Origin of the sequence: Streptomyces arenae (assembly GCF_022343545.1) — a bacterium.
In the GTDB taxonomy this organism is placed as follows: Bacteria; Actinomycetota; Actinomycetes; order Streptomycetales; family Streptomycetaceae; genus Streptomyces; species Streptomyces humi.
Genome location: NZ_JAKQYH010000064.1, coordinates 1 through 230003, shown reverse-complemented (window position 1 = coordinate 230003; position 230003 = coordinate 1). Strand labels below are relative to the sequence as shown.

At 71.9% G+C, this 230003-nt stretch carries 204 protein-coding genes, 1 tRNA gene, 2 rRNA genes and 2 pseudogenes (1 of these 209 running past the window's edge); 80 read left to right on the top strand and 129 right to left on the bottom strand.

Features of this window, described 5'->3' with window-relative positions:
- Together mycP and MB828_RS28920 are read right to left on the bottom strand one after the other, a co-directional pair.
- Positions 1-684, bottom strand: partial view of a type VII secretion-associated serine protease mycosin gene (gene mycP, locus MB828_RS28925; protein WP_301650765.1) — the 5' portion only. 480 nt of this gene lie to the left of the window's left edge; 684 of the gene's 1164 nt are visible here — the first part of the coding sequence; the start codon lies at positions 682-684; the stop codon falls past the left edge of the window.
- Complete coding sequence (locus MB828_RS28920) at positions 681-1559, bottom strand: hypothetical protein (RefSeq protein WP_301650764.1); 879 nt, start codon at positions 1557-1559, stop codon at positions 681-683. Before MB828_RS28920 ends, mycP begins: the two co-directional genes overlap by 4 nt.
- Positions 1560-3399: 1840 nt before the next feature.
- Between MB828_RS28920 and MB828_RS28915 the strand changes: the two genes are divergently transcribed.
- Positions 3400-4602: an amino acid deaminase/aldolase gene (locus tag MB828_RS28915; protein WP_301650763.1), complete on the top strand. Its 1203-nt coding sequence runs from the start codon at positions 3400-3402 to the stop codon at positions 4600-4602.
- 46 nt (positions 4603-4648) lie between these two features.
- On the opposite strand, the gene MB828_RS28910 is transcribed toward MB828_RS28915, so the two are convergent.
- From MB828_RS28910 to MB828_RS28900, 3 genes are read right to left on the bottom strand one after another with little or no spacing between them, the layout of a single operon-like run.
- A complete protein-coding gene (locus MB828_RS28910; RefSeq protein ID WP_133025901.1) occupies positions 4649-5440 on the bottom strand; it encodes a 3-oxoacyl-ACP reductase in 792 nt (263 codons plus the stop codon).
- Positions 5437-6816: an aldehyde dehydrogenase family protein gene (locus tag MB828_RS28905; protein WP_301650762.1), complete on the bottom strand. Its 1380-nt coding sequence runs from the start codon at positions 6814-6816 to the stop codon at positions 5437-5439. Before MB828_RS28905 ends, MB828_RS28910 begins: the two co-directional genes overlap by 4 nt.
- Positions 6817-6824: 8 nt before the next feature.
- Positions 6825-8183, bottom strand: coding sequence for a glutamine synthetase family protein (locus MB828_RS28900; protein ID WP_301650761.1), 1359 nt, complete (start codon positions 8181-8183; stop codon positions 6825-6827).
- A gap of 107 nt (positions 8184-8290) precedes the next feature.
- On the opposite strand from MB828_RS28900, the gene MB828_RS28895 reads away from it, so the two are divergent.
- Complete coding sequence (locus MB828_RS28895) at positions 8291-9025, top strand: FadR/GntR family transcriptional regulator (RefSeq protein ID WP_301650760.1); 735 nt, start codon at positions 8291-8293, stop codon at positions 9023-9025.
- Positions 9026-9084: 59 nt separating this feature from the next.
- Positions 9085-9774 carry a gamma-glutamyl-gamma-aminobutyrate hydrolase family protein gene (locus MB828_RS28890; protein WP_301650759.1) on the top strand — a complete coding sequence of 230 codons (690 nt, stop codon included), beginning with the start codon at positions 9085-9087 and terminating at the stop codon, positions 9772-9774.
- Here the strand turns inward: MB828_RS28890 and MB828_RS28885 are convergent.
- Both MB828_RS28885 and MB828_RS28880 read right to left on the bottom strand, forming a co-directional pair.
- A complete protein-coding gene (locus MB828_RS28885; protein WP_301650758.1) occupies positions 9758-10714 on the bottom strand; it encodes an aminoglycoside phosphotransferase family protein in 957 nt (318 codons plus the stop codon). The genes MB828_RS28890 and MB828_RS28885 overlap by 17 nt on opposite strands.
- Positions 10715-10905: 191 nt before the next feature.
- Positions 10906-11826: a LysR family transcriptional regulator gene (locus tag MB828_RS28880; protein ID WP_301650757.1), complete on the bottom strand. Its 921-nt coding sequence runs from the start codon at positions 11824-11826 to the stop codon at positions 10906-10908.
- Positions 11827-11896: 70 nt separating this feature from the next.
- Here MB828_RS28880 and MB828_RS28875 point away from each other — a divergent pair, with 70 nt between their 5' ends.
- Positions 11897-13012: a TDT family transporter gene (locus MB828_RS28875; RefSeq protein ID WP_301650756.1), complete on the top strand. Its 1116-nt coding sequence runs from the start codon at positions 11897-11899 to the stop codon at positions 13010-13012.
- 27 nt (positions 13013-13039) lie between these two features.
- Here the strand turns inward: MB828_RS28875 and MB828_RS28870 are convergent, their stop codons facing one another.
- The 3 genes and pseudogenes from MB828_RS28870 to MB828_RS46980 all read right to left on the bottom strand — a co-directional run bounded on the left by MB828_RS28870 (position 13040) and on the right by MB828_RS46980 (position 14289).
- Positions 13040-13612, bottom strand: a complete 573-nt coding sequence (locus MB828_RS28870) for a helix-turn-helix domain-containing protein (RefSeq protein ID WP_133025893.1) — start codon at positions 13610-13612, stop codon at positions 13040-13042.
- 352 nt (positions 13613-13964) lie between these two features.
- A pseudogene (locus MB828_RS46985) lies at positions 13965-14164 on the bottom strand (glycine betaine ABC transporter substrate-binding protein); the annotation flags it as partial.
- Positions 14113-14289, bottom strand: a complete 177-nt coding sequence (locus MB828_RS46980; protein ID WP_430381446.1) for a hypothetical protein — start codon at positions 14287-14289, stop codon at positions 14113-14115. The pseudogene MB828_RS46985 and the gene MB828_RS46980, both read right to left, overlap by 52 nt.
- 109 nt (positions 14290-14398) lie before the next feature.
- Here MB828_RS46980 and MB828_RS28860 point away from each other — a divergent pair, with 109 nt between their 5' ends.
- Both MB828_RS28860 and MB828_RS28855 read left to right on the top strand, forming a co-directional pair.
- A complete protein-coding gene (locus MB828_RS28860) occupies positions 14399-15328 on the top strand; it encodes a 5'-3' exonuclease (protein ID WP_301650938.1) in 930 nt (309 codons plus the stop codon).
- A 125-nt stretch (positions 15329-15453) separates the two neighbouring features.
- Positions 15454-16299, top strand: a complete 846-nt coding sequence (locus MB828_RS28855) for a siderophore-interacting protein (RefSeq protein ID WP_301650755.1) — start codon at positions 15454-15456, stop codon at positions 16297-16299.
- Between the two features lie 61 nt (positions 16300-16360).
- On the opposite strand, the gene MB828_RS28850 is transcribed toward MB828_RS28855, so the two are convergent.
- The 3 genes from MB828_RS28850 to MB828_RS28840 form a co-directional block, all read right to left on the bottom strand.
- Positions 16361-17137, bottom strand: coding sequence for an ABC transporter permease (locus tag MB828_RS28850; RefSeq protein ID WP_301650754.1), 777 nt, complete (start codon positions 17135-17137; stop codon positions 16361-16363).
- The gene (locus tag MB828_RS28845; RefSeq protein ID WP_301650753.1) at positions 17134-18144 is read right to left on the bottom strand and encodes an ABC transporter ATP-binding protein; all 1011 of its coding nucleotides are present in this window, start codon (positions 18142-18144) and stop codon (positions 17134-17136) included. The genes MB828_RS28850 and MB828_RS28845 overlap by 4 nt, the downstream gene beginning before the upstream one ends.
- A 169-nt stretch (positions 18145-18313) precedes the next feature.
- The gene (locus tag MB828_RS28840) at positions 18314-18946 is read right to left on the bottom strand and encodes a PadR family transcriptional regulator (RefSeq protein WP_301650752.1); all 633 of its coding nucleotides are present in this window, start codon (positions 18944-18946) and stop codon (positions 18314-18316) included.
- Positions 18947-19157: 211 nt separating this feature from the next.
- Between MB828_RS28840 and MB828_RS28835 the strand changes: the two genes are divergently transcribed.
- Together MB828_RS28835 and MB828_RS28830 are read left to right on the top strand one after the other, a co-directional pair.
- The gene (locus MB828_RS28835; RefSeq protein WP_301650751.1) at positions 19158-20687 is read left to right on the top strand and encodes an amino acid permease; all 1530 of its coding nucleotides are present in this window, start codon (positions 19158-19160) and stop codon (positions 20685-20687) included.
- 83 nt (positions 20688-20770) lie between these two features.
- Positions 20771-21715, top strand: a complete 945-nt coding sequence (locus MB828_RS28830) for an RluA family pseudouridine synthase (RefSeq protein ID WP_301650750.1) — start codon at positions 20771-20773, stop codon at positions 21713-21715.
- Here MB828_RS28830 and MB828_RS28825 read toward each other — a convergent pair.
- The 6 genes from MB828_RS28825 to MB828_RS28800 all read right to left on the bottom strand — a co-directional run bounded on the left by MB828_RS28825 (position 21712) and on the right by MB828_RS28800 (position 27305).
- Positions 21712-23244 carry a cytochrome P450 gene (locus MB828_RS28825; RefSeq protein ID WP_301650749.1) on the bottom strand — a complete coding sequence of 511 codons (1533 nt, stop codon included), beginning with the start codon at positions 23242-23244 and terminating at the stop codon, positions 21712-21714. The genes MB828_RS28830 and MB828_RS28825 overlap by 4 nt on opposite strands.
- A gap of 22 nt (positions 23245-23266) precedes the next feature.
- Positions 23267-23887, bottom strand: coding sequence for a GTP-binding protein (locus MB828_RS28820; protein WP_301650748.1), 621 nt, complete (start codon positions 23885-23887; stop codon positions 23267-23269).
- Positions 23868-24296 carry a DUF742 domain-containing protein gene (locus tag MB828_RS28815; RefSeq protein WP_133025884.1) on the bottom strand — a complete coding sequence of 143 codons (429 nt, stop codon included), beginning with the start codon at positions 24294-24296 and terminating at the stop codon, positions 23868-23870. The genes MB828_RS28820 and MB828_RS28815 overlap by 20 nt, the downstream gene beginning before the upstream one ends.
- Positions 24293-24700: a roadblock/LC7 domain-containing protein gene (locus tag MB828_RS28810; RefSeq protein WP_046726726.1), complete on the bottom strand. Its 408-nt coding sequence runs from the start codon at positions 24698-24700 to the stop codon at positions 24293-24295. The genes MB828_RS28815 and MB828_RS28810 overlap by 4 nt, the downstream gene beginning before the upstream one ends.
- Complete coding sequence (locus MB828_RS28805; protein ID WP_301650747.1) at positions 24697-26319, bottom strand: sensor histidine kinase; 1623 nt, start codon at positions 26317-26319, stop codon at positions 24697-24699. The genes MB828_RS28810 and MB828_RS28805 overlap by 4 nt, the downstream gene beginning before the upstream one ends.
- A 323-nt stretch (positions 26320-26642) precedes the next feature.
- A complete protein-coding gene (locus tag MB828_RS28800) occupies positions 26643-27305 on the bottom strand; it encodes a TetR/AcrR family transcriptional regulator (protein WP_301650746.1) in 663 nt (220 codons plus the stop codon).
- A gap of 173 nt (positions 27306-27478) precedes the next feature.
- Between MB828_RS28800 and MB828_RS28795 the strand changes: the two genes are divergently transcribed.
- Genes MB828_RS28795 through atzF form a run of 4 tightly spaced genes read left to right on the top strand, consistent with a single transcriptional unit; the run spans position 27479 to position 34094 of the window.
- Positions 27479-28303: an urea amidolyase associated protein UAAP1 gene (locus MB828_RS28795; protein WP_301650745.1), complete on the top strand. Its 825-nt coding sequence runs from the start codon at positions 27479-27481 to the stop codon at positions 28301-28303.
- Positions 28300-28914, top strand: a complete 615-nt coding sequence (locus tag MB828_RS28790; protein WP_301650744.1) for an urea amidolyase associated protein UAAP2 — start codon at positions 28300-28302, stop codon at positions 28912-28914. Before MB828_RS28795 ends, MB828_RS28790 begins: the two co-directional genes overlap by 4 nt.
- A complete protein-coding gene (locus tag MB828_RS28785; RefSeq protein WP_301650743.1) occupies positions 28911-32420 on the top strand; it encodes a 5-oxoprolinase/urea amidolyase family protein in 3510 nt (1169 codons plus the stop codon). Before MB828_RS28790 ends, MB828_RS28785 begins: the two co-directional genes overlap by 4 nt.
- 18 nt (positions 32421-32438) lie before the next feature.
- Positions 32439-34094, top strand: coding sequence for an allophanate hydrolase (gene atzF / locus MB828_RS28780; protein WP_301650742.1), 1656 nt, complete (start codon positions 32439-32441; stop codon positions 34092-34094).
- Positions 34095-34173: 79 nt separating this feature from the next.
- Here the strand turns inward: atzF and MB828_RS28775 are convergent, their stop codons facing one another.
- The 11 genes from MB828_RS28775 to MB828_RS28725 all read right to left on the bottom strand — a co-directional run bounded on the left by MB828_RS28775 (position 34174) and on the right by MB828_RS28725 (position 45613).
- Entirely contained in the window at positions 34174-37029 is a 2856-nt protein-coding gene (locus MB828_RS28775) for a DEAD/DEAH box helicase (protein ID WP_301650741.1), read from the bottom strand.
- Between the two features lie 85 nt (positions 37030-37114).
- The gene (gene tatC / locus MB828_RS28770) at positions 37115-38059 is read right to left on the bottom strand and encodes a twin-arginine translocase subunit TatC (RefSeq protein ID WP_301650740.1); all 945 of its coding nucleotides are present in this window, start codon (positions 38057-38059) and stop codon (positions 37115-37117) included.
- A gap of 47 nt (positions 38060-38106) precedes the next feature.
- Complete coding sequence (gene tatA / locus MB828_RS28765) at positions 38107-38385, bottom strand: Sec-independent protein translocase subunit TatA (protein WP_301650739.1); 279 nt, start codon at positions 38383-38385, stop codon at positions 38107-38109.
- 260 nt (positions 38386-38645) lie between these two features.
- Positions 38646-38840 (bottom strand): hypothetical protein, encoded by a 195-nt coding sequence (locus MB828_RS28760; protein WP_133025875.1) that lies wholly within the window; start codon positions 38838-38840, stop codon positions 38646-38648.
- 9 nt (positions 38841-38849) lie between these two features.
- Complete coding sequence (locus tag MB828_RS28755) at positions 38850-39143, bottom strand: hypothetical protein (protein ID WP_207920849.1); 294 nt, start codon at positions 39141-39143, stop codon at positions 38850-38852.
- A 55-nt stretch (positions 39144-39198) separates the two neighbouring features.
- Positions 39199-40209 (bottom strand): helix-turn-helix transcriptional regulator, encoded by a 1011-nt coding sequence (locus MB828_RS28750; protein ID WP_301650738.1) that lies wholly within the window; start codon positions 40207-40209, stop codon positions 39199-39201.
- Between the two features lie 19 nt (positions 40210-40228).
- Positions 40229-41206 (bottom strand): helix-turn-helix transcriptional regulator, encoded by a 978-nt coding sequence (locus MB828_RS28745; RefSeq protein ID WP_301650737.1) that lies wholly within the window; start codon positions 41204-41206, stop codon positions 40229-40231.
- Between the two features lie 202 nt (positions 41207-41408).
- The gene (locus tag MB828_RS28740; RefSeq protein WP_301650736.1) at positions 41409-41780 is read right to left on the bottom strand and encodes an FKBP-type peptidyl-prolyl cis-trans isomerase; all 372 of its coding nucleotides are present in this window, start codon (positions 41778-41780) and stop codon (positions 41409-41411) included.
- 74 nt (positions 41781-41854) lie between these two features.
- Positions 41855-42856 (bottom strand): FKBP-type peptidyl-prolyl cis-trans isomerase, encoded by a 1002-nt coding sequence (locus tag MB828_RS28735; RefSeq protein WP_133025871.1) that lies wholly within the window; start codon positions 42854-42856, stop codon positions 41855-41857.
- Between the two features lie 126 nt (positions 42857-42982).
- Positions 42983-44344 (bottom strand): Pup--protein ligase, encoded by a 1362-nt coding sequence (gene pafA, locus MB828_RS28730; protein ID WP_028801611.1) that lies wholly within the window; start codon positions 44342-44344, stop codon positions 42983-42985.
- Between the two features lie 9 nt (positions 44345-44353).
- The gene (locus MB828_RS28725) at positions 44354-45613 is read right to left on the bottom strand and encodes an MFS transporter (RefSeq protein WP_301650735.1); all 1260 of its coding nucleotides are present in this window, start codon (positions 45611-45613) and stop codon (positions 44354-44356) included.
- Between the two features lie 88 nt (positions 45614-45701).
- Between MB828_RS28725 and MB828_RS28720 the strand changes: the two genes are divergently transcribed.
- Positions 45702-46718, top strand: coding sequence for a LacI family DNA-binding transcriptional regulator (locus MB828_RS28720; protein ID WP_301650734.1), 1017 nt, complete (start codon positions 45702-45704; stop codon positions 46716-46718).
- Positions 46719-46782: 64 nt separating this feature from the next.
- Here the strand turns inward: MB828_RS28720 and prcA are convergent, their stop codons facing one another.
- The 6 genes from prcA to arc all read right to left on the bottom strand — a co-directional run bounded on the left by prcA (position 46783) and on the right by arc (position 52715).
- On the bottom strand, positions 46783-47532 hold the full coding sequence (gene prcA, locus MB828_RS28715; RefSeq protein WP_133025868.1) for a proteasome subunit alpha: 750 nt from the start codon (positions 47530-47532) through the stop codon (positions 46783-46785).
- Between the two features lie 71 nt (positions 47533-47603).
- Positions 47604-48449 carry a proteasome subunit beta gene (prcB, locus tag MB828_RS28710; protein WP_133025867.1) on the bottom strand — a complete coding sequence of 282 codons (846 nt, stop codon included), beginning with the start codon at positions 48447-48449 and terminating at the stop codon, positions 47604-47606.
- Positions 48401-48622, bottom strand: a complete 222-nt coding sequence (locus MB828_RS28705; protein WP_430381444.1) for an endonuclease domain-containing protein — start codon at positions 48620-48622, stop codon at positions 48401-48403. The genes prcB and MB828_RS28705 overlap by 49 nt, the downstream gene beginning before the upstream one ends.
- Positions 48623-48785: 163 nt before the next feature.
- Positions 48786-49004 (bottom strand): ubiquitin-like protein Pup, encoded by a 219-nt coding sequence (locus MB828_RS28700; RefSeq protein WP_046726768.1) that lies wholly within the window; start codon positions 49002-49004, stop codon positions 48786-48788.
- A gap of 188 nt (positions 49005-49192) precedes the next feature.
- A complete protein-coding gene (dop, locus tag MB828_RS28695) occupies positions 49193-50704 on the bottom strand; it encodes a depupylase/deamidase Dop (protein WP_343236212.1) in 1512 nt (503 codons plus the stop codon).
- Positions 50705-50948: 244 nt separating this feature from the next.
- Positions 50949-52715: a proteasome ATPase gene (gene arc / locus MB828_RS28690; RefSeq protein ID WP_133025865.1), complete on the bottom strand. Its 1767-nt coding sequence runs from the start codon at positions 52713-52715 to the stop codon at positions 50949-50951.
- Positions 52716-53249: 534 nt separating this feature from the next.
- Here arc and MB828_RS28685 point away from each other — a divergent pair.
- Positions 53250-53555, top strand: coding sequence for a ferredoxin (locus MB828_RS28685; protein ID WP_046734848.1), 306 nt, complete (start codon positions 53250-53252; stop codon positions 53553-53555).
- Positions 53556-53634: 79 nt separating this feature from the next.
- Here the strand turns inward: MB828_RS28685 and MB828_RS28680 are convergent, their stop codons facing one another.
- The 3 genes from MB828_RS28680 to MB828_RS28670 form a co-directional block, all read right to left on the bottom strand.
- A complete protein-coding gene (locus MB828_RS28680; RefSeq protein WP_301650733.1) occupies positions 53635-54216 on the bottom strand; it encodes a hypothetical protein in 582 nt (193 codons plus the stop codon).
- A gap of 178 nt (positions 54217-54394) precedes the next feature.
- A complete protein-coding gene (locus MB828_RS28675; RefSeq protein ID WP_089103073.1) occupies positions 54395-55297 on the bottom strand; it encodes a tRNA (adenine-N1)-methyltransferase in 903 nt (300 codons plus the stop codon).
- Positions 55298-55458: 161 nt separating this feature from the next.
- Complete coding sequence (locus tag MB828_RS28670) at positions 55459-56949, bottom strand: site-2 protease family protein (RefSeq protein WP_301650732.1); 1491 nt, start codon at positions 56947-56949, stop codon at positions 55459-55461.
- 131 nt (positions 56950-57080) lie between these two features.
- Between MB828_RS28670 and MB828_RS28665 the strand changes: the two genes are divergently transcribed.
- Positions 57081-58022, top strand: a complete 942-nt coding sequence (locus MB828_RS28665; RefSeq protein ID WP_430381443.1) for a RecB family exonuclease — start codon at positions 57081-57083, stop codon at positions 58020-58022.
- 17 nt (positions 58023-58039) lie between these two features.
- Positions 58040-58711, top strand: a complete 672-nt coding sequence (locus tag MB828_RS28660; RefSeq protein ID WP_030608351.1) for a response regulator — start codon at positions 58040-58042, stop codon at positions 58709-58711.
- Positions 58712-58785: 74 nt separating this feature from the next.
- Here MB828_RS28660 and MB828_RS28655 read toward each other — a convergent pair whose 3' ends face one another.
- From MB828_RS28655 to metH, 3 genes are all read right to left on the bottom strand, one after another.
- Positions 58786-60390, bottom strand: a complete 1605-nt coding sequence (locus MB828_RS28655) for an ABC transporter substrate-binding protein (protein WP_301650731.1) — start codon at positions 60388-60390, stop codon at positions 58786-58788.
- Positions 60391-60812: 422 nt separating this feature from the next.
- Positions 60813-61514, bottom strand: a complete 702-nt coding sequence (locus MB828_RS28650) for an HAD family hydrolase (protein ID WP_301650730.1) — start codon at positions 61512-61514, stop codon at positions 60813-60815.
- Between the two features lie 130 nt (positions 61515-61644).
- Positions 61645-65160: a methionine synthase gene (gene metH / locus MB828_RS28645; RefSeq protein ID WP_301650729.1), complete on the bottom strand. Its 3516-nt coding sequence runs from the start codon at positions 65158-65160 to the stop codon at positions 61645-61647.
- A 384-nt stretch (positions 65161-65544) separates the two neighbouring features.
- Here metH and MB828_RS28640 point away from each other — a divergent pair, with 384 nt between their 5' ends.
- The 6 genes from MB828_RS28640 (at position 65545) to MB828_RS28615 (ending at position 72987) form a co-directional block, all read left to right on the top strand.
- A complete protein-coding gene (locus MB828_RS28640; protein ID WP_133025858.1) occupies positions 65545-66309 on the top strand; it encodes an IclR family transcriptional regulator in 765 nt (254 codons plus the stop codon).
- A 378-nt stretch (positions 66310-66687) separates the two neighbouring features.
- Positions 66688-67482, top strand: coding sequence for an MIP/aquaporin family protein (locus tag MB828_RS28635; protein ID WP_301650728.1), 795 nt, complete (start codon positions 66688-66690; stop codon positions 67480-67482).
- Positions 67483-67536: 54 nt separating this feature from the next.
- On the top strand, positions 67537-69078 hold the full coding sequence (gene glpK, locus MB828_RS28630) for a glycerol kinase GlpK (RefSeq protein WP_133025857.1): 1542 nt from the start codon (positions 67537-67539) through the stop codon (positions 69076-69078).
- Positions 69079-69131: 53 nt separating this feature from the next.
- Complete coding sequence (locus tag MB828_RS28625; protein ID WP_133025856.1) at positions 69132-70748, top strand: glycerol-3-phosphate dehydrogenase/oxidase; 1617 nt, start codon at positions 69132-69134, stop codon at positions 70746-70748.
- Between the two features lie 321 nt (positions 70749-71069).
- A complete protein-coding gene (locus MB828_RS28620; RefSeq protein ID WP_046734453.1) occupies positions 71070-71741 on the top strand; it encodes a FadR/GntR family transcriptional regulator in 672 nt (223 codons plus the stop codon).
- 196 nt (positions 71742-71937) lie between these two features.
- The gene (locus MB828_RS28615; RefSeq protein ID WP_301650727.1) at positions 71938-72987 is read left to right on the top strand and encodes a PAC2 family protein; all 1050 of its coding nucleotides are present in this window, start codon (positions 71938-71940) and stop codon (positions 72985-72987) included.
- A 162-nt stretch (positions 72988-73149) separates the two neighbouring features.
- Here MB828_RS28615 and mshC read toward each other — a convergent pair whose 3' ends face one another.
- The 4 genes from mshC to MB828_RS28595 all read right to left on the bottom strand — a co-directional run bounded on the left by mshC (position 73150) and on the right by MB828_RS28595 (position 76629).
- A complete protein-coding gene (mshC, locus tag MB828_RS28610) occupies positions 73150-74379 on the bottom strand; it encodes a cysteine--1-D-myo-inosityl 2-amino-2-deoxy-alpha-D-glucopyranoside ligase (protein WP_133025854.1) in 1230 nt (409 codons plus the stop codon).
- Between the two features lie 92 nt (positions 74380-74471).
- Positions 74472-75287, bottom strand: a complete 816-nt coding sequence (locus tag MB828_RS28605; protein WP_301650726.1) for an SCO1664 family protein — start codon at positions 75285-75287, stop codon at positions 74472-74474.
- Positions 75251-75841, bottom strand: coding sequence for a DUF3090 domain-containing protein (locus MB828_RS28600; protein ID WP_046732792.1), 591 nt, complete (start codon positions 75839-75841; stop codon positions 75251-75253). The genes MB828_RS28605 and MB828_RS28600 overlap by 37 nt, the downstream gene beginning before the upstream one ends.
- 101 nt (positions 75842-75942) lie before the next feature.
- Positions 75943-76629 carry a histidine phosphatase family protein gene (locus tag MB828_RS28595; RefSeq protein WP_301650725.1) on the bottom strand — a complete coding sequence of 229 codons (687 nt, stop codon included), beginning with the start codon at positions 76627-76629 and terminating at the stop codon, positions 75943-75945.
- Positions 76630-76691: 62 nt separating this feature from the next.
- Between MB828_RS28595 and corA the strand changes: the two genes are divergently transcribed.
- Complete coding sequence (gene corA / locus MB828_RS28590; protein ID WP_301650724.1) at positions 76692-77696, top strand: magnesium/cobalt transporter CorA; 1005 nt, start codon at positions 76692-76694, stop codon at positions 77694-77696.
- Positions 77697-77709: 13 nt separating this feature from the next.
- Here the strand turns inward: corA and MB828_RS28585 are convergent, their stop codons facing one another.
- Both MB828_RS28585 and MB828_RS28580 read right to left on the bottom strand, forming a co-directional pair.
- Positions 77710-78498 carry a ferritin-like domain-containing protein gene (locus MB828_RS28585; protein WP_301650723.1) on the bottom strand — a complete coding sequence of 263 codons (789 nt, stop codon included), beginning with the start codon at positions 78496-78498 and terminating at the stop codon, positions 77710-77712.
- Between the two features lie 229 nt (positions 78499-78727).
- Positions 78728-79783: an LLM class F420-dependent oxidoreductase gene (locus MB828_RS28580; RefSeq protein WP_301650722.1), complete on the bottom strand. Its 1056-nt coding sequence runs from the start codon at positions 79781-79783 to the stop codon at positions 78728-78730.
- A 178-nt stretch (positions 79784-79961) separates the two neighbouring features.
- Between MB828_RS28580 and MB828_RS28575 the strand changes: the two genes are divergently transcribed.
- Both MB828_RS28575 and MB828_RS28570 read left to right on the top strand, forming a co-directional pair.
- Positions 79962-80945 carry an aldo/keto reductase gene (locus MB828_RS28575; RefSeq protein ID WP_301650721.1) on the top strand — a complete coding sequence of 328 codons (984 nt, stop codon included), beginning with the start codon at positions 79962-79964 and terminating at the stop codon, positions 80943-80945.
- Positions 80942-83458: an ATP-binding domain-containing protein gene (locus MB828_RS28570; RefSeq protein ID WP_301650720.1), complete on the top strand. Its 2517-nt coding sequence runs from the start codon at positions 80942-80944 to the stop codon at positions 83456-83458. The genes MB828_RS28575 and MB828_RS28570 overlap by 4 nt, the downstream gene beginning before the upstream one ends.
- 82 nt (positions 83459-83540) lie before the next feature.
- Here MB828_RS28570 and MB828_RS28565 read toward each other — a convergent pair whose 3' ends face one another.
- Positions 83541-84269 (bottom strand): hypothetical protein, encoded by a 729-nt coding sequence (locus MB828_RS28565; protein WP_133025849.1) that lies wholly within the window; start codon positions 84267-84269, stop codon positions 83541-83543.
- A 47-nt stretch (positions 84270-84316) separates the two neighbouring features.
- Between MB828_RS28565 and MB828_RS28560 the strand changes: the two genes are divergently transcribed.
- Positions 84317-84505 (top strand): DUF5703 family protein, encoded by a 189-nt coding sequence (locus tag MB828_RS28560; RefSeq protein WP_046732800.1) that lies wholly within the window; start codon positions 84317-84319, stop codon positions 84503-84505.
- An 85-nt stretch (positions 84506-84590) separates the two neighbouring features.
- On the opposite strand, the gene MB828_RS28555 is transcribed toward MB828_RS28560, so the two are convergent.
- From MB828_RS28555 to MB828_RS28545, 3 genes are all read right to left on the bottom strand, one after another.
- Entirely contained in the window at positions 84591-85691 is a 1101-nt protein-coding gene (locus MB828_RS28555; RefSeq protein WP_301650719.1) for a chaplin family protein, read from the bottom strand.
- A 136-nt stretch (positions 85692-85827) separates the two neighbouring features.
- The gene (gene chpH / locus MB828_RS28550; protein ID WP_046732802.1) at positions 85828-86061 is read right to left on the bottom strand and encodes a chaplin ChpH; all 234 of its coding nucleotides are present in this window, start codon (positions 86059-86061) and stop codon (positions 85828-85830) included.
- A 145-nt stretch (positions 86062-86206) separates the two neighbouring features.
- Positions 86207-87532 (bottom strand): M20/M25/M40 family metallo-hydrolase, encoded by a 1326-nt coding sequence (locus tag MB828_RS28545; protein ID WP_301650718.1) that lies wholly within the window; start codon positions 87530-87532, stop codon positions 86207-86209.
- A gap of 199 nt (positions 87533-87731) precedes the next feature.
- On the opposite strand from MB828_RS28545, the gene MB828_RS28540 reads away from it, so the two are divergent.
- Positions 87732-87816 (top strand) — tRNA-Leu (locus tag MB828_RS28540).
- A gap of 108 nt (positions 87817-87924) precedes the next feature.
- Here MB828_RS28540 and MB828_RS28535 read toward each other — a convergent pair.
- The gene (locus tag MB828_RS28535) at positions 87925-88155 is read right to left on the bottom strand and encodes a DUF397 domain-containing protein (RefSeq protein WP_133025846.1); all 231 of its coding nucleotides are present in this window, start codon (positions 88153-88155) and stop codon (positions 87925-87927) included.
- 3 nt (positions 88156-88158) lie between these two features.
- Positions 88159-89025, bottom strand: a complete 867-nt coding sequence (locus MB828_RS28530) for a helix-turn-helix domain-containing protein (protein WP_133025845.1) — start codon at positions 89023-89025, stop codon at positions 88159-88161.
- 241 nt (positions 89026-89266) lie between these two features.
- Between MB828_RS28530 and MB828_RS28525 the strand changes: the two genes are divergently transcribed.
- From MB828_RS28525 to MB828_RS28510, 4 genes are all read left to right on the top strand, one after another.
- Complete coding sequence (locus MB828_RS28525) at positions 89267-89710, top strand: ATP-binding protein (RefSeq protein WP_133025844.1); 444 nt, start codon at positions 89267-89269, stop codon at positions 89708-89710.
- A gap of 272 nt (positions 89711-89982) precedes the next feature.
- On the top strand, positions 89983-93849 hold the full coding sequence (locus MB828_RS28520; RefSeq protein WP_301650717.1) for a Pls/PosA family non-ribosomal peptide synthetase: 3867 nt from the start codon (positions 89983-89985) through the stop codon (positions 93847-93849).
- A gap of 80 nt (positions 93850-93929) precedes the next feature.
- Positions 93930-95303 carry a M1 family metallopeptidase gene (locus MB828_RS28515; RefSeq protein WP_301650716.1) on the top strand — a complete coding sequence of 458 codons (1374 nt, stop codon included), beginning with the start codon at positions 93930-93932 and terminating at the stop codon, positions 95301-95303.
- 14 nt (positions 95304-95317) lie between these two features.
- Positions 95318-95740 (top strand): YchJ family protein, encoded by a 423-nt coding sequence (locus tag MB828_RS28510; RefSeq protein ID WP_301650715.1) that lies wholly within the window; start codon positions 95318-95320, stop codon positions 95738-95740.
- A 5-nt stretch (positions 95741-95745) separates the two neighbouring features.
- Here MB828_RS28510 and MB828_RS28505 read toward each other — a convergent pair whose 3' ends face one another.
- Positions 95746-96447: a FadR/GntR family transcriptional regulator gene (locus tag MB828_RS28505; RefSeq protein ID WP_133025840.1), complete on the bottom strand. Its 702-nt coding sequence runs from the start codon at positions 96445-96447 to the stop codon at positions 95746-95748.
- A 149-nt stretch (positions 96448-96596) separates the two neighbouring features.
- Between MB828_RS28505 and MB828_RS28500 the strand changes: the two genes are divergently transcribed.
- Complete coding sequence (locus tag MB828_RS28500) at positions 96597-97118, top strand: gluconokinase (protein ID WP_301650714.1); 522 nt, start codon at positions 96597-96599, stop codon at positions 97116-97118.
- A gap of 24 nt (positions 97119-97142) precedes the next feature.
- On the top strand, positions 97143-98540 hold the full coding sequence (locus MB828_RS28495; protein WP_133025838.1) for a GntP family permease: 1398 nt from the start codon (positions 97143-97145) through the stop codon (positions 98538-98540).
- A gap of 10 nt (positions 98541-98550) precedes the next feature.
- On the opposite strand, the gene MB828_RS28490 is transcribed toward MB828_RS28495, so the two are convergent.
- The 3 genes from MB828_RS28490 to MB828_RS28480 all read right to left on the bottom strand — a co-directional run bounded on the left by MB828_RS28490 (position 98551) and on the right by MB828_RS28480 (position 100944).
- Positions 98551-99174, bottom strand: a complete 624-nt coding sequence (locus MB828_RS28490; protein WP_301650713.1) for a cytochrome b/b6 domain-containing protein — start codon at positions 99172-99174, stop codon at positions 98551-98553.
- Positions 99158-99907: a molybdopterin-dependent oxidoreductase gene (locus tag MB828_RS28485; RefSeq protein WP_430381442.1), complete on the bottom strand. Its 750-nt coding sequence runs from the start codon at positions 99905-99907 to the stop codon at positions 99158-99160. The genes MB828_RS28490 and MB828_RS28485 overlap by 17 nt, the downstream gene beginning before the upstream one ends.
- Before the next feature lie 65 nt (positions 99908-99972).
- Positions 99973-100944: a hypothetical protein gene (locus MB828_RS28480; RefSeq protein WP_301650711.1), complete on the bottom strand. Its 972-nt coding sequence runs from the start codon at positions 100942-100944 to the stop codon at positions 99973-99975.
- Between the two features lie 388 nt (positions 100945-101332).
- On the opposite strand from MB828_RS28480, the gene MB828_RS28475 reads away from it, so the two are divergent.
- The 4 genes from MB828_RS28475 to MB828_RS28460 are packed head-to-tail and all read left to right on the top strand — an operon-like array spanning position 101333 to position 103555.
- Entirely contained in the window at positions 101333-102226 is an 894-nt protein-coding gene (locus tag MB828_RS28475; RefSeq protein WP_133026120.1) for a DMT family transporter, read from the top strand.
- 40 nt (positions 102227-102266) lie between these two features.
- A complete protein-coding gene (locus MB828_RS28470) occupies positions 102267-102803 on the top strand; it encodes an NUDIX hydrolase (protein WP_301650710.1) in 537 nt (178 codons plus the stop codon).
- Positions 102804-102851: 48 nt separating this feature from the next.
- The gene (locus tag MB828_RS28465; protein WP_301650709.1) at positions 102852-103244 is read left to right on the top strand and encodes a YidH family protein; all 393 of its coding nucleotides are present in this window, start codon (positions 102852-102854) and stop codon (positions 103242-103244) included.
- Positions 103241-103555 (top strand): DUF202 domain-containing protein, encoded by a 315-nt coding sequence (locus tag MB828_RS28460; RefSeq protein ID WP_301650708.1) that lies wholly within the window; start codon positions 103241-103243, stop codon positions 103553-103555. The genes MB828_RS28465 and MB828_RS28460 overlap by 4 nt, the downstream gene beginning before the upstream one ends.
- Before the next feature lie 50 nt (positions 103556-103605).
- On the opposite strand, the gene MB828_RS28455 is transcribed toward MB828_RS28460, so the two are convergent.
- A complete protein-coding gene (locus MB828_RS28455; RefSeq protein ID WP_301650707.1) occupies positions 103606-104547 on the bottom strand; it encodes an NADP-dependent oxidoreductase in 942 nt (313 codons plus the stop codon).
- A 129-nt stretch (positions 104548-104676) separates the two neighbouring features.
- Here MB828_RS28455 and MB828_RS28450 point away from each other — a divergent pair, with 129 nt between their 5' ends.
- From MB828_RS28450 to MB828_RS28440, 3 genes are all read left to right on the top strand, one after another.
- A complete protein-coding gene (locus tag MB828_RS28450; RefSeq protein ID WP_301650706.1) occupies positions 104677-104973 on the top strand; it encodes a hypothetical protein in 297 nt (98 codons plus the stop codon).
- Positions 104974-105140: 167 nt separating this feature from the next.
- Positions 105141-106163 carry a phosphotransferase family protein gene (locus MB828_RS28445; RefSeq protein WP_301650705.1) on the top strand — a complete coding sequence of 341 codons (1023 nt, stop codon included), beginning with the start codon at positions 105141-105143 and terminating at the stop codon, positions 106161-106163.
- 6 nt (positions 106164-106169) lie between these two features.
- Positions 106170-107384, top strand: a complete 1215-nt coding sequence (locus MB828_RS28440; protein ID WP_301650704.1) for an acyl-CoA dehydrogenase family protein — start codon at positions 106170-106172, stop codon at positions 107382-107384.
- A 69-nt stretch (positions 107385-107453) separates the two neighbouring features.
- Here the strand turns inward: MB828_RS28440 and MB828_RS28435 are convergent, their stop codons facing one another.
- Genes MB828_RS28435 through MB828_RS28425 form a run of 3 tightly spaced genes read right to left on the bottom strand, consistent with a single transcriptional unit; the run spans position 107454 to position 110514 of the window.
- Positions 107454-108047: a TetR/AcrR family transcriptional regulator gene (locus MB828_RS28435; protein WP_046732822.1), complete on the bottom strand. Its 594-nt coding sequence runs from the start codon at positions 108045-108047 to the stop codon at positions 107454-107456.
- A gap of 29 nt (positions 108048-108076) precedes the next feature.
- Positions 108077-109753 carry a class I adenylate-forming enzyme family protein gene (locus tag MB828_RS28430; protein WP_301650703.1) on the bottom strand — a complete coding sequence of 559 codons (1677 nt, stop codon included), beginning with the start codon at positions 109751-109753 and terminating at the stop codon, positions 108077-108079.
- Positions 109750-110514, bottom strand: coding sequence for an SDR family oxidoreductase (locus MB828_RS28425; protein WP_133025827.1), 765 nt, complete (start codon positions 110512-110514; stop codon positions 109750-109752). Before MB828_RS28425 ends, MB828_RS28430 begins: the two co-directional genes overlap by 4 nt.
- 180 nt (positions 110515-110694) lie before the next feature.
- On the opposite strand from MB828_RS28425, the gene MB828_RS28420 reads away from it, so the two are divergent.
- Together MB828_RS28420 and MB828_RS28415 are read left to right on the top strand one after the other, a co-directional pair.
- Entirely contained in the window at positions 110695-111930 is a 1236-nt protein-coding gene (locus tag MB828_RS28420) for an exo-beta-N-acetylmuramidase NamZ family protein (protein WP_301650702.1), read from the top strand.
- Between the two features lie 79 nt (positions 111931-112009).
- A complete protein-coding gene (locus MB828_RS28415) occupies positions 112010-113329 on the top strand; it encodes a serine-threonine protein kinase (RefSeq protein ID WP_301650701.1) in 1320 nt (439 codons plus the stop codon).
- A gap of 29 nt (positions 113330-113358) precedes the next feature.
- Here MB828_RS28415 and MB828_RS28410 read toward each other — a convergent pair whose 3' ends face one another.
- Positions 113359-116142 (bottom strand): penicillin acylase family protein, encoded by a 2784-nt coding sequence (locus tag MB828_RS28410; RefSeq protein WP_301650700.1) that lies wholly within the window; start codon positions 116140-116142, stop codon positions 113359-113361.
- A gap of 269 nt (positions 116143-116411) precedes the next feature.
- Here MB828_RS28410 and MB828_RS28405 point away from each other — a divergent pair, with 269 nt between their 5' ends.
- Together MB828_RS28405 and MB828_RS28400 are read left to right on the top strand one after the other, a co-directional pair.
- Positions 116412-117014, top strand: a complete 603-nt coding sequence (locus MB828_RS28405) for a hypothetical protein (RefSeq protein WP_046732827.1) — start codon at positions 116412-116414, stop codon at positions 117012-117014.
- Between the two features lie 140 nt (positions 117015-117154).
- Positions 117155-118222 (top strand): RNA ligase (ATP), encoded by a 1068-nt coding sequence (locus MB828_RS28400; RefSeq protein WP_301650699.1) that lies wholly within the window; start codon positions 117155-117157, stop codon positions 118220-118222.
- A gap of 155 nt (positions 118223-118377) precedes the next feature.
- On the opposite strand, the gene soxR is transcribed toward MB828_RS28400, so the two are convergent.
- The gene (gene soxR / locus MB828_RS28395) at positions 118378-118848 is read right to left on the bottom strand and encodes a redox-sensitive transcriptional activator SoxR (RefSeq protein ID WP_301650698.1); all 471 of its coding nucleotides are present in this window, start codon (positions 118846-118848) and stop codon (positions 118378-118380) included.
- A 121-nt stretch (positions 118849-118969) separates the two neighbouring features.
- Between soxR and MB828_RS28390 the strand changes: the two genes are divergently transcribed.
- Entirely contained in the window at positions 118970-119431 is a 462-nt protein-coding gene (locus MB828_RS28390; protein WP_133026119.1) for a MaoC family dehydratase, read from the top strand.
- Here the strand turns inward: MB828_RS28390 and MB828_RS28385 are convergent.
- The 3 genes from MB828_RS28385 to MB828_RS28375 form a co-directional block, all read right to left on the bottom strand.
- On the bottom strand, positions 119422-120072 hold the full coding sequence (locus tag MB828_RS28385; protein ID WP_133025820.1) for a TetR/AcrR family transcriptional regulator: 651 nt from the start codon (positions 120070-120072) through the stop codon (positions 119422-119424). The genes MB828_RS28390 and MB828_RS28385 overlap by 10 nt on opposite strands.
- A 123-nt stretch (positions 120073-120195) precedes the next feature.
- Positions 120196-120483, bottom strand: coding sequence for a YiaA/YiaB family inner membrane protein (locus tag MB828_RS28380; RefSeq protein ID WP_046733500.1), 288 nt, complete (start codon positions 120481-120483; stop codon positions 120196-120198).
- A 59-nt stretch (positions 120484-120542) separates the two neighbouring features.
- Positions 120543-121694 carry an acyl-CoA dehydrogenase family protein gene (locus MB828_RS28375; RefSeq protein WP_133026118.1) on the bottom strand — a complete coding sequence of 384 codons (1152 nt, stop codon included), beginning with the start codon at positions 121692-121694 and terminating at the stop codon, positions 120543-120545.
- A gap of 61 nt (positions 121695-121755) precedes the next feature.
- On the opposite strand from MB828_RS28375, the gene MB828_RS28370 reads away from it, so the two are divergent.
- Both MB828_RS28370 and MB828_RS28365 read left to right on the top strand, forming a co-directional pair.
- On the top strand, positions 121756-122451 hold the full coding sequence (locus MB828_RS28370; RefSeq protein WP_133025819.1) for a TetR/AcrR family transcriptional regulator: 696 nt from the start codon (positions 121756-121758) through the stop codon (positions 122449-122451).
- Between the two features lie 57 nt (positions 122452-122508).
- Entirely contained in the window at positions 122509-122763 is a 255-nt protein-coding gene (locus MB828_RS28365) for a hypothetical protein (RefSeq protein ID WP_133025818.1), read from the top strand.
- A 6-nt stretch (positions 122764-122769) separates the two neighbouring features.
- Here the strand turns inward: MB828_RS28365 and MB828_RS28360 are convergent, their stop codons facing one another.
- The 11 genes from MB828_RS28360 to MB828_RS28310 form a co-directional block, all read right to left on the bottom strand.
- Positions 122770-123858: a Zn-dependent alcohol dehydrogenase gene (locus MB828_RS28360; protein ID WP_301650697.1), complete on the bottom strand. Its 1089-nt coding sequence runs from the start codon at positions 123856-123858 to the stop codon at positions 122770-122772.
- Positions 123859-123871: 13 nt separating this feature from the next.
- Complete coding sequence (locus MB828_RS28355; RefSeq protein ID WP_301650696.1) at positions 123872-125260, bottom strand: aldehyde dehydrogenase family protein; 1389 nt, start codon at positions 125258-125260, stop codon at positions 123872-123874.
- A gap of 97 nt (positions 125261-125357) precedes the next feature.
- Entirely contained in the window at positions 125358-125810 is a 453-nt protein-coding gene (locus tag MB828_RS28350; RefSeq protein ID WP_301650695.1) for a DUF3574 domain-containing protein, read from the bottom strand.
- 51 nt (positions 125811-125861) lie between these two features.
- Positions 125862-127202: an ABC transporter ATP-binding protein gene (locus MB828_RS28345; RefSeq protein ID WP_301650694.1), complete on the bottom strand. Its 1341-nt coding sequence runs from the start codon at positions 127200-127202 to the stop codon at positions 125862-125864.
- A 305-nt stretch (positions 127203-127507) separates the two neighbouring features.
- Positions 127508-128179, bottom strand: a complete 672-nt coding sequence (locus tag MB828_RS28340) for a class F sortase (RefSeq protein ID WP_046733507.1) — start codon at positions 128177-128179, stop codon at positions 127508-127510.
- Positions 128166-128882, bottom strand: coding sequence for a hypothetical protein (locus MB828_RS28335; protein ID WP_301650693.1), 717 nt, complete (start codon positions 128880-128882; stop codon positions 128166-128168). Before MB828_RS28335 ends, MB828_RS28340 begins: the two co-directional genes overlap by 14 nt.
- A gap of 101 nt (positions 128883-128983) precedes the next feature.
- Positions 128984-130228: an MFS transporter gene (locus tag MB828_RS28330; protein WP_301650692.1), complete on the bottom strand. Its 1245-nt coding sequence runs from the start codon at positions 130226-130228 to the stop codon at positions 128984-128986.
- Between the two features lie 46 nt (positions 130229-130274).
- Positions 130275-131711, bottom strand: a complete 1437-nt coding sequence (locus MB828_RS28325) for a CitMHS family transporter (RefSeq protein ID WP_343236211.1) — start codon at positions 131709-131711, stop codon at positions 130275-130277.
- Positions 131712-131797: 86 nt separating this feature from the next.
- A complete protein-coding gene (locus tag MB828_RS28320) occupies positions 131798-134029 on the bottom strand; it encodes a molybdopterin oxidoreductase family protein (RefSeq protein WP_301650690.1) in 2232 nt (743 codons plus the stop codon).
- A 406-nt stretch (positions 134030-134435) separates the two neighbouring features.
- Entirely contained in the window at positions 134436-135044 is a 609-nt protein-coding gene (locus tag MB828_RS28315; RefSeq protein WP_301650689.1) for a TetR/AcrR family transcriptional regulator, read from the bottom strand.
- A gap of 72 nt (positions 135045-135116) precedes the next feature.
- Positions 135117-135680 (bottom strand): hypothetical protein, encoded by a 564-nt coding sequence (locus MB828_RS28310; RefSeq protein ID WP_133025808.1) that lies wholly within the window; start codon positions 135678-135680, stop codon positions 135117-135119.
- A gap of 156 nt (positions 135681-135836) precedes the next feature.
- Here MB828_RS28310 and hmgA point away from each other — a divergent pair, with 156 nt between their 5' ends.
- The 4 genes from hmgA to MB828_RS28290 all read left to right on the top strand — a co-directional run bounded on the left by hmgA (position 135837) and on the right by MB828_RS28290 (position 140423).
- Complete coding sequence (gene hmgA / locus MB828_RS28305) at positions 135837-137201, top strand: homogentisate 1,2-dioxygenase (protein ID WP_133025807.1); 1365 nt, start codon at positions 135837-135839, stop codon at positions 137199-137201.
- Positions 137202-137229: 28 nt separating this feature from the next.
- Positions 137230-137979 (top strand): GntR family transcriptional regulator, encoded by a 750-nt coding sequence (locus MB828_RS28300; protein ID WP_301650688.1) that lies wholly within the window; start codon positions 137230-137232, stop codon positions 137977-137979.
- A 12-nt stretch (positions 137980-137991) separates the two neighbouring features.
- The gene (locus MB828_RS28295) at positions 137992-139155 is read left to right on the top strand and encodes a type ISP restriction/modification enzyme (RefSeq protein WP_301650687.1); all 1164 of its coding nucleotides are present in this window, start codon (positions 137992-137994) and stop codon (positions 139153-139155) included.
- A gap of 71 nt (positions 139156-139226) precedes the next feature.
- Positions 139227-140423 (top strand): CaiB/BaiF CoA transferase family protein, encoded by a 1197-nt coding sequence (locus tag MB828_RS28290; RefSeq protein WP_301650686.1) that lies wholly within the window; start codon positions 139227-139229, stop codon positions 140421-140423.
- 17 nt (positions 140424-140440) lie between these two features.
- On the opposite strand, the gene MB828_RS28285 is transcribed toward MB828_RS28290, so the two are convergent.
- The 3 genes from MB828_RS28285 to MB828_RS28275 all read right to left on the bottom strand — a co-directional run bounded on the left by MB828_RS28285 (position 140441) and on the right by MB828_RS28275 (position 142179).
- Positions 140441-140710, bottom strand: a complete 270-nt coding sequence (locus tag MB828_RS28285) for a hypothetical protein (RefSeq protein WP_133025800.1) — start codon at positions 140708-140710, stop codon at positions 140441-140443.
- Between the two features lie 126 nt (positions 140711-140836).
- Complete coding sequence (locus tag MB828_RS28280) at positions 140837-141640, bottom strand: anti-sigma factor (RefSeq protein ID WP_301650685.1); 804 nt, start codon at positions 141638-141640, stop codon at positions 140837-140839.
- On the bottom strand, positions 141637-142179 hold the full coding sequence (locus MB828_RS28275) for a sigma-70 family RNA polymerase sigma factor (RefSeq protein ID WP_133025798.1): 543 nt from the start codon (positions 142177-142179) through the stop codon (positions 141637-141639). The genes MB828_RS28280 and MB828_RS28275 overlap by 4 nt, the downstream gene beginning before the upstream one ends.
- A 207-nt stretch (positions 142180-142386) precedes the next feature.
- On the opposite strand from MB828_RS28275, the gene MB828_RS28270 reads away from it, so the two are divergent.
- The 4 genes from MB828_RS28270 to MB828_RS28255 all read left to right on the top strand — a co-directional run bounded on the left by MB828_RS28270 (position 142387) and on the right by MB828_RS28255 (position 148788).
- Positions 142387-143919 carry a DUF4331 domain-containing protein gene (locus MB828_RS28270; protein WP_133025797.1) on the top strand — a complete coding sequence of 511 codons (1533 nt, stop codon included), beginning with the start codon at positions 142387-142389 and terminating at the stop codon, positions 143917-143919.
- 76 nt (positions 143920-143995) lie between these two features.
- On the top strand, positions 143996-145447 hold the full coding sequence (locus MB828_RS28265) for a tetratricopeptide repeat protein (RefSeq protein ID WP_430381441.1): 1452 nt from the start codon (positions 143996-143998) through the stop codon (positions 145445-145447).
- A complete protein-coding gene (locus tag MB828_RS28260) occupies positions 145444-147144 on the top strand; it encodes a nickel transporter (protein ID WP_301650683.1) in 1701 nt (566 codons plus the stop codon). The genes MB828_RS28265 and MB828_RS28260 overlap by 4 nt, the downstream gene beginning before the upstream one ends.
- Before the next feature lie 45 nt (positions 147145-147189).
- The gene (locus MB828_RS28255; protein WP_430381440.1) at positions 147190-148788 is read left to right on the top strand and encodes a serine/threonine-protein kinase; all 1599 of its coding nucleotides are present in this window, start codon (positions 147190-147192) and stop codon (positions 148786-148788) included.
- 25 nt (positions 148789-148813) lie between these two features.
- On the opposite strand, the gene MB828_RS28250 is transcribed toward MB828_RS28255, so the two are convergent.
- The gene (locus tag MB828_RS28250; RefSeq protein WP_301650681.1) at positions 148814-149614 is read right to left on the bottom strand and encodes an SGNH/GDSL hydrolase family protein; all 801 of its coding nucleotides are present in this window, start codon (positions 149612-149614) and stop codon (positions 148814-148816) included.
- Positions 149615-149946: 332 nt separating this feature from the next.
- Between MB828_RS28250 and MB828_RS28245 the strand changes: the two genes are divergently transcribed.
- The 6 genes from MB828_RS28245 to MB828_RS28220 all read left to right on the top strand — a co-directional run bounded on the left by MB828_RS28245 (position 149947) and on the right by MB828_RS28220 (position 158628).
- Complete coding sequence (locus MB828_RS28245) at positions 149947-151155, top strand: S8 family peptidase (protein ID WP_301650680.1); 1209 nt, start codon at positions 149947-149949, stop codon at positions 151153-151155.
- A 260-nt stretch (positions 151156-151415) separates the two neighbouring features.
- Positions 151416-151772, top strand: coding sequence for a hypothetical protein (locus MB828_RS28240; RefSeq protein ID WP_343236210.1), 357 nt, complete (start codon positions 151416-151418; stop codon positions 151770-151772).
- Between the two features lie 408 nt (positions 151773-152180).
- A complete protein-coding gene (locus MB828_RS28235; RefSeq protein ID WP_133025790.1) occupies positions 152181-153002 on the top strand; it encodes a glycosyltransferase family 2 protein in 822 nt (273 codons plus the stop codon).
- Complete coding sequence (locus tag MB828_RS28230) at positions 152999-153988, top strand: glycosyltransferase (protein WP_301650678.1); 990 nt, start codon at positions 152999-153001, stop codon at positions 153986-153988. Before MB828_RS28235 ends, MB828_RS28230 begins: the two co-directional genes overlap by 4 nt.
- Positions 153981-154781 carry a polysaccharide deacetylase family protein gene (locus MB828_RS28225; protein ID WP_301650677.1) on the top strand — a complete coding sequence of 267 codons (801 nt, stop codon included), beginning with the start codon at positions 153981-153983 and terminating at the stop codon, positions 154779-154781. The genes MB828_RS28230 and MB828_RS28225 overlap by 8 nt, the downstream gene beginning before the upstream one ends.
- Entirely contained in the window at positions 154774-158628 is a 3855-nt protein-coding gene (locus MB828_RS28220; protein WP_301650676.1) for a lipopolysaccharide biosynthesis protein, read from the top strand. The genes MB828_RS28225 and MB828_RS28220 overlap by 8 nt, the downstream gene beginning before the upstream one ends.
- A gap of 15 nt (positions 158629-158643) precedes the next feature.
- Here the strand turns inward: MB828_RS28220 and MB828_RS28215 are convergent, their stop codons facing one another.
- Positions 158644-160068, bottom strand: a complete 1425-nt coding sequence (locus MB828_RS28215) for a GH39 family glycosyl hydrolase (RefSeq protein ID WP_301650675.1) — start codon at positions 160066-160068, stop codon at positions 158644-158646.
- 174 nt (positions 160069-160242) lie between these two features.
- Between MB828_RS28215 and MB828_RS28210 the strand changes: the two genes are divergently transcribed.
- Complete coding sequence (locus tag MB828_RS28210) at positions 160243-161337, top strand: DUF5925 domain-containing protein (RefSeq protein WP_301650674.1); 1095 nt, start codon at positions 160243-160245, stop codon at positions 161335-161337.
- Positions 161338-161352: 15 nt separating this feature from the next.
- Positions 161353-162123, top strand: coding sequence for a DUF72 domain-containing protein (locus MB828_RS28205; protein WP_301650673.1), 771 nt, complete (start codon positions 161353-161355; stop codon positions 162121-162123).
- Between the two features lie 362 nt (positions 162124-162485).
- On the opposite strand, the gene MB828_RS28200 is transcribed toward MB828_RS28205, so the two are convergent.
- Positions 162486-162854: a GntR family transcriptional regulator gene (locus MB828_RS28200; protein WP_301650672.1), complete on the bottom strand. Its 369-nt coding sequence runs from the start codon at positions 162852-162854 to the stop codon at positions 162486-162488.
- 69 nt (positions 162855-162923) lie between these two features.
- Between MB828_RS28200 and MB828_RS28195 the strand changes: the two genes are divergently transcribed.
- Both MB828_RS28195 and MB828_RS28190 read left to right on the top strand, forming a co-directional pair.
- On the top strand, positions 162924-163853 hold the full coding sequence (locus MB828_RS28195; protein WP_301650671.1) for a GNAT family N-acetyltransferase: 930 nt from the start codon (positions 162924-162926) through the stop codon (positions 163851-163853).
- Positions 163834-164337 (top strand): DUF402 domain-containing protein, encoded by a 504-nt coding sequence (locus MB828_RS28190; protein WP_301650670.1) that lies wholly within the window; start codon positions 163834-163836, stop codon positions 164335-164337. Before MB828_RS28195 ends, MB828_RS28190 begins: the two co-directional genes overlap by 20 nt.
- Positions 164338-164345: 8 nt before the next feature.
- Here MB828_RS28190 and MB828_RS28185 read toward each other — a convergent pair whose 3' ends face one another.
- Complete coding sequence (locus tag MB828_RS28185; RefSeq protein WP_133025781.1) at positions 164346-164960, bottom strand: class I SAM-dependent methyltransferase; 615 nt, start codon at positions 164958-164960, stop codon at positions 164346-164348.
- A 139-nt stretch (positions 164961-165099) separates the two neighbouring features.
- On the opposite strand from MB828_RS28185, the gene MB828_RS28180 reads away from it, so the two are divergent.
- A complete protein-coding gene (locus MB828_RS28180) occupies positions 165100-165234 on the top strand; it encodes a hypothetical protein (RefSeq protein WP_089102986.1) in 135 nt (44 codons plus the stop codon).
- Positions 165235-165285: 51 nt separating this feature from the next.
- Here the strand turns inward: MB828_RS28180 and MB828_RS28175 are convergent, their stop codons facing one another.
- Positions 165286-166008 (bottom strand): hypothetical protein, encoded by a 723-nt coding sequence (locus MB828_RS28175; RefSeq protein WP_301650669.1) that lies wholly within the window; start codon positions 166006-166008, stop codon positions 165286-165288.
- A 207-nt stretch (positions 166009-166215) separates the two neighbouring features.
- Between MB828_RS28175 and MB828_RS28170 the strand changes: the two genes are divergently transcribed.
- Complete coding sequence (locus tag MB828_RS28170; protein ID WP_301650668.1) at positions 166216-167265, top strand: macro domain-containing protein; 1050 nt, start codon at positions 166216-166218, stop codon at positions 167263-167265.
- Positions 167266-167519: 254 nt separating this feature from the next.
- Here MB828_RS28170 and MB828_RS28165 read toward each other — a convergent pair whose 3' ends face one another.
- Both MB828_RS28165 and MB828_RS28160 read right to left on the bottom strand, forming a co-directional pair.
- On the bottom strand, positions 167520-168380 hold the full coding sequence (locus MB828_RS28165; RefSeq protein ID WP_301650667.1) for an esterase/lipase family protein: 861 nt from the start codon (positions 168378-168380) through the stop codon (positions 167520-167522).
- Between the two features lie 171 nt (positions 168381-168551).
- Positions 168552-168998: a MarR family winged helix-turn-helix transcriptional regulator gene (locus MB828_RS28160; protein WP_301650666.1), complete on the bottom strand. Its 447-nt coding sequence runs from the start codon at positions 168996-168998 to the stop codon at positions 168552-168554.
- A gap of 95 nt (positions 168999-169093) precedes the next feature.
- Between MB828_RS28160 and MB828_RS28155 the strand changes: the two genes are divergently transcribed.
- Complete coding sequence (locus tag MB828_RS28155; protein WP_133025776.1) at positions 169094-169468, top strand: cupin domain-containing protein; 375 nt, start codon at positions 169094-169096, stop codon at positions 169466-169468.
- A 16-nt stretch (positions 169469-169484) separates the two neighbouring features.
- On the opposite strand, the gene MB828_RS28150 is transcribed toward MB828_RS28155, so the two are convergent.
- From MB828_RS28150 to MB828_RS28110, 9 genes and pseudogenes are all read right to left on the bottom strand, one after another.
- Complete coding sequence (locus MB828_RS28150) at positions 169485-170459, bottom strand: DNA polymerase Y family protein (protein WP_133025775.1); 975 nt, start codon at positions 170457-170459, stop codon at positions 169485-169487.
- Positions 170456-173947: a DNA polymerase III subunit alpha gene (locus MB828_RS28145; protein WP_301650665.1), complete on the bottom strand. Its 3492-nt coding sequence runs from the start codon at positions 173945-173947 to the stop codon at positions 170456-170458. Before MB828_RS28145 ends, MB828_RS28150 begins: the two co-directional genes overlap by 4 nt.
- 213 nt (positions 173948-174160) lie before the next feature.
- On the bottom strand, positions 174161-175240 hold the full coding sequence (locus tag MB828_RS28140; RefSeq protein WP_301650664.1) for a S1 family peptidase: 1080 nt from the start codon (positions 175238-175240) through the stop codon (positions 174161-174163).
- Between the two features lie 240 nt (positions 175241-175480).
- A pseudogene (locus MB828_RS28135) lies at positions 175481-176299 on the bottom strand (slipin family protein); the annotation flags it as partial.
- A gap of 126 nt (positions 176300-176425) precedes the next feature.
- Entirely contained in the window at positions 176426-177325 is a 900-nt protein-coding gene (locus MB828_RS28130; RefSeq protein ID WP_301650662.1) for a S1 family peptidase, read from the bottom strand.
- 240 nt (positions 177326-177565) lie between these two features.
- The gene (locus tag MB828_RS28125; RefSeq protein ID WP_301650661.1) at positions 177566-178348 is read right to left on the bottom strand and encodes a DUF1684 domain-containing protein; all 783 of its coding nucleotides are present in this window, start codon (positions 178346-178348) and stop codon (positions 177566-177568) included.
- A gap of 106 nt (positions 178349-178454) precedes the next feature.
- The gene (locus tag MB828_RS28120) at positions 178455-179270 is read right to left on the bottom strand and encodes an LLM class flavin-dependent oxidoreductase (RefSeq protein ID WP_301650660.1); all 816 of its coding nucleotides are present in this window, start codon (positions 179268-179270) and stop codon (positions 178455-178457) included.
- Between the two features lie 118 nt (positions 179271-179388).
- A complete protein-coding gene (locus MB828_RS28115; protein ID WP_301650659.1) occupies positions 179389-181146 on the bottom strand; it encodes an FAD/NAD(P)-binding protein in 1758 nt (585 codons plus the stop codon).
- A gap of 579 nt (positions 181147-181725) precedes the next feature.
- Positions 181726-182826, bottom strand: a complete 1101-nt coding sequence (locus tag MB828_RS28110) for a DUF5685 family protein (RefSeq protein WP_301650658.1) — start codon at positions 182824-182826, stop codon at positions 181726-181728.
- Positions 182827-183081: 255 nt separating this feature from the next.
- Between MB828_RS28110 and MB828_RS28105 the strand changes: the two genes are divergently transcribed.
- Entirely contained in the window at positions 183082-183522 is a 441-nt protein-coding gene (locus MB828_RS28105; RefSeq protein ID WP_046728992.1) for a cell division protein SepF, read from the top strand.
- A gap of 37 nt (positions 183523-183559) precedes the next feature.
- Here MB828_RS28105 and MB828_RS28100 read toward each other — a convergent pair whose 3' ends face one another.
- Entirely contained in the window at positions 183560-184753 is a 1194-nt protein-coding gene (locus MB828_RS28100) for an acyl-CoA dehydrogenase family protein (protein ID WP_301650657.1), read from the bottom strand.
- Between the two features lie 152 nt (positions 184754-184905).
- Positions 184906-186513, bottom strand: a complete 1608-nt coding sequence (locus MB828_RS28095; RefSeq protein WP_301650656.1) for an MFS transporter — start codon at positions 186511-186513, stop codon at positions 184906-184908.
- Between the two features lie 260 nt (positions 186514-186773).
- On the opposite strand from MB828_RS28095, the gene MB828_RS28090 reads away from it, so the two are divergent.
- Together MB828_RS28090 and MB828_RS28085 are read left to right on the top strand one after the other, a co-directional pair.
- Positions 186774-188078, top strand: coding sequence for a mannosyltransferase family protein (locus tag MB828_RS28090; protein WP_301650655.1), 1305 nt, complete (start codon positions 186774-186776; stop codon positions 188076-188078).
- A 238-nt stretch (positions 188079-188316) separates the two neighbouring features.
- Complete coding sequence (locus MB828_RS28085; RefSeq protein WP_046728996.1) at positions 188317-189336, top strand: phosphatase PAP2 family protein; 1020 nt, start codon at positions 188317-188319, stop codon at positions 189334-189336.
- 168 nt (positions 189337-189504) lie between these two features.
- Here the strand turns inward: MB828_RS28085 and MB828_RS28080 are convergent, their stop codons facing one another.
- Positions 189505-189720 (bottom strand): I78 family peptidase inhibitor, encoded by a 216-nt coding sequence (locus tag MB828_RS28080; RefSeq protein ID WP_301650654.1) that lies wholly within the window; start codon positions 189718-189720, stop codon positions 189505-189507.
- Positions 189721-190183: 463 nt separating this feature from the next.
- Entirely contained in the window at positions 190184-190879 is a 696-nt protein-coding gene (locus tag MB828_RS28075) for a transglycosylase family protein (RefSeq protein WP_301650653.1), read from the bottom strand.
- Positions 190880-191419: 540 nt separating this feature from the next.
- Here MB828_RS28075 and MB828_RS28070 point away from each other — a divergent pair.
- Positions 191420-192202 (top strand): hypothetical protein, encoded by a 783-nt coding sequence (locus MB828_RS28070; protein ID WP_133025762.1) that lies wholly within the window; start codon positions 191420-191422, stop codon positions 192200-192202.
- 59 nt (positions 192203-192261) lie between these two features.
- A complete protein-coding gene (locus MB828_RS28065; protein WP_133025761.1) occupies positions 192262-192669 on the top strand; it encodes a hypothetical protein in 408 nt (135 codons plus the stop codon).
- Positions 192670-192724: 55 nt separating this feature from the next.
- Here the strand turns inward: MB828_RS28065 and der are convergent, their stop codons facing one another.
- The 5 genes from der to aroH form a co-directional block, all read right to left on the bottom strand.
- The gene (gene der / locus MB828_RS28060) at positions 192725-194209 is read right to left on the bottom strand and encodes a ribosome biogenesis GTPase Der (RefSeq protein WP_133025760.1); all 1485 of its coding nucleotides are present in this window, start codon (positions 194207-194209) and stop codon (positions 192725-192727) included.
- A gap of 92 nt (positions 194210-194301) precedes the next feature.
- A complete protein-coding gene (locus MB828_RS28055) occupies positions 194302-194985 on the bottom strand; it encodes a lysophospholipid acyltransferase family protein (protein WP_430381439.1) in 684 nt (227 codons plus the stop codon).
- Positions 194943-195629: a (d)CMP kinase gene (gene cmk, locus MB828_RS28050; protein WP_133025759.1), complete on the bottom strand. Its 687-nt coding sequence runs from the start codon at positions 195627-195629 to the stop codon at positions 194943-194945. Before cmk ends, MB828_RS28055 begins: the two co-directional genes overlap by 43 nt.
- A gap of 91 nt (positions 195630-195720) precedes the next feature.
- Entirely contained in the window at positions 195721-196812 is a 1092-nt protein-coding gene (locus MB828_RS28045) for a prephenate dehydrogenase (RefSeq protein WP_301650652.1), read from the bottom strand.
- Complete coding sequence (gene aroH / locus MB828_RS28040; RefSeq protein WP_133025757.1) at positions 196809-197171, bottom strand: chorismate mutase; 363 nt, start codon at positions 197169-197171, stop codon at positions 196809-196811. The genes MB828_RS28045 and aroH overlap by 4 nt, the downstream gene beginning before the upstream one ends.
- Positions 197172-197263: 92 nt before the next feature.
- Here aroH and MB828_RS28035 point away from each other — a divergent pair, with 92 nt between their 5' ends.
- On the top strand, positions 197264-197890 hold the full coding sequence (locus MB828_RS28035) for a DUF6529 family protein (protein WP_301650651.1): 627 nt from the start codon (positions 197264-197266) through the stop codon (positions 197888-197890).
- A gap of 22 nt (positions 197891-197912) precedes the next feature.
- Entirely contained in the window at positions 197913-198608 is a 696-nt protein-coding gene (locus MB828_RS28030) for a nucleotidyltransferase domain-containing protein (RefSeq protein ID WP_301650650.1), read from the top strand.
- Positions 198609-198649: 41 nt separating this feature from the next.
- Here MB828_RS28030 and MB828_RS28025 read toward each other — a convergent pair whose 3' ends face one another.
- The 11 genes from MB828_RS28025 to MB828_RS27975 form a co-directional block, all read right to left on the bottom strand.
- The gene (locus MB828_RS28025) at positions 198650-199669 is read right to left on the bottom strand and encodes an ADP-ribosylglycohydrolase family protein (protein ID WP_301650649.1); all 1020 of its coding nucleotides are present in this window, start codon (positions 199667-199669) and stop codon (positions 198650-198652) included.
- The gene (locus tag MB828_RS28020; protein ID WP_133025753.1) at positions 199666-200385 is read right to left on the bottom strand and encodes an NUDIX hydrolase; all 720 of its coding nucleotides are present in this window, start codon (positions 200383-200385) and stop codon (positions 199666-199668) included. Before MB828_RS28020 ends, MB828_RS28025 begins: the two co-directional genes overlap by 4 nt.
- Before the next feature lie 168 nt (positions 200386-200553).
- Positions 200554-201678, bottom strand: a complete 1125-nt coding sequence (locus MB828_RS28015) for a pseudouridine synthase (RefSeq protein ID WP_133025752.1) — start codon at positions 201676-201678, stop codon at positions 200554-200556.
- A gap of 11 nt (positions 201679-201689) precedes the next feature.
- A complete protein-coding gene (gene scpB, locus MB828_RS28010; RefSeq protein WP_046729010.1) occupies positions 201690-202340 on the bottom strand; it encodes an SMC-Scp complex subunit ScpB in 651 nt (216 codons plus the stop codon).
- Positions 202337-203452 (bottom strand): segregation and condensation protein A, encoded by a 1116-nt coding sequence (locus MB828_RS28005; RefSeq protein ID WP_301650648.1) that lies wholly within the window; start codon positions 203450-203452, stop codon positions 202337-202339. The genes scpB and MB828_RS28005 overlap by 4 nt, the downstream gene beginning before the upstream one ends.
- Before the next feature lie 18 nt (positions 203453-203470).
- Positions 203471-204088, bottom strand: a complete 618-nt coding sequence (locus MB828_RS28000) for a hypothetical protein (protein ID WP_301650647.1) — start codon at positions 204086-204088, stop codon at positions 203471-203473.
- Complete coding sequence (locus MB828_RS27995; RefSeq protein ID WP_046729013.1) at positions 204073-205200, bottom strand: ParA family protein; 1128 nt, start codon at positions 205198-205200, stop codon at positions 204073-204075. The genes MB828_RS28000 and MB828_RS27995 overlap by 16 nt, the downstream gene beginning before the upstream one ends.
- A 412-nt stretch (positions 205201-205612) precedes the next feature.
- Entirely contained in the window at positions 205613-206737 is a 1125-nt protein-coding gene (ald, locus tag MB828_RS27990) for an alanine dehydrogenase (RefSeq protein ID WP_301650646.1), read from the bottom strand.
- 134 nt (positions 206738-206871) lie between these two features.
- A complete protein-coding gene (locus MB828_RS27985; RefSeq protein WP_301650645.1) occupies positions 206872-208938 on the bottom strand; it encodes a tetratricopeptide repeat protein in 2067 nt (688 codons plus the stop codon).
- Between the two features lie 319 nt (positions 208939-209257).
- A complete protein-coding gene (locus MB828_RS27980; protein ID WP_301650644.1) occupies positions 209258-209884 on the bottom strand; it encodes an NUDIX domain-containing protein in 627 nt (208 codons plus the stop codon).
- A gap of 84 nt (positions 209885-209968) precedes the next feature.
- Positions 209969-211657, bottom strand: coding sequence for a CTP synthase (locus tag MB828_RS27975; protein ID WP_133026113.1), 1689 nt, complete (start codon positions 211655-211657; stop codon positions 209969-209971).
- Between the two features lie 517 nt (positions 211658-212174).
- On the opposite strand from MB828_RS27975, the gene MB828_RS27970 reads away from it, so the two are divergent.
- Both MB828_RS27970 and MB828_RS27965 read left to right on the top strand, forming a co-directional pair.
- Positions 212175-213977, top strand: coding sequence for a glycoside hydrolase family 15 protein (locus MB828_RS27970; protein WP_133026112.1), 1803 nt, complete (start codon positions 212175-212177; stop codon positions 213975-213977).
- A 268-nt stretch (positions 213978-214245) separates the two neighbouring features.
- A complete protein-coding gene (locus tag MB828_RS27965) occupies positions 214246-215898 on the top strand; it encodes a PucR family transcriptional regulator (RefSeq protein WP_133025747.1) in 1653 nt (550 codons plus the stop codon).
- 12 nt (positions 215899-215910) lie between these two features.
- Here MB828_RS27965 and MB828_RS27960 read toward each other — a convergent pair whose 3' ends face one another.
- The 5 genes from MB828_RS27960 to MB828_RS27940 form a co-directional block, all read right to left on the bottom strand.
- Entirely contained in the window at positions 215911-217047 is a 1137-nt protein-coding gene (locus tag MB828_RS27960) for a glycosyltransferase family 4 protein (RefSeq protein ID WP_133025746.1), read from the bottom strand.
- A 324-nt stretch (positions 217048-217371) separates the two neighbouring features.
- Positions 217372-219090, bottom strand: a complete 1719-nt coding sequence (gene recN, locus MB828_RS27955) for a DNA repair protein RecN (RefSeq protein ID WP_301650935.1) — start codon at positions 219088-219090, stop codon at positions 217372-217374.
- Between the two features lie 211 nt (positions 219091-219301).
- Complete coding sequence (locus MB828_RS27950) at positions 219302-220207, bottom strand: NAD kinase (RefSeq protein WP_133025745.1); 906 nt, start codon at positions 220205-220207, stop codon at positions 219302-219304.
- Positions 220204-221019, bottom strand: a complete 816-nt coding sequence (locus MB828_RS27945; protein WP_301650643.1) for a TlyA family RNA methyltransferase — start codon at positions 221017-221019, stop codon at positions 220204-220206. The genes MB828_RS27950 and MB828_RS27945 overlap by 4 nt, the downstream gene beginning before the upstream one ends.
- A gap of 7 nt (positions 221020-221026) precedes the next feature.
- A complete protein-coding gene (locus tag MB828_RS27940) occupies positions 221027-221341 on the bottom strand; it encodes a hypothetical protein (RefSeq protein WP_133025743.1) in 315 nt (104 codons plus the stop codon).
- Positions 221342-221383: 42 nt separating this feature from the next.
- Between MB828_RS27940 and MB828_RS27935 the strand changes: the two genes are divergently transcribed.
- Positions 221384-221731, top strand: coding sequence for an SCP2 sterol-binding domain-containing protein (locus MB828_RS27935; protein ID WP_133025742.1), 348 nt, complete (start codon positions 221384-221386; stop codon positions 221729-221731).
- Here MB828_RS27935 and MB828_RS27930 read toward each other — a convergent pair.
- From MB828_RS27930 to MB828_RS27915, 4 genes are all read right to left on the bottom strand, one after another.
- A complete protein-coding gene (locus MB828_RS27930) occupies positions 221715-222572 on the bottom strand; it encodes an ABC transporter ATP-binding protein (RefSeq protein WP_301650642.1) in 858 nt (285 codons plus the stop codon). The genes MB828_RS27935 and MB828_RS27930 overlap by 17 nt on opposite strands.
- Positions 222569-223606, bottom strand: coding sequence for a FecCD family ABC transporter permease (locus tag MB828_RS27925; protein ID WP_301650641.1), 1038 nt, complete (start codon positions 223604-223606; stop codon positions 222569-222571). The genes MB828_RS27930 and MB828_RS27925 overlap by 4 nt, the downstream gene beginning before the upstream one ends.
- Complete coding sequence (locus MB828_RS27920; RefSeq protein WP_301650640.1) at positions 223603-224646, bottom strand: FecCD family ABC transporter permease; 1044 nt, start codon at positions 224644-224646, stop codon at positions 223603-223605. Before MB828_RS27920 ends, MB828_RS27925 begins: the two co-directional genes overlap by 4 nt.
- 154 nt (positions 224647-224800) lie before the next feature.
- Complete coding sequence (locus MB828_RS27915; RefSeq protein ID WP_301650639.1) at positions 224801-225829, bottom strand: HAD hydrolase-like protein; 1029 nt, start codon at positions 225827-225829, stop codon at positions 224801-224803.
- An 85-nt stretch (positions 225830-225914) separates the two neighbouring features.
- On the opposite strand from MB828_RS27915, the gene MB828_RS27910 reads away from it, so the two are divergent.
- The gene (locus MB828_RS27910; protein ID WP_301650638.1) at positions 225915-227198 is read left to right on the top strand and encodes a DUF1015 domain-containing protein; all 1284 of its coding nucleotides are present in this window, start codon (positions 225915-225917) and stop codon (positions 227196-227198) included.
- 88 nt (positions 227199-227286) lie between these two features.
- Here the strand turns inward: MB828_RS27910 and MB828_RS27905 are convergent, their stop codons facing one another.
- Positions 227287-228135 carry a tetratricopeptide repeat protein gene (locus tag MB828_RS27905; protein ID WP_301650934.1) on the bottom strand — a complete coding sequence of 283 codons (849 nt, stop codon included), beginning with the start codon at positions 228133-228135 and terminating at the stop codon, positions 227287-227289.
- A 105-nt stretch (positions 228136-228240) separates the two neighbouring features.
- Here MB828_RS27905 and MB828_RS27900 point away from each other — a divergent pair, with 105 nt between their 5' ends.
- Entirely contained in the window at positions 228241-229425 is a 1185-nt protein-coding gene (locus MB828_RS27900; RefSeq protein WP_301650945.1) for a hypothetical protein, read from the top strand.
- 30 nt (positions 229426-229455) lie between these two features.
- Here the strand turns inward: MB828_RS27900 and rrf are convergent.
- Both rrf and MB828_RS27890 read right to left on the bottom strand, forming a co-directional pair.
- A 5S ribosomal RNA gene (gene rrf, locus MB828_RS27895) occupies positions 229456-229572 on the bottom strand.
- A gap of 103 nt (positions 229573-229675) precedes the next feature.
- Positions 229676-230003: ribosomal RNA gene (locus MB828_RS27890) — 23S ribosomal RNA — on the bottom strand; the annotation flags it as partial.

The window sequence follows — 230003 nt, the reverse complement described above, 5'->3', positions numbered from 1 at the left end:
CTTGTCCACGGCGGTGGCCGCGATGACACCCGGGTATGCGGCCGGGTACGAGATGTGGTCGCCCTTGTCGCCGCCGTTCCCGGCCGAGGCGACCACCACGACGTCCTTCTTCAGGGCGTACTGGATGGCCTCGTCCTCGCTGGGTTCGGGGTGCGCGGAGTCGGAGTCGTCGCCGAGGGAGAGGTTGATGACGTCGGCGCCGTGGTCGGCGGCCCAGCGGATGCCCTCGGCGAGGGCGTCGCCCCGGGTGGAGCGGGCCTTGCCGCGGGCGCTGTCGCCGTCCTCGAGGATCACCCGGACCGGCAGGATCCTGGCCTCCGGCGCCACGCCCATCACGCCGTCGCCGTCGCCGATCCCGTGGCCGTGACCGGCGATGATGCCGGCCATGGCGGTCCCGTGCCGGGCCCAGTCGCGCTGGCCCTCGCGGGCACCGAAGCCGATCATGTCCTTGGCGGCCAGAACGTTGCCGGCCAGGTCGGGATGGTCGGCCTCGACACCCGTGTCCAGGACGGCGACCGTGACGCCCTTGCCCTTGGTGGTCCTCCAGGCCTCGTCGAGGTGCAGGGCGGACAGGCCCCACTGCTGGGCGCGGATGCTGTCCGCGTACGCGGTGGTGGACGGCAGGAGGGCGACCGAACCGGCGAGCAGCAGGCTCACCGCGGCCCCGGTTGCGCGGCGCTTCATGAGGGCTTCTCCGTTGCCGGGCCGGTGATGGTCTGGCGCAGTCGCCGTTCGACGCGGTCGGCCAGGCCCTGTGCCTCGTTGCCGAGGCCGGCCTGGGCCGCGGCCGTGGTGGCGCCGGACGCCTCGGCGTCGGCGGCGGCCTGCGGGGAGTCGACGGTACGGCCGTCGGCCCAGCCGGAGACCGCGTAGGCGACGACCGGGGAGTCGGTGAGCACGGAGATCGCCCAGGAGGCGCGCTGGTGCGCGCCGAACCGCTCGGCCGCGGTGCCCTTCGCGGCGTACGGCAGGGGCATCAGGTCGGTACGGCGGTCCAGGCGCTCGTTCGCGAAGCGCCTGGCGAGGGCGGTCATGCCGGCCGGGTCGGCCTTCGTGAAGAGCAACCCGACGGTCGTCACGTAGCTCTGGGTGGCGTCGGTGTAGGTGGCGCGGATCAGACGCCGGCACCCGACCGGGGCGAGCACCTTGCGCAGCAGCGGGTCGAAGGCGTCCGCGCAGCCGGTGTCGGGGGCGACGGCGATCCGGGTCCAGCTGCGGTCGGCTCCGCCGGGGCCGGCGCCGGTGCCGAGCACGGTGGGCGGGAACAGTTCGTCGACGGGCACGTTGTGCCACAGGTCGGCGGCGGAGCTGAAGCTGCCGGCCGCGGTCGCGTCACCGCCGTCGTCGATGATCCAGCTGCCGGTCACCGCGCCGCCGATGAGGCCGAGGCCGAGCACCATGCAGGCGGCGGCAGCGGCGGTGCGGGGGGCCACGCGACCGACCAACGACAGCCCCCGCCCCCGCTCGTCGTACCCCTCCGGCTCACCGAACGTGACAACGGGCCGGTCCCGGCCGGGAGTTCCCGCGGTGGCGCTCCACGACAGGGCGGGGTCCGGCATGGGACCGCCGTGGGCGCCGACGGAACCACCGTGACCGGCGGCCGCCACCGGAGCCGTCACGGGGGGCGCCGCCGGGCGCGGCGGAGCGTCGACGACCCCGGACCGCACCGTCCGCGGCGGCACGCCGGAAGACTGAACGGAAGACCGAGAGGCCCCGGCCCCCGACGCATCACCGACCGCAGAGGCACCACCGGGACGCGGCACACCCCCGGACGCCGGAGCACCACCGGGACGCGGCACACCCCCGGACGCCGGAGCGGCGCCGGGACGCGGCCCGCCGCCGGACGTCGAAGTGCCGTCGGCGGCGGGAGCGTCGCCGGGTGTGCCGTCGGGACGTGCGGTGCCGGCGGGGGTCGGAGTGCTACGGGGCGTCGGAGTGCCGCCCGGTTGTGTGGGGGTGCCGGCCGTCGGAGGGGCCGTCGGTCGGGGCGGGGTGGCGGGGCCGGAGGCCGGACGCGGGGCACCGCCGGGCGTCGGGGGCTCGGGCGGGCGGGGTGGCGCGGCGGGCGTCGGCGACGGGGCCGTGCGCTGCGACGGCGGACTGGTCCTCGGGGGCGTCGTGGGACGGGGCGGAGCCGTGGGAACGGGGAACGTCCGCATGTGGGGGCTCCACGCGCTGCCCGACACCGGCGCGCCGAGGCCGGTCGGGAAGTCACCTCGGGGTCGCTCGACCCGCGCGGGTCCGGCCGTCCCTGCGGAGCCTCCGGCCGCTTCACTCGACGACGATCGCTCGTCCCGCGACGGCTCCGGCTCCGCCGCAGCACGGGAGGCACGCGGCGCACCGACCGCCTCCGCCCCGCCCTCCGGCCGCCGCGACGGTGACGCCCCATAGGAGAGCCGAAACGGCGCACCCCGGACGGCCGCCCCGGACGGGCCACCCCGCTCGACGTCACGACCCGCCGCTCCGGACGGCACGTCACGACCGGCCTCTCGGCCGGGTGGCACCGTCGGTACGGCTCGGGTGCCGATGCCGGATTCGCGGTCGGAGGGCATCGAGGGCGTGCCACGCTCCCCCTCCCACCCGAAGGGCGCGGACGGCACGGTCCGGCCCGGCTCCCGCCCCGAAGAGGCCGGCGGCGGGCTTCCGCCGTCGGTGTCGCGTCCCGGAGGGGACGTCGGTGCGGCTCGGCCGCCGGGGTCCCGCTGGGCGGGGGGCGTCGGTGTGGTTCGGCCGGTGGGCTCGCGGCCCGGAGGGGTGGTCCGGGGTGGGCGGAGGCTGGGGTAGCGGGGACGGGTGACGCGTTCGGTGGGCGTCGGGCCGTCGGCCGTCCGGTCCCCCGTGCTCTGCTCGCCCTGCCCCACCGCACCGCCCCGACTCGTCCGGTCATCACGACTCTGCTGCCCGCCGGGCCGGCCCGGCAGCTGGTCCTGCTGCCCGGTGTCATCGGCCCCACCGGTGAATACGTCGGACCGGCGCGAGCCATTCATCGAGCCCTTCACCCGGTGGGGACGCTCGAAGAAACCCGGTACGTGACCGCCGCCACCGTCGGCCGTGGGCGCGGGCTCATCCGGCGTCGGGGCCGGGTCCGGCGAAGGGCGTCGCGGGATCGGGGCGTGCCGCGCTTCCCTGCTCATGCGCCCCCCGTTTCCTCGTGCCCGGGCCAACTTCCCGTACGGGCCGTCGTGCTCCCCGGCGCGGAGACCTCCGCCCCCGGGCAGGCATACCCCTGCCCGCGGATCATCATCCCGGTGCGGGTCGGGCGACCGGAGCTGGTTCCGTCGTACGTGCGCGTCACTCTACGGGTTGTACGAGCGCGAACGGGAACCAGTCCACGCCCCGGCGGCATCTGCCCGGATCGTCCCCCTACCCTGCGGTAATCCTGTCTGGCAGGCTGCGTCCATGACTGCGCGCGCCGCCGACCGGGCCCGTTACGACCGGGCCACCGCCCACCTGGACGCCCCCCTCGCGATCGTGGACCTGGAGGCCTTCGACGCCAACGCGGACGATCTCGTACGCCGGGCCGGCGGCAAGCCGATCCGGGTCGCGAGCAAGTCCGTGCGCTGCCGCCACCTGCTGGAACGGGTCCTCGCGAAGGACGGGTTCGCCGGGATCATGTCGTTCACGCTCGCGGAGTCGCTGTGGCTCGCGCGTTCGGGGTTCGACGACGTCCTCCTCGCCTACCCGTCCGCCGACCGGGCCCGGTTCGCGGAGCTGGCCGCCGATCCCAAGCTCGCCGCCGCCGTCACGGTGATGATCGACGATCCGGCGCAGCTCGACCTGATCGACGCGGCTCGTGACGGCGGCACCGAAGTGGTCCGGGTCTGCCTGGAGTTGGACACCTCGCTGAAGCTGCTCGGGGGCCGGGTGCGGGTCGGGGCCCGGCGCTCGCCGCTGCACTCCCCCGCCCAACTCGCCGACCTGGCACGGACGGTGGCCCGGCGGCCGGGCTTCACGCTGGTCGGGATCATGGGGTACGAGGGGCACATCGCCGGGGTCGGGGACGACGTCGCCGGCCGGCCCCTGCGGTCCCGCGCGGTGCGGCTGATGCAGGCCACCGCCCGCCGCGAGCTGGCGGAGCGGCGTGCCGCCGTGGTGCGGGCGGTCCGGGCGGTCGCGCCGGACCTGGAGTTCGTCAACGGCGGCGGTACGGGCAGTGTGGGGACCACGGCGGCGGAGGACGCGGTCACCGAGATCGCGGCCGGCTCGGGCCTGTACGTGCCGCGGCTCTTCGACAACTACACGTCGTTCACCGGCCGGCCGGCCGCGCTGTTCGCCATGCCGGTGGTACGGCGGCCCGGCGTCGGGGTGGTCACCGTGCTCGGCGGTGGCTATCCGGCCTCGGGCGTCGCGGGCACCGACCGGCTGCCCGTGCCGTACCTCCCGGAGGGGCTGTCGTACGACGCGCAGGAGGGCCCGGGCGAGGTGCAGACCCCGTTGCTCGGCTCGGCGGCGGACGATCTGCTGATCGGCGACAAGGTGTGGTTCCGGCACGCCAAGGCCGGCGAACTGTGCGAGCGGTTCCCGGAGTTGCAGTTGGTCGAGGGCGACCGGGTGACGGCGGCCGTACCGACGTACCGCGGTGAGGGTCACACCTTCCTCTGACCGCGGGGCCGGGCCGGCCACGCCGGTGCCCGGCCCCCACGGACGCCTACAGGGGCGTGACGTACGCCCCGGAGATCCCGCCGTCCACCAGGAAGTCACTGGCGTTGACGAACGAGGAGTCGTCGCTGGCCAGGAAGGCGACGGCGGCGGCGATCTCCTCGGCCTCGGCGAACCGGCCGAGCGGGATGTGCACCAGGCGGCGGGCGGCCCGCTCCGGGTCCTTGGCGAACAGCTCCTGGAGCAGCGGGGTGTTGACCGGGCCGGGGCAGAGCGCGTTGACGCGGATGCCCTCGCGGGCGAACTGCACGCCGAGTTCCCGGGACATGGCCAGGACTCCGCCCTTGGAGGCGGTGTACGAGATCTGCGAGGTGGCCGCGCCCATCCGGGCCACGAAGGACGCCGTGTTGATGATGGAGCCCTTGCCCTGCCGCCGCATGTAGGGGATGGCGGCCTTGCAGCACAGGTAGACGGAGGTGAGGTTGACCTCCTGGACGCGCTTCCAGGCCTCCAGCCCGGTCTCCAGGATGGAGTCGTCGTCGGGCGGGGAGATACCGGCGTTGTTGAAGGCGATGTCGACGCTGCCGTAGGTGTCGTAGGCCGTCTTGAACAGGGCCTCGACCTGCTCGGCGTCGGTGACGTCGACCTTGACGAAGATCCCGCCGACCTCCTCGGCGGCGGCCTTGCCGCGGGTCTCGTCGACGTCGCCGCAGACGACGTGCGCGCCCTCGGAGGCCAGCCGCCGCGCGGTGGCGAGGCCGATGCCGCTGCCCGCGCCGGTGATGACGGCGGTACGGCCGACGAGCCGGCGGCAGACGATCTCTTCGGTGGATGCGGTCACTGTGCGGGGCCCTCCGTGCTGATGAAGACGTTCTTGGTCTCGGTGAAGGCGGTGAGGGCGTCCGGGCCGAGCTCGCGGCCGATCCCCGACTGCTTGAAGCCGCCGAAGGGGGTCCAGTAGCGGACGCTGGAGTGGGAGTTGACGGACAGGTTGCCGGCCTTGACGGCCCCCGAGACGCGCAGGGCACGGCCCACGTCCCGGGTCCAGATGGAACCGGAGAGGCCGTACTCGGTGTCGTTGGCGAGCCGGACCGCGTCCGCCTCGTCCTCGAAGGGGATGACGACGGCGACCGGTCCGAAGACCTCCTCGACGGCCACGCGCGCCCGTGGGTCGACGTCGGTGAGCACGGTCGGCGGGAACCAGAAGCCGGGGCCCTCGGGGGCCGTGCCGCGGATGCCGGGCGCGTCCGCGTCGACGTAGGAACGGACGCGTTCCAGCTGGGACTTGGAGATCAGCGGGCCGATGTCCGTCTTCTCGTCCGCCGGGTCGCCCACGGTGACGGACTCGATCGCGGGGGCGAGGAGTTCCAGGAAGCGGTCGTGGACCGTCCGCTGGACGAGGATGCGGGTGCGGGCGCAGCAGTCCTGTCCGGAGTTGTCCAGGAAGGACATCGGGGCGGCGGCGGCCGCCGCCTCGAGGTCGGCGTCGGCGAAGACGATGTTGGGGCTCTTGCCGCCGAGTTCGAGGGTCACCCGCTTCACCTGGTCGGCACAGCGCGCCATGATGCGCTTGCCGACGCGGGTGGAGCCGGTGAACACGATCTTGGCGACGCCCGGGTGTCCCACCAGCGCCTCGCCCGCGATGTCGCCGCGGCCCGGCAGGACCTGGAACAGGTGCTCGGGCAGGCCTGCCGCCAGGGCGAGTTCGGCGAGCCGGAGCGCGGTGAGCGGGGTCGTCTCGGCGGGCTTGAGGATCACCGCGTTGCCGGCGGCGAGGGCGGGCGCGGTGCCCCACGCGGCGATGGGCATCGGGAAGTTCCAGGGGGCGATGACGCCGACGACCCCGAGGGGTTCGAGGAGGGTGACGTCGAGGCCGCCGGGGACGGGAATCTGGCGTCCCGTCAGGCGCTCCACCCCGCCGGCCGCGTAGTCGAGCAGGTCGCGGACGTTGCCGGCCTCCCAGCGGGCGTTGCCGATGGTGTGCCCGGCCTCCCGGACCTCCAGCCGGGCGAGTTCTTCCCGGTGTTCGTCGACGACGGCCGCGAACCGGCGCAGCAGCCGGGCCCGTTCGGCGGGCGCGAGGGCGGACCACTCGGCCTGGGCCCGTGCGGCCCGGTGCACGGCGGTGTCCACGTCCTGCTCCACGGCCCCCGCGACGGTCGCGATCACCTCCTCCGTGGCCGGGTTGAGGACGTCGAGTGCGTACTGTTGCGACAAGTGGTGCCTCACATGCGTTCGAAGGAGCGGCGCAGCTCCCAGTCGGTCACCGCGGCGTCGAAGGCCTCCAGTTCGACGCGGGCCATGTTGCGGTAGTGCGCGACGACCTCGTCACCGAAGGCGGCCCGGGCGACGGGGCTGTTCTCCCAGAGTTCGGCGGCCTCGCGGAGGGTGGTCGGGACGTGCGCGAAGTCGGCGGCGTAGGCGTTGCCGGGGCAGGGTTCGGGAAGTTCCAGCTTGTGTTCGATGCCGTACAGGCCGGCCGCGACCAGTCCGGCGACGGCGAGGTGCGGGTTGACGTCGCCCCCGGGCAGCCGGTTCTCGAAGCGCAGCGAGCGGCCGTGGCCGACGACCCTGAGCGCACAGGTGCGGTTGTCGTGGCCCCAGGCCACCGCGGTCGGGGCGAAGGAGCCCGGCTGGAACCGCTTGTAGCTGTTGATGTGGGGGGCGTAGAGGAGCGAGAAGTCCCGGAGGGCGACGAGCTGTCCGGCGAGGAAGTGCCGCATGACGTCGGACATGCCGTGCTCGGCCGCGAACACGTTACGGCCGTCCGGGTCCGTCAGCGACAGGTGGATGTGGCAGGAGTTGCCCTCGCGTTCGTTGTACTTCGCCATGAAGGTGAGGGAGACGCCCTCCTGGGCGGCGATCTCCTTGGCTCCGGTCTTGTAGATCGCGTGCTGGTCGCAGGTGACCAGGGCCTCGTCGTAGCGGAAGGCGATCTCGTGCTGGCCGGGGTTGCACTCGCCCTTGGCGGACTCGACGGTCAGTCCGGCGCCCGCCATCTCGTTGCGGATCCGGCGCAGCAGGGGCTCGATCCGTCCGGTCCCCAGCACCGAGTAGTCGATGTTGTACTGGTTGGCCGGGGTCAGCCCGCGGTAGTTCGCGTCCCAGGCGGCCTCGTACGTGTCCTTGAACACGATGAACTCCAGCTCCGTACCGACCTGCGCGGTGTAGCCGAGTTCGGCGAGGCGCTCCAGCTGGCGGCGGAGGATCTGGCGGGGGGCGGCGACGACCGGGGAGCCGTCGTTCCAGGCGAGGTCGGCGACGAGCATCGCGGTGCCCGGGTTCCAGGGCACACGGCGGAGGGTGGCGAGGTCGGGGTGCATGGCGAAGTCGCCGTAGCCGCGGTCCCAGGAGGACATGTCGTAGCCGTCGACGGTGTTCATCTCGGCGTCGACGGCGAGGAGGTAGTTGCAGCCCTCGGTGCCGTGCCGGAGGACCTCGTCGAGGAAGAACCGGGCGGCGAACCGCTTGCCCTGCAACCGCCCTTGCATGTCGGGGAAGGCCAGGACGACAGTGTCGATCTCGCCGCCCGCGACGAGGGTGTGCAGTTCCTCGACGCTCAGCGGGGGTGTGCGGTCTGCCACGGGGGAGCTCCTTCGGCTTCTCTCACGTCGGTACTGCACTGCTGCGGCCGGGCCGGGAGCTCTAAGGTATGGGTGAGAACCATTGCTTGGGAAGGGGGTACGGCCCTATGTCGCTGGACGCGGACGGCGCCCTCGACGACCCGTTGACGCCGGTGCTGCGGCCGGTACGGGCGGGCAACGGCTTCGAGGAGGCGCTGGAGCAGATCCTTCAGGTGGTCCGTCTCGGCCTGGTCCCGGGCGGCGGACGGCTGCCCGCCGAGCGGGAGCTCGCGGAGCGCCTCGGCATCAGCCGGGTGACGCTGCGCGAGGTGCTGAAGGTGCTCCAGGACCAGGGCCTGGTGGAGTCCCGCCGGGGGCGGTACGGCGGCACGTTCGTACTGCCGCGGACGGACGCGGGCGGCGAGGACGAGCTGCGCCGCCGGGTCGCCGAGGTCGACATCGAGGACGTGCTGCGGTTCCGCGAGGTGCTGGAGGTGGGGGCGGCCGGACTGTGCGCGTCGCACGGCCTGCCGCCCGACCAGGCGAACCGCCTCCGGGAGGCCCTGGCCCGCACCCACGAGGCACCGCTCGCGGACTACCGCCGCCTGGACACGCTGCTGCACCTGACGATCGCCGAGCTGTGCGGCTCGCCCTCCCTCACCGCCCAGTACGCGGCGGTTAGGGCGACGGTCAACGACCTGCTGGACTGCATCCCGCTGCTGGTCCGCAACCTGGAGCACTCGCAGCGCCAGCACATCGCGCTGGTGGAGGCGGTGCTGGACGGGGACGCCGACGGCGCCCGGGAGATGATGCGGGAGCACTGCGCGGGCACGGCGGCCCTGCTGCGCGGATTTCTGGCGTGACGACCGGCTCCCGTGCCAAAAAGGTACGCACAGACACCTTTGTCTCTCGGGAGGGGCCCATGGCCGGACGGCCGCTGATCGGCGTGAGCACGTATCTGGAGGCCGGCACGCGCTGGGGCGTCTGGGAGCTGCCGGCGGCCCTGCTGCCCGCCGGGTACCCGCGCCTGGTCCAGCGGGCGGGCGGGCTGGCCGCGATGCTGCCCCCGGACGCTCCCGAGCACGCGGCGGCCGCGGTGGCCCGCCTGGACGGTCTGGTGATCGCGGGCGGCCCGGACGTCGAGCCGGTCCGCTACGGTGCCGAGCCCGGCCCCCGCACCGGCCGCCCCGACCGGCCCCGGGACGCGTGGGAACTGGCCCTGATCGAGGCGGCCCTGGCGGCGCGGCTCCCGCTCCTCGGCATCTGCCGGGGCATGCAGCTCCTGAACGTCGCCCTCGGGGGGACCCTCGTCCAGCACATCGACGGTCACGCGGAGACACCCGGCGTCTTCGGCCACCACCCCGTCAAGCCGGTCCCCGGCACGCTGTACGCCGGCACGGTCCCGGAGGAGACGTCGGTCCCGACCTTCCACCACCAGGCGGTGGACCGCCTCGGGACGGGGCTGGTGGCCTCGGCCCTCGCGACGGACGACGGCACGATCGAGGCGGTCGAACTCCCCGCCGAACACGGCTGGGTCCTCGGCGTGCAGTGGCATCCGGAGATGGGCGGGGACCTGCGGGTGATGCGGGCGCTGGTCACAGCCGCGTCCTGAGCCAGGCCAGAGCCGCGTCGCCCTGGGCGCGCTGGAACGGGCGCAGCGCGGGCAGACCGGGCGGCGCCGGCCGCACCGAGTGTGCGAGGAAGTACCCGGTGAGCGCGGCCAGGACGGCGGTGACCCGGGCGGGGTCGGCGTCCCGCCCGAGCGGATGCGCCGTGAACACCCGCTCCGGGTCCGGGCCGCCCTGGGCCCGTACGCACGGCAGCATCACGAGGAGGTCGAACCAGGGGGCGGCGCGCACGGCGTGCGGCCAGTCGACGAAGACCACCGCGCCGTCGGCGGTGAGCAGCATGTTGTCGGCCCGCAGGTCGGCGTGGGCGAGGGTGTCGCCGGCGACGGACCCGGGCCAGGGGGCGGCGAGTCCGGCCAGTTCCGCGAGGTGCGAGACGGTCCACTCGTCCAGGCGGTCGAGGGCTTCCGGGGGACCCTCGGCCAACTGGCGCCAGCCGTCGAAGGAATCCGCGAGGTGCTCCGCGGCGGGCGGGGCGTCGACCGGGGACGGGGTGAGGGTACGACCGAGGGTGGCCACGGCGTCCAGGACGCGGCGCAGCTCCCCGGGGCGCCAGGGGACGTGCGGCTGCCGCCCGTCGACCTCCTCGAAGACGAGGGCCACCCAGGTGCCGTCGTCGTAGCTGCCGAGGAGCCGGGGCGCGGGGACGGTGGCGGGGAGGGCGGCGGCGTTGCGGGCCTCCGCGCGGTGCAGGGCGGGGCTGTGCGGATTGCTGTCGGCGCTGACCGCCTTGACGAACGCGGCCCGGTCGGCGGCGGTGCGGACTCTGGCGGCGACGCCCGGGGAGAAGCCACCGGGTTGGGTGACGGCGTGGGTGACGGGGGCGCCGCCGAGGAGATCGGCGACCGCGCCACGGACGGCGGCGGGCAGCGCCTCCCAGGGCGTGCGGGCGCCTTCGGCAGGCGGGGCAGCGGGGGTCGGCATGAACGGATGGTGCAGGGTGACACCAGGACCCCGCCACGCCTTCTCACCCCACCACGTCAGCCCCAGGCGAAGGGGCCGCAACGCCTTCTCACCCCACCACGTCAGCCGCAGGCGAAGGGGCCGCAACGCCTTCTCACCCCACCACGTCAGCCGCAGGCGAGGGGGCCGCAACGCCTTCTCACCCCACCACGTCAGCCGCGGGTGAGGGAGAGCAGTTCGCGGGCCGGGCCCGTCGGGCGGTGGCCGGTCGGCCATACCGCTCGCAGGTCCCGGCGCAACGCCACCCCCTCCACCGGGATGCTGACCAGGCGGCGCATCGCCAGTTCCTCGCCCACGGCGAGCTCGCTCAGGACCGCCGGGCCCGCGCCGCCGACCGCCGACGCCTTCACCGCCGTCGTCGAGGACAGCTCGATCAGCGGGCGGGCCAGACCACCGAGGGCCGCGTCGAGGACCTGGCGGGTGCCGGAACCGCGTTCGCGGAGGACGAGCGGGGTCGCCGCCAGTTCCGCCGCGGCCAGCGGGCGCCGGCGGCGGGCCCAGGGGTGGGCGGGGGCGACGACGACGATCAGCCGGTCGTGCGCTATCACCGTCGAGTCCAGCCCCTGCGGGACCGTCAGCCCCTCCACGAACCCCAGGTCGGCCTCGTCCGCGAGCAGCCGCTCCGCCACGGCCGTCGAGTTGCCCGCGAGCAGCGACACCGCCGTGTCCGGCCGCTGGGTGCGCAGCGCCAGCAGCCAGCCCGGCAGCAGGTACTCGGCGATGGTCATGCTCGCCGCGACCCGCAGCCGCGAGTCCCGCCGGTCCCGCAACGCCTGCGCCCCCGCGTCGAACGCCTCCGCCGCCTCCACCACCCGCCGCGCCCAGTCGGTCACCAGCGCCCCGGCGTCCGTGAGCCGGGAGCCGCGCGGTGAGCGGTCGACGAGGGCCACGCCCAGCTGGCGTTCCATCGAGCGGATCCGGCTGCTGGCCGCCGGCTGGCTGATCCCGACCTCCCGCGCCGCCGCCCCGAGGCTGCCGAGCCGCGCCACCGCGAGCAGCAGCTCCAGCGCGCCGAGGTCCGGTACCCGGTGCGCCAGCGTGCCGCCGCCCACCCGTCCCTCCGTCTCACTCATAAGACCAGCTTATGCCCTCATAGAGACGGACTCCCTGGTCGCGGGCCCGGGGCCGCGGGAGCGTGGTCCCATGGTCATCTCAGTCCGGCACCTGGGCCCCAACTGGTACGCCTCCGTGATGGGCACCGCCGCCCTCGCCCTCGGCGGCGCCGCGCTCGGCGGCGGCCCGCACGAGCTCTTCGTCGGCGTCTGGGCCCTGTCCCTGCTCCAACTCGTGGTGCTGCTGACCGCCCGCGCCCTGCACTGGATCCACCACGCCGACCAGGCCCGCGCCCACCTGCGCGACCCCGCCGTGGCCCCCTTCTACGGCTGCCTGTCCATGGCCCTGCTCGCCGTCGGAGGCGGTGCCCTCACCCTCGGCCGGGACTGGATCGGCGAGCCGGCCGCGGTCGTACTCGACTCCGTGCTGTTCGCCGCCGGTACGGCCGTGGGGCTCGCGGCGGCCGTCGTCGTGCCGTACCTCATGGCCGTACGGCACCGGGTCGGGCCCGGCCAGGCCTCTCCCGTGTGGCTGCTGCCGCTGGTCGCGCCGATGGTGTCGGCGGCGCTGGGCCCGCGGCTGGTGCCGCACCTGCCGCCCGGTCAGCCGCGGGCGGCCCTGCTCTACGGCTGCTTCGCCCTCTTCGGGCTGAGCCTGCTGGCCACGCTGCTGATGCTGACGCTCGTCTTCGCCCGGCTGGTCGCCGGCGGTCCGCCGCCCCTCGCCCTCACGCCCGCGCTCTTCCTGGTGCTGGGCCCGCTCGGGCAGTCCACGACCGCGGTGGGCGCCTTCGCCGACGTCGCGCGCGGGGTCGTACCGGCCCCCTGCGCCGCCGGGTTCGGCCTCCTGGCCGTGCTGTACGGCGTACCGGTGATGGGGTTCGCGGTGCTGTGGCTGGCGCTGGCCGGCGCGCACGCGGTGCGGGCGTGGCGGCTGGGCATGCGGTTCACCATGACGTGGTGGGCGTTCACCTTCCCGGTGGGCACCTGTGTCACGGGCACCGCCGCCCTGGGCCGGCACACGGGGCTCGCCGTGTACGACTGGCTGGCGACGGTTCTGTACGGCCTCCTCGTCGCCGGCTGGCTGGCGGCCGCCTCCGGCACCGTGCGCGGGCTGCTCAGCGGCGAGTTGCTCGCCGGGCCCCGACGGGTACCCGTGGCGCCGCCGCCGGTGCCGGGCCGTACGACGTCGGGTGCCGTCCGCTGACCCGCCCGCGGCACGGACCCGGGCGGCTCAGCGGGAGCGGTCCTGGACCGCCTCGATGTGTTCCGCCACCGCCACCACGACGACCCTGGTGTCGGGCACCGTGGCGCGCCAGCGGTGCCGGACCCCGCCGGTGAGGTACAGGGTGTCGCCGCGGCCGAGGCGGTACGCGCGGCCCTCCGCCTCGATCTCCACCGCGCCGTCGGCGACGTACATCAACTCGTCGTTGCGGTGCTGGAATTCGCGGCCCGCGTCGTGGTCGCCGGTGAACTCGGAGGCGTGCAGCTGGTGGTGGCCCCTGACCAGGGACCGGACCCTGGGCGCGAAGTCCGGGTCGACGGCGTCGTCGGCGCGGACGACGTCCACGCTGCACGCCGGGTCGGCCGCGGCGAGGAGTTCGACGGCCGTGGTGCGCAGGGCGTCGGCGACCTTCTCCAGGGAGGCGCGGCTGGGCCGGGCCCTGTCGTTCTCGATCTGGCTCAGGAAGGGCACCGACAGGCCACTGCGCTCGGCCACGACGGCGAGGGTGAGCGTCAGCGCACGGCGGCGCCGCCGGACTGCCGCGCCCACCCGCACGGGCTGCTGGTCCTTGTGGTCGCCCATCGCTCCGGCTCCCTCCTTCGCTCGTCGTCCGCCTTCAGGGTGCCCCGGCCGCGGCCGGTCCCCTCCTGAGGGGTTCTCTGCACCCTACGCATGTTCGGCAAACCGTTTCAGGCGGCCGTCACATCCCTGTCACGCCGAAGCGGTGCGACCCTCACGGTTCACGCCAGTGCGCGGCCTCCCCCGACTCGGCGTGCGCGGACTCCCCTGTCGGGATGAAGACACCGGCCGGAGGGCCCGTCAGCCGTTCCGGCCGGTGTCCGCCGAGGCCTGGGGCATACCGTGACGCTATGTGGTTGGCCGGATCCTTCTCGTAGGCGAGGCCGGGCGCAGCCTCACCACCTGGTCACCTGGTGTGCGGCGACCACAGGGTGACGAGGATCGGCTGCTTCCTCGCGTAGGCTCGCTTGAGCTCGGCGAGCATGGCGGGCGTGGAGCCGTCGACGACCTGGTAGCTGCCGTCCAGGCGTGGCCCTTCAGGTCGGCCAGCGAGTTCACGTCCTTCACGTACGACGGGACGGTGAGCTCCAGGGAGGTGGGGCCGTGCCGACGCCCGCCTCGAAGCCGAAGCCGAAGCCGATGTCGACCTGCCCGATGGCCTCGTTGACCGCGCCGCCGAGGCCGCCGGTGCCGACCATGCCGGCGATGACGACCATCGACAGGCCCAGCATGATGACCACGGGGCGTGCCCCGCGCCGAGCGCGACGCGTACGTGGGCCAGGCCACGGGTTCTCCACGGATGGCGACCCGCGACACAGCGCCCGGGCGCTGTCGGTGGGGTACGGCATGATGCGTGGCGTGACCGCGCGACTGATGCTTCTCGACACCGCCTCGCTGTACTTCCGCGCCTACTTCGGCGTCCCGGACTCCGTGAAGGCCCCGGACGGCACTCCGGTGAACGCCGTGCGCGGGCTGCTGGACTTCATCGACCGGCTGGTGAAGGACCACCGGCCGGACCTGCTGGTGGCCTGCATGGACGCCGACTGGCGGCCGCGATGGCGGGTGGACCTGATCCCCTCCTACAAGGCGCACCGGGTGGCCGAGGAGCGGGCGGCCGGACCGGACCAGGAGGAGGTGCCGGACACCCTCTCCCCGCAGGTGCCGGTCATCGAGGAGGTGCTGGACGCGCTCGGCATCGCCCGGGTCGGCGTCGCCGGGTACGAGGCGGACGACGTGATCGGCACCTTCACCGCGCGCGCCGGCGGCCCGGTCGACATCGTCACCGGCGACCGCGACCTGTACCAGCTGGTGGACGACGCGCGGGGGGTGCGGGTGCTGTACCCGCTGAAGGGTGTCGGCACCCTGCAGACCACCGACGAGACGTGGCTGCGTGAGAAGTATGGGGTGGACGGACCGGGGTACGCGGACCTGGCACTGTTGCGCGGCGACCCGAGCGACGGCCTGCCGGGGGTGCCGGGCATCGGCGAGAAGACGGCCGCCAAGCTGCTCGCCGAGTTCGGAGACCTGGCGGGGATCATGGCCGCGGTCGACGATCCGAAGGCGAAGCTCACGCCGTCGCAGCGCAAGCGGCTGGACGAGGCCCGGCCGTACGTCGCGGTGGCGCCGAAGGTGGTCCGGGTCGCGGGTGACGTCCCGCTGCCGGAGGTCGACACCGCACTGCCGAAGGCACCGCGCGACCCGGAGCAGTTGAACAGTCTGGCGGCCCGCTGGGGTCTGGGCGGATCCCTGAACCGCCTGCTGGCGACGCTGGGCGCCTGACCGGGTGGAGCACCGCCCGGCAAAACACCGGCAAAACACCGTCGGGAGATGTTCATGGAAGAGGTGTCCACCCGGAAAGAGGTGCTAACTTAGGTAAACCTAACCAATGGAGCAGGAGGCCGGTCATGGCAGAGCGCCCGGGACGTAAGCCGCGCAAGCCCCATTCCGCCCAGGTCGTGCGCACCGAGCGGCTGACCCCGCACATGCAGCGTGTGGTCCTCGGTGGCGACGGGCTGGCCGACTTCGCCGCGGACACCTGCACCGACCACTACGTGAAACTCCTCTTCGGACCGGAGGGCGTCAGCTACCCGGCCCCCTTCGACCTGGAGCGGATCCGCGCCGAGTTCCCGCGCGAGCAGTGGCCGGTGACCCGCACCTACACCGTGCGGTCCTGGAACCCCGAGCTGCGGGAACTGGCCCTGGACTTCGTGGTGCACGGCGACGAGGGCCTGGCCGGGCCGTGGGCCTGCCGCGTCCAGCCCGGTGAGACCGTGCACTTCATGGGCCCCGGCGGCGCCTACTCCCCCGCCGCGGACGCCGACTGGCACCTGCTGGCCGGCGACGAGAGCGCGCTGCCCGCGATCGCCCGCTCCCTGGAGTCGCTGCCCGTCGGCGCGACGGCCTTCGCCTTCATCGAGGTGTCCGGCCCCGAGGAGGAGCAGAAGATCGACTCCGATGTGGAGGTCGTCTGGCTGCACCGGGGCGGCCGGCCGGTCGGCGAGGCCTTGGTCGCCGCGGTACGGGCGCTGGAGTTCCCGGCGGGCCGGGTGCACGCCTTCGTCCACGGCGAGGCGAGCTTCGTGAAGGAACTGCGGGCCCTGCTGCGGGTCGAGCGCCAGATCCCGCGCGACGACCTGTCGATCTCCGGCTACTGGCGCCTGGGCCACAACGAGGACGGCTGGCAGGCCTCCAAGCGCGACTGGAACGCCCGTATCGAGGCGGAGCAGGAGGGCGGCGCGGCCGCGGCCTGAGGCGGCCGGCGGCACCCCGGCGCGAGCAGGTGCCGCCGCCACGCGGGTCGACCGGGTCGGGTCACACCGACCGCTGGTACGACCTGAACGTCCTGATCGACAGCCACACCGCCACGACCGCAAGGGCCAGCAGCGCCCCGCCCCGGCCGAGCACCACGCCCCAGTCCGGGTCCGCCGACATCGCCGAACGGCCCGCCACCATCGCCCAGTTGAGCGGGTTGAAGTCGGCGATGTGCCGCATCCAGCCGGGCATCTGGGACGGCGCCATGAAGGCGCTGGACAGGAACGTCAGCGGGAGCAGCAGGAAGGTGTTGATCCCGATGATCGACTCCCGCTCCCGCACCAGCATGCCGAGCGCGTTGGACAGCGCCCCGAAGACCGTGCCGAGCAGTACGGCGGCGACCACCAGGACCGCGACACCCGCGGCCCCGCCCGGGTAGTCGGCGCCGCCCAGCAGCCCGAGCAGCACGATGATCAGGGACTGGCCGGCCGTGATCAGCCCGTTGTTCACCACGTTGCCGTTCATCAGCGCGGCCCGGCTGACCGGGGTGGTCAGGAAGCGGTTCAGGGTGCCGCGCTGGATCTCCTCCAGCGTCCCCATCCCGGCCCACATGTTGGAGCTGAGGGCGCTCATCACCACCACCCCCGGCACCAGGTAGTCGAGGTAGGAGGTGGTGCCGAAGCCGCCCAGCTCGACGACCTTCCTGAAGAGGTTGCCGAACAGGAACAGCCAGATCACCGGCTGGATCAGGGTGATGACCGCGTAGGCGGGCTGACGCGCGAACACCAGCAGCTGGCGCTGGGTCATGTACCAGGTCTGGGACAGGGCGTGGCTCATCGGGCACCTCCGGCCAGGGCGAGCGACTCGGCGCTGCCGTCGGCCTCCGCGTACCGGCGGCCCGCGTAGCGCAGGTAGACGTCGTCGAGGGAGGGGCGGGCGACGGTCGCGGCCACCACGGTCACCCCGGACCGCTCCAGGGCGGCGAGCAGCGCGGGCACGGCGGCGGCCCCGTCGTCGGCGCGGGCGCTGATCCGGCGGCCGTCGAACAACGCCTCGTGCACGCCCGGCAGCCCGGTCAGAGCGCCCGCGAGCAGGGTGCGGCCGGCCTCCCCTGGTGCCTCGCGCAGCTCCACGTGCACCGCGTCGCCGCGCAGTTCGCCCTTGAGGGAGTCGGGGGTGCCCTCGACCACGACCCGGCCGCGGTCGACGATCGCGATCCGCTCGGCGAGCCGGTCGGCCTCCTCCAGATAGTGGGTGGTGAGCAGGATCGTCAGACCCTCCTCGCCGGCCAGCCGGCCGATCTCGTCCCACATCGCGGTGCGGGCCTCCGGGTCGAGACCGGTGGTGGGCTCGTCGAGGAAGAGCACCTCGGGGCGGTGGACCAGGCCGAGGGCCACGTCGAGGCGGCGCCGCATGCCTCCGGAGTAGCCCTTGACCGGGCGGTCGGCGGCCTCGGTGAGGCTGAAGCGGGCCAGCAGGTCGTCGACCCGGTGGCCGAGGGCGGTACCGCGCAGGCCGTACAGCCTGCCCTGGAGCCGGAGGTTCTCCCGGCCGGTGGCGACCGGGTCGGCGCCGGAGTTCTGGGCGACCACCCCGATCGCGCGGCGCACCCGGTCGGGGTGGCGCAGTACGTCGTGGCCTGCCACCGCGGCGGATCCCGAGTCGGGGCGGGCCAGGGTGGTGAGGATCTTGACGGTGGTGGACTTGCCGGCTCCGTTGGGCCCGAGGAGCCCGAAGACGGTGCCGGGTTCGACGGTGATGTCCATGCCGTTCAGCGCGGTGACGTCACCGGGGTAGGTCTTGATCAGTTGGCGCGCCTGCACTGCGGGCGCACGGGTGTTCATGACAGGGCTCTCCTGAGTGAGCGGATGACAGCTGATCCGCATGAGGAGCACCGGGCTATCCTGGGTGTGCCGCACCTCGATCGCCCGGATCTGCCTCACGGCGGGTTCAGCTCGGGGTTCGAAGACCCTGGCGGGGCTGCTGGAACAGCTCTGCCGGGGTCTGTTTCCGTTACCGGTCCGCCTCCGTGAACTCCGGCGGGAACTCGCCGGTCTCGTGGAACCGGCGCCAGCCCTCGACGCCCGGCAGCGAACCGTCCTGTATCTCCCGCACGAAACCGCGGACCCATTCGGTCTGCGCCTCCAGCATGTGCAGGTGGTACTCGACCTCGACGACGAACAGCCGGGGCAGCGTCTCGTGCAGCTTCTCCAGCACCGCCCGGCCGCCGGCGACCTCCACCTCCAGGGAGCTCAGCCGGTCCGCCAGCAGGCGCTCGACCTCGTCCGGCGGCAGCGCGCCCATCAGCGAGAGCGCCGTCTCGAAGATCGGGTACTCCTTGGCCGGGACGGCCATCAGGTCGGACAGCCAGTGGACCATCTCCTCGCGCCCGGCGTCCGTGATGCCGTAGACCGTGCGCTCCGGGCGGTTGCCCTGCCGCTCGACGTCGGCCACCTCGACGAAGCCGTGCTTCTCCAGGTTCCGCATGACCGTGTAGAGCGAGCCGTAGTTGGTCCGGGTGCTGGTGTCCTTGCCCTGACGGCGCATGGTCTGGGCGATCTCGTACGGATGCATCGGCTTCTGCCAGAGGGTCGAGAGGACGACGAGCGCCAGAGGATTGCCGAGCTTGCGCCGCTGCACCGCCATACCGCCCCCCTCGCTTCCGAATATCCGTTGCCGAACATATCGCGAGTTCGCGACCCCCGTCAATACACACGATGTATCGCGTTTTGACGGCCCGCGCAAGGGCGTGAGGACTTGGGCCCGCCCCGGACATGCCGGTGTGACGCGGGCGAAACAGCGCTTCCCTAATTTCTGTCGCCCGACAGGAAATACGCCCTGACAGGCAGGTAGCGCCGTGACGACCACCGACGACCGCTCGCTGAAGGAGACCGCCGACCACTCCCTGGAGGAGTTCGGCTACCGCCAGGAGCTGCATCGCAGCCTCGGCCGGTACGCCTCGTTCGCCGCCGGGTTCTCCTTCATCTCCGTACTGACGACCGTCTTCCAGTTCTTCGCCTTCGGGTACGCGTTCGGCGGCCCGGTCTTCTTCTGGGCCTGGCCGGCCGTGCTGGCCGGCCAGTTGCTGGTCGCCGCCTGCTTCGCCGAACTGGCCGGGCGCTACCCGATCTCGGGCGCGATCTACCAGTGGTCCTCACGCCTCTCCAACCCGTCCTTCGGCTGGTTCGCGGGCTGGATCATGGTGATCGGGCAGATCGTGGTGGTCGCGGCGGCCGCGCTCGCCCTCCAGATGGTGCTGCCGGCGCTCTGGTCCGGCTTCCAGCTGATCGGCACCGACCCCACGCCGACCTCGGCCGACGGCGCGGCCAACGCGGCGGTCCTGGGCGTCGCCCTGCTGGTGCTCACCACCCTGGTGAACATCATGGACAACCGGGTGATGTCCGTGATCAACCGGGTCGGGGTGACCGCCGAGATCATCGGCGCGGTGCTGATCGTGGTACTGCTGCTCACCCACTCCAAGCGCTCCCCCGGCATCACGTTCCACACCGGGACGGCCGCCGAGGGAGGCCTGCTGGGCGCGCTGCTGGTCGGCTCGTTCACGGCCGCGTACGTGATGATCGGCTTCGACAGCGCGGGCGAGATGAGCGAGGAGACGCACCAGCCGCGCCGGACGGCGCCCCGCACCATCCTCACCGCGCTGACCGCCGCGGGACTGCTCGGCGGACTGGTCATCCTCGGTGGCCTGCTGGCCGCGCCCAGCCTCACCGACGGGCACCTGGGGGTGGACGGGCTGAGCTACGTGCTGACCAGCAGCCTCGGGGACGGGGTCGGGCGGGTGCTGCTGGCCGACGTGGTGGTGGCGATCGCGGTGGCGACGCTCGCCATCCAGACCGCGGCCTCCCGGATGCTGTTCTCCATGGCGCGGGACGGGCAGCTGCCGTTCGCCGAACGGCTGGCGCGGGTGAACCCCCGTACCGGGATGCCGGGCGCGCCGGCCGTCGTGGTGGGGGTGCTGGCCGCCGTGCTCCTGCTGCTGAACTTCGTCTCCCCCGACGCCTTCCTGGCGATCGGGACGACGTGCATCGTGATGCTGTACCTCGCGTACGCGATGGTCACCGGGCCGCTGCTGGTGCGGCGGCTGCGTGGGGAGTTCCGCGCCGAGGGGGCGGACGAGACCGGGGCACCGCTGTTCTCGCTGGGGCGGTGGGGGGTGCCGGTGAACGTGGTCGCGCTGCTGTACGGACTGGTGATGACCGTGAATCTGGCGTGGCCCCGGGGGGCCGTGTACGACCCGGCGGGAGGTCACTGGTACTTCCGGTGGTTCACCGTGTTGTTCATGGTCGGGACGGTGGTCGTGGGCGGCGTTTGGAGGCTCACCCGGGCGGCGTCGCGGAGTGCGGTCGCTGTGCCGGAGGCTGTGGCGTAGTGGGTCAGGTGCGGGTGGGTGGGGGCTGGTCGCGCAGTTCCCCGCGCCCCTGACGGGGCGCGTCCCCGTACCCTTGGCTGCAAATGAGACGTAAGACCGCCGTACCGCCCTCTCCCCTCCCCCAGCGCCAGGGGGTGGACCCTGTTCGGGTGCGGTTGCCGTTCTCCGGGGAGTGGGCCACGGTCGGGGAGTACCTGGTGGCCCGGCTCTCCGGGGCCGCCCCCGGCGCCGTCGCGGAGATGCTGGACTCGGGGCTCGTCGTGGGCGCCGACGGGCACCCCGTCGGCGCCCACGCCCCCTACGTCCCCGGCCTCTACCTCTGGTTCCACCGCGAGATGCCGGCCGAAGTCCCCGTCCCCTTCCCGCTCGGCGTCGTGTACCGGGACGACCACCTCGTCGTCGTCGACAAGCCGCACTTCCTCGCGACCACCCCGCGTGGCAGTCACGTCACCGAGACCGCGCTCGCCCGGCTGCGGCGGGAGCTGGGGATTCCGGCGCTCGGGGCGGCGCATCGGCTGGACCGGCTCACGGCCGGGCTCGTGCTGTTCACTGTCCGGCCCGAGGAGCGCGGGGCCTATCAGACGCTGTTCGGCGAGCGGCGGGTGCGGAAGGAGTACGAGGCGATCGCACCGTACGATCCCTCGCTCGCCGTTTCCCGGACCGTGCGCAGTCGCGTCCTGAAGGAGCGCGGGGTGCCCGCGGCCCGGGAGGTCGACGGGGAACCCAACGCAGAGACGCTCGTCGAACTCGTCGAGCGCAGAGGTGACCTGGGGCGGTACCGGCTCACCCCGCGCACCGGGCAGACGCACCAGTTGCGCGTCCACATGAGCGCGTTGGGCGTGCCCATTCTGGGCGATCCGCTGTATCCGGTCGTGACCGGCCCCGTGCCGGCCGGTGACTTCCGGCGACCGCTGCAACTGCTGGCGCGACGGCTGGAGTTCACCGACCCGGTCACGGGGGTGGAGCATCGGTTGCGCAGCGGGCGGACGCTGCGTGCCTGGGAGTCGTACCAGGACTGGGCCGGCTAGCGCCCCAGCCACCAGCGGCGCAGCCGCGGCCAGATGCCGCGCGGTGCGGTCTCGGGTTCGGGCGCGGGCGCGGGCGCGGGCGGGGCGACGGGTGCCGGGTGGGCCGGCGCCGACGGCTCCGGCGCGGGCGGTACGGGCGCCGGCCGGGTGGGAGCGGCCTGCCAGTCGGTGCGCTGCGGCGGGACCAGGGCGGGGCTCGGCATCAGGGTGACGTCCTGCTTGGGCTTCGGGTCGAAGCGCACCGGGAGTTCCACCAGGTGGCGGGAGGCGATCGACGCGCGCCAGCGCAGTTCCTCCTCCTCGCAGTCGAGCTGGATGTCGGAGAGGCGGGTCAGCAGCTGGTCGACGCCGACGTCGGCGATGGCACGGCCGATGTCCTGGCCGGGGCATTCGTGCGGGCCGCCGCCGAAGGCGAGATGGGAGCGGTTGCCCTGCATGTTGGCATTGAGGTCGGGGCGGACGCGCGGGTCGACGTTGCCCGGCGCGGGTGCGTAGAGCAGGCCGTCGCCCTTGCGGATGCGCTGGCCGCCGAGTTCCGTGTCCTGTTTGGCGAAGTAGGCGAAGACCGTGCTGAACGGGGGTTCGTCCCACAGGGACTGCTCGATCGCCTCCGGGACCGTCATCTGGCCGCCGTTGAGCTGGGCGCGGAAGCCGGGCTCGGTGAGGACCATCCGCAGCGCGTTGGCGAGGAGGTTGGCGGTGGTCTCGTAGGCGGCGTAGAGAACGACCCGCAGGTGCTGGGCGACCTCGTCGTCGTTGAGCCGGGCGGGGTGGTTGACGAGGTGACTGGTGAAGTCGTCCTCGAGGCGGGCCCGGCGGCGGGCGGTGAGCCGGGTCAGGCAGCTCATGACGTACTCGTTGCTGGCGATCGCGGTCTCGGTGCCCTTGAGCGCGTCCCGGGTGGCCTCCACGATCCGGTCGTTGTACTCCTCGGGCATGCCGAGCAGTTCGCACATGACCGCCATCGGCAGGTGCTCGGAGTACTGCGAGACCAGTTCGGCGCGGCCCTTCTCACAGAACTCGTTGACGAGCAGCTGGGTGTAGCGGCCGATCAGGCGGCGGATGCTGCGGTGGTCGATGGTGGTCATGGCGCCCTGGACCGCCGCACGCAGGCGCAGGTGTTCGTCGCCCTCGGCGTGCGAGCAGATGGGCTGCCAGGCGATGTGCGGCATCAGGGGGTGGTCGGGCTTGACCATGCCTTCGCGCAGCGGGGTCCAGATGCGGCTGTCCCGGGTGAAGACGGCGGGGGTGCGGACCATCTGGAGGTTCTCGGTGAGTCCGAGGACCACCCAGACCGGTACGTCGTCGTGAAGCAGCACGGGCGCCACGGCGCCGTGTTCCTCGCGCAGCTTCTCGTAGAGTTCGCCCAGGTGGTCCGCGTCGGCGCCGAAGAGCCGATGCAGTCCACCGGGGCCGCGGTCGGCGGCGGGGGCGCCGCCGTGGGCGGAGCCGCGGTCGTGGGCCGGGCAGCCGGGCGGTGGGGCCGACTCCGTGCTGGGTCCGGCGGGTCGGGGGGATTCTGGCGTCACAGTGATCGCTCCGGGAGAGGTGTCAGGTGAGCGCGCCGGACATGGCGAGCGAGTGCAGGAAGCGCATCAGCGTCATCAGGACGTCCCGGCTGGAGGCGCGGCGGCGGGCGTCGCACTCGATGATGGGGATCTCGGGCGACAGGTCCAGTGCGGTGCGCAGTTCATCGATGGGGTAACGGGGCGCGTCCGGGAAGGAGTTGACGGCGACGACGAACGGCACGCCGCGCTCCTCCAGGCGGCCCATGACGTCGAAGCTGACCTCCAGGCGCCGGGTGTCGATGAGGACGACCGCGCCGAGGGCTCCTTCGAACAGGCCGTTCCACAGGAACCAGAAGCGTTCCTGGCCGGGGGTGCCGAAGAGGTAGAGCACCAGTTGGTCGGTGATGCTGATCCGGCCGAAGTCCATGGCCACGGTGGTGGCGGTCTTGGAGTCGGAGCCGTAGTTGTCGTCGACCCCGATGCCGGCCTGGGTCATGGTCTCCTCGGTGGTCAGCGGTCTGATCTCGCTGACGGCACCGACCATGGTGGTCTTGCCGACTCCGAAGCCGCCCACGATCACGATCTTCACCGCGGCCAGCGCGGTGTGCGGGAGGTGGTCCTCGGTGCGGGGGCCGGGGATCATCTCAGAGCCTTTGAAGTCCATGCATCACCGCTTCGAGAAGGGAACGGTCGGGGAGCGCCTGGCGGACGATCGGGGCGCGCGCCTGCACCAGTTCGGCCGTGATCAACTCGGTGATCAGTGCCGTCATCGCGCTGAACGGCAGGTTGAGGTAGGCCGAGAGCTCGGCCACGGACAGGGGCGCGAGACAGAGCCTGAGCAGCACCGCCTGCTCCGGCGTGACGGAGGGCGGGGGGTCGGCACGCGCCACGATTAAGGTGACCAGGTCGAGTTCGGCCCGGGCCCCGTCGGCGCCGCTGATGACGTAGAGCCGCTCGGGGTTCTTGTTGTCGCCGTCCTCTCCGCCGTTCTCGGGGGCCGGCGGCACGGACGGGAGCGGTGGCGGGACGAGTTCCGGCCTGGGCAGGCGCCGTTTGCGTTGCGGAGGAGTCATACGGTCTGCCCGTTGCGCCGGGGCGGGCTGGTCAGGTGGGCACCGATGCGCACGACGAGGTCGCGCATCATCTCGCTCATCCGGCCGGGTTCACAGGTCACGTCGGCGAGCACCGCGAGGTAGGCGTTGGCGCCGGCGGACATCAGGTAGAAGTAGCCCCGGTCGATCTCGATGAGGACGAGGTTCATGTCCCCGTTGCTGATCGGGAGTTCCTGGGCGACGGCACCGGCCAGGCTCTGTACGCCCGCGCAGGCCGCGGCCAGCCGGTCGGCGGCGTCGGGGTCACCGCCGTGCCGGGCGATGCGCAGTCCGTCGGCGGAGAGCACGACGATCATCTCGACGCCCGGTACTCCGTCGGCGAGCTGCTTGAGCATCCAGTCGAAGTTGCCTCGCTGCTGGATCACTTGAGGTCCCCCTCGTCGTCGGCCTCGGGGCCGGCCGGGTCGTTGATCAGGTGCAGGTACTTGGTGGGGTTCCGGGTGAAGTCGGTGGGGTGGACACCCGGGTTGTTCTTCTTGAGCCCCTCCCAGAAGGCCTCGACCCACAGTCCGGGTTCGCGGCGTTCCGGCTCCGGCTGCTCGGGTTCGGGCTCCTTGTGCTGCGACCAGACGGTCGGGTTGCCCTCACGTTCGGCGCGCTCGATGGCGGCCTGTTCGGCGAGCCGCCGGCTGAGCGGCGTCTTCATCCGGCTGCGCCGCTGCGGGAGTCCGCCCGCGGTCCACTCGGTGACCTCGGGGACGTCGTCCTCCATGGAGATCCCGGCGGGGATCCGGGGGCTGGTGGGCCGCCGCTTCTTGGGCGGCCTCTTGGGACCTTCGAGGGCGCCGAGTTCGGGCTTCGGGATGCCGGTGGCGCCGATGCCGTGGGCGATGCCGGGCGCCGGGTCGGTGGTCATCATGTCGCTGGGGACGATGAGGACGGCCCGCACCCCGCCGTACGCCGAGGCGCGCAGCGAGACGTCCATGTTGTACGTGGTGCAGAGCCGGCCGACGACGGACAGGCCCAGGCGCGGGTTCTCGCCGAGCACCTGGATGTCCTTGCCCTGCTTGGCCTTCTCCAGCAGACCCTCGAGGCGGCCGCGGGCCTCCTCGTTGAGGACGACACCGGCGTCCTCGATCTCGATGCACACGCCGGACTGCACCTCGACGGCGGTGACGTGCACCTTGGTGGAGGGCGGCGAGTAGCGGGTGGCGTTGTCGAGGAGTTCGGCGGCCGCGTGGATGATCGGCTCGACCGAGGTGCCCTTGATGTTGACCTGGCAGATGGAGTGCAGCTCGATGCGCCGGTACTCGAGGATCCGGGACATGGCGCCACGCAGCACGCTGTAGAGGGCGACGGGGTTGGGCCACTGGCGGCCCGGCCGGCCGCCGCCGAGGACGGAGACCGAGTCGGCGAGGCGTCCGATCAGCGCCGTGCCGTGGTCGATGCGCAGCAGGTCGTCGAAGACCTCGGGGTTGCGGCCGTGGTCCTCCTCCATCTCCCGGAGTTCGTGGGCCTGCTGGTGGACGATGGCCTGGACGCGCCGGGCGACGCTGACGAACGAGCGCTCCAAGGAGTCCCGTTGCAGGTCCTCCTCGTCGACGATGTCGAGCATGGTGCGGATCAGCCGGCGCTGCGACTCGGGGGCGTTGCGCAGGCGGGGGTCGCCGTCGAAGACCTGGCGGATCACCTCTTTGGGCGACTCGCCCGCCTTCAGCCGGTACAGCGCGGTCGGGAACACCTCGTTGCCGAGGCGATCGATCTCCTCCTGGCCGGCGGTGAGCCGCCGTTCCAGATACGCGCTGTGACGGTGGTGCTCGGCCCGGGCGTCCTGGAGCATGCGGCCGCGCCGTACCGCTTCCGCCGCCGTCGCGAGCACCAGGAGCGTGCCGACGGCACCGCACACGCCGACGGCGGTCCGGGCGGATGCCGCCACCACGACGACGGCGGCGGCGGTCGCCGCGGCCATCAGTATGGCGGGCAGCAACAGCACGCGCGCCAGGGAAAGTTCACGGCCCTCGGGAGGCGATTGCACACTCACCATGTATGCCTTCTGAGACGAATCGGCTGGGTGTCGGGGGACTTCGCGGGGGGAAGGTTCATGGAGCAGTAGGGATCTTCCGTATGTTTGGGAACAGGCGCACGAATTCACCTCAACTCGGTGCGCCGCGGGCGAGCTTAGTCCGACCGGATCAACGCCGTGTCATATTCGGCAAGCACCTGAAAGCGCCCGAACCACTGGAGTACCCTCTGTCATTTTGCACACAGGGCATTCATTCGAACACGTGGCGTAGCGAACCATGGATGTACGAAAGTGACTCACCGTGACGGGTGAAAGCGCGCTGCGGGGCGAAACCCCGGCGGGCCTCAGGCCCCGACGATCCGCAGCGCCGCGTCGGCGGTGGCGCGGGCGAACTCGCGGGCGGGGCGCTCCGGTTCGGAGCGGTGGACCAGGATGACGCCCTCGATCAGACCGAAGACAAGATCGGTCCGCAGCTCCAGCTCGCCCTTGGCCGACGCCCCGCCGACGGTGCCGGATGCCGATGCGGAAGCCGCGGCGGACACCGTGGCGGCGATCAACTGCCGGTACGCGTCCTTGAGTTCGGCACGTACGGCACGAAAGGCGGCGAACCGGTCCGCCCGCACCTCGGGCAGCAGGTAGAGCGCGCCCAGATTGTGCGGCCCCGCGCACAGCAGCTCCACGTCGGCCCGGCACAGGGCCCGCAGCCGCTCCGCGGCCGGCGTCACGTCGTCCGCGAGCAGCTCACGCGCGTAGGCCAGGGACGGGGTGACGGTGGACTCCAGCAGCTCGGCGAGGAGTTCCTCCTTGCCGGAGACGTAGTGGTACATCGACGCCTGCCGCATGCCCGCCCGTTCGGCGACGGCCCGGGTGGTGGTGGCCGCGTAACCGTGGGTGGTGAACAACTCGGCCGCCGCCGCCAGCAGTTCGGCCCGCGGTTCCAGACCGCTGTCCGGCCGCTGCGCGACCCGTGGGCGACCGACCCGCCGGCCACCACTGCTCGTCCCCATGCGTTCGATCCTCGCACACGCCGCCGCGCGACGATCACGCCCCCGCGCGCAGGCCCCCCGTGAGCCCTCGGTAACCGGGCCGGAACGCCGGTGCAACGCCGCCGACGCGGCCCGCCCCTAATTTCTGTCGGGCGACAGAAACAATCCGAGCCCGAGCGACCGGAGGCCGAGCGATGGCGACAGCGACGACATACGGAGCCCGGGCGCACGCCCGCGCCCAGGAGGGCGCCCGCGCCGACGCGATGCCGGTCGTACCGGCCGCCGACTGGCCCGACCCGCCCTGCGAGGCCGGCCACCTGGTGTGGGCCGAGACGGTGGCCGGCGGCAACTACACGCACCGCGTCCTGGCCCGCGGCACCGAGCTGCGCCTGACCGACCTGCGCGGCGACGCCTGCGCCCACCTGCTGCTGTACGCCGACGGCCGCCCCTGGGAGCGCCTGAACGTCGCCGACACCGTCAAGGTCCAGTGGAACGCCTACCTCGGCGAGGGCGTGCTGCTCCTGTCCGACCAGGGCCGGGTGCTGGCCTCCGTCGTCGCCGACACCTCCGGCCGGCACGACGCCCTGTGCGGCACCTCCACCCTGGTCCGCAACACCGGCCGGTACGGCGACGGGACCCCGCAGTCGCCGTCCCCGGCCGGCCGCGAGCTGTTCAAGCTGGCGGCGGCCAAGAACGGCCTGGAGCCGCGCGACCTGCCGCCGTCCCTGTCGTTCTTCCAGGGCGTGGAGGTGCGCGACGACGGCACGCTGGACTTCACCGGCTCGGCCGGTCCCGGCGGCAGCGTCACGCTCCGCGCCGAGCAGGACCTGACCGTGCTGATCGCCAATGTGCCGCACCCGGCCGACCCACGCCCGGACTACGTCAGCACCCCTCTGGAGGTGCTGGCCTGGCGCGCCGCCCCGACGTCACCCGGCGACCCCCTGTGGGACGCCACCCCCGAGGGCCGTCGCGCCTTCCTCAACACCACCGGATTCCTCGCCGCCAGGGGGCTCGCATGAGCACGAGCACGGGGACCGCCGTCGTCCCGGCCCGCGCCGCCTGGTCCGCCGTGATCCGCGCGGGCGAGACCCTGACCATCACCGACCTGCACGGCAACCAGGCCGTCGACTTCCTCGCCTACGACGCCCACGACACGGCCGTCCGCTACAGCGCGCCCGACACCATCCACGCCCAGGGCGGCATCTTCCTCACCACCGGCAGTGTCCTGCTCTCCAACGAGCACACCGCGCTGATGACGGTGACCGAGGACGAGGTCGGCCGGCACGACACGGTCGGCGGCGCCTGCTCCAAGGAGTCCAACACCCTGCGCTACGGCCACCACACCTGGTCCCAGCACGCCTGCGTGGACAACTTCCTCGCCGAGGGCGCCAAGCACGGCCTCGGCAAACGCGACCTGGTCTCCAACATCAACTGGTACATGAACGTGCCCGTCGAGAAGGACGGCACCCTCGGCATCGTCGACGGCATCTCGGCACCGGGCCTGAAGCTGACGCTGCGCGCCGAGCGGGACGTCCTGGTCCTGGTGTCCAACTGCCCTCAGATCAACAACCCCTGCAACGGCTTCGACCCGACCGCCGTGCGGATGACGATCGCCGGAGCCGCGGAATGACCTTCGACACCCTGCTCGTCGCCAACCGCGGCGAGATCGCCGTCCGCGTCATCCGCACCGCCCGCGAACTGGGCCTGCGCACGGTCGCCGTGTACTCCGACCCCGACCGCGCCGCCCCCCACGTACGCCTGGCCGACGAGGCGGTCCGGCTCGGCCCGGCGCCCGCGAAGGAGTCGTACCTCGACGCCGACCTGGTCCTGAAGGCGGCGAAGGACACCGGTGCCGGCGCGATCCACCCCGGCTACGGCTTCCTCTCCGAGGACGCCGGGTTCGCCCGGCGCTGCGAGGAGGCCGGGATCGTGTTCGTGGGTCCGACCCCGGAACAGCTGGAGCTGTTCGGCGCCAAGCACACGGCACGGGCGGCGGCCGAGGCGGCCGGGGTGCCGCTGGCCCCGGGCACCGGTCTCCTCTCCGGTCCGGACGAGGCCCTTCGGGCGGCCGCCGCCATCGGCTATCCCGTCATGCTCAAGGCCACCGGCGGTGGCGGGGGTATCGGCATGTCGGCCTGCCGGTCGGCCGCCGAGCTGACCGAGGCCTGGGAGCGGGTGCAGCGGGTCGCCGCCGCCTCCTTCTCCTCCGCCGGGGTGTTCCTGGAACGCCTGGTCGAGCACGCCCGCCATGTCGAGGTGCAGGTGTTCGGCGACGGTGCGGGCCGGGTCGTCACCTTCGGCGACCGGGACTGCTCGCTCCAGCGCCGCAACCAGAAGGTCGTCGAGGAGGCCCCGGCGCCCGGCCTGCCCGACCACGTCCGTGCCCGGCTCGCCTCCGCCGCCCGCGGACTGTGCGCCTCGGTCGGCTACCGCTCCGCGGGCACGGTCGAGTTCGTGTACGACGCGGCCCGCGAGGAGGCCTACTTCCTGGAGGTCAACACCCGCCTCCAGGTGGAGCATCCCGTCACCGAGGAGATCTACGGCGTCGACCTGGTCGCCTGGATGCTGCGCCTGGCGCGGGGCGAGACCGAGGTCGTGCGCGACCCGGGCGCACCGCGCGGGCACGCCGTCGAGGCCCGGGTCTACGCCGAGGACCCGTCCCGCGAACACCGGCCCAGCGCCGGACTGTTGACGCGGGTGGAGTTCCCCGAGGGCGTTCGCGTCGACGGCTGGGTGGAGACCGGCACCGAGGTCACGACGTCGTACGACCCGATGCTCGCGAAGGTGATCGCGCACGGCCCCGACCGCGCCGGGGCGCTGCGCAAGCTGGACGAGGCGCTGGCCCGCACCCGAGTCGACGGCATCGAGACCAACCTGGGCCTGGTGCGCGCCGCGCTCACCGGACCCGGCTTCCGCGCCGCCGCCCACTCCACGGCATCGCTCGCCACGGTCACCGATCCCACCCCGCGGATCGAGGTCGTCTCGGCCGGCACCCTCACCACCGTCCAGGACTGGCCGGGCCGCACCGGCTACTGGCAGGTGGGCGTGCCCCCGAGCGGCCCGATGGACGACCGCTCCCTCCGCCTCGGCAACCGTGCGCTCGGCAACCCGGAGGGCGCGCCCGGCCTGGAGTGCACCCTTCAGGGCCCGTCACTGCGCTTCACCCACGCCACGACCGTCTGTGTGACCGGCGCCCCGGCTCCGGTGGCCGTCGACGGCACCCCGGTCGCCCAGTGGGAACCGGTGACGGTCCCGGCGGGCGGGCTGCTGGAGGTCGGCACCCCGGCCGAGCACGGCCTGCGCACCTACGTCCTGTTCGCCGGCGGCGGTCTGGACGTCCCGGACTTCCTGGGCAGTGCGAGCACCTTCACGCTGGGCCGGTTCGGCGGGCACGGCGGGCGGGCGCTGCGCACGGGTGACGTCCTGCACGGCGGTGCCGTGACGGCGGGTGAGCCGGTGGCCGAACGCCCGCGCTTCGACACGGTCTGGCACCTCGCGGCCGTCGAAGGCCCGCACGCCGCGCCGGAGTTCTTCACCGAGGACGACATCCGTGACTTCTACGCCGCCGAGTGGAAGGTGCACTTCAACTCGGCGCGCACCGGGGTCCGGCTGGTCGGGCCCAAGCCGCGCTGGGCGCGCACCGACGGCGGTGAGGCGGGCCTGCACCCGTCCAACATCCACGACACCCCCTACTCGGTCGGCGCCGTCGACTACACCGGCGACATGCCGGTCCTGCTCGGCCCCGACGGTCCCTCGCTGGGCGGTTTCGTGTGCCCGGCGACCGTCCTGAGCGGCGAACGCTGGAAGCTCGGCCAGCTCCGCCCCGGCGACACGGTCCGCTTCACCCCGGTCGACGTGACGGGCGCGCCCCGCCCCGAGATCGCCGACGGCGGTGTGCTGGCCCGCGACGGGGACGTCACCTACCGGCGCAGCGGCGACGACAACCTGCTGGTCGAGTTCGGCCCGATGCAGCTGGACCTGGCGCTCCGCATGCGCGTCCACGCGCTGATGGAGGCGGTTTCGGCGGCTGCCCCGCCCGGGGTCACGGACCTCACCCCCGGCATCCGCTCGCTCCAGATCCGGACGGACCCGGCCGTCCTCCCCCAGTCCGGACTCCTGCCCGTCATCCGGGAGATCGTCTCGGGTCTGCCGCCCACCGACGAACTGGTGGTCCCCTCCCGCACGGTCCACCTCCCGCTCTCCTGGGACGACCCGGCGACCCGGGAGGCGATCACCCGCTACATGGCGGGGGTCCGCGACGACGCGCCCTGGTGCCCGTGGAACATCGAGTTCATCCGCCGGATCAACGGCCTGGACTCGGTCGAGGACGTGTACCGCACGGTCTTCGACGCGGAGTACCTCGTGCTGGGCCTCGGCGACGTGTACCTGGGCGCCCCGGTCGCCACCCCGCTCGACCCGCGCCACCGCCTGGTCACCACGAAGTACAACCCGGCCCGCACCTGGACCGCCGAGAACTCCGTCGGCATCGGCGGCGCCTATCTCTGCGTCTACGGCATGGAGGGCCCGGGCGGCTACCAGTTCGTGGGCCGCACCACCCAGGTGTGGTCGGGGTGGCAGCAGCGCGGCGCGTTCGAGCCGGGCTCGCCCTGGCTGCTGCGGTTCTTCGACCGGATCAGGTGGTATCCGGTGACCGCGGACGAACTCCTCGACCTGCGGGCCGACATCACCTCCGGCCGGTTCGTGCCGCGCATCGAGGAGGGGACCTTCTCCCTGGCGTCCTACCAGGACTTCCTCGCGGAACACGCCGACTCGATCGCGGAGTTCAGGGCGCGTCAGCAGAAGGCGTTCACCGGGGAACGCGATGCCTGGGAGGCGGCGGGCGAGTTCGCCCGGGCGGCGGCGGCCACGGCCCCCGCCGCCGCACCGGCGGAGGTGTCCGTGCCGCCGGGCGGCCGGCTGATAGAGGCCGAGTTCGCCGCCTCCGTATGGCAGTTGAACGTACGGCCGGGCGACGAGGTGGCGTCCGGTCAGCCGCTGCTCGCCCTGGAGGCGATGAAGATGGAGTCCAGGGTGCACGCGCCGATGGCCGGTGTGGTGACGGAGATCCTGGCCAGGCCCGGCGACCAGGTGGAGGCCGGCACGGCGCTGCTCGTCCTCGCCCCGGCCGCGAACTGACCCCGAGGAGCGAAGAACATGTCCAGCACCCTCTCCCGTGTCCGGGCCGCCTACGCGCGCGTCGAAGCGGCCGGCCGCCCCGAGATCTGGATCGACCTGCGCCCGCGGGAGGAGACCGAGGCGGAGGCCCGCGCGATCGACGAACGGGTGGCCGCCGGCGAGCGGCTCCCCCTGGCGGGGCGCCTGTTCGCCGCCAAGGGCAACATCGACGTCCGGGGACTGCCCACGACGGCGGGCTGTCCGGCGTACGCGTACGAGCCGGCGGCCGACGCCCCGGTGGTGGCCCGGTTGCGTGCGGCGGGCGCGCTGGTGCTCGGCACCACCAACCTCGACCAGTTCGCGACCGGCCTGGTGGGCACCCGCTCCCCGTACGGCGCCGTGCGCAACGCGATCGACCCCACGAGGATCAGCGGCGGCTCCAGCTCGGGTTCGGCGGTGGCGGTGGCCCTGGGGATCGTCGACTTCGCCCTGGGCACGGACACGGCGGGCTCGGGCCGGATCCCGGCCGCCTTCAACGGCATCGTCGGCCTCAAGCCCACCCGGGGCCTGCTGCCGACGGCGGGGGTGGTGCCGGCCTGCGCCTCGATCGACTGCGTGACGGTGTTCGCCCGCACCCTGGCGGAGGCCGAGCAGGCACTGGGCCATGCCGCGGCCGGGCCGGAGCGTGCGCTCCCGCCGCTCCCCCAGCGCCGCCCCGGCCCCTGGCGCGTCGCCGTCCCGGCGGCCGGGCAGCTCGGTGAGCTGGACGAGGGCTGGGGGGCGGCCTACGAGGCGGCGGTGGCCCGCCTGACCGCCGCGGGCGCCTCGGTCCGCACCCTCGATCTCACTCCCTTCACGGAGGCGGCGGCGATGCTCTACGAGGGCGCGTTCGTCGCGGAGCGCTACACGGCAGTAGGTCCCTTTGTCGACAAGTTGGCCTCATCGGGCGGGGAGGGGCTGGATCCCACCGTGGCCGGCATCATCACCCGGGCCCGTGACATCCCGGCGCACCGGCTCTTCGCCGACCAGGACCGCCTCGCGGAGCTGCGGGCCCGCGCCCTGGCCGAGCTGTCCGACGCGGACGCCCTGCTGCTCCCCACCGCCCCCGGCCACCCGACCCTGGCCGAGGTGGCGGCCGACCCGCTGGGCGCCAACGCCCGCCTGGGCCGCTTCACCAACTCCACCAACCTCTTCGACCTGGCGGCGGTGGCGGTTCCGGCCGGCGAGGTGAACGGTCTCCCGTTCGGCGTGATGCTGATCGGCCCGGCGTTCACGGACGAACGTCTGGCCGCGATCGCCCGCTCCCTGGAGCCCCGGGTGCGGCTGGCGGTCCTGGGCGCCCACCTGACGGGCCAGCCCCTCAACTCCCAGCTCCTGGCGGAGGGCGCGGTACTGGACGGCACCACGACCACCGCCCCGGCGTACCGCTTCCACGCCCTGCGGACCGACCCGCCCAAGCCCGGCCTGGTGTACGTGGGCGAGGGCGGCGCGGCGATCGAGACGGAGGTGTGGACCCTCCCCGCGGAGGGCCTGGGCCGCCTCCTGGCGAACCTCCCCCGCCCGATGACCCTGGGCACGGTGGAACTGGCGGACGGCACCACGGCCCCCGGCTTCCTGTGCGAACCGGACGCGCTGACGGACGCCGAGGACATCACCGGGTACGGAGGCTGGCGGAACTACCTCAACAGGGGATGACCCTCCGTACGGAGGGGCGCGAGGAACTGCGCGACCAGCCACAACGCACCCGCACCCGCACCCGCACCCGCCGCACGACTCACCCCACCGACGAGTAGGCCACAACCCCCCGCAGCACCAGATCAACGGCCTTGCGCGCGGTCTTCCCCACCGTCGACCCCTCACCCACCGGCGCCGCCGCGGAGAGCTGCCCCAGCACGTCGATGACCTGCTTGCACCACCGCACGAAGTCCCCCGCGGGCATCTCGGCCTCGCGCAGCACCTCGTCCAGTCCGGTCCCGGAGGCCCACATGTACACGGCCCAGGCGAAGCCCAGGTCGGGCTCGCGCTGCCCGACGCCCTCGGTCTGGTTGATGCGGAACTCCTCCTCCAGGGCGTCGAGCCGGCCCCAGATCCGCACCATCTCACCGAGCGCGGCCTTGGCCTTGCCGGACGGCACCTTCGGGGCCATCGCGTCGTCCCCGGCGCGCGCCTCGTACACCAACGCGGAGACACACGCGGCGAGTTCGGCGGGGGCGAGCCCCTCCCAGACGCCCGCCCGCAGGCATTCGCTGGCGAGCAGGTCCAGTTCGCCGTAGAGCCGGGCGAGCCGCTTGCCGTGTTCGGTGACCTCGTCCCCGCGCAGGTAGTCCAGTTCGGTCAGCAGGGCCACGATCCGGTCGAAGGTGCGGGCGATGGTGTTGGTCCGCCCCTCGATGCGCCGCTCCAGCTGCGAGGTGTCCCGCATCAGCCGGTGGTAGCGCTCCGCCCAACGGGCGTGGTCCTCGCGGTCGTTGCACCCGTGGCAGGGGTGCGCGCGGATCGCCGTGCGCAGTCGGGCGATCTCACGGTCGTCGGCCGCCTGCGACCGCTTCTTGCGGGCCCGCTCCGGCGGGATGTGCCCGGCCTTGGTGCGCAGGGCGGAGGCCAGGTCCCGACGGGACTGCGGGGAGCGGGGGTTGAAGGACTTGGGGATCCGCATCCGCTCCAGCGCCTCGACGGGCACCGGGAAGTCCATCGACGCCAGCCGCTTGACCTGCCGTTCGGCGGTCAGCACCAGGGGGCGCGGCCCGTCGTGCTGTTCGAAGCCGCGGTGGCCGTTGGACCGGCCGGCGGGCAGCCCGGGGTCGAGGACCAGCGCGAGCCCGGCGTACTTGCCCGTCGGCACGTGGATGACGTCGCCCGGCTTGAGCTTCTCCAGGGCCACGGCCGCCTCGGCGCGCCGCTGGGCCACGCCCTGCCGGGACAGTTCGGTCTCCCGGTCCTTCAGCTCCCGCCGCAGGCGCGCGTACTCCTCGAAGTCGCCGAGGTGGCAGGTCATGGACTCCTTGTAGCCGCTGAGCCCTTCCTCGTTGCGCTGCACCTGCCGGGAGATCCCGACGACCGACTTGTCGGCCTGGAACTGCGCGAACGAGGTCTCCAGCAGTTCCCGGGAGCGGTGCCGCCCGAACTGCTCGACCAGGTTGACCGCCATGTTGTACGACGGCTTGAAGCTGGACCGCAGCGGATAGGTGCGGGTGCCGGCGAGTCCGGCGAGGTGCTCGGGGCTCATCCCGCGCTGCCACAGCACCACCGCGTGGCCCTCGACGTCGATGCCCCGCCGGCCCGCACGGCCCGTCAGCTGCGTGTACTCGCCGGGAGTGATGTCGGCGTGCTGCTCGCCGTTCCACTTGACGAGCTTCTCCAGCACCACCGAACGGGCGGGCATGTTGATGCCGAGCGCGAGGGTCTCGGTGGCGAACACGGCCTTGACCAGGCCGCGTACGAAGAGTTCCTCGACGACCTCCTTGAAGGTGGGGAGCATGCCGGCGTGGTGGGCGGCGATGCCACGCTCCAGGCCCTCGAGCCATTCGTAGTAGCCGAGGACGTGCAGGTCCTCGGGCGGGATGGACGAGGTGCGTTCCTCGACGAGCTCCCGCACCTTCTCCCGTGCCTCGTCGTCGTTGAGCCTGAGCCCCGCGTACAGGCACTGCTGGACGGCGGCCTCGCAGGCGGCGCGGCTGAAGATGAAGGTGATGGCGGGCAGCAGGCCCTCGTTGTCGAGGCGTTCGATGACTTCGGGGCGGCCCGGGGTCCACACCCGGGAGCGCTGCCGGCGCTCCCGCTCCCGGTCGGCCTCGCGCATGGACCGGCCGCGTCTGCGGTCCTGGTACGACGGACGCTGTGCCTCCATCCGGGCCAGCCGGGCGAGGTCGGGGTTGACGGCCTTCTTGTGGCCCTCGCCCTCCTCGAACAGGTCGTACATCCGGCGTCCGGCGAGGACGTGCTGGAACAGCGGGACGGGGCGGTGCTCGGAGACGATGACCTCGGTGTCACCGCGGACGGTGTCGAGCCAGTCGCCGAACTCCTCGGCGTTGGAGACGGTCGCCGACAGCGACACCAGCGTCACGGACTCCGGGAGGTGGATGATCACCTCTTCCCAGACGGCGCCGCGGAAGCGGTCGGAGAGGTAGTGCACCTCGTCCATGACCACGTAGCCGAGGCCGATGAGGGTCCCGGAGCCCGCGTACAGCATGTTCCGCAGGACCTCAGTGGTCATGACGACCACGGCGGCGTCCGGGTTGATGCTGTTGTCGCCGGTGAGCAGGCCAACCATGCCGTCCCCGTAGCGGCGGCAGAGGTCGGCGTACTTCTGGTTGGACAGCGCCTTGATGGGTGTCGTGTAGAAGCACTTCTTGCCCTGCATGAGGGCGAGGTGGACGGCGAACTCGCCCACGATCGTCTTGCCGGAGCCGGTGGGGGCGGCCACCAGGACGCCCTTGCCGGCTTCGAGGGCCTGACAGGCCTCGATCTGGAAGGGGTCGAGGCCGAAGTCGTACATCTCGCGGAACGACGCGAGCGCGGTGGCCTGCTCGACGGCCCGCCTGCGGGCCGCCGCATACCGCTCGGCCGGTGAGAGATCCTCTGTCATCGTGCTTTCGAGCGTACCGGTCCCCACTGACAACAGGACGATCATTATCCGGAACATGGGACAGCGGACGACGAAGAGGTGCCCGCGTCCTGGGACGCGGGCACCTCCTGGTGCTGGGTGACGGTATCCGTCAGGTCACGTCGTCGTAGCCGTTGACCCGGTCCGGTCCGGCCTCGGGGAGCGCGCGGCTCGCGGTGACGGTCTCGATCTCGCCGACGTCCTCGGGCGTGAGGTCGAGGTCGGAGGCCTCGTCGTCGTCGAGTCCGTCCTCGTCACGACGGCGCCTGCGCCGGTCGTTGAGGAGGGAGAAGGCGACCGCGCCGAAGTACAGCACCCAGATCGGCCCGGCGAGCGCCAGCATGGACAGCGGGTCGGTGCTCGGGGTGGCGACGGCGGCGAAGACGGTGATGCCGAGGATCATGGCCCGCCACCAGCCGAGCATCCGCTTGCCGGTGATGATGCCGGTGAGGTTGAGCATCACCAGGAGCAGCGGCAGCTCGAAGGAGAGACCGAAGACGATCACCATGCGGGTGACCAGTTGCAGCAGGTCGTCGAGCGGCAGCAGGTTGCTGACCCCGTGCGGGGTGAAGCCGATGAGCACCTTCGCGGTGGTCGGCAGGACCTTGTACGCGAAGAACGCGCCGGCGAAGAACAGCGGGACGCCGGTGCCGACGAACGCGTAGGCGTACTTCTTCTCGTGCCGGTGCAGGCCGGGGGCGACGAAGGCCCACAGCTGGTACAGCCAGACCGGGGAGGCGAAGACCACGCCGGCCATCAGGGAGACCTGGAGGGCGAGCGTGAAGGGTGCGAGCAGACCGTTGATGGTGATCTGGGCGCACTGCTCGTCACCGGTGGTCTTGTTCATCTCCGAGAAGGTGTGCGCGCAACCGACGGATTCGAGGATCGGCTTGGTGAGGAAGTCGATGATGTTGTTGTAGAAGAAGGCGGCGACCACCGTGATGACGATGATGGCCAGCATGGCCTTCGCGAGCCGGTTGCGGAGCTCACGAAGGTGATCCGCGAGAGGCATCCGCCCCTCGGGATCCTTCTCCTGTTTGCGGGCAGACTTGGGCAACCCACGTCCTCATCTCATGCGGCAGGCCGGGGGTTACCGGCCTTGCGTCAGCGCTGGGTGGTGTCCGACGGCTCGTTCACCGGGCGGGAGCTGGTCACGTCACCGGGGGACGCCTGGATGGTGCGCTGGGCCTGGGGCTGCTCGCCGGAGGCGGGCGCCTGGGAAGTGGTGCTGCCGTCCTCCTTCATCGCCTTGGCCTCGCTCTTGAGGATGCGAGCGGACTTGCCGAGCGAGCGCGCCATGTCGGGAAGCTTCTTCGCGCCGAACAGCAGGATGACGACGACGAGGATGAGAATGATCTCGGGGGCGCCGAGCCTTCCGAACATAAGTCTTTACCTTCTCACCGAGGCGGCTGGGTGGGATGCTGTCCGATCGGTCGGACATGCGTCCGAGTGATCGTGCTCTCAGCGATCGTAACGCTCAGGGGTAAACGTGAGGCAATCCCCGTGCGTACTCCCGGTCCGCGGAACGGGCCTCGTTCTCCGTGCCGCGAGCAGCAGCGTACCCGTCGGGGTGCTCGGCGTGACAGGGCGAAGTGACGCAAACCGCTTATGGCTCACTACTCACATCGGCTTCACAGCGGGCGTCACAGTGCGTCGACAGTCCGGGCGGCGCTCTCGGCCGCCCGCTCCAGGTCCTCCGCGGCCCGGTTGATGCGCCGCGCGGACTCCGTGACCTGCTCCCCCAGCCGCCGCGCCTCCAGGAAGACCCGCACGGCCAGGACGCCGAGCACGGCGAGACCCACGAAACCCACAGCTACCGCGACCATCGCCCAGAACATGCCCCGAGCCTAGACCGTGGGGTGCAGCCGCAGGGTCCTGACCCCGCCGCCGGTGAGCAGCTCGACGATCCGCTCGCCGGCGGGCTTGCGGACGGCGGCCCCGCAGTCGGGGCACGTGAACGAGTAGAACGTCGTCTTGCTGGTGGCTCCGATGGCCAGGCGCAGGGCGCTCGCGGCGAGCTCGAAGCTGCCCCGGCAGTCCGGGCAGCCGGCCCGGAACACCACGGGGACCACTCTTCTCATTCCGGCGAATGCGGCCGCGACCGTGATCTCCCCCGCGCCGGAACCCGAAGACTCGCTCAAATCCCTCGCCCCTCCCTCTTGGTCGCCCGCCTGCGGGGCGCCTTCGCCCTGCGGCTCACTCACGCCCTTGCTGATCGGCGACCACGACACGGTCGTACGCCGCCAGTGCCTCGCGGGCCGCCCGGCGGGCGCTGTCGGCCAGCTCGGGCGGTGCCACGATCCGGCCGTCGCCGCCGAGCCTGAGCGCCAGCCGGCGCAGGGAGGCCGGATCGGGGGTGCGCAGGGTGATACGCAGTCCGCCGTCGGGAAGCTCATCCGCGCTGTCGTGCGGGTAGTACTCGGCGACCCAGCGGCCGCCCGGACCGACCTCCACGACCACCTCGGGGTCCTCGGCGGCCGGCTGCACCAGCGCCTCGGAGAGGTCCCGCAGCTCGATCTCCGGGGGCGCGGACGGCTCGTCCAGGATCTTGATCTCGGCCACCCGGTCGAGCCGGAAGGTGCGGCGGGCCTCGGAGCGCCTGCACCAGGCCTCCACATAGGTGTGGCCGACGCTGACCAGGCGGATGGGGTCGATCTCGCGTTCGGTGACCTCGTCACGGGCCGGCGAGTAGTAGCGGATCCACAGCCGGCGGCGCTCGGAGATCGCCCGGTCGACGTCGGCGAAGACCCCGCCCTCGGACTCGAAGGTCACCGACAGCCGGGCGCTGGCGTCGCCCGCCTCGCCGGCCGCGGTCTCCACCTTGGCGGTCGCCCGCAGCAGCGCCTGCCGGTCGCCCTCGCGCAGTCCGGGCAGGGTGGCCACGGCGCGGGCGGCGACCAGGAGCGCGGTCGCCTCGTCGGCGGCGAGCCGCAGCGGTTCGGCGGCCTCCTCGCCGAGCGCGGCGGCGTTGTGCCACCAGATCCGCTCGCCGTCGGTGTCGATGTCCAGCAGGTCACCGCCCCGGAAGCTGGTGCCGCACATGGGCAGCACGTCGAGGTCGGAGACCAGTTCGTCCTCCGTGATGCCGAACGCCCGGGCGACGTCCGCGATCCGGGCGCCGGGGCGCTCGCGCAGATAGGTCACCAGGGAGAGCATCCGCCGGGTCTGGTCGATGGCGCTGACGGGCCTGACCGGTTTGCCTGCCACTGTCTTGCTCCGCTCCCCCTCAGCCCTTGGCCACGGCACGCAGCCGGTCCACCACGTCCGCACGCAGCTCGGCCGGCTCCAGGACCATCACGTCCGCCGCGAACTCCACCAGCCAGGCGTCCAGGCCGTGCCCGTACGGAATCTCCAACTCGTCCCACCCGTCACCGAGTTCCCGTACGGCCGTGGCCTTCGCCCGAAGGGGGTAGCCGGCGCCGGACCGCAGCCGGATCAGGGCGGAGCGGTCGGCGATCTCCCCGGCCCAGCTCGCGACGGTCTCGCGCACGGTGACGACGTCCGGGACCGGCACGGTGAAGCCGGTGCCCCGGGAACGGACCCGTCCGGTGATCCGCGACAGCCGGAACACCCGCTCGGCGCCGCGGTCCCGGTCCCAGCCCGCCAGGTACCAGTGGCCGCGCCAGCACTCCAGGGCCCAGGGCTCCACGTGCCGGGGCTCGGGGTGGGCGGCGGTGGCCTTGCGGTAGTCGAAGACGACCGGGCGGCGGTCGCGGCAGGCCAGCATCAGCGGTTCGAAGGCGGCCTCGTGCACGGGGATGCGCGGTTCCAGGGCGCTGTGCGCCTCGTACGGGTCGACGTCCTCGGGGATCCCCGCCGCCCGCAGCTTCTGCAGTGCGCCGCTGGCCGCGCCGGCCAGCCGGGCCTGCTGCCAGACCTTGGCGGCGAGCCCGAGGGCGGCGGCCTCCTCGGCGTCCAGGGTGATGGGCGGCAGCCGGTTGCTGTCCCGGCGCGCGAGGTAGCCGACCTCGCCGTCCAGGTTCTCGACGGTCTCGATCACCAGGCCGAGTTCACGGAGATCGTCCTTGTCCCGTTCGAACATCCGGTTGAAGGAGTCGTCCGAGCCTGCCGCACCTTTACCCGGCCCGGAGGCCTCGACGTACGCCTCGATGGAGTCCCGCAGCTCACGCTTGCTGAGCGGCCGCCGTGTCCCCAGCAGGCACAGCGCCAGGTTCATCAGCCGCTCAGCCTTGGCAATGGCCATCGACGCCCTTCGCCTTCCCTATGGTGCTCCTGACCGATGACCGTACCGCTCCGGAGCGTCACGGCAAAAGCCAGTCCGAACATCCAGGACCGAAACGGACAGGACATGACAGAAACGAGGGCCCGCGCGGACGGCGCGAGCCCTCGACCGGCCGGTGTCCGACCGGAAACGGTCCGCACCCGGGGGCGCCGACCAGGGACGTTCAGACCCCGAGCAGGTCCACGACGAAGATCAGCGTCTCGCCGGGCTGGATCGCCGGCGTCGGGCTCTGGTTGCCGTAGGCGAGGTGGGCCGGGATGGTCAGCTGGCGGCGGCCGCCGACCTTCATGCCCTGCACGCCCTGGTCCCAGCCCTTGATGACCCGGCCACCGCCCAGCGGGAAGCGGAACGGAGCGCCACGGTTCCAGCTGGCGTCGAACTCCTCGCCGGTGCTGAACGCGACACCCACGTAGTGCACGGTGACGGTCTGGCCCGCCTGGGCCACCTCGCCCTCGCCTTCCCAGATGTCCTTGATCTCCAGGTCGGCCGGGGGCTCGCCGCCAGGGAAGTCGATCTCGGGCTTGTCGATGCTCACGTCTCTAGCTCCTGCTTGTGTACGACACGGAACCCGGACAGTCTTTCATCCCCGCGGCCCCTGTGCCCGCCCGGCTACATCGCCGCCAGGATGTCCACCGAGAACACCAGCGTGGACCCCTTCTTCACGACCCCACCGCTCGGCGGGTTGTTCCCGTAGGCCAGGTCCGGCGGTACGACGACCAGCACCCGGCTGCCCACCTTCTTCCCGGTGATCCCCTGCGCGAGCCCCTTGACGACCTCCTGCATCTGCGCCACCGAGAACTGGCTCAGCCGCCCGCTGTCGTACGTCTGCTCGAAGGTCTTGCCGCCGTCCCAGACCACGCCCTTGAACTGGCACAGGATCGTCTGCGAGGCCTGCACCTGCTGCCCGTCGCCCTCCAGGACGTAGGCCGACACCAGCTTCTTCGGCGGGTCGGCCTTGGGGATCTCGATCGACGGGGCCTTGCCGTCCGTGTTCGTGCCCACCTTCGGCAGCGCGGCGTCGCTCTGCGCGACCTCCTTGCCCGTGCTGGAGCTACGGGAGTTGAACGAGGCCAGCACGTCCACCACGAACACGAGCGTGTCCGTGCCCTTGATGCCCGCCTGGGAGTTGCCCGACGTGCCGTACCCCCACTTGGGCGGCACGGCCATCAGGACCCGGCTGCCCACCTTCTTCCCGGCCAGCGCGTACCGCCAGCCGTCGATGATGCTGCCCTGCGCCAGTTGCATCACCAGCGGCGTACGGTCGTAGGACTGGTCGAAGACCTTCGCCGTGGACCAGATCTGCCCCAGGTAGTTGGCCTGGATGAAGTCGTTCTCCGCGACGGCCTTGCCGCCTCCCGCGATCACGGTCTTCACCGCCAGGTTCTCCGACGGATCACCGCTGCCCTTGGCCACCGTCGGCTTCTCGTCGAACTTCGTGCCCGCCGTGATCGCCGGCAGCGGGCCGTCCACGATCTTCGGTGGCGGCACCGAGGACGCGGAGGCCGAGGGCGACGCACTGGCCTTGCTGGAGGAGGACGAGTCGTCACCGCACCCGGCGAGTGTGACAAGACCTGCGGGAACGGCGGCAAGGAGAAGAGAGCGTCGGCGCACGGAAGAGCCTCGTAATCGGTCGATCTTGCGGATGGCGTGCGCGCAACTCTACGACGCGACACGGGCGCCGTACGGGAAACGTACGGCGCCCGTGTGGCGTTCCACGGCATCCGCTCACCTACCGGCTCACATACCGGCGATGAGTTTCTCCACCCGGTCGTCCACGGAACGGAACGGGTCCTTGCACAACACGGTGCGCTGCGCCTGGTCGTTGAGCTTCAGATGCACCCAGTCGACCGTGAAGTCCCGCCGCTGTTCCTGCGCCCGCCGGATGAAGTCCCCGCGCAGCCGCGCCCGAGTCGTCTGCGGCGGTACCGACTTGCCCTCGAAGATCTTCAAGTCATTGCAGATCCGCGCGGCTTGTCCCTTCTTCTCCAGCAGGTAATACAGACCCCGACGACGGTGGATGTCGTGATAAGCGAGGTCTATCTGCGCCACCCGCGGATGGGACATGGTCATGTTGTGCTTGGCCCGGTACCGCTCGATGAGCTTGTACTTCATCACCCAGTCGATCTCGGTGCCGATCCGGTCCAGGTCCTCCGCCTCGATCGCGTCCAGGGTGCGGCCCCACAGCTCCAGCACCTGCTCGACCGTGCCGGTGCGGATACCGCGCCGCTCGCAGAAGTCCACGGCCTTCTCGTAGTACTCCCGCTGCACCTCCAGCGCCGAGGCCTCCCGGCCGCTGGCGAGGCGCACCTTGCGCCGGCCCGTGATGTCGTGGCTGACCTCGCGGATCGCCCGGATCGGGTTCTCCAGGGTCAGGTCACGCATCACCGTGCCCGCCTCGATCATGCGCAGCACCAGGTCGGTGGCGCCGACCTTCAGCAGCATCGTCGTCTCGGACATGTTCGAGTCGCCCACGATGACGTGCAGCCGGCGGTACCGCTCGGCGTCCGCGTGCGGTTCGTCCCGCGTGTTGATGATCGGCCGGGAACGTGTCGTCGCCGACGACACGCCCTCCCAGATGTGCTCCGCCCGCTGGCTCACGCAGTACACCGCACCGCGCGGGGTCTGCAGCACCTTCCCCGCGCCGCACAGCAGCTGCCGGGTCACCAGGAACGGAATGAGGATGTCCGCGAGGCGGGAGAACTCCCCGTGCCGCGCCACCAGATAGTTCTCGTGGCAACCATAGGAGTTGCCCGCCGAGTCCGTGTTGTTCTTGAAGAGGTAGACGTCGCCCGCGATTCCCTCCTCGTGCAGGCGTCGTTCGGCGTCCACCAACAGCCCTTCGAGAATGCGCTCGCCGGCCTTGTCGTGAGTGACCAGTTCGGTCACGTTGTCACATTCGGGTGTCGCGTATTCCGGATGTGAGCCCACGTCGAGATACAGCCGGGCGCCGTTCCGCAGAAAGACATTGCTGCTACGGCCCCATGACACGACACGGCGGAAGAGGTACCGCGCCACCTCGTCAGGCGACAGGCGGCGCTGTCCCCTGAACGTGCACGTGACGCCGTACTCGTTCTCCAGCCCGAAAATGCGGCGGTCCATGACTGAACATTACGCCCGATCCCCCGAGCTGAAACGGGGTTCGGCAGCACGATTTGGATCATTTTCCGAACCGGCCGCAACCACCGCGCCCCCACCGGGAGCTGCGAGGACCCGCCCCGTGACCGTCAGGACCAGCAACGACACACCTCCCGCCACCACCGGCAGCGCGAACCCCCGGAGCGCCCCGCCCGCCTCGACGACCGGCCCCGCGAGGCCCGTTCCCACCGACGAACCCACGGTGAACGTCGTCACGAGCCAGGAGAACGCCTCGGTGACCGTGCCGCTCGGCGCGTGCCGGTCCACCAGCACGAACGCGCACGCGATGGCCGGCGCCAGGAACACGCCGGCGAGCACCGTGAGCGCCACCATGGCCACCGCGCCGGGCATCAGCATCAGCGGCAGGTAACACACCGCCAGAAGCGCCACCAGGACCCGCAGTCGCCGGGCCGGCTCGCCCGGCCACTGCCGCGTCCCGTAGACCGTGCCCCCGAGCAGCGCGCCGAGTCCCAGGGCGGCCATCAGCCAGCCGTAGACCGCGTCACCGCCGTGGTCGTCGGCGTACGGCACCGACGCCACCGTGATGGAGCCCAGCGCCATGCCCACGAAGAAGAACGCGGCCAGCAGCGCCAGCAGCCCCCGGGAGCGCAGCGCCCCCAGCCAGTGCGCCTCGCGCGGCGCCGAACGCCACGTCCGCGACGGCGCGGAGACCACCACGGACAGCGCCCCCAGCACCCCCACCACGTTCACCACCAGCAGCGCCGCCTGCGCCGACCAGAGCGACACGCACAACGTCACCAGCAACGGCCCGACCGTGAACATGACTTCCTGGGCCACCGCGTCCATCGCGTACGCCGTGTGCACGCGCTCCTCGCCACCGAGCACCTGCGGCCACAGCGCCCGCAGCCCGCCCTCCAGGGGCGGGGTGAACAGCCCGGCCGCCGCGACGGCCGCGTAGGCGAGCGGCAGCGGCCCGGTGCCCGCGAAGGCGAACCCGGCCATCGCGAGCGCCGACGCGAGGGCGGCGGGCAACTGGACGCGCGGCTGCCCGTACAGGTCCACCAGCCGCCCGAGCACCGGCTGACCCACCGCGTTCGCCACGCCGTAGACCGCCGCCAGCGCCCCGGCGAGGCTGTACGTGCCGCCCTGCGCCCGCACGAACAGCACGATCGCGAGGGCCGCGGTCGCGTTCGGCAACCGCCCCACCAGCGTCCCCGTCAGCAGCCGGGCCGCGTGCCTCGCCCTGAGGATCTCCAGGTACCCCGCGGCCATGACCCGCCTCCAAGTTTTACGTATAACGTCTTCGCCCATACGTACCATGTGCGCTGTTCGCACGTCCAGACGAAGGAGCGCACCCCCGGTGGCACGCAGCAGTACGCGCCCCACGAGCCGCGACGTCGCCCAGGCCGCCGGCGTCTCCCAGGCCGCCGTCTCCCTGGTGCTCGGCGACAAGTGGCGCGGCCGCGTCTCCGAGACCACCGCCGAACGGGTCCGCGAGGCCGCCCGCGACCTCGGCTACCGCCCCAACCTGGCCGCCCGCAACCTCCGCCTCGGCCGCACCCGCACCGTGCTCCTCGTCGTCCCCGCGCTCACCACCGAGTTCTTCGCGGGCGTCTACACCGGCGCCGCCCGGGTGGCCGCCGAGCACGGCTTCGGAGTCGTCCTCTACCCCTCCCCCGAGGGCATCGGCCCGGCCCGCGACCCCTTCGCCTCCGCCCAGGCCGCCCTCGACGGCGTCATCGCCTCCTCCATGGCCGCCGACGCCCTCACCGCGATCCGCGGCGACCAGCTGCCCCTGGTCATGCTCGACAGCGATCCGGCGGGCAGCCTCGGCGCCGCCACGGTGAACCTGGACATCGCCGACGGCGTGCGCCAGGTGGCCGAGCACCTGCTGGGCCTCGGCCACCGGCGCTTCCTGCACCTCGCCGCGGACATCGCCTCCTGGACCTTCGAGGTGCGCGCCCGGGAACTGGCGGCGCACACGGCCCGGGTCCCGGATGCCACCGTGGAGACCGTCCGCGCGCCCATCTCCATCGAAGGGGCGCTGGCCGCCACCGAGGCCGCCCTCGCCGCTCCCGGCCCCCACCCCACCGCCCTCGTCTGCGACGACGACAAGCTCGCCGCCGGCGCCTACAAGGCCCTGCGCCGCCTCGGCCTGCGCGTCCCCGACGACATCTCCGTCACCGGCCTCGACGACCTCGCGCTCGCCACCGCCATCGACCCCGAGCTCACCACCGTGCGGCTCGACGCGGAGCGCTTCGGCGAACACGGCATGCGCGCCCTCCTGGCGGTCCTGGAAGGCCGCGCGCCCGAAGCCGGGGACATCCCCGTGGAACTCGTCGTACGAGGCTCCACAGCGCCCCCACGGGACTCCTGACACACGGCCGCGCCCCGCCCGGGGACTCCCGGACGGGGCGCGGAGCGCGAAACGGTTCGGAGGGCTACTCGACGTCCCCGCCGGACTCCTCCGCCTCGGCGGCCGTCGCCGGGCCCGCGGCCTCCAGCAGCCGGGACAGCTGCGGGCCGACGATCCGCTTGAACTTGCGCTGCTGCGGACGCGTACGGTCCAGGACCGCCACCTCCAGACGCTCGGCGGGGATCTCCCGCTGCGTGCCGTTCGACTCGCGCGACAGCGCCGTCACGGCCAGCTTCAGGGCCTCCGCGAGGGTCATGCCCTCCCGGTGCTCACGGTCCAGGTAGCTGCTGATCTGCTCCGCGTTGCCACCGACGGCCACCGAACCGTGTTCGTCCACGATGGAACCGTCGTGCGGCAGCCGGTAGATCTGGTCGCCCTCCGGGGTCTCCCCGACCTCGGCCACGACCAGCTCCACCTCGTACGGCTTCTCGGCCGCCGACGAGAAGATCGTGCCCAGCGTCTGCGCGTACACGTTGGCGAGGCCACGCGCCGTCACGTCGTCACGGTCATAGGTGTAGCCACGCAGATCCGCGTACCGCACGCCGCCGATCCGCAGGTTCTCGTACTCGTTGTACTTGCCGGCGGCCGCGAAGCCGATCCGGTCGTAGATCTCGCTGAACTTGTGCAGCGCGCGGGACGGGTTCTCACCGACGAACACGATGCCGTCGGCGAACTGGAGCACCACCAGACTGCGACCGCGCGCGATGCCCTTGCGGGCGTACTCGGCACGGTCCGCCATGGCCTGCTGAGGTGAGACATAGAACGGCGTCGACACCGGTATCCGTCCCCTTCCTTAGGGTTCCGTCGAAGTCACTGGGATCACCTTCACAACAAGCGCCGAGCGCCTCAGAGCAGCGCCGCGCGCGGGCCGTCCGGCTCCTCCAGACGGCGCGCCAGCACGGCACGGGACAGCTCGGAGGCCTCGTCCTCGGTGAGCCGGCGGAAGCCGTCCTCGGTGATCACGGTGATGATCGGGTAGATCCGGCGGGCGACATCGGGACCACCCGTCGCCGAGTCGTCGTCAGCCGCGTCGTACAGGGCCTGTACGACCAGTGTGGTCGCCTGCTCCTCGGACAGGTCGTCGCGGAACAGTTTCTTCATCGCACCGCGCGCGAAGACCGAGCCGGAGCCCGTCGCCGCGAAGTTGTGCTCCTCGGAACGGCCGCCCGTCACGTCGTACGAGAAGATGCGGCCCTTGGCCCGGTCCACGTCGAACCCGGCGAACAGCGGGACGACGGCCAGTCCCTGCATGGCCATGCCGAGGTTGGAGCGGATCATCGTCGACAGGCGGTTCGCCTTGCCCTCCAGGGACAGCTGGGCACCCTCGACCTTTTCGAAGTGCTCCAGCTCCAGCTGGAAGAGCTTCACCATCTCCACGGCGAGACCGGCGGTGCCGGCGATGCCGACGGCCGAGTACTCGTCGGCCGGGAAAACCTTCTCGATGTCGCGCTGGGCGATCACGTTGCCCATGGTGGCCCGGCGGTCACCGGCCAGGACGACGCCCCCGGGGAAGGTGACCGCGACGATCGTCGTCCCGTGCGGCGCCTCGATCACGCCCTGCGTGGGCGGCAGCTGCCGCTTGCCGGGCAGCAGCTCCGGCTGGTGCTCGCCGAGAAAGTCCATGAACGAGGAGGACCCAGGCGTCAGGAAGGCAGCTGGCAGACGCCCGGTGCTACGAGTGTTGGCTTCCACAAGTTTCCTTCCGGATAGGCAGCGGCCCGGCGAGCGGCGTCGGGCTTGTCCCTCAGTGTGCCGATGGCCGAGTTGCGGTTGGAGCACAGTACGTCTCGGACCCTACCCGCCCTGTGGCGGTGATCCACATGAACGGGCGAGGCATCCAAGCGGATCGCACCGGGTCCGCACACGGCCCCCGGCGAGTGCGCCTTCCCCGGCTTCCCGGCCAGGTCGCACCCGTGACCACGAAGGCTGCGCGCGGCTCTGCTCCCCGCACCGCGCGCAGCGCTTCGCACCCGTCTTCCCCCGACACCCCGGTTCTTCGCTCGCCCTTCGAATCGAAGGGGAAGGGGCTTACTGACCACCCTTTTGAACGAAGGACCGCACGAAGTCCTCCGCGTTCTCCTCGAGCACGTCGTCGATCTCGTCGAGCACCGAGTCGACGTCGTCGCTCAGCTTCTCGTGCCGCTCCTTGAGGTCCTCGGAAGCCTGCGCCTCCGGCGCCTGCTCCTCGACCTCCTCGGTGGAGTGCGTCGCCTTCTGCTGCCCGCCGCCGGTGTCCTTGGTTGCCATAACCCTCACCCCGCTCAGTTCGCCCGACATGGTCGACAGGTCGGCTTTCCTGCCGATCGGTGATGATCAGACCCTACAAGCCGGATCCGACATCGGCCCCGCAGTTTCTCCAACGTACGGGGGCCATCTCGATGATTCCCGGGCGGCGGGACTTTGACCCGTCCGCCCGGTACGGCCCGTGGGCCCGCTCAGCCGCCGGAGAGGACCCTGACCAGGTCTTCTGCGGTGCGACAGCGGTCCAGGAGCTCCTTGACGTGATTTCGCGTTCCGCGTAGCGGTTCCAGGGTTGGGACGCGCTGGAGGGAGTCGCGGCCGGGGAGGTCGAAGATGACCGAGTCCCAGCTGGCCGCGGCCACGTCGTCGGCGTACTGCTCGAGGCAGCGGCCCCGGAAGTAGGCCCTGGTGTCCTCGGGCGGGTTCGTACGGGCCCGCTCGACGTCGGTCTCCGCCAGGAGGCGCTTGATGCGGCCCCGGGCCGCGAGGCGGTTGTAGAGGCCCTTCTCGGCGCGCACGTCGGCGTACTGGAGGTCGAGGAGGTGGAGCTTGGCGGCGTCCCAGTCGAGTTCGTCGCGGCGCCGGTAGCCCTCCATGAGCTCCTTCTTGGCCACCCAGTCGAGCTCCCCGGCGAGGCTCATGGGGTCGTTCTCCAGGCGGTTCAGGGTGTCCTCCCAGCGGGCGAGGACGTCCTTGGTCTGCTCGTCCGCGTCGGCGCCGTAACGCTCCTCCACGTACTTGCGCGAGAGCTCGTAGTACTCCATCTGCAGCTGGACGGCGGTGAGCGTGCGTCCGCTGCGCAGGGTGACGAGACGCTTGAGCGTCGGGTCGTGGGAGACCTGGTGCAGCGTCCGTACCGGCTGGTCGACCGCCAGGTCCACCGCGATGAAGCCCTCCTCGATCATGGAGAGGACCAGGGCCGTGGTGCCGAGCTTCAGGTAGGTCGAGATCTCCGACAGGTTCGCGTCACCGATGATCACGTGCAGCCGGCGGTACTTCTCGGCGTCCGCGTGCGGCTCGTCGCGGGTGTTGATGATCGGGCGCTTGAGCGTGGTCTCCAAGCCCACCTCGACCTCGAAGTAGTCCGCGCGCTGGCTGAGCTGGAACCCGTGCTCGTGGCCGTCCTGGCCGATGCCGACGCGGCCGGCGCCGGTGACGACCTGCCGGGAGACGAAGAAGGGCGTGAGGTGGCGCACGATGTCCGAGAACGGGGTCTCCCGCTTCATCAGGTAGTTCTCGTGCGTGCCGTAGCTGGCGCCCTTGTTGTCGGTGTTGTTCTTGTAGAGGTGGATGGGCTGGGCGCCGGGGAGCTGGGCGGCCCGCTCGGCGGCCTCGGCCATGATGCGTTCGCCGGCCTTGTCCCAGAGGACGGCGTCGCGGGGGTTGGTGACCTCGGGGGCGCTGTACTCCGGGTGCGCGTGGTCGACGTAGAGGCGGGCGCCGTTGGTGAGGATGACGTTGGCGAGGCCGATGTCCTCGTCGGTGAGCTGGCTGGCGTCGGCGGCCTCGCGGGCGAGGTCGAAGCCTCGGGCGTCCCGCAGCGGGTTCTCCTCCTCGAAGTCCCAGCGGGCTCGTCGGGCCCGGTGCATCGCCGCCGCGTAGGCGTTGACGATCTGGGATGAGGTGAGCATGGCATTGGCGTTGGGGTGGCCGGGCACGGAGATGCCGTACTCCGTCTCGATGCCCATTACTCGCCGTACGGTCATGCGGCCCTCCTTGCCCGGCGGAGCCCTCGGTCGTGGGCTGCGCTCGCGTACCGCTGGCGCTCCGGTGCGTGTGCGGTGCCCGACCCCGCACTGCGCGATTCGGCGGTAGGAAAGAGCCTAGAACGCCTTTGCGCTGGTGGGGAGATCATTTGCGTCATTGCCTTGCTCGCCTCGGTTCCGGTTTTGGCCGGAAAAACAGTGGGCTGCGGGTACCCGGTGAGGGCACCCGCAGCCGCCCTGTGTTTTACAGGTACTGCCCGGTGTTCGCCACCGTGTCGATGGAGCGCCCGGTGTCGGCACCCTGCTTTCCGGTGATGAGGGTACGGATGTAGACGATCCGTTCGCCCTTCTTTCCGGAGATCCGGGCCCAGTCGTCGGGGTTCGTGGTGTTGGGCAGGTCCTCGTTCTCCTTGAACTCGTCCACGCAGGCCTGGAGGAGGTGGGAGACGCGGAGACCCTTCTGGTTGTGGTCGAGGAAGTCCTTGATCGCCATTTTCTTGGCACGGCCGACGATGTTCTCGATCATCGCGCCCGAGTTGAAGTCCTTGAAGTAGAGGACTTCCTTGTCGCCGTTGGCGTAGGTGACTTCCAGGAAGCGGTTCTCCTCGGATTCGGCGTACATGTGTTCCACGGCCGTCTGGATCATGCTCTCGACGGTGGTGGCCTTGCTGCCGCCGTGCTCTCCGAGGTCGTCGGAGTGCAGCGGGAGCCGCTCGGTGAGGTACTTGCCGAAGATGTCCTTGGCGGCCTCGGCGTCGGGACGCTCGATCTTGATCTTCACGTCGAGCCGGCCGGGGCGCAGGATCGCGGGGTCGATCATGTCCTCACGGTTGGAGGCACCGATGACGACCACGTTCTGCAGACCCTCGACACCGTCGATCTCGGCGAGCAGCTGCGGGACGATCGTGTTCTCGACGTCCGAGCTGACCCCGGAGCCACGGGTACGGAAGAGGGACTCCATCTCGTCGAAGAAGACGATGACGGGGGTGCCCTCGCTGGCCTTCTCCCGGGCACGCTGGAAGACGAGGCGGATCTGCCGCTCGGTCTCGCCGACGTACTTGTTCAGGAGCTCGGGGCCCTTGATGTTGAGGAAGAAGCTCTTGCCCGCGGCCTGGCCGGTGACCTCGGCGACCTTCTTGGCCAGCGAGTTGGCGACGGCCTTGGCGATGAGCGTCTTGCCGCATCCGGGCGGCCCGTAGAGCAGGACGCCCTTGGGCGGACGCAGTTCGTGCTCCTTGAACAGGTCCGGGTAGAGGTAGGGGAGCTCGACGGCGTCGCGGATGGCCTCGATCTGGCCGCCGAGGCCGCCGATCTGCTCGTAACCGATGTCGGGCACTTCTTCGAGGACGAGTTCCTCGACCTCGCTCTTGGGCACGATCTCGTAGACGTAGCCGGAGCGCGGCTCCAGGAGCAGGGCGTCGCCGGGGCGGATGTTCACGTCCAGCAGCGGCTCGGCGAGCCGCACCACCCGCTCCTCGTCGGTGTGACCGAGCACCAGGGCCCGCTCGCCGTCCTCGAGGATCTCCTTGAGGGTGACGATGTCACCGACGCGCTCGTACTCCATGGCCTCGACCACGTTGAGCGCTTCGTTGAGCATGACTTCCTGGCCGCGCCTGAGGTCGTCCAGGTCGACGCTCGGGCTGACGTTCACCCGCAGCTTGCGGCCGCCGGTGAAGATGTCGGCGGTGCCGTCCTCGATGGCCTGCAGGAAGACACCGAAGCCGGCCGGCGGCTGTGCGAGTCGGTCGACCTCCTCCTTGAGGGCCACGATCTGGTCGCGGGCCTCGCGGAGGGTGTTCGCGAGTCGTTCGTTCTGGGCGGACACGCCGGCCAGGTTTGTCTGCAGCTCGACGATCCGCTCTTCGAGAATCCTCGTGTGTCGCGGAGAGTCGGCGAGCTTGCGTCGCAGGACGGCGATCTCCTGCTCAAGGTAGGCGATCTGCCCGGACGGGTCGTCGGACCCTCGTCCCGGGCGGATGCCGCGGTTCATGTCGTCGTCGTGGGCTGCCACGGTCCTCACCTCCTCCAAGGGGAGCTGGACGCTTCCAGACCCTACCTGGGTGGGTGTCGATTGAAACCCCTAGATCACAAAGACTGTCAAGGTGTGTCGTCGGTCACCCGTTGCGTTCTTGCTCGTGCGGGGTGGATACCCACTCAACGCGATTCAGAAGCGGCGTGTTCCGGGTCTGGAGCGGTCAAAACCCTTCGTGACTGACCGGAGTTGTCCACTCAGGTGCCGGTTCAGGTGTTGTGCCCCGGTGACGCGTTCCTTACACAGAGCAACCGCACAGGTGGTGCGGGTGATCGCGGGCGGTGGCGGTGGGTTGGCTCAAGTCGATCGGTCCGGTGGCCGAGCGCCGTCGTCCCGCGTGGCGGCACGCGCCGTGTGCGCGGGCGCGGGGGTGTTCCGGGTGCGCCTGGGGAGGAGCGCGGGGCGGGGGTGGGGGTACCGGGCGCGGAGGTAGGGTCGAGAGCGTTCAACATCCGCCGGTGCGGGTCCGGGTGGTCCCCGGGCCGGTCGCCCGGCGCTTCGACGGCAGGAGAGATGACCGTGCAGCAGGAGGCCCTGGCCGACGGTGAGGCGCTGGAGGTCTGGATCGACCAGGATCTGTGTACGGGCGACGGGATCTGCGCCCAGTACGCCCCGGAGGTGTTCGAGCTGGACATCGACGGCCTGGCCTATGTGAAGGGCCCGGACGAGGAACTGCTGCAGGCGAAGGGGGCGACGGTCCCGGTGCCGCTGCCGCTGCTCACGGACGTGGTGGACTCGGCAAAGGAGTGTCCGGGCGAGTGCATCCACGTACGCCGGGTCGCGGACCGGGTCGAGGTGTTCGGGCCGGACGCGGAGTGACTTTCCGGCCACCCCGCGTGCGGCGGGCCCGTACCGGGGCGGCCGTCGGACGTCACCCGGGCCCGCGCCGGGGTGGCCGTCAGACGTCGCCGGTGGCCGCGGGGGTGGAGCGGATGAACGCGTGGCCGTTCCAGTGCCAGCCGGCCCGGGTCTTCACGTCCGGGCAGCAACTGGGCACGTTGTCCGAGGAGTAGCCGAGCAGCGTCGCGGTGACCTTCCCCGCGGCCAGGGCGAAGTCGGTCACCGTGTACCGGTCCTTGGGGTCGACGAGGGTGGCGACGACGCGCGGCGCGGTGGCGCCGGCGGCCTGGGTGAGGACGTACACGCCGTCGGGCGGGGTGCCCATGGCCGAGTCGCAGTGGACCACCGCCACGGTCTCCGGTCTGCCGTCGCCGTCGAGGTCGCCGGTGGCCTTCTTGACGACCAGCTCCTTCACCGGGCCGCAGTCGAGGGGGAAGTCCACGCCGGTGGTACTGGGCGGCGCGGCGGCCGCGGGGGCGGGTTTCGTCCCGGTCCCGGCCTCGGGCTGGGCGGCTTTGGCCGAGCCCGGCTGGAAGAGGGACGACAGCGCCACCACGCCGGCCACCGCGGCGGCGGTGGCGAGCCAGTGCATGGGGCGGGTGTCGGTGTGAGCGAGCTCCGGGACCACGGATTGCTGCACTAGGAGTGTCTCCTGCGAGGCCTGTGCCGGTGGGGAATGGCTCGCATGGTGCCACACGTCACAGTGGGTGGGAACGGCGGGGTGTGCTTCTTCCATGGGCGGCGGCAACGCGTGAGCGCCGCCGCCGAGTTCCGGAAGGCTCCGGGGAACTCGGCGGCGGCGCTCCTACGTTGGTGTGTCAGCGGCCGGCGCCGCCGTCGGCGTTGGGGCCGTCGTAGTCCTCACCGTAGGCGCCCTTGGCGGGGCGGCGGCGGCGCATGGGCGGTTCCACGCCGTCGGCGAGGCGGCGCGCGGTGAGCAGGAAGCCGGTGTGGCCGATCATCCGGTGGTCGGGTCGGACCGCGAGGCCTTCCACGTGCCAGTTGCGGATCATCGTCTCCCAGGAGGTCGGCTCGTTGAAGCAGCCGATCTCGCGGATGGACTCGACGGTCCGGGCCAGCTGGGTCGTGGTGGCGACGTAGCAGCAGAGGATGCCGCCGGGGACGAGCGCCTTGGAGACGGCCTCGAGGCACTCCCAGGGGGCGAGCATGTCGAGGATGACCCGGTCGACGTCGGTGTCCGACAGGTTGTCCTGGAGGTCGCCGACGGTCAGCTGCCAGGCGGGGTGGGGGCCGCCGAAGTAGCGTTCCACGTTCTGCTGGGCGATCTCGGCGAAGTCCGCCCGGCGTTCGTAGCTGTGCAGCATGCCCTGGTCGCCGATGGCGCGCAGCAGGAAGCTGCTGAGCGAGCCGGAGCCGACGCCGGCTTCGACGACGCGGGCGCCGGGGAAGATGTCGGCGAAGGAGAGGATCTGCCCCGCGTCCTTCGGGTAGACGACGGCTGCCCCGCGGGGCATGGACAGGACGTAGTCGGGGAGCAGGGGGCGCAGCGCGAGGTAGGCGACGTTGCCGGTGGTGCGGACAACGCTGCCCTCGGGAGCGCCGATCAGTTCGTCGTGCGGGAAGGAGCCCTTGTGGGTGTGGAAGTTCTTCCCGGCTTCGAGCGTGAACGTGTAGTGGCGACCCTTGGGGTCGGTCAGCTGTACCTGGTCCCCGACCTTGAAGGGCCCGCGCCTGCGGGCGGCACCGGTCGGTTCGGACATGTGAACAGCCTACCGGGCCCTGCGGGCGGCTCGGACCAACGAAGGGAGCCTTCCGTCGTGGCAGCAGTGCGGGTGCGTTGTGGTTGCTCGCGCAGTCCTCCCCCAGCCTTCGGCCGGGGGTACCCCCACCGCCCCTACGGGGCGCTGTCGGGGCGGACGCTTCAGGACGGCCTTGCCATTGCCCTGACGAAGGCGCGTTCGACGTCGGCCGCCGACAGGACGCCGTAGATCTCGCCGGTCTCCTCGACCACCAGGTATTCGGTGGCCGGGGTCGCGCGCAGGACGTCCAGGAGGTCCTCGCCCGCGAGCTCCGCCGAGACACGCATGCCGTCCGTGAGTTCCTGGGCCACGCCGCTGACGGCGACCCAGGGGCGGCGGTGCTCGGGGACGCCGACGATGGCGGCCTCGCGGACCAGGGAGAGGGGGTTGCCGTCCGCGTCCACGACGACCAGCGCGCGGGCGCCGGCGGCGTTGGCCCGGCGCAGGGCCTCGGAGAGGGGCGTGTCGGTCTCCACCGGGACGGCGCGCCGGGTCAGGGTGCGGGCGCGCAGCTCGGGGAGGTGTTCGCGCAGCCGGGCCATGCGCAGGCTGTTGCCCGCGCCGGTCCAGATGATCGCGGCGAGGATGGCCGCGAGCAGGGCGTCGGTGATGGCGTCCATGCCGCTGCTGTCGTCGGTGCCGCCGCCGAAGGCGCCCCAGTGGTTGAGCAGCGGCAGGCCGATGAGGACGGAGACGGCGAGGGCGCGGCCGACCCAGGCGGCGGCGACGGTGCCGCTCATGGGCCTGCCGGTGATCTTCCAGACGACGGCGCGGAGCATCCGGCCGCCGTCGAGCGGGAGGCCGGGCAGCAGGTTGAAGGCGGCCACGATGAGGTTGGAGACCATGAGGCCGGCCAGCAGGACGCCGGGGACGGTGCCGGGTTCCACGGGCTGCATGGCGAGGTAGAAGACGCCGGCGAGGACCAGGGAGAGCAGCGGGCCGACGAAGGCCAGCACGAACTCGCGTCCGGGGGTCTCGGCCTCCTTCTCGATCTCGGAGACCCCGCCGAAGAACTGGAGCTGGATGCGGCGCACCGGGAGTTTGAAGCGGATCGCGGCGACCGTGTGGGCGAGTTCGTGGATCAGGACGGAGGCGTAGAAGGCGACCGCGAAGAACAGGGAGACGAGGTAGCGGGCGGCGCCGAGTTCGGGCAGCACGCGGTCGAGCTGGCCGCCGAAGACCCAGGTGATCAGGGCGGCGACGAGGAACCAGCTGGGGGCGACGTACACGGGGACGCCGAAGGGACGGCCCATGAGGAGTCCACCGCCGGGCTCCTTGGGGCGCTGGGGCGGCTGTCCCTTGGCGATGCCGGAGTGGGCGTGGCCGCGCTCGCCTTCGCCCGGGACGCCGCCGGGAGCATCCGTGCGGGTCTCGGCGGGTGTGGCGGGGGTCTCGGCGGGTGCCGCGGCCGGCTCGGCGGTGGGGCGGTGGGCCGTGTCCTCGTGATCACCGCCGCTCTCCGGCGCGGCCTGCCCGGCGGGCGGTTCACCCCGGGTGGAGGCGTCGGTGGGGGCCGGGCCTCCGCCTTCGGCCGGGGCCACAGGACCCGCGGGGTGCTCGGCCGGCTCGGCGTCGTCCGACCGGGGCTGCCCGCTCCCGCCGCTCACGTCCACGGTGTCCCCTCGTTAGATGCGGTCCGTCTCTGGTCGATGGTATGCGGCCGTCGCGACGCGTTCCCCCTCGGCACCCCCTGTGCCCGCGCGGGTTGGGTGACTGTCAGTGGCGGGCCGTAGGGTCTGTGGTCATGGACAGCAGCATCGAGGACGCCGCGCGGGCGCGGGGCGCGGACGTCGCGCCGGGGGAAGAGCCGGTCACGGCGGCGGAGGTGGCGCAGGCGAGGCCGCCCGCCTCGCTGTCGCCGTCGAGGGCGGGCGACTTCATGCAGTGTCCGTTGCTGTACCGGTTCCGGGTGATCGACCGGCTGCCGGAGAAGCCGAGCGAGGCGGCGACCCGGGGGACGCTGGTGCACGCGGTCCTGGAGCGGCTCTTCGACGCGCCGGCGGCGGAGCGGACGGCGCCGCGGGCCAAGTCGCTGATCCCCGGGCAGTGGGACCGGCTGCGGGAGAGCAGGCCTGAGGTGGGTGAGCTGTTCGCGGACGATCCCGAGGGCGAGCGGCTGGCGCGCTGGCTGGGTGAGGCGGAGCGGCTCGTGGAGCGCTGGTTCACGCTGGAGGACCCGTCCCGTCTGGAGCCGGTGGAGCGGGAGCTCTTCGTGGAGACCGAGCTGGAGTCGGGCCTGCGGCTGCGCGGCATCATCGACCGGGTGGACGTGGCGGCGACGGGCGAGGTGCGGATCGTCGACTACAAGACCGGGAAGGCGCCCAGACCGGAGTACGCGGAGGGCGCGCTGTTCCAGATGAAGTTCTACGCGCTGGTGGTGTGGCGGCTGAAGAACGTGGTGCCGAGGCGGCTCCAGCTGGTCTACCTGGGCAGCGGTGACGTGCTGACGTACGACCCGGTGCCCGCCGATCTGGAGCGGGTGGAGCGCAAGCTGCTCGCGTTGTGGGAGGCGATCCGGCAGGCCACGGAGTCGGGTGAGTGGCGGCCGCGTCCGACGAAGCTGTGCGGCTGGTGCGACCACCAGGCGCACTGCCCGGAGTTCGGCGGCACTCCCCCGCCGTATCCGCTGCCGGTCAGGTCGGCCGAGTCCGGGGACCTCGCGCAGGGCAGAATGGGCGCGGACTGAGCAGAAGGAGACTCACCGTGGCCATCCGTGTCCTACTGGTCGACGACCAGCCGCTGCTGCGTACCGGGTTCCGGATGATTCTGGAGGCCGAGCAGGACATCGCGGTCGTGGGCGAGGCCGGCGACGGCCTGCAGGCTCTCGACCAGGTGCGGGCTCTCCAGCCGGACGTCGTGCTGATGGACATCCGGATGCCGCGGATGGACGGCGTGGAGGCGACCCGGCAGATCACCGGGCCGGGCCGGGACGGCCCGGCGAAGGTACTGGTGCTGACCACGTTCGACCTGGACGAGTACGTGGTGGAGGCGCTGCGCGCGGGCGCCAGCGGCTTCCTGCTGAAGGACGCCCCGGCGAACGAACTGGTGCAGGCGATCCGGGTGGTGGCGAACGGCGAGGCGATGCTGGCGCCGAGCATCACGCGCCGGCTGCTGGACAAGTACGCGACGCACCTGCCGTCGGGCGAGGAGCCGGTGCCGGACACCCTGCACACGCTCACCGACCGTGAGGTGGAGGTGCTGAAGCTGGTCGCGCGCGGGCTGTCGAACGCGGAGATCGCCGCGGACCTGTTCGTCAGCGAGACCACGGTGAAGACCCATGTGGGCCATGTGCTGACCAAGCTCGGGCTGCGGGACCGGGTGCAGGCGGCCGTGTACGCGTACGAGAGCGGTCTGGTGCGCCCCGGCGCGCAGTAGGCGGGTGTACGACGCGAAGGGCGCCCCTCTCCCACCGGAGAGGGGCGCCCTTCGCGTCGTACCGGGGCCTGGCGTCAGCTGCTGGCGCCGCGGCTGAGCTCCCACAGCTGGAGGCTGGCGGAGGAGTTGATGGCGTAGGCGACGCCCGTGATGTCGTCGCGGGCGGCGACGTACTGCTTGCCCTGCCACAGCGGGAGCACCGGGACGTCGTCGGCGACGGCGTCCTGGATGGTGGTGAGGCTGCCGGTGGCGCTGGCCCGGTCGGCCTCACGGCGGGACTCGGGGATCAGGGTGTTGATGATCTTGTTGTTGACGTAGGGCGACTTGAGGAAGTTGTCCTTGTCGAGGAACGGCGCGAGGAAGTTGTCGGCGTCCGGGAAGTCGGGGAACCAGCCCATGCCGTAGACGTCGTACTCGCCCTTGCGCTCGGCCGTCTGGTACTTGGCCCAGGGCGTGCCCTCGATGCTGACGTCGAACAGGCCGCTGCCGTTGAGCTGCTGCTTGAGGACCTCGAACTCCTGCTTGGTGGCCGGGCCGTAGTGGTCGGTCGTGTAGTGCAGGGTCAGCTTCACCGGGGTGGTGATGTTGGCCGCGGTCAGCAGGGCCTTGGCCTTGGAGACGCTGGGGTCGCCGTACTTGTTGAAGAACGAGTTGGAGTGCCCGGTGATGGAGGCCGGGACCAGCGAGTACAGCGGCTCGGCCTGGGAGCCGTACACCTTGGAGACGAGGGCGGCGCGGTCGATGAGCTGGGCCATGGCCTCACGGACGGCCTTGGACTTGACCGTGGGCGCGTTGGTGTTGAAGCCGAGGTAGCGGATCTCGAGACCGGCCATCGAGACCAGGTCCACGTTGGAGTCGCCGCCGGCGTCGAGCTTGCTGATCTGCGCGGGCGACATGGTGCGGGTCATCACGTCGATGTCGCCGCTGTCGATCGCCTTGCCCATGGCGTCCGCGTCGTCGAACGAGCGCAGCACGACCTGCTCGTTCTTCACCGTCAGGCTGCCCTTGTAGTTGGGGTTCTTGGTGAAGGTGGCGGAGACGATCGAGTCGTCCTTGACGTCGGCCTTGAAGGTGTACGGGCCGGAGCCGTCGATGTCGAAGCCGTCGCGCAGCTTGTCCTTCTCGTAGTCCTTCGGGTTCACGATGCCCGCGACCGGGGTGGAGAGCTTGAACGGGAAGGTGGCGTCCGCGGTCTTCAGGTGGAAGATGATCTCGCGGTCGCCCTGGGTCTCGATGGTGTCGATGTTCGAGAGGAGGGCGAAGACACCGCTGTCGGCCTTGATGCGCAGGGCGCGCTCCATGGACCACTTGACGTCGGCGGCGGTCACGTCGTTGCCGTCGGAGAACTTCAGGCCCTCGCGCAGCTTGCAGGCGTAGCGCTCACTGCCGCTGTCGGTGAACGAGCAGCTCTCGGCCGCGTCCGGGACCGGGTCGCCCTCGCCCTTGGGCTGGGACATGAGGGTCTGCACGGTCTGGCGCAGGATGTTCCAGCCGCCGACGTCGTAGGAGTAGGCGGGGTCGACCGGCGCCGGGGCGTCCTTCGTGGCGGTGAACCGGTCGGTGGTGCCCACGACGATTGCGTCGTTGCTGCTGCTCCCGGTGCCGGATCCACCACACGCGGCGAGAACCGGAGTGAGCAGTCCGACCACGGCCGGCAGCACCAAAGTCTTGCGGTTCATGCTCGAAGTTCTCCAGAGCTGTTTCGAGTCCGTGTATCCGACAAACAGGGGTGTCGAAGCGGATCACGGGGGTAACGGCGATGTTCTCGCGACGAGATTAGTCCGCGCCCGCACGAGGGTTCGCAGGAGCGTGAGTTGAGGTCCCATCACGCAGCGGAACCGGGTGCGGACAGACCGAAAACCCGACAGCGGCAGGATTAGTGCAGCCTCTCCCCAATCGGGACACAAGGTCACCCCGATTCCCCCCGAACGGGGGTGGGCTGCACATTCGGGCAACGTTGTCGAGCCTCGCGCACGTGGTGAACGTCACAGGACTCGATCGCCGGGGCAGGTACTGGAATTCAGCCGGTCGAACACTTGCGAATTCCGTTGAGCGACTGCCGCCGGGATTTCGCGCATTGGTTTGCACGCTGGGTGAACGGCTAGCGCATATGCGTCATCAGCCCGCGCAGAAAGGCCAGGTCGACCTCCTCCAGGGAAGCGACCACGGTGCGCCGCTCGGCCGGGGTGATCGGCGCGACGGAGGGCACGGCGACCACCTGGCAGCCGGCCGCCTCGGCGGCCGCGACGCCGGTCGCGGTGTCCTCGACGACCGCGCATCTGGCCGGATCCACTCCCAGGCCCGCGGCGGCGAGGAGGTAGGGGTCCGGGTAGGGCTTGGTGCGCGAGACCTCGTCGCCGGCGACGGACAGGGTGAAGTGCTGCGGGCCCAGCACGGTCAGGACGCGGTCGATGATGCGCCGGTGCGAGGCGGAGACCAGGGCGGTCGGGATCTGCTGTTCGTAGAGTTCCGCGAGCAGGCGCTGGGCGCCCGGCATCAGCGGCAGGGCGGCGCCGATGCGCTCCTCGAAGCCGTCGTTGAGCAGCACGCTGAGCTCGGCGAGCGTGATGGCCGCGCCGGTGGCCTCGATGAGGAAACCGGCGCTGCGGGTCATGGGGCCGCCGACCACGACATGGCGCCAGGAGTCGTCGAGGGCGTGGCCGAGGCGGGCGAAGATCTCGACCTCGACGTCCCACCAGAAGCCCTCGGTGTCCACCAGGGTGCCGTCCATGTCGAGGAGAACCGCTTGCAGGGCCGAGCCTTCGGCCGTACGGGTTCCGAGCGCGGGGACCGTACTGGTCATCCGGGCGCACCTCCTTGAGGGACGAGCAGGCCGGTTCCCATGCGGGGAACCGGCCTGCTGTGGACCGACCAGTGTACGACTTATCCGATCAGTGTGCTCTGTGGGACACGTCTCGGAACCGGCGTACCGCTCAGCGCGCGTTGAAGTACTTCGCCTCCGGGTGGTGGATCACGATCGCGTCCGTGGACTGCTCGGGGTGCAGCTGGAACTCCTCGGACAGGTGGACACCGATGCGCTCCGGCTGGAGCAGGTCGGCGATCTTGGCGCGGTCCTCCAGGTCGGGGCAGGCGCCGTAGCCGAGGGAGAAGCGGGCGCCCCGGTACTTCAGGGCGAACATGTCCTCGACGTCGGCGGGGTCCTCGCCGGCGAAACCGAGTTCGGAACGCACCCGCGCGTGCCAGTACTCGGCGAGGGCCTCGGCCAGCTGGACGGACAGGCCGTGCAGTTCGAGGTAGTCGCGGTAGGCGTTGGCCTCGAACAGCTTGGCGGTCTGCTCGCCGATGCGGGAGCCGACGGTGACGACCTGGAGGCCGACCACGTCCGTCTCCCCCGACTCCTCCGGGCGGAAGAAGTCGGCGAGGCAGAGCCGGCGGCCGCGGCGCTGGCGCGGGAAGGTGAACCGGGTGCGTTCGTTGCCGCGGTCGTCCAGGATGATCAGGTCGTCGTCCTTGGAGACGCACGGGAAGTAGCCGTAAACCACGGCCGCCTCCAGCAGGTTCTCCGTCTGGAGCCGGTCGAGGAGCCCGCGCAGCCGGGGCCGCCCCTCGGTCTCGACGAGTTCCTCGTACGACGGTCCCTCGCCGGTGCGGGCCTGCTTGAGACCCCACTGGCCCTTGAAGAGGGCGCCCTCGTCGAGCCAGCCGGCGTACTCCTTGAGCTGGATGCCCTTGATGACGCGGGTGTCCCAGAACGGCGGGGTGGGCACCGGGTTGTCGACGGCGACGTCGGAGCGGACATGGCCCTCCTCGGGCCGCTCCTCGACCTCGACGGCGGCGGTCTGCCGGACCCGGCGCTGCTTCAGCTCGGGCAGGACGGCGCCGGGCACACCGCGCTTGACGCCGATGAGGGCGTCCATCAGGCGCAGGCCCTCGAAGGCGTCGCGGGCGTAGCGGACCTCGCCCTCGTAGAGTTCGTGCAGGTCCTGCTCGACGTAGGCGCGGGTGAGGGCGGCGCCACCGAGGATGACCGGGTAACTGGCGGCGAGGCCGCGCTGGTTGAGCTCCTCCAGGTTCTCCTTCATGATCACCGTGGACTTGACCAGCAGACCCGACATGCCGATGACGTCGGCGCGGTGCTCGTCGGCGGCCTCCAGGATCGCGGAGACGGGCTGCTTGATGCCCAGATTGACGACGTTGTAGCCGTTGTTGGACAGGATGATGTCGACGAGGTTCTTGCCGATGTCGTGGACGTCGCCGCGGACGGTGGCCAGCACGATGGTGCCCTTGCCCTCGGTGTCCGACTTCTCCATGTGCGGTTCGAGGTGGGCGACGGCGGCCTTCATGACCTCGGCGGACTGCAGGACGAACGGCAGCTGCATCTGGCCGGAGCCGAACAGCTCGCCGACCACCTTCATGCCGTCGAGCAGGGTCTCGTTGACGATGTCCAGGGCCGCGCGGGTCTCCAGGGCCTCGTCGAGGTCGGCTTCCAGGCCGTTGCGCTCGCCGTCGATGATGCGGCGCTTGAGGCGCTCCTCCAGCGGGAGGGCGGCCAGTTCCTCGGCCCTGCCGGCCTTGAGGGACTTGGCGGTGGCGCCCTCGAAGAGCTGCATGAGCTTCTGGAGCGGGTCGTAGCCCTCGGAGCGGCGGTCGTGGATGAGGTCGAGGGCGGTCCGCACCTCCTCCTCGGTGAAGCGGGCGATCGGGAGGATCTTGCTGGCGTGCACGATCGCCGAGTCCAGGCCCGCCTTGACGCATTCGTCGAGAAAGACGGAGTTCAGCAGGATGCGGGCGGCCGGGTTGAGGCCGAAGGAGATGTTGGACAGGCCCAGGGTGGTCTGGACGTCCGGGTGGCGGCGCTTGAGCTCGCGGATCGCCTCGATGGTGGCGATGCCGTCCTTGCGGGACTCCTCCTGACCGGTGCAGATGGTGAAGGTCAGGGTGTCGATGAGGATGTCGGACTCGTGGATGCCCCAGTTCCCGGTGAGGTCGTCGATCAGCCGTTCGGCGATCTCGACCTTCTTCTCCGGGGTACGGGCCTGGCCCTCCTCGTCGATGGTCAGCGCGATGAGCGCGGCGCCGTGCTCGCGGGCGAGCTTGGTGACCTTCGCGAACCGGGACTCGGGGCCGTCGCCGTCCTCGTAGTTGACGGAGTTGATGACCGCGCGGCCGCCGAGCTTCTCCAGGCCGGCCTGGATGACGTCGACCTCGGTGGAGTCGAGGACGATCGGCAGGGTGGAGGCGGTGGCGAAGCGGCCGGCCAGCTCCTCCATGTCGGCGACGCCGTCGCGGCCGACGTAGTCCACGCAGAGGTCCAGCATGTGAGCGCCCTCGCGGATCTGCTCGCGGGCCATCTCCACGCAGTCGTCCCAGCGGGCCGCGAGCATGGCCTCGCGGAACTTCTTGGAGCCGTTGGCGTTGGTGCGCTCGCCGATGGCCAGGTACGAGGTGTCCTGGCGGAACGGGACCGTCTGGTAGAGGGAGGCGGCGCCGGGCTCGGGGCGCGGGCTGCGCTCGGGCGGGGTGACGTCCTGGACCCGCTCGACGACCTGGCGCAGGTGCTCGGGGGTGGTGCCGCAGCAGCCGCCGATGAGCGAGAGGCCGTAGTCGCGGACGAAGTTCTCCTGGGCGTCGGCCAGGCCCTCGGGTCCGAGCGGGAAGTGCGCGCCGTCCTTGGTGAGGACCGGCAGGCCGGCGTTCGGCATGCACAGCAGCGGGATCCGGGAGTGCCGGGTGAGGTAGCGCAGGTGCTCGCTCATCTCGGCGGGGCCGGTCGAACAGTTCAGGCCGATCATGTCGATGCCCAGCGGCTCCAGCGCGGTCAGCGCGGCGCCGATCTCGGAGCCGAGCAGCATGGTGCCGGTGGTCTCGAAGGCCATGGAGACCAGAAGGGGGACGTCGACGCCCAGGGCGTCCATGGCGCGGCGGGCGCCGAGCACGGAGGACTTGGTCTGGAGGAGGTCCTGGGTGGTCTCGACGATCAGGGCGTCGGCGCCGCCGGCGAGCAGGCCCTCGGCGTTCTGCTGGAAGCCGTCCCGGATGGTGACGTACGGGACGTGGCCGAGGGTGGGCAGCTTGGTGCCGGGGCCGATGGAGCCGAGCACCCAGCGCGGGCGGCCGTCCCGGGCGGTGAAGTCGTCGGCGGTCTCGCGGGCGATGCGGGCGCCGGCCTCGGACAGCTCGTGGACGCGCTCGGGGATGTCGTACTCCGCCATGGCGGAGTGGTTGGCCCCGAACGTGTTGGTCTCGACGCAGTCGACGCCGACGGCGAAGTACGCCTCGTGGACCGAGCGGACGATGTCGGGGCGGGTCAGGTTCAGGATCTCGTTGCAGCCTTCCAGCTGCTGGAAGTCCTCGAGTGTGGGGTCCTGCGCCTGGAGCATGGTGCCCATGGCCCCGTCGGCGACCACCACACGGCTGGCGAGCGCTTCTCGGAGCGCGGACACCCGGGTCCGGCTGTCGGCGGAAGGGGACGTTGGCGACGAGGCCATGAAGGGGCTCCCTTGGATGCGACGGCTGTCGGCTATGCGGTCTTCACCGGGCTCACCCGGGTGCGGACGCACGGCGCCAGCGTAACCGGGAGTGGGCTTGGATGGGCAGGGCGTCCATGTGGCGGACGAGTGAGGCGGGCGCCGACCAGGGACGTATGGCCCGGTGAGGGCGGATCATGCACGGGTCCGGCAGGCCTGCCCGGACCCGTCACGGAGTGGTCACGGGTGGGCCGGCGAGGTGGCCGGTCCGCCACGTGTGATGTAACAGGTGTCGACCAACCATTGGCGGCGAGTCGACATCGACCGGTAGTGTTCGGCATTGCCGAACGCCGGTTACGGCGGTCGTGACGGTGAGTTCCACCGGGGACGGAGGCAGGAACGGCGATGGCACGGAACATCCAGTCGCTCGAACGGGCGGCGGCGATGCTGCGGCTGCTGGCGGGCGGCGAGCGACGGCTCGGTCTGTCGGACATCGCCTCGTCACTGGGTCTCGCCAAGGGCACCGCCCACGGCATACTGCGCACCCTCCAGCTGGAGGGGTTCGTGGAGCAGGACGAGGCCTCGGGGCGCTACCAGCTGGGCGCGGAACTGCTCCGGCTCGGCACCACCTACCTGGACGTGCACGAGCTGCGGGCGCGGGCCCTGGTGTGGACGGACGACCTGGCCCGCTCCAGCGGCGAGAGCGTCTACCTGGGCGTCCTGCACCAGCAGGGCGTGCTGATCGTGCACCACGTCTTCCGGCCGGACGACAGCCGGCAGGTGCTGGAGATCGGGGCGATGCAGCCGCTGCACTCCACGGCGCTGGGGAAGGTGCTGTCGGCCTACGACCCGGTGGCGCACAGCGAGGCCCTGGAGGCCGACCGCAAACCCTTCACCGACCGCACGACCTGTGAGCTGGACGCCTTCGAGAACATCCTCGACATCACGCGCGCGCGTGGGTACGCGGCCGACGTGGAGGAGACCTGGGAGGGCGTGGCCTCGGTCGCGGCGCCCATCCATGACCGGCGGCGGATGCCGGTGGGTGCGGTGGGCATCACGGGTGCCGTGGAACGGCTGTGCCGTGACGGGGAGTTGACGCCCGAGCTGATCGCGGCGGTGCGGGACTGCGCCCGCGCGGTGTCGCGGGACCTGGGCGCGGGGCGGTTCTGACCGCGCGCCGCTGAACGTCGTACGAGGCCGGTTCGCCTGTCGGTGGACCGGCCTCAGTCGTACCCTGAAATGGACAAAGCAGGGTAAACCCGCAGTTCAGTGGGGTTTTCGCAGCACATCCGGCCGGGCGGACCCGACAAAGATCGATAACTCACAGCAATCAATAACGATCGCGCTTTCGACAACAGAACTCTTGACGCACGCGTGACGCCGGGGCGAGACTCCCGTCCATCGGTCGGCATTGTCGAACACCTACCGGCAATACGCGCTAGAGTGTGACAACGCCAAGGACCGGATTCGCTCTCACCCCCGAGGGCGCCAACACCCCGAAGGGACTCGGGGTTCGGCTTCCCTGGACGAAGGACAAAGGAGTCGCGGGTGTCCAGCTCCGACATCTTCATCGGCGAGACCATCGGTACCGCCATACTCATCCTGCTCGGCGGCGGTGTCTGCGCCGCCGTCACCCTCAAGGCCTCCAAGGCCCGCAACGCCGGCTGGCTCGCCATCGCCTTCGGTTGGGGCTTCGCCGTCCTGACGGCCGTCTACATCTCCGGACCGCTGTCCGGTGCCCACCTCAACCCGGCCGTCACCGTCGCTCTCGCCATCAAGAACAGCGACTGGAGCAACGTCCCGGTCTACTTCGCCGGACAGCTGCTCGGCGCGATGATCGGTGCCGCTCTGGTGTGGGTCGCCTACTACGGCCAGTTCCACGCGCACCTCACCGACAAGGAGATCGTCGGCGGCCCGGGCGCGCAGGCCACCACGGCCAAGGCCGTCGAGGCCCAGGAGAAGGGCGCGGGACCGGTCCTCGGCATCTTCTCCACCGGCCCGGAGATCCGGAACGCGGTGCAGAACCTCGCCACGGAGATCATCGGCACCGTGGTGCTGATCCTCGCGGTCCTCACGCAGGGCCTCAATGACAAGGGCAACGGCCTCGGTGTGCTCGGCGGCCTGATCACCGCCCTCGTGGTCGTCTCGATCGGTCTGTCGCTCGGCGGTCCGACGGGTTACGCCATCAACCCGGCCCGTGACCTCGGTCCCCGTATCGTGCACGCGCTCCTCCCCCTGCCCAACAAGGGCGGTTCCGACTGGAGCTACGCCTGGATCCCGGTGGTCGGTCCCCTGATCGGCGGAGCCATCGCGGCAGGCATCTACAACGTCGCCTTCGCTTAACACACAGGCTCGCGCCGTACCGCCTGTCCACCACGGATCTTCGAGGAGCACACAGTGACCGACGCTCACACCGCAGGCCCCTTCATCGCCGCCATCGACCAGGGCACCACCTCCAGCCGCTGCATCGTCTTCGACAAGGACGGCCGTATCGTCTCGGTCGACCAGAAGGAGCACGAGCAGATCTTCCCCAAGCCGGGCTGGGTCGAACACAACGCCAACGAGATCTGGACCAACGTCCAGGAAGTCGTCGCCGGGGCCATCCAGAAGGCCGGCATCACCCGCGACGACATCAAGGCCATCGGCATCACCAACCAGCGCGAGACCACCGTGCTGTGGGACAAGAACACCGGTGAGCCCGTCCACAACGCCATCGTCTGGCAGGACACCCGCACCGACGCCCTCTGCCGCGAGCTCGGCCGCAACGTCGGGCAGGACCGCTTCCGCCGCGAGACCGGCCTCCCGCTGGCCTCCTACTTCGCCGGTCCCAAGGCCCGCTGGCTGCTCGACAACGTCGACGGCCTGAAGGAGCGCGCCGAGGCGGGCGACATCCTCTTCGGCACCATGGACACCTGGGTCATCTGGAACCTGACCGGTGGTGTCAACGGCGGCAAGCACGTCACCGACGTGACCAACGCCTCCCGCACCCTTCTCATGAACCTGCACACCACGCAGTGGGACGAGAAGATCGCCGAGTCCATCGGTGTGCCGCTGCAGATCCTCCCCGAGATCCGCTCCTCCGCCGAGGTCTACGGCGAGGTCACCGGCGGCAAGCTCGGCGACCTGCTCGGCGGCATCCCGGTCGCCTCCGCGCTCGGCGACCAGCAGGCGGCCCTGTTCGGCCAGACCTGCTTCTCCGAGGGCGAGACCAAGTCCACCTACGGCACCGGCACCTTCATGGTGATGAACACCGGTGACAAGATCATCAACTCCTACGCGGGCCTGCTGACCACGGTCGGCTACAAGATCGGCGACCAGCCGACCGTGTACGCGCTGGAGGGCTCGATCGCCGTCACCGGCTCCCTGGTGCAGTGGATGCGCGACCAGATGGGCCTGATCTCCACCGCGGCCGAGATCGAGACGCTCGCGCTCTCGGTCGAGGACAACGGCGGCGCCTACTTCGTGCCGGCCTTCTCCGGTCTGTTCGCCCCGCACTGGCGCTCCGACGCCCGCGGTGTGATCGCCGGCCTGACCCGGTACGTCACCAAGGCGCACCTGGCCCGCGCGGTCCTGGAGGCCACCGCCTGGCAGACCCGCGAGATCGCGGACGCCATGACCAAGGACTCCGGCGACGAGCTGGTGACCCTCAAGGTCGACGGTGGCATGACCGCCAACAACCTGCTGATGCAGCAGCTCGCCGACGTCCTGGACGCGCCCGTGGTGCGCCCGATGGTCGCGGAGACCACCTGCCTCGGCGCCGCCTACGCCGCCGGCCTCGCCGTCGGCTTCTGGTCCAGCACCGACGAACTGCGCGCCAACTGGCGCCGGGCCGCCGAGTGGACCCCCCGCATGGACGCGGAGACCCGCGACCGTGAGTACAAGAACTGGCTCAAGGCCGTCGACCGGACCATGGGCTGGATCGAGGACGACGAGAGCTGACGAGAGCGCACCAGCTCTCACGATCGAGCTCTGACGAGGAGTAAGAACCCGACATGACCAGTCAGTCCACCCTGCAGTCCGTGCCTGCCCTGGGGACGCACCCGGCCTCCGGCTCCAACCCGAGCCGGGCCGAGACCAGGGAGCAGCTCTCCAAGGCGTCGTACGACCTTCTCGTGATCGGCGGCGGCATCCTGGGCATCTCCACCGCCTGGCACGCCGCGCAGTCCGGGCTGCGGGTGGCACTGGTCGACGCCGGCGACTTCGCTGGCGCCACCTCCTCCGCCTCCTCCAAGCTTCTCCACGGCGGTCTGCGCTACCTGCAGACCGGCGCGGTGAAGCTGGTCGCGGAGAACCACTTCGAGCGCCGTGCGGTCTCCCGCCAGGTGGCCCCCCACCTGGCGAACCCGCTCACGTTCTACCTCCCCGTGTACAAGGGCGGGCCGCACGGCGCGGCGAAGCTCGGGGCGGGCGTGTTCGCCTACTCCGCGCTCTCCGCGTTCGGTGACGGAGTGGGGCACCTGCTGAGCCCGGCGAAGGCCGCACAGGACGTGCCGGAGCTGCGCACCGAGAACCTCAAGGCCGTGGCCGTGTACGGCGACGACCAGATGAACGACGCCCGCATGGCGCTGATGACGGTCCGCGCGGCCGTCGAGGCGGGCGCGGTCGTCCTCAACCACGCCCAGGTCACCGGCCTGCGCTTCACCCGGGGCCGGGTCACCGGCGCCGACCTCAAGGACGCCGTCTCCGGCGAGGAGTTCGGCGTCAACGCCCGGCTGGTGCTCAACGCGACCGGCCCCTGGGTCGACCACCTGCGCCGGATGGAGGACCCGAACGCGGCCCCCTCCATCCGTCTCTCCAAGGGCGCGCACCTGGTCCTGAAGCGGACGGCGCCGTGGAAGGCCGCGCTGGCCACCCCCATCGACAAGTACCGGATCACCTTCGCCCTCCCGTGGGAGGACATGCTGCTGCTCGGCACCACCGACGAGCAGTACGAGGGCGACCCCGCGGACGTGTCCGTCACCGAGAAGGACATAGCCCAGATCCTGGACGAGGCCGCGTTCTCCGTCCGGGACCAGCAGCTCAAGCGCGAGCTGATCACCTACGCCTTCGCCGGTCTGCGCGTGCTGCCGGGCGGCCCCGGCGACACCGCCAAGGCCAAGCGGGAGACCGTGGTCACCGAGGGCAGGGGCGGCATGCTGTCCGTCGCGGGCGGCAAGTGGACGACGTTCCGGCACATCGGCCGCACCGTGATGCAGAAGCTGGAGGCGCTGCCGGGCCACCCGCTGGGCGACGACTTCGAGCCGATCTCCTCGCTGCCGAAGAAGCTGCCGCTGCCCGGCGTCGCCAACCCGCGCGCCGTCGCCCATCGGCTGCTGGTGGACAACCCGGCGCCCGGCCCGCGCATGGCCGCCGACACCGCCAAGCACCTGGCCACCCACTACGGTTCGCTGGCCTTCGACATCGCCCGCATCGCCAACGAGCACCCGGAGCTGGCCGAGCGGGTCCACCCGGACGCGCCGGAGATCTGGGCGCAGGTCGCCTGGGCCCGCGACCACGAGTGGGCCGAGACCGCCGACGACGTGCTGCGCCGCCGTACCACGCTGACCATCCGCGGCCTGGCCACGGACGACGTCCGGGCGAAGGTCCAGGACCTGCTCGACAAGAAGTGACCCGCTGAACTGGCGGTTGCCGGGTCCTTGCCCTGACCGTCCCGGCAACCGCTGAGGTCCCGACCCCGCCGTACCGGGGGACGGGCGGCACGAGGGGCGGCTCCCTTTCCCCGGGGAGCCGCCCCTCCGCCGTACCGGGAACCCACCCCGCCACCACACCCCCCGCCTCCTGCCGCCGCATGCCCCGGCCCCGTTCCCGCCGGCGCCGCGGCCCGGCCCCGCGAAGCCCCTGGCGGACCGGTCAGGGAGCACCGCGACCGGGCTCTCCAGGCCGCATAATGTGGCAGAGACATCGGATGTCTGGACTACAGGGAGGCCGGTATGGCAGTCACCGATGAGGCGATCGAGAAGATCAAGGACATGATCGTCTCCGGTGCGCTGCGCCCTGGTGACCGGTTGCCCAAGGAGAGCGAACTCGCCGCCGAACTCGGCCTGTCCCGCAACTCGCTCAGGGAGGCGGTGCGGGCCCTGTCGCTGATCCGGATCCTGGACGTACGGCAGGGCGACGGCACGTATGTCACCAGCCTGGACCCGCAGTTGCTGCTCGAAGCGATGAGCTTCGTCGTGGACTTCCACCGCGACGACACGGTCCTGGAGTTCCTGGCGGTGCGCCGGATCCTGGAACCGGCCGCGACCGCGCTGGCGGCCTCCCGGATCAGCGAGCAGCAACTGGACGCGCTGGGCGCCCAGTTGGACGCGCTCGGAGCCGCGCCCTCGGTGGAGGAACTGGTCGCGTGCGACCTGGAGTTCCACCGGGGCATCGTGCAGAGCTCGGGGAACTCGGTGCTCTGCTCGCTGCTGGACGGGCTGTCGGGGCCGACCACCCGGGCCCGGATATGGCGCGGGCTGACCCAGGAGGACGCGGTGGCGCGCACGCTGCACGAGCACCGGGCGATCCTGGCCGCGCTGCGCGACCGGGACGCGGAGGCGGCCCGTTCCTGGGCGACCGTGCACATCGCGAGCGTGGAGCAGTGGCTGCGCAGCAGCCTGTGACGCGCGGGCCGGCCGGCCGCGGCGGGCCGGTGAAGCGCTTGCCGTCCGTTGCCGGTTACCGGTCGCGACGGGGTGTTCGAGCGGGGCGAACGGGGCAGTGATCCGTTCACTCCCCCGTGCAAGGGGGCTGCGGGCGCCCCCGCTCGACGCCGTAAGGTTGGGACGTACGCGAGGGCACGTCGGAAGGAGGCACTGGGTGATCGAGCTGGAGGGGGTTCCCGAGCTGATCGACCCAGTCATGGTGGCCGCGTTCGAAGGCTGGAACGATGCCGGCGACGCCGCTTCCACCGCGGTCGCGCATCTGGAGCGCGAGTGGAAGGGCGAGGTGTTCGCGGCCCTTGACGCCGAGGACTACTACGACTTCCAGGTCAACCGCCCCACGGTGTGGATGGACGCCGGCGTGCGCAAGATCACCTGGCCGACGACGCGGCTGTCGGTGGTCCGGGTCGGCGGGGAGAAGCCGCGGGACCTGGTGCTGGTCAGAGGAATCGAACCGTCCATGCGCTGGCGGTCTTTCTGCAACGAACTGCTCGGCTTCGCCCACGAGCTGGGCGTGGAGCTGGTGGTCGTCCTGGGCGCGCTGCTCGGCGACACCCCCCACACCCGCCCGGTGCCGGTCAGCGGGGTCACGTCCGACTCCGACCTGGCCCAGCGGATGGATCTGGAGGAGACCAAGTACGAGGGTCCGACGGGCATCGTCGGCGTCCTCCAGGAGGCCTGCACGCACGCGGGCGTCCCGGCGGTCTCGCTGTGGGCGGCGGTGCCGCACTACGTCTCGCAACCGCCCAACCCGAAGGCCACGCTGGCCCTGCTCAACCGCCTCGAGGACCTGCTCGACCTGAGGATCCCGCTGGGTGAGCTGGCCGAGGACGCGCGCGCCTGGCAGGTCGGCGTGGACCAGCTGGCCGCCGAGGACAGCGAGGTCGCCGAGTACGTGCAGACGCTGGAGGAGGCCCGGGACACCGCCGAGCTGCCGGAGGCGTCCGGCGAGGCGATCGCCCGGGAGTTCGAGCGTTATCTGCGGCGCCGGGACGTGAACCCGCCCGGCGGGCACGCCACGGCGGACGGCACGGACAGCCCGCCGTATCTGCGGGACAACCCGGGGAACCCGGGCGGCAAGGCCCGGCCGCCGCGCCCGCCGAAGCCTGACATGCCCGGGAGCACCGGAAACGCGGGAAGCGCCGAGGAGGGCGAGGACGCCGACGGGGGCTCCGGACCGGACGGCGAGGACCCCTCCGGGGACTGAGACCTCCGGGGACTGGGACCTCCAGGGACCGGGACCTCCAGGGACCGGGACCTCCGAGGACTGAGACGCCGAGGACTGAGACGCCGAGGACTGAGGCAGGGGCGGTACGCGTTGTGCGTACCGCCCCTGCCTGTTGAGTGCCGGCCTCGGGCCTGCGTCAGTTCAGAGGGCCACGCCCAGCAGGGCGTCCACCGCTCGGGACACGACCCCGGGTGCGCCGGTGTCCGTGCCGCCCCGCTCCTGCTGGAGTGCCGCCCAGCGGTCCACCGCCGCCAGGGCCGCGGGTGCGTCCAGGTCGTCGCTGAGGGCCTCGCGGATCTCCTCCACCAGGGCCTCGGCGGGCGGGCCGTCCGGGCGGGAGACGGCCGCGCGCCAGCGGTCGAGGCGCGCCACCGCGTCCGCCAGCACCTGGTCCGTCCACTCCCAGTCCGCGCGGTAGTGGTGGGAGAGCAGGGCGAGCCGGATCGCGGCCGGGTCCACGCCGTCCCGGCGGAGCTGGGAGACGAAGACCAGGTTGCCCTTGGACTTGGACATCTTCTCGCCGTCGAGCCCGACCATGCCGGCGTGCACGTACGCCTTGGCCATCGGGAACTCGCCGGTGAGCACCTGGGCGTGCGAGGCGCCCATCTCGTGGTGCGGGAAGGCCAGGTCGGAGCCGCCGCCCTGGACGTCGAAGGTCATGCCGAGGTGATCGAGGGCGATGGCCACGCACTCGATGTGCCAGCCCGGCCTGCCGCGGCCGAGGGAACCGCCGTCCCAGCTGGGTTCGCCCTCGCGGGCGGCCATCCAGAGCATCGGGTCGAGGGGGTTCTTCTTGCCGGCGCGGTCCGGGTCGCCGCCGCGCTCGGCGGACAGCAGCCGCATGGCGGCCGCGTCGAGGCCGGAGACCTGGCCGAAGTGCGGGTCGGACTCCACGGAGAAGTAGATGTCGCCGTCGAGTTCGTAGGCGGCACCGAGGTCGCGCAGTCGCTCGACCAGCGGCACGATGCCCGGTATCGCCTCGACCGCGCCTATGTAGTGCTGCGGCGGCAGCATCCGCAGGGCGGTCATGTCCTCGCGGAAGAGGGTCGTCTCCCGCTCGGCGAGGGCGACCCAGTCGACGCCGTCGCGCTGCGCGCGTTCGAGCAGCGGGTCGTCGACGTCCGTGACGTTCTGGACGTAGTGCACCTGCCGCTTGGTGTCGAGCCACACGCGCTGAACCAGGTCGAACGCGTTGTAGGTCGCCGCGTGACCCATGTGGGTCGCGTCGTACGGCGTGATGCCGCAGACATAGATACGGGCGACGGGACCGGGGTCGAGGGTGACAGGACCGCCGGTCGCGGTGTCGTGGATCCTCAGGTCGCGGCCCTGACCAGGCAGGGCGGGGACCTCGGAAGCGGGCCAGGCATGCATGTACATGAGCGTAACCGGACCCGAGTTCGGTATACGAACCGGACGGCCGGGAAGGCACTCTTGATCTCTGGGACCGAATGTGCTGGTGGGCGCTACACCGGCGGCCAGGGGATGGCCGGCCACTCGCCGCTCGGTTCCGGGTGCTTCCCGGAAGTGAGCAACGCCTCGACACGGGCGCGCACGGCGTCCAGCTCGGCCGGCGTGATCAGTTCGGCCAACCGGGTCCCCAGGGCCCCGGCCAGGGCCTCCCGCAGCCCCTCCAGCACCTCGACGGCCTCGCCGGTGAGCGGCTCGCCCGCCCACCCCCACAGCAGGGTGCGCAGCTTGTTGTCGACGTTGAAGGTGACGCCGTGGTCGATGCCGTAGAGCCGGCCGTCGGCGGTGGGCAGCAGATGGCCGCCCTTGCGGTCGGCGTTGTTGACCACGGCGTCGAGGACGGCGAGCCGGCGCAGCCGGTTGTCATCGGCGTGCACCAGCAGCGCGGTCTTGCCGTCGCCGACCTCGGCGAACCCGATGGCCTTCCAGCCCGGTTCCGGCTCCTCGGCGTCGACCAGCGCCAGCAGTTCGGCGCCTTCCGGGTCGACGTCGATCCACAGCTGGCACATGCCCTCGCCGTACGGGCCGTCGCGCAGCACCGTCGGCGGGACCAGGTCCCAGCCCATGGCCTCGGAGACCTCGTAGGCGGCCACCTCGCGCTGGGCGAGGGTGCCGTCGGGGAAGTCCCACAGCGGGCGTTCCCCGGCGACCGGCTTGTAGACGCAGGACGCCTCCTCGCCGTCGAACGCGACCGTGCAGAACAGCGCCGCGTTGGAGGCGTCGCGGATCCGGCCGCGTACCTTCAGCTCACCGCGGGCGAGCAGGTCGGCGGCGGTCACGCTCCGCGGCGGTATCCGTTCTGGCGCGGACATACGTGTCCTTCCGGGTCGAGCGGGAGGCTGCACAGCGGGCACGGCGGCCGCCCGGCGTTGACGACGTCCAGGGCGCGCTTGGCGAAGGCCCTGGCCTGCGCGCCGCTCAGCCGGACCCGCAGCATCGGGGGCCCGTTCTCCTCGTCCTGGAGGAGCCGTTCCTCGGCCTCGGCGAGGTCCTCCTCGGAGTCGGCGTCCAGTTCCACCAGGGCCTGCGCCTCGACGATCATGCGCTCCTCGTCGCCGTCCCAGGCGAGCGCCATGGTGCCGACGCGGAACTCCTCCTCGATGGGGGTGTCCAGCGGGGCCGTGTCGGTGATCTCGTTGGGCGCGACGGCGGGGACGGCCGCGCTGCCTCCGCTACGGCGTACGACCTCGTCGAGGAGTTCGTCCATGCGTTCGGCGAGCGCGGCGACCTGGGTCTTCTCCAGGGCCACGCTGGTCGTCCGGGGGCCGGCCGTGGCCTGGAGGAAGAACGTACGGCGTCCGGGCAGTCCGACCGTGCCCGCGACGAAGCGGTCCGGCGGGTCGTAGAGGAACACCTGACGGGACACGTCCTGTCTCCATGGGAATCGGGGGTACGTGGGAACGGGCGGGGGTGGCGGCGGCTACGGGACCGCTCGCACGGGTCGCTTCACCCTACTGCGGCTGACGATCACGGCGCGCCGGCGCCGCCACCGACCGGTGCGTCTTCCCCGGGAGGTTCCGCGCGGGGAGCGAGCGAGGCGAAATCCCCGGTGTCCCCGAGACGAACGAGAAACGGCCTGAGGCGGGTGTAACGGATCGCGGTGATGGAACACGGTTCGACGGAGATCCGCTGGAAGAGGTCGAGATGAAGACCGAGTGCGTCGGCGACGAGGGACTTGATGATGTCACCGTGCGAACACATGAGATAGACCGCGTCGGCGCCGTGATCGCGCTCCACGCGCGCGTTCCACTCGCGTACCGCCTCGGCGGCGCGGGTCGCCATGGCGCGCATGGACTCGCCACCGGGGAACGCGGCCGCCGACGGATGCGCCTGTACGACGTCCATCAGCGGGTCGTCCTTGAGCTCGGCGAGCTTGCGGCCGGACCAGTCGCCGTAGTGGGCCTCCCCGATCCGCTCGTCCGTGTGGGCGGTGAGACCGGGACGGGCTTCGAGGAACGGCCGGACCGTCTCCTGGCAGCGCTGCAGCGGGCTGGTGACCACCTCGGAGACCGGCAGTCCGGCGAGCCTGCCGGGCAGTGCGGCGGCCTGGGCGGCGCCGCGCTCGTCGAGGGCGACGCCCGGCGTCCAGCCGGCGAGCACGCCCGAGGTGTTGGCGGTGGAGCGTCCGTGCCTTACGAGGATCAGCGTGGGCATGCGGCCCAGGGTAGGCGCATGCCGAAGTGCGCAGGCGGGCGGGCGACGGGAGAATACGCTCCGTGATCGTCGACTGCGCCATCTACCGGGGCGGGGAGCGCATGGAGACCCCGCAGGACTTCTCCGACGCCCTCGCGGAGGCACGCGCGCGGGGCGACAGTTTTCTGTGGATCGGTCTGTACGAGCCCACCGAGCGCGAGTTCGACCTGGTCACCGACGAGTTCGGGCTGCATCCGCTGGCCGTGGAGGACGCCCTGACCGCCCACCAGCGGCCCAAGCTGGAGGTGTACGACGACTCGCTGTTCGTCGTCCTGAAGCCGGTGTCGTACGAGCCGAAGAGCGACACGGTGACCTCCGGGGAGCTGATGATCTTCCTCGGGGACTCCTTCGTGGTCACCGTGCGCCACGGGACGCCGTCGCCGCTCGGGGACATCCGGCGGCACCTGGAGGAGCAGCACGAACTGCTCAAGCACGGGCCGACGGGGGTGCTGTACTCGATCTCCGACGCGGTGGTGGACCACTACCTGGAGGTCGCGACCGAGCTGCAGAACGACCTGGAGGAGGTGGAGACCGAGGTGTTCTCACCGGGCGGCGGCGGTTCCCGGTACACGGCGTCCCGGATCTACTCCTTCAAGCGGCAGATCCTGGAGTTCCGCCGGGCGACCGTGCCGCTGGCGGTGCCGATGACCAAGCTGGCCGGGGTGGGCCCGTACGGCGGCGGCACGGCGGTGCCGTTCGTGCACGAGGAGGCCCGGCCGTTCTTCCGGGACGTCAACGACCACCTGCTGCGGGTCAACGAGGGGGTGGAGGCCCTGGACCGGCTGGTGTCGGACGTCCTCAACGCCCATCTCGCGCAGATGAGCGTGCGGCAGAACGACGACATGCGGAAGATCTCCGCGTGGGCGGCCATGGCGGCGGTCCCCACGATGATCGCCGGCATCTACGGCATGAACTTCGACCACATGCCCGAGCTGCACTGGCTCTGGTCGTACCCCGCGGTGATCCTGATCATGGCCGTGCTGGAGACGGTGCTGTACCGGCTGTTCAAGCGCCGCGGCTGGATGTGAGCGGCCCGGCCGCTCAGGCGAACTCGGGGGCGGCGGCCGCGGGGCCGCCCAGGGCGTCGCGGCGCTCCGGCATCCGCAGCGAGACCATGCGGCGCCAGCCGCCGGCCCGCTCGTAGGCGTAGACGGCGTGGATGCCGGCCGCGAGGAGCACGGACCTGCCCCGTGGCCAGCCGAGGATGCGGCCCATGTGCGCCATGACGGCGAGGCTGACGTCCCGGTAGACGCGGATCTCGGCCAGCGCGCACGCGCGCAGGGTGCGCCGGATGGCCGGGCCGTGCCCGGCGGCGGCGAAGCGCAGCAGCTCCTCGTGGCAGTAGGCGAGGTGGTTGTCCTCGTCGCCGGAGATCATCCGTACCGCGCGGCCGACGTCCGGGTGGTCGGCGAAGTGCCTGCGCAGCAGGTTCATCTGCTCGGACGCCCGCTGCTCGGTGACCCGGCTGTGGGCGAGGTAGGTGACGATGTCCTCGACGGTGAGCGGCTGCCGGTCCCGGAGCCGGTCGTGGGCGAGTCCGATGCCGTGCCGTTCCAGGATCATCGTGTAGTCGGTGTCGGGCGGGACCGGCACCGGGGTGAGTCCGCGTCTCCTCAACAGGGCCTGGAAGATGCGTCCGTGCTTGTCCTCGTCGGCGCCATGGCGGGTGATCTTGGGGGCGAGGCCGCGTTCGCCGTCCGGCACCAGGGCGGCGATCCGCGCGTTCTCCCAGCCGCCCTGCGACTCCCCGCTGGCCGCGATCGAGCAGAAGAGCCGGAAGGACTCGTCGTCGTCGAGGATCTCCTGGAACAGACTCCTGGCCGAAAGCATCGTGGACACCTCTCCGGAGGACTCACCGGACCCGGGAAGAACGAGTCAAATGCCGCATCGGGGGCGCTGCAACAGCTGTGCGGGCGGGCTCGGCCGAAAGGAGGAGCACCGGGGTCACTCCGGGGGCGTAACCGCGCGGGCGCGGGCGCGTTGTTCTGCATGACGGCCGTGGCGGGGAAGACCCCCCGAGCCCCCACCACGGCCGCGGACTTCTCGCCCGCCGGGCCGGCTACGCGAGCCCGGCCCGCTCCAGGGCCTCGGCGCCGGCCCGCAGCGAGGCGAGCCGCTCGTCCAGGGTGAAGCCGGCCGGGGCGAGGGACAGGGTGGTCACCCCGGCGGCGGCGTAGGCCTTCATCCGGTCGGCGATCCGGTCCACGGACCCGAGCAGCGTGGTCTGGTCGATCAGGTCGTGCGGTACGGCGGCGGCGGCCCCGTTCTTGTCCCCGGAGAGGTACTTGTCCTGGATCTCGGCGGCCTCCCGCTCGTACCCCATGCGCTGGGCGAGCTGGTTGTAGAAGTTCTGCTTGCGGCTGCCCATGCCGCCGACGTACAGCGCGGTGTACGGCCGGAAGGTGTCGGCGAGCGTGGCCACGTCCTTGTCCTCGCCGACGGCGAGCGGCAGCGTCGGGCAGATGTCGAACCCGTCGAGCGTCCTGCCCGCCTTCTCCCGTCCGGCGCGCAGGTACCCGACGGCCGTCTCCTCCAGGTGCTCGGCGGACGGGAAGATCAGCAGGGCGCCGTCGGCGATCTCGCCGGTCTGCTCCAGGTTCTTCGGGCCGATGGCGGCGATGTAGACCGGGATGTGCTCGCGCTCCGGGTGCACGGTCAGCCTGATCGGCTTGCCCGGGCCGCCCGGCAGCGGCAGCGTCCAGTGCTCGCCCTCGAACGACAGCCGCTCCCGGCTCATCGCCCTGCGCACGATCTCCACGTACTCGCGGGTGCGGGACAGCGGCTTGTCGAACTTGACGCCGTACCAGCCCTCGGAGACCTGCGGTCCGGAGACGCCGAGGCCGAGGCGGAAGCGGCCGCCGGAGAGGGAGTCGAGGGTCGCGGCGGTCATCGCGGTCATCGCGGGCTGCCGGGCCGGGATCTGGAAGATGGCCGAACCGACGTCGATGCGTTCGGTCTTGGCGGCGACCCAGCTGAGCACGGTGGCGGCGTCGGAGCCGTAGGCCTCGGCGGCCCAGCACACGGCGTACCCGAGGCGCTCGGCCTCCTGCGCCACGGCCAGATTGTCCCCGTCCATCCCGGCACCCCAGTAGCCGAGGTTGATCCCGAGCTGCATGGCCGATCCCCTTACCCATCAGTAACGTCGCTGTCGCGGAGACCTTAGCGCGAGGCGCCCCGGAAGGGGGCGCGGGGAACCGCGTGGCAAACCCCACGGCGAAACCGTCCGTCCCCTGGGGAAACCGGTTATCCACAGGCAACCCAACGCATCAACTCTGGCCAGTAATCTCGCGGTCATGGAGCAGAGGCATCTCGGCCGTACCGGCCTTCGCGTGTCCAGAATCGGACTCGGCACCCTCACCTGGGGCCGGGACGTCGACGAGCACGACGCCGCGGACATGCTGAAGACGTTCTGGGAGGCCGGCGGCACCCTCGTCGACACCGCGGACGTGTACGGCGACGGAGAGGCCGAGTACCTGCTCGGGCAGCTCATAGAAGGGCTGGTGCCGCGCCGGGACCTGGTCATCTCGACCAAGGCGGGCAGCGTCCCCGACCCCGACCGCCGTTTCGACGGCTCACGCGGCCACCTGCTCGGCGCGCTGGACGCCTCCCTGGCCCGTCTCGGCACCGACCACGTCGACGTCTGGCACGTGCACGCCTACGACCCGGACACGCCGCTTGAGGAGACCCTGCACGCCCTCGACCTGGCCGTCAGCAGCGGCCGGGCCCGCTACGCCGGCGTCTCCAACTTCTGCGGCTGGCAGCTGGCGAAGGCGGCCACCTGGCAGCTCGCGGCGCCCGGCCACCGCACCCGGCTGGCCAGCACGCAGCTGGAGTACTCGCTGCTCCAGCGCGGCGTCGAACGCGAGGTGCTGCCGGCCGCGCTGGACCTGGGCATCGGCCTGCTGCCGTCCTCCCCCCTGGGCCGGGGTGTGCTCACCGCGAAGTACCGCAACGCCACTCCCCCGGACTCGCGGGGCGCGTCCGAGCATCTGGCGCCCTTCGTCGCGCCGTACCTCGACGACACCGCGACCCGGATCGTGGACGCGGTGCAGACCGCGGCCGACGGGCTCGCGGTGACACCGCTCCAGGTGGCGCTCGCCTGGGTGCGGGACCGGCCGGGCGTGACCGCGCCGGTCGTCGGCGCGCGCAACGCGCAGCAGCTCACGGCGGCGTTGTCAGTGGAGGCACTTACGCTTCCTGACGAGATCTGCCGGGCCCTCGACGACGTGTCGGCGCCCGTGCACCGCTATCCCGATCACGACTGGAGCACGCTGTGAGCACGGAGCCGGGGCTGGGCGCCACGCCCGAGGCCGACGACGAGGGGACGCCGGAGGCCGCGAACCTCACCGCCGGCCCAGCCGAAGCGAGCGCCGCGCCGGACACCGACGCGACCGGCACGAACAGCAGGGACGACGACAGCAGAACCGCCGGCACCAAAGCCGACGAGACCGAACCCACCAGACCTGGACGGACCGACTCGGCGGACGTCGGCGACGGGGCCGAGAGCGGCGGGGCCGCGGCGGCCGGCCCGGACGGGGTCGGCGGCGGGGCCGCGGCGGCTGGCCCGGAGGGCGTCGACAACAGGGCCGAGAGCGGCGGGGCCGCGGCGGCTGGCCCGGAGGGCGTCGGCGGCGGGGCCGAGAGTGACGGGGCCGCAGCGGCCGGTGCGGACGGGGTCGGCGACGGGGGCGAGAGTGGCGGGGCCGCGGCGGTCGGTGCGGACGGGGTCGGTGGCGGGGTCTCCTCCGGCTCCGGGCCGGGCGGGGGGTCCGGCTCCGGTGGCGATGCGGCGGAGGCGGCCCAGCGGTCCGAGGCTGAGGCCGAGCTGGCCGCCCAGCGGGTCGAGCGGGAGCGGATCGAGCGGCGGAAGGCCGAGCGGAAGCCCGTCGAGAGCGGCGGCAAGCTCAGTGGCACGGCGGCCGACCTGCTCGCGGCGATCCGGGCGGTGGAGGGCGGCGAGAAGCCGGCGGCCACCGTGTTCGGCGACCCGGAACCGGCCCCGCGCCGGGCGGCCCCCGCCCCGGAGCCGGTCCGTCGGCCGCAACCCGCCGCCCCGGCCGCCACCGGGCCCGCCGCCGAGACGGTCACGGCGGTACGAGGGGTCCTGGCCGACGGCGGTGCCCCCGAGTCACTCGCACCCCAGGTCGCCGCCGCCCTCGGCGAGGGAGCCGACGTCCTGCTGCGGGAGGACCCCTGGCAGCTGCTGCGGGTGCACGGCGTGCGGCCGGACCAGGCCGACGGGTTCGCGCGGGCGCTGCTCGGCGCGGAGTGCGGCCCGGACGACGAGCGGCGCGGCCGGGCGCTGACCGGCTGGCTCCTCGAACAGGCCGCCCTCGCCGGGCACACCGCGCTGGAGATGCCGACGCTGGCCACGGCGCTGGCCCAGCGGGCGGTGCCGGACCCGGACGCGGCCGTGCAGAGCGCGCTCGCCGAGGGCGAGGCCCTGGTCTTCCAGGACGCGCTCGATCCGGGCGCCCCGGAACCCGCGGACGACGAGGAGGAGCGGCCGGTCCGGGTCCTGGTCGGTCTGGAGCGGTACGCGCTGGCCGAGGAGAGCCTCGCCGACGGACTGGCCCGGCTGGTCAACTCCCTGGCCAAGGACGCCCCAGGGCCCTGGGACGCGGTCGCCGCGGCGGCCTCGGGGGGCGCGGCCGAGCTGGCGAGGGCGGTCGCCGGGCACGGACTCGTGCTGCACACGGGCGGTGAGGCGGCCCGCGCCGAGCCGGCCGCGCTGCTGGCCGCCGCCCGCGCCGCGGGTCTGCGTGCCTTCGCCGCCGCCCACACCCACGACGGGCTCCGGCAGCTGACGGCACCGCAGGAGGAGGGCGGCGCGGCGGCCGTCGGCACGGTCGCCGGGCTGCTCGCCGGCGCGGAGGGGCCCGGCCGGGACGCGGAGGGCGCTCTCGACCTCGACCTGCTGATCGTGCTGGACGCGCCCCAGCTGGACGTGGAGAGCGCGGCCATGGTCGTGGAGGCGCTGCCCGACGGGGCGCGGCTGGTGCTCAGCGGGGATCCCGCGGTGCTGTGGTCGGCGGGGCCGGGGCGGGTCTTCGCCGACCTGCTGGCGGCCCGCGTGTGCCCGCAGCTCGCCTCCCGCACGCCCGACCCCGGTCCGCTCGGCGAGCTGGTCTCCGGGATCGGTGTCGGTGAGCTCCTCCAGGTGGACGCGCCCGGCAAGGAGGTCGTGATCGTGCCGGTGCGGGACGCGGGCGAGGCGGTGCACCGGACGGTGCAGCTGGTCGCCGACTCCGTGCCGCGCGCCATCGGCGTCCCCGCCGAGCAGACCGTGGTGATCACCCCGGGCCACGGCGGCGCGGCGGGCACCCGGGCCCTCAACACCGCGCTCAAGGAACGGCTCAATCCGGGCCCGGGCCGCTTCGGCGGCTTCGACCCGGGCGACCGGATCGCCTTCTCCCCCGCACCGGGCCGTACGGTGCCGGGCCGGGTGGTGAAGGCGGACGGCGACGGGCTGCACCTGGCGTGCGCGGGCGGGCCGGTCGTCGTACCCAAGGAGCAGGTCGAGCAGTCCCTGCGGCACGGCTGGGCGGTGACCGCCCACCAGGCGGCGGGCGGCCGGTGGCCGGCCGTGGTCGTGGTGCTGCCCGGGGACGCGGCCCAGTCCCTCAGCCGCCCCTGGGTGTACACGGCGTTCAGCCGGGCGGAGCGGCATCTGTCGGTGGTGCACGGCGTGGAGCAGGCCCTGCCGAGAGCGGTGGCCGAGGCCCTGCCGAAGCCCAGGACGACCCGGCTCCCGCTGCTGCTCAGGACGCTGGTGCCGACGGCGGGCTGACCGCCCTGCCCGCCACGGGACCCCGCGGCGGTGGTGCCGGACCGGTCACGGAGGACCGGACGGCACCACCAGCCGGAGCGGGTCAGCGGTCGGCGGCGTCCAGCGGTTCCAGGTCCTCGTCGAGGTCGAGGTCGTCCTCCAGCGCGTCGGCCTCCTCCGTGTCCTCGTCGTCCCCGTCGTCCCCGTCGTCGCCGTCCTCCTCGTCGTCGAAGACCGCGCTGACGTCGAACCGGCACACCACCAGCTGCGGGTCGACCCCCTCGAACGGCGCCTCCAGCCACTCGCCGGGCTCGGCCGGTTCCTCCGCCGCGGTCACCCACAGCGTGGAGTCGCCCTCCTCCAGTCCGAACTCCTTGTGCCGGGAGGCGATCTCGTCCGGCTCGAACTCGCCGAACAGGACCCCGAGGGCCTCGTGGATCGTGCCGGCGGCGTCCTCGCCCACGCCGAGGCCGTCGCCGTACTCCGCGGCCTGGACCCGCTGGGCCTGCGCCAGCAGTCGCTGCGGTTCCGCCACGGCGTAGTCGCGGCGGATCAGCACGCTGATCGCGTTCGGTTCCTCGGGACCGGCGTACGGCGGCAGCGAGTCCTCGGTGCCGGGGATCTCGAAGGGCGTGACCTCGTCGTAGCGGTCGTACAGGAGCTCGTCGTAGACCTCGGCGGCCGCGGCAAGCTGGTTGAACGCCTCGTAGACAGCCGGGTCGTCCTCCCCCGACCTGCGTTCGACCGCGGCCAGATGGCGGTCGAGCGCGGTCTTGACCGCCTCGGCGGCGGCGCGTACCTCGGCAGCGGTGGGCTGCGCAGCATCAGACATAGTGCAGACGCTATCCGTACCGGGCACCAGCCCGCACAATAGATGCGATGCCGGAATACGAATTTGTCGACGTGTACGTACCTCGCGGGGTGTCCCGCAAGGAGGCCACACGTCTGCTGACGGACCATGCCGAGTACGGACACTGGGAGTTGGACCGACTGAGCCTCATGCGCGACGGCAGCCGCAGGGTGCGGTTGCGCCGGCGGATCATCCGCCAGGTGCGTGCCACATGGTGAGACTGGCCGACTGACGGAAAGGGCCCCGCGTCGACGGGGCCCGTTCCGGCCCACGCACCGCCGCCGGTGCGTCACCGTCCGTGCGCTACGCCGTGGCGCGCGCCTTGCGGTAGAGGACCGCGCCCGCGAGCAGCGCGCCGGCGCCCGCGGGAAGCGCGAGGCCCAGCGGGAGGTCACTGCCCGTGTGCGCGAGCTGCGCGGCGCCGCTGCCGGGCTGCGTCACCGAACTGCTGCCCACCGGGCTGACGACGGACGACCCGTGGCCCCCACTCGGAACGCTCCCGCCCCCGGCGTGCCCGGGGGTGCCGGGGTGCCCCGGAGTGCCGGGGTTTCCGGGAGTACCCGGCTGACCCGGCGTACCGGGAGTGCCCGGGTGACCCGGAGTACCGGGGTTCCCAGGAGTACCAGGGTTCCCAGGAGTACCGGGCTGACCCGGCGCACCGGGGTGTCCCGGAGTACCCGGCTGACCCGGGTGCCCTGGAGTCCCCGGGTTTCCGGGGGTTCCAGGGTTGCCACCGTGACCTCCGTGACCGCCGTGGCCACCATGACCGCCGTGGCCACCATGACCTCCGTGACCGCCGTGGCCACCGTGACCTCCGTGACCACCAGAGCCTCCGTGACCGCCATGACCACCCGAGCCGCCGTGGTCGCCGTATCCGCCGTCGTTGGCGCAGTCGTTGCCCGCGGCCGGGTTGCCGATGCCGATCACGTTGACGCTGTTGCCGCACACGTTGACCGGCACGTCGATCGGCGCCTGCACCGTGTTGCCCGAGCCGACGCCGGGCGAGCCGCCGGTGTGGCCGCCGGCGTGCGAACCGCCCTGGCCGCCGCCGTGACCGCCGCTGTGACCGCCCGAGTCGCCGTAGCCACCGTGGCCGCCCGAGTCGCCGTAGCCACCGTGGCCGCCGGAGTCGCCGTAGCCGCCCGGCGCGGCGCCGTGGGTGCCGTGGTTGGCGCACTTGTTGCCCATCGCGGGGTTGAGCGCGCCGACCACGTTGACGGTGTTGCCGCAGACGTTGACCGGCACGTGCACCGGCGCCTGCACCGTGTTGCCGGACAGCACACCCGGTGAGTCGCCGGCGGAGCCGACGGCTCCCGAGTCGGCGTGGGCGTAGCCGCTCGCCGCGGCGATCACGCCGGTCGCCGCGGCCACTGTCATAAGGCCCTTACGGGCACCCTGTCGCATTATCTGAATTCCCCCCTGCCTTGGATCCTGACCGTATGCATTCCGCGGGAAATGAACCGCGGAAAACCGGTCGGCCCCGGAGCGCGTGGCGCGCGCTCCGGGGCCGACGGAAAGACGCCCCCTCAGGGAGCCGGCGTCACTTGTTGATGCAGGTGTTGCCGAAGGCGGGGTTCAGCAGCCCGATCACGGAGATCGTGTTGCCGCAGACGTTCACCGGGACGTGCACGGGAACCTGGATCACGTTGCCGGAGATGACACCCGGGGAACCCACGGCAGCGCCCTGGGCACCCGAGTCGGCGACGGCCAGGCCCGCACCCGCGAGAACCAGACCACCAGTGGCAGCCGCAGCAGCGACGACCTTCTTGAGCATTATTCCTCCTTGTTGGCAATGCGATCCCAAGTAGCGGATCGCATCCGGTGTAACGAGGAGGGAGTAATGGAGCTACGAGCTTATCGTCGCATTCACTCTTTTCAGTAGAACTCGTACAGTCGCCCGATTAGCCCAAGCCAGTGATTCACGATGCGTCGATAAACCGGTCGAGCACCCGGACACCGAACTGGAGACCGTCCACCGGCACCCGCTCGTCCACACCGTGGAACATCCCGGCGAAGTCCAGCTCCGGCGGCAGCCTGAGCGGCGCGAAGCCGAAGCCGCGGATGCCCAGGTCGTCGAAGGACTTCGCGTCGGTGCCGCCGGAGAGCATGTAGGGGACCGCCTTCGCCGTGGGGTCCTCGGCGAGCAGCGAGGACTGCATGGCCTCCACCAGGGCCCCGTCGAAGGAGGTCTCCAGCGCCTTGTCGGAGTGCACGTCCGCGCGGACCACGTTCGGGCCGAGCAGCCGGTCCAGGTCGGCGAGGAACTCCTCCTCGTGACCGGGCAGGAACCGTCCATCCACGTGCGCGGTGGCCTCGCCCGGGATGACGTTGACCTTGTAACCGGCGTTCAGCTGGGTCGGGTTGGCGGTGTTGCTGAGCGTCGCGCCGATGAGCTTGGCGATGCCGCCGAGCCTGGCCAGCGTCGACTCCATGTCCTCCGGGTCCAGCTCGGTGCCGAGCGCGTCGCCCAGTTCGTCGAGGAAGGCCCGGGTGGTCTTGGTGACCCGCACCGGGAACTTGTGCCGGCCGACGCGGGCGACGGCCTCGGACAGCTCGGTGATCGCGTTGTCGCGGTGGATCATCGAGCCGTGCCCGGCGGTGCCCGCCACCTTCAGCTTCATCCAGTGCATGCCCTTCTCGGCCGTCTGGATCAGGTAGAGCCGCCGCTCCTCGCTCACCGTGAAGGAGAAGCCGCCCACCTCGCTGATCGCCTCGGTGACGCCCTCGAAGAGGCCCGGGTGGTGGTCGACGAGGTACCGGGCGCCATAGGTGCCGCCGGCCTCCTCGTCGGCGAGGAAGGCGAGCACGATGTCCCGGGGCGGCTTGCGGCCGCTGCGCAGCCGGTCTCGCACGACCGCCAGGGTCATGGCGTCCATGTCCTTCATGTCCACGGCCCCCCGGCCCCACACGCACCCGTCCGCGACCTCGCCGGAGAAGGGGTGGTGGGTCCAGTCGTCGGCGTTGGCCGGTACGACGTCGAGGTGTCCGTGGATCAGCAGGGCGGGCCGGGTGGGGTCCGCGCCCTCGATGCGGGCCACCGTGGAGGCGCGGCCCGGGTGGGACTCGAAGATCTCCGGCTCCAGCCCGACCTCGGCGAGCTTCTCCGCGACCCACTCGGCGGCCTTGCGCTCACCGGGGCCGGAGTGGTCGCCGTAGTTGCTGGTGTCGAACCGGATCAGCTCGCGGCAGAGGTCCACGACCTCGTCCTCGCCGGTGACGCCCCTGGCCGTGTCCGTCTCGCTCACGCTGCTTCCCTCCGCTGTCACTGCCGGCCGGTCCCGGCCATCCTCTCTCCCTTTGGGTCCGGACCCCAAGAGCGGTCCCGGCCCGTCACACGCCGTTCACGCCCGGCCGCGCCCGGAACGGGGTGTGATCGGCCACCCCGGAAAGCCTGGTAGTGTTTCCTTCGTCGCCACGGGGGAAACCCCGCACGACAGACACCTTGTCCGGGTGGCGGAATGGCAGACGCGCTAGCTTGAGGTGCTAGTGCCCTTTATCGGGCGTGGGGGTTCAAGTCCCCCCTCGGACACTATCGAGGAATCACGAAGAAACCCCTGCTGAGCAGGGGTTTCTTGGTTTTTCGGCAGACCGGCAGGCGACCACCTCGCGGTGGGCGCCACTCCCTCGGTCGAGCCTCTCAGTCGAGGCGGTCGCCTATTCGGCCGTCACCGAGCGCCAGCGTCGTGGTGAACGCGGAGAGCGACGGCCGGCCGAACAGCAGCGCGGGCCCGTGCGGGCGCTTGCTGTCCCGGACGGCGACCGTCGCCCCGTCGACGATCCCGCATTCCACGCAGTCGGACTGTGATGCGGACGCAGAGGACTTCCACCAGGTGACCGGCAGAGCCGACGCGTCGTCAACGTGCTTCATTCGCTATTCGTTCTTCCTTATCTGGGTGATCAGTTCCACCGACGCCTCGACGGACTCGGCGGCAGACGTGAGGCGTTGCCACGCGGCCCGGTGCGTGGAGACCCGATCACGTTCCTCGATGTACAGGGCGGAGGTCAGCCCTTCCTGGTGGACGACGTCCAGGTCCGTGTGCGGACCGAAGCCCAGGATGCTGAAGGTGCCGGTGAGTCCGGCGTGCAGGGGAGCGTCCGATCGCAACACCTGGATGTTGATGTTCGGGCGCCGCCCCATCGTAAGCAGGCGCCCCAACTGCTCGTACATCAGGGCGGGGTCCTCGGTGGTGGAGCGCAGGGCCTGTTCGGAGATGATCGCCCAGAGCGCCAGCGGGTCGCTGTCCCGGGTGAGGACGGCCTGGCGTGCCAGCCGTACCTCGACGAGCGCGTCGACCCGTGCCTCGACCGCCTCTGACATGGCGGTCGCCCGGATGATCTCGCGGGCGTACTCCGCGGTCTGGAGCAGTCCGGGGACCATGCCCAGCTGCCAGGTGGAGACCGTCTCCGCCTCGGCCTCCAGGCTGATCAGGTCCTCGTACACCGGGGTGAGCACACCCCGGTACGAATGCCACCAGCCGCGTCTGCCACCCTCCTTGGTGAGCATGATCAGGGCCGTGCGCAGCTCGTCGCTGACGTCACGGCCCAGTTTCGCGTACAGGTCGAGCAGCGCCTGGATGTCCGCTGCCTTGGGGGCGGTCTTGCCGGTCTCCATCCGGGACAGCTTCGAGGAGACGAACGCGCCTTCGGAGTGCTCCGCGACCTCGTCGAGGGTCAGCTCGCCACGCAGGTCGCGCAACTTCGCACCGAGCCGACGCCGGCGCACCGTGGGCGTGCTCACGGCTTCCCCCTTCTGTCCGATGAACTGCCGGACAGTCTGCCGTGCCGCCCCAACCCTCGCCACCGACTGACGACTTGTGCCGCAACTCTCCCGGCGCCATGCGCAAATTTTCACATCACGTGGGACGTATTGCGATCGACTGTGCCGAGAAGGCACCATGAATCCGGGAAATACGAAAGTGACCGCACTCGCATGGCGAACCACCGTGCCTGCGTTGGGACATGCCCGTGAGGGGATCCACATGATCGAACGCCAGCGGAGCACCACGACCGCACCCCGTGCACAGCAAGTCGCCCCGCCGCCCGTCCTGTTACTGGCGAGCGAACCCCAGTCGGCCAGGGCGGCACGGCGGTACGTGAGTGACTTCATCACGCACCACATCCCGGACGCCTCCCGTGACCACATCGACGCCGTCGCCCTGGTCACCTGTGAGCTGGTCACCAACTCCCTGCGCTACGAGACCGACCCGGACGACCCGGTGCGTCTCGTCATCGACAGCGACGCGGCCCGGACCCGGGTCGAGGTGCACGACCCGCTGGGCCGTCACCCCCGCTTGCGTCCCGTCTCGGTGGAGCGGGACCGCGGGCGCGGTCTGCTCATCCTCGACGCGCTCTGCTCGGGCCGCTGGGGTGTCGGCAACCTGCCCTGGGGCAAGTCCATCTGGGCGGAGGTCAGCGCCGCGTGAGGGTCGGATGCGGGCCCCGGACACACTGAGTTGGCCCGCATCACGCTGTGTGGCCCATCTCTCGCCGGGCCCGTGAAGCTCCTGGTCAGAGCTTGCTCAAGATTCAACCGACTGCCCCGAACGGCCGCCTCCGAGTGGTCGCGAGAGGAACGGCGGCCTAGCGTCGTACTAACATTTCCGGTTTGTTACCCAGCCGGAGCCGGACAACCCCAGGCAGACCTGAGGGCCCGCCGGCGCCCCGGAGGGTTCCGGGAACGAGACGCGAGGACCGGATGGCAGCGACTGACGAGAGCAGTGCTCTCGGCCTGCTCGACGAGGAGATCCGCGAGGAGTTCGGGGACACGGCACGATTCTCGGCCGGGCCGGCGGCGCCGCCGCGCACGCTCGTGGACGTCTTCGAGGCGAGTGTACGGGCCCATCCCGAGGAGCCCGCACTGGACGACGGCACCGCCCAGCTCACCTACCGCGCGCTCGCGGTGGAGGTGGAGCGGCTGCGGCGGCGACTGGCCGGGGCCGGGATCGGGCTCGGCGACCGCGTGGGCGTCCGGGTCCCGTCCGGAACCAACGACCTGTACGTCGCCGTGCTCGGCGTGCTCGCGGCCGGTGCCGCCTATGTGCCCGTGGACGCCGAGGACCCGGACGAGCGGGCCGCGCTGGTGTTCGGTGAGGCGGAGGTCGGCGCCGTCGTGGGCGCGGGCCTGGAGATCGACGTCCGGCGCGACTCCGGGGGACCCGCCGGCCGGCCCGGCACCGGGCACGACGCCTGGATCATCTTCACCTCGGGCTCCACCGGCAGGCCCAAGGGCGTCGCCGTCACCCACCGCAGCGCCGCCGCCTTCGTGGACGCGGAGGCCGCGCTGTTCCTGACCGAGGAGCCGATCGGCCCCGGCGACCGGGTCATGGCGGGCCTCTCGGTGGCCTTCGACGCCTCCTGCGAGGAGATGTGGCTCGCCTGGCGCTACGGCGCCTGTCTGGTGCCGGTGCCGCGCTCCCAGGTCCGCAGCGGTGCCGATCTCGGCCCCTGGCTGGTCGAGCAGGAGATCACCGTCGTCTCGACCGTGCCGACCCTGGCCGCCCTCTGGGAACCCGAGACCCTGAACGACGTCCGTCTGCTGATCTTCGGCGGTGAGGCCTGCCCGCCCGAGCTGACGCAGCGGCTGGTCACCGAGGGCCGCGAGGTCTGGAACACCTACGGGCCCACCGAGGCCACCGTGGTCGCCTGCGCGGCCCTGATGACCGGCGAGGAGCCGATCCGCATCGGGCTGCCGCTCAACGGCTGGGAGCTCGCCGTCGTGGACGACGCGGGCGAGCCCGTGGCGATGGGCGAGAGCGGCCAGCTGGTGATCGGCGGGGTCGGGCTCGCCCGGTACCTCGACGCCGAGAAGGACGCGGAGAAGTACGCGCCCCTGGAGTCGCTGGGCTGGGATCGGGCGTACCGCAGCGGTGACCTGGTGCGCGCCGACCGCGAGGGGCTGGTGTTCCTCGGACGGGCCGACGAGCAGATCAAGCTCGGCGGCCGCCGTATCGAGCTCGGCGAGGTGGACGCGGCCCTCCAGGCGCTGCCCGGCGTCGCGGGCGCGGCGGCGGCCGTGCGGACCGCGCGCGGCGGCAACCAGCTGCTGGTCGGCTATGTCGTCACCCAGGACGGCTGGGACCAGGCGGCGGCCGTCGAGAAGCTGCGTGCCGAGCTGCCCGCCGCGCTGGTGCCGCTGCTCGCGCCGGTCGCCGAGCTGCCCACCCGCACCTCCGGCAAGGTCGACCGCAACGCCCTCCCCTGGCCCCTGGAGGGCCTGGAGAGCGGCGGCCCGGCCGAGCAGCTGTACGGCACCGAGGCCTGGCTCGCCGAGCAGTGGACCGAGGTCCTGGGCATCCCGGTGACCAGCGCCTCCGACGACTTCTTCGCGATCGGCGGCGGCAGCCTGTCCGCCGCCCAGCTCACCACCCGGCTGCGCACCCGCTACCCGAGCGCGGCCGTCCTCGACCTCTACCAGCAGCCGGTGCTGCGCAAGCTGGCCCGCCGGCTGGAAGAGTCCGTGCAGGACGACGGCGCCGAACGCACCATCGCACCGGTGCCGCGCCGCGCCCAGCTGGCGCAGCTGCTGCTCCTGCTCCCCCTGTTCACCGTGCTCGGGCTGCGCTGGACCGTGGTCCTGGCCGCGCTCGGCAACGTGCTGAGCGGCTACGGCTGGCTGCCGGCCGCGCCCTGGTGGCTGGTCGGCCTCGGAGCCCTGGTCCTGTTCACCCCGCCCGGCCGGATCGCGATCGCGGCCGGTGGCGCGCGGCTGCTGCTGCGGGGCGTGAAGCCGGGCACGTACCCGCGCGGCGGCTCGGTCCACCTGCGGCTGTGGACGGCCGAGCGGCTCGCCGAGTCCGCCGGGGCGACCTCGCTGACCGGGTCCTGGCTGGAGCGGTACGCGCGGGCGCTGGGCGCCAAGGTCGGGCCCGACGTGGACCTGCACTCGCTGCCGCCGGTCACCGGTCTGCTCAGGGTGGGGCGCGGTGCGGCCGTGGAGTCCGAGGTGGACCTGTCCGGCTCCTGGCTGGACGGCGACCGGCTGGTGATCGGCGCGGTCCGGATCGGCGCCCACGCGGTCGTCGGCACCCGCAGCATGCTCTTCCCGGGCGCGCGGGTCGGCAAGCGCGCCGAGGTGGCCCCCGGTTCGGCGGTCACCGGGCAGATCCCGACCGGTCAGCGCTGGGCCGGCGCCCCGGCCGTCAAGCTGGGCAAGGCCAAGCGGAACTGGCCCAAGCAGCGGCCGCAGCGCGGCACCTACTGGCGGGTGATGTACGGCCTGACCGGACTCGGGCTGAGCGCGCTCCCGGTGCTGTCCGGTGCCGCCGCGCTGCTGGTCGCCGGGCGTCTGGTGGCCCCCGGGGACGGCCTGGGCGAGGCGCTGCGCGGTGCGGCCGTCGCCCTGGTCCCCGCGACCCTCGCCTTCGGGCTGGCGTACGCCCTGCTGATCCTGGTCGCCGTCCGGCTGCTCAGCCTGGGCCTGCGGGTCGGCACGCACCCCACGCACAGCCGGGTCGGCTGGCAGGCGTGGACCGTGTCCCAGCTGATGGACCGCTCCCGCGAGACCCTGTTCCCGTTGTACGCCGGTCTTGTCACGCCGGTGTGGCTGCGGCTGCTCGGGATGCGGATCGGGCGCGGTGCCGAGGTGTCGACGGTGCTGGCGCTGCCGAGCCTGACGACGGTCGGCGAGGGCGCGTTCCTGGCCGACGACACGCTGACCGCGCCGTACGAGCTCGGCGGCGGCTATGTGCGGATCGGGCGTGCGGAGATCGGACGGCGGGCGTTCCTCGGGAACTCCGGGATGACCGCGCCGGGCCGCAGCGTGCCCGACGGCGGTCTGGTGGGCGTGCTGTCGGCGACGCCGAAGAAGGCCAAGAAGGGCACCTCGTACCTGGGGCTGCCGCCGGTGAAGCTGCCGCGCAGCGCCGCCGACGGCGACCAGAGCCGCACCTACGAGCCGCCGGCGCGGCTGCTGTGGGCGCGGGCGCTGGTGGAGACGTGCCGGATCGTGCCGGTGCTGTGCTCGGTGGCGCTGGCCGGACTGACGGTCGCCGCGCTGTGCGCGCTGGGCGCCTGGGCGCCGCTGCTGTCCGGTCCGGTGCTGCTCGGTGCCGGTGCGGCCGCGGGTCTGGTGTCCGTGCTGGCCAAGTGGCTGCTGGTCGGCCGGCACCGCAGCGGGGAGCACCCGCTGTGGAGTTCGTTCGTGTGGCGCAACGAGCTGGCGGACACCTTCGTGGAGGTGCTGGCGGTGCCGTGGCTGGCCGGCTCGGTTCCGGGTACACCGTTGATGACGGCCTGGCTGCGCGGTCTCGGTGCGCGCGTCGGCAAGGGCGTCTGGGTGGAGAGCTACTGGCTCCCGGAGACCGATCTGGTGACCCTGGAGGACGCGGCCACCGTGAACCGCGGCTGTGTCCTGCAGACTCACCTCTTCCACGACCGGATCTTGCGGACGGATACTGTGGTTCTCCGTGAGGGCGCCACGCTGGGCCCTGGCGGGATCGTGCTGCCCGGCAGCACGATCGGGGCCCGTACCACCCTGGGTCCCGCGTCGCTCGTCATGGCGGCGGAGTCGGTTCCCGACGACACCCGCTGGCTCGGCAACCCGATCGAGGCATGGCGTCCCTGAGCGGGGGCCGTCCGACGGTGGCCGCGGGCATCGGCGCACCGAGAGACGGTTCGAGCACAGCGCAGGGAGCGAACGCGGAAGTGGCAGTGCAGCAGTCAGCGGGTCCGGACCCGTACTTCCCGGACAACGGCGACGCCCGGTACCGGGTGCATCGCTATGAGCTCACGCTGGACTACCGGCCCGGACCCAACCGCCTGTCCGGCATGGCCCGGATCAACGCGATCGCGGGCCGGGCCGCGCTGTCCGAGTTCCAGCTGAACCTGGCCGACTTCAAGATCGGCCGGATCCGGGTGGACGGCCGCCAGCCGCACTGGACGCACCGCGGCGGCAAGCTGCGGGTGAAGCCCTCGAAGCCGCTGCGCGCCGGGGCCGCGTTCACCGTGGAGATCCACTGGTCGGGCAATCCCAGGCCGGTGAACAGCCCCTGGGGCGGGATCGGCTGGGAGGAGCTGACGGACGGCGCGCTGGTGGCGAGCCAGCCGGTCGGCGCGCCCTCCTGGTTCCCGTGCAACGACCGGCCCGCCGACAAGGCGTCCTACCTGATCTCGGTGACCTGTCCGTCCGCCTACTCGGTGGTCGCCGGCGGCCGGCTGCTGACCCGGACCACCAAGGCGTCCACGACGACCTGGGTGTACGAGCAGGCGGCGCCGACGTCGAGCTATCTGGTGAGCCTCGCGATCGGCAAGTTCCACACCGTGCTGCTGGGCGACCCGGGCTTCGGCGGGGTGCCGATGCACGGGCACATACCGGCGCATCTGCTGCCCGAGTTCTCGAGGGACTTCGCGCGGCAGCCCGCCATGATGGACCTGTTCCAGCGGCTGTTCGGGCCGTACCCGTTCGACGAGTACGCGGTCGTCGTCGCCGACGAGGAGTTCGACGTCCCCGTCGAGGCCCAGGGGTTGTCGCTGTTCGGCGCCAACCACGTGGACGGGGCGCGGGGTTCGGAGCGGCTGGTGGCGCACGAACTCGCCCACCAGTGGTTCGGCAACAGCGTGTCCATCACCGACTGGCGGCACATCTGGCTGAACGAGGGGCTCGCCAAGTACGCGGAATGGCTGTGGTCGGAGCGGTCCGGTGGCCGTAGCGCCCAGCAACTGGCGGGGATCGCCCACCGGTTGCTGGCGGGGCTGCCGCAGGACATCCGGATCGCCGCCCCGGGCAAGAAGGCGATGTTCGACGACCGGCTCTACGAGCGCGGCGGGGTCACGGTCCACGCGATCCGCTGCGCGCTCGGCGACGAGCGGTTCTTCCACATGCTGCGGGCGTGGGCGGGGCTGCACCGGGGCGGGGCCGTGACCACGGCGACGTTCCAGGCGCACGTGAACCGCTTCGCCGACGAACCGCTGGACGGGCTGTTCGACGCCTGGGTGCACCGGGCGCCGCTGCCCCCGCTGCCCACCCCGTCCGTCCCGGCGCGTCCGGCGCAGCCGCCCACCAATGCCGAGTCGGCGTAGGCGAAAATAGGCGCATGGCCCGACGTACCCCGCAGCCCCGGCGGCAGCCCGGCTCCGCACCGGCTCACGGCACCCCCTGTCCCTGCGGGCTCGCGGAGACGTACGAGGGGTGCTGTGGCCGGTTCCACCGGGGTGCGGCGGCGCCCACCGCGGAGCGGCTGATGCGCTCGCGCTACAGCGCCTTCGTCGTGCGGGACGAGGGGTACCTGCTGCGGACCTGGCATCCGCGGACGCGTCCGCCGGGGGTCGACTTCGAGCCGGGGATGCGCTGGACCGGCCTGGAGATCCTGGGCACGACCGACGGCTCGGCCTTCCACACCACCGGCACGGTCACCTTCCGGGCCTCCTTCCAGGGCGGTTCGCTGGTGGAGCGCAGCCGGTTCGAGCGGGTGGACGGGGCCTGGGTGTACGTGGACGGTGACTTCCCGGAGGCGTAGCGGCGCTACGGCGCGAGCACGTCCAGTTCCTCGAGGGCGCCGACGGTGATCGCGCGGGTCAGCTGCTCCGCCCGGTCCGCGTCGCCCTCCCGTACCGCCTCCGCGAGCTGCACGTGCAGGGTGACGGCGGCGGGGGCGGGGTCCTCGAACATCACCTCGTGGTGGGTGCGGCCCGCGAGGACCTCGGCGACGACGTCACCGAGCCGGGCGAACATCTCGTTGCCGGACGCGGTGAGGATCACCCGGTGGAACGCCATGTCGTGGACGAGGTACTGCTCCAGCCGGTGGCCGCGCGAGTTGGCCACCATGCCGAGGGCGCACTCGGTGAGTTCGGCGCACTGCTGCGCGGTGGCGTTCCGCGTCGCCAGCCGGGCCGCCACCGGTTCGATCGCCGAGCGCAGCACCGTGAGCGAGCGCAGCTGGTGCGGGCGGTCGGCGCCGGCCAGCCGCCAGCGGATCACCTGCGGGTCGTAGACGTTCCACTCGGCCTTGGGGCGGACGATGACACCCACCCGGCGGCGGGACTCGACCAGGTGCATGGACTCCAGGACCCGGACGGCCTCGCGCATCACCGAGCGGGAGACCTCGAAGTGCTGGGCCAGTTCGTCGGTGCGCAGGACACTGCCCGGTGGGTACTCGCCCGCGGTGATGGCGGGACCGAGGGTGTCCAGTACGCGGCCGTGGAGCCCTCGGCCCGGTGTGCTCATGCACTCAGCGTACAGAGTGGATCACAGGGCCAAAAAGTCAGACTTATTTGTCACACACTCTTGAATTCGTCGTACCTAATGGGTTTCATTTGGGCCGGCACCGGATGACGTTCGCCGGTGCCGATGTCGAGGAAGACAGCGAGGCAGTGATGCGGACCCCCCACGTCGTCGTGGTGATGGGCGTCGCCGGCACGGGCAAGACCACGATCGGTCCTCTGCTCGCCGCCCGGCTCGGCGTCCCGTACGCGGAGGGCGACGACTTCCACCCGGCGGCCAACATCGCCAAGATGTCGGCCGGTCACCCGCTGGACGACGCCGACCGGTGGCCCTGGCTGGACGCCGTAGGCGCCTGGGCGCACGGGCGGGCCGGACTCGGCGGGGTGGTCAGCAGCTCGGCGCTGAAGCGGGCGTACCGCGACCGGCTGCGGGCGGCCGCGCCCGGTGTGGTGTTCGTGCACCTCACCGGCGACCGCAAGCTCATCGAGGACCGGATGTCGCACCGGCAGGGTCACTTCATGCCGACCGCGCTGCTGGACTCCCAGTTCGCCACGCTCCAGCCGCTGGCGGCGGACGAGGCGGGCGTCGCCGTGGAGGTCTCCGGCACCCCCGAGGAGATCACCGCCCGTGCCGTCCGGGCGCTGGACGCCCTTCCCGACCCCACCGATCAGTAACCCATACCGCCAGAGGAAACCCCTGTGACCAGACTCAGTGTCGAGTTGCTGGCTGCGGACCCCGTCGCGCCCATCACGTCGGCCGGACATGCCCAGCTGGGCATCGCCGTGCTGGCGGGCTTCGCGGTCATCATCCTGCTCATCACCCAGTTCAAGCTCCACGCCTTCCTGGCGCTGACCGTCGGCTCGCTCGCGCTCGGCGCGTTCGCCGGGGCACCGCTGGACAAGGTGATCACCAGTTTCACCACCGGGCTCGGCACCACTGTCGCCGGCGTGGGCGTCCTGATCGCGCTCGGGGCGATCCTGGGCAAGCTGCTCGCCGACTCCGGCGGCGCGGACCAGGTCGTCGACACGATCCTCGCCAAGGCGGGCGGACGCGCGATGCCGTGGGCGATGGTGCTGATCGCCTCCGTGGTCGGGCTGCCGCTCTTCTTCGAGGTCGGCATCGTGCTGCTGATCCCGGTCGTGCTGATGGTGGCCAGGCGCGGCAACTACTCCCTGATGCGCATCGGCATCCCGGCGCTCGCGGGTCTGTCCGTGATGCACGGTCTGGTGCCGCCGCACCCCGGCCCGCTGGTCGCGATCGACGCGGTCCACGCGAACCTCGGCGTGACCCTGGCCCTCGGCGTCCTGGTCGCCATTCCCACCGTGGTCGTCGCCGGTCCGCTGTTCTCCAAGGTCGCGGCCCGCTGGGTGGACGTCCAGGCACCCGACCGGATGATCCCGCAGCGCGCGTCGGAGGAGCTGGAGCGGCGTCCCGGCTTCGGCGCCACGCTCGCCACCATCCTGCTCCCGGTCGTCCTGATGCTGTCCAAGGCGCTGGTGGACATCGTCGTGGACGACCCGGCACACACCGTGCAGCGCGTCTTCGACGTCGTCGGCTCGCCGCTGATCGCTCTCCTCGCGGCCGTGATCGTCGGCATGTTCACGCTGGGCCGGCCGGCCGGGTTCTCCCGGGAGCGGATCTCCGGGACCGTCGAGAAGGGGCTCATGCCCATCGCGGGCATCCTGCTGATCGTGGGCGCGGGCGGCGGCTTCAAGCAGACGCTGATCGACTGCGGGGTGGGCCAGATGATCCTGGACATATCCAAGGACTGGTCGATCCCGGCGCTGCTGCTGGCCTGGCTGATCGCGGTCGCGATCCGGCTCGCCACCGGCTCGGCGACGGTGGCCACGGTCTCGGCGGCGGGCCTGGTGGCCCCGCTGGCCGCCGACATGTCGACGGCCCACACGGCCCTCCTGGTCCTGGCCATCGGCGCGGGCTCGCTGTTCTTCAGCCATGTCAACGACGCCGGGTTCTGGCTGGTCAAGGAGTACTTCGGCCTGAGCGTCGGCCAGACGATCAAGACCTGGTCCGTGATGGAGACGATCATCTCGGTGGTGGCGGGCGCCCTGGTCCTCCTGCTGTCCCTGGTGATCTAGCCGGCCCCCGCTAGGGCCGCCACAGCGGGTGCTCGCGCCTGGCCCAGTCCCGGCTCACCGACCCGGTCCGCAGGCCCCGCCTCGCCTCCGGGTCGCCGAGGGCCATGCCGATGTGGCCGGCCAGGACGACACCGATCGTCAGGGCCAGCCAGTCGTGCACGAAGGTGGCCGAGGTGCGCCACATCAGCGGGGTGAGGTGGGTGAACCACATCATCAGGCCGGTGGCGAGCATCACCAGGGTCGCACCGGCGATCCAGTTCGCGTAGATCTTCTGCCCGGCGTTGAACTTGCCGGCCGGGCGGGAGGAGCGGCGCCTGTCGCGGGCCAGGACGGCGTGCAGCCAGAGCCTGTCGTGGGGGCCGAAGCGGTTCAGGAAGCCGAGGTCCCTGCGGAAGGCGCGGGAGGCGAGTCCGAGCAGGACCGGGACGGGGAGGGCGAGGCCCGCGCACTCGTGGATCCGGACGACCAGTTCCCGGCGGCCGACGAGCACCGCCAGCGTCGGGACGTAGAGGCAGGCGGCGGTCAGGACGCAGACGCCCATCAGCGCCGCCGTCGTGCGGTGGATCCAGCGCTCGGCGGCGGTGAAGCGGCGCAGCCGGTCCGTGGCGGCCGGCGCCTCAACTCGTAGGCTCATCGTCCCGTCCGTTCGACTTGCCGACCCAGGCGTCGACGTCGTAGCCCAGCTTCTCCCAGTAGCCCGGTTGCACCTTGTCCGTGACGGTGATCCCGGAGAGCCACTTGGCGGACTTGTAGAAGTACATCGGGGCGACGTAGAGGCGGACCGGGCCGCCGTGGTCGTGGCTGATGGGTTTGTTCTGCATGCGCAGCGCGACCATGACGTCCGGCCGGCGGGCCTGGTCGAGGGTGAGGCTCTCGGTGTAGGCGCCGTCGAAGCAGGTGAAGCGGATCGCCCTGGCGGTGTCGCGGACGCCGGCCAGGTCGAGCAGGTGCGAGAGCCGGACGCCCTCGAAGGGCGTGTCGGGCACCCGCCAGCCGGTCACGCACTGGACGTCCTTGACCAGCTTGGTCTGCGGCAGGGCCCGCAGGTCGGCGAGGCTGTAGGTGCGTTCCTCGTCGACCAGCCCGTCGATCTTCAGCCGGTAGTCGGCGGCGGTCCTGTCCGGCACCGACCCGGTCACCGAGTAGTAGCGGAACCCGCCGCCGTTCGGCAGCAGCCCGGTCAGGCCCGTGGGGTCCTTGCCGGAGAAGGTGCCGAGGACCGTCTCGGTGATCCGCTGCAGCACGGGAGCGGTCACCACGCCGAGCGCGCCGAGGCCGAGGGTGCCCAGGAACACCCGGCGGCCGATCGGGCTGCCGTCCTCGCCGGGCCGTGGCTCCCCGGTCGGTTCAGAATTCACGTACCCCATTCGAACACCGTCCGGGCGCGTCGGGCCACGAAATACGGCGGCCGTAAGGAATCCACAACCTCTTCTCATGAACCTCCCAGCGCCCGGTGCCGGGCCGCCCGGAACGCCTCGCAGGGGTCGCGGTCGGGGTACGACCAGGGCACCTCGGTGGTGTGCCGGCCGATGCGCTGGAACAGGGCCGCCGCCTCGGCGTACCGGCCGGCGTCGCAGGTGGCGTGGGCGAGGTGGTTGAGGTCGACGTGCCGGCGGGGGTGCTCCTCGATGCCCCACTCCAGCCACCAGTCGAAGGCGGCGCTCAGGGCGCGGCGGGCGGCCGGATCGGCCCACTGCCCGGCGCCGGCCGCGGCGGCGGGCGCCCTTCCGGTGGCGGCCAGTACCCGGTGGCGTTCGTTGTACGCGACGACCGGGAGGACCGCGAGCGGGGAGTCGGCCGGTGCCTCGGCGGCCGAGCGTTCCGCGAAGGCGCTCAGCTCGTACGCCCCCTGGGTCTCGGTCTCCGCGAGGCGGGCGGTCATCAGGTGGTGGGCGTGATGGTGTTCGGGGTGCCTGCGGCGCACCTCGGCGAAGGCGTCCCGGACCTCCTCGTCGGTGCCCAGGTGCCGGGCCAGCAGGAGGAGGCCGAGCCAGGGCGTGGGGTCGGCGGCGGCCAGCGCGGCGGCGCTGCCGCAGGCGTCGCGGGCCCGCTCGGGCGGCTCCTTGCCGCGCAGCGCCCGCCGGACCAGGGTCAGCGCGTACAGGCCGGCGGCGCCCGCGGAGCCGGGCTCGGCCAGCAGCCACTCGCGGGACCAGGCGATGGCGTAGGGCTCGCGCGCGAGAACGGTGACCCGGTGGCCGCGGCGGTCCCAGTCCTCACCCGTGTGGAGCAACAGGGAGCGGGCGGACTGCCAGCGGCCCTGGGCCAACGCGGCGCGGGCGGAGATGAGTTCGGCGTCGCCGAGGGCGTCGTCGGGGCAGTGTCCGCACCTGGGGTGCGCTGCCGCGCGGTGGCCTTCGGCGACGGCCCGGCCTGGGCCTGCGAGGGGCGGGGTTGGGGGCACCGCGGAACTTCCTGATTGTCGGGCTGCCATCGGCCGATCACGCACAGCAAACCCTCAGCCAAGACTTTGCGTCAAGCCGGACACCGCTGGTCCTTCGTTCAACTACCTTGGAACGGGCGGAACTTGACGCGCGCCGGGCAGCGCTTGGCGTACCGTGACCGTAGGGCTTCGGGTTCCTGCTGTGGCGTACGCCATGGCGCGGGCCGTCCGGGCGTCGGACCATGGCAGTGCGGTTCCGCCGCTCCGATCCACCCTCCGCGATCGACCCGGCCGTCATGACCGAGTCGGTCGCCCGGTTCCGGGTACTCCCGGAGCAATACCTGTCCGGCAGCGCTACAGTCGGCCACTACGCATCCCGTAGCCCGGCCGCATGATCGAGGTACGCAGCGTGTCCGTCCTGGTTCTGGTTCTCGCCGTGAGCGCGGCCTGTTGCCTCGGCTTCGGGTTCGTGCTCCAGCAGAACGTCGCCCAGAAGGCTCCGCTGAGCGACTTCCTCTCGCCCCGGCTGCTGCTCGACCTGATGCGGGTGCCGCGCTGGCTGGGCGGGATCGGCCTGATGGTGGCCGGCATGGTCCTGGGAGCGGTCGCCCTCGGCAAGGGCGAGATCTCCCTCGTCGAGCCGCTGCTCGCCACGAACCTGCTCTTCGCCCTCGCGCTCTCCAGACACCAGACCAAGCACCCCCTCAGCCACCAGGGCTGGGCCGGCCTGCTGCTGCTCGCGGGCGGGGTCACCGCGTTCATCCTGGCGGGCGAGCCACGCGGCGGCCACGCCATAGCCAACCCGCTGCGCCACTGGCTGATCATCGGCCTGGTGGTCGGCATCGCCCTGCTGCTCACCACCTACGCCAAACGGTCCCGGCTGAGCGCCGGGCCCACCCTGCTCGCCCTCGCCGCCGGCCTGCTCTACGGCGTCCAGGACGCGCTGACCCGCGTCACCAGCACCCGCTTCTCCGAGGGCGGCATCATGGAGGTGCTGACCGGCTGGCAGCCGTACGGCGTGCTCGTGCTCGGGGTCACCGGGCTGCTCCTCGTGCAGAGCGCGTTCGAGACGGCGGAGCTGCGGATGTCGCTGCCGGCGCTCACCGCGGCCCAGCCGCTCGCCGGGATCCTGTGCGGCGTGGGTTTCCTCGGGGACCGGCTGCGCACCGACACCGGGGCGCTGGCCTGGGAGGCGGCGGGGCTCGCGGCGGTCGTGGCGGGCATCGTGCTGCTCGGGCTGCATCCGGCGATGCCGCGCGGCGCGGCGCCCAAGGAGCCGTCCCTGGACCTCCAGCCGCGCTGACGCCCCTCGCCGGCCGCCCGCGGCCTGCTTGGATGGCCGCATGAGCGCTGCTGACGAAATCCTCGACATCGTCGACGAGAACGACCGGGTGACCGGGCAGTCCCCCCGCGGCGAGGCGTACGCCCGGGGCCTGCGCCACCGCTGCGTCTTCATCCAGGCCAGGGACGCCGAAGGCCGCGTCTTCGTCCACCGCCGCACCGCGACCAAGCTGGTCTTCCCCTCCCTGTACGACATGTTCGTCGGGGGCGTGGTGGGCGCGGGCGAGTCCTACGACGACGCGGCGCTCCGGGAGGCCGAGGAGGAACTCGGGGTGACGGGGCTCCCCCGGCCGGCGTTCCTGTTCAAGTTCCTGTACGACAACGGCGCCGGGCAGAGCTGGTGGTCGGCGGTGTACGAGGTCCGCTGCGAGCTGCCGGTCGACCCGCAGGCGGAGGAGGTGGCCTGGCACACCTTCCTGACCGACGAGGAACTGACGGCCCGCCTCGGGGAATGGGAGTGGGTCCCGGACGGCATCGCGGCCTGGGACAGGCTGCGGGAGTGGCGCAGCGCCCTTGAGGAGCGCGAGGAACGGCGTTGACCGGCCCGCGCCGGAGGACCGCGCGGTCCCCCGGTAGGCTTCCTGTACGTGATCGAATTCGCGCGGAACGTCCGTTTGTGGTTCGCCCCCGAGGTCGTACGGCAGGAGGGGACGACCCCCGACTACCGTTTCTCCCTCGCCAACGAGCGGACCTTCCTGGCCTGGCTGCGCACCGCTCTCGCCCTGATCGGCGGCGGCTTCGCCGTGGACCAGTTCCTGCCCGACCTCCGCTGGGGCTGGCGCGTCGGCCTCGCGCTCGCGCTGCTCGCCGCCGGGGTGCTGTGCTCGCTGCGCGCCGTGAACCACTGGATGCGCTGCGAGCGGGCGATGCGGCGCGGTGAGGACCTGCCGGTCTCGCGGTTCCCGGCCCTGCTGAGCGTGGTCGTCGCCGTGGTCGCCGTGGCCATGGTGGTCGTGGTGCTCGTCGGGTGGGAGGGATGACCGGGCCCGCCCGTGACCCCGGGCTCCAGCCGGAGCGGACCCGGCTGGCCTGGCGCCGCACCACGCTCTCCGCCACCGTCGTCGGTGTCCTCGCCGCGAAGACCGCGCTGCACGACAGCACCTCGGCCGCCGGGATCGTCGCCTGCGCGGGCTGTTGCGCCCTCTGGCTGGGCTTCCTGGTCGTCGCCAACCGCCGGATCCGCGCCCTCGCGGCCACCGGCCGCCCCCCGGCGCTGGCTCCCCGGCAGGCGACCGCGGCGGTCCTGTGCACGGTCGCCGTCGCACTCTGCGCGACGGCCCTGGTCGTATAGGACGACCCGGCAGGCCACCACCGGCAGGACGCCGGCTCCGCGGGACCGGGCTAGCCCTCCTCCGGTCCGCCCACCGTGATCACCAGCTTGCCCCGGGTGCGTCCCTCCGCGCTGCGCCGCTGGGCGTCGGCCGCCCGCTCCAGCGGGAACGTCTCGGCGACGTGCACGACCAGCGCTCCCTGTTCGGCGAGGGCCGCGAGCCGTCTGAGGTCCTCGGCGTCGGGGCGCACGAAGCAGTAGCGTCCGCCGAGGTCCGTCACGGCCGGGTCGGCGATGGAGGCCATCCGGCCCTCGGGGGCGAGCAGGTTCGCCGAGGTGGTCAGGGTGTCCCCGCCGATGGTGTCGAAGACCGCGGCCACCCCGTCCGGGGCCAGCCCCCGGACGCGTTCGGCCAGGCCCGGGCCGTGGCTCACCGGTTCGCCGCCGAGACCTCGTACGAACGCGTGGTTGTCCTCGCTCGCCGTGCCGATGACCCGGGCACCGAGGTGGGCCGCGATCTGGACGGCCAGGGAGCCGACCCCGCCGGCGGCGGCGTGCACGAGGACCGTCTCGCCGCGCTTGACCTCCAGCGCGTGCACGAGCACCTGGTAGGCGGTGAGACCGGCCAGTGGCAGCCCCGCGGCCTCCTCGAAGCCGAGGTTGCGCGGTTTGCGGGCGAGGGTGCGCACGGGCGCGGCGACGTACTCGGCGAAGGTGCCCCGGGAGAGGAAGTCCTCGCGGACGTAGCCGATCACCTCGTCGCCGGCGGCGAACTCGGTGACCGCGGCGCCCGGCCGGACGACCACACCGGACACGTCCCAGCCCGTGATCACCGGGAAGACCGCGTCCAGGACACCGTCCAGAAGCCCCTCGCGGCACTTCCAGTCGACCGGGTTGACGGCCGCCGCGCGGACCTTCACCAGCACCGAGTCAGGGCCGACCTTGGGGTCCTCGACCTCGCCGTACTCCAGCACCTCGGGACCGCCGTACCGCCTGTAACTGATGCCCTTCATGCAAACGACCCTCCGGGGTACTCGGACGCCACGCAAGCGGGATGCCCCGATATGCGGCGTATGCGTGGCAGCCTTTCCGACGGCATCACGCCACGATCCCCGGATCCCGTACCCCCGAAGGCGAGCACCATGACCACCCTTCACCAGGAACACACCGCACACGGCCACAGCCACGGACCGGACTGCGGGCACGACCAGGTGCCGCACGGCGACCACGTCGACTACGCGCACAACGGGCACCTGCACCGCGAGCACGGCGGCCACTGGGACGAGTGCGAGCCCGAGGCGCACGTCACCCACGACGGCCACGACCACCGGCACGGCGACGGCTGCGGGCACACCGGCGTCCTGCACGGCGACCACGTCGACTACCTTCACGACGGTCACCGGCACGCCGAGCACAACGGTCACTGGGACGACCACTGAGCGACGCGTCCCCGATCGGCGGCTCCCCGTTCTGCGCGCGCGGGGAGCCGCCTCGTGCCGCCGGGGCCGTAGGGTGGTCCCGGTCACGTTCGACTCATCCACTGGACGACATACCGACCGGTCGGCATCATAGTCGGGACCTGTTCATTCGTTCGTAGGAGCGATGCATGAGCCCCGACCACCCGCCCGGACTGGATCTCGACCGGCTGCGCGGCCTGCTCGACCGCGAGCGCCCCGGCCTGGTGACCGGTCCGCTGACCGGCAGGCTGATCGAGGGCGGGCGGTCGAACCTCACCTACGCGGTCTCCGACGCCACCTCCAAGTGGGTGGTACGACGGCCGCCGCTGGGCCATGTCCTGGCCACCGCGCACGACATGAAGCGCGAGCACCGGGTGATCAGCGCGCTGCACCCGACCGAGGTGCCGGTGCCGCGGCCCGTGCTGCTGTGCGAGGACGAGGAGGTCCTCGGCGCGCCGTTCTACGTGATGGAGTTCGTCGAGGGCACTCCGTACCGCACCTCCCGGCAGCTCGCCCCGCTCGGCCCGGAGCGCACCCGCGACGCCGTGCTGTCCCTCGTCGACACGCTGGTGGAACTGCACGCCGTGGACCCGGCGGAGGTGGGCCTCGGCGACTTCGGCCGGCCCGAGGGCTTCCTGGACCGCCAGCTGCGCCGCTGGGGCAAGCAACTGGACGCCTCCCGCAACCGGGAGCTGGCCGGCATCGACGAGTTGCACGCCACCCTGGGCCGCCGGCTGCCCGACTCCCCCGCGCCCGCCGTCATCCACGGCGACTACCGCCTGGACAACGTCCTGATCGGCGACGACGACACGATCAAGGCGATCCTCGACTGGGAGATGTCCACGCTCGGCGACCCGCTGACCGACCTCGGCCTGCTGGTGATGTACAGCCAGCCGCTCGGCGCGCCCGACTCGCCGGTGTCGACCACCGCGGAGGCGCCCGGTCACCCGTCCCCGCAGGAGCTGGTCGAGCGCTACGCGGCCCGCTCCGGCCGGGACGTGTCCGCCGTCTCCTGGTACACGGCGTTCGCCTGGTTCAAGCTCGCCGTGATCCTGGAGGGCATCCACTACCGGTACACGCTGGGCCAGACGCTCGGGCAGGGCTTCGACCGCATCGGCGAACTCGTCCCCGTCTTCATCGACCACGGACTGACGACTCTTCAGGAAGGCTGACCGGCCATGGACTTCGCGTTCGACGCGCGCACCGAGGAACTGCGCGCCCAACTCCTCGCCTTCATGGATGAGTTCGTCTACCCGGCGGAGGAGGTGGCCGAGGAGCAGCGGGCCGCCCTCGCCTCGCCGTGGGACACCCCGGCCGTGGTCGAGGAGTTGAAGGCCGAGGCCCGCAGGCAGGGCCTGTGGAACCTCTTCCTGCCCGACGCCGAGCACGGCGCCGGCCTCACCAACCTCCAGTACGCGCCCCTCGCCGAGATCACCGGCCGCTCCCCGCACCTGGCGCCCACCGCGCTGAACTGCGCGGCCCCGGACACCGGCAACATGGAGGTGCTGGCCCAGTTCGCCGACGAGGCGCAGAAGAAGCAGTGGCTGGAGCCGCTGCTGGCGGGTGAGATCCGCTCGGCGTTCGCCATGACCGAGCCGGAGGTGGCCTCCTCGGACGCCACCAACATCACCACGTATATCGAGCGGGACGGCGACGACTACGTCATCACCGGCCGCAAGTGGTACATCTCCGGGGCGATGAACCCGGACTGCAAGATCTTCATCGTGATGGGCAAGACCGACCCGGACGGCCCGGACATCCGGCGTCAGCAGTCCATGGTGCTGGTCCCGCGGGACACCCCGGGTGTCACCGTGAAGCGCGCGATGCGGGTCTTCGGGTACGAGGACCACTCGCACGGCGGCCACGCGGAGGTCGTCTTCGACCACGCGCGCGTGCCGGTGTCGAACCTGGTCGGCGAGGAGGGCGGCGGCTTCGCGATCGCCCAGGCCCGCCTCGGCCCCGGCCGGATCCACCACTGCATGCGGCTGATCGGCATGGCCGAGCGCGCCATCGAGCTGATGTGCCGCCGGGCCGTCTCCCGCCAGGCCTTCGGCAAGGCGCTGGCCCAGCAGGGCGTGGTGCACAACTGGATCGCCGACGCCCGGGTGACGGTCGAGCAGCTGCGGCTGCTGGTCCTGAAGACGGCCTGGCTGATGGACACCGTCGGCAACCGGGGCGCCCACACCGAGATCCAGGCCATCAAGATCGCGACGCCGCGCGCCGTCGTGGACATCATCGACCGGGCGATCCAGCTGCACGGCGCCGGCGGGGTCAGCCAGGACTTCCCGCTGGCCGAGCTGTACGCGGCGGCACGTACGCTGATGATCGCCGACGGCCCGGACGAGGTGCACCAGCGCTCGCTGGCCCGCCGGGAGCTGAAGAAGTACCTGTAGCGCGCACCCGCAGGGACGGAAACGGCCGGCGGCCCCGAGCACGGGAGCCGCCGGCCGTTTCCGTGCGCATCAGGGGCGCAGCGCCCGCAGCAGCAGGTCGGCCAGGTGGTCGGCGACCTCCTGGGGGGTCATGGGCCCGTCGGGGCGGTACCAGGTCGACAGGTGGTGGACCGAGCCGAAGTGGTAGTCCACCACGAGGTCGGCGGGGGTCGCGGTGGAGAAGACGCCCTCGCGCTGGCCCTCCTCGACGAGCGCGCGGAAGCGTTCGTGGTAGCGCCGGCGCTCGGCGCGTACCTGCTTGTTCTTCTCCGGGCTCAGATGGTGCATGGACCGGAAGAAGATCGACGCGTCGTCGAGGTTCTCGATGGTCGTGACGACCACGTCCGCCGCCGCGCCCCGCAGCCGCTTCTCGATGGGCTCGTCCGCGTTCGCGAAGGCGTCGAGCCGGTCCTGCTGGACGCGCAGCACGCGCGCGTACACCTCGTGCAGCAGGTCGTCCTTGGAGCCGAAGTAGTGGTACAGCGCCCCCTTGGTGACGCCTGCGGCCTCCACGATCTCCTGCACGGAGGTCCGGTCGTAACCCTGCTCCGCGAAGAGCCGGGTGGCGGCGGCGAGAAGCCGCTGCGGAACAGGAGCCCCGTCTCCGTCCGTCGTCCTGGGCACTGCCGCCACCTGCCTTTCTCGTAAATCCACTAACCCTGTTGCGGTCGGGAACGCAGTTCCCGTCGGAGGATCTTCCCACTTGCCGTCTTCGGCAGGTCGGGCAGGATCTCCACCTGGCGCGGATATTTGTAGGCCGCCAGTCTCTCCTTGCAATAGAGGGCGAGATCGTCCGGATCGGTTGCAGCCCCCGGGCGAAGACTGATGTAGGCCTTGACGGTCTCCCCGCGGTAGCCGTCCGGGATCCCGACGACGGCCGCCTCGCGTACCGCCGGATGGGTGTACAGCACGTCCTCGACCTCGCGCGGCCACACCTTGAAGCCGGACGCGTTGATCATGTCCTTCTTGCGGTCGACGACGTACAGCCAGCCCTGCGGGTCCATGAACCCGATGTCCCCGGTGCGCAGCTCGCCGTCCGGGAAGGTCTCGGCGGTGGCCTCGGGCCGCCGCCAGTACCCGGGCACCACCTGCGGCCCGCTCACGGCGATCTCGCCCTGCTCGCCGAAGGGCACCTCCTCGCCCCGGTCGTCGATGATCCGGACGACCGTGTCCGGGCCGGGCACCCCGACCGCGAGGGTCCCGGAGACGGGGTCGACGGGCGCTTCCAGGTCCGGCGGCACGGAGGCGCAGGGCGCGGTGCACTCGGTCAGCCCGTACCCGTTCCTGATGTACGGCCCGAAGCCCGCCCGGAACTTCTCGACCAGGGCCGGCGGCAGCGGCGCGCCGCCCGAGGAGATGTTCGCGAAGGACGCGAAGTGCTCCGGGGTGACGTCCGGGTGGGCGGCCAGGGCCATGAAGGCGGTGGAGGGCCCCACCGTGTACTGCGGGCGGTGCTCGGCGAACGCCTCCAGGACCACACCGGGCTCGAAGCGGTACGTCAGCACGAGGGTGCCCACGCTGGTGACGCAGGCGGCGAGCTGGCAGACCATGCCGGTGATGTGGAACAGGGGCGCGAGGGCGTAGTAGACCGGCCCGTCGGGCAGGGCGAGCCCGGTGCGCTGCCGCTCGGCGTTGTACATGATGTTGCCGTGCAGGTTGGTGGCGCCCTTGGGAGTGCCGCTCGTCCCCGAGGTGTAGCTGATCAGCGCGATGTCGGAGGGGGCCGGGTCGCGTCCTTCGGGGGCCTTGCCGCCCCTGCGGGCGACCTCCACCAGGTCCTCGGCGTCGGCGGCCTGCGGCAGCCGTTCGAAGCTCAGCACGCGTGCGTCGTCGCGGGTCTGGAAGTCCAGCTCGCTCGCCGTGAGCACGATCCGTACCGGCGAGCCGGCGGCCGTCTCGCGCAGATACGACTCCCAGGCCCGCTGCGAGCAGACCAGCGCGGTCACCTCGGCGTCCCGCAGGACGTGGGAGACCTCCGCGGACTTGTACATCGGGTTGACCGGCACCACGGTCGCCCCGGCCTTCCAGGCGCCGAGCAGCGCCAGCACGAAGTGCGGGGAGTTCTGGAGGACGACGGCGACCCGGTCGCCGCGCTCCAGGCCCTGTTCGGCGAGGTGGGCGGCGACGGCGTCGCTCAGCTCGTCGACCTCGCGGAAGCCGAGCCGGGCGTCGAAGTAGGTGAGGCAGGTCCGGTCGGGCGCCTCGGCGGCGGCGGCCCGCAGGGCGTGCACCAGCGAGGCGGGCGGTTCGACCGGACCGCGCTGGGCCTCGTTGAGCAGCGCCACCCAGGGCCGGGCGGCGTAGCGGGACTCGGCGTGCGGCCGGTTCACCGGGTGGCCTCCCACTTCTGCTGGATGTGGTTCATGTTCGTCAGCCAGCGGTCCGGGTCGGCCGCCCGGGCCTGGTAGAACCCGGCCACCTCCGGATGCGGCAGGATCAGGAACCGGTCCTCCGCCATCCCCTTGAACAGCGCGTCCGCGACGGCCTCCGGCTCGATGGCGGTCGGCTGGAGCACGATGTCGCCCGCGCTGCCGGTGGCGGCGAGCATGTCGGTACGGACGCCCTGCGGGCAGATGGCGTGCACCTTCAGGCCACGGTGCCGGTAGGTCAGCGACAGCCACTCGGCGAAGGCGTACGCGCCGTGCTTGGTCACGCTGTAGGGCGCCGCGCCGATCATGGTCAGCAGTCCGGCCGCGGAGACGGTCGACACGAACCGCCCGCTGCCCCGCTCCAGCCAGCCGGGCACCAGTTCCTGGGCGGCCCGTACGTGTGCCATGACGTTGACGTCCCAGGCCGAGGCCCACACGGCGGCGTCGGCCGCCTCGGACCCGCCGGAACCGAGTCCGGCGTTGGCGCAGTAGACGTCGACGGTCCCGCCGAGCGCGTCCCGGGCGGCGCCGACGATGCCGGACGCGTCACCCGCGAGAGCGATACCGCCGATCTCCTCGGCAACGGCGGCGGCCCTGTCCCCGTCCAGGTCGTTCACGACGACCCGGGCGCCCTCGGCGGCGAACCGCCGTGCGAGGGCGGCCCCGATGCCACCTCCCGCCCCGGTGACCACGACTCCGGCATCCTGCACGGCTCCCACCATCGGTCTCCTTCGACACGACGACACGACACGACACGGCTCAGCAACGACACACTAACCGGTCGGTATGTTTGAGAAAAGGGTGACCGTCACACGCCTCAAGGACGCGCCCCGAAGGGGCGCGGGGAACTGCGCGACCAGCCACGGACGACCCGCACCCGGACGACGACGGAGGCCCCCCACATGCGCCCGTCCAGACGAAGCCTGCTCACCGCCGCCACGGCAGCGACCGTGACAGCCCTACCCACAGCCACCACAGCCGACGCCCACGGCACCCTCAAGACCGGCTTCGACCGCCTCTCCGCCGACGGCTACGCCCTCCTCGGCGGCCAGAGGGTCGGCATCGTCACCAACCCCACCGGCATCACCCAGGACGTCCGCCACATCGTCGACGTCATGCACGCCGACCCCCGCGTACGGCTCACGGCCGTCTTCGGCCCCGAGCACGGCTTCCGCGGCACGGCCCAGGCAGGCGGCTCCGAGGGCCGCCACGACGACCCGGCGACCGGCCTCCCCGTCTACGACACCTATCTCAAGAGCGGTCAGCCCCTCGCCGACGTCTTCACCGCCTCCGGCGTCGACACGGTCGTCTTCGACATCCAGGACGTCGGCGCCCGCTTCTACACGTACATCTGGACGCTGTACGACTGCATGGAGGCGGCGCGCCTGGCCGGCAAGCGCTTCGTCGTACTGGACCGCCCGAACCCGGTGACCGGGCGCGCCGCCCAGGGCCCGGTGCTGCACCGGGAGTTCGCCAGTTTCGTCGGCCGGCAGCCGATCGCGCAGGCGCACGGCATGACCGTCGCCGAACTCGCGAAGCTGTTCAACGCCCGTTTCCTGGGCAGGCCGGTCGCCCTGGACGTCGTACCGATGACCGGCTGGCACCGCGACCGCTTCTTCGACGCCTACGGACTGCCGTGGGTGCCGCCGAGCCCCAACATGCCCACCCCGGACACCGCGCTGGTGTACTCGGGGACCTGTCTCTTCGAGGGCACGAACCTCTCCGAGGGGCGCGGCACCACCCGCCCCTTCGAACTCCTCGGCGCGGAGGGCGTCGACGCCCGCTGGGCCGCCGCGGCCGACGGACTCGCGCTGCCGGGCGTGCGGTTCAGGGAGGCGTACTTCGCTCCGACGTTCTCCAAGTTCCAGGGCCGGACGGTCGGCGGGGTGCAGATCCACGTCCACGACCGGGTCGCCTACGACCCCGTGCGCACCGGCGTCGCCCTGCTCGTCACCGCGAAGAAGGTGTGGAGCGGCTTCGCCTGGCGGCCGGACCACTGGATCGACACGCTCACCGGATCCACGACCGTCCGCACGATGGTCGACGCGGGCGCCGGCCCGGACGAGATCGCCGGCGCCTGGCAGGACGAACTCGCCGCGTTCCGCCGGATGCGAAAGGAATTTCTCCTCTACAGGTGAGGCGCGGTGTATGGCCAATGTTGCCCCGGAGCGGGACGATGCGCCCACATCGCACCGGTTCGGGGACGAGGAGCCAGGTATGGCGGATCCTGGGATGAGTGTGGCTCCCTACTGGGAGCTGACCTTCGACGCGGACGGGGATCCGGACGGCGCCGAACGCGACCGGCTGCTGGACGAGGTCACGGGGCACGGCGTGCGCGACCTGATCGTCTTCGCACACGGCTGGAACAACGACCGGTCCGGCGCGACCGCCCTGTACCGGCGGTTCTTCGCGCCGGTCCCGAAGCTGGCGCCGAAGGCGGGACTCGGGTACGTCGGGGTGATCTGGCCGTCGATGCGGTTCTGCGACGAGCCGATCCCCGACTTCCCCAAGTGGGTGGTGGCCACGGAGGCCGAGGAGTCCCCGGCGCCCGTGCTCGACAAGGACACCCGGCACGCGCTGCTGGAGACGTTCCCCGGGCGGGCCACGGTGGTCGACCAGCTCTCCCGGATGCTGGACCAGCGGCCGGCCGCCGAACTGGAGGAGTTCGGGCGCCTGGTACGCCTGCTGGTCGAGGTCCTCCCGGGCGGACCGCAGCCGCTGTTCGCGGCGGACACCCTCGTGGAGGGCGTCCCGGAGAGCGAGCCGGTGCTGTTCGGTACGGCGGCGACGGAGCTGTGCGAGGAGTTCGCACAGGCGCTGACGTCCCTGCGGGAGGGCCCGGACGCGGCCGGGTTCGCCCTGCCGAACCCGTGGGACGGGGCGAAGGAACTGCTGCGGCAGGCGACGTACTGGGCGATGAAACGGCGGGCGGGGACCGTCGGGGAGCGTGGCCTCGGCCGGGTGGTCGGACAGTTGGCGCAGGCGGCGCCGGAGGTACGGGTGCATCTGGTCGGGCACAGCTTCGGCGGCCGGCTGGTGTCGTTCGCGCTGCGCGGGCTGCCCGACGGGGTGCGCACGGTCAAGTCCGTGACGCTGCTGCAAGGAGCGTTCTCGCACTACGCGTTCGCCGCCCGGCTGCCGCACGACCCGCGTGCGGGCGGGGCGCTCCAAGGGCGGCAGAACCGCATCGACGGGCCACTGGTGTGCTGTTACTCCCACTTCGACGGGGCGCTCGGCACGTTCTATCCGCTGGCCTCCCGGACGGCGGACGACTGCGAGTCGGCGCTCGGCGCGGATCTGGCGGGGGTGCTGGGCGACCGGTGGGGCGCGATGGGGCACGACGGCGTCCAGGCGGTGCCGGGCACGCGGTCACTCGACCTGGCGGCGGCGCTGCGCGGACCGCTCGCCGCGTCGGGTTGCGTGAACGTCGACGCGGCGGCGGTGGTGAGACGCGGCGGCCCGCCGACCGGGGCGCACAGCGACATCGTGCACCCCGAGCTGGCGCGGCTGGTGCTGGCGGCGGGGCGCATCGGGTGACCCCGCCGCCGTTCCGGTGTTCTGCCGTGTCACCGGTGTGACGTGTACTCCACCACCTGCTGGAAGGTCGGCCGGTTCTGCCAGCTGATGTTGTAGTGCTTGATGCCGCCCAGGGTGCGCTGGACGATCGAGTCGGCGCACCACTGGTCGCCCGCCGAGCACAGCGAGTCCCCGGGGTAGACGGTGGAGGCACTGGTGCCGGCCGCCGTCTTCAGGGTGCTGATGAGGAGGTCGCGGCAGGAGCTGAGGCTGCCGCCGCCGCAGTACTGCTCGGCCAGCGGCCCGGACACGCTCTGCCCGAGCACGGAGCGGATGTCCTTGTCGACATAGCTCCACCAGCCGTACTGGTAGGAGCTGCCGGCGTGCGAGCCGGTGGGCCCGTGCGCGGCCCAGGGAGCCTCGTCGATGGGCAGGTTGGCGGTGAGCGCGGTGTACAGGCCGGTACCGAGGCCGGGCTGGAACTCGGCCTTCACCAGCAGCGGCCACCAGGCGTCGAGGATGCGTATGGCGTCGGAGTTGGCGTAGGTCTTCGAGCCCGCCGACGTCTCGGTGCGCTTGCCGCCCGCCGTCAGCCAGGTCTGGAGCTTGGTGACGGCCGCGGCGGCGGTGGAGTCGGTGACCGTACTGCTGTTGATCACCTTCAGCAGATCCGGCACGACGTCCTCGGCCCGCAGGTCGGTGAGGGACGCGTCTGCCATGGCCTTGACAAGCGAAGAGCGGGTGACGCCCCCGGCGGCCACGAGTTTCTTCACCCGGTCGTCGAGGAGGTTGCCCCGGTGGACCGAACCGTCGCCCCAGCTGGCGGTCGTGTAGTTGAGCGCCTGCTTGTTGTTCCAGGAGATGTAGTAGTCCTGGTCGACGGACTGGGGGTGCTGGGAGGCCGGGGTGTAGTCGGCCGTGTTGGTGGTCGGGTCCCAGTTCTGCCACTCGTAGGCGGCCTGGCCCCACACCGGGAACTCGGGGTCCACACCGCTCGCGCGCACCGGGTTGTTGCCGCTGTTGTAGTACGCGGTGTGCGAGGAGTCGGCGTAGAACCAGTTGAAGGTGTAGTTGATGTGCTGCACCGCGCTCTGGAAGGTCCCCGGGCTGTTCACATAACTGGGATCGTTGAGCATCTGGAAGCCGATGATCGAGTCGGCCTCGTGCATGTAGGAGGAGCGCAGGGTGGTGTAGGCGACCTTCTTTCCGCCGACGGTGGCCCGGTACTCGACCGGTCCGTACTTCGTCTTCCAGACCCGCATGGTGTACGAGCCGGCGGCCGTGCTGTCGGCCGTGGTCGGCTTCCAGGAGTTCGCCTGCTCGACCTTGTCCATGGCCGTGCAGGTGCCGTGGTACAGGTAGTGGTAGTCGTCCTGGCAGAGTTCGACGGCGAAGCTGTCGATGATGTCCTGGCCGGACGTGGTCGCGGACCACGAGTAGTCCTGGCCGCGGCCGAGTTCGACGTACATGCTCAGGCCGGCGAAGGAGGCGCCGCGGGCGCTGATGCCCGGGCCCTGGATCTCCTGGAGCATGAGCAGCTGTGGGGCGAAGTAGCCGGTCTGCGGCCCGAAGACGGCGATCGGGTGCCCGCTCGCGGTGTACTTGCCGCTGACCACCAGGGCGTTCGACATCCCGCGCTTGGCCGAGCTGAGCGCGGTCGCGGTCGCCGCGGCGGAGGCGGCGCTCGCGCTCTGGTCGGCACCGGTGCCGGTGGCGTTGTACACCAGTGGTTCGGTCGTCACCGATCCGGCGTCGGGCAGCGCCTCGCCCTGCGGGCTGCTGGGCTTGGTGCCGTACGGGAAGCTCTCGCCGTTGTGGACGGTGAGCACGGCCTCGGGGTCGTTGCGTTCCCGGAACGACTCCCAGACCTTGGTGCCCTCCGTCACGCCGTACTGCTCCTGGGCGGCGAGCAGCGAGATGGCGTTGTTGACCTCGCCACCGCCGCCGGAGCCGAACAGCGTGCCGATCACGGAGGCCAGCGCCACCAGGTCGGTGATCTTGAAGTGGTCGATCGTGCCGGCGTTGGTGATCGAGTCCTTGTGACCGGTCAGCACGTACTCACCGGGGAAGTAACGGCCGCTGTCGGAGGCGTCGATGTAGGAGTTGATGCCGTCCAGGTAGGCGTCGGCGTCCGCGAGGGCCTGCTGGCCGCGGGTGCCGTTGCTGGCGACGGCGTTGTCGATCTGGGCCTGGAGGTCGGCCTCGGTGTAGGGCGCGTTGCGGTAGAACTCCTGTTCCAGGCCCTGGTTGGAGGCGACGCCGCCGGCGAAGGTGGTGAGCTGGCCGCGCCCGACGTGCCGGAACACGTCCATGAGCCACAGCCGGTCCTCAGCGGCGGCATACCCGGCGCCGAACTCGGTGCCGTATCTGGTGGTACCGGTGATGTGAGGCACCCCGGTCGCCTTGTCGCGGACGATGGTCACGTCGCTGCGGCCGGCCGGGCTCTCCGTGGAGGCGACTTGACTCGATGCGACCCCGAACGACGCGTCGTTGAAGAACGTGTTGATCTTCGCGTCGGTGAGGGTGGAGTAGCCGGTGGCCAGGTTGGCGTAGGGGCCCAGCTGGTCCTCGGCGTGGCTGGGCTGGGTGCCGAAGGCCTGGTTGAGCAGGATCTGGGCGAGGGTGGCGTTGCCGTTCTCGCCGGGCGGCAGGATGTCCGAGCACTGGCCGCCGCAGTAGTCGTTGGAGGCCGCCGCCGCGGCGGGGGTCTGGGCGAGCGGGGAGAGCAGCCCGGCTATCAGCGCGCATACGGATGCGGCTTTCAGGAACCCGGGGAGCCTGCGGGGAGTTCTCAACTTGTCGAACAACGCGTGATGTCTGGTGCGTCGTTGCATGACATCTCCTCTGGACGAGGGGTGGTGCCGGACGTTACCGCCGGTATCCCCGAGATTGAAGATGAACATGCGTCAAGTTTTGGGATGGCCGCCGGACCGGCCGGCGACACCGGCCGCCGGTCAAGGCGGGCGGCCTTATGGACGGCATCGGAAATCGGATGGAGCCGATTCGAGTGTCGATACGTCTATACGGCAACGCCGCGCGAAGTCCGTGCGGCGACGCCGAAGTGACCGAAGTACAGGTGCAGGTGTGACGGAGGTGCAGGGCGATGGCCGGTTTCCGGAGTCTGGCGAGACAGGTGCGAGACCCGCGGTGCGATCTGGCGCTGCGGCGTTACTCGCTGCGCAAGTGCCTGGAGCGGTTCGCTCCTTACGGGCACCGCGCGACCTGGGACCATCTGTGTGCGCGGGCCGGGTTCGGTCCTGAGGACCGGTCCCCCGATCCGGTGCGTCTCGTGGGCGCGCTGGAGGAGCTGGAGGAGGCGCGGGCGGTCTGGCTCGCCTACGAGGTCGACTTCGCCTCGCGCCGCAAGAAGGAGAAGCACGACGGGCTGCGCCGCCCGGGCAGCGTGGACGACTGGCACCGGCTGACCTGGGGCGGATTCGGAGTGGCCTGGTGCGACGACCCACGGGTCCACCCCGACGAACCACTGGCCGAGGTGCTGCGACGGCTGATCGCCGCCCTGGAGCGCGAACCGGGTACGGGCTGCCCGGTGTGCGAAGGGGAGCGCCTCATCTGGAAGTACGACCTGGACCACGAGCCCTCCGCCGGTCCGGTCTGCGCGGACTGCGGGATCCTGGTGCCGCGTCCGGTACTCACCGCCGAAGCCCTGGCCTACGCCAGGCGCGGGCGGCTGCTCATGTCGGCCTGACCACGTGGGGGTGCGCCGGGGATGCCGCACCCCCCAACTGCGCGGGGGACGGTAGCAGTCGTAAAACCGCTGGTTCCACCCCTTTCCGGTACGGACAGTTGGGGGCGATGACACCCGTCTGAGGAACCGCAGGAGTACCGATGTCGACGCTGCGCGTCACCGCCGAGGTCCTGACCGTGCACGAACACCCCAACGCCGACGCGCTGGAGCTGGCCCAGGTGGGCCTGTACCGCGCGGTCGTCGCCAAGGGCGCCTACCGCACCGGCGAGGCCGCCCTCTACATCCCCGAGCAGTCCGTGCTCCCGGCCGGGCTGATCGAGGAACTGGGGCTGACCGGGCGGCTGGCCGGCAGCGGCTCCGACCGGGTGCGGGCGGTCCGGCTGCGCGGTGAGCTGTCCCAGGGGATCGTCTGCCGGCCGAAGGCGCTGGCGGGCGTGGACCTGGCCCGCGCGGCCGCCGAGGGCACCGACTTCGCCGAGGCGCTGGGCATCACCAAGTGGGTGCCGCCCGTGCCGCCGACCATGGACGGCGAGGTCGAGTCGGCGCCCGGACTGATGCCGTGGGTCGACATCGAGAACATCCAGCGCTATCCGGGCATCTTCGAGCCCGGCGAGCCGGTGGTCCTCACCGAGAAGATCCACGGCTCGGCATGCCTGCTCACCTACCTCGCCGACGAGGACCGGGTGCACGTCTCGTCCAAGGGCTTCGGCGCCAGGTCGCTGGCGCTCAAGGAGGACCCGCGCAACCTGTACTGGCGGGCCGTGCGGGCCCACGACGTCGCCGGGACGGCCGCGCGCCTCGCCGCCCGGCTGGGCGCCCGCCGTGTCGGGATCTTCGGCGAGGTGTACGGCGCGGGTGTCCAGGACCTGGCGTACGGCGCCGACGGCCGGCGGGAGTCCCTCGGGTACGCCGCGTTCGACGTCTCCGCGGAGATCGACGGGGCGGTGCGGTGGCTGGACGCCGCGGAGTTCCTGGAGGGGGAACTGCCCCTGGTGCCCCGGCTGTTCGAGGGACCGTACGACATCGAACGGGTGCTGGAGGTCGCCACCGGCCGCGAGACCGTGTCCGGGCGGGGACTGCACCTGCGGGAGGGCGTGGTGATCCGTCCGTCGGTGGAGCGGTACAGCCCGGTGACCGGCGGCCGCGCCATCGCCAAGGCGGTGAGCGGGGCGTATCTGACCCGGAAGGGCGGCACCGAGTTCGAGTAGGGGCTGGGGGTGCCGACACCTACCGGCGCGGGCAGGGTGCCGCTGAACTGAAAAGGCACGGCGGCTACAGCGCCCCGTCAGGGGCGCTGGGGGTACCCCCGGCCGAAGGCTGGGGGAGGAACTGCGCGATTAGCCCCCACCGGCCCGCAGCCGGACTACCGCCCCCCGTCCATGCTTTCGGGCATGAGCCGGGACCCGGCCCTCCGGCTACCGAACGCGTCGTCCGGATTGGACAGCACGCAGCTGCTCAAGGACAGGCACCCGCACCCGATGCAGTCGGTCAGGTGGTCGCGCAGCCGGTTCAACTGCCGGATGCGTTCGTCGAGTTCCGCGCGCCAGGCCTCGGAGAGGCGGGCCCAGTCCTCCCGGGTCGGGGTGCGTTCCTCGGGGAGTTCCGACAGGGCCTCGCGGATGGTGGCCAGCGGGATGCCGACCCGCTGCGCCGCCCGCACGAAGGCCACGCGGCGAAGCGTGTCGCGGGTGTAGCGGCGCTGGTTCCCCGAGGTGCGCCGACTGCTGATGAGCCCCTTGGACTCGTAGAAGTGCAGCGCGGAGACGGCCGCGCCGCTGCGCGCGGACAGCTGGCCGACGCTCAGCTCGTGGATCTCCTCGGAAATCTGCGGCATCCGGCAGAGACTACCCGCCGGGCCCGGCCGCGGTCCGTTGACAGCGGGCCCGCACCCGACCATGCTAAGCAGTTGCTTAGACAATGCAGGGGTGACCCGCGAACGCGAGAGGGCCGGCACCATGGCAGAACCGAGGATCTTCGCTTCCCCCGACGAGCTGAAGTCGGCGGTGGGCGAACAGCTGGGCTTCACCGACTGGCTGGAGGTCGACCAGAAGCGGATCGACCTGTTCGCGGAGGCGACGGGCGACCACCAGTGGATCCACGTCGACCCCGAGAAGGCGGCCGCGGGCCCGTTCGGCACGACCATCGCGCACGGCTATCTGACCCTGTCACTGCTCCCCCTCTTCGGCCCCCAGCTGATCAAGGTCGAGGGCGTGAAGATGGGCGTGAACTACGGCACCAACAAGGTCCGCTTCCCCGCCCCCGTCCCGGTCGGCTCCCGGCTGCGCGCCACCGCGACGATCACCGGCGCCGAGGAGGTCCCGGGCGGGGTCCAGGTGACCGTCGCGTTCACCGTGGAGCGCGAGGGCGGCGACAAGCCGGTCTGCGTCGCGGAGTCGGTGTCCCGGTACTACGTCTGAGCCGGGCGCAGGGCACCCTGCTCGGCCCCCACCATCCGCAGCACGAGGTCGGCGTAGAGCGCGCCGACCTGCTCCGGGGTCCGGGGACCGTCCACGTTGAACCAGCGGGCCACGTCGATGCACAGCGACAGCACCGCGAGGGTGGTGCCGTGGACGTCGATGACGTCGAACTCGCCGGACGCGACGCCCTCCTGGACGATCCCGCGCACCTCGGCGTCCACCTGGCGGCGGAGCGCGAGGATCTCGGCGCGGGCGTCGGGGCCGAGGGCGTCCAGTTCGTACTGCACGACCCGGGCGGTGGTGCGCCGCCCGGCGTGCCAGCGGACGAAGGAGCTGACGGCGTCGGCGAGCCGCTCGGCGGCGGTGCCCTCGCGCCGGGCGGCCGTCCGCAGGATGTCCAGGGCCTTGTCGTGACCGATGCGGCTGATCCGGTGGAGCAGCTCTTCCTTGGTCTTGTAGTGGATGTAGAGCGCGGCCGGGCTCATGCCCGCCCGGCCCGCGATGTCGCGGGTGGTGGTGGCGTGGTAGCCGCGCTCGGCGAAGGCCTCCACGGCGGCGACCAGCAGTCGCCGGGCCGCGTCAGGGGTGACCTCTTCCCACGGCTCGATCTCGCCGCCGGTCGTCTCCTCCGCCGTACTCATCGCTCGCTCGCCCCTCTCGGTACCGGAGCTCCACCATACCGCCGAAGCTGAGCGAGCGCTTAGTGTGCCCGCTCAGAGCTTTTCACGCGGCTTCTCGCGCCGGTACTCGCGCGGGGGCGCCGGTCAGAGCTTCTCGAAGGGGTCGTGTTCGGCGAGCAGCTTCTCCAGCCGCGCCTGGTCGACGCGGCTGACGATCTGGCCTGCCTCCTGGCGGTCGCGGATGACCTTCGCGAGCGTGAAGGCGGAGGTGACGAGGTACAGGACGGCGATGCCGAGGAAGCCGCGCACCCAGGCGTCGGCGTGCAGCCGGAAGATGCCGATGACGGTGGCCACCATGGCGATGCCGAAGGACGCGACGGCCTGGCCGTAGAAGGCAGCCGTGCTCTGGTTTCTGACCGGTGTGTCGCTCATGGGTCGAGTCTCGGCAACGGCGGGCCTGAGCACATCCGCCGTGCTACTCAGGGACGTACTCAGAACGCCGAAACCCCGGTCAGCGCCCGCCCGATGAGCAGTTTCTGGATCTGGCTGGTGCCCTCGTAGAGGGTCATCACCCGGGCGTCGCGCAGGAGTTTGCCCACCGGGTACTCGTCGATGTAGCCGTAGCCGCCGAAGACCTGGAGGGCGTTGTTGGCGGCGCGCACGGCGGCCTCGGAGGCGAAGAGCTTGGCCTTGGAGGACTCGGTGGCGAACGGCAGCCCGCGGTCGACCAGGTCGGCCACCCGCCAGGTCAGCAGCCGGGCCGCGTCCACGTCGACGGCGATGTCGCTGATGAGCTCCTGGACGAGCTGGTGCCCGGCGATCGGCGTCCCGAACTGCTCCCGCTCCCCCGCGTACCGCACGGCCGCGTCCAGCGCCGCCTGGGCTATGCCGACGCAGCCGGCGGCCACCGACATGCGCCCCTTGGCGAGCGCCGACATGGCGACCGAGAAGCCCTTGCCCTCCGGTCCGAGCAGCGCGGACGCCGGCACCCGGACGTCCTCCAGGACGAGCTCGGCGGTGGCTTGCCCGCGCAGGCCGAGCTTGCCGTGCACGGCACGTCGGGTGAGACCCGGCGCGTCGGCCGGCACCAGGAAGGCCGAGACGCCCTTGTGGCCCGGGGCGTCGGTGGAGCGCGCGAACAGGAGCACCACGTCGGCCCAGGTGCCGTTGGTGATGAACATCTTGGCGCCGTTGAGGACGTACTCGTCGCCTTCGCGTACGGCACGGGTGGTGAGGTTGCCCGCGTCGGAACCGGTGCCGGGTTCGGTCAGGCCGAAGCAGCCGACGTACGCGCCGGAGGTCAGCCCCGGCAGCCAGCGCCGCTTCTGCTCCTCGTCACCCCAGGCGGCGATCGACTTGGCGACGAGCCCGAGGGAGACGGAGACGATCCCGCGGACCGATGAGTCCCCCCGGCCCAGCTCCTCCGTCACCAGGCAGTACGACAGGTGGTCGCCGCCCGAGCCGCCGTACTCCTCGTCGATCGTGAGGCCCAGGAAGCCGACCTCGCCGAGCTTCTTGACGATGTTCCGGTCGACCTCCTCGGCACGGTCCCAGGCGATCACGTGCGGGGCGATCTCACGCTCGACGAAGTCCCGGGCCAGCTGCCGTACGGCGGTCTGCTCCTCACCGAGCCCCAGGTTCACCATGCGTCCACCCTTTAAATTAGCACTGCTAGTTTCTTCTTCCCGACCTACTATGTGCGCCATGGCCCGACCGCGCAAGCCCCTCCTCAGCACCGACCGGATCGTCCGGGCGGCACGGGAACTCGTGGACACGGAGGGCCTGGCGGCCCTCTCCACCCGGCGTCTCGCGGCCGAACTGGGGGTGAGCGGGCCCTCGCTCTACAACCACTTCCGCACCAAGGACGAGATCCTGGAGGCGGTGGCGGACTCGGTCAGCGCACAGGTCGACCTGTCGATGTTCGAGAACCTCGGGCAGGACGACGGGCGGGACTGGCGGACCGCGCTGCACGACTGGGCGGTGTCGTACCGGGCCGCGCTCCGGGACCACCCGAACATCGTCCCGGTGCTGGCCCGCGGCCCCGGCCGGCGCCCGGCCGGGCTGCGGCTCGCCGACGCGGTGTACGGCGCGATGGTGGACGCGGGGTGGCCGGCCGCCCAGGCGACGTCGATCGGGGCGCTGATGCGCTACTTCATCATGGGCTCGGCGCTGGGGTCCTTCGCCGGCGGGTTCGTGGACGACGCGAGCGCGTACGACCCGGCCGACTACCCGCACCTGGGGCAGGCGCACCTGCTCGCGGATCAGCAGGAGAAGATCGACGAGCGGGCGTTCGAGACGGGGTTGCGGGCACTGCTGGACGGGCTGGGCCAGCAGTTCGCACGGGTGGACCACGAGCCTCCGGCCAAGGCGGCCGGAGACGGTGTCGAGCAGGTCCGGTGAAACCACCGCGTCCGGTGGGTCAAGTGGGTCAAGTGGGTCAAGCAGGGGGGAAGTCACATGGGGTACGGCTCGTTCTTACTGCTGTGGCTCGGGCTGGTCGTCGCCGTCTCGGTGTGCGCGGGCTCGCTGGGCATGTACGCCTTCACCCGCAACCGGGTGCCCGGCGGGCTGCGCCGCCTCGTGCGCAACCCGCGGCTGTGGGGGCTGGGCCTGCTGCTCCAGGTCGCGAGCCTGCTCACCTTCTCCTGGGTCCTCCTGGTCGTGGGCCTGGCCTGCACCGTCTGCGGCCACGTCCTGAAGCCCACCGGGTAGGACCGCTCAGAACACCACCAGCGCCCGGCCGCCCTTGCCCGCGAGCATGTTCCCGAAGGCGTCCGGGATGTCCGCCAGCGTGATCCGTTCCGTCACCAGCGCGCCCAGGTCCAGGCGGCCGGCCCGGACGTGCTCGGCGAGCACCGGCAGATCGCGGGCGGGGTCGGAGTTGCCGTAGACGCAGCCGGCGAGGGTGCGGCCCCAGTGGAAGAGTTCCAGGGCGTTGAAGGTGACCTGTTCCGCCTTGCCGCCGATGCCGACCACCGTCGTACGGCCGCCCCGGCGGGTGGACTCCCAGGCCGCGCGGATGCTGACGGCGCGGCCGACGCACTCCACGGCGACGTCGACGCCCTGCTTGCCGGTGAGGGCGCGGATCGCGCGCGGGGTGGTGTCGGAGGCGACGACGTAGTCCGTGGCGCCCGCCGCCCGCGCGAGGCCTTCCTTCTCCTCGGAGACGTCCACCGCGACGATCCGGGACGCCCCCGCGATCCGGGCCGCCTGCACGGTGGCCAGGCCGACCCCGCCGACGCCGAACACCGCGACGGTCTCGCCCTCGCGGACCCGCGCCGAGTGGTGCACGGCGCCGTACCCGGTGAGGACCGCGCAGCCGAGCAGGGCCGCGTCCGTGAGCGGGATGCCGGGCGGCAGCGGGAGCACGCAGGACTCCGCGACCACCGTCTCCTCGGCGAACGCGGCGACGTTCAGGCCGGGGTGCAGGTCGGTGCCGTCCGCCGTGCGGGCGTACACGTCGGCGGAGCCGGCCAGCGCGTCGGCGCACAGCCAGACCTCGCCGAGCGCACAGGCGTGGCAACGTCCGCAGGAGGGCGCCCAGTTGAGGACGACGGGGTCGCCGGGTGCCAGCCGGGTGACGCCCTCGCCCACCGCGACCACGGTGCCCGCGCCCTCGTGACCGAGGACCGCCGGGACCGGCACCCGCATGGTGCCGTCGGAGAGGGAGAGATCGGAGTGGCAGACGCCGGCGGCGGCGAGCCGGACCCGGACCCGGCCGGGGCCGGGGTCCGGGAGCTCGATCTCGGTGACCGTCAGCGGGGCACCCACGGCGGGCAGTACGGCGGCACGGATGTGGCTGGCCATCGGAGCAACCTCCTCAGAACTGCAGGGACTTGGTCTGGAGGTACTCGGCGAGACCGTGCGTGCCGAGTTCACGGCCGACGCCCGACTGCTTGTAACCGCCGAACGGGGCGAGGGGGTTGAACCGGCCGCCGTTGATGTCGACCTGCCCGGTGTCCATGCGCCGCGCGAAGGCCACCGCCTCCGCCTCGTCCCCGGCCCAGACGGCGCCCGCGAGGCCGTAGACCGTGCCGTTGGCGATCCGGAGCGCGTCCTCCGTGTCCTCGTAGCGGAGGATCGACAGCACCGGGCCGAAGATCTCCTCCTGCGCGATCGTCATCTCGGGGGTGACGTCCGCGAAGACCGTGGGGCTGACGAAGTAGCCCTTCTCGCGCGGGGATTCGGGGCCGCCCGCGACCAGCCGGGCGCCCTCCGCGACGCCCTTCTCGATGTAACCCCGCACCCGCGCCTGCTGCTTGGCGCTGACGACGGGACCGATCCGGTCGCCGTACTTGGCCGCGGCCGCGGCCGCCAGCTCCACCGCCTCCTCGTACTGGTCGGCGTGGACCAGCATCCGCGTCCAGGCGCTGCACGTCTGGCCGGAGTTGGACATCACGTTGGCCACCCCGACGTTGACCGCCCTGGCGAGGTCGGCGCTCGGCAGGATGACGTTCGCGGACTTGCCGCCCAGTTCCAGTGCCACCTTCTTGACGGCCGCCCCGGCGGTGGCGCCGATCTGCCTGCCGACGACCGTGGAGCCCGTGAAGGAGACCAGGTCGACGCCCGGGTGCTCGGCGAGCGCCTGTCCGGCGACCGGGCCGAGACCGGTGACCAGGTTGAACACACCGGCCGGCACGCCCGCTTCGTGCACCGCCTCCGCGAACAGCTGGGCGGTCAGCGGGGTGTCCTCGGCGGGCTTGAGGACCACCGTGCAGCCGGCGGCGAGCGCCGGGGCGACCTTGGCGACGATCTGGTGCAACGGGTAGTTCCAGGGCGTGATCGCGCCGACCACGCCCACCGGCTCCTGGTGGACGGTCGAGTTGCCGACCTTCTCCTCGAAGGGATGCGCGGCCGCCAGCTCGGCGTAGGATCCCGCGACCGCGATCGGCATGCCCACGTGCACGGCCTGGGAGAACTTCAGCGGCGCGCCCAGCTCCGTGCCGACGGTCTCGGCGATCTCGTCCTTGCGGGCCGTGAGGACGTCCCGCAGCGCCCCGAGCCGGGCGGCGCGCTCGGCGGGCGGGGTGGCGGCCCAACCCGGCAGGGCGGCACGGGCGGCGCGTACCGCGGTGTCGACGTCGAGCGCGCCGCCCGCCGGAACCCGGCCGACGACCTCTTCGTCGACCGGGTTCACGACCTCGATCACGTCCCGGCTCTCGGCGGGGCGCCAGGCGCCGTCGATGTACAGGCCGTCGTGTGCCTTCATACTGCTTCCTCCCGGCGGGGCTGGGTCTCCGGCTCACAAACTAGCGGCGATAGTTTTACCGCGCCAGACATGGCCTCCGGCATCGGCGGCCGCCCGGTCAGAAGTCGACCCGGGCCCGGGCGTCCACCCTTCCCACGCTCTCCTGCGCGAAGGCCTTCTCGTAGGCCCGCCGGATCTCCTCGATCTTCCGGTCGCCGTCCTTCGCCGCCGACTCGGGATACAGCAGGATCAGCTCGTAGGACCGCTCCTTCTCGATGGTCCCGTGCGCGTCCCGCCACTGCCCGCGCCCGTTCTGCACGGTGAGGCCGTCGGGGAAGTCCGGGGTGACCTCCTTGTCCACGAAGGCGGTGAACTGCCGGTCGGTGACGGCGGGTCCGCCGTCGGGGCGGGCGGTGCCGAAGAACAGCCGGGTCTCGAGGTAGGGCTTGCCGCGGGCGGGCGCCACGGCGGGCACGTCCCCGGCGAACGCGGTGTACGCGGCCGGAGCACCGGCGAGCAGCAGACCGGCCACCGCGAGGGCCGACCGGTTACGGAGAGATTGTGGGCGCATGCCCCTTTCCTAGGGGTTCCGCGCCGTCGCGGTGCCGGTTTCCCGCCGGGTTCACCCGTCCAGGTCCGGCAGCCTGGCCGGGGACGGGCAGATCCGTTCGCCGTGCTGGTCGAAGACGAACAGATGGGCGAGGTCGACGAGGAGCGGGACCTGCATGCCGTGCCGGAGCTGGATGTCGGGGGTGGTGCGGACGACCAGGTCCCCGGGCAGCCGCCCCTCCGGCGGCGCCGGCTCGGGCCCCGTGTCCGCCGGATGCTCCAGTACGACGACCGGTCCCGCCCGCTTCGAACTCGCCCGGTCCCGCAGCCGGTCCAGCACGGTCGTCCCGTCCCGTCGCCGGCGGCGCGGCGGCCGGCCGGTCGGGCGCGGGGCCTCCAGGTCCGGTACGACGGCGGGCCGGGAACCGGTGTCGAAGTGGACGAGCACCTCGTGTCCCTGGAACTCGACATGCTCCACCAGCCCGGTGAGCGGCACCTCGCCCGGCCGCGCGGTGGCGTGCCTGGCGATCCGCACCGCCTCCGAGCGCAGCCCGACGATCACCTCCCGGCCCTGTTGCACCCGCAGCAACCGGTGGTCCAGGGACAGGGGTTCGGGCAGCCGCAGGGCCTGCTTGCCGAGGCTGACGGTCATGGCACCGTCGAGCGGGGCGCGGACCACACCGCGCAGGAGATTGATGCGCGGGGTGCCGATGAAGGCGGCGACGAAGACGTTGCGGGGCAGCGCGTAGACCGCGCGCGGGGTGTCGACCTGCTGGAGGACCCCGCCGCGCAGCACGGCGACCCGGTCACCGAGCGACATGGCCTCGGCCTGGTCGTGGGTGACGTAGACCGTGGTCACGCCCAGTTCCCGGGTCAGCCGTGAGATCTCGGCGCGCAGGTGGTTGCGGAGCTTGGCGTCGAGGTTGGACAGCGGCTCGTCCATCAGGAACACCGAGGGGTGCCGGGCGATCGCCCGTCCCATCGCGACCCGTTGGCGTTCGCCGCCGGAGAGCTGGCTGGGGAAGCGGTCGAGGAGGTCCTCGATGCCCAGCATGCGGGCGGTGGCGTCCACGCGGGGGCGCGGGTCCGTGCCGGGGGCCTCGATGCGCAGCGGGAAGCCGATGTTGTCGCGGCTGGTCATGCTCGGGTAGAGGGCGAAGTTCTGGAACACCATCGCGATGTTCCGGTCGGCCGGCAGCAGGTCGTTGGCGTACTCGCCGTCGAGGCGTAACTCGCCCTCGTCGGCCTCCTCCAGGCCGGCGATCATGCGCAGCACGGTCGACTTTCCGCAGCCGGACGGCCCGAGCAGCACGAGGAACTCGCCGGGGTCGATGTCGAGGGAGAGCCGGTCCACCACGCGGACACCGCGCGCGAAGGTCTTGCTCACGTTGTGCAGAGAGATGGCGCGTGTCATGCCGCAGCTCCGTGTCCGAGGGCCGCGTGCGGGTCGTACGGGCCTGTGGGTCACGGAAGTTAACGGAATGTGCCGGGCCGGGGAAGACATTCCGCGGCATCGGTGACCAGGACGCAGGCAGCGGGAAAAACGGACGATCACATTCGACGGGACGGGGGCGCGGGGACGGGGACGGCCGACCGGTGCGGACGACGGGCACGGCCGGGCGGTGCGGACGACGGGCCGCACCACGCGGTCACTGCGCCTCAGTCACTCCGTCTCCGCCAGTTCGTCTCGGTCACTCCGCCTCCGCCTGTCCGTCTCCGTCAGTCCGTCTCCGTCAGGTGGGCGAAGACCACGACGTTGCTGGTGTAGCCCGTCCGCCGGCTGAAGAGTCCGCCGCAGGTGATCACGCGGAGTTCGGGACGCCGGGTCGGCCCGTACACCTCCTTGTCGGGGAAGCCGGCCTTGTCGTAGACCTTCACCCGGTCCACGGTGTAGACGGCGGTACGGCCGTCCACCCGCTTGGCCTCGATCCGCTTGCCCGGCTTCACCTGGGCGAGCGCCGCGAAGACGGCGGGTCCGGTCCTGGTGTCACGGTGGCCGACGGCGACCGCGAGGCCGGACTCGCCCGGGGTCGCGCCGCCCTGGTACCAGCCGATCAGCTTCGGCTCGTCGACCGGCGGGGTCTCCAACTGCCGCCCCCGGTCGAGCCGGACGCCGACGACCGGCGCGTCGACACCCAGGGAGGGGATGCGCACCGACGTCGGCCGCGACCGGGACAGCGGGCGGGGCGGGGGCAGCGGCCGGGCGGCGGCACGGGTCCCGTCAGACCCGTCCCGCCCCCCGCCGGCCACGGCGTCCGGGCCACCGGGTCCGTCGTCGTGCCCCCCGCACCGGACCAGCGCCACCAGGACGATCGCCAGCAGGGTCGTTCTGGCGAGGCGGTAGGCGCGGGTCCGGTGCCAGGGCCTGCGTCCGCGTCTACGCGGCGCCATGGGGCCGACGGCGGATCAGCCGGATGTACACCACACCGCTGGCCGCGACCAGCCCCACGGCCGCCGCCGCGGCCACGGGCGAGAACGCCGCCGCGGTGTCGACGAGGCCGCCGCCGCCCGCGTGCACGCCACCCTGCGGGCCGTCGTGGTCGTCACCCTTCCCCCAGCTGCTGTCGCCGTGCTGGTTGTCCTCGATCTGGCCGTTCTGGCCCTGCTGGCCGTTCTGGCCCTGCTGGCCGTTCTGGCCGTTCTGGCCGTTCGGGCCCTGCGCCCCGTCCGGCTTGCCGTCACGGCAGTTGAGGCGGAAGACCTTCTCCTTCAACGCGCCCGCCACGACCCAGGTGAGCCGGTACTGTCCGTCCGCCAGGCCGAGCGGATCGGTGTGGCCGGCGCCTCCGGCGAGCTGGATGGTGCCGGCGACGGTGGCGGCGGTGGGCAGCGGCGGCTGCGGGGTGATGGTGTAGGCGATGGCGGGCAGGACGTCGAAGTTGACGGCGTCGAGGTAGAACCGGCAGACGACCGGGTCGTCCTTCGAGACGCCGAAGGGCACGCCCACACGGTGGATCCTGATGTCGCCGTTCTCCCCTTGGGCCACCGCGTTCGGTGCCGCCACCCACGACGCGCCCGCCGCGGCGAGGGCGGTGAGGACGACGGTGGCGCCCGCACGGGAACCGGCGGAGCGTGGAAGTGTGAGGGTCGGCATGCAAGCTCCTCCAAGTTAGACGATTTTCATACAAATCGGCCTTTCGCCTGGACTATCACTCACCCACTCCATGACCCACGGCATCGGCGCCCGACGCGCCGTCAGATATCGCCCGGGCGGCGCAACACCGGGCCCTTGGGGCTCGTCCGGGGCACCGGCGGAGCGCTCCCGGACCGTTCCGCCGCCCCCGGCGAGCGCACCGCCACCCCCGCCGACAGCAGCAGCAACGCCCCCAGCATCACGAACGGCGCGGCCACCCCCGCCACCCCCGCCACCAGCCCCGCCGTGGCCGGCGCCGCCACCTGGCCCAGCCGGTTCCCGGTCAGCCGCAGGGCGAGCGCCGTGGACCGGGCACCGTCGGGCGCGGCCTGGACGACCGTCGTCATCGACAACGGCTGCCCCACCCCGAGGCAGAACCCGAGCGCGCCGAGCATCAGCCCGAGCACCCACAACGGCACCGGCAGCGCGATCCCCGCGCACAGCACGGCCGCCAGGAAGCAGGTCACGGTCAGCAGCACCGGCCGGCCCAGCAGCCTCAGCAACGGCGTGAGGACCAGCCGGCACGCGATGGTCGCCCCGGCCCGCACGCTCAGCAGCACGCCGATCACCGCCGGCGCGATCCCCCGGTGCTCGCCGACCACCGGCAGGTACGCCGTCAGGATGTCGGTCGCGGACAGCACCGAGAGACTGATCAGCATGCCCGCAGGCACGCCCCGGGCGCGCAGGATGCGGCCGACCGCCACGGGCTCGCCGCGCCCGGTCCGGGACGTGACCGCCGTACGGTCCTCGATGCGCCACAGCGACGTGAGGGCGACGGCCGCCCCCGCGCCCGCCACCACGAGCGCGACCGCGCTGCTGCCCGCCATGTCGGGCCCACCGATCAGCGCACCGGCGGCGACCGGCCCGATCAGCTGGCCCAGCGACGCCCCGATGGTGAAGTGGCCGAAGTTGCGGTCCTGTTCGTGCGGGGCCGACTGGCGGGCCACCAGCGACTGGGCGCCGATCACGAAGCAGAGGTGGCCGAGGCCCATCACCCCGCTCCACAGCGCCATCGTCCACAGCGAGTTCGCCAGTCCGCTGAGCGCGCAGCCGCCGGATATCAGCACCACGCCGACCGGCAGCAGGGGTGCGCAGCGGCCGTGGTCGGTGCGGCGGCCCAGGGGTACGGCGGCGAACAGCGGGAGCAGGGCGTAGACGCCCGCGATGACGCCGACCGCCCGTTCGTCGGCGCCCAGCGCGAGCGCCCGGTAGGAGACGGCGGGCCGGGCCATCGACACCGCCCCCTGCGCGAAGCCGAAGGCGATCACGAGCCGGAGCAGCCAGCCGCGGTTCCTGCCGGGCGCCATGGTCAAGTCCTCCCGCACAGTGGTCGGTCGAATCGGTCGGGGCGGCTCAGATGATCCCGAACAGGATCCCTGCCCCGAGCACCACCAGGGATGTCAGGGCGGCCCACTTCACGACGAAGCGGGTGTGGTCGCCGAACTCGACCTTGGCCATGCCGACCAGGACGTAGACGGCGGGGACCAGCGGGCTGGACATGTGCAGCGGCTGGCCGACGATCGAGGCCCGGGCGATCTCCACGGTGGAGACGCCGTGCGCCTGGCCGGCCTCGGCGAGGACCGGGAGGATGCCGAAGTAGAAGCCGTCGTTCGACATGAAGTACGTGAGCGGGATGCTCAGCACGCCGGTGACGAGGGCCATGTGCGGGCCCATGCCGTCGGGGATGTTGCCGACCAGCCACTCGGCCATGTGGTCGACCATGCCGGTGCCCTGGAGGACGCCGGTGAAGACGGCGGCGGCGAAGACCATGCCCGAGACGTTGAGGACGTTCTCGGCGTGCGCGGCGAGCCGGGCCCGCTGGGCGGGCATCCGCGGGAAGTTGACGGTCAGCGCCAGGGCGGCGCCGAGCAGGAACAGCACCGGGATCGGCAGCCACTCCATGATCATGGCCGTGAGCAGGGTGACGGTGAGCGCCGCGTTGAACCAGTAGAGCCCGGGACGCAGGGTCTCGCGGTGCGGGTCGAGGCCCTGGAAGGTCTCGTCCTCCGCGGGGAGTCCCGCGTCGGCGCCGGACCCCGAACCGCCCGTGCGCGTCGCGGACTTCCCGGTCCCGGAACCCGCGCCGACCAGCACCGTCTCGGTCTCCCGCTCCGCCACCAGCGCCTCGTCCAGGGTCAGCACGCCGAGCCGCCTGCGCTCACGGCGGCCGAGGACGTAGGCGAGGGTGATCACGAAGAGCAGGCCGGCGGCGAGCGCCGGGATCATCGGCACGAAGATGTCACTCGCGTCCAGCTTCAGCGCGGTCGCCGCGCGGGCGGTCGGACCGCCCCAGGGCAGGGTGTTCATCACGCCGTTGGCCATCGCGGCGACACCGGTCATCACGACCAGGCTCATCTTCAGCCGCTTGTACAGCGGGTACATCGCCGACACGGTGATCATGAAGGTGGTGGAGCCGTCGCCGTCGAGGGAGACGATCGCGGCGAGCAGGGCCGTGCCGACGACGATCCGCAGCGGATCGGCCTTGCAGAACCTCAGGATCCCCTTGACGATCGGGTCGAAGAGCCCGACGTCGATCATCACACCGAAGTAGACGATCGCGAACATGAGCATCGCCGCGGTGGGGGCGAGGCTCGTGACGCCGTCGATGACGTAGTCGCCGAGCTTGGCGCCCTTGCCGACGAACACGCAGAACAGCGCGGGGATCAGCACGAGCGCCGCGATCGGCGACATCTTCTTCAGCATGATCAGGACCAGGAAGGTCGCGATCATGGCGAAGCCGAGGATGGTCAGCATGAGTGGAACACCTAACGTTCGCCCTTGAACTCCCACCAGGGCCGGCGGTGCGATGACGTTAGGTCGCGTCGAACGTCGTTAACAAGACGTTGACACGCGAGCAATAAGCGCAGAACTCCAGGTCACAGCGTTGCGGTCACCTCGATGGGGATGCCGTTGAGGACGGCGTTGCCGGACAGCGGGTCGAGCAGGGTGCCGTCGAGGAGCTGGTTGACGTTCACGCCCGGCGTGGTCACGGCGTGGCTGAGCCGGGTGCCGGGGCGGTCGTGGCCCCAGCCGTGCGGGAGGCTGACGACACCGCGCCGGACGCCGTCGGTGACCTCGGCCGGGGCGACCACCTCTCCCCCGGCGCCCTTGACGCGTACGTCCGCTCCGTCACGCACCCCGAGCCGTTCGGCGTCCTCGGGGTGGATGTGCAGGGTGCAGCGGTTGGAACCGCCGGTGAGGGCGGGCACGTTGTGCATCCAGCTGTTGTTGGAGCGCAGGTGCCGGCGGCCGACCAGGACGAGCCCGTCGGGGCGGTCGCCGAGGGCCGCGCGCAGCCGGGGCAGGTCGCCGGCGATCGGCCCCGGCAGCAGTTCGACCTTGCCGCTGCGGGTCTTCAGCGGCTGCGGCAGACGGGAGGTGAGCGGCCCCAGGTCGATGCCGTGCGGGTGGGCGAGCAGCCGCTCCAGGGTGAGGCCGTCGGGCCGGGCGCCGAAGCCGTCGCCGTACGGGCCGAGGCGCAGCATCATGTCGAGCCGGCGCTCGGGGCCGGTGTCGCCGGTGAGCAGGGCGGCGAGCTCTCGTGGGTCGCGGCCGTGCGCGGGCGAGTGGGCCTCGGTGACCGCCTTCCCGAGGGTCTGGCCGATGACCATGTCGTCGACGGCGGACGGCTCGGCGCCGTGCATGCCGCCGGCCGCCAGGATCAGCCGGGCCAGGATCTCGCTCTCCGCCATCCGGCCGGGCTCCAGCGGGACGGCGGGCGGGCTGTAGCGGACCTGGTTGCGGACGGCCAGGGTGTTGAAGGCGAAGTCGTGGTGCGGGCTCTGGGAGGGCGGCGGCGGGGGCAGCACGACGTCGGCGTGGCGCGCGGTCTCGTTGAGGTACGGGTCGACGCTGACCATGAAGTCGAGGGAGTCCAGGGCCTTGTCGAGGCGGCTGCCGTCGGGTGCGGAGAGCACCGGGTTGGTGGCGACGGCGATCAGGGCCCGGATCGGTTCCCCCTCGGGCGTCGCGGTGTCGATCTCCTCGGCGAGCGCGGAGAGCGGCAGTTCGCCCTTGGCCTCCGGGTGGCGGCTGACCCGGGAGTGCCAGCGGCCGAGCGCGAAGCCGCGGCCGGGGCCCGCCGGGCGCGGGGTCCGGTCGGTGGCGGCCTGCGGGAAGAGCGCGCCGCCCGGGCGGTCCAGGTTGCCGGTGAGGATGTTGAGGACGTCCACCAGCCAGCTGGCGAGGGTGCCGTGCGGGACGGTGCAGCTGCCGATCCGGCCGTACACGGCGGCGGTGGGGGCGGCGGCGAGTTCGCGGGCGAGGACGCGGATCGTGCCGGCGTCGACGTCGGTGGCGTGGGCGACCGCGTCCGGGGTGAAGTCGCCCAGTTCGGCGCGGAGTCCGGCGAGGCCTTCGACGTGCGGAGCGAGGTCGCCGAGGTCCACCAGGTCCTCCTCGAAGAGGACCTGGGCCATCGCGGCGAGCAACAGGGCGTCGGTACCGGGCCGGACGGCGATGTGCCGGTCCGCGAGGCGCGCGGTGCGGGTGCGGCGCGGGTCGATGACGGTGAGGGTGCCGCCGCGGGCCTTCAGCGCCCTGAGCTTGCCGGGGAAGTCGGGGGCGGTGCACAGACTCCCGTTGGACTCCAGGGGGTTGGCGCCGATCAGGAGGAGGTGGTCGGTGTGGTCCAGGTCGGGCACCGGTATCGCGTTCGCGTCGCCGAAGAGCAGGCCGCTGGAGACGTGCTTGGGCATCTGGTCGACGGTGGACGCGGTGAAGACGCTGCGGGTGCCGAGGGCGCCGATCAGCACCTGCGGATAGAGGCCGCCGGCCATGGTGTGGACGTTGGGGTTGCCGAGGACGACGCCGACGGAGTGGGGGCCGTACCGCTCGACGACCGGCCGGATCCCGGCGGCGACCGCGTCGAAGGCCTCCGCCCAGGTGGCCTCGCGCAACTCGCCGTCCCTGCGGACGAGGGGGGTGCGCAGCCGGTCGGGGTCGGCCTCGACGGCGCCGAAGGAGGCGCCCTTCGGGCAGATGAACCCCTTGCTGAAGACGTCGTCGCGGTCACCGCGGGCGCCGGTGACGCGGGTGCCCTCGATGGTGAGGGTCAGCCCGCAGGTCGCCTCGCAGAGGGGGCAGATACGCAGGGCGGTGCGGGGCATGCGGGCCTCCGGGAGGGGTGCGGCGACGGGGGGCGGCCGGACTCGCGGCGAGCATACCGGTTGGTATGTCGAGGGGGGAGCCCCGTGGCGTTCCGGGTGCGGGCCGGCGGGGGCGCGCCGCGCAGTTCCCCGCGCCCCTGCGGGGCGCTCCCAGGGGCGGGCTGTCGTGGCCCGAGTGCGAGTCGGTGGGGGCTTGTCGCGCAGTTCCCCGCGCCCCTTCGGGGCGCTTCCAGGGGCGGGCTGTCGTGGCCCGAGTGCGGGCCGGTGGGGGCTTGTCGCGCAGTTCCCCGCGCCCCTTCGGGGCGCTTCCAGGGGCGGGCTGTCGTGGCCCGAGTGCGAGTCGGTGGGGGCTTGTTGCGCGGTTCGCCGCGCCCCTTTGGGGTGCTCCTGTGTTCGTTGGAGGGGGTCAGTCCAGGGTCCGGGCCAGGTAGGCCCTCAGGAGTTCGCGGGTTTCCGTGATGATCGCCTCGTCGCCCTCCGGGGCCATCCTGAAGGACAGGTGGACCAGGGTGTCGGCCGTCTCCACCGCGACCAGGAACGTGCGGCGCAGGACCTCGTCCGGTGCGCGGCCTATGTAGCCGGAGAGCAGGTCGGTCAGGCGGTCCGCGACCCGGTGGTTCGGCTCCGCGTGGCGGTCGCCCACCGGGATCTGGTTGCCGAAGTCGACGAGCGAGAAGCCCGGGGCGGTGCGCTTCATCGCCAGGTACTCGTCGAGCACCGCGTCCATCGCCGCCCGCCAGTCGCCCTTCGGCGCGTCCTTCAGCCGCTCGGTGACCCGCTCGGTGTAGCGCTCCAGGTTGCGCTGCGCGAGGGCGTCGACCATCTGCCGCTTGTTGCCGAAGAAGCGGTACACCGAGCCGATGGGCACCCCGGCGCGCACCGCGACGGCCCGGGTGCTCAGTTCCTCGTAACCCGCCTCGTCGAGGAGGTCGGCACAGGCGTCGAGGATCCTGGTCAGCCGTTCGGCACTGCGGCGCTGGACGGGCGCTTTGCGGAGCGGGGTCGCTGGGGGCACGGCTTCATGATGCCTTTTCGCGGGGGCCGGGTGAACCTCGCCCCCCGGTACGGCGGCCGGAGGTACGGCCGCTCATCCCGTCGGGGCGGCGCCGGTGCCGGTCCCGGCGCGGGTTCCCGCCGACGGGGTCGCCGCCTCCGTGCCGGACGCCGTGACGTCCGCCGTGCTCTCGACCGGCTTGCCGTGCACCGCCCACACCGTGCCGTCGTCCGCGTAGAGCCGCGCGGTGACGTGGTGGGTGCCGTGCGGCACGAGACCGGCCGGCAGGTGGTAGGCGGAGGTCCGCAGCCGGGTCACCAGGCCGCCGTCCACGAAGAGGTAGGCGAGGCCGCGCCCGGCCACCGCCTTCGCCCCGCTGCCCGTCCCGGAGAACCGGAAGCGGTGCAGGTCGAGCCGGACGTCCCAGCCGCCGGACGCATCCGGGGTGACCTCCGTGTCCACCTCGGGAGCCTGCTTCCTGTCGATCTCGCGGTAGTGGCGGCCGTTCTCGTCCGTGTCGTCGAGGATCTTGCCCACCGGTGACGGCGCTCCCGTCTCCCGCTGCCCGGGCGCCCGCCCGCTCCCGCACCCCGCCGCCGCGACCAGCAGCAGCGCGCAGAGCGCCAGCCCGCCCGGTAGTCCACGCGTCCACGACATGCCCGGGAGCGTAGAACAGCGCGGCGCCGGCCGGGATCCCCCTGGAGTCGGGTTCCCGCCCCCCTCGGGGATGATCCGGCGCCCTCTTGCACCCGCCCCCGCGCAATCCTACGGTGATACATAGGAATCGACGGCCGGCGGTTGCAGGGAGCGATCATGAGCGATGGGGGCGCCCTGGGCGCGAGCGGATCCGGGCGTGCGGAGGCGCGCAAGGCCGCCGAGGGCCTGACGTACCTCTCCGGGTTCGGCAACGAGCACTCCTCGCAGGCGGTGCCGGGTGCGCTGCCCGAGGGCCGCAACTCCCCGCAGCGCGCCCCGCTCGGCCTGTACGCGGAACAGCTCAGCGGTTCCGCCTTCACCGAGCCCCGGGCCCAGAACCGGCGTTCCTGGCTCTACCGGATCCACCCCTCGGCCGCCCACCCGGCGTTCACGCGGGCCGCCGGCAACGGGGCGGTGCGCACCGGTCCCTTCACGGACATCGCCCCCGACCCGAACCGGCTGCGCTGGGACCCGCTGCCCCGGCCGCCGGCCGGCACGGACTTCCTCGCGGGCCTGTGGACCCTGGGCGGCAACGGCGACGCGACCCAGCGCACGGGCATGGCCGTGCACCTCTACCACGCCGACACCTCGATGGAGCGGGTCTTCTCCGACGCCGACGGTGAACTGCTGATCGTCCCGGAACACGGCGGACTGCTGCTGCACACGGAGTTCGGCCTGCTGCATGTGGAGCCAGGACATGTGGCGCTGATCCCCCGTGGGGTCCGCTTCCGTGTGGCGCTGCTGGACGCCTCGGCCCGCGGCTATGTGTGCGAGAACTACGGCTCACCGTTCCGCCTTCCCGACCTCGGCCCGATCGGCGCCAACGGCCTCGCCAACGCCCGGGACTTCCGGGCCCCCGTGGCCGCCTACGAGGACGTCGAGGGTCCGGTGGAGGTCGTCAACAAGTTCTGCGGCAACCTGTGGACCGCCACATATGACCACTCCCCACTGGACGTGGTCGCCTGGCACGGCACACATGTGCCCTACGTCTACGATCTGCGCCGTTTCAATGTGCTCGGCACCATCTCCTACGACCACCCCGACCCGTCGATCTTCACCGTGCTGACGTCCCCGTCCGACACGCCTGGCCTGGCGGGCGTCGACTTCGTGGTCTTCGCGCCCCGCTGGCTGGTGGGCGAGGACACCTTCCGGCCGCCGTACTTCCACCGGAACGTGATGAGCGAGTACATGGGGCTGATCGAGGGCGCCTACGACGCGAAGACCGCCGGCAAGGGGGGTTTCGTGCCGGGCGGCGGCTCGCTGCACAACATGATGTCGGCGCACGGCCCGGACCGGGAGACGTTCGACCGGGCGAGCGCCGCCGAACTGCGGCCGCAGAAGCTCGACGACGGTCTGGCCTTCATGTTCGAGACCCGCTGGCCCGTGACGCTCACCCCGCAGGCGGCGACCGCGGACCACCTCCAGCAGCGCTACGACGACGTGTGGCGGGGCCTGGAACGCCACTTCCGCCCGTTGCACTGAGCAGGCGCCTACCGGTACGGATGTGCCCGTGACCTCCTTCGCCCCGGATTCCATCGTCCTGAACCGCAAGCTGCCGCTCTGGTACCAGGTCTCGCAGTCGCTGCGCGCCTCGATACTCGGCCGCTCGCCCCGGGACCCGCTCCGGCTGCCCACCGAGGAACAGCTCGCGGAGCACTACGGGGTGAGCGTGCTGACCATGCGACAGGCGCTGAAGGAGCTGGAGGACGAGGGTCTGATCAGCCGGCACCGCCGCCGGGGCACGTTCATCGAGCCGGACGCCCGGCGGGGCGCCCCGGTGCGACTGCTCGGCTCGGTGGACGCGATCGTGGCCCAGCAGTCGGGCATGACGGCGGAACTGCTGGACCACGGCACCGTGCCCGTGGCCGGCGAACTCGCCGAGTTCTTCCCGGATCTCGCGGAGGTCGCGACGTACCACCGGCTGCGCAGCGACGAGCAGACCGGTGAGCCCACCAATCACGCCCGCAACCACGTCCGTCCCGAACTGGCCGAGCGCTTCGACCCGGAGGAGCTGGCCCGCCGGCCGATGACGAAGGTGCTGCGCGACGTGGTCGGCGCGGACATCAGCCGCATCACGGACACGGTGGAGGCGCGGCTGGCCGATCCGGAGACCGCCCGGCTGCTCCGGGTCCCGCTGCTCAGTCCGATCCTGCACTACACGGGCGTCACCTACGACACGGCGGGCCGGGTCCTGGACCTTGCGGTCATCCACTACCGGGGAGACCGTTTCTCCTTCACGGTCACGCTCGACGCCACCTGAAGTCGTCGTACGATGCCGGGCGTGACGCACGACGACGCTCCGCCGCTGGCGGACCTCATGCCGTGGTCCGTCGCACCACTACGGCTGGGCCGGGGGTGGCCGACGGCCCCCGATCCGGCGACCCTGAAGGCCCGCTGGGAGGCGTTGCTGCGAGCCGAGGGGCCGGACCGGGCGGCCCTGTTCGAGCCGACGCGCGCCCGGACGGTCCACTCGGCCGTGCCCCAGCTCCCCGGCCGGGCCGCCGGCACGGAGCGGCTGGAGCAGGCGTCGGGCCCCGCCGCGGACCCGGTCCGCGTCCTCGCCGCCCCGTTCGACGAACAGTGGCTGATCCCGGACCACCGTCTGATCGACGCGGCCCGACCGGAGTTGTGGCGGGTGGCGGACGGCCACCAGGTCTTCACGGTGGAGTCGACCGAGGGCATGCCGCTGCTGGTGACGTCCCTCGTGCCCACGGTGCGCGCGGGCCGCGTGCGCCCGCTGTACCGCCGCCCCGGCGGCGAGGAACCGAACCTGGCGCCGGGTCTGCTGGCCCACCTGACCGACCTGCTGGGCCGTGCCCTGACCCCGCTGGACCTGCTGGCCTGGACCCTGACCGCGATCCGCCCGGACCACACGGTTCCGCTCACCGCGGATCCGGACCTGTGGTCCCGGGGTGTGGAACTGGGCCACCGCGCCCTGTGGCTGCTGCGCCGGGACGGCGAACGCCCCAAGCTCCCCGGCGGCCGCCGCCCCTACGTCCGGGCCCCGCTGCCCTCCCGTCCCCTGACGATCCGCTACGACCCCGAGGAGGAGGCCCTTCACCTCGACGAGGGCCGCATCTCCCCGGTACCCCCGGAGGCCTGGGAGTTCCGGACGGGCGAGACACGCGCCCTGGAGGCCTGGTTCACGGCCCGGACGGCGGAACCGGCGGAACCGGCGGAACCGGGAACCCTGGCGGCCCTCACCCCCGCGACCTGGTCCCAGTCCTGGACGTCGGAGCTGCTGGAGCTGATCACGGTCCTGGCTCTGCTGGCGGAAGTACGGGAACGGCAGGCCGAGTTGGAGATCACGGCACCGATCACGGCGAAGGACCTGAGAGACGCGGACGTCCTCCCGCCGCCGGACGCGTCCCGCAGACCGGCATCGGTCCTGGAGCACGCGGAAGAGGGCCCGGCGGGCCAGCTGACGCTGCTGTGAGCGCCCCCCTTCGAGGGCGCCGGGATCCGCACTGCTGACAGATCCGCCGGTCGCGGGACATGATCCGGCCCATGGACCGTCTTCCGCTGCCCCTGGAGGGCATCACCGTCGTCGCCGTCGAACAGGCCGTGGCCGCGCCGTTCGCCACCCGGCAGCTGGCCGATCTCGGCGCCCGGGTCATCAAGGTCGAACGGACCGACGGCGGCGACTTCGCGCGCGGTTACGACACCGCCGCCCGGGGTCTCGCCTCCCACTTCGTGTGGTGCAACCGGGGCAAGGAGTCCATCGCGCTGGACCTGAAGGACCCACGGGGCCTCGAGGTGCTGCGCAGGCTGGTCTCGGACGCGGACGTCTTCGTGCAGAACCTCGCGCACGGGGCCGCCGCCCGGCTCGGGCTGGACGCGGCCACCCTGTGCGCCGCCCACCCCCGTCTGGTCGCCGTGGACATCTCCGGGTACGGCGCGTCGGGGCCGTACGCCGGCAAACGCGCGTACGACATGCTCGTGCAGTGCGAGGCGGGGCTGGTGTCGGTCACCGGGACGCCGGAGCAGCCGGTGAAGGCCGGGATCCCGGCGGCGGACATCGCGGCGGCCATGTACGCCTTCTCAGGCGTCCTCGCGGCGTTGGTGCGGCGCGGCACGACCGGACGGGGCGGCCCGGTGGAGGTGTCCATGCTGGAGGCGCTGGCCGAGTGGCTGGGGCATCCGCTGCACCACACCGTACACGGCGGGACCCCGCCGGAACGCTCCGGACTGGCCCACGCGGTGATCGCGCCGTACGACGCCTATCCGACCGCGGACGGCGGCCGGGTGCTGCTGTCGGTGCAGAACGACCGGGAGTGGCGGCGGCTGGCCGAGGGCGTCCTCGGGCGGCCGGAGCTGGGGTCGGATCCGGGATTCGCGACGAACGCGGCACGGGTGGCGAACCGGGCGCGCACCGACGAGCTGGTGGGGAAGGCCCTCGGGGCGCTGGGCGCCGACGAGGCGCTGGGCCGGCTGGAGGCCGCGGGCATCGCGTGCGCGCGGCTGCGGGACCTGGCCGAGCTGGCGGACCATCCGCAGCTGGCGGCCCGGGAGCGGTGGCGGGAAGTGGGGTCGCCGGTCGGGCCGCTGCGCGCGCTGCTGCCGCCCATCACGCTGCCTGGCGGGGACGAGGCGCGGATGGGAGACGTACCCGCGCTCGGGCAGCACACCGAAGCGCTGCTGCGTGCCGTGGGGATGACGGACGCCGAGTCAGCAGCGCTGCGCCGGGACGGTGTGGTCGCCTGAGCGCGGGGCTCGCGGTCTCAGTGCTTGCTGCCGCCGAACAGCGAACGGCGCAGCCTGCGCAGTGGCGCGAAGAGGGAGACACGGCTGACCCGTGTGACCCGGTCGCTGCGCTGCGCGGGTGCACGTGCGGTCAGCTCACGCATCAGTGACGTCGCCTCGACCGCCTGCTGCTGCGGTATGGCGGGTCCCGCCAGCACCGACAGATGGCGGTCGAGACGCGAACTGGTCGCGCTGCTCCCGCAGGTGATCGCAGGAACCCTCGCCCTGCTGCGTGTTATCTGCTCCATGTCACTCCCCACCCGTACGAGTCCACCCGGCCCGGGCAGGGTAACCCTATCGCCCCGATGGGGCACTCGTGTATCGCGGTCACAGGATTCACCTTCCCCGCAAGGGCGTTGACGACCCCTCTTTGATTACTCTCCGAATCCGACCGATTTCAGGGCGAGTTGGACAACTGGCTGGCTGGTGGGCTGCGCTGAGCCACCGGCAGGCTCGACGGTCACGGCGAGTGACGTCGCGGATTTGACCAGACCCGTGGCGACCAGGGGCGTGTCGGCCTCGAAGAGCCCCAGGGAGCGCGGTTGCGCGCGGGGGCGCATCAGCCAGAGCTGGTGCACGCGCCCGTCCGGCAGCGCGCCGTATCCGCTCAGCGTGACGACCGCCTGCCCCTCCGAAGCGGAGGCCACCGCTCCGATACTTCGGCCCTGGGCGTCCTCGGCGCCGACCGCGCGGGCGTCGGGGGCGGCCAGAACGTGGGCGATCTCACGCGACTGGGCACGCTCCGCGTCGAGTTGGTTCTGTGTCCGGTCGGCCTGCACCGCGAACAGCGAGGCGATGACCAGCGCGGCCGCCGCGGTGGCGGTGGCGAACGGCACGAACAGGGGCCGCGGCCGGCGGCGCTGCGGAGGCGGCTGCCCGCCCCAGACGTGCGGCGGCAGATTGGGGACGCGCTCGCGGCCCGGAGCCGGCTCCTGCGGGGTGGCGCGTACGGCGGCCAGCACCCGGTCGCGCATCGCGACGGGCGGCGGGGCGGCCGTGGACCAGGCGAGCCGTACGGCGTCCTCGGTCAGTGCCCGCACCTCCTCGGCGCACCGGCCGCAGTCCCTGAGGTGTTTCTCGAAGCGGCGCCGCTCGCCGGGCTCCAGGGCGTCCAGGGCGTAGGGCGCGGCCAGGGAGTGCAGGTCCTCGCGGTGCAGCAGGCGGCCCACCAGGCTCATGCGACACCTCCGAGGCAGTCGCGCAGCCGGCTGAGCCCGTCGCGCATCCGGGTCTTGACGGTGCCCAGCGGCAGTTTGAGCCGCTCGGCGACCTCACGGTACGTGTAGCCGTCGTAGTAGGCGAGGGTGACGGACTGGCGTTGCAGGGCGGTGAGCCGGTCCAGGCAGCGGCGTACCCACTCGCGCTCCAGACCGGCCTCCACCGTTTCGGCGACCTGGTCGAAGGCGGGTTCGCCCGCGCGCAGCGCCTCGCGCTGTTCGCGTTCACCGGCCGCGCGGGCGCTGCGCACCCGGTCCACGGCGCGGCGGTGGGCGAGGGTGAGGACCCAGGAGAGGGCACTGCCCCGGCCGGGGTCGAACTTGGGTGCGGAGCGCCAGAGTTCGAGGAGCACCTCCTGGGCCACCTCCTCCGACTGGGCGGGATCGCGGACCACCCGCCGTACGAGCCCGAACACCGGGCCGGAGACCAGGCCGTAGAGATCCTCGAACGCCCTCTGGTCACCACCCGCGACGAGCACCAGCAGTTCGTCCGCCTGCACCCCGTCCGCCCTTCTGTGGCCGCACCCGGCCCGCCCTCCCGTACCACGCATTCGCAACTGGACGCACCTCCGGCAGAAGTACGTAAGCGGGAGGCAAAAACGCGGGTCGAGCAGGAAGAAAAGATTTTTTTCTTCCGACCAATCCAAACGGCCCTCCTGCTCCGTATACCCGTCCGTCAAGCAAGTTGGGACCGAGGGACGGACGGCATGACACCTCTAATCTCCAGGAGCGGTGCGGGGCGCAAGGGCCTTGTCACCCTCATCTGTGGGGCACTGGCCACCGGCGGGATCACAGCCGCCAGCGTCGCCGCGCTGGAACCGGGGGTGGCCGCAGCCTCCTCCCACCGGGAAGCTCCCCTCATCTCGGGGACCCCGCAGTACGACAACACGGACCTGTACGCGTTCGTCAGCCCGGACAAGCCCGACACGACCACGATCGTGTCGGACTACATCCCGTTCGAGGAGCCGGCGGGCGGCCCGAACTTCTACCAGTTCGCGGACGACGCCCAGTACGACATCCACGTCGACAACAACGGTGACGCGAAGGACGACCTGATCTTCCGTTACACGTTCAAGACCCAGATCAAGAACAAGAAGACGTTCCTCTACAACACGGGTGTGGTCGACAACCTGACCGACCCGGACCTGAACGTCACGCAGTCGTACAACCTCGACCTGATCAAGCTCAAGAACGGCAAGCAGCAGTACACGTCGAGGATCGCCAGCGACATCCCGGCGGCCCCGTCGAACGTCGGCAAGGCGTCGATGCCGGACTACGCGAAGCTGCGCTCCCAGGCCGTCTACAAGACCACCAACGGCGGCGCGACCTTCGCCGGCCAGGCCGACGACCCGTTCTTCGCCGACCTGCGCGTCTTCGACCTGCTGTACGGCGGCAACCTCTCCGAGGTCGGCAACGACACCCTCAAGGGCTACAACGTCAACACGATCGCCCTCCAGGTGCCGAACGACCTGATCCGGCAGTCGAAGAGCCGCCCGACCGTCGGCATCTACGCGACGACCCAGCGCAAGAACGCGCAGGGCTACTACTCGCAGGTCTCGCGCCTCGGCAACCCGCTGGTCAACGAGGTCGTCAACCCGCAGAAGGACAAGGACAAGTTCAACGCGTCCCAGCCCAAGGACGACGCGCAGTTCCTGAAGAACGTCACCAACCCTGAGCTGCCCAAGCTCATCGAGGCGATCTACCACATCAAGGCGCCGAAGGAACCCCGCAACGACCTCGTCAGCGTGTTCCTCACGGGCGTCAAGGGCCTCAACACACTGCAGCCGTACGCCACCCCGTCGGAGATGCTCCGCCTGAACACGTCCATCAAGCCGACGGCCAAGCCCAAGCGGCTCGGTGTCCTCGACGGCGACAACGCGGGCTTCCCGAACGGCCGCCGGCTCACCGACGACGTGATCGACGAGGCGCTCCAGGTGGTCGAGGGCGAACTGGTCGGCTCCAAGAACGACCTGGGCGACGCGGTCGACAAGAACGACAAGAGCTTCGAGAAGTACTTCCCGTACGTGGCCGAGCCGACCTCCGGTTCGCGCGGTCCGCTCGCCAAGGGCACGGGCAGCGGGAGCACCACGAAGAGCGCGCTGGGTGACACCCTGTCCGGCTCCGGCGGCGGCACCGACACGACGCTGATCGCAGGGTCGGCGGCCGCCGGTGCGGCGGGTGTGCTGCTGATCGGCACCGCGTTCGGCTGGTGGCGCCGCCGGATGCAGCGGCCCTACTAGACACCGCTTCCCCACCTGAAGACTGGCGCGGCCCGCTCCCCACCGAATCCCCCACGGCAGCGGGCCGCGCCGCCCCATGCGACAGCCACTAGGAGAGGGCATGGCCCCGGGTACGAACGACAAGCAGCCCGCCGACACGAAGGACGCGCCGGACCGGAACGACGACGAGCGGGTCACCGCCCTGCGCCGGTTCGCCGCCGCGGGGCGGAACTGGCGGCGGGCCCGGCTCGTGGGCTCCGCCGCGCTGCTGGCCGTCGCGCTGACCGGCGGTGCCATCGCCTTCGGGGCGGCCCGGGACAGCGGTGCGACGCCGGTCGCCGCGTCGAGTGCCGTGTCACCGGCGATGCTCGCGAGCGGAAGCCTCGACGCGAGCATCGCCTCCCTCCAGGCCCATCTCCGCACCCAGCCCAAGGACTCCGACAGCTGGGCCACGCTCGGCCTCGCCTACGTCGAGCAGGCGCGCACCAAGGGCGACCCGTCCCGCTACCCGCAGGCCGACAAGGCCCTGAAACGGGCCCTGCGGATCACCCCGGGCAACGACCAGGCGCTGGCCGGGCAGGCCGCGCTGGCCGCCGCCCGGCACCAGTTCGCCGACGCGCTCACCTACGCGGACCGGGCCCTGAAGCAGAACCCGTACAACGCGGGCGCCCTGTCCTCCCGGATCGACGCCCTGGTCGAACTCGGCCGGTACGCCGACGCGGCCAAGGCGGCCGACCTCGCCGACCAGCGCAAGCCGGGCGTCCCGGTGTTCACCCGTTACGCGTACGTGCGGGAGCTGCGGGGTGACGTGCAGACCGCGCGGCAGGTGCTGCAACAGGCGCTGTCCACGGCCACCTCGAAGGGCGACATCGCGTACGTGGCCGCGCAACTCGGCCTGCTGGCCTGGAACCAGGGCGACTACAAGAGCGCGCTCGACTACTACGCCCGCGCCCTGACCGCCGACGAGAACTACCTCCCCGCGCTGGAGGGCCGGGCCCGTGCCCAGGCGGCGAGCGGCGACCGCGCCGACGCCATCAAGGGCATGGAGCTGGTCGTCTCCCGCTATCCGCTGCCCCAGCCGCTGGTGGAGCTCGGCGAGCTGTACGAGGACCGGGGCGCCGAGGGCGACAAGGCGAAGGCCGAGGACCAGTACGCCCTCGTCGAGGCCTGGATCGCGCTCGCCCGCGCCAACGGCGTCAACGCCGACCTGGACACCGCGCTCGCCGCGGCCGACCACGGCGACAAGGCCGAGGCGCTGAAGGCCGCGCGCGCCGAGTGGGCCCGCCGGCACACCGTGCACACGGCGGACGCGCTGGCCTGGGCCCTGCACGTCAACGGTCGCGACAAGGAGGCGCTGCCGTACGCGCGACAGGCCGGCGCCACCGGCTACCGCAACGCCTCCTTCAGCTACCACCTGGGCATGATCGAGCTGGCCGACGGCGACAAGGCGGCCGGCCGTGCCGCCCTCACCAAGGCCCTGAAGCTCAACCCCGGCTTCTCACCGCTGGGCGCCCGTGCCGCCCGTAAGGCGCTGGAGGACTCGAAGTGACCCTCCGCCGTCGCGCCGCGGCCCTCTTCGTCGCCGTCTGCGGCCTCACCCTCCTCCCGGCCACGGCCGCGCAGGCACATCCACTCGGCAACTTCACCGTCAACAAGTACGACGGCCTGGTCGCCGCCCCCGGTCAGCTCCGCGTCAACCACTTCGAGGACCTCGCCGAGATCCCGGCGACCCAGGCCAAGCCGGACCTGAAGCGGCTGGGCGCGGCCGAGTGGGCCGAGCGGCGCTGCACGGCGGCGGCGGACGGCAGCAGGCTCACCGTCGACGGCAGGGCGACCCCCCTGACCGTCACCGCGAGCCACGCCCAGCTGCGCCCCGGCCAGGCCGGCCTGAACACCCTGCGCGTCTCGTGCCGGTTCACCGCACCCCTCGCCGAGGGCGCCACCGTCACCCTCGGCTTCCACAGCGCGGGCACCGACTCCGGCCCCGGCTGGCGGGAGATCACGGCACGCGGCGACCGGATGACGCTGACGAGGACGGACGTGCCGAAGACGTCCCTCTCCCACGAACTCACCAGCTACCCCAAGGACCTGCTGTCCTCCCCCGCCGACATCACGACCGCCGCGGTCCGGGTCCGGCCGGGCGGCCCGGCACTGGCCGCGGAACGGCAGGACGCCCCGGGCTCCGCCATCCTGCCCCGGGGGGTGGACCGCTGGACCCAGGCCCTCACCGACCTGGTCGCCCGCAACCACCTCACGGTCGGCTTCGCCACGCTCGCGCTGTTCATCGCGATCGCCCTGGGGGCGATGCACGCCCTCGCACCGGGCCACGGCAAGACCCTGATGGCGGCGACGGCCGCGGCCCGCGGCGGCCGCGCCCGCCTCCGTGACGTCCTCCCGCTGGCCGCGTCGGTCACGATCACCCACACCCTGGGCGTGGTCGCCCTGGGCATCCTGGTCACCGCGGGCTCGGCGGCCACTCCCTCGGTGATCGCCTGGCTGGGCATCGCCAGCGGCGCCATGGTCCTGGCCGCGGGCATGAACCTGACCCGAAGGGCCTGGCGCAACCGGACCCACGAGCAGGCCCGGCACCACGAGCACACCCACGAGGACGCCGGACAGCGCCAGTTGGCCCTGGTCGGAACGGCACACCCCCACGCCGACGCGCACTCCCACGACCACGGACACCCCCACGAGCACGAGCGCAGTCACCACCACGGCCCCGAGCACAACCGCGGTCACGAGCACAGCCACGGTCCCGAGCACGACCGTCACCACGGCCACAGTCACGGCCATGACCACGCCGATGGGCACCATCACGACCACGCCGACGCGCACACGCACGACCACGCCGCCGGGCACACGCACACGCACGGCGGTCACACCCACACCCACGAAACGGCCCCCACGATCCGCGGCACCATCCTGCTCGGCTTCGCCGGCGGCCTCGTGCCCAGCCCCTCCGCGGTCGTCGTGCTGGTCGGTGCCGCGGCTCTCGGCCAGGCCTGGTTCGGCCTGCTCCTCGTCGTCGCCTACGGCGTCGGGCTCGCGCTGACCCTGACCGCCGCCGGGTTCGCCGTCGTCAAGCTGGGTACGGGAATGACTCGGGTGCTGGACGGACGCCCGCGCTGGACCGCCCACCCCATGGCCACCCTGGTCCGCAGGACCACCCCGCTCGCCTCGGCGCTCGTGGTGGTGGCCCTGGGCGTCGGACTGGTCCTCAAGGGCGCCGCTTCCGCGCTGCTCTGAGTTACTTTTGTGATGAGTTCGCACGAGCTGCCGTGGGGGGCACCCGTGACCGATGAGCCCGGCCGAGAGCGAGTGATCGCCGGCCGCTACCGACTGCTGTCGCCGCTCGGCGAGGGCGGTATGGGCACCGTGTGGCGGGCCCGCGACGAGGTGCTGGGCCGCGAGGTCGCCGTCAAGGAGGTACGGGCGCCGGCCGGGCTGCCCGGACCCGACGTCGAGCGGATGTACGCCCGCCTGGAGCGCGAGGCCTGGGCCGCCGCCCGCATCGCCAACCGCAACGTGGTGACGGTGTACGACGTGGCGATGGAGGGCGGACGGCCCTGGGTGGTCATGGAGTTGGTCCGCGGGGTGTCCCTCGCCGACGAACTGGAGGCGGAGGGCCCGATGTCCCCGCAGCGGGCCGCGGACATCGGTGCCGAGGTGCTGTCCGCGCTGCGGGCCGCGCATGCCGCCGGAGTGCTGCACCGGGACGTGAAGCCGGCCAACGTGCTGCTGTCCCAGGACGGCCGGGCGGTGCTCACCGACTTCGGCATCGCCACCGTCGAGGGCAGTTCGGCGCTGACCATGACCGGCGAGGTGATCGGCTCGCCCGAGTACCTGGCCCCGGAGCGGGCGCTGGGGCGCGGGTTCGGCCCGGAGTCCGACCTGTGGTCGCTCGGCGTGCTGCTGTACACGGCGGTCGAGGGCGCCTCGCCGTTCCGGCAGAACACCCCGCTGAGCACCCTGCGGGCCGTGGTGGACGAGGAGTTGCCGCCGCCCCACCGCGCCGGGCCGCTCGCCCCGGTCATCGAGGGGCTGCTCCGCAAGGACCCGGCCGCCCGGCTCTCCGCCGAACAGGCCGAGCGGGACCTGCGGCTGGTCGCGGCCGGGGGCGCCCCGGCCGGGAGCGCCGTCCCCCACACGGCCGCCACCCTTCCGATCCCGGCGCGGTACGACACCCCGACCCGGGTCGACCGCCGGCCGCAACCGGGCTTCCCCACGCCTCCGTTGCCCCTCCCGGCGGACACCCCGCCGCCCACCGCCGAGCGCGGCGGCAACCGCAGTGCCGGCACGCTCCTGCTCGTCGGACTGGTGCTCGTCGTCCTCGCGCTGGGCGGCCTCGTCTACGCCCTGCTCGACAAGAACGGCGGGGACGGCGGCGACGCGGGCGCCAGTCAGTCGGCGAGCAGCCTCAGCTCCCCCGCCCCGAGCCACAGCAGCGGCACGAAGTCCGCTTCGCCGTCGGCGTCCGCGAGCAGCAGCTCCGCCGCGCAGAGCGTGCGGGTCGCCGTGACCGGGTCCCGTACCGACTACTCGGGGGCGTGTCCGCCGTCGACCGCGCAGGCGCCGTCGTTCACTGCGACGTTCACGGTGGGGAACGTGCCCGCGCAGGTGCAGTACCGGTGGGTGCTGAAGAAGGGGTCGCTGGACGACCAGGGCTGGAAGACGCTGTCGTTCCCGGACGGCGGCGGGAAGACCCGGCAGACCAGGGTGACCGTGACCACCTGGTCCGACAGCGGGACCCTGAACGACGCGATCTCCGTCGAGGTGCGCAGCCCGGTGCGGACCACGTCCGACTCGGTGCCGTTCTCGGTCACGTGCACCAAGGCGACGGAGACCCCGACCGACGGGGCCTCCGCCTCGCCGTCGCCCTCGGACTCGTGACGGGTGGCGCGGAACTGACGCGGGCTCAGCCGTTGCTGGTCAGGACCGGCAGGTAGCCGCCGGACTGGCCGGCCGCGGTGGGGTGGTACGACTCGGTGATGTCCAGCCAGTTGACGCTGTGCAGCCAGGAGCTGCCGGAGCAGATCTCGTGGCCGGAGAAGGTGGAGCGGACGTCGCCGTAGGTGAAGCCGTGGTCGGCGGCGCGCTTGGCGATCGCGGTGTCGATGTAGTCGGCGGCGTTGTTGATGGCGGAGCGCTTGGTCGCGGAGAGGCCGAGGCAGGTGGTGCCCAGCTTGTAGAAGCGGGGGTAGCCGAGGACGACGACCTTGGCGTTGGGGGCCTTGGCCCTGATCGCGTCGTACACGGCGTCGAGTTTGCCGGGGAGGGTGGAGTCGACGTACGCCTGGGCGGTGCTGATCCGGGACAGGCAGGTGCTGTCCGAGCTGATCACACAGGTCGTCATGACGTCGGCGAAGCCCGCGTCGTTGCCTCCGATGGTGACGGAGACCAGGGCGGTCGAGGAGCTGAGCGTGCCGAGCTGGCCGGAGAGCACGTCGTCGGTGGTGGCGCCGGAGCAGGCGAGGAACGAGAACGAGGACGGGCTGTGGGCGGCGTTCCACAGGTAGGGGTAGGCGTTGGTGCTGCGGTCGCAGCTGCCGCTCGAACTGATGTAGCTGCCGGCGCCGACGCCGGAGGAGTACGAGTCGCCGAGCGCCACGTAGCCCCCGGTGGCGGCCTGCGCCTGCGTCGCGGTCGCCCCGGTGAGGGCGAGGCCGGAGGCGAGGAGGAGTGAAGTCACGTATGCCGTAATTCGGGAACGTCTCATGGAACCTCCCTTTAGCAGGATCTCTGCCACAACTTTCGTAGCAACTACGCGTGTTGACGGGAAGTGTCCATGCCAAGACTTTCTTTCCCCCCAATCGGCCCCGACCGGACCGATCCTGCACATTTCCGGCACTTTTGATTGCTCTGGATTGCATGGCCATGACAGACTCGTGACAGCTCGTCAACTCGCTTGTCCTTTGCCGGTGGGAAACCGATTCTTTACTCGACCCGTGAGCGGAACGCCACGCTCCCGGGCCGTGTGCGCGAAGCCGTGCGCACACCCCCACACGCGCGCCGACCCGGGCGCGCCGCCTGGAGGAGGACTCCCTCGTAATGGCACATCTGCGCACCAACAAGCTGCGGTTCGCCGCCGTCACCGCCGCGGCGGCCGCCGCCCTCGTCGGCGGACCCACCGCACTCCCCGCCCACGCCGCACCCGCCACCGGCAAGGTGCTGCACGCCGGCTCCCCCACGGCCGTCAAGGGCAGCTACATCGTCACCCTGAAGAACAGCGCCGGTTTCAAGGCCTCCTCGACCGAGGGCAAGGGCCTGATCAAGAAGTACGGCGGCGCGGTCAGGCAGACGTTCGGCAAGGTGCTGAACGGCTACTCGGCCAGGCTCTCGGCGGCCGAGGCCGCGAGACTCGCCGCCGACCCGGCGGTCGCCACGGTCGAACAGGACCAGACGGTCCGCCTGACCGACACCACCCAGTCCAGCGCCCCCTGGGGGCTGGACCGCATCGACCAGGCGAGCCTGCCGCTGTCCGGCACCTACACGTACCCGGACAGCGCGGGCAGCGGGGTGACCGTCTACGTCATCGACACCGGTGTGCGCATCACCCACACCCAGATCAGCGGCCGGGCCTCCTACGGCTACGACGCGGTCGACGGCGACACCACCGCTTCCGACGGCAACGGCCACGGCACCCATGTGGCGACGACCATCGCGGGCTCGACCTACGGTGTGGCCAAGAAGGCGAACATCGTGGCCGTGCGGGTGCTGGACAACAACGGCTCCGGTACGACGGCCGGTGTGATCGCGGGCATCGACTGGGTGACCTCGAACCACACCACACCGGCGGTCGCCAACCTGTCGCTCGGCGGCTCGGCCTCCACCTCGCTCGACACCGCGGTCTCCAACTCCATAGCCAGTGGGGTGACCTACGCGATCGCGGCCGGCAACAGCAGCGCGAACGCCTCCTCGTACTCCCCGGCCCGGGTCGCCGCCGCCATCACCGTCGGCGCCACCACCAGCTCCGACGCCAAGGCCAGCTACTCGAACTACGGCTCGGTGCTGGACGTCTTCGCGCCCGGCTCCTCCATCGTGGCCGGCTACAACACCAGCGACACCGCCACCGCCACCCTGTCGGGCACGTCGATGGCCACCCCGCACGTGGCGGGCGCGGCCGCCGTCTACCTCGCGGGCCACACCTCGGCCACCCCGGCCCAGGTCGCCTCGGCACTGGTCGCGGGAGCCACGTCCGGCGTGCTCACCAGCGTGGGCAGCGGCTCGCCGAACAAGCTCCTGAAGCTCGTGCCGTAGCCGGACACCTGCGGCCCATGTCGTAACTGATCGTCAGTACCGACTGAAAACGAGCGACTTGTTCCCCGGAGACAACAGGCGTCTCCGGGGAACGGTCATGTCCGGAGACCCGCTTGACGCTCCCGGTTCGGCTGCGCGACATTGAAGTCCGGCATCCGGCGCCTTGGGGGGCAAAGTCGGCCATGCAGACCATACGGCTCAAGCCATCGCCAACAGCGGAGGAACGGGCGCGGCCAGGACCGGGGAGGGACCTGGGACCCGTGCTCGCGGGAGCCGCGACGGCCACCGGAGCGACCGGTGCGCTGCTCGCGCTGACCGACTCCGGCTCACCGTTGCGTGCGCCGCTCGTCCTGCTGTTCCTGCTCGCCGCGCCGGCCGCGGCGATCACCCTGGCGCTGCGCGGACTCGACCCGTTCGCCCGGGTCCTGACCGCGCTCGCGGGTGCCGTCGCCCTGGACATGCTGATCGCCCAGGGCATGCTCGCCACCCATCGCTGGTCGTGGCGCGGCGGGATCGTCGCCGTCACCGCGATCAGCCTTCTCCTGCTTCTGCTGGTACGACTGCGACCGGTGGAGCGAATTCTCAAACGGGCGAGGAAAATCCGTTCGAGTAAATGAGAATGCCTGGCCAAAGCTACGCAACGGCCAATCCAAGAAAAACGCGAGACCGACCTGCGGGTCTTGCCATATCGGCTCAATCATCAATATCGTCGTACATCTCACCCGCATCGGATCATCACCCAGCGGTTCAGGGGAGGGCTCGAGGACCGCGGTGTTCCGGGGCGGGGCGCGGTAGGGGGGTGCCGTGCTCGGTGAACGCACACACAACAGCTGTGACCACTGTCGTTTCCGAGTCGTGCCGCGCGACCGGCTGCCGTTTTCCGGCAGACCGGCCAGCTTTTCCAGCTGACCCGCGGACACGGAGATCCGTTTTCCGTGCCGTGGGTGAGAACCCCCCTTTCGAACCGGACACGGAAGCGGGCTGCCCAGGGGCGGGCGGTCCACCGGACGAGAGGGACCAGACTCATGAGTTCCGTTCTGCGCCAGCCGGCTTCGGGCCAGGACCCGTTAATGGCTGCCGAATACCGACCGATCTCCTCCCACCTGGCGATCACACCGCCGGTGAGCGTGGTGATCCCCGCCATGAACGAGGCGGAGAATCTCCCGTACGTCTTCAAGACACTGCCCGGCTGGATACACGAAGTGGTCCTTGTCGACGGCAATTCCACGGACAGCACGGTGGAAGTGGCGCGGGACCTGTGGCCCGGTGTGAAAGTCGTCGAACAGCACGGCAAGGGCAAGGGGGATGCCCTGATCACCGGGTTCGAGGCGTGCACCGGCGACATCATCGTCATGGTGGACGCGGACGGCTCGGCCGACGGCCACGAGATCGTGTCGTACGTCTCCGCCCTGGTCTCGGGCGCCGACTTCGCCAAGGGCTCCCGCTTCGCCAACGGCGGCGGCACCGACGACATGACCTTCATCCGCAAGCTCGGCAACTGGGCGCTGTGCACGGTCGTCAACCGCAAGTTCGGCGCCCGCTACACCGACCTGTGCTACGGGTACAACGCGTTCTGGCGGCACTGCCTCGACAAGATCGACCTCGACTGCACCGGCTTCGAGATCGAGACCCTGATCAACATCCGGGTCGTCAAGGCCGGCCTGAGGGTGCAGGAGATCCCCAGCTACGAGTACCTCCGCATCCACGGCACCAGCAACCTGCGCGCCGTACGCGACGGGCTCCGGGTGCTCAAGGTGATCCTCGGGGAGCGCTCCAACCGGCGTGACCTGCGCCGGCGGGTAAGGCACTCCCCGCTGCTCAGCCCGGGCCGGGGAGAGTCGTCTTGAGCGATCCCGACATCTCCGTCGTGATCTGCGTGTACACCGAGGACCGCTGGGAGGACATCCTCGCGGCGGTCTCCTCGGTGCGCGCCCAGTCGTATCCGGCGCTGGAGACCCTGCTGGTCGTCGACCACAACCCGGCGCTCCTGGAACGGCTCACGAAGGAGTACAAGGAGACCGCGGAGGTGCGGGTGCTCGCCAACGCGGGCCCCCGCGGCCTGTCCGCGGGCCGCAACACCGGCATCGCCGGCTCGTACGGCGCGGTGATCGCCTTCCTCGACGACGACGCGGTGGCCGAGCGGGACTGGCTGCGCCGCTTCGCCGCGGGGTACGCCGACCCACGGGTGATGGCGGTCGGCGGCCGGACCGTACCGCTCTGGGCCTCGGGCCGCCGGCCCGCCTGGTTCCCGGGGGAGTTCGACTGGGTGGTCGGCTGCACGTACCGGGGCCTGCCCGCCGGGCGGGTCCGGGTCCGCAACGTCCTCGGGGGAAACGCTTCTTTCCGGCGTACCGCCTTCGACGCGGCGGGCGGCTTCGCCACCGGCATCGGCCGCGACGGCGACCGGCGCCCGCTGGGCGGCGAGGAGACCGAGCTGTGCATCCGGCTCACCCGGGCCCGGCCGGACGCCGTGCTGCTCATCGACGACCGCGCGGTGATCCACCACCGGGTGCCCGAAGCCCGTGAGCACTTCGGCTACTTCCGCACCCGCGCCTACGCCGAGGGGCTCTCCAAGGCCCTGGTCGCCCGGAGCGTCGGCGCCGGCAAGGCGCTGGAGTCCGAACGCCGGTACACCACACGGGTGCTGCCCGCCGGGGTCGCCCGTGGCCTGCGGGACGCACTGCTGGCCCGGCCGGGCGGCGCGGGCCGGGCGGGCGCGATCGTCGCCGGGGTGCTGACGGCGGCCGGCGGCTACCTGGTGGGGAGCGTACGGGCGCGGCGGGGCGGGGCGGCCTTCTCCGTCGCCGGGATCGAGGGGAGATCCGATGGCTGAGGCATCCGTGCCCATCCTCATGTACCACTCGGTCGCGACCGCGCCGAACGACGCCACCCGCGCGCTGTCGGTGGCGCCCGAGGCGTTCGCCGAGCAGCTGGCGCTCATCGGCGATCTGGGGCTGATCCCGGTCACCACGGCTGAGCTGGCGGCGAGTTGGCGCTCAGGGAGCCCGCTCCCGCGGCGCCCGGTCCTGATCACCTTCGACGACGGCTACGAGGGCGTGCACCGTCACGCCCTGCCCGTCCTCGCCAAGCACGGCTTCGCGGCCACCCTGTTCGTCTCGACGGGCTGGATCCGGGGCGCCTACGACACCGGAGGCGGTCTGGACGCCATGCTCGACTGGAACCAGGTACGCGAACTGGCAGGCGCGGGCTGCGAGATCGGCGGGCACAGTCACACCCATCCGCAGCTCGACCAGCTCGACGACGACCGGCTCCGCGAGGAACTGGTCCGCTGCCGGGAGATCGTGACCGACGAACTGGGGGCCCGGCCCGCCTCGTTCGCCTACCCGTACGGCTACTCCAGCCGCCGGGTGCGGACGGCCGTCCGGACCGCCGGGTTCGCCCAGGCGCTCGCCGTCGGGAACGGCCTCGCCCGCCGCCGTCAGGGTCCGTTCGCACTGCACCGTGTCACCGTGCGCCGCGGCACGGACGCCGAGGAGTTCACCCGGCTGCTCGAAGGCCGGGCGATCGTCCGCAACTTCGCCAAGGACCGTGCCCTCACCAAGGGGTACGCCGTTCTCCGCAGAGCCCGCCAGGTCCGCCGGAAGGCCAGCCGTTCCCGTGTCTGACACGACGACCACAACCGAGGCCGCGATCACCGGGACGGCGGCACCCGAGCAGTCGGGACGCCGCCTCCGCCTGCCCGGATGGGGCGGCTCGCCCGGCGGCGGCCCCCTCTTCCGGAACGCCTACGCGCTGATGCTGAACACCGGCATCTCCGCCGTCCTCGGCCTCGGCTTCTGGCTGGCCGCGGCCCGCTACTACTCCGAGTCCGCGGTCGGCCAGGGGTCCGCCGCGATCGCCGCCATGAAGCTCCTCGCGGGCCTCACCGCGGTCACCCTGACCGGTGCGCTGGCCCGCTTCATCCCGGTCGCCGGGCGCCAGACCGGCACCTTCATCTTCCGTACGTACGCCGGCAGTTCGCTGGTCGTCGCACTGGCGGCCGGCGTCTTCCTGATGACCCTCGGGGTGTGGGGTCCCTCGTACCGCTTCCTGCACGGGCCGCTGCCCGGGGCCGGGTTCGTGGTGGCCGTCGTCGCCTGGAACCTGCTCACCCTCCAGGACGGGGTGCTGACCGGGCTGCGCAACGCACCCTGGGTGCCGGTGGGCAACACCGTCTTCTCGGCGGTCAAGCTGGCGCTGCTGGTCGCCTTCGCGGCGGCCGTCCCGGTGGCCGGGGTCTTCGTCTCCTGGGTCGCCGCGATCGCCACCTCGTTCGTGCCGCTGGGCTGGCTGGTGTTCCGGCGGCTGGTGCCCCGGCACGTCAAGGCCACCGAGGACCACGCGAGACCGCCCACGCCGAAGGAGGTCGGCAGGTTCCTGGCCGGCGACTACACCGGTTCGCTGTTCTCCCTCGCCGTGGTCTACCTGGTCCCGGTGATCATCGCCTCGCAGGTCAGCTCCGAGGACAACGCGTACTTCTACATCACCACCACCATCGGCGGCACCACCAACCTGCTCGCCATCAACATGGGCGCGTCGCTCACCGTCGAGGGCTCGCACGACCCGGCGCGGCTGGCCGCCAACACCCGGGCCGCGCTCCGGCGGATGGCCCGGATCATGATCCCGATCTGCGCGGTGCTGTTCTTCGGGGCGCCCTGGATCCTCGGCGTGTTCGGGCCGGGCTACGCGGACGCGGCCACCCCGCTGCTGCGCTGGTTCGCGGTCGGGGCGCTGCTCCGGGTCGTCATGGAGACCTACTTCGCCGTGCTGCGCGCACAGAGCCGGACCGCCGGACTGGCCTGGTTGCAGGGCCTGTTGTGCCTCCTGGTGCTCGGTCTGACGCTGCTGCTCCTGCCCCGGATGGGGCTGACCGGCGCGGGCGTGGCCGAGATCTCCAGTCTCGCGGTGATCGTGGCCGTCGCGGCGCCCCGGCTGTGGCGGACGCTCCGGGCGGCCCCGGCCGAGATCCCCGACGGCACGGCACCGGACGGCGACCTCGCCGACCTGGGGGCACGCGAGATGCCGTCGTCCGTGTCCCGCAGGCGGGGTCCGGCGTGGGCGCTGGACAGCGACACCCTCGCCCTCGGCATCCACGTCGACTTCGACCACGTGGAACGCCGGCCGGACGTACGGCCGGGGCCGGGAACCCCGCCCACGGGTACGCCCGTCGTACGCCCGGACGACCGGCCGACGCGGGCGCTGCGGCCGCCGCGGAATCCCGGGTTTCCCGTGGCGGGGCGTGAACCGGGTGCGGAGGCCTCGCTCGGGCCCGCCGAGGTCGCGCTGCTGAAGGAGGCGGCGGCCGTCGACGCGCCGTTCGGGGAGACGGCCGTACCGGAGGTAGCCGCGGAGGAGGTGACCGCAGGGGAGGTAGCGGCGGAGGAAGTAGCCGCGGGGGAAGTAGCCGCGGTAGAGGCGAAGGCTCCGGAGGAACCCGCCCGGTCGCTGCGGGAGCGGCTGACACCCACCCGTCCGGGAGTGGTCCTCGGCTGTCTGCTGGTCGCCGCCCTGCTGCTGTACTGGGTGCCGGCCGCCCGGCTCGACGACGCCGACCTGGACCGGATGGGCGGCCTGGGGCTGGTCTCGGTGCTGCCGGTACCGACACTGGCCGGGGCGGCCCTGCTGGTCACGGTGTTCGCCGCGCTGCTGTGGCTGCGCCGGGAGCACAAGGCGCTGCTCCTCGTCACCCTGCTGGCGACGGTCGTGTCGCTGCACGCGCTGCCCGCGGTGATCGAGACGGAGCCGCGGTTCCCGACCGCCTGGCAGCACCTCGGGTTCATCGACTACATCGACCGCACCGGGTCGGCCGTACCGGACCTGGACGCCCGCTGGAGCTGGCCCGGGTTCTTCGCGGCGGCCGCGTTCGTCGGCCGGGCCTGCGGGGTCACGGACTTCACCGAGGTCATCCGCTGGTGGCCGACGTTCATCCAACTGGCCTACCTGGCACCGATGTTCCTGCTCGTACGGTCGCTGCGGGCGAGCTGGCGGGCGAAGTGGACCGGCATCTGGGTCTTCGTGCTGTGCGGCTGGGTCGGCCAGGACTACTTCTCCCCGCAGGGCTTCACGTACCTCCTGTACCTGGTGTTCGTGGCGATCCTGCTCGTCTGGTTCCGTGCCCCGCACGTCATCTGGACGAAGTTCCGGCCCGGCGAGGCGGAGGTCGAGCCGGCCGACCGGCGGCAGCGGGCCGTGCTGCTCATGGTGCTGGTCGGTCTGTACGCGGCGACGGTCCCGGCGCACCAGCTCACCCCGTTCGTGATGCTGGGCGTGCTCGCGGTCCTGGTGCTGGTCGGCAGATCCGAACTGCGCGGTCTGCCCCTGCTGTTCGGGGTGGTCGCGGCGGTCTGGCTGGGCTTCATGGCCGAGCCGTACTGGTCCGGTCACTTCGACGAGCTGTTCGGCGGGGTCGGCGGGGTCGGCAGCAATGTGTCGACATCGGTCTCCGGCCGTATCCAGGGCGGCAGTTCGACCCACAAGCTGGTGCTGTACGTCCGGGTCCTGCTGGCCGGGAGCACGCTGGCGTTCGCCGTCTGGGGCTGGTGGCGGCGCCGCTTCCACCGGTACCGCGAGCGTTCCCTGCCGGTGCTGACCTTCGTGCCGTTCCTCGGCTTCGGCATGCAGTCCTACGGCGGCGAGATGGCGCTGCGGGTCTTCATGTTCGCCCTGCCTGGCGCGGCCCTGCTCGCCGGTCTCGCCCTGTTCCCGCGCACCGGGGCCACGGCGAAGGAGCGGGAGAGGGACCGGGTCAGCCTGGCGCCGGTGGCCGCGCTCGTGGCCGGGCTGCTGCTCATGGGCGGCTTCCTGGTGGCCCGCTGGGGCAACGAGTCGTTCGAGCGGGTGCGGCCCGGCGAGGTCGCCGCCATGGACTACGTCTACGCGCACGACAGACCGACGGTACGGCTGCTGTGGCTGAGCAGCGACACCGTCGCCGACGTGACCCCGGCGATCCCGTGGGGCGCGAAGGACATGGAGCGGGTCGACTACGTGCCGACGCTCGCGCCGACCGACCCGGTGCTGGTGTCGGGCCTGGTCAAGGGGCTCAGGGACGCCGGTCCGAACTCGTACCTGATGGTCAACAGCAGTCAGGTCACCTACCTGCGGATGGACGCCGGTTACTCGGCGACCTGGGAGAGCCGGCTGATCCGGAACCTGGACGGCCGGCAGGATCTGAAGAAGGTCCTGGTCAACGACGACGTGACCATGTACGCGCTGCGCACCCCACCGGCGGGCGCGGTCGAGAAGCCGGATCCGGGGCCGATCGGGCCGCGGATCACCTGGACGCCGTGGTCGGTGGTGGGCGGTCTCGCGGCCGTCGTGCTGATCCTGCTGCTGACGGCGCGCGAGGCGGTCCGGGTCGCGGTGCGGCCCGGGGTGCGCCAGCTGCGGCTGCTCCAGGCCGGCTTCTGGTTCTCGATGCCGTTGCTCGCGGTGCTGCTGGCTTCGCTGGCACAGCGGTTCCTGACGCTCAAGTGAGGGAGGTCGAGTGGCTCACCTGGTGAGCCACTTCACCTCGTACGCCTTCAGGTCGAACCGTTCCCCGTCCACCTGGGCGCTGATCGCCCGGTTGAGGGTGTTGACGACCAGTACCGTCCTGTCACTGGCGAGGACCCGGACGTTGGGCACGTCGTCCGCGGCGACGGAGACGTTCTCGTACCGGGTCCCCGGCGGGAAGGCCCGCCCGAAGCGGGACACCAGGTCGTACATGGGCTCGGGCCGCCCGCCGGTGGCGCTGTCGGTCGTGGTCCACAGGCAGCCCGCGCAGTCGCCGCCCCGCTCGGCCTCCGGGTTCCAGTAGAAGGCGGAGTCGGTGCCGCCCTCGGCCAGCGCGATCATGCCGGTGGCCTGGACGGCGACCCGGTGCGGTTCGCTCCAGCCGTCGCGTTCGTCCGCGCCGTCGGCGGGCTCCACGTAGTACTCGGCCCACCACAGCGGCAGGTCGTGGGTCCGGGCCCGCACCCACTCGCTCACGTAGGTCAGCTTGTCCGTGGCCGCGAACTCGTTCGGCAGCAGTTCGTCGTCGTTGGTGTAGCTGGACCCGTCGACCACCACGAAGTCGGCGCCCGCCTTGTGGGTGTTCCAGTAGTCGAAGGCGTCCACGACCCGCTGGTCCATGACGCCCCACGGGCCCTTCAGGGTCGTGGAGGCGTTCTCGGTCCGGCGCGGGTCGAAGCTGTCCATGACGAGGTAGGGCCCGCCGACCATGATGTCCTTGTCGACCGCCTTCAACGCCTTGTAGACGAGGTTGTAGAGCTCGGTGTAGCCCTCGTAGTCCCAACGGGCCCTGGAGTCGTTCCAGAAGCCCTTGAACTCGTTCCAGACGATGAAGTGCCGTACGTCCGGGTAGCGCCTGGCGACGGTCGCGGCGAGGTCCGCGTAGTCCTGGTAGTGGTCGGGGGTGGGCGCGGTCTCCAGGGCGGCCTGGCTCCAGTCGGTGTTGTCCACCCCGGCCCTGCCGCCCTTCATCCAGTCCGGGGAGCAGCACAGGGTGATCACCGGAGTGCCGCCGGACCCGCGCATGAAGTCGACCCGGCGGTCCAGCGCGCCGAAGTCGTAACGCCCCTTCACCGGTTCGGGGTTGTCGGCGCCCCAGCCCATGACGGCCTGGTTCTGCGGCAGCCCGGTGTCCTTCGCGAGCAGGCCCTCGACCCGTTCGGTGGCGGTCGCGCTGCCCTCGTCGGCGCTGTACTGGGTGTGGGTGAAGCCCCACCCCACGTACGGCTCGACCGTGTCCGGCGGGGTCGCGGGGGTGCCGTGCACCTTGTCGCCGTCGCGGGTGGTGCCCGCGGCGCCGCTCCCGCCCCCGGGAAGCGTGTTGACCAGTGTGACGATCAGGGCGAGAGCGGCCACACCCACCCCTAACAGGGCGGTCAGCCGCCACCGCCCAGCCCCCGAATTCCACCCATGACGTCCCATCAAGGACAACAGTAGTGGGGGATGTCGCCGCCGGGGCAGGTATCCGCGATCGGCAGCCGCGCGACAGGGCCGGGGAGCACTTGGGGCACTCCGGAAGACCGGCGCACTTCCGACACTCGCCGCCCACTTCGGAAAACGGATGCGCGCCGGGCCCCGGTGACGGATCATGGCGGCATGTCTGCCAAGCCGCACGAGACGCTGCCGATCCGGCTCAACGTCGACGACTCCGACTCCCCGTCCGACGTCGTCGACGCGCTGTTCCTCGGCCGCTTCGCGACCGGCGAGCAGCCGTACTCGCACGCGGCGAACATCGACCGGGTGCGGTCCGGGGCGACCCTGCTGCCGAAGGAGGCGCGGGTGCTGCGGGTGGCCCGCGACGACGACCGCAGCGCGACCCTCGCCGAGGGCGACGGCTGGACGCTGCTGGTCTCCCGCTGGAACCGGGGCGCGGACGTCACGGTCACCGCGACCACCGCGGAGCTGGCCGCGAAGGTGCTGAGCGAGACGACGGACGGCGCGGCGGACGAGCCGGAACCGCAGCCGGAGAACGTGACGATGGGCTTCTGGTACGTCTCGCCGCGCCGCGGTCCGCACCGCACCACCCGTCAGATCTCCGCCGGTACGTGGGACGAGGTCCGTGCCAACTACACGGCGCCGGTGGCCGACGCGATGGACCGGCTGATGAAGACGACGCCGGAGGACATCGCCGGCCGTCTCCTGCTGCTGCACGGTCCGCCGGGCACCGGCAAGACCTCCGCCCTGCGCACCCTCGCCCGGTCCTGGCGTGACTGGTGCCAGGTGGACTGCGTCCTCGACCCCGAACGGCTCTTCTCCGACGTCGGCTACCTGATGGACATCGCGATCGGCGAGGAGGACGGCGCCGGCAAGGGCCGCTGGCGGCTGCTCCTGCTGGAGGACTGCGACGAACTGATCCGCGGCGAGGCCAAGCACACGGCCGGGCAGGCGCTGTCACGGCTGCTGAACCTGACCGACGGACTGCTCGGCCAGGGCCGTAACGTCCTCGTCGGGGTCACCACCAACGAGGACCTGGAGCGGCTGCATCCCGCCGTGGTCCGCCCCGGCCGCTGCCTCGCCCGGATCGAGGTGGGCCCGCTCACCCGCCCCGAGTCGGTGAACTGGCTCGGCACCGAAGAGGGCGTGGGCCGCGAGGGGGCCACCCTGGCGGAGCTGTACGCGCTGCGCCGGGGCACCGCGCCGACCTCGGTGCCGGGGGCCAGGGAGGGCGCGGACGCGGGGCTGTACCTGTAGTGCTTTGATGGAGGTGTGCCCCTGTTCATCGGAACGTCGGGCTGGCAGTACAAGGACTGGAGAGGCGTCCTGTACCCGGCCGACGTGCCCATGCGCTCGTGGCTGGAGGAGTACGCGGCGCACTTCACCACGGTGGAACTGAACAACGCGTTCTACCGGCTGCCGAGTCACGAGAACTTCGCGTCCTGGCGGGACCGGGTCCCGCCGGACTTCGTGATCGCGGTCAAGGCCAGCCGGTATCTCACGCACATCAAACGCCTGAAGGAGCCCGAGGAGCCGGTCGGCCGCCTGATGACCCACGCGGCGGGCCTGGGCGACCGGCTGGGCCCCGTCCTCCTCCAGCTCCCGCCGACGCTCAAGGCGGACCCGGCCCTGCTGGACGCCTGCCTGGCGTGCTTCCCGCGCGGCACGCGGCTGGCGGTGGAGCCGCGCCACGACTCCTGGTGGACGCGGGAGACCCGCGAGGTCCTGGAGTCCCGGGGAGCGGCCCTGTGCTGGGCCGACATCCAGGCCCGCCCCATGACTCCGCTGTGGCGCACCACCGACTGGGCCTACGTGCGCTTCCACCAGGGCCGGGCGACACCGTGGCCGCGCTACGGCCGCCGCTCCCTGGAATCCTGGATCGACCGCATCGCCACGGCGTACCCCAAGAGGGCCGACGTCTACACGTACTTCAACAACGACCCGGGCGGCGCGGCGGTCCGCGACGCGGTGGCGTTCAGCAGGGCGGCGGAACGAGCAGGGCTGACGACCACCAGAACCCCGGAACTGACCACGACCACCTGACCAACACCGACCTTGCTGAGCAAGGTCCGGCACCGCCGGCTCGCACCACGACGGCTGATCACCGTTGCGACGGAAAAGCAGTCGCCAGCAGCCCCTCTCCGCCGCCCATGGGCCCCATCTCGTCGCCGCGATGGCCGATCTCCGTTGCGGCGGAAAAGAACGAGCGGTGAAAGTCCCTCTCCGCCACCCACGGGCGCCCCATGTCCCCACCGCGATGCCGATCGTCGCCGTTGCGGCGGAAAGACAGTCGCCAGCAGTCCCTCTCCGCCACCCATGGGTCCCATCTCCCCGCCGCAACGGCGTTCGGCCACGACGGTGGAATTCGGCGGTGCCGAGCGCTGCTCGGCCCCACCCGGAAGCTCCTATCCCCCGTAGGCCGCCCGCAGGGCGTCCTGGACTGCGGACAGCGCTTCTTGCTCGGCCAGCCCCAGGCGTCGGGTTCGTTCGGCGTAGGACTGTGCGGCGGCCGCCGCTTCCTGTTCCGCCGCCGACCCGGCCGCCGCGACGAACGTCCCGTTGCGTCCCCGCGTCTCGATCACCCCGTCCGTCTCCAGCGCCCGGTACGCCTTGGCCACCGTGTTCACCGCCAGCCCCAGCGTCTCGGCCAGCGCCCGCACCGTCGGCAGCCGGTATCCCACCGGCAGCACCCCGCTCCGCGCCTGCTCCGAGATCCGCGCCCGCACCTGCTCGTACGGCGGCGCGCTGTCATCGATGTGGATCTTCAAGGTCACGGCCCGATTCTCCCGCACCCGCCGGAAAATGAGAGGCATCCCGCACACCCCGCGCATAGCGTGCGCCCCATGACAGTGATCGTGCGCGACCTGCGCCCCGATGTCCGGTCCGACGCCGAGGGTTTCGCCCGGGTCCGGCAGTCGGCCCTCCCCTTCATCCTTTTCACCCCGGAGTCCCTGGTCCACGACCTCACGCACACCCACCCGGACGCCCGCTTCCGGCAGCTGATCGCGGAGGAGGACGGCGAGGTCATCGGCACCGCCCAGGTCGGGCTCGCCCACGAGAGCACGGAGCCCGGCCAGGGCTTCGCCAACGTGTACGTCCACCCGGAGCGCACCGGCCGGGGCGCCGGCACCCTCCTCGCCCGCGCGGCGGAGGAGCACCTGTCGGCCGTCGGCGCGACCATGTCGTACGCCTGGGTCCTGGACGCCCCGGCCAACCGCGCCTTCGCCGAGCGCCACGGCTACACCGCGAGCCGCTCCGCGCACTTCCTCCGGCTCGACCTCGCGCACGGCACCCTCCCCCCGCTCCGGACCCCGCCCCCTGGCGTCGAACTGCGCACCGCCGCCGACTTCGCCGACGACCCGCGGCCGCTCTTCGCCCTCGACGCGGACACGATGTCGGACGAACCCGGCGACATCGACTACGAGTTCTCCGACTACGAGGGCTGGCTGGACGGGACCTGGCGGCACCCGTTGTTCAGTCCCGAACTGACCTCGGTCGTCCTGGTGGACGGCCGGCCGGCGGCGTTCAGCGCGGCCCGCACCGACGGCGGCACCTGGTACGGCACCGTCATGACCGGCACGGCCCGCGCCTTCCGCGGCCGCGGCCTGGCCAAGCTCGCCAAGAACGACTCGCTGCACCGCGCCCGCGCGGCCGGCTGCACGGAGGCGTTCACGGGCAACGACAGCGGCAACGGGCCGATGCTGGCGATCAACAAGTGGTTCGGGTACGACATCTGCGCGACGGAGGTCAGGTATGTCCGGGAACTCGGCTGAGCCGACGGCCGTGGTGGACGTCGTCCTCGTCAAGGCGGGCCGAACGAAGATCCGTTACCCCGCCGAGCTGCTGCACGACGACGGCACCCGGATCGCCGTACGCGCCCCGTGGGCCGGTGACGTGACCCGCGACTTCGGCTTCGTCCGCTTCGAGCGGGGTGACGTCTTCACCGAGTTCTACTGGCGCGACCGCTGGTACGCCGTCAAGGAGGTCCGGGCCGCCGACGGCACGCTGAAGGGCTGGTACTGCGACATCACCCGCCCGGCGACCCTCACCGGCCGCGAACTCGTCGTCGAGGACCTGGACCTGGACCTGTGGCGGTCCGCCGGCGGCACGGACGTGCGCCGGCTGGACGAGGACGAGTTCGCGGAGAGCGGGCTGGCGGAGCGGGACCCGCGGGCCGCGGCGGCTGCCACGGCGGCACTCGACGCCCTGGAGGCCCTGGCCCGCGAGGGCGCCGGTTTCGAGGCCCTGCTGTCCTGACGACGCCGTCACACCGTCGCCACCACCGCGTACCGCTCGTCGCTCACCTCCTTGCCCCACAGCACGGCCGCCTCCGAGAGCCGCTCCAGGCGTACGTCGGCGGTCAGCGGGGCCAGGAGGGCGGTGAGCCGGTCGGCGGGGAGACCGACCGGGGTCACGGTCCCCCACACCCCCTCCACCAGCACGAACCGCCCGCCGGGGCGGAGCAGCGCCCGCCAGTGCCGCAGCACGCGCGCGGGATCGGGCAGCGCCCACAGCACGTGCCGGACGAGCACGGCGTCGAAGAGCCGCTCGCCCACGGGCGGTATCGCCGCGTCACCGAGGAGGAACACCGCGTCACGGCCGGCGAGCTTGGTGCGGGCCCGCGCCACCATCTCCGGCGAGCTGTCCACCCCGGTGACGCGGTGCCCCTGCTCGGCGGCGAGGAGCGAGAGGCTGCCGGTGCCGCAGCCGAGGTCGAGGATGTCGGCGGGGCGCCCGGGCAGCCAGGTGCGCAGCCGCTCGGCCCAGGCCGCACGGACCTCGGGCGCGCCCAGGCCATGATCCGGTTCCTCGTCGAACCGAGCGGCCTCGGCATCCCAGTCGACACTCGCCGCGATCGTCCGGTCACTTTCGTTCGTCATGCCCCCAGCGTGACACCCGCCACTGACACTCGGTCCTGTGACAGCGACCACTGACAGACCAGCACCGATGAGGAACTCTCGCCAAAAGGGTCTATCTCCGTGCCAATGCGGAACTCGGTAGGCACTGAAGGAGGCAACCATGCGCCGCACAACCGTGCAGAAGCCCCTGAAGAGGACGGACAGCCGCCGGATCCGCGAGGAGGCCGACGAGCGCCCCGCCGGGCGCCCCGAGGTCCGCAAGGACATCGCACGCACCTGGTGGCCGGACGGCTGACCGGCGCGTCGGGGCACTCCCGGCCGGGACCGGCGCCGGGAGACGCCGTGATCAGTCGGAGTCCTCCGGCTTGATCTTCAGCGACGCCCACCTCTGGGAGAGAGCTTCGGCACGCCTGGCCGACTCCAGATTCTCCTCGCCCGAGAGGGAGAGCCGAAGGACGGCGTACTCGCGCTCCCAGTCACCCATCACCTCGTGCAGGTTCTCAGCAGAGGTCGGCAGGACCGCCCCCTCGGCGAGGATCTCGTTCATCGCTTCCGTCAGTGCCAGGGTCGCGTTGAGGTAGGCGAAGGCTGTCACACGGTTGAGCCGGTCGCGATGAATCGCCGTCTCGAACTGCTCACGGCCACGCCGGTAGAACTCCCACCACTTGGGGTCGCCCGACTTGGCCAGGTCCTCCGCCCTGTTCACCAGGATCGTGCCGTGCGTGGTCCTGGTGTACACGTCGTCGTACAGGGTGACGGCGCGGCCGGCGAAGGAATCGGCCTTCTCCCAGCGCCGCTGCCTCTTGGCGTAGATCGCACGCTGTTCCCAGAAGCGGCCGTTCCATTCGCCGAAGACGGGGTGCAGCTTGGCGAAGAACTCCGACTCCAGCTCGATCTTCGGGAAGTTGGCCTGCAGGTGGTTCACGGTCATCAGGTAGCCGACCAGACGCGCGCCGCGATTGCGCTCCCGCAGGCTCGCCCGGGTGGCGAGCGGTGACAGGTTCTGAACCATCGCGAACACCTGCTTGAACGCGACCCGGTCAGAGATGTCGTCGATCAACGCGTCCACCGCGCTCACCTTGCGTCGTTATCCGCACACACTTTGACCAGGTGTCACGAGTGCCCCGACGCGCGCCGGCGCGGCCACCGGCCGGGAGCCGCGTGAACCGTTCTCCCACGACCCGTCAGGAGCCTCCGCGGAAGTCGATATGCTCGGCGGGCTGGGGAGGGTGGCCGGCCAGCCACCACCGCCACGGATGCGGAGGAGCTGTCACGGATGCGCCCGCTGGACCTGGCCGTCACCGCGGTCCTCACCGTCTCGGGTGTGGCGCTGCAGATCTGGGCATCGGCGCCTCGTCGTGCCGCACGGCAGTACGCCCTCCAGTTGCCCGTGATCCTGCTCTACTCCCTGGCATCGGCGCTCTTCCTGTTCTCCGCCTTCCCCGACTCGCTGACCGAGGGCAGGGCTCTGGGGTTCGGGCTCGGCGGTGCCGCGGGCTTCGCGGCGTTCTTCATGACGGCCTCGTTCACCTGGCTCGCCAAGACGCGCCGACGCGACGAGATCGCCGGGCGGTTGAAGAAGGCCGAACAGGAGAACGCCGCGTTGCGCCGGCAGTTGCTCGGCGAGCGTCCCGTCGGCGACGCGCCACGTCCCCTCACCCGCAGTACCAGGTATGAACTGCCCCTGCGCGGCAGCCGCCGGCACCGGGTGGGAATGATCACCGGGAATCTGGCTAATGTCCTGGGGACGGATGTGTGGGTCAATCCGGAGAACACCCGGATGGAGATGTCGCGTGTCGACGAACCCACCATCTCCGCGACGATCCGCTATCACGGCGGTCGCAGGAACGGCATGGGCCATCTCGTCGAGGACGTCATCGCCGAGGAACTGGCCGCGCTCATGGCGGACCGCTCGCACGTGTCGGCCGGCCAGGTGCTGGTCACCGGGTCCGGAGAGCTGGCGGAGAGCCACCAGGTCCGGCGGATCCTGCACGTCGCGGCTGTCGAGGGAGCGCCCGGCTCGGGGTTTCGCCAGGTCATCGACCTGGAACGGTGTGTCCGCAACGTCCTTGCCGAGGTGGACCGGCTCGCCGCCATGGACGAGCCCCTGCGTTCGGTCGTGCTGCCGCTCCTCGGGACGGGCGGCGGCAACAGTGATCTGCCCAAGACCGTGGAGACGCTGCTGGCCGCGGTCATGGGTTACTTCCGCTCCCGTCCGACATCGCGTGTACGCGTCGTCTACCTGCTGGCCTACACCGATGTGCAGGCCGCTCTGTGCAGGTCGGCGCTGGACGGGGAACCCGATCTGTCGACGCAGGACGAGTGAGCCCCTTCAGGGTGTCCCCCCGGGCTGCCCGATCTCGTTCCTGAGCTATCGGTTAGCTCCCCCTTAACGGAGCCATAAGGATCTCCGCACGCCGTCCCCAGCAGGGGATTTCGCGGTCTTCTGGGGCTAGCTTCTGATCACCCCCACGGGGTCCCCGGCCCCTCCCCGAGGCCGTCGCGCCCTCATGGCTCCGGGGCCTGACCGGCGGCTCAGGCCGGACAGGCCCCGGGAGGGCGTTCAGTTGGGCTGCCGGCTCAGCTGAACGCCGACGCGCAGGTGGTGGCGGTGGCGTGCGCGGGGTCGAGCGCGTTGGCCACCTCGTGGAAGGCGATCCGGTCGAAGAGCCCGATCGCCACGTGCTCGGAGAGGTCGAGCGAGCAGAGGTCCTGGAGCAGCACGTTGGTGACGTCGGAGCCGCTCAGGTACTGGCTCTGCCAGGGGGTCGCCACCTCGTCGTACTTGGTGGCGATGACCGTGTAGCGCACTCCGGGGACGGTGTCGCCGCCCGCGTTGAGCTTGGTGAGGAAGGCGGAGCCGGGGATCTGGTCGGCGAGGCCGGGGGTGGTGGCCTTGATCAGGTCGGAGGCGCCGGGGAAGTAGGGCAGCAGGTTGGTGAGGCCGCTGAGGGTCGCGCCGTGGTTGTCGGGGGCGAGGCCGACGAGGGCGTTCACCTTGGCGGCGCCGCCGAGGAACCTCAGGTAGTAGCGGGGCATCAGGCCGCCCTGGGAGTGGCCGACCAGGTCGGCCTTGGCGGCGCCGGTGGCGGAGAGCACCTTGTCGACGTAGTCGGACAGTTGCTGTGCCGACTTGTCGATGGGGCCGAGTCCGTAGAAGAGGGGGACACCGGACAGCTGTCCGTAGTCGAGGGAGAAGACGCAGTAGCCGCGGTCCTCCAGGTAGGGGGCGAGGGACAGCCAGTTGTCGACGGAGTTGCCGAGGGTCCCGTGGACCAGGATCACGGGGCGGGGATGGGCGGCGGAGGGGCGGCAGGAGTAGTCGTTCCAGCCGGTGCTGGGGGCGCTGGACGCATGGGCGGTGGCGGCGGGGACGGTGGCGACGGCGGCGGCGACGAGCAGCGCGGTCAGGGGTCTGAGCACTCGCTTCCAGGGCAGCATCGTGTGATCTCCTTGCGGCTCAAGGGAGTTGCGACGGCCTTACGCCCTGTGATCCGGATCACGAGGATGCTGTTCACTCATCAAGTTACGGACGGGTAGTGCAAGCGTGAAGTTACGCGTCGGTAAAACTTTCCAGTAGCATCCGGCACCCCGTCGACCCCTGACGAACCATCACCACGCAGGCCTGACCGGACCATAGGGAGCGATCCGCGCCAAACGCTCCCCCAACACGCGCACTTCACCCTCGCCCAGCAGTTCGACCCACTCCCCCACGACCTCGGCGGCCGTCTCCTCCGCGGCCCGCGTGCACGCCCAGCCCCGCTCGGTGAGCACGATCAGCCGCGCCCGCGCGTCCCCGGGATGCGGACGCCGCTCGACATAGCCCTTCCGCACGACTTCGTCGACAAGCTGACTCGCGGCCTGCTTGGTCACCCCGAGGTGCGCGGCGAGTTCGGTGACGGTGGCCCCGTCGGGAGCGAGCCGCGCGAAGGCGAAGCCGTGGGCGGGCCTCATCCCCTCGAAACCGCGGGCGACGACACCCTCGTTGATGCGCTGGGTCAGCCCGCCGGCTGCGGCGAGCAGGGCTGCGGACAGGGCCATGGCCTCGGAGTTCTGCACGGAGGCATTGAAACACCCTTGACGGGATGGTCAAGCAGGTTGACCATAGGCCCAGGTAGTCAAGTAGCTTGACCATAGTGCCAACGGAGGCTCCCATGCCCGTCGTCCGCTCCGCCGAGGCCACCACCCACGAGATCCACGGCGCCCGCTTCGTCTCGTACGCCACTCCGCTCACCGGCAGCAAGGAGCTGTGCGCGTGGCGCGGGGAGATACCGGCCGGGACCAGGGCCCCCGCCCACACCGTCAGCCGGGAGGAGATCTTCCATCTGCTGGTCGGCGAGCTGCTGATCACCCTCGACGGCCGCACCGACCGCATCCGGGCCGGCGACACCGTCATCGTCAACCCGGGCGCGACCCTCGCCGTCGAGAACCCGACCGACCACACCGCGCTCTCCTGGGTCACCACCTCCGTCGGCCTGGAGGCGGAGCTGGCCGACGGCACCCGGATCGTGCCGCCGTGGGCCAACTGACGTATACGAAAAGGGGCTACGCGGCCAGCGCCCCAGGCATCACCGCGCGGGGGCCGAACTTGGCCCGGGCGCGGTCCGCGACCTCCTCGATGCGGCGGACCTTCTCGTCCACGGGGTCGAAGGTGAGCTGGTGGGTGGCCTGTCCGGCGGAGGTGAGGCCGTCCGCGCGCAGGACGAACGCACGGACCCGGGCGCGCTGGAGGCCGAGGCCGTCGTACATGCCGTACGCCGTCCTGGCCAGCGCCGAAGAATGCGCGGTCGGCTCCTCCAGGGTCCGGCTGCGGGTCGTCGCCGAGCGGTCGGCGTAGCGGACGGTGAGGGTCAGGGTGGCGCAGACCTTCTCCAGGGCGCGCAGCCGGGCGCCCAGTTCCCCGGCCGCGGAGAGCAGGGCGCGGCGGTGCCGGTCGGGGTCCAGCTCGTCGCGTTCGAAGGGGCGTTCCGTGGCCAAGGAACGGGAGACCGCGTTCGGGACGACCCGGCCGCGGTCGACGCCGTTGGCCTTCTCGCGCAGTTCGCGGCCCGCCTTCGCGCCGATCAGCCGCTGGAGCGTGCCGAGCGGCGCGGCGGCGACCAGGCCGAGGGTGTCCAGGCCGTACTCGCACAGGGTGCGGGCGGTCGCCGTCCCGACTCCGGGCAGCACGGTCACCGGCCGGTCCGCGAGGAACCGTGCGATGCCCTCCGGGTCGGTGGGGACCTCGCAGGTCACGCCGGGCCGGGCCGCCCCCAGTGCCACCCGGGCCAGCATCGGGCCGGGCCCCGCACCGATCGCGCAGTCGACGCCGTGCAGGGCGAGGGCCCGGACCCGGATCACCGCCGCCAGCTCCACGGCGCCGCGCCCGAAGTAGCGCTCGGCGCCCCGCAGATCGGCCAGTGCCCGGTCCGGCGGCAGCGCCTCGACGACCGGGGTGAACTCCTCGAGCAGCCCGAGCAGCCCGGGCAGGGCGGCCTCGTGCGCCGACGGCAGCTGGAAACGTACGCAGAGGATGGTCATCCCGCACTCCCCGGACTCTGGTGCCACAACTTCCTTCCCACCGCGGGCCCTTCGCCCGCGGGGCGCAGATCGGCCCAGGGGTGCATCTCGTACCCCGTGGACATACGGATCCTCCGGTCCTCCATCGGGTCGCGGGCCGCCGAGCCCGCGGGCGCCGGCCGGCCGTCCGAACCGGCGAGCCGGGCCGGCGACGAAGTGCCGTCCGCCGGCGCGGGGCCGTCCGCGGGCGGCCCCGCGAGCCGGGCCGCGACTCCGTCGAGTCCCTCCTCCTGGCGCACCTCCAGCAGCTCCGCGAGGTTCCAGGCGGCGGCCCCCACCACGCTGAGACTGCGCGGTCCGCGCCGCTGCACCACCCCGCGCACCAGCAGCAGCCAGGAGTGGAAGACGGTGTGCGCGCAGGCGTCGTGCGAGTCGTCGAAGAAGGCCAGGTCGACCAGGCCGGTGCCGTCGTCCAGGGTGGTGAAGATGACCCGCTTGCCGGACCGGATCGGCGGGGTCTGGGTGGCCGCCTTGGCCCCGGCCACCAGCACCGTCTCCCCGTGCCGGGTCTCGCGCAGCCGCCGCGCCGACACCACGCCCAGTTCCTTGAGGAAGACCCGGTGGTCGTCCATCAGGTTGCGGGAGGCGTCCATCGACAGCACGCCGAGCTCGGCGCTCAGCCGCTCGGCGGAGGACAGGTCCGGCAGGCCGGCCGACGCCGTCTTCCGGCCGCCCGCCAGGGGCAGTTGGCCGCCGCCGGCACCCCGGGCGCCCCGGTGCAGCTCGGTCAGGTGCAGTTGCAGGTCACGGCGGTTGGCGCCGAACGCGTCCAGCGCGCCGACCTGGGCGAGCCGCCCCGCCAGCGGCCGGCTCGGGCGCGCCCGTTCCCAGAAGTCCAGCAGCGAGGCGTACGGCTGCCCGTCGGCGATCCGGGCCGCCTCGGCCTCGCTGATGCCGTGCACGTCGGAGAGCGCCAGCCGCAGTCCCCATACCGACGAGGATTCAGACACCAGTTCGATCCGGTGGGCGACCGCCGACTTGTTCACGTCCAGCGGCAGGATCGGCACCCCCCGTCGCCGCGCGTCCGCCAGCAGCAGCCGCTTCGGGTACATCCCGGGGTCGTGCGTGAGCAACCCCGCGTAGAAGGCGGCGGGGTGATGGGCCTTCAGCCAGGCCGACTGGTACGTCGGTACGGCGAACGCGACCGCGTGCGCCTTGCAGAAACCGTACGACCCGAAGGCCTCGACGATCTCCCAGGTCCGCTGGATCGTTTCCGCGTCATAGCCGCGGGCCGCCGAGTGCTGCGCGAACCACACCCTGATCCGCCCCTGCGACTCCGGGTCGGAGAGCCCGCGCCGCACCCGGTCGGCCTCGCCGCGCCCGCAGCCGGTCATGACGGCGACGATGTCGATGATCTGCTCGTGGAAGACCACGACCCCGTACGTCCCCTTCAGCGCCTCCTCCAGGTCGGGGTGCGGGTACCTGACGGGGGCCCGCCCGTGCCGCGCCTCAATGAACGGCCGCACCATGTCGGCGGCGACCGGACCCGGCCGGAACAGCGAGATGTCGACGACCAGGTCGTGGAAGGTGGCCGGCTGCAACCGCCCCACCAGGTCCCGCTGGCCCGGCGACTCGATCTGGAAGCAGCCCAGCGTCTCGGCGGACCGGATGAGCCGATACGTCGACGGGTCGCCCGGCGGCACGGAGTCCAGGTCGACCCTGGTGCCCGTCGCCCGCTCCACCTCGGCGACCGCGTGCGCCATCGCCGACTGCATCCGCACGCCCAGCACGTCGAGCTTGAGCAGCCCCAGGTCCTCCACGTCCTCCTTGTCGAACTGCGACATGGGCAGCCCCTCGCCGCTGGTCGGCACCACCGGCGTACGGGAGAGCAGGGAGGCGTCGGAGAGCAGCACCCCGCACGGGTGCATGGCGATGCCGCGCGGGAGGGCGTCCAGGCCCTCGACCAGCTCCCAGAGCCTGCCGTACTTCTCCTTCTCCCCTGCCAGTTGCCGCAGTTCGGGCAGTTCCTCCAGGGCGGCGCGGGCGTCACGCGCGCGGATGTGCGGGAAGGACTTGGCGATGCGGTCGATGTCGGCCGGGTCCATGGACAGGGCCGCGCCCACGTCCCGGACGGCGTGCCGGACCCGGTAGGTCTCCGGCATGGCGACGGTCGCGACCCGTTCCCCGCCGAACCGGCCGATGATCGCCCGGTAGACCTCCAGGCGGCGCGCGGACTCCACGTCGATGTCGATGTCGGGCAGCACCACCCGCTCCTTGGACAGGAAGCGCTCCATCAGCAGCCCGTGCTCGACCGGATCGGCGCCCGCGATGCCGAGGAGGTGGTTGACCAGGGAGCCCGCGCCGGAGCCGCGGGCGGCGACCCGGATGCCCATCTCCTTCACGTCGTCCACGACCTGGGCGACGGTCAGGAAGTAGGAGGCGAAGCCGTGGTGGGCGATGATGTCCAGCTCGTGGTGCATCCGCTCCCAGTACGCGCGCCTCCCGGCGTACCCGTGCAGCACCATCCCGGCCGCCGCCCGCGAGGCCAGCGCCCGCTGGGCGGTGCGCCGGCCGGCGCCGACGAGGTGCGGTTCGGGGAAGTGGACGGTGCCGATGCCGAGGTCGTCCTCGGGGTCGACCAGGCACTCCGCGGCCGTCGCCCGGGTCTGTTCGAGCAGCCGGTGCGCGGTGTCGCGCCGGAAGCCCGCCGCCTCCACGATCCGCTCGGCCGTCCGGAGCATGGCGGACGCGTCCTTGAGCCAGGCCTCCCCGGAGTCCAGTTCCTTCGTCGAGTCGATCGGGACCAGCCGGCGGGCCGCGTCCAGCACGTCGGCGACCGGGCCCTGGCCGGGGTCGGCGTAGCGGACGGCGTTGCTGAGCACCGGGCGGATCCGCTGCTCGGCGGCGAAGCCGACGGTACGGGCGGCCAGGCGCAGGGAGCCGGGGCCGGTCCCCGTGCGGCCGTGCCAGACGGCTTCCAGGCGGAGGGCGTCGCCATGGACCTCCCGCCAGGGCGCGAGGAGCCGCGCGGCGCGGTCGGGGCGGCCCGCGGCCAGTGCGCGGCCGACGTCGGAGGCGGGCCCGAGCAGCACGGTCACGCCGTCGCCGTGGTTGTCGGGCCAGGGCAGCAGGGGGGTGCCCGCGCTCCGGTGCGCGGCCGTGACCAGGCGGCACAGGTCGGCCCAGCCCCGGGCGCCGTCCCGGGCGAGGAAGGTGGCCCGGGGTGCCGACTCGTCGACGAAGGCACCGCCGCGGACCGGGGCACGGCGCTTGTCCTGTCGTAGTGCCTCCGCCGGGACGGTCGCGAGGTTCACCCCGAAGAGCGGGCGGACGCCGGCCCGGGCGGCGGCCTTGGCGAAGCGCACGGCGCCGGCGAGGGTGTCGCGGTCGGTGAGGGCGAGGGCGTCCATGCCCCGCTCCGAGGCACGCTCGGCGAGCCGCTCCGGGTGCGAGGCGCCGTAGCGCAGGGAGTAGCCGGAGACGGTGTGCAGATGCGTGAAACCCGGCATCCGCACCTCCCGCACTCATGAGCCCCGCCGGACCACCCGAACAGCGCTATCGAACATCAGTTCCCAACTTCCTCACCCCACCATACCCCCATTCTCGAACGTGTGTACGACATCCGTCCGAACGCCTCTCACCTGCGCAAACGCTTCGGCTGGCGCAGGCGGAAGCCCCGCCCCCAGGGACAGGGCGGGGCCTCGTGAGGGAGCGGGCCGGCGTCAGCCGATCCGGGTGCCGGTGGCCGCCAGCGCCTCCGTCACCGGCTGGAAGAACGTCTCCCCGCCGGAGGTGCAGTCACCGCTGCCGCCCGAGGTCAGGCCGATCGCGTCGCTGCCCGAGAAGAGCGAGCCGCCGCTGTCGCCGGGCTCGGCGCACACGTCGGTCTGGATGAGCCCGCTCACCGTGCCCTCGGAGTAGTTCACGGTGGCGTTCAGGCCGGTGACCGTGCCGTCGTGGACGTGGGTGGTGGAGCCGCTGCGGGTCACCTTCATGCCCACGGTCGCCTCGGCCGCGCCCGTGATCCGCTGGCTGGAGCCGTCGTAGAGGTCGACCTCGCTCGGGTGGTCCACCCCGGACGTGTACTTGACCAGGCCGAAGTCGTCGCCGGGGAAGCTGGACCGGGCGTTCTGGCCGATCACGCCGCCGGAGGCGTCCGACCAGCTGGAGATCGCGGCGGTGCAGTGCCCGGCGGTCAGGAAGTACGGCTCGCCGCCCTTGACCACGTTGAAGCCGAGCGAGCAGCGCCCGCCCGAGCCGCTGATCGCGTCGCCGCCGGCGATGAAGGGCTTGAACTCCCCCTTCGAACGGCGCAGTTCGACCTTCTCGCCGAGCCCGTCGACGACCTTGGCGAGCTTGGCCAGCCCCGCCCCGGAGACCGTCCTGTCGGCGGTGACGACGACCTTGTTGCCGACCGGGTCGGTCGCCCACGAGGTGCCGGGGATGGTGGCGTCCCGCTTCAGCGTGGTACGCGCGCCGTCGAGCGCGGCGAGGGAATTGGCGACGAGTCTCGCCTTGGCCCCGGCCGCCTCGACGGCCTTCGCGGCGGTGTCGTCGAGCACGTTGACGACGAGGTTCTTCGACCGCGCGTCGTAGTACGTGCCGGCCGTGCCGGTACCGAGGTCGGCGGCGAGCGCCGAGGCGAGCTTTCCGGCCGCCGGGGCGGACAGGATCTGCGGTGCGGCGGCCTTGGCCGGCTCGCTGGCGTTCGCGGTCTGGAAGGTCACTCCGGCGGCGACGAGCGCGGCCGCGGCCGCGCCGGCCAGGACCGCCCGGCGCCCGGGTATGCGTCGGTGCCTCAACTCATGTCCTCCTGTGGGGGGTCGGCCCGAGGAGTTGTGGGGATCCCGGGGCCGGAAGGCTGGTTGACGGGCGCCCACTATTCCGAGACCCACAGGGAGCACACAAGGTCGACTCCTGGACGGACGTGCGCGGATGTTGTGCGCCCCCGGTGCGCGAGGCGTTCACAGTCACCGCAGGAGGATTTGCGCCGCAAACATCAGGGGCGAGTCATGGACGGCGGACGGCGACCCCTACTCCTGTCCTGAATTCGCCCCTCCCGGCCCACCGGAACCATCGGCCCCGCCCGCCGGGGGCAGTTGCTGCTGGGCCCGTTCCAGGAACCGCAGCAGTTCCACCGGGAACGGCAGCACCAGGGTCGAGTTCTTCTCGGCGGCGACCGCCACCACCGTCTGCAACAGCCGCAGTTGCAGCGCGGCGGGCTGTTCCGACATCTCCTTGGCGGCCTCCGCGAGCTTCTTGGAGGCCTGGAGTTCGGCGTCGGCGTTGATGACACGGGCCCGGCGCTCCCGGTCGGCCTCGGCCTGCCGGGCCATGGACCGCTTCATGGTCTCGGGCAGGGAGACGTCCTTGATCTCGACCCGGTCGATGGTGACGCCCCACTCCACGGCCGGGCTGTCGATCATCAACTCCAGTCCCTGGTTGAGCTTCTCGCGGTTGGACAGCAGGTCGTCCAGCTCGCTCTTGCCGATGATGGACCTGAGCGAGGTCTGCGCCATCTGGGAGACCGCGAACTTGTAGTCCTCGACCCGGACGAGCGCCTCGGCCGGGGAGGTCACCCGGAAGTAGACGACGGCGTCGACCCGTACGGTCACGTTGTCCCGGGTGATGCCCTCCTGCGCGGGCACCGGCATGGTGACGATCTGCATGTTGACCTTCTGGAGCCGGTCCACGAACGGGACGATCGTGGTGAGACCGGGTCCGCGCACCTCCGGCCGGAGCCTGCCGAGGCGGAACACCACACCCCGTTCGTACTGTTTGACGACCCGTGCCGCGGCCATCGCGTAGACCGCTCCGACGGACACGAGAGCGGCTCCGGCCGCCACCAGCGCCTCGACCATGCCGGCCCCCAAGGGGTGACTTCCAGGACGGATCCTTCGAAGGTAACCCCGCCCCCGGGCAAAGGGGAGCCCCCGCACGCCGGTTGCGTACGGGGGCCAGTGCCGGGAGACGGTCCGTACGGATCGTCAGCCGACGCTCACGCCGTAGTAGCTCAGCGCCTCGGTGACCGGCTGGAAGAAGGTCGTACCGCCGGAGGTGCAGTCGCCGCTGCCGCCGGAGGTCAGACCGTAGGCCACGGAACCGCCGTAGAGCGGGCCGCCGCTGTCGCCGCCCTCGGCGCAGACCGTGGTCTGGATCATGCCGTAGACGATGTCACCGCTGCCGTAGTTGACGGTGGCGTTGAGCGCGGTGACCCGGCCGCTGTGGGTGCCGGTGGTCGAACCGCGGCGGTACACCGTGGTCCCGACGCTGGGCGTGGCCGCGCTGGAGATGGTCTGGCTGCCGACCGCGCTCGGGTGCGCGATCGAGCTGTTGGTGTACTTCACCAGCGCGAAGTCGTTGGTCGGGAAGCTGTAGCTGACGTTGGTGCCCAGGACCGTGGTGTGCCCGGAGTTGCTGTACCAGGTCGAGGCCACCTCGCCGCAGTGCCCGGCGGTCAGGAAGTAGTACGTGCTGCCGCTGTGCACGTTGAAGCCGAGCGAGCAGCGGTAGGAGCCGCCGTAGATGGCGTCGCCGCCGGTGATCAGCTTCTTGAAGGTGCCGGGGGTGCGCTTGATGGTGAGCGCGCCGGAGTTGGCGCCCGCCTGCCGCTTGATCTTGGCGATCTCGGCGTTGGAGACCGTGGAGTCGGCGGTGACGACGACACGGTTGGTCTTGCTGTCGACGGCCCAGGCGGTGCCCGGGATGTCGGCCTTCAGAACAGAGCTGTCCACGGACTTCAGCTGGGTCGCACTGAAGGTGTGGACGTCGCTCGCGCTCGCGGTGGGGACGGCGAACGCTGCCGCGGCCAGGAAACCGGTGCCCACGGCGATCAGCCGGGTCCGTCTCGAGATACCGCTGCGGGGGGTCGTGCGCTTGATCCTCACTTGTCGTTCCCTCCCAGGGGAAGTCGGGGGCCCGCGTGGGGTCGGGGCCCGTGAGGCGCAGCCAGGGGGTGACGCCCGGATTCCGAACACGCAATGCCCCTGACAAGCGCTGTGGGGGAGTATTCGGGCGAACGACCGGTAGCCGCAAGGGCGCCTTTCGGCCGTGCGGCTGTGCGCGAACTGTGGCGTATTTGTGCGATCTTGTCCCGGTCGTCTCCCGTCGTACCCCCGCCGTGACCCTCAGCGCAGCCGGCGCTCCCCCGCCTCGACGGCGACGTCCAGCGTGTTCCCCGGGGGCGGGAACGGGCAGATGAAGTGGTCCGCGAAGGCGCACGGCGGCAGTTGCGCCCGGTTGAGGTCGACGGTGGTGGAGCCGTCGGCGGCCGGGGCGGCCGAATAGAGGAACCTGAACCGGAAACTGCTGTGGCCGCTGGTGCTGTCGGCGAACACCGCCCACAGTCGGCCGTCGGCCTGCTCGGCGACCTGGAGCGTCCGTTCTTCACCCGCCAGGGTGAAGGCGAGTTCACCCGCGAGGACCAGTGCGCGCTCCCGTCCGTCCGCGTTGCCGACCCGGACGGAGCGCCGGTCGCCGTCGTACGGCGTGAAGCGGCCCGGCACCGACCAGCCCGGGTCGTAGGGAGTGGCGTCGATGCCCCGGAAGGCGCGGCGCGTCCCGGCGTCCGGGTCGTAGTCCCGTACCCCCCAGACGCCCTCGCGCACCAGCACGACGAGGTGGCGTTCGCCGAGCGTGACCCGGGCCGCCGGCTCGGCGTCGGCCGCGAGCCGGATCTCCCCGGCGAAGGGCTCGCCGTCCACGGCCAGGCCGTCGGCCCCGGTGGCGGTGAGGACGACCCCTTCTCCGTCGACCGCCCAGGTGCCGGGAACGCCCGGAAGGCGGCCGTCCGGATGATCCTCGATCCAGTGTGTGCCGACCAGTGCGAGCGGCCCGTAGGGCGCCGACACCTGCTCCTCACGCTGCTCGTGCCAGCGCTTCCAGTCGCCGGACGCGTCTTCGGCGGTCATACGATCAGCCCTTTCACAACTCTCGTCATGTTGCTCGTCATACATCTGGTCATGCATCTGGTCATAGTTCTGGACATGCCTCTGGACATGGCTCTCGCAGCGGCTCTCAGGGCGCCGCCAACTGGTCGGCGCGGCGGGCGAGGCCGAGGTGCTCGCGCAGGGTGCTGCCCGGGTAGAAGGTGCGGAACAGACCGCGGTGCTGGAGCAGCGCCACGGTGCCGTTGACCAGCCGCTCCAGGTCGCGCCGGGGTTCGGCGGGGACGAGGTGGAAGCCGTCGGTGGCACCCTCGGCGTGCCAGCTCGCGATCAGCTCCGCCAGGTCCACCGGGCCGCCCCGGTACAGCGGGCCCTGCACGGTCTGCCGGGGCCCGCCGCCGCCGTGCCCCGGCTCGGCCGCCCGCTCCCCGTCCCCCAGATCCACCATCAGGCTCACCAGCACCCGCAGCTCCTCGGGCTCTCGCCCGGACTCCCGCGCATGGGAACGCAGTTCGTCGCGTACGACGGCGGCCTGCACGGAGCTCGCGGCGCGCACCAGGGCCACGTCGGCGTACCGGGCGGCCGGGCGGCGGGCGGCTTCCTCGGTGGCGTCGGCCACCCGCACCGGACACTCCTCGGCGGGCCCCGGTGCCTCGCTCCACCAGCCGGCCCGCCCTCCGCTGACCTCGTCGAGACGGACTGCGGCGGCCTGCGGGGCGGGCGCCAACGGCACCAGACCGATCCGCCGGGTGGCCGGGGCCACCTGCGACAGCACGGTCAGCGGATCGCTCTCCGCCCACCCGAACCGGCCGTCGAGCGTCACGAAGTCCAGCCCGCCGCTCTCGGCGAGCCGGACCAGTTCGACGTACCGCTCGGCGTCGAACACGCCGACCTGGTCCACGGCGGCGGCCAGGTGCAGCAGCCCCCGGCCGTACGAGCCGCTCATAAGCCACCAACCTCTTCGGAAACCACGAAAGCTCCTCCTTCTCGATGAACGACACGCTTCTCGGTGAGCGGGGCGCCTGTCGGTGGACGCGTGAGCCGACCGGGCGTTGTGGTGGCGGCTAGGCGGCGGCCTGTTCCGTCAGGGTTCGCAGGAAGGCCAGGGCCGCGCGTGCCGTGGCGTCGTTCTGCCGGAACGCGGGCCCGCCGGTGCGGGGCCGGGTGAAGGCGCCGGGGGTACGGCTGTCGGTGAACGGCCCGAGCGCGAACCGCCGGGGATGCGGTCGCCCGTCCCCGTCGAGGATCCGCCCGTCGGCGGGGTCCACCGCGAGCAGCCCGCCGGCCGTCTCGACGGCCCCGTCCGCGTGCAGTTCGCGCAGCAGCGTGTCCCGGGCGCGTCCGAGGGTGGGTTCGGGCAGCCGTGCCTCGACGAGCGTCCGTGCCTCGACGGTGAAACCGGGCACGGTGTCGGTGGCGGCCCGGAACACCCCGTCCGCCGCGGTCACCGTCATCCCCGCGCCGACGAATCTCAGCACACCCGCCCGGGACAGCGCGAGCATCTGCCGCAGCCGGGGTCCGGGCGGCCCGGAGGCGAGGTAGCTGAAGAACCCGTGCCACCAGGACCCGATGTTGCCGAGCCGCACCAACTGCCCGTAGACGGAGAGCAGCCCGAGGAACACGGCGAGGTCGGCGCTGTACTCCGGGTCGTGGCGGCGGCCGAGGTCGGCCTCCACGTACTCCCGCAGTCCGTCCTGGAACTCCTCGTGCGACCCGTACCGCACCCCGTCCAGCGGGCGGTCCAGCGCGGCCAGGTCGAGCCGGTCGGCCGGATCCGGTACGGCGGCGGCGGCCAGCGCCCGCACCTCGGCGTCGGACTCGGCGGCGGCGTACTTCTCCTCGAAGTCCCGCCAGGCGACGGCCGTCCGCTCCGGATGGACGGTGAACAGCCGGTGGTAGTGGGCGAACCCCAGTTCCTTCACGACCAGCGGCCACACGTCCCGCCGGAAGTCGAAGCCGCCCGGCCGGGCGAGCAGTGCGTCGATCTCGGCGGGCCCGAGGAAGCGGGGCAGCGGGGGGCGTTCGCCGGTCCAGTCGTACCCGATCTTCGAGTGGTACGGCACTCCGCGCCTTGATCCGACGTAGAGCACCGGCTCCTGTCCGGAGGGCAGGTAGGTGTCCCCGTCGTACCGGCCGCCGCGTCCCTCGGTGAGCAGCACCATCAGGTCGACGAAGGCGAGCCCGAACCCGCGTACCAGCACCGGCTCGCCGGGGCGCACCGCGGACAGGTCGCTGTCGGCGGTGAAGTCGGGCGGCAGGTGGACCAGTCCGTGCGCGTCCGCGTACCCGGCCAGCTCCGCCTGTTCCTCGTCCAGCTCCGCGTCCAGGTGGCCGAGGGCGAGGACGACGAGGTCGGCGAGAAGGGGACGCGGCCGGCCCTCCAGCCACACCTGCTGGCGGCCCTCGCGCGGTCCGCTCACCCGCAGGGCGCGGCGGGCGTGGTGGTGGACGGTGACGCCGTCGGGCAGGTCGGCGACGGCGCGGTCGTAGACGTGGCGCAGGTAGTGGCCCTGGATCTGGCGGTCGGCGAAGGTACGGCCGTCCAGGCCCGCCCACTCGTGCAGGGTGGGTCCCTCGCGCACCGGGCCGGTCATCCGCACCGTCTCGTCCGTGAACATGGTGACGTCCTCGGCGTGCGAGTTCATCCACAGCAGCGGCGACTGCGCGGCTCGCCAGATACGCCCCGCGCCCGGCGGGTGCGGGTCTATCAGATGGATGTCGAGGCCCGAACCGGCGTACAGCTCGGGTGCGTTGGCGGCGATGCGCTCAAGGAGGCCGGTCCCCCGCGGCCCGGCCCCCACGATCACGAGCTGGGGTCTCATCGGGCTGCCCGCCGATCACGGCGGCGCGGCGGAACGATCCGCGGGAGGTGTGCGGGCCCGGGGGCGCCGGCGGTCTGGGCAAGGGCGTCGAATGACATGTGAAGGCTCCGTGGCGGACAGCACGAACACGGTGATCGCCTTCACACGGGCGCGCCGCTGTGCGGTGCGCTGCGGCCGAGCCCCTCAGCAGGGCCGCCTGTCGACTCTACGGCGGTGTTTCCCCTCGTTGTCAAGGGTGTCCAGAGTGTGGTCGGTGCGTCTCATCTTGGTTGACGGAAAACCGGAGACCTGTTCCACTTGGCCCATGCATCCACAGCAGTGGCTGGTCACCCGCTCCCACATCGACTTCGGTCGCGTGTGGTCCTGTTCCTGTTGAGCTGACCCACTGCGCGCCCCCGCCGACGGCGGGGATCTCTCGCGTTCTTCCTCGCGTACCGCCCCTCGCCTTCACACGCGCACCCCTCCCCTCGCGCCCCGTACACCTGCCGCCCCAGGAGACCGCCGCCCCTGGACACCTTCTTCTCCACATGCCCAGCGACCGTCGTGCCCAGCGACCGTGGTGCTCAGCAGCCGTCGTGCTCAGCAGCCGTCGCACGGGCAGCAGCAGTCACAGCCATCGCAACCGTCGCAGCCGTCGCACGGGCAGTCACAGTCGCAGTTACGGCAGCAGCCCTCGCGCTTCTTGCGCGACCAGGGCCCCTCGTACTCCTCCGCGCAGCACATCTGGCAGCTGCAGCACAGCAGCGCGAACATCCCGCACCCCGCCAGGAGGCCGCGCTTCTCCGGCGGGGCCTGCGGCTCCGGTCCGTGGGCCGAGCAGACCGGCGCGGTCCCGAACGCCCGGTCCACCGAACGCCCCAGTTCGTGCACGAGCAGCAGATGGGCCAGCCCGCCGTCGGCGAACTCCGCGTCCCGCAGCGCCAGCCGGATCCCGTGCAGCGCGTCGTCGGCGAGCCGGCGTGCTTCTGCCGGTGAGGTCCCGGTCGCGGCGAGCGGGTTCCAGGCGCCCGCCGCGGCGTCGGCCGTGCGGTCCTCGACGGCGTCCAGCAGGTGCGCGAGCCGGCCGAAGAGCCGGCCTGCCTCGGCGAGCGGTGCGGCGTTGCCCGGCCGGCCGGCCAGGACGGCGGTGTGCGCGAAGGCCGCGGCGGTGGCCGTCTCGGTCGGTTCGGTGACCGACAGCAGCGGCGTGCCCGGCCCCGCGAGCGCCTCGACGGCGAGCTGCCGGTCGACGGCGTCGACCAGGATCCCGGTGTCGAACCCGACGGCCGCGCCGCTGCGGGCCCCGGCCCGTCCCCAGTCGGCGGCGACCCGGCGGGCGACCGCCGCGACCGGCCGGCGTGCCAGCAGCCCGTCCCGGTCGGCGACGTGGTCACGCACCTTGGCCGAGGCGAGCACCAGGGAGACCGCGGCGGCGAGCCGCGCGCCCTCGCCCCGCGCCACCGAGGCGGTCCGCATCCCGCGCAGCGGGCACGGTCCCGCCGTGCGCCGGCCGTCGGCGGGCCGCTCCGCCTGGGCCTCCGTCAGGACGGATATCAGCAGTCCGTCGTAGTTCGTGACGACTCGTGCGAACTGTCCGTGGTCACCGCGGAGCGCGAGACACAGCCCGCACAGGTGCGCAAGCCACTGCGCCCGGAACCGGTCCCCGAGTCGATGACCACATGGTCTGACCATCCCGAACATCCGCGAATTCCCCCCGTGCCGATTCACCCTGACGCACTGTTCATCACCCGTACGCCCCGAACAATCATATTTCACTCTCAGTCAGCAGAGGTGTGAGTCACGGCCCTTGGGGCACCTGGGCTCTCGACGTATTGGCTCTGCACCAGTACCGTCACAAACCCCCCGTGCGGCGTCTATCCACTTGGCGCACCATCCGCATCATGGACGACCATAGGGATGCGGAAGCAAGCAAGACCGCTGTGAGAGGAGGCGTCCATGGGATCGGTACGCAAGGCGAGTGCCTGGCTTGGCCTCGTCGACGACAACGATGACGAGCGCTACTACGACGACGACTACTCCGAAGGGACCGAGCAGCCCGGGGACGCCTGGGTCACCGACCCCCGGGTCAAGGTGGCCTCGGACACCGCCGAGGAGAAGGGCCGCCGGATCGGCACGGTCACCCCGGACAGCTTCCGGGACGCCCGCGCGATCGGCGAGCTGTTCCGTGAGGGTGTGCCGGTCATCGTGAACCTCACGGCCATGGAGTCCGGCGACGCCAAGCGGGTCGTCGACTTCGCGGCCGGCCTGATCTTCGGCCTGCGCGGCTCGATCGAGCGGGTCTCCAACCGGGTCTTCCTGCTGACGCCCGCGCACACGGAGATCGTCAGCGGCGAGCCGGCCGCGCGGCGCGAGGACGGCTTCTACAACCAGAGCTGAGGCAGGGCCGTCCACCGGCCCTGCCCCCGCGCCGGGTTCACCGGAAGGCGTCGAGTCCGGTGAGCGCCTTGCCCAGCACCAGCTGGTGCATCTCCACGGTGCCCTCGTAGGTGAGCACGGACTCCAGGTTCGTCGCATGCCGCATCACGGGGTACTCCAGCGAAATCCCGTTCGCCCCGAGGATCGTCCGCGCCGTACGGCAGATCTCGATCGCCTCCCGTACGTTGTTGAGCTTGCCGAAGCTGACCTGCTCGGGACGCAGGCGGCCGGCGTCCATCCGCCGCCCCAGATGATGGGCGAGCAGGATCCCCTTGTGCAGTTCGACCGCCATGTCGGCGAGTTTGGCCTGGGTGAGCTGGAAGCCGCCGATGGGCCGACCGAACTGCTCCCGCGACTTCGCGTAACCGACGGCGGCCTCGAAGCAGCTGCGCGCCGCGCCCATGGCCCCCCACACGATCCCGTACCGGGCGTGCGACAGACAGCTGAGCGGCCCCTTGAGCCCGGTGACCTCGGGCAGTACCGCGTCCGCCGGCAGCCGCACGTCGTCCAGGACCAGCTCGCTGGTGACACTGGCCCGCAGCGACCACTTGTGCTTGATCTCGGGCGCCGAGAACCCGGGCGTGTCGGTGGGTACGACGAAACCCCGGATCCCGTTGTCGCTCTGCGCCCATACGACGGCCACCCCGGCCACCGAGCCGTTGGTGATCCACATCTTCCGGCCGTTGAGCACCCAGTCGCCGCCGGGGTCGCGCCGGGCGTGGGTGCGCATGGAGGCGGGGTCGGACCCGTGATCGGGCTCGGTGAGCCCGAAGCAGCCGATGACGTCACCGGCGGCCATGCCCGGCAGCCACCGCTGCTTCTGGACCTCGCTGCCGAACCGGTGGATGGCGTACATGGCGAGCGAGCCCTGCACGGAGACCAGCGACCGGATCCCCGAGTCGGCGGCTTCCAGTTCCAGACAGGCGAGCCCGTACTGCACGGCGGACGCCCCGGCACAGCCGTACCCGTCGAGCGACATGCCGAGGGCGCCGATCGCTCCGAGCTCCTTGGCGAGCTCCCTGATCCCGGGCAGCTCACCGCTCTCGTACCACTCGGCGACGAACGGCAGCACGCGGTCCGCCGCCCAGCTCCGCACGGTCTCCCGCACGGCCAGGTCCTCCGGCTCCAGCAGATCGTCGATGCCGAGCGGGTCACCGGGGTCGAACGGGGGCAACTTCACGGACGCGGACATGGCGAACCCTCCCAAAACTAGCACCGCTAGTTATCACAGGTTACCGCGCCACCCGTCGGCGTGGGCAGTGGCGGTGCCGGTGGTGGCGACCGTGGCGGTGCCGGTGGTGATGGCCGTGTCGGTGGCGGTGGTGGTGGCCGTGGCCGTGGCGGCTACGCCGAGACGCGCGGGCGGGCCGGTTCCCTGGGGGCCGGGACCTCCAGCGGTGTCTCGCCGCACTGCATGACCCGCGGCAGGCGCAGGGCCATCACCGCGCCCAGGAGCAGCAGGCCCGCGCTCACCAGGAGCGTCACGTGCAGGCCGTGCACGTAGGAGTCCCGCGCCGCCCGGCGCAGCGCCGTGCCCGCCGGTCCGCCGAGCCGCCCGGCGACGTCGTAGGCCTCGCCCAGCGAATGCCCCGCCGCGGCCGACGCCGACTCGGGTACACCCGGCACCCGCTCGAGCCCGGGCGCGTACGCGGCGTTCATCACGCTGCCGAGCAGCGCTATCCCGATACCCGCCCCCAGCTGGTACGACGTCTCGCCGATGGCCGCCGCCCCGCCCGCCTGGGCGGCCGGCGCCTCGCTCAGCATGGACTCATACGCCCCGAAGAGGGTGGTCTCCAGACCGAACCCGAGGAGGACGAAGCCGAAGAGCAGCAGCCCGGCGTTGTCGACCCCGCCCATCGCCGTCAGCGTCAGCACCGCGGCCGCGGTCAGGAAGAACCCGAAGCACACCATCCGGCGCGGTCCGAAACGCCGGAGCAGCCGGGCCCCGGCCAGCCCCGCCGCCATCGCGGCGAGCGTCAGCGGCAGCAGCCGCAGCCCCGTCTCCAGCGGGGACAGGCCCAGCACCAGCTGCAGGTACTGCGCGGCGATCAGTTCGAGGCCCACCAGCGCGAGCATCGCCAGCACGATGCAGCACACGGCGGTGCTGAACGCGGGACGGGCGAACATCTTGAGGTCCACCAGCGGGTACGTCCGACGCCGTTGCCGTCGTACGAAGAGGACCAGCAGGAGCGCGCCCAGCAGCAGCGGCGCCAGCGTCAGGACGCTGCCGGCCGGTTCGCCGCCGCCCAGCCGCTTGACCGCGAACACCACGCCGAACAGCCCGGCCGCCGCCATCAGCGCGCCGATCACGTCCCAGGGGCCGTCGCGGTCGCCGCGGGACTCGGGGAGCAGAAGCCGCCCCACCGGGAGGCTGACCAGCATCAACGGGATGTTGACCAGGAAGACGGAACCCCACCAGAAGTGTTCGAGGAGGAAGCCGCCGAGGAGCGGTCCGACGGCCGCGCCGACCGCCGCCACCGCGCTCCAGATGCCGATGGCCAGGGCCCTCTCGCGGCGGTCGGGGAAGACCTGCCGGAGGATCGAGAGCGTCGCGGGCATGATCATCGCGCCGCCGACGCCGAGCAGCGCCCGCGCCAGGATCAGCGCCTCGGCGCTGGGCGCGACGGCCGCCGCCGCGGAGGCGATGCCGAACAGGGTGTAGCCGAGGAGCAGCACGCGCCGCCGGCCCACGCGGTCGCCGAGCGTGCCGAACAGGATCAGCAGCGAGGCGCAGACCAGCGGGTACACGTCGACGATCCAGAGCAGCTGCATGGCACCGGGCCTGAGGTCCTCGGTGACGGCGGGCACCGCGACATGCAGCACGGTCGCGTCGAGGGCGACCAGCAGCAGGCTGACGCAGAGGACGACGAGGACGACCCAGCGGTTGGCACCGGCACCGGCCCCGGGCGCCCGACGGCGCGGGCGCCCGGCAGCCGTGGTCGTCCCGGACATCTACGTACCTCCCAGATGATCCCTCGCGTGCGGCGGACCGGCGGGGCGGGGACTCCCCGTCGTACGGCCGGAGAGGAGCGGGGTCTCCGGCCCGCGCATACGAACGCGAGTGACACGTCAGCGTACGCGAGTTCGTTCCGGAGGCGCGTGGCGGACCTCTCACACTCCGGACCGAACCTGTGTGGTGTACGCCACTGGCCCCGTCGCGCAGCACGCCCCGGCGGGCCCCGTGGTTCCGCCTCCCGTCGATAATCGAGCCCGTGACCGATCTTGAGACGCCCGTCGCGGCCCCTCCGCGTCCGCCGGTCCTGCGCCGCGCGGCTCCGGCCCTGCTCGGGTACGCGGCCGTGCGCGCCCTGGGCCTGCTGACCCTGGCCGGGTGGAGCGCGGCGCGCGGCAAGAGCGCGTACACGTTGCTGACGGCGCGCTGGGACTCGCTCTGGTACACGCGGGTCGCCGAACTGGGCTACGGCTACGAGGTGCGGCTGCCCGACGGCGACGTCCACTCGAACCTCGCCTTCTTCCCGCTGCTGCCCTGGCTGGAGCGGCTGCTGCACGCGCTCACCCCGCTGTCGTACGCCGGCGCGGGCTTCACCGTCAGCCTGCTCGCCTCGCTCGCGGCGGCCTGGGGGATCTTCGCGGTGGCGGACCACGTGTACGGGCGCCGGGTGGGGGTCTGCGCGGTGCTGCTGTGGGCCGTGCTGCCGGTCGGGATCGTGCAGTCGATGGCGTACAGCGAGTCCCTGTTCACGGCGCTGGCCGCGTGGTCGCTGTACGCCGTGCTGACCGGCCGGTGGCTCACCGCGGGCGCGCTGGCCGCGCTGGCGGGGCTGACCCGGCCGGTGGGGATCGCCGTGGTGGCGGCGGTGTGGACGGTGGGCGTGGTCTCGTTCGTGCGAGAGCGGAGTGAGGGCGCGCGAGCCGGGAGTGAAGGTGCGCGAGACCGGAGTGAGGGCGCGCGAGACCGGAGTGAGGGCGCGCGCGGCCAGAGCGTGGGGGCCGTGCGCGACCGGGGTGAGAGTCATCCGCCCGGCGTGCGGGGTGACGGACGCGCTCCCGCCGCACCCCCTTGGCGCCGCGCCCTCGGCATGGTCCTCGCACCCGTCGGCACGGCCGCCTACGTCCTGTGGGTCGGCCACCGCACCGGCGGCGGCCCGCTCGGTTATCTGGACGTCCAGGCGGGCTGGCGCAACGGGTTCGACGGCGGTTACGCGTTCGCCCGCTTCGTGGCCGACAAGTTCACGTCATTTCCGTCCGCGCTCGCCGGAGCGGGTCTGACCGTCGGGGTCTGCCTGCTGCTGTGGCTCTACGTGACCGGCGTCCGCCAGCGCCAGCCGCTCGCGCTGCTGGTCTACACGGGTGCCGTCCTCGCGCTGGCGCTGTGCGCGTCGAGCTACTTCGGCTCCAAGCCCCGGCTGCTGATGCCCGCCTTCCCGGTGCTGCTGCCGCTCGCCCGCGCCCTCGCACGGCTGCGCACGGGCAGATCGGCGCTGGTCACGGCCGGTGTCGCGATCGCCACGGCGGTCTATGGCGCGTTCTGGCTGAACGGCTCCGGTCCTCCGTGATCGTTCCCGGTCGCCCGATGAGCGGCCGGAGAATTCCGCCCCATGCTTTGGTTAACGAATTCATAAGTGCCATAAAACGGCGACCCGACATGATCAATGGAATTGAAGGACGGACCGGCCGCGCATTACGGAATCCTTAGAATTCGGAAGCCTCCTGAGAGGTTTCCCACATCACATCGTCATCACAAACCCGCTGTTTCGACCGGGAACAGAGCTCACTCGCTGTAACGTCGATTGGGTGCGTACCGAACGAAACCTCACCCGTCTGGACCGGGTGTTCGCCAGGCTGGACCGTGAGCCGGAACGGCCGGCCCACATTGATGTGCCGAAGATGAGCCGGCACCGGGTCGTGTTGTTCACCGCGACCCTCGCCTTCTACCTGGCGATCGTGTGGGCCGTCGTGATCACGTCGTGGCTGGTCCGGCTCGACTGGCAGGTCATGTTCTTCCGGCCGTACCAGCAGTGGGCGGGGATCCACTGGTTCGTCGACTACTACGTGGTCCTCGGCCAGCGCGGCCCCACCGCCGTGATGGTCGCGGCCTGGCTGGGCTGGCGCTCCTGGCGGCAGCACACCATCCGCCCACTGCTGACCCTCGGTGCCTCGCTGCTGCTGCTCAACATCACGGTCGGCGCCGCCAAGCTCGGCATGGGGCGCCTCGGACCGCACTACGCGACCGTGATCGGCTCGAACGAGATGGGCCTGGGCGGCGATATATTTCCCAGCGGCCACACCGCCAACGCGGTGGTGACCTGGGGAATCCTGGCCTATCTGGCCTCCACCCCGAGAGCCCGCCGCTGGCTCTCCGCCGCCTCGGCGGTCACCTCCCTCGGCGTCGGCATGTCCACCGTCTACCTCGGTACGCACTGGCTGAGCGACGTGTTGCTGGGCTGGGCCGCGGGCCTGCTGATCCTGCTGGCGCTGCCGTGGTGCGAGCCGTTCATCGCCCGCGCCGAGACCTCGATCCTCGACCTGCGCGACCGCTGGCGCTCCCGCCGTGGCGTCCCGGCACCCGCGCCCGTCCCGGTCCCCGTGGTCCTCAAGCCGCGCCCGGCGCCCGTCGAGCTCGCGGCGCCGGAGCGCGAGCCGGTCTCCTCGGCCCGCGCGCCCAGGGCCCCGATCCATCTGGCGCCCGGCCCGCACACGGCCCGTTCGGAGCGCACCCCTGTGACTCCGGCGGGCAGCCGCCGCCCGCAGCACCCCGAGCGTCCGCCGCGCGGTACCGCCGCCCAGGCGGCCCGCCCGCTGACGGGCGGCTGACAGCACCCCGGCGGGGTCCGGTACGCACAGACCCATCCCCCGCACGGCGAAGGCCCTGGAACCCGCGGTACGGGCTCCAGGGCCTTCGCCGTCGTACGACCGGCCGCCGTCCGGTCAGCGTCTCAGGTCAGCACTCGCCGGTCAGCGTCGTACGGCGGCACTCGCCGGTCAGCCCTTCCAGGCCCGCGCCACGACCCCGTCGCGCACCTCGAAGTTGAGCCGGCCCGCCCGGTACTCCATGGTGACGATCGCGCCCGGCGGCAGCGAGCGCACCGTCGACCAGCCCCGCCCCCGGGCCAGCCGCTGCGCCTCGTCCGCGTCGAGGCCTACGTACCCATGCGGGCTGTCCTGGGGCTCCTCGCGCGGAGCGGGATTCGGTGCCATGCGGCCACGCTATCCCGAGTCCGGTGCCGGTCACACTTCTGTCACAGAATCACGACACGCGTTTGTGTCGGACCTGGTCACCCGTACGAGCGGTTCCGTACGCCTTCCTGGCGCATTCGAACACAATTCCCTGATGTCGGCGGGGTCTTCCGATAAGCAGCCGGAAAGGACCGGACCCGGGGTTCGAGGCCGCTCCAGGCACCCAATTCATTCCGATTCCACGGGCCGCGACGGCAGCTGACACCGCATAAGAGTTTCACCGCTCCGACACAGAACCCCCCAGCACCGGCGGGCCGCCCGGGGGCGGTGGCTTCGCGAACTCCGGGGTGCCGTCCACGCGTGAATCGCCGTCACACCGGGACGAGCACGGCCCTTTTGGAGCATGCCCGGGCCCGCCCGCAACGCAGCCTGCCCCGCCCGGATCGGTCCGGGCGGGGCAGGCTGATGCGGGGCGGGGTGTGCGTCAGAGCGCGAGGCGCTGCCCGGGCACGATGAGGTTCGGGTCCTCGCCGATGACGGCCTTGTTGGCGGCGTAGAGGCGCTGCCAGCTGGTGCCGTGCCGCTCGGCGATCCGGCTCAGGGTGTCGCCCGCGCGGACGGTGTAATCGCCGCCGCGGGACGAGGCGCGGCCGGTGTGGTTCGTCGAGCGCTGCGGCGCCTTCGCCGCGGGGGCCGACTTCCAGGTGGACTTCGGCTTCCGGGTGGGCGTCGAGCTCGTCGCCGACTCCGTGTTGCTCCTGCTGGTCGCCGAGGCGTTCTCCGGCGCCGAGCCGCTCGCTCCGGCGCGGCCCGAGCAGACCGGCCACGCGCCCCAGCCCTGGGCGTGCTGAACCTTGGTGGCGACGGCGATCTGCGCTTCCCTGGAGGCCTGGTCGGCCGTGGACGCGTAGGCGGTGCCGCCGTACGCGCGCCAGGTGGAGGCGGAGAACTGGAGTCCGCCGTAGTAGCCGTTGCCGGTGTTGATGTGCCAGTTGCCGCCGCTCTCGCACTGGGCGATGCGGTCCCACACTCCGTTGTCCGCCGCGGCGGCGTTGCCGGTCGCGGCCAGCACGCCCAGCGGGGCGAGCAGTGCCGCTCCGGCCAGGGCGGCCGTCGTACGGCCCTTGCGGGAGCCGTTCTTCGCGGCGGTCTCACGGGTGGTATCGGCACACTCGGACATGTATTTCCCTCTCCACGTACCCGGGCTCCCCCGGGCGAGGCCCGGTCCCCGCGCGATGGACGCGGTTCCCGGGCCCGCCCCGTCCGCCGCGGCCGGTACTGCGGTGGTGCTCTGCCTGGTTCGGCCGGCGGACGTTCCCGAGCGGTGCTCGTTGCACACGGCGGAGGAATCTAGAGAGCGGGAACGCCCGAAATCAACCAACTCCCTGTCAGGCCAGGCCAGTTCGGCGTTACCCTAGGTAGCAGCGATTTTCGGCCACCCACTACATTCCTTGATTTCCGGATTTGTCGACCATGGGTTCGACGGATCTGTGATTCAGTTCACCGCGTCAAACCCCTTTGGCTTGCGAAGAGTTGACTTTGAGTGCGGAATTCCGCACGTACCGTGACCCTGCGCAGTGGTTGGTTCGATCCCGATCCCCGCGACGCGTGACCCCCACCACAGATCGCCCGTTGTCTTCTTCATGAGCCCGCAACCCCGAGGGGCTCACGGACCGGGAGCCACCCGGCCCTTCACGCACCGCATCCCGAGGGAGCCACCGTGCCGCGCATGCTCGACGTCAGCGACGAGGTACGCGCCGAGATCGGCGACGAAGAAGCCGACCGGCTGCTCGCCGGAGACAACGCCCCCGGCAGTTACGACTGCACGTCCTGCCGCACCCCGGGCGACTCCGAACAGGAGCGCACCAGCACCGTCCTGTTCATCGGGGACGAGACCGCCGTCCTCGCCTTCGCCCACGCCACCTGCCTGCCCTCCCAGGTCGTCCAGGTCACCGAGGAGCAGTTGCAGGGCGCGGTCCGCTCCATCAGCGGCGACAGCGCGCCCGGCGGCTCGCAGCAGGCCGTGCCCGAGCAGGCGGTGCTCGGGGTGACCAGCGGACTGGTGCTGATCGCCGGGGAACTGCACCCCGCCCTGGTCGTCGAGCCGACCTCGCCGATCGTGCGGCCCGGTACGGACGGGGTGGGCGACGACTTCCTGCCGCTGCTGATCGAGCAGGGCTTCATGCCGGTGCCCCAGCTCAGCGCGGTGCCGCCGGTCCTGCACGGGTGGTCGGTACTGCTGGCGGTGGGCCAGCTGCACGCGGTGCTCCAGCCGGGGGCGAACGGCGGGCAGCCGGTGGCCTGGTGGCAGGCGCACCAGCCGTTGCAGGTGACGGACGGCTGGCGGGCGGCGGCCAACAAGCACCAGCAGGTGCTGATGTTCGCGGCTCCGGTGGGGTCGATCGGGCGGCAGCCCCGGGAGGACCTGCTGCGCGACGCGATCGACAAGGCCGCGGCGAACGGGAAGCTGGTGGCGGCCGCGCTGCCGCTCGCGGGGATCTGAGGACCCCCCGAAGCCGCGAAAGGCCGCATCTCTTCACCAATCCGGTCGTTTGGACATACGTGCACGCATACGACCTTCCGCCGCGCCGGCCGTCCTTCTCCACCGTTCCGGCAGCCCGGGTGGCCCAGGAGGCCTCAGCCGGGCTCTCGGCCACGCCGATCTACGACTCGCTCTACGCGGAGTGGGTCAAGAGCTTCCGCACGCTGCCGGGCGACCGCAGCGGAGAGGAGGCGCTGGGGTTCACCGCCTTCGGGACCACCCCGTTCAGCACCGGCACACACGGTACGGGGGTGTACGGAGGGGGCGCGTACAGCGCGTACGGCATGGGTGCCTACGGCGGCCGGCACGGCGTCGGCCAGCCTCAGCCGCCGCAGTGGCAGCGGATCGGGCCGCTCGGCCGCTCCCAGGACCCCGGGATGACACCGGTGCCCGCGGCGCTTCCGCCGGGCCCGCGCCGGGGCATGTGACACATGGGTGAGGGGGCGGCCACCGTGACCGGTGGCCGCCCCCTCACCCATGTCCTTACTTCTTCTTGGCGCCGCGCTTCTCACGCACCCGTACGGAGATGTGGATCGGGGTGCCCTCGAAACCGAACTCCTCGCGCAGCCGGCGCTCGATGAAACGGCGGTAGCCCGCCTCGATGAAGCCGGAGGCGAAGAGGACGAACCGCGGCGGCTTGGTGCCGGCCTGGGTGCCGAACAGGATGCGCGGCTGCTTGCCGCCCCGGACCGGGTGCGGGTGGGCGGAGACCAGCTCGCCGAGGAAGGCGTTGAGACGGCCGGTGGGGACCCGGGTCTCCCAGCCCGCGAGGGCGGTCTCGATCGCCGGGACCAGCTTCTCCATGTGACGGCCGGTGCGCGCCGAGACGTTGACCCGGGGCGCCCAGGCGACCTGGCCGAACTCGGTCTCGATCTCCCGCTCCAGGTAGTAGCGGCGCTCCTCGTCGAGGGTGTCCCACTTGTTGTAGGCGATGACCATCGCGCGGCCCGCCTCGACGGCCATCGTCACGATCCGCTGGTCCTGCACGGAGATGGACTCGGAGGCGTCGATGAGGATCACCGCGACCTCCGCCTTCTCCACGGCGGCGGCGGTGCGCAGCGAGGCGTAGTAGTCGGCGCCCTGCTGGAGGTGCACGCGCTTGCGGATTCCGGCGGTGTCGACGAACTTCCAGGTGACGCCGCCGAGTTCGATCAGCTCGTCGACGGGGTCGCGGGTGGTGCCGGCCATCTCGTTGACGACGACGCGCTCCTCGTTGGCCACCTTGTTCAGGAGGGAGGACTTGCCGACGTTCGGACGGCCGATCAGGGCGATCCGGCGGGGGCCGCCGACTCCGGAGCCGCCGAAGGTCTGCGCGGGGGCCTCGGGCAGCGCCTCCAGGACGGCGTCGAGCATGTCGCCGGTGCCGCGGCCGTGCAGGGCGGAGACCGGGTGCGGCTCGCCGAGGCCGAGGGACCAGAGGTAGGCCGCGTCGGCCTCGCCGCTGGGGCCGTCGACCTTGTTGGCGGCCAGCACCACGGGCTTGCCGGCCTTGCGCAGCAGTCGTACGACCGCCTCGTCGGTGTCGGTGGCGCCGACCTTGGCGTCGACCACGAAGACGACCGCGTCGGCGGCCTCGATCGCGTACTCGGCCTGTGCGGCCACGGAGGCGTCGATGCCGAGGACGTCCTGCTCCCAGCCGCCGGTGTCGACGACCTTGAAACGGCGGCCCGCCCACTCGGCCTCGTAGGTCACCCGGTCGCGGGTGACACCGGGCTTGTCCTCGACGACGGCCTCACGGCGGCCGATGATGCGGTTCACGAGTGTCGACTTGCCGACGTTCGGGCGGCCGACGACGGCGAGGACGGGGAGCGGGCCGTGGCCGGCCTCCTCGATGGCGCCCTCGACGTCCTCGATGTCGAAGCCCTCTTCCGCGGCGAGCTCCATGAACTCCGCGTACTCGGCGTCGCCGAGCGCCCCGTGGTCGTACTCGTGCTCAGCCGAGTCGCCGGGCTGGCTGTGGTCGTTCATGAAGTGCGTACCTCGTCGTTCATCGTGGTGATCGGTGGATCACCGACCCCCTCGCGTTCCCGCCGGGGGCCGATCCACTACTCAAGTGTCGCCTAGCGTCCGGTCAGACGCCTGGCGTTTTCCAGGTGGTCGGTGAGCTGCTTCTGGATGCGCTCGGTGGCCTCGTCCAGGGCCTTGCGGGTGCGGCGGCCGGTGCCGTCGCCCGCCTCGAACGGGTCGCCGAAGACGACGTCGACCCGGGAGCGCAGCGGCGGCAGCCCCTTGACCAGCCGGCCGCGCCGCTCGGCACTGCCCAGCACGGCCACCGGGACGATCGGCGCCCCGGAGCGCACCGCGAAGTAGGCGAGGCCCGCGCGCAGCGCGGCGAAGTCGCCGTCGCCCCGGCTGCCCTCGGGGAATATCCCGAGCACTCCCCCGGCGTCCAGGACGCCCAGCGCCCGGGTGACCGCCGTGCGGTCGGTGGACCTGCGGTCCACCTTCAGCTGTCCGATCCGGGTCAGGAACGGGTCGAGCGGGCCGACGAACGCCTCCTTCTTGATGAGGAAGTGCGTCGGCCGCGGCGACACGCCCATGACCATCGGCCCGTCGATGTTGTGGGAGTGGTTCACGGCGAGGATCGCCGGGCCGTGCGCGGGCATCTTCCAGGCGCCGAGGACGCGCGGCTTCCACAGGCCGTACATCAGCCCGACCCCGATGCGCCGCCCGGTCTCGGCGCCGCGCTGCGACGGAAGACTCACTGCCCGGCCCGCTTCTCCTCGACGAGGGTGACGACACACTCTATGACCTGGGCGAGCGTCAGCTCGGTGGTGTCCACCTCGACCGCGTCGCCCGCCTTGGCGAGCGGGGAGGTCTTGCGGGTCGAGTCGGCCGCGTCCCGCTGGATCAGGGCCTCGCGGGTGGCGTTGACGTCGGCGCCCTTGAGCTCACCGCTGCGGCGGGCCGCACGGGCCTCGGCGGAGGCGGTGAGGAAGACCTTCAGGTCGGCGTCGGGCAGCACGGTGGTGCCGATGTCCCGGCCCTCGACGACGATCCCGGCCTCGGCCGAGGAGGCGAGGGTGCGCTGCAATTCGGTGATCCGGCTGCGCACCTCGGGCACCGCGCTGACCGCGCTGACCTTGGAGGTGACGTCCTGGGTGCGGATCGGGGCGGAGACGTCGACGCCGTCGACCGTGATCGTGGGGTGGGCCGGGTCGGTACCGGAGACGATCTCCGGCTTGCCGGCCACCGCGGCGATCGCGGTCGGGTCGGTGAGGTCGATGCCGTTGGTCACCATCCACCAGGTGATCGCCCGGTACTGGGCGCCGGTGTCCAGGTAGCTGAGGCCCAGCTGTGCGGCCACGGCCTTGGACGTGCTCGACTTGCCGGTGCCCGAGGGGCCGTCGATGGCGACAATCACGGGCTTTACGGCGCCGTTTTCCACGGGGGGACACCTTCCGGGTGCAGGGTGGTGGGTGGTGTGCGGGACGCGAACACGCCCCGCACAAGGTTACCGGCCCCCGGGAGCGCCGTTCTCAGCGCTGCTGACGCAGCGCCCAGCCCCGCTCCCGCAGGGCCGACGTCAGCACCGGCACCGCCGTCGGCTCCACCCAGAGCTGGACCAGACCCGCCTGCTGGCCGGTCGCGTGCTCGATCCGTACGTCCTCCACGTTGACCCCGGCGGCGCCGGCGTCCGCGAAGATCCGGGCCAGCTGGCCGGGCTGGTCGTCGATGAGCACGGCCACGACCTCGTAGGCCCGGGGCGCCGAGCCGTGCTTGCCGGGTACCCGCACCTGGCCGGCGTTACCGCGGCGCAGCACGTCCTCGACGCCGGCGCCGCCCTCGCGCCGCTTGGACTCGTCCGAGGACTGGAGGGCGCGCAGCGCGGTGACCGTCTCGTCGAGGTCGGCGGAGACGTCCGCGAGCAGGTCGGCGACCGGGCCGGGGTTCGCGGAGAGGATGTCGATCCACATCCGGGGATCGGAGGCGGCGATCCGGGTCACGTCCCGGATGCCCTGCCCGCACAGCCGTACGGCCGCCTCCTCGGCGTGCTCCAGCCGGGCCGCGACCATGCTGGACACCAGGTGGGGCATGTGGGAGACCAGGGCCACGGCCCGGTCGTGGGCGTCGGCGTCCATCACGACCGGGACGGCCCGGCAGTGCGAGACCAGTTCCAGGGCGAGGTTCAGCACCTCGGTGTCGGTGTCCCGGGTCGGGGTGAGCACCCAGGGGCGGCCCTCGAAGAGGTCGGCGGTGGCCGCCAGCGGGCCGGACTTCTCCCGGCCGGACATGGGGTGCGTGCCGAGGTACGACGACAGGTCCAGGCCGTGCGCCTCCAGCTCGCGGCGCGGGCCGCCCTTGACGCTGGCCACGTCGATGTAGCCGCGGGCCGCACCCCGGCTCATGGCGTCCGCGAGGACGGAGGCCACGTGCGCGGGCGGGGCGGCGACGATCGCCAGGTCGACCGGGCCCGCCGGCGGCTCGTCGGTGCCGGCGCCGAGCGCTGCCGCGGTCCGGGCCTGCTCGGGGTCGTGGTCGGTGAGGTGGACGACGACACCCCGCCGGGAGAGGGCGAGCGCGGCGGACGTACCGATCAGGCCGGTACCGATGACGAGCGCGGTTCTCACTGGGCGATGTCCTTGCGCAGGGCGGCCGCGGCACCGAGGTAGACGTGGTTGACCTCGGCGCGGGACCGGTCGGACTCGATGTGCGCCAGTATCCGCACGACCCGGGGCAGGGCGCCCTCGATGTCCAGCTCCTGGGCGCAGATCAGGGGGACGTCGACGAGGCCGAGCTTGCGCGCGGCGGCCGCCGGGAAGTCGCTGTGCAGGTCGGGCGTGGCGGTGAACCAGATGCTGATCAGGTCGTCGGTGGTCAGCCCGTTCCGTTCCAGGACGGCGGTGAGCAGCGCTCCGACCTGCTCGGCCATGTGACCGGCCTCGTCCCGTTCCAGCTGGACGGCCCCCCGGACCGCTCGTACCGCCACGGCACGCTCCTGTTCTGACGTCGGTCTGTCGGTGCGTCCAGCCTAGTCAGACCGGGCCGGGCGGGTGTGCGGCGCTCGCCCGGTGAGACGCGTTGGGCTGTCAGGCGTACGCAACACGCGTTTTGTGGCACTCCCTCCCGGGTTGCTTCGTCTTCGGTGGGTTCGGTGCCAAGATGCTGGTGCTCCGCTCGGAGCGACTCCCTGTGGTTTTTCCGTACGTTCGGGGTGACGACATGACCGACGGCTCCACCAGGCGCGCGGTTCTCGCGACGGGTGCCGCCGCACTCGCCGTGGGCTGCGCGGGATGCGGCAACAGCAACGACAACGGTTCCTCCAGTTCCTCGGAGTCGCCCACCGCCGGGTCGTCCGCCTCGGAGTCGGCGGGCGCGAGCGCGAGTCCGAGTGCGAGTCCGAGTGCGAGCGCCAGTGCCGGGATGGCGCTGGGGAGCACGAGTGACATCCCGGAGGGCGGTGGCACGGTCTTCAAGGACCAGAAGATCGTGGTGACCCAGCCGAAGTCGGGCGAGTTCAAGGCCTTCTCGGCGATCTGCACTCACATGGGCTGCACGGTGAACCAGGTGCTGGACGGCACCATCGACTGCCCCTGCCACGGCAGCAAGTTCAACATCGCCGACGGTTCGGTCGCCCATGGCCCGGCCACCCGACCGCTGCCGGCCAAGTCCATCGACGTGAGCGGAAATTCGATCACGCTGGCCTGACCCGCCCCGTACGCTCCCGGGCATGCAGCCCGAGGACCTGGTACGCGACCACACGATCTACGCCTGTGTCATGGGGTCGCGTGCCTTCGGCCTGGCCACGGAGGGCAGCGACACCGACCGGCGGGGGGTGTTCCTGGCCCCCACTCCCCTGTTCTGGCGCTTCGAGAAGCCGCCGACGCATGTCGAGGGCCCCGGCGAGGAGCGGTTCTCCTGGGAGCTGGAGCGGTTCTGCGAACTGGCGCTGCGGGGCAATCCGAACATCCTGGAGTGCCTGCACTCGCCCCTGGTCGAGTACGCCGACGACACGGGCCACGAGCTGCTGGCGCTGCGCGGCGCCTTCCTGTCCCGTCGCGTCCACGGCACCTTCACCCGCTACGCCCTGGCCCAGCGCCGCAAGCTCCACGACGACGTCCGGACCCACGGCGCGCCGCGCTGGAAACACGCGATGCACCTGCTGCGGCTGCTGACCAGCGCCCGTGACCTGCTGCGCACCGGCGAGCTGACCATCGAGGCCGGCGACGCCCGGGAAGCGCTGCTGGCGGTGAAGCGGGGCGAGGTGCCCTGGCCGGTGGTCGAGTCCCGGTTCGCCCGGCTGGCCGAGGAGACCGACGAGGCCCTGGAGCGCACCCCGCTGCCGGCCGAACCCGACCACGCGCGCGTGGCGGACCTGCTGTTCCGCGCCCGCCGCACCTCAGCCGCCCGTCCGGGCGAGGTCTAGGCGTCCGTCCGGACCGGGACCAGGCGTCCGTCCGACCGGTTTCAGGCGTCCCAGAGCGCGCCGAGGGTCATCAGGTCTCCGCGGTACTCGATCCGGTCGGCCCACTCCGTCGGCCAGGCCTCCTCGCCCAGCCAGGCCCCCGCGAACGCGCCGGTGAGGCAGGCGATCGAGTCGGAGTCGCCGGAGGAGCAGGCGGCCCGGCGCAGGGCGGTCAGCGGTTCCTCGGGGAAGAGCAGGAAGCACAGCAGCCCGGTCGCGAGGGCCTCCTCGGCGATCCAGCCGGCGCCGGTGGCCAGGCACGGGTCGTCCTCCGGGGAGGCGGTGCGCACGGCGGCGGCGAGGCGGTCGAGGATCTCCAGGCACTCGTCCCAGCCGCGCGCGACGAACGCCTCGGGGGTCGCGTCGTGGCCGCGGGTCCAGAGGTCGCCGAGCCAGGTGTGGTGGTAGCGGGTGCGGTTCTCGGCGGCGTACGACCGCAGCCGTCCGACGAGGTCCACCGGATCGGTCCCCCGCGCCAGCAGCAGCACGGCACGTGCGGTGAGGTCCGAGGCGGCCAGGGCGGTGGGGTGGCCGTGGGTGAGGGCGGACTGCAACTGGGCCGCGCCGGACCGCTGTTCGTCGCTCAGCCCGGGTGCGAGTCCGATCGGCGCGACCCGCATGTTGGCGCCGCAGCCCTTGGAGTCGACCTGGCTGGCGTCCTGCCAGATCCGGCCCTCCTCCTTCAGCAGGCCGCACGCCCGCAGACAGGTCCGGCCGGGTGCGCGGTTGTTCTCCGGTGACTGGTACCAGTTGACGAACTCCTCGCGCAGCGGCCGCTCCAGCCGCTTGGGGCCGAGCACCCCGCGGTCCATGGCGGTGCGCAGCGCGTGCCCCACGGCGAGGGTCATCTGGGTGTCGTCGGAGACGAAGGCCCGCGCCGGCAGTTGCATCTGCCGCCAGGGGCCGGTCTTGGCGAGGATGGACGGCACGTCGTTGAACTCGGTCGGGAAGCCGAGCGCGTCTCCGAGGGCGAGGCCGATCAGGGAGCCGGTGGCGGCGCGCTTGTGGGCGGTGAAGGTCATGCGGGGCGTCCTTCCCGGGGCGGGCGGAGCAGGGGAGGGTGGAGCGAGGTGGCGTCGCCCGCGCGGTAGAGCGCGGCGGGTTTGCCGCGGCCGCCGGTCAACCGGGCCGCGCCGGGCACCGGTTCCACGAAGCCCGGCGTGGTGAGGACCTTGCGGCGGAAGTTGGGGCGGTCCAGCGTGACGCCCCACACGGTCTCGTAGACGTTCTGCAGCTCGCCGAGCGTGAACTCGGGCGGGCAGAAGGCGGTGGCGAGACAGCTGTACTCCAGCTGGGCGCCCACCCGGTCGTGGGCGTCGGCGAGGATCCGGTCGTGGTCGAAGGCGAGCGGCCGGCCCGGGTCGTACGGCAGCCAGCGCGCCTGCGCGGCGTCGCCGCCGCCGTGCGGCTCGGGCGGGTCGGGCAGCAGGGCGGTGAAGGCGACCGAGACGACCCGCATCCTCGGGTCGCGGTCCGGCTCGCTGTAGGTGCGCAGCTGTTCGAGGCGCAGCCCCGACACGTCCGACAGACCGGTCTCCTCGGCGAGTTCCCGGCGGGCCGCCGTCTCGGCCGACTCGTGGGGCAGGACGAAGCCGCCGGGCAGCGCCCACCGTCCGGCGTACGGCTCCAGTCCGCGCTCGACGAGCAGCACGTGCAGGGCGCCCGCGCGGAGGGTGAGGACGGCGAGGTCGACGGTGACGGCGAAGGGTTCGTAGGCGTACTTGTCATAGCCCCGCACGGTTCCGTCACCTCCTTGGCGTCATGTGAGTAATAGTCGCTACGACTATAAAGCTGGCGGGGATCGTCACGCAAGCTCTCAGCGCCCGCTGGACCCCTGTTCGCGGGAACGGCGACGGCCGGCCCCGGTGGACCCGGGACCGGCCGTCACAAGGACGCACAGGGCGTTCTAGAGGTCGACTTCCTTCATGAGCATCCCGACCTCGGTGTTGGACAGCCGGCGCAGCCAGCCCGACTTCTGGTCGCCGAGGGTGATCGGCCCGAAGGCGACCCGCACCAGCTTGTCGACCGGGAACCCGGCCTCGGCCAGCATGCGGCGGACGATGTGCTTGCGGCCCTCGTGCAGGGTGACCTCCACGAGGTAGTTCTTGCCGGTCTGCTCGACCACCCGGAAGTGGTCCGCGCGCGCGTAGCCGTCCTCCAGCTGGATGCCGTCCTTGAGCTTCTTGCCCAGGTCGCGCGGGATCGGGCCGACGATGTGCGCGAGGTAGGTCTTCTTCACGCCGTACTTGGGGTGGGTCAGCCGGTGCGCCAGCTCGCCGTGGTTGGTGAGCAGGATGACGCCCTCGGTCTCGGTGTCCAGCCGCCCCACGTGGAAGAGCCGGGTCTCCCGGTTGGTGACGTAGTCGCCGAGGCACTGCCGGCCGTCCGGGTCCTCCATGGTGGAGACCACACCGGCCGGCTTGTTCAGCGAGAAGAACTGGTACGACTGCGTGGCGACGGTCAGGCCGTCGACGCGGACCTCGTCCTTCTCCGGGTCGACCCGCTTGCCCTGCTCCAGGACGATCTCGCCGTTGACCTCGACCCTGGCCTGCTCGATCAGCTCCTCGCAGGCGCGCCGGGAGCCGTAGCCCGCGCGGGCGAGGACCTTCTGGAGCCGCTCGCCCTCCTGCTCGGCGCCCGGGAAGGTCTTCGGGAGCTTCACGTCCTTCTTGCCCGCGTACCGCTCGCGGTTGCGCTCCTCGGCACGGGCGTCGTACTCACGGGAACTCGCCGGCGCGCTACGGCCGCGCCCGGTGCCCTGCCCCTGCCGGGGTCCGCCCTTGGCGCCGCCGCGCGCCGAGGCGCCGCGGCCCGACTTCGGGCCGTCCTGGGTGGCGCCGGGACCCACGTCGTAGCGGCGCTCCTCCGGGCGCGGCTTCTTCGGCCGGCCGGTGCCCTGCTTGTCGTCGCGGGAGTTGCCGGCGCCGCGGTAGTTGCCGCGCCCACCGCTGCTCCCGCCGCGGCCGCCGCTGTTGCCACCACGGCTCCCGCCGTTGTTTCCGCTGCTGTTCCTGCCGCTGCTGCTTCGCATCAAATTTCCGTCTAGTCGTCTGCGTCGTCTGCGTCCGGCGCATCGGGTGCGTCCGGATCGAACGACGGCACGCCCTCCTGGGTCTCGGCCTCGATCGCCTCCGCCTCCGGGAGGAAGGGCGCGAGTTCCGGGAGTTCGTCCAGGCCGCGCAGGCCCATCCGCTCCAGGAAGTAGTTCGTCGTCCTGTACAGGATCGCACCTGTTTCGGGTTCCGCGCCCGCCTCCTCGACCAGACCGCGCTGGAGCAGGGTGCGCATCACACCGTCGCAGTTGACCCCTCGTACGGCCGAGACCCGGCTGCGGCTCACCGGCTGGCGGTACGCGACGACCGCGAGGGTCTCCAGCGCGGCCTGGGTCAGGCGGGCCGTCTGCCCGTCCAGGACCAGCCGCTCGACGGCGGGCGCGTACTCGCCGCGCGTGTAGAAGCGCCAGCCGCCCGCGACGAACCGCAGCTCGAAGCCGCGGCCCTGCGCGGTGTACTCGTCGGCCAGCGCGCGCAGCGCCTTCGTGATCGTCTGCCTGGGCCGTTCCAGGATCCTGGACAGGTGCTCGGCCGTGGCGGGCTCGTCCACGACCATCAGGACCGCCTCCAGGGCCGGCTTCAGGTCGAGGTCGGCGACGGGACGCAGCCCCGCCGGCAGTTCCGTCGTCTCCTCGCTCACGGCTTCTCCTCCTTGGGCGGCTTGGGCGGCTCGGGCGGCCGGTCGAACTCGTCGGTGACCACCGGGCCGGTCTCGCCGTCCCCGCCGGTCCACCGCACCAGCAGGTCACCGAGCGCGGTCTCCTGGTCCAGGGCCACGGCCTTCTCCCGGTACAGCTCCAGCAGGGCGAGGAAGCGGGCCACGACGGTGAGCGTGTCGTCGGTGTCCTCGACCAGCGTCCGGAAACTCGCCTCGCCCAGCTCCCGCAGCCGCGCCACCACGATCCCGGCCTGCTCCTGCACGCTGACCAGCGGAGCGTGGATGTGGTCGACGTACACCTGTGGCTTGGCCCTGGGCTGCATCGCCTTGACCGCGAGCCTGGCGAATCCTTCCGCCCCGATGCTGATGACGACCTCGGGCAGCAGCTCGGCGAGGTGCGGTTCGAGTCCGACGGTGCGGGGCCAGCGGCGGGCCTCGTCCTCCAGGCGCCGGTTGAAGATGTCGGCGATCTGCTTGTACGCGCGGTACTGCAGGAGCCGTGCGAACAGCAGGTCGCGGGCCTCCAGCAGCGCCAGGTCGGCCTCGTCCTCCACCTCGGCGGCGGGCAGCAGCCGCGCGGCCTTCAGGTCGAGCAGCGTGGCGGCGACGACGAGGAACTCGGTGGTCTGGTCGAGGTCCCAGTCCGGTCCCATGGCCCGGATGTGCGCCATGAACTCGTCGGTGACCTTGGAGAGCGCGACCTCGGTGACGTCCAGCTTGTGCTTGGAGATCAACTGGAGGAGAAGGTCGAAGGGCCCCTCGAAGTTGGCAAGCCGCACCTTGAAAACCCCGTCGGCCACGGCTTCCGGCGCGGCGGGCCCGGCGGCCGCCAGGACTCCGGGACCCGCCACGCCCGCCTCAGGCTCAGTGTCAGGTGCCACGGCTTCGGGATCCGCCACGCCCGCCTCAGCCCCGGACCCGGGTGCCATGGCCTCGGGGGCCTGCGTCCCGGTCTCAGGCTGGGGCTCGGGTGCCACCGGCTCCGGGTCCGCGACCGCCGGTGCCGCGGCCTCCGGAGGTGTCGCCCCCGGGCCCCTGCCCAGCGGGCGGCGGCCGCCGGAGGCGCCGGGAGCGGGAGCGTCGGTCGAGGTCATAGCCCCCGCAGGCTACCCCTACCGGCCGCGCAGCCGTCGTACGAGGATGCTCGCGTCTCCCCGGGACTCCAGGTCCGCCAGGACCACGGCGACCGCCTCGCGGACGATCCGGCCCCGGTCGACGGCGAGGCCGTGCTCGCCGCGGAGGACCAGGCGGGCGTGCTCCAGGTCCATCAGCTCCTCGGCGGAGACGTACACGGTGATCTTCTCGTCGTGCCGTTCCCGTCCGCTGGGCCGCCGGGCGGGCGCCCTGCCGCCGCGCTTGCGGGGCTGGGCCTGGGCCGCGGGCCCGGCAGAACCTTCCTGCGCCGCCTGCCGGCGCGCGGACCGCTCGCCCGCCGGGGCGACCGTGGTGGGCTGCGCGGCGCGGTTGCGGGACTCGCCGGCGTCGGCCGCTTCGGCCTCCGCCGCCACGTGCTCCGCGCCCTCGCCGTCGCCGCCCTGCACGGGCACCGCGTGCGGCGCGTCCTCGGCGGGCTCGGCCGCCGTCTCGCCGTTCTCCCCCGCGGGAGTCGCGGGAGCCGGCACCCGGGCCTCGCCGTTGGCCGGGCGCCTGGGGCTGGACGGCTGCAGTGCCGTCCCCCCGGTCGTACGGAACAGTTCGTCGGCCCCGGGCAGACTCACTCGGCGTGACACCGGGCGAGCACCTCCCTGGCGAGCTGGCGATAGGCGGCGGCACCGACGGAGTTGGAGGCGTACGTGGTGATCGGCTCACCGGCGACCGTGGTCTCCGGGAAGCGGACCGTGCGGCCGATGACCGTGTGGTAGACGTGGTCGTCGAAGGCCTCGACCACACGGGCCAGCACCTCACGGCTGTGCACCGTGCGCGAGTCGTACATCGTGGCGAGGATGCCGTCGAGTTCCAGCTCGGGGTTGAGCCGCTCCTGGACCTTCTCGATGGTCTCGGTCAGCAGGGCGACACCACGCAGCGCGAAGAACTCGCACTCCAGCGGCACGATCACCTTGTGCGCGGCGGTCAGCGCGTTGACCGTGAGCAGACCCAGCGAGGGCTGGCAGTCGATCACGATGTAGTCGTAGTCGGGCAGCAGTGGCTTCAGGGCGCGCTGGAGCGTCGACTCACGGGCGACCTCGGAGACCAGCTGGACCTCGGCGGCCGACAGGTCGATGTTGGAGGGCAGCAGGTCCATGTTGGGGACCGCGGTCTTCAGGAGCACCTCGTCGGCCGACATGCCCCGCTCCATGAGCAGGTTGTAGACGGTGAGGTCGAGCTCCATCGGGTTGACACCGAGACCCACCGACAGCGCGCCCTGCGGGTCGAAGTCCACGAGCAGCACGCGCCGGCCGTACTCCGCGAGCGCGGCACCCAGGTTGATGGTCGACGTCGTCTTGCCGACGCCGCCCTTCTGGTTGCACATCGCGATGATCTTCGCGGGGCCGTGATCGGTCAGCGGGCCCGGGATCGGGAAGTACGGCAGCGGGCGTCCGGTCGGGCCCACGCGCTCGCGGCGCTGGCGGGCGGCGTCGGGCGCGAGCGTGGCCGCGTACTCCGGGTCCGGCTCGTATTCGGCGTCGGGGTCGTAGAAGTGCCCCTCGGGCAGTTCGTCGTAGTCGGCGAAGTGGTTGTGGGGCGCGCCACTTCCGTCGCCGGCCATGGCGTTCACGTGATGGCCATCCATGCTCTGGTGTGCTGTCCGCGTGGTCAGCGGAGTCCGGGCTGCTGTGAAGGTGCGCACCGCGACGGAGCCGACAGCCTCGAACCCCGCGGGACCCTGGTCCCGTACCGGCATTCCTGGTTGACCACCCCCGGGAGAAAATGTCGACTCATTCACAAGTCGTCTTACCTCCTTGGTGACCAGGAAACTTCTAGACAGGTCAGCGTGGCACCATGCCGACGGTTGGCGACTCTATGGCGTGTCGGGCGTCCGCAGCAACACAATCCGCCGGACCCGGCACGATGTGTCGGCAATGAAACATGTCGCTGTCAAGGGCGTACGGCCGTCGCACAGCAGGTTTCACCGGTGTGCGAATCGGTCGAAGGGTTACGTTCGAGGCGAGTTGACCGAGAGTCGCAAAGTGACCATACACACATCCGGCCGGACCTTGTCGGGCAAGGTCCGGCCGGATGTGCGTGATTGACGCGGCTTGTTGACGTATCGCCTTTACGAAAAGGTGACTTAGCGGCCGCTCCGCCGTACCGACTCAGCCGATCAGCGTCTCGAGGTCCACGTGGTCCAGGCCGTGCGCCTCGGCGACCTCCTTGTAAACGACCTTGCCGTCATGGGTGTTGAGGCCCTTGGCCAGCGCGGCGTCCCGGCGCAGGGCCTCCACCCAGCCGTTGTTCGCGAGCGACACGATGTACGGCAGCGTGGCGTTGGTGAGCGCGTAGGTGGAGGTGTTGGGCACCGCGCCGGGCATGTTGGCGACGCAGTAGAAGACCGACTCGTGGACCTTGAAGGTCGGCTCGGCGTGGGTGGTGGGGCGGGAGTCCTCGAAGCAGCCGCCCTGGTCGATCGCGATGTCGACAAGGACACTTCCCTGCTTCATGCGCGAGACCAGCTCGTTGGTGACGAGCTTCGGGGCCTTGGCGCCGGGGATGAGCACCGCGCCGATCACGAGGTCGGCCTCCAGGCAGGCCTTCTCCAGCTCGAAGGAGTTGGAGACGACGGTCTGGATCTTGGTGCCGAAGACCTTGTCGGCCTCCTTGAGCTTGTTGATGTCCCTGTCGAGCAGGGTCACGTGGAAGCCCATGCCGATGGCGATCTGGGCGGCGTTCCAGCCGGAGACCCCGCCGCCGATGACGACGGCCCGGGCGGCGAGCACGCCCGGGACACCGCCGGGCAGCACCCCGCGGCCGCCGCTGGCGCGCATCAGGTGGTAGGCGCCGACCTGCGGGGCGAGCCGGCCCGCGACCTCGGACATGGGCGCGAGCAGCGGCAGCGCGCGGTTCGGCAGCTCGACGGTCTCGTAGGCGATGGCCGTGGTGCCGGACTCCAGCAGCGCGTCGGTGCACTCCTTGGAGGCGGCCAGGTGCAGGTAGGTGAAGAGGGTCTGGTCCTTGCGGAGCCGGTGGTACTCCTCCGCGACGGGCTCCTTGACCTTCAGCAGCAGGTCGGCGGTGGCCCACACCTCGTCGGCGGTGTCCAGGATCGTGGCGCCGGCGGCGGTGTACTCGGCGTCCGGGATGGACGAGCCGACACCGGCGCCGCGCTCGATGACGACCTGGTGGCCGTGACGCACCAGCTCGTGCACGCCGGCCGGGGTGATGGCCACCCGGAACTCGTTGTTCTTGACCTCGCGGGGGATGCCGACCTTCACGTCGATCACGGTCCTTGGCTCAGAGGGTGTGGGGGCATAGCTGCACATACCCGGCATACGGGATACACCAGGAGACACCGCAGGAGAACCGGCGGCAGAGCCAGTTTAATGAAGGCGTTCCGGCTGTCTAGCCTTTCATTGCATCAATCTTCGCCGGGCGCGGTACGGATTTCGTAGGTGTTAGCGCCTTGTTCCGGGTCGGAGTCGGGGTCCGAGGAGGCCTGGGCCTCCTCACCCAGCATGCGCTCGGCCGCCGCGCGGTGCAGGCTCGCGGCGGTGGAGTCGCCGAGCCGCTCCAGCGTGTCGGCCAGCCTGAGCTGGAGCGCCGCCTGAAGCCGGACGTCCCCGGCACGGCGCGCCCACTCCACCGCCTCCTGGCAGGTGCGCAGCGATTCCTCGGGGCGTCCGGCGTACTCCTGTACCCGCGCCAGCTCGCTCAACGCCCGTGCCTGCGCGGCGACATCGCCGTTCTTACGATGGCCGGAAACCGCCGCCCGCCACGCCCTGAGGGCCTCGCCGTACCGGCCCGCGTAGGTGTGCGCGCCGGCGATACGGCCGTAGAGCCGGGCGGCTTCGGCTCGCTCGTCGCGGGCCAGCCGCTGGGCGAGGGCGCGGCCGAACCAGTCGGCGGCCCGGTCGTAGTCGCCCAGCTCCTGATGCGCGCCACCTACGGATTCCATTGCGCGAGCGGTCGCGTACGGGTCATTTGCTCTGCGTCCGGCGTCCAATGCAGACCGATAACGCACCAGCGCATCTCCGGTGCGCCCGGTCTGGGCGTCCAGGTCGCCCAGGTTCAGCAGCGCGGCGGCCTGCTCGCGGGGCAGGTCGCGACGCTCGGCGACGTCGAGGACGAGCCGGTGGATGCCGTACAGGTCCGGGGCCGCGGCCCGGGTGCCGAAGTGCGCCACCATGGCCTTGACCAGCTGGGCCATCAGCCGGCGCGCCAGGGTGTCCAGCTCGCCGTCGGCGACCGCGGCACGGGCGGCGGACAGCAGGGCGGGGCGCCGGGCGCGCAGCCAGTCGGCGGCGGCGCGCGGGGTGGGGAAGCGCAGCTCGCGCGGGAGCGCCTGGAGCTTCTCGCGGGCCTGCGGGTTGTCGGTCTCGGTGATCGCCCGGCAGGACTGCAGCAGCCGTACCGTGCGCTCCAGCATCCGGGCCCGGGCCAGCTGGAGCTCGCCGGGCCGCTCCTGGGACTCGGCCATGGCCCGGATCAGCGGGTGCAGACAGCCCGGGACCTCGTACTGGGGCAGCACGGACGGCGCGACGTGCAGCAGTCCGAGGCGGACCAGTTCGTCCAGGGTGACGCGGGCGGTGTCGACCGCGCAGCCGGCCAGGGCGGAGGCGGTGTGCGGGTCGACCAGTCCGGCCGGGGCCAGACTGAGCAGTCGCAGTATCCGGGCGGCCTGGGCGGGCAGCTGGTCGTGCACGAACCGGAAGAGCCGGGTCAGGGCGCTGCTGTCGTCGGCGTCCGCGTGCAGGCGTTTCGCGAGGTCGGAGACGGCCACCTGGGGGCGGGCGGCCAGCCAGCCGCCGGCCAGGGTGAGCGCGGCGGGGTGTCCCTGGCACACCTCGACCAGCGCCTCGGCGGACCGCGGGTCGACGGTGATGCGGACCGAGCCGGTGTAGCGGGCGAGCAGTTCCACGGCCGACTTGGTGTCGAGGCCGCCCAGAGTGCACGGGCGGACGTCCGAGATCCCGGTGAGCGGGCCGCCGGAGACGGCGACGGCCAGGCAGTCCGGGGTGTCCGGGAGGAGCGCGTCGACCTCTTCGGCGCCGGGCGCGTCGTCCAGCAGGAGCAGCATGCGGCGCTCGGCGAGGGCGGTGCGCAGGGCGTGGGTGAGGTCGTCCTCGGCGGCGCCGGCCGGGGTGGGCAGCCGCAGCGCGGTGAGGAGTTCGCGGGCGGTGCGCTCGACGGGGACCGGGGTGCCGTCGGGCTCGGTGAGGCGGGCCCGCAGCACCCCGTCGGGGTAGTCGTCGGCGACCCGCCGGACGAGTTCCGCGGCGAGGGCGGTGCGTCCGGATCCCGGTCTGCCCGCGATCAGCAGGACCCGGGCGCGGGGGGCCTTGCGGCCCGCGATGGTGTCCAGGCCCGCGCGCTCGATGTCCGCGCGCAGTTCCTTCAACTCCCTTGTACGGCCCAGGAATTGAGCGTCCGGGGCCGCGGGCGCCGCCAGTCGTGCACCGCCTGTGTCCACCGCCTGGTCCGTCACGGGCCACACTCCCGTCCCACCGCACGCGCAAGCCCGCCGGGACTCCGGTTCGGGCGTTTCGGCTCAATCGCGTCGAGCCTAGTTCACGTGCGCGGACGTTCCCGGCGGAGCACGGCGAGCGCATCGCCCGATCGGATCAGGCGATGGTCACACCGGTACACCCGAAGGGCGGATTCCGGCCTCGAAGGGCCGGTTCAGGACCACGGAGGGCCGGTTCAGGACCATGGAGGCGGCGCCGAGCCTATGGAAGGCAGCGCCGGCGCCACGGAGGGCCGGGCCGACCCTACGGAGGGCGGCGCCGGCGCCACGGAGGGCCGGGTCAGGCTTCGAAGGGGCGGGCCGGCCAGGGCGCGTCGGCCGGGCGCAGGGCGTCCAGACCGTCGCCGGTGCGGGCGGCGACCAGCGAGAGCACGCCCGTCACCAGGCACGTGTTGTGCACATCGCCGGCCAGCACCAGCCGGACCAGTTCGTCGACCGGCACGCGCGCGTACTCCAGGTCGGTCTCCTCGTGCTCCGACTCGAAGCGGTTCCCCTCGGCCTCCGCCAGATCACGGGCGAGGAAGACCCGTACGGCCTCGTCGCAGCCGCCGGGGGTGGTGTACAGGTCGGTCAGCACCCGCCAGTCCTCGGCCTTGACGTGCGCCTCCTCGTACAGCTCGCGCTGGGCGGCGTGCAGCGGGTTCTCGCCCGGGACGTCGAGCAGCCCGGCCGGGATCTCCCAGAGCTTCTGCCGGACCGGATGCCGGTACTGGCGGATGAGCAGGGCGCGGTCCTCCTCGTCCAGGGCGAGGACGGCGACCGAGCCGGGGTGGACCTGGTAGTCACGGCGGACCACCGAACCGTCGGGCATGACCACCTCGTCCGTGCGGACGGAGGTCTTGTTGCCCACGAAGGGGGTCTCCGTCGCGCGGATCTCCCACTCCTCGGGGGTGTCCTTGATCGTCATACCGAGCCCTTCCAGACGTACACGAGAAAAACCGGGGTGCGCACCTTTGAAGGTATGCACCCCGGCCACCGTACAACTGGTGTGTTACTTCGAATTCGCCTGCTCGCCCTCGGCCTGCTGACGCGCGACGGCCGCCTTCACCAGGCCCGCGAACAGCGGGTGCGGGCGGGTCGGCCGGGAGCGCAGCTCCGGGTGGGCCTGGGTGGCGACCAGGTAGGGGTGGACGTCCCGCGGGTACTCGACGTACTCGACCAGCTTGCCGTCCGGGGAGGTGCCGGAGAACTGGATGCCCGCCTTCTTCTCCAGCTCCGCGCGGTAGGCGTTGTTCACCTCGTAACGGTGCCGGTGCCGCTCCTCGACGTACTCCTTGCCGTCGTACACCTCGCGCACGATGGAGCCCTCGGCCAGCTTGGCCGGGTACATGCCGAGCCGCATGGTGCCGCCCATGTCGCCCTCGCCGGCGACGATGTCCAGCTGCTCGGCCATGGTGGAGATGACCGGGTGGCCGGTGGCGGAGTCGAACTCGGTGGAGTTGGCGTCCGGGATGTCGGCCAGGTTGCGCGCGGCCTCGATCACGATGCACTGGAGGCCCAGGCAGAGGCCGAGCAGCGGGACCCGGTTCTCGCGGGCGTAGCGGATGGCGCCGACCTTGCCGAGCACACCGCGGTCGCCGAAGCCGCCGGGGATGCAGATGCCGTCGACGTCGGCGAGCTGGGCGGCGGCACCGGCCGGGGTCTTGCAGTCGTCCGACGTGACCCACTTGATCTTCACGCGGGCCCGGTTGGCGAAGCCGCCGGCCCGCAGCGCCTCGGTGACCGACAGGTAGGCGTCGGGCAGGTCGATGTACTTGCCGACCAGTGCGAGGGTGATCTCGTGGTCGGGGTTGTGGACGCGGTCCAGCAGGTCGTCCCAGGTCCGCCAGTCCACGTCGCGGAACGGCAGGTCCAGCTTGCGGACGACATAGGCGTCCAGGCCCTCGCCGTGCACGGTCTTCGGGATGTCGTAGATCGAGCGGGCGTCCGGGCAGGCGACGACCGCGGCCTCGTCGACGTCGCACATCAGCGAGATCTTGCGCTTGATGGCGGTCGGCACCTCGCGGTCGCAGCGCAGCACGATCGCGTCCGGCTGGATACCGATGTTGCGCAGGGCGGCCACGGAGTGCTGGGTGGGCTTGGTCTTCAGCTCGCCGGACGGGCCGATGTAGGGCAGGAGCGAGATGTGGACCACGAACACGTTGTCCCGGCCGACCTCGTGCCGGACCTGGCGGACGGTCTCCAGGAACGGCAGCGACTCGATGTCGCCGACCGTGCCGCCGACCTCCGTGATGACGACGTCCACCTCGTCGGTGGCCATGCGCCGGATGCGGTGCTTGATCTCGTTGGTGATGTGCGGGATGACCTGGACGGTGTCGCCCAGGTACTCGCCGCGCCGCTCCTTGGCGATCACCGTGGAGTAGACCTGACCCGTGGTGACGTTGGCGGAGCCGTCCAGGTCGCGGTCGAGGAAGCGCTCGTAGTGGCCGATGTCCAGGTCGGTCTCGGCGCCGTCGTTGGTGACGAACACCTCACCGTGCTGGAAGGGGTTCATCGTGCCCGGGTCGACGTTCAGGTACGGGTCGAGCTTCTGCATCACGACGCGCAGGCCGCGGGCCTTGAGCAGCATGCCCAGGCTGGAGGCGGTCAAGCCCTTGCCGAGCGAGGAGGCGACACCCCCGGTGACGAAGATGTGCTTGGTCGTCGTAGCTGTGCTGTTCCGAAAAGCATGCGGCGGCATGGCCAAGAGGGGGCTCCCGTGGTCGCGATCTGTCGTGCGGTACGGCTGCCGCCCGGTCGGTTCCGGGGTGGTGCCGTCGCTGCGGTTCGGGGGTTTCGTGCCCACCGGTCCACGGGCTACCAGGGTATCAGCGCCGCGGAGAGATGGCTTCCGACCACGTTCCGTACACAGGCCGGCACGGATATGGGGTCCTGGTCACCGGGTTTTCACCCGGCGCTCACCCGTTCGGCCCACACGGGTTGCCCGGAGCGGCGCGCAGATCATCTACGTGCGTCGTATCCTGCTCGGACACTCGCTGCCGAGTCCGGCCGGAAAACACGGCACACCCCCGCCCGTATCTCCCGGAACAACGAGAGCTTGGCAGTTCGTTGAGCTATGACTGTCGTTTTGCCTCAGGGCATGGCGGGCTGCTTTGCTTCACCGCTCAACGACGCACAACAACAACCCCCCTTGACCGCACTAGCGACAGCCCCCCGTATGCGTGGGGGGTGACGTGGCCGTTCGACTGGAGTTGCACGTGGCCGGGCGCATCGAAGACTACGCACTCATCGGAGACATGCAGACCGCTGCCCTGGTCTGCCGGGACGGCACAGTCGACTGGCTGTGCCTGCCCCGCTTCGACTCGCATGCCATCTTCGCCGGTCTGCTCGGCACCGAGGAACACGGTTTCTGGCGGCTCGGCCCGGCGCACGCGGCGGACTCCGAGCCGCCGACCGCGGCCCGCCGCACCTACCGCGGCGACTCGCTGATCCTGGAGTCCGAGTGGGACACCCCGCGCGGCACCGTCCGGGTGACCGACTTCATGCCGCCCCGTGACGGCGCGCCCCAGCTGATCCGGATCGTCGAGGGCGTCACCGGCCGGGTCCCGATGCGCTCCGTCCTGCGGATGCGGTTCTCGTACGGCCGGGTGGTCCCCTGGGTGCACAAGCACGACGGCCGTACGGTCGCCGTCGCGGGCCCCGACTCGGTGTGGTTCGACACCTCCGCGGAGACCTACGGGAAGTCGCTGACCACCTACGCGGACTTCACGGTGGCCCCCGGCGACCGGATCGCGTTCACCATCTCGTGGGAGCCCTCGCACAAGGAGCCCCCGGCGCTGCCGGAGCCGGAGCAGTCGCTGGAGGCGACGGAGAACTTCTGGCGGGACTGGGTCGAGCACTGTACGTACCACGGCCCCTACCGCGAGGCCGTGGTCCGCTCGCTGATCACGCTGAAGGCCCTGACGTACGCGCCCACGGGCGGCATCGTCGCCGCGCCCACCACCTCGCTCCCCGAGGACATCGGCGGCGTCCGCAACTGGGACTACCGCTACACCTGGCTGCGCGACGCGGCGATCACGCTGTCCTCGCTGCTGCGCACCGGCTACCGCGAGGAGGCCCGCGCCTGGCGCGAGTGGCTGCTGCGCGCGGTCGCGGGCGACCCCGAGAACCTGCAGATCATGTACGGCATCGCGGGCGAGCGCGAGCTGGGCGAGGCCGAGCTGGACTGGCTGCCCGGCTACGAGGGCTCGGCGCCGGTCCGGGTCGGCAACGGCGCGGCGCACCAGCTCCAGCTGGACGTCTACGGCGAGGTCACCGAGGCCCTGCACCTGGCCCACATGACCGGCCTCGCCCGCAACGACTACGCCTCCCTGCTCCAGCTGAAGCTCATCCGCTACCTGGAGGACCACTGGGACGAGCCCGACGAGGGCATCTGGGAGGTCCGCGGGCCGCGCCGGCACTTCGTGCACTCCAAGGTGATGGCCTGGGTCGCGGTGGACCGCACCATCAAGCTGATCGAGTCCGGGGACGCGGACGGCCCGCTGGAGCGCTGGAAGGAACTGCGCGACGACATCCACCGGGACGTCTGCGAGAAGGGCTACGACAAGGAACGCAACACCTTCACGCAGTCCTACGGCTCGCAGGAGCTGGACGCGTCGCTGCTGCTCATCCCCCAGATGGGCTTCCTGCCGCCGGACGACAAGCGGGTCATCGGCACCATCGAGGCGATCCAGCGCGAGCTGTCCACCTCCGACGGCTTCATCCTGCGCTACCCGACCTCGGGCGGCGAGGAGGGCGTGGACGGCCTGCCCGGCGACGAGGGCGCCTTCCTGGCCTGCTCGTTCTGGATGGCCGACGACCTCGCGATGATCGGCCGCGTCGACGAGGCCCGCAAGCTCTTCGAGAAGCTCCTCGCCCTGCGCAACGACCTCGGGCTGCTCGCGGAGGAGTGGGATCCCCGGCTGAAGCGGCAGGTGGGCAACTTCCCGCAGGCGTTCAGCCACGTGCCGCTGATCGACACCGCGCTGCGGCTGACGGCCTCCGGGGCGTACGGAGGGTGAAGGCCGTCGGTCGTGTGCGGGTGGGCGGGGGCGACCGGGCTCTCCGGCACCCCGAAGGGACGCGGGGAACTGCGCGACCGGGCTCTTCGGCGCCCCGAAGGGGCGCTGGGGGTCCCCCCGGCCGAAGGCTGGGGGAGGAACTGCGCGACCGGCCACGACGGCGCCGCGGCCGACGGACTGCGCAGCGCGGCGGTCGCACAGCCGCATTTCCGGCTCAGCGCTCGGCGGAAAGTGCCGTGGGGGCGTTCGCCCAGGTAGCGTCCGCTCCATGGACAGCGGAACGGGGAGCGGATTCGACACCCAGGGCGCCGGGATCACCGTGCAGCGGGCGCTGGAGCTGCCCGGGCTGCGCAGCGGGCTCCCGGAGATCCTGGCCGGTGCCGACCGGCTGGGGCGGACCGTGCGCTGGGTGCACGCCGGCGAGGTGCCGAACATCGCCTCGCTGCTGAAGGGCGGCGAGCTGCTGCTCACCACCGGCTACGGGCTGGGCACCCGGCCCACCGACCAGCGGGCGTTCGTGCGCACCCTCGCCGAGCGGGGCATCGCCGCCCTGGTGGTGGAGCTGGGCCCGCGCTTCTCCCGGCTGCCCGCCACCCTGGTCGACACCGCGCGGTCGACCGGGCTGCCACTCGTGGTGCTGCACCGCGAGGTGCCCTTCGTGACGGTCACGGAGGAGATCCACACCGAGATCGTCAACCATCACTACACGCTCCTCCAGCGCGCCGAGGAGGTGCACCGCCGCTGCACCGAGGCCCTGCTGAGCGGCGGCGGGGTGCCGCAGGTGCTCGTCATCCTGGCCGACTTCTGCGGCAACCCGGTCTTCCTGGAGACCCCCGACGGCCAGCTGCTGTACGCCGCCGGGGCGGGGCCCCAGGGCGCGGACCCGCTCCAGGTGTGGGAGGGGCTGCGCGGCCAGCGGGGGGACGTGCCGCCGCCGGCCGGGGCGGTCCTGGTGGACGTGCCCGGCGGCGGGCCGGGCAACGGCTCGGTGCGCGCCCGGCTGGCCCTGCTCCCCGTGCGCGGTCCGCTCGCTCCCGTCCACCGCATCGCCGCCGAACGCGCCGCGGGCATCCTGGCCGTCGTGCTGATGCAGGCCCGCCAGGAGGAGGAGCTGGCGGCCCGCGGGCGCGGCGACTTCCTGACCGACCTCGCCGAGGGCCGTATCACCGCGGAGGACGCCCCGGCGCAGGCCCGGGTGCTCGGCTTCAAGCCCGGCAGCAGTCCGCTGCTGCCGGTGGTCATGCGGGTCGGCGACTCGCTCTCCCCGGGCTCCCCGGGCGGCGGCTGGGCCGTGCTGGCCCGCGCGGTCGGCGAGGAGCTGGCGGCCGTGGGTGTCCCGGTCCTGCTGGGCGTGCGGCCGGTAGAGGGCCGGGTGCCGCTGCTGCTGGGCCTGCGCTCGGAGGCGGAGCGGACGACGGTCGCGGACCGGGTCGCGGCGGCGCTGCGGGCGGGCGTGGAGCGCGCCGGGATGCAGCGCCCCGGGGCCGCTCCGCCGGTCGTGGTGGTCGGCGTGGCCGGCGGCTGGGCGGCGGCCTCGGTGGGGCTGCGGCACGCGGCGGAGACGGCGACGGCCGCCCAGGGGCTCTCCGACCGCCCCTGGTACGACGCCCGCCGCCTCGACATCGACCTGCTGCTGTGGCGGCTGCGCGACCATCCCGACCTCGCGGCCTTCGTGGACCGGGCGATCGGCCCGCTCCGCGACCACGACCACCGCTCCAGGCCGCCGCTGCTGCCCACCCTGGAGACCTATCTCGCGCATGCCGGCCGCAAGGCGGAGACGGCCCGCGAACTCCATCTCAACCGGCAGACCCTCTACAACCGCCTCGCCCGGATCGGGGAGTTGCTGGGCACGGACCTCGACGACCCGCAGGCGGTCCTGGCGTTGAGCCTGGCCTTGCGAGCCCGCCGGCACGTCCCCTAGACCGCGGGTCTCTCAGGGCAGCGGCCGGGGCTGGGTCAACTCGTCGTACACGCTGAGGACTTGGGCTACTGTCTCGTCCTCCGTCGGCCAGCCGGCCGCCTGCCGGGCGCCCTTCTCACGCAGTTCCGCGCAGCGGCCGGGGTCGCCGAGCAGCCGTACGACGGCGGCGGCCAGGGCCGGCGCGTTGCCGTAGGGGACGAGTTCGGCCGCGTCGCCGACCAGGTCGGGGACGCCTCCGACGGCCGTCGCGACCAGGGGTACGCGCGCGTGCAGGGCCTCCTGGGCGAGGACCGAGCGGGACTCCCAACGGCTGGGCAGCAGCGCGAGATCGGCGGCGGCGAGCAGTTCGGTGACGTCGTCGCGGCGGCCGATGAGCCGGACGGGCAGCTCCTCGCCCTCGATCCGCCGCTGCAACTCGGTGCGCAGCGGCCCCTCCCCCGCGATGACGAGCAGCGGTACCGGATCGAGCCGGCGCCAGGCGTGGGCCGCGTCCAGCAGCACGTCGTATCCGCGGTGCCGGTCGAGGGAGCCGACGGCCATGAGCAACGGCCGCCCCATGGCACCGAGTTCGGCGCGCACCTTGGACCGGGGCCCCTCCCCGTCGTCCTGGTCCACGGGCGGCCGCGGGCCGGGCAGCGCCACGGCGGCGAGCCGGGCGTCCCGGGCACCGGTCCGGCGCGCGCGGTCCACCAGGTCGGACGTGGTCCCGAGGACCACCGCGGCGGTCCGCACCACCCGCCGCTCCAGCATCCGCAGCAGATGCGCGCGGGCGCCCTCGGCGTGCGCCCGGTTGTGCCAGGTGACGACGAGCGGAGTGGTACGGCCGCTCAGCGCCAGCACCGCGCGGAAGGAGGCGTGCAGGCCGTGGGCGTGCACCAGGTCGGCGTCCGCGCAGGCGGCACGGAGCGCGGCGACCGACCCGGGGTCGCTGCTGCGGGGCACGTGCACGTGGTCGGCGCCGACGCCCGAGAAGTCGTAGGCGCGATCGGCCTCGGCGGGGGCGCACACCGTGACCCGCACGCCCCGCGCGACGAGGCCGGCGGCCAGCGAACGCACATGTGCGCTGCTGCCGGCGTTGCCGCCGCCCAGCACCTGCACGGTGCGCAGGGGCGACAGGCCGTGCGGTGCGTTGCTGCTCAGGGGGCTCACGCGGCCGGGCTCCTGGTTCGGCGTGGGGCGGTCACGAGGGAACGTACAGAAGGTATCGGGCCGAGGACATCGCCGCGCGCGCCTCCCCCGGACACCGCGTCCCCGTCAAGGATGCCAGCACACAAGGGTGTTCCGCGTACTCCGGGACGGCACATACCGAGGCGGGCCGGGGCAATGCGCCGGAGCGTGTCACCCGGGAGAGTGACGAAAAGGCCGCGGCGGAGGAGCCGCGGCCGAGGGTGGGCCGAGGGGACGGGAAGGCCCCGCGGGCCGGGGTGCGGGATCGGGCGGCGGGTGATGTCCCGCCGGCCGTCCCGCACTCCGTCAGCGGTCCGCGCGGGCCGTCGCCAGCAGCTCCTCAGCGTGGGCCCGGGCCGTCTCCGAGTCCTCCTGGCCGGCCAGCATCCGGGACAGCTCCCGGACCCGCTCCTCGCCCTCCAGGACCTTCACGCCGGACCGGGTGACCGTGCCGTCGTTGGTCTTCTCGACCAGCAACTGCCGGTCGGCGAAGGCGGCCACCTGAGGAAGGTGGGTGACCACGACCACCTGCGCGGACTTCGCGAGCTTCGCGAGCCGTCGCCCGATCTCGACCGCCGCCTTGCCGCCCACACCCGCGTCGACCTCGTCGAAGAGGTACGTCGGGACCGGGTCGGTGCCGGCGAAGACCACCTCCACCGCGAGCATCACGCGGGACAGCTCACCGCCGGAGGCGCCCTTGGCGATCGGGCGGGGCGGGGCGCCGGGGTGCGGGGCGAGGAGCAGTTCGACCTCGTCGGCGCCCGCCGGGCCGTAGGCCACCGCCCGGCCGCCGACCTCGACGCCCTCCGGGTCCTCGGTCTGCCGGATCGCGAAGGACACCCGCGCGTGCGGCATCGCGAGCGAGCCCAGCTCGGCGGTGACGGCGGCGGCGAACCGCTCGGCGGCCTCCGTCCGCGCGTCGGTCAACGCCTGGGCGAGCCCGCCCAGTTCGACGCGGAGTGCGTCCCGCTCGGCGGTGAGCTCGTCGATCCGCTCGTCGTCGCCGTCGAGTTCGGTGAGCCGTGCGGCGCCCTGCTCGGCCCAGGCCAGCACCGCGCTGACGTCCTCCCCGTACTTCCGGGTCAGCGCGGTGAGCGCGGCCCGCCGCTCCTCCACGGCCGCGAGCCGCAGCGGATCGGCGTCCAGGTCGTCGGCGTAGCCGGCCAGCTCCCCGGCCACGTCACCCAGCAGGATCCCGATCTCGCCGATCCGGTCGGCGAGCGCGGCCAGCGCCGGGTCGTGCGACCGGACGGCCTCCAGGGCCCGGTGGGCGCCCGCGACGAGGGTGGCCGCGTCGATGCCCTCGGGGTCCTCGGGGTTGCCCGCGAGCGCGGAGTGCGCGGCGGTCGCGGCCGACGACAGCGCCTCGGCGTGGCCGAGGCGTTCGGCCTCCTCGGCGAGCTCGACGTCCTCTCCGGCCCGCGGTTCGACGCCCGCGATCTCGTCGAGCCCGAAGCGCAGCATGTCGGCTTCCTGGGCCCGCTCGCGCGCGCGGGTGACGATCTCCTCCAGCTCCACCGTCACGGCCCGCAGCCGCCGGTAGGCCTCGGCGTACTTGGCGAGCGGTACGGCGACGCCGTCGCCCGCGTACCGGTCGAGGGCCTGGCGCTGCCGGGACAGCTTCAGCAGGCCCTGCTGGTCGGTCTGCCCGTGCACGGCCACCAGGTCGTCGGCGAGCTCCGCGAGCAGCCCCACCGGTACGCTCCGCCCGCCCAGGTGCGCCCGGGAGCGCCCCTCCGCGGAAACGGTACGGCTGATCAGCAGCGCCCCGTCGTCCAGCTCGGCACCGGCCTCCTCGGCCCGCACGCCCGCGGAGGCGCCCGGAGGCACGGTGACCCGCCCCTCGACGACCGCCTTCTCGGACCCGATCCGCACGAGCGCGGGATCCGCCCGCCCGCCCAGGAGCAGCCCGAGGCTGGTGACCACCATGGTCTTGCCCGCACCGGTCTCACCGGTGACGGCGGTGAACCCGGGCGACAGCTCGACGACGGCGTCGTCGATGACTCCGAGGGACCGTATCCGCATCTCTTCCAGCACGGAGAAGACCTTACGAGGTACGACACGAGAAGCGCGAGGCACCCTGTCACCCGGGCGAGTGGAGGTGCGCCCCAAAGGAGCGCGGGGCCGCACCGGCACGCCGGTCACTGTCCCGGCCTGAAGGGGCGCGGGGAACTGCGCGACCAGCCCCCACGCGCCCGCACCCGCCGACGCACCGGAACCAGCCCCCACCCACGCGCTACTGCGGCGCCCCCCGCCATCCGGAGACCGGCAACGCGAACTTCGCGACCAACCGGTCCGTGAACGACGCATGATGCAGCCGGGCGAGCCGCACCGGCACGGCGCCCCGCCGCACCTCGACCCGCGCCCCCGGCGGCAGCTCGACGGTCCGCCGCCCGTCGCACCACAGCACCCCCGGCTGGATGTGCGGCAGCACCTCCACCGCCAGCACCGAGTCCGGCGACGTCACCAGCGGCTTCGCGAACAGCGCGTGCGCGGAGATCGGCACCATCAGCAGCGCCTCCACCTCCGGCCACACCACCGGCCCGCCCGCGGAGAACGCGTACGCCGTGGACCCGGTCGGCGTCGACAGCACGATCCCGTCGCAGCCGAACCCCGTCACCGGCCGCCCGTCGATCTCCAGCACCACTTCGAGGAGCTTCTCGGCGCCCGCCTTCTGCACGGCCGCCTCGTTCAGCGCCCAGTCCGTGTGCACGATGTCCCCGTTGCGGTGCACGACGACGTCGACGGTCATCCGCTCCTCGACCTCGTACGCCCGGCTCACCACCCGGTCGACGACCTTGTCCAGGTCGTCCCGCTCGGCCTCCGCGAGGAACCCGACGCTGCCGAGGTTGACGCCGAGCATCGGCACCCCGGAGGCGCGCGCGAACTCGGCACCGCGCAGCAGCGTCCCGTCACCGCCGAGCACGATCAGCAGCTCACAGCCGTCGAGGCTGTGCGGGGAGGCCTCCGCGACGAGTTCGACCTCGTCGGGCAGTGGCAGATCCGCGGCCTCGAAGTCCAGGACCCGTACGCCGACCCCGGCCGCCAGCAGCCCCTTGACCACGAGTTCGGCGCTGCGGATCGCAGCGGGCCGCCCGGTGTGGGCGAGGAGGAAAACAGTACGAGCTCGGTTCTGTGTCAACGCGGCCCCTCCGCCACTGCACGGTCAACATCGGCCGGATCCAACTGGGGTGCGCCGGCCCGCAGCCACAGAAAGTACTCGACGTTGCCGGACGGCCCGGGCAGCGGACTGGCGGTGACACCGTTCACCCCGAGCCCCAGCTCCCACGCCTTCTCGGCAACCCCCCGCACGGCCTCCGCCCGCAGCTGCGGACTCCGTACGACTCCCCCGCTGCCCAGCCTCTCCTTGCCCACCTCGAACTGCGGCTTGACCATCATCACCAGGTCGGCGTCCGGCTTCACACACCGCGCCAGGGCCGGCAGCACCAGCCCGAGCGTGATGAAGGACAGATCACCCACGACAAGATCCACAGGCTCCCCATCGATCGCTTCAAGCGTCAACTCGCGTACGTTCGTACGGTCCTTGACGGTGACGCGTTCATCGCTCTGCAGAGACCACGCGAGTTGGCCGTACCCGACGTCGACGGCGACGACGTGCGCGGCCCCCGCCCGCAGCAGCACGTCGGTGAACCCGCCGGTCGACGCGCCGGCGTCCAGCGCCCGCCGCCCGGCCACCACGAGCCCCCGCGGCACGAACGCCGCCAGCGCGCCGGCGAGCTTGTGCCCGCCCCTGGACACGTACTCGGGATCGCTGTCGTCGCTCTGCACGACGATCGCCGCGGCGGTCTCCACCTGCGTGGCCGGCTTGGTCGCGACGGTCTTGCCGACGGAGACCCGCCCGGCGGCGATCAGCTGGCTGGCGTGCTCGCGCGAGCGCGCCAGCTTCCGGCGGACCAGCTCCGCGTCCAGACGGCGACGTGCGACTCCTGCCACGGTGGGTTCAGCTCCTGCTCTGGTGGTACGACGGTGCGGGCACCGGGGGCCCCGGAGGTCCCGGACGGGTGTCGAGCGCGGTGAGCGCGTCGCGCAGGCCCCGGTGTACATCCTCGTACACCTCCAGATGCCCGTCCGTGGCGAGGTGGTCGGCGTCGGCCAGCCGGTCGAGCCGGGCGTCGACCTCGGCGTCGCCGGTGGGGGTGCGGGGCACGTCGATCGGGGCGGGGGCGGCGGGGTCGTACTCGGGTTCGACCGGTACCGCGACCGGTTCCGGTTCCGCCGCCTCCGCCGCCTGGCCCTCGGGCACAGAGTCGGTCATGCCCCGACGCTACCTCGAACCGCTGGGGTACCGTCGATCGCGATGGCCACGATCGAGGAGTGCCGCGCCGCACTCGACAAGCTCTCGCACAACATGGGTGGCGCCGAGGGCGACGTCCGGGCGGCCGCCGCCATGGACCGCACGGTCAGCTGCCATGTCACCGACCTGGACGTCACCTTCGCGGGCCGGCTCACCGGCGGCCGGATCGACGTCGAGGACACGTTCCCCGGACCACCGCGGGAGAAGGCGCAGATCAGACTCGCCATGGCCGGTGACGACCTGGTCGCCCTGGTCGACGGCGAGCTGAACTTCGCCGGGGCCTGGGGGTCGGGCCGGGTGAAGCTGGAGGCCAACCTGCTGGACCTGTTCCGGCTCAGGAAGCTGCTGTGACCCTCGTCCTCCGGGCGGCGGGCACCACCAGCGGGGTGCCCGTCTCCGGGTCGTCGATGACCTGACAGCGCAGCCCGAACACCTCCTCCACCAGCTCGGCGGTGACGATGTCGTTCGGCGCGCCCTCGGCGATCACCCGGCCGCCGCGCAGCGCGATCAGGTGGGTGGCGTACCGGGCCGCGTGGTTGAGGTCGTGCAGCACGGCGACCAGCGTCCGCCCCTGCTCCTCGTGGAGTTCCGCGCACAGGTCGAGGACGTCGATCTGGTGCTGGATGTCCAGATAGGTGGTCGGCTCGTCGAGGAGCAGCAGCGGGGTCTGCTGGGCCAGCGCCATGGCGATCCAGACGCGCTGGCGCTGCCCCCCGGACAGCTCGTCGACGTACCGGTCGGCGAGTTCGGCGACCCCGGTCCGCTCCATCGACTCCTGGACGACCCGTTCGTCCTCGGCGGACCACTGGCGCAGCAGCCCCTGGTGCGGATAGCGGCCGCGGCCGACCAGGTCGCCGACGGTGATGCCGTCGGGCGCGATGGACGACTGCGGGAGCAGGCCGAGGGTGCGGGCGACCTTCTTCGCCGGCATCGACTGGATGACCTGCCCGTCGAGCAGCACCCGGCCCTGGCTGGGCCTGAGCATCCGGGACAGGGCACGCAGCAGCGTCGACTTGCCGCAGGCGTTGGGGCCGACGATCACCGTGAAGGAGTTGTCGGGGATCTCCACCGACAACTCCTCGGCGATGACACGCTGGTCGTAGGCGAGCGTGACGTTCTCGGCGGACAGGCGGTTCACAGTGCTCCTCGGGCTCCTCGGGTCGTTCGTCTCGCCGGTGGGGATCGTGCTCATATCCGGCCCGCCTTCCGCTCGGTGACCAGCAGCCACAGCAGGTAGACCCCGCCGAGGACGCCGGTGACCACGCCCACGGGCAACTGGTCGGCGCCGAACGCGCGCTGGGAGGCCCAGTCGGCGGTCACGAGAAGGGTGGCGCCCATGCAGAGGGAAGCCACCAGATTGGGGCCCGGCGAGCGGGTCAGGCGGCGGGCGAGCTGCGGCGCGGTCAGCGCCACGAAACTGACGGGACCGGCGGCGGCGGTGGCGGCCGCGGTCAGCAGCACGGCCGACACCATCAGCAGCAGCCGCACCCGCTCCACCCGCACCCCGAGGGCGTACGACACGTCGTCGCCCATCTCCGTCATGCGCAGGGCCCGGGCGTTGGCCAGGACCAGTGGGACGAGGACGGCGCACAGCGCGAGCAGCGGCCAGACCTGGCTCCAGTCCCGGCCGTCGAGGGAACCGGTCATCCAGACGACCGCGCGCGTGGCGTCGACCAGGTCGGCCTTGGTGAGCAGGTAGCCGTTGACCGCCGTGACGATCGCGGAGACCCCGATGCCGACCAGGACCAGACGGTAGCCGTGCACGCCCTGCTTCCAGGCCAGCAGATAGAGGCCGGCCCCGGTCAGCAGTCCGCCGATCAGCGCGCCGACGGTGACCTGGGCGGCGCTGCCGGACATCAGCACGATCACGACGAGCGCGCCGGACGTGGCGCCCTGGGAGAGGCCCAGGACGTCCGGGCTGCCCAGCGGGTTGCGGGAGACCGACTGGAACAGCGCGCCGCCGAGACCCAGCGAGGCGCCGACCAGCAGGCCCACCAGGACCCGGGGCAGCCGCAGTTCGTTGACGATGAAGTCCTGTCCCGCGGTGCCGTTGCCGGCCAGCGTCCTCAGCACGTCACCGAAGGAGATCGGGAAGTCGCCGGTGCCGATCAGCACGACACTCGCGGCGGCCGCGGCCAGCAGCAGCGCCACCACGACGACCAGCGAGCGGACGTCCGCCCGCAGGGAGAGCCCGCCGGGGGTGCGCAGGGTACGCGTGTTCCTCACAGCTGGGCCGTCCTCCGCCGTCGTACGAGAAGAATGAAGACCGGCCCGCCGATGATCGCGGTGACGATGCCGACCTGGAGCTCCGAGGGACGGGCGACGATCCTGCCGACGACGTCGGCGCCGAGCAGCAGCACGGGCGACAGGACCGTCGCGTACGGCAGGATCCAGCGCAGGTCGGGGCCGGTGAAGGAACGCACCACGTGCGGCACCATCAGGCCGACGAAGACGATCGGACCGCAGGCCGCGGTGGCCGCGCCGGACAGCACGGTGGCGGCGAGCATGGCGAGGGCCCGGGTCCGGCCCAGGTGCGCGCCGAGGGCGCGGGCGGTGTCGTCGCCCATCGCCACCGCGTTCAGCGGCCGGGCCAGACCGAGGGCGAGCAGAGCGCCGGCCGCCAGGAACGGCAGCACCTGCGCGATCGTCGCGTCGCTCGCCGAGGCCAGTGAACCCACCGTCCAGAAACGCAGTTTGTTGAGCGCCGCGCCGTCCGTGATCATCACGGCCTGGAGATAGCCGTAGAGGGCCGCGCTGATCGCCGTACCGGCGAGCGCGAGCCGTACCGGGGTGGCGCCCCGGCTGCCGCCCAGGAACCACACGAGGGCACCCACCAGGGCCGCGCCCGCGAACGCGAACCACACATAGCCGTTCAGCGAGGTGACGCCGAAGAAGGTGATGGCGGTGACCACGGCCGCCGACGCGCCCGCGTTGATGCCGAGCAGCCCCGGGTCGGCGAGCGGGTTGCGGGTGAGCGCCTGGAGCACCGCGCCGGACAGGCCCAGGGCGGCACCGGCCAGCAGACCGAGGACGGTCCGCGACAGCCGCTCGTCGACGACCACGTCCCCGTACGTCCCCGTGCCGTGGAACAGGCCGTGCCAGACCTGGTCCAACGGCAGCTGTTTCGCCCCGATCGCGATGCTCGCCAGGGCGACGAGCACCAGGATCACGACGGAGCCGAGGAGGCCGAGGGCCCGTATCGCCCGGCGGGTCGGGGGCGCGGGGGCGGTCTCCGCGCGCTGTTCGGGGGGACTGTCGACCAACACGAGGTTAGGTTAGCCTACCCTCGCATTCGACTTCGAGACCGGCCCCGCATCCAGCACCGGTCCCACACCCGGCCGTTGAGACTCCGAGCCGTACGCCACCGTTCATCGTCCGAGGCGTACCCCGCCGTTCACGGTCCGGGGTACAACCCGCCGTTCAGAGTCCGAGCCGTGCCAGCGCCTTGCCTCCGTCCAGCCCGCACGAACCGTCCCCGGCCGCCGTCCAGGCCGCCGCGCACAATGCCCGCAGCCCGTCCAGCGCATCGCCGTCGCCCGTCAGCTCCAGTTCCTCCGCTCCGGCCGTGGCGGTCCATCCCCCGCACCGGAACCCGTCGCGCGCCGCGCTCACCTCCGGCTGCCCGGTGAGCAACCCCCGCAGATCGGCGTCCACGTACGTCGGCCGGTGCTGCGGCGGCGCGGCGAGCAGCTGCGGCCCGTCGGTGACACCGGTCAGCACGAGCAGCGAGTCGACCTCGCCGTTGAACGCGCCCTCGATGTCCGTGTCCAGCCGGTCCCCGACCACCAACGGCCGCTTCGCGCCCGTCCGCAGGATGGTCTCCCGGTGCATCGGCGGCAGCGGCTTGCCCGCCACCTGCGGTTCGGCGCCCGTCGCGATCCGGACGACCTCCACCGCCGCGCCGTTGCCCGGCGCGATGCCCCGCCCGCTGGGGATCGTCAGATCGGTGTTGGACGCGAACCACGGCACCCCGCGCGCCACCGCGTACGACGCCTCCGCGAACCGCCCCCAGGGGAGATCCGGACCGCCGAAGCCCTGCACGACCGCCGCCGGATCGTCGTCGGCGGACTCCACCGGCTCGAGCCCGCGCTCCCGCAGCGCGACCCGCAGCCCCTCGCCGCCGATCACCAGCACCCGCGCGCCCGCCGGCACCTGCTCACTGATCAGCCGCGCGACCGCCTGCGCCGAAGTGATGACGTCTTCGGCCCCCGTGGGGATCCCCAGCTCCGTGAGATGCCCGGCCACCGCGTCCGGCGTGCGCAGCGCGTTGTTGGTCACGTACGCCAGATGCATGCCGCCCGACCGGGCCACCTCCAGCGACTCGACGGCGTGCGCGATGGCGCTGCCGCCCGCGTACACCACTCCGTCAAGATCGAGCAACGCCGTGTCGTACGCCGTGCTCAGAGCCTGTCCGCTGCCCTCGGGACCAGTCCTGACGCCCTGGCTCATGCCCCATCGCTCCTTGTCACTCTTGGTCGACCCGCCTTTCACCGTCGATCATCCCGCACGCCACTGACACACGTACGATGCCGGGATGAACACTGCAGGTCACTCGGAAGCAACGGAGCGCCGAGGCCTGGAACTCACCCCGTTCCGAGGCCTCCGCTACGACCCCGACCGGGTCGGCAGCCTGGCGGCCGTCACCTCCCCGCCCTACGACGTCGTCGTACGCCCCGACGGAGTGCACCATCTCCAGTCCGCGGACCCGCACAACATCGTCCGCCTCATCCTCCCCCAGGCCGGTACCCCGAGCGCCCGTACCGAACAGGCGGCGGACACCCTGACCCGCTGGCAGGCCGAGGGCATCCTCGCCACGGACCCCGAACCCGGCCTCTACGTCTACGAGCAGCGCGACGACGACGGCATGCTCCAGCGCGGGGTCATCGGCGCCCTGCGGGTCTCGGAGCCCTCGGAGGGCGTGGTGCTGCCGCACGAGGAGGTCATGCCCCCGGTCGTCGCGGACCGTGCGGCCCTGATGCGCGCCACCTCCGCGAACCTCGAGCCCCTCCTGCTGACCTACCGGGGCAACGGCACGACCGCCGAGGTCGTCGAGGCGGTCGCCGACCGCCCCCCGCTGCTCGCCACCACCACGGAGGACGGCTTCCACCACCGCCTGTGGTCGATCACCGACCCCGCCGAGGTGGCCCGCGTCCAGTCGGACCTGGCCCACCACCGGGCGCTGATCGCCGACGGTCACCACCGCTGGGCCACCTATCTGCGTCTACGCGCGGAGCACGCCTCGCCCAGCCCCTGGGACTACGGCCTGGTCCTCCTCGTGGACACCGCCCGCTACCCGCTGCGCGTCCGTGCCATCCACCGTCTGCTGCACGGCCTGCCGGTCGCGGACGCCCTCACGGCCGTCGAGGGCCACTTCCGGGTACGACGGCTCGACGTCCCCCTGCCGAAGGCCCTGGAGGCCCTCGCGGACGCGGCCTGCGCCGGCAACGCGTTCCTGCTGGCCGGTGACGGCACGTTTGACCTGCTCGACCGTCCCGACCCGGACCTGCTGGCCCGCACGATCCCGGCCGACCGGCCGACCGCCTGGCGCACCCTGGACGCCACCGTCCTGCACACCACGCTCCTCGAACACGTCTGGCACATCCCCGAGGACTCGCCCGCGCACATCGCCTACATCCACGACACGGCGGCGACGGTCGCCAAGGCCGAACAGGACGGCGGCACGGCCGTCCTCATGCACCCGGTCCGCGAGGACGTCGTCCGCGACCTGGCCCTCCAGGGCGTGACGATGCCCCGCAAGTCGACGTCCTTCGGCCCGAAGCCGGCATCGGGACTGGTGCTGCGGGCGCTCGACGTCTGAAAACCCCGGCGGGGCATGCGGAAGGGGCAGGCTCCGGATCGGAGCCTGCCCCTGTTGTCGTCTCCCGCCGCCGTGCCGGGCGCCGGGATTAGTCGCGCTCGGTGCCCGCACCGTCCTCGTCGGACGCGTCGGCGGCCGTCTCCTTGGAGACATCCGTGGCTTCAGCCTTGGCCTCGGCCACGTCGTCGACCACGTCGGCCTCGGCTTCGTCGGCTTCGGCTTCGTCGGTCTCGTCGTCGGTCTCGATCTCTTCGTCCGCGTCCAGGGCGTCGAGGAACTCGACCCCGTCCAGCTCGGCCAGCCGGTCGGAGGCGTCCGTGCTGCCGTCCCGGTCGGACTCGACGGCCTTGGCGAACCACTCCCGTGCCTCGTCGACCCGGCCGGCGGCCAGCAGGGCGTCGGCGTAGGCGTACCGCAGCCGGGCGGTCCACGGCTGGACCGAACTGGACGCCAGCTCGGGGCTCTGCAGCGTCACGATCGCCGCGTCCAGCTGGCCCATGTCACGCCGTGCGCCGGCGGCGACGAGCCGCATCTCGACCTGGCCGGCCTTGTCGAGCTTGTGCACCTCGGGGGCGCCGGCCATGTCCAGCGCCTTCTCCGGCCGGCCGAGCCCACGCTCGCAGTCGGCCATGACCGGCCACAGGTCCACGTTGCCCGTCATGCGGCGCGCCGCCCGGAACTCGGCGAGGGCTTCGGAGTACTTCTGGTTCGCGTACGCGGCGAAACCGGCGGCCTCGCGTACGGCGGCGACACGGGACGCCAGCCGCAGAGCCACCCTGGAGTAGCCGTAGGCGCCCTCGGGGTCCTCGTCGATGAGCCGCGCGACCATCACCAGGTTCCTGGCGACGTCGTCCGCGAGCGTCTTGGGCAGGCTCAGCAGTTCCTGCCGTACGTCCTTGTCGATCTCGTCGCCGGTGACGTCCTCCGGGATCGGCAGCCGCTTGATCGGCTCGCGGTCGCGGTCCCTGTCACGGTCCCGGTCGTCGCGGCCGCGGAAGCCGCCACGGTTGTCGTCGCGCCGGCCGTAGCCGCCGCCTCCACGGTGGTCGTCACGGCGGTCGTCCCTACGGAAGCCGCCGCCGCGGTTGTCGTCACGGCGCGCGTAGCCACCGCCACCACGGCTGTCGTCCCGACGCGGGCCACGGCTCCGGTCGTCACGCCCACGGTCGTCGCGGCGGTCGTCGCGGCGGTCGTCGCGGCGGTCGTCCCTGCGGAAGCCGCCACCGCGGTTGTCGTCACGGCGCGCGTAGCCACCGCCACCACGGTTGTCGTCACGGCGCTCGTCGCGACGGCCGTAACCGCCGCGGTCGTCCCGGTCGTCGCGGCGGTAGGCCGGACGGTCACCCCGGTCATCGCGGCGGAACGCCGGACGGTCACCCCTGTCATCGCGACGGTCGTCACGGCGGTCATCGCGACGGTCATCGCGGCGGTCGTCGCGGCGGAACGTGGGGCGGTCACCGCGGTCGTCACGGCGCGGGCCACGGTCACGGTCGTCCCGCCGGCCGTAACCGCCCCGGTCATCACGCCGGTCCCCGCGGCTGTCATCACGCTGGAACCCCGGACGCGAGCCACGGTTGTCATCACGACGGCCATAACCACCGCCACCGCCACCACGGTTGTCGTCACGGCGGAACGCCGGACGGTCACCCCTGTCATCGCGACGGTCGTCACGGCGGTCATCGCGCCGGTCGTCGCGGCGGAACGTGGGGCGGTCACCGCGGTCGTCACGGCGCGGGCCACGGTCACGATCGTCGCGCCGGCCGTAACCGCCCCGGTCATCACGCCGGTCCCCGCGGCTGTCATCACGCTGGAACCCCGGACGCGAGCCACGGTTGTCATCACGACGGCCGTAACCACCGCCACCGCCACCACGGTTGTCGTCGCGGCGGAACGCCGGACGGTCACCCCTGTCATCGCGACGGTCGTCGCGACGGTCGTCACGGCGGTCGTCACGGCGACCGGAACCGCCGTTGCCTCGGTTGTCGTCACGGCGGCCGTACCCACCACCGCGGTTGTCGTCGCGCCGACCGTAACCACCGCGATCCCCACGGTCGTTGCGGTCGCCTCCGCGGTAGCCGCCACGGTCGTTGCGGTCGTTGCGGTCACCACTGTCCCGTCGGCGCTGGTCGCGCTCCGGTCGGTCGTCGGGAGAGTTGGTGGACATGGTGACTCCTGTCTTAGGTACCGCAAGCATTGTAAAAACAAAAGGACCCCTGGTCCCAGCTGAACGCTGGGACCAGGGGTCCTTCCAAAGATTGTTCGGCGGCGTCCTACTCTCCCACAGGGTCCCCCCTGCAGTACCATCGGCGCTGTGAGGCTTAGCTTCCGGGTTCGAAATGTAACCGGGCGTTTCCCTCACGCTATGACCACCGAAACCCTGATGGTTTCGAGCGAACAAGCACACTCTTCAATTGTGTGTTCAGCTCTAGCCGGCAACAGTCGTTGCCTCAGAACTAACACAGTGGACGCGAGCAACTGAGGACAAGCCCTCGGCCTATTAGTACCGGTCACCTCCACCAGTTACCTGGCTTCCAGATCCGGCCTATCAACCCAGTCGTCTACTGGGAGCCTTACCCTCTTATAGAGGTGGGAGTCCTCATCTCGAAGCAGGCTTCCCGCTTAGATGCTTTCAGCGGTTATCCCTCCCGAACGTAGCCAACCAGCCATGCCCTTGGCAGAACAACTGGCACACCAGAGGTTCGTCCGTCCCGGTCCTCTCGTACTAGGGACAGCCCTTCTCAAGACTCCTACGCGCACAGCGGATAGGGACCGAACTGTCTCACGACGTTCTAAACCCAGCTCGCG

Coding starts and splice junctions, on each gene's coding strand:
- MB828_RS28920 (WP_301650764.1), bottom strand. CDS start 1,559: ATGCCGGACCCCGCCCTGTCGTGGAGCGCCACCGCGGGAACTCCCGGC.
- MB828_RS28915 (WP_301650763.1), top strand. CDS start 3,400: ATGACTGCGCGCGCCGCCGACCGGGCCCGTTACGACCGGGCCACCGCC.
- MB828_RS28895 (WP_301650760.1), top strand. CDS start 8,291: ATGTCGCTGGACGCGGACGGCGCCCTCGACGACCCGTTGACGCCGGTG.
- MB828_RS28890 (WP_301650759.1), top strand. CDS start 9,085: ATGGCCGGACGGCCGCTGATCGGCGTGAGCACGTATCTGGAGGCCGGC.
- MB828_RS28885 (WP_301650758.1), bottom strand. CDS start 10,714: ATGCCGACCCCCGCTGCCCCGCCTGCCGAAGGCGCCCGCACGCCCTGG.
- MB828_RS28880 (WP_301650757.1), bottom strand. CDS start 11,826: ATGAGTGAGACGGAGGGACGGGTGGGCGGCGGCACGCTGGCGCACCGG.
- MB828_RS28875 (WP_301650756.1), top strand. CDS start 11,897: ATGGTCATCTCAGTCCGGCACCTGGGCCCCAACTGGTACGCCTCCGTG.
- MB828_RS28870 (WP_133025893.1), bottom strand. CDS start 13,612: ATGGGCGACCACAAGGACCAGCAGCCCGTGCGGGTGGGCGCGGCAGTC.
- MB828_RS28860 (WP_301650938.1), top strand. CDS start 14,399: ATGCGTGGCGTGACCGCGCGACTGATGCTTCTCGACACCGCCTCGCTG.
- MB828_RS28855 (WP_301650755.1), top strand. CDS start 15,454: ATGGCAGAGCGCCCGGGACGTAAGCCGCGCAAGCCCCATTCCGCCCAG.
- MB828_RS28850 (WP_301650754.1), bottom strand. CDS start 17,137: ATGAGCCACGCCCTGTCCCAGACCTGGTACATGACCCAGCGCCAGCTG.
- MB828_RS28845 (WP_301650753.1), bottom strand. CDS start 18,144: ATGAACACCCGTGCGCCCGCAGTGCAGGCGCGCCAACTGATCAAGACC.
- MB828_RS28840 (WP_301650752.1), bottom strand. CDS start 18,946: ATGGCGGTGCAGCGGCGCAAGCTCGGCAATCCTCTGGCGCTCGTCGTC.
- MB828_RS28830 (WP_301650750.1), top strand. CDS start 20,771: ATGAGACGTAAGACCGCCGTACCGCCCTCTCCCCTCCCCCAGCGCCAG.
- MB828_RS28820 (WP_301650748.1), bottom strand. CDS start 23,887: ATGGACTTCAAAGGCTCTGAGATGATCCCCGGCCCCCGCACCGAGGAC.
- MB828_RS28815 (WP_133025884.1), bottom strand. CDS start 24,296: ATGACTCCTCCGCAACGCAAACGGCGCCTGCCCAGGCCGGAACTCGTC.
- MB828_RS28805 (WP_301650747.1), bottom strand. CDS start 26,319: ATGGTGAGTGTGCAATCGCCTCCCGAGGGCCGTGAACTTTCCCTGGCG.
- MB828_RS28800 (WP_301650746.1), bottom strand. CDS start 27,305: ATGGGGACGAGCAGTGGTGGCCGGCGGGTCGGTCGCCCACGGGTCGCG.
- MB828_RS28795 (WP_301650745.1), top strand. CDS start 27,479: ATGGCGACAGCGACGACATACGGAGCCCGGGCGCACGCCCGCGCCCAG.
- MB828_RS28790 (WP_301650744.1), top strand. CDS start 28,300: ATGAGCACGAGCACGGGGACCGCCGTCGTCCCGGCCCGCGCCGCCTGG.
- MB828_RS28785 (WP_301650743.1), top strand. CDS start 28,911: ATGACCTTCGACACCCTGCTCGTCGCCAACCGCGGCGAGATCGCCGTC.
- atzF (WP_301650742.1), top strand. CDS start 32,439: ATGTCCAGCACCCTCTCCCGTGTCCGGGCCGCCTACGCGCGCGTCGAA.
- MB828_RS28775 (WP_301650741.1), bottom strand. CDS start 37,029: ATGATCGTCCTGTTGTCAGTGGGGACCGGTACGCTCGAAAGCACGATG.
- tatA (WP_301650739.1), bottom strand. CDS start 38,385: ATGTTCGGAAGGCTCGGCGCCCCCGAGATCATTCTCATCCTCGTCGTC.
- MB828_RS28760 (WP_133025875.1), bottom strand. CDS start 38,840: ATGTTCTGGGCGATGGTCGCGGTAGCTGTGGGTTTCGTGGGTCTCGCC.
- MB828_RS28745 (WP_301650737.1), bottom strand. CDS start 41,206: ATGGCCATTGCCAAGGCTGAGCGGCTGATGAACCTGGCGCTGTGCCTG.
- pafA (WP_028801611.1), bottom strand. CDS start 44,344: ATGGACCGCCGCATTTTCGGGCTGGAGAACGAGTACGGCGTCACGTGC.
- MB828_RS28725 (WP_301650735.1), bottom strand. CDS start 45,613: ATGGCCGCGGGGTACCTGGAGATCCTCAGGGCGAGGCACGCGGCCCGG.
- MB828_RS28700 (WP_046726768.1), bottom strand. CDS start 49,004: ATGGCAACCAAGGACACCGGCGGCGGGCAGCAGAAGGCGACGCACTCC.
- dop (WP_343236212.1), bottom strand. CDS start 50,704: ATGACCGTACGGCGAGTAATGGGCATCGAGACGGAGTACGGCATCTCC.
- MB828_RS28685 (WP_046734848.1), top strand. CDS start 53,250: ATGACCGTGCAGCAGGAGGCCCTGGCCGACGGTGAGGCGCTGGAGGTC.
- MB828_RS28675 (WP_089103073.1), bottom strand. CDS start 55,297: ATGTCCGAACCGACCGGTGCCGCCCGCAGGCGCGGGCCCTTCAAGGTC.
- MB828_RS28665 (WP_430381443.1), top strand. CDS start 57,081: ATGGACAGCAGCATCGAGGACGCCGCGCGGGCGCGGGGCGCGGACGTC.
- MB828_RS28655 (WP_301650731.1), bottom strand. CDS start 60,390: ATGAACCGCAAGACTTTGGTGCTGCCGGCCGTGGTCGGACTGCTCACT.
- MB828_RS28650 (WP_301650730.1), bottom strand. CDS start 61,514: ATGACCAGTACGGTCCCCGCGCTCGGAACCCGTACGGCCGAAGGCTCG.
- metH (WP_301650729.1), bottom strand. CDS start 65,160: ATGGCCTCGTCGCCAACGTCCCCTTCCGCCGACAGCCGGACCCGGGTG.
- MB828_RS28640 (WP_133025858.1), top strand. CDS start 65,545: ATGGCACGGAACATCCAGTCGCTCGAACGGGCGGCGGCGATGCTGCGG.
- MB828_RS28625 (WP_133025856.1), top strand. CDS start 69,132: ATGACCAGTCAGTCCACCCTGCAGTCCGTGCCTGCCCTGGGGACGCAC.
- MB828_RS28620 (WP_046734453.1), top strand. CDS start 71,070: ATGGCAGTCACCGATGAGGCGATCGAGAAGATCAAGGACATGATCGTC.
- mshC (WP_133025854.1), bottom strand. CDS start 74,379: ATGCATGCCTGGCCCGCTTCCGAGGTCCCCGCCCTGCCTGGTCAGGGC.
- MB828_RS28605 (WP_301650726.1), bottom strand. CDS start 75,287: ATGTCCGCGCCAGAACGGATACCGCCGCGGAGCGTGACCGCCGCCGAC.
- MB828_RS28595 (WP_301650725.1), bottom strand. CDS start 76,629: ATGCCCACGCTGATCCTCGTAAGGCACGGACGCTCCACCGCCAACACC.
- MB828_RS28585 (WP_301650723.1), bottom strand. CDS start 78,498: ATGCTTTCGGCCAGGAGTCTGTTCCAGGAGATCCTCGACGACGACGAG.
- MB828_RS28580 (WP_301650722.1), bottom strand. CDS start 79,783: ATGCAGCTCGGGATCAACCTCGGCTACTGGGGTGCCGGGATGGACGGG.
- MB828_RS28575 (WP_301650721.1), top strand. CDS start 79,962: ATGGAGCAGAGGCATCTCGGCCGTACCGGCCTTCGCGTGTCCAGAATC.
- MB828_RS28565 (WP_133025849.1), bottom strand. CDS start 84,269: ATGTCTGATGCTGCGCAGCCCACCGCTGCCGAGGTACGCGCCGCCGCC.
- MB828_RS28560 (WP_046732800.1), top strand. CDS start 84,317: ATGCCGGAATACGAATTTGTCGACGTGTACGTACCTCGCGGGGTGTCC.
- MB828_RS28555 (WP_301650719.1), bottom strand. CDS start 85,691: ATGCGACAGGGTGCCCGTAAGGGCCTTATGACAGTGGCCGCGGCGACC.
- chpH (WP_046732802.1), bottom strand. CDS start 86,061: ATGCTCAAGAAGGTCGTCGCTGCTGCGGCTGCCACTGGTGGTCTGGTT.
- MB828_RS28535 (WP_133025846.1), bottom strand. CDS start 88,155: ATGAAGCACGTTGACGACGCGTCGGCTCTGCCGGTCACCTGGTGGAAG.
- MB828_RS28525 (WP_133025844.1), top strand. CDS start 89,267: ATGATCGAACGCCAGCGGAGCACCACGACCGCACCCCGTGCACAGCAA.
- MB828_RS28520 (WP_301650717.1), top strand. CDS start 89,983: ATGGCAGCGACTGACGAGAGCAGTGCTCTCGGCCTGCTCGACGAGGAG.
- MB828_RS28510 (WP_301650715.1), top strand. CDS start 95,318: ATGGCCCGACGTACCCCGCAGCCCCGGCGGCAGCCCGGCTCCGCACCG.
- MB828_RS28505 (WP_133025840.1), bottom strand. CDS start 96,447: ATGAGCACACCGGGCCGAGGGCTCCACGGCCGCGTACTGGACACCCTC.
- MB828_RS28500 (WP_301650714.1), top strand. CDS start 96,597: ATGCGGACCCCCCACGTCGTCGTGGTGATGGGCGTCGCCGGCACGGGC.
- MB828_RS28490 (WP_301650713.1), bottom strand. CDS start 99,174: ATGAGCCTACGAGTTGAGGCGCCGGCCGCCACGGACCGGCTGCGCCGC.
- MB828_RS28485 (WP_430381442.1), bottom strand. CDS start 99,907: ATGGGGTACGTGAATTCTGAACCGACCGGGGAGCCACGGCCCGGCGAG.
- MB828_RS28470 (WP_301650710.1), top strand. CDS start 102,267: ATGAGCGCTGCTGACGAAATCCTCGACATCGTCGACGAGAACGACCGG.
- MB828_RS28460 (WP_301650708.1), top strand. CDS start 103,241: ATGACCGGGCCCGCCCGTGACCCCGGGCTCCAGCCGGAGCGGACCCGG.
- MB828_RS28455 (WP_301650707.1), bottom strand. CDS start 104,547: ATGAAGGGCATCAGTTACAGGCGGTACGGCGGTCCCGAGGTGCTGGAG.
- MB828_RS28450 (WP_301650706.1), top strand. CDS start 104,677: ATGACCACCCTTCACCAGGAACACACCGCACACGGCCACAGCCACGGA.
- MB828_RS28445 (WP_301650705.1), top strand. CDS start 105,141: ATGAGCCCCGACCACCCGCCCGGACTGGATCTCGACCGGCTGCGCGGC.
- MB828_RS28440 (WP_301650704.1), top strand. CDS start 106,170: ATGGACTTCGCGTTCGACGCGCGCACCGAGGAACTGCGCGCCCAACTC.
- MB828_RS28425 (WP_133025827.1), bottom strand. CDS start 110,514: ATGGTGGGAGCCGTGCAGGATGCCGGAGTCGTGGTCACCGGGGCGGGA.
- MB828_RS28420 (WP_301650702.1), top strand. CDS start 110,695: ATGCGCCCGTCCAGACGAAGCCTGCTCACCGCCGCCACGGCAGCGACC.
- MB828_RS28415 (WP_301650701.1), top strand. CDS start 112,010: ATGGCGGATCCTGGGATGAGTGTGGCTCCCTACTGGGAGCTGACCTTC.
- MB828_RS28410 (WP_301650700.1), bottom strand. CDS start 116,142: ATGCAACGACGCACCAGACATCACGCGTTGTTCGACAAGTTGAGAACT.
- MB828_RS28405 (WP_046732827.1), top strand. CDS start 116,412: ATGGCCGGTTTCCGGAGTCTGGCGAGACAGGTGCGAGACCCGCGGTGC.
- MB828_RS28400 (WP_301650699.1), top strand. CDS start 117,155: ATGTCGACGCTGCGCGTCACCGCCGAGGTCCTGACCGTGCACGAACAC.
- soxR (WP_301650698.1), bottom strand. CDS start 118,848: ATGCCGCAGATTTCCGAGGAGATCCACGAGCTGAGCGTCGGCCAGCTG.
- MB828_RS28390 (WP_133026119.1), top strand. CDS start 118,970: ATGGCAGAACCGAGGATCTTCGCTTCCCCCGACGAGCTGAAGTCGGCG.
- MB828_RS28385 (WP_133025820.1), bottom strand. CDS start 120,072: ATGAGTACGGCGGAGGAGACGACCGGCGGCGAGATCGAGCCGTGGGAA.
- MB828_RS28380 (WP_046733500.1), bottom strand. CDS start 120,483: ATGAGCGACACACCGGTCAGAAACCAGAGCACGGCTGCCTTCTACGGC.
- MB828_RS28370 (WP_133025819.1), top strand. CDS start 121,756: ATGGCCCGACCGCGCAAGCCCCTCCTCAGCACCGACCGGATCGTCCGG.
- MB828_RS28365 (WP_133025818.1), top strand. CDS start 122,509: ATGGGGTACGGCTCGTTCTTACTGCTGTGGCTCGGGCTGGTCGTCGCC.
- MB828_RS28360 (WP_301650697.1), bottom strand. CDS start 123,858: ATGGCCAGCCACATCCGTGCCGCCGTACTGCCCGCCGTGGGTGCCCCG.
- MB828_RS28355 (WP_301650696.1), bottom strand. CDS start 125,260: ATGAAGGCACACGACGGCCTGTACATCGACGGCGCCTGGCGCCCCGCC.
- MB828_RS28350 (WP_301650695.1), bottom strand. CDS start 125,810: ATGCGCCCACAATCTCTCCGTAACCGGTCGGCCCTCGCGGTGGCCGGT.
- MB828_RS28345 (WP_301650694.1), bottom strand. CDS start 127,202: ATGACACGCGCCATCTCTCTGCACAACGTGAGCAAGACCTTCGCGCGC.
- MB828_RS28340 (WP_046733507.1), bottom strand. CDS start 128,179: ATGGCGCCGCGTAGACGCGGACGCAGGCCCTGGCACCGGACCCGCGCC.
- MB828_RS28335 (WP_301650693.1), bottom strand. CDS start 128,882: ATGCCGACCCTCACACTTCCACGCTCCGCCGGTTCCCGTGCGGGCGCC.
- MB828_RS28330 (WP_301650692.1), bottom strand. CDS start 130,228: ATGGCGCCCGGCAGGAACCGCGGCTGGCTGCTCCGGCTCGTGATCGCC.
- MB828_RS28320 (WP_301650690.1), bottom strand. CDS start 134,029: ATGCCCCGCACCGCCCTGCGTATCTGCCCCCTCTGCGAGGCGACCTGC.
- MB828_RS28310 (WP_133025808.1), bottom strand. CDS start 135,680: ATGTCGTGGACGCGTGGACTACCGGGCGGGCTGGCGCTCTGCGCGCTG.
- hmgA (WP_133025807.1), top strand. CDS start 135,837: ATGAGCGATGGGGGCGCCCTGGGCGCGAGCGGATCCGGGCGTGCGGAG.
- MB828_RS28295 (WP_301650687.1), top strand. CDS start 137,992: ATGCCGGGCGTGACGCACGACGACGCTCCGCCGCTGGCGGACCTCATG.
- MB828_RS28290 (WP_301650686.1), top strand. CDS start 139,227: ATGGACCGTCTTCCGCTGCCCCTGGAGGGCATCACCGTCGTCGCCGTC.
- MB828_RS28285 (WP_133025800.1), bottom strand. CDS start 140,710: ATGGAGCAGATAACACGCAGCAGGGCGAGGGTTCCTGCGATCACCTGC.
- MB828_RS28280 (WP_301650685.1), bottom strand. CDS start 141,640: ATGAGCCTGGTGGGCCGCCTGCTGCACCGCGAGGACCTGCACTCCCTG.
- MB828_RS28270 (WP_133025797.1), top strand. CDS start 142,387: ATGACACCTCTAATCTCCAGGAGCGGTGCGGGGCGCAAGGGCCTTGTC.
- MB828_RS28265 (WP_430381441.1), top strand. CDS start 143,996: ATGCGACAGCCACTAGGAGAGGGCATGGCCCCGGGTACGAACGACAAG.
- MB828_RS28250 (WP_301650681.1), bottom strand. CDS start 149,614: ATGAGACGTTCCCGAATTACGGCATACGTGACTTCACTCCTCCTCGCC.
- MB828_RS28245 (WP_301650680.1), top strand. CDS start 149,947: ATGGCACATCTGCGCACCAACAAGCTGCGGTTCGCCGCCGTCACCGCC.
- MB828_RS28235 (WP_133025790.1), top strand. CDS start 152,181: ATGAGTTCCGTTCTGCGCCAGCCGGCTTCGGGCCAGGACCCGTTAATG.
- MB828_RS28225 (WP_301650677.1), top strand. CDS start 153,981: ATGGCTGAGGCATCCGTGCCCATCCTCATGTACCACTCGGTCGCGACC.
- MB828_RS28215 (WP_301650675.1), bottom strand. CDS start 160,068: ATGGGACGTCATGGGTGGAATTCGGGGGCTGGGCGGTGGCGGCTGACC.
- MB828_RS28210 (WP_301650674.1), top strand. CDS start 160,243: ATGTCTGCCAAGCCGCACGAGACGCTGCCGATCCGGCTCAACGTCGAC.
- MB828_RS28195 (WP_301650671.1), top strand. CDS start 162,924: ATGACAGTGATCGTGCGCGACCTGCGCCCCGATGTCCGGTCCGACGCC.
- MB828_RS28190 (WP_301650670.1), top strand. CDS start 163,834: ATGTCCGGGAACTCGGCTGAGCCGACGGCCGTGGTGGACGTCGTCCTC.
- MB828_RS28185 (WP_133025781.1), bottom strand. CDS start 164,960: ATGACGAACGAAAGTGACCGGACGATCGCGGCGAGTGTCGACTGGGAT.
- MB828_RS28180 (WP_089102986.1), top strand. CDS start 165,100: ATGCGCCGCACAACCGTGCAGAAGCCCCTGAAGAGGACGGACAGCCGC.
- MB828_RS28170 (WP_301650668.1), top strand. CDS start 166,216: ATGCGCCCGCTGGACCTGGCCGTCACCGCGGTCCTCACCGTCTCGGGT.
- MB828_RS28165 (WP_301650667.1), bottom strand. CDS start 168,380: ATGCTGCCCTGGAAGCGAGTGCTCAGACCCCTGACCGCGCTGCTCGTC.
- MB828_RS28155 (WP_133025776.1), top strand. CDS start 169,094: ATGCCCGTCGTCCGCTCCGCCGAGGCCACCACCCACGAGATCCACGGC.
- MB828_RS28150 (WP_133025775.1), bottom strand. CDS start 170,459: ATGACCATCCTCTGCGTACGTTTCCAGCTGCCGTCGGCGCACGAGGCC.
- MB828_RS28145 (WP_301650665.1), bottom strand. CDS start 173,947: ATGCCGGGTTTCACGCATCTGCACACCGTCTCCGGCTACTCCCTGCGC.
- MB828_RS28125 (WP_301650661.1), bottom strand. CDS start 178,348: ATGACCGCCGAAGACGCGTCCGGCGACTGGAAGCGCTGGCACGAGCAG.
- MB828_RS28120 (WP_301650660.1), bottom strand. CDS start 179,270: ATGAGCGGCTCGTACGGCCGGGGGCTGCTGCACCTGGCCGCCGCCGTG.
- MB828_RS28115 (WP_301650659.1), bottom strand. CDS start 181,146: ATGAGACCCCAGCTCGTGATCGTGGGGGCCGGGCCGCGGGGGACCGGC.
- MB828_RS28110 (WP_301650658.1), bottom strand. CDS start 182,826: ATGTTCGGGATGGTCAGACCATGTGGTCATCGACTCGGGGACCGGTTC.
- MB828_RS28105 (WP_046728992.1), top strand. CDS start 183,082: ATGGGATCGGTACGCAAGGCGAGTGCCTGGCTTGGCCTCGTCGACGAC.
- MB828_RS28100 (WP_301650657.1), bottom strand. CDS start 184,753: ATGTCCGCGTCCGTGAAGTTGCCCCCGTTCGACCCCGGTGACCCGCTC.
- MB828_RS28095 (WP_301650656.1), bottom strand. CDS start 186,513: ATGTCCGGGACGACCACGGCTGCCGGGCGCCCGCGCCGTCGGGCGCCC.
- MB828_RS28080 (WP_301650654.1), bottom strand. CDS start 189,720: ATGGCACCGAATCCCGCTCCGCGCGAGGAGCCCCAGGACAGCCCGCAT.
- MB828_RS28075 (WP_301650653.1), bottom strand. CDS start 190,879: ATGTCCGAGTGTGCCGATACCACCCGTGAGACCGCCGCGAAGAACGGC.
- der (WP_133025760.1), bottom strand. CDS start 194,209: ATGAACGACCACAGCCAGCCCGGCGACTCGGCTGAGCACGAGTACGAC.
- MB828_RS28030 (WP_301650650.1), top strand. CDS start 197,913: ATGCAGCCCGAGGACCTGGTACGCGACCACACGATCTACGCCTGTGTC.
- MB828_RS28025 (WP_301650649.1), bottom strand. CDS start 199,669: ATGACCTTCACCGCCCACAAGCGCGCCGCCACCGGCTCCCTGATCGGC.
- MB828_RS28015 (WP_133025752.1), bottom strand. CDS start 201,678: ATGCGAAGCAGCAGCGGCAGGAACAGCAGCGGAAACAACGGCGGGAGC.
- MB828_RS28005 (WP_301650648.1), bottom strand. CDS start 203,452: ATGACCTCGACCGACGCTCCCGCTCCCGGCGCCTCCGGCGGCCGCCGC.
- MB828_RS27995 (WP_046729013.1), bottom strand. CDS start 205,200: ATGCCGGTACGGGACCAGGGTCCCGCGGGGTTCGAGGCTGTCGGCTCC.
- MB828_RS27980 (WP_301650644.1), bottom strand. CDS start 209,884: ATGACGATCAAGGACACCCCCGAGGAGTGGGAGATCCGCGCGACGGAG.
- MB828_RS27975 (WP_133026113.1), bottom strand. CDS start 211,657: ATGCCGCCGCATGCTTTTCGGAACAGCACAGCTACGACGACCAAGCAC.
- MB828_RS27965 (WP_133025747.1), top strand. CDS start 214,246: ATGGACAGCGGAACGGGGAGCGGATTCGACACCCAGGGCGCCGGGATC.
- recN (WP_301650935.1), bottom strand. CDS start 219,090: ATGCGGATACGGTCCCTCGGAGTCATCGACGACGCCGTCGTCGAGCTG.
- MB828_RS27940 (WP_133025743.1), bottom strand. CDS start 221,341: ATGACCGACTCTGTGCCCGAGGGCCAGGCGGCGGAGGCGGCGGAACCG.
- MB828_RS27935 (WP_133025742.1), top strand. CDS start 221,384: ATGGCCACGATCGAGGAGTGCCGCGCCGCACTCGACAAGCTCTCGCAC.
- MB828_RS27930 (WP_301650642.1), bottom strand. CDS start 222,572: ATGAGCACGATCCCCACCGGCGAGACGAACGACCCGAGGAGCCCGAGG.
- MB828_RS27915 (WP_301650639.1), bottom strand. CDS start 225,829: ATGAGCCAGGGCGTCAGGACTGGTCCCGAGGGCAGCGGACAGGCTCTG.
- MB828_RS27910 (WP_301650638.1), top strand. CDS start 225,915: ATGAACACTGCAGGTCACTCGGAAGCAACGGAGCGCCGAGGCCTGGAA.